A 204071-nucleotide genomic window follows, 5' to 3' on the forward strand; every position below is an offset into this window, starting at 1 on the left:
ACTCATCCTCACGCAACTGAGCGCCGAGGGCTACCAGACCAGCAAGACCTTCGACGGCGCCGATCTGGTGATCGTCAACACCTGCGGCTTCATCGACGATGCGGTCAAAGAAAGCCTGGACACCATCGGGGAGGCCTTGGCTGAAAACGGCAAGGTCATCGTGACCGGCTGCCTGGGGGCGCGGCAGGCCGAAGGCGGGCACAACCTGGTGGAGAGCATCCACCCGGCGGTGCTGGCCGTCACGGGCCCGCACGCCACGCACGAGGTGATGGAGGCCGTGCACAAACACCTGCCCAAGCCGCACGACCCGTTTGTCGATCTGGTGCCGGCCCAGGGCATCAAACTCACTCCGCGCCACTATGCCTACCTGAAGATCAGCGAGGGCTGCAACCACCGCTGCACCTTCTGCATCATCCCCAGCATGCGGGGCGATCTCGTCAGCCGCCCGGTGGGTGACGTGCTTGGCGAGGCGCGCCGCCTGTTCGAGGCGGGTGTCAAGGAACTGTTGGTGGTCAGCCAGGACACTTCGGCCTACGGTGTGGATGTCAAATACCGCACCGGTTTTTGGGATGGCAAGCCCGTGAAGACCCGCATGCTGGATCTGGTGCGCGAACTGGGCGAGCTGGCCAAGGGTTTTGGGGCCTGGGTGCGGTTGCATTACGTCTACCCCTATCCGCATGTCGACGAGGTGTTGCCGTTGATGGCTGAAGGTCTGGTGCTGCCCTATCTGGACGTGCCTTTTCAGCACAGCCACCCCGATGTGCTGCGGCGCATGAAGCGCCCGGCCAGTGGCGAGAAGAACATCGAACGTCTGCAGCGCTGGCGCGAGCTGTGTCCCGATCTGGTGATTCGCAGCACCTTCATTGCGGGCTTTCCGGGCGAGACCGAGGCGGAGTTCCAGCATTTGCTCGACTTTATGGAGGAGGCGCAGATCGATCGCGCGGGCTGCTTTGCCTATTCGCCGGTGGCCGGTGCTGCGGCCAACGACATTCCTGGCGCCGTGCCCGATGCCTTGCGCGAAGAGCGCCGTGCCCGGTTCATGGCGGTGGCCGAGCGGGTTTCCGCGCAGCGTCTGCAGCGGTACGTCGGAGCGACCATGCAGGTGCTGGTCGACTCGGCTCCGGGCATGGGCAAGAAGGGCGGGGTGGGGCGCTCCTATGCCGACGCCCCGGAGATCGATGGTGTTGTGCGGCTGTTGCCGCCCCAGAAGATCAGCAAGACACTCAAGATGGGTGAGTTCACCAAGGCGCGTATCGTGGCTGCTGAGGGACACGATCTGCTGGCGCTACCGATCTGACTTGCGAGGCCTGTTGGTTGCGGGAGAACTTGGAGGGTTTTTCCGCGACCGTAGGCTGGCAGGCTTGCCAAAGAGTAATGCTGGTGCAGCTTGGTAAGGGGCAAAACAAAAAGGCTTGCCGATGGGTATCGGCAAGCCTTTGCATTTTTGGTGCCCAAGAGAGGACTCGAACCTCCACGCCTCTCGGCGCTAGTACCTGAAACTAGTGCGTCTACCAATTCCGCCACCTGGGCATCTCAGGAAGCTCGCATTATAGCTCGGTTTTTTGGTTATTCGGAAGTCCTGGCCGGATTTTCTGCATGTCGGCAGCAGGTGTCTGGTCTGCGTGAAAAAAGAAAAAGGGCTTGCCGCTTCGAAGCTGGCAAGCCCTTATGATGGTGGTGCCCAAGAGAGGACTCGAACCTCCACGCCTCTCGGCGCTAGTACCTGAAACTAGTGCGTCTACCAATTCCGCCACCTGGGCATCTCAGGAAACAGCTATTCTAGCAGTTGAAAACAGCATCAAAGCCATAGTGAACGAAAAAAACAGCCTGCTGGCCGAATTTGAAGGCATCGTCTCCGGTCACCGTGATGGACACGGTTTTGTGATCCGCGATGACGGACAGCCCGACATCTATCTTCCTTCCAACGAAATGCGAGCGGTCCTGCACAAAGATCGCGTCAAGGCCCGCATCGTGCGGCTGGATCGCAAGGGTCGCCCCGAAGGCCGGGTCACCGAAATCATTGAACGCTCGGATGCGCCCATCATCGGCCGGTTGCTGCAGGAAAGCGGTGTCTGGCTGGTGGCGCCGGAAGACAAGCGCTATGGGCAGGATGTGCTCATTCCCAAAGGTGCTACCGGTTCCGCCAAGGCGGGCCAGGTGGTGGTGGTTGAGCTGACGGAACCGCCCGCGCTCTACGGTCAGCCCGTGGGGCGGGTCAAGGAAGTGCTGGGGGAGATCGACGATCCCGGCATGGAGATTGAAATTGCGGTGCGCAAATATGGCGTGCCACACCAGTTTTCCGAAGCGGCCATGGCCGAAGCCCGGGCGCTGCCCGACAAGGTGCGCCCGACCGATTTGCGGCAGCGCGTGGATTTGCGTGATGTGGCCCTCGTGACCATCGACGGCGAAGATGCGCGCGACTTCGACGATGCCGTGTACTGCGAACCGGCCAGGGTGGGCCGGGCCAAGGGCTGGCGCCTGTTGGTGGCGATTGCCGACGTGAGCCACTACGTCAAAACGGGCGCCCCCATCGACGTCGACGCCTACGACCGCGCCACGTCGGTCTATTTCCCGCGCCGCGTCATTCCCATGCTGCCGGAGAAGCTCTCCAACGGCCTGTGCTCGCTCAATCCCGACGTGGACCGCCTGTGCATGGTCTGCGACATGCTCATCAACGCCAAGGGCGAGATCCACGCGTACCAGTTCTATCCGGCGGTGATGCACAGCCACGCACGCTTCACCTACACCGAAGTGGCGGCGATCCTGCAGAACACGCGCGGCCCCGAGGCGCAGAATCGCAAACCGCTGGTGCCGCACCTGTTGAATCTTCACGATGTCTACCGTGCGCTGCTGGCGGCCCGTCAGAAGCGCGGGGCGGTGGACTTCGAGACCGTGGAGACGCAGATCGTCTGCGACGAATCGGGTCGGATCGACAAGATCGTGCCCCGTACCCGCAACGACGCGCACAAGCTCATCGAAGAGTCGATGCTGGCGGCCAACGTCTGCTCGGCCGACTTCATTGGCCAGAGCAAGCATGCCGGCCTGTTCCGGGTGCACGAAGGGCCCACGCCGGAAAAGCTCGAGACGCTGCGCAACTACCTCAAGTCCATGGGCGTGTCCCAGACCGTGAGCGAACGGCCCCATCCCTCCGAATTCCAGCAGATCGCCAGTGCCACGAAGGACCGGCCCGACGCTCAGCAGATCCACACCATGCTGCTGCGTTCGATGTCGCAGGCCATTTACACACCCATGAACGAAGGGCATTTCGGTCTGGCGTTCGAGGCTTACACGCACTTCACCAGCCCGATCCGGCGCTACCCCGATCTGCTGGTGCATCGGGTGATCAAGGCCATTCTGCTCAAGCAGCGCTACCAGCTCCCGGCCTTGCCGACGCCGGGCGAGGCGCACGCCAAGCTCAGCAAGCGGCTGGCCAGCCGTGCCAAGGCGCCCACCCAGCAGCCGGTCAAGAAGCCCTCGGGCGAGGTGCTGGCCTGGCAGGCAGCCGGTCTGCATTGCAGCGCGAACGAGCGCCGCGCCGACGAAGCCAGCCGCGACGTGGAAGCCTGGCTCAAGTGCAAGTACATGCGCGAGCATCTGGGCGAAGAGTTCAGCGGCGTGGTGACCGCTGTCACCAGCTTCGGACTCTTTGTCACGCTCGACGCCATGTATGTGGAGGGGCTCATCCACATCACCGAGCTTGGCGGGGAATATTTCCGTTTCGACGAGGCGCGTCAGGAGCTGCGCGGCGAGCGCACCGGGATCCGCTATTCACTCGGCACACGGGTGCAGGTGCAGGTCAGCCGGGTCGATCTCGATGGCCGGCGCATCGACTTCCGTCTGGTGGGTGGCGACGAGGATGTGCTGCTGCGGGCGATGCGCGACAAGAGCGGGCACGGTGGTGCAGGCCAGGACGAGCGAGGCAAGGCCGCGCGCCACGATGCGGGTGCCCGCCGGTCGCCGGGTAAAAAGGCCCCCAAAGGCGCGGGGCCCTCGGCGACTGTGTCTGGGGTCGCTCCTGGCCAGAATGCGGCGGGCAAGAAGGCTGCACGCCCGTCCGCCAAGTCGCGGCGCGGCCGGCGCTGAGTTGGCGTCGCCTCGGGGGACAATGCGCCGATGCAAGTTCTGGATTTCCTGCTCAAAACCCTGTTTTTCTTTCTGATCGGGGCGGCTTTGCTGCGTGCCTGGATGAACCAGTGGCGCATCCAGATGTCCGTGCAGCCGGGGCGTTTCGTGATCGCAGCCACCGACTGGCTGGTCAAGCCCTTGCGGCGCCTGCTGCCGCGGGCGCTCATGCAGAGTCGTATCGACTGGGGCAGTCTGCTGGCGGCAATGCTGATGGCGCTGGCTTACGCCGGGCTCTGGCTGGCCATCGTCGTTCAGGGCGGCAGCACGGTCCTTGCTGCCGCTACCCTGTGGCTGGCCATCGGGATTTTGGCCTTGAAGATGCTGGCGTTTGTGGTGTTGCAGGGTCTGATGCTGCTGCTGTTGCTGTACGCCGTGCTGTCCTGGGTGCAGCCGCAGGCGCCAGCGATGTCGGTGCTGGAGCGATTGTGCGGCCCCCTGCTGCGGCCGGTGCGCCGGTTCGTTCCCACGGTGGGCGGGCTGGATCTGTCGGTGCTCGTTCTGCTGGTGCTGCTGCAGGTGGGGTTGATTGTCCTGAACTGATTCAGACGCTCAGCCCTGGGCGGCCAGCCAGCCGGCGACCATGGGTCGTCCCGGATGGTTCTGCGACCATTGCTCGGCATGCAGTCCGTGGCGGTGTACTGCCGTGGCAACAGTGGTGAGCAGTGTCTCGTCGTCCAGGTTGTCAGGGATGGCCGCCAGTGCGGCCCCGATCAGGCCGGCCAGCACATCGCCTGTGCCTGCCGTGGCCAGCGCCGGATCGCCGCTGGCATTGATCAGGGGCGGCAGCCGGGGGGTGGCCGACACCGTGCCCGAGCCCTTGAGCACACAGACGGTACCCCAGGTCTCGCTCAGCGTGCGCGCGGCCTGCAGGCGATTGCCCATGATCTGTGTAGTGCTGGATCCGAGCAGGCGGGCGGCTTCAAGCGGATGCGGTGTCATTACCGTCACAGCGTCGCGCTGTCGGCGTTGCTTCAGTTGCCTCCCCAGCGCCGGGCTTTCAGCGATGCGGTTGAGCGCGTCGGCGTCCAGGACGAGGCGCGGAGCGTGTTCCAGCAGGCCGGGCAGCACGGCCTCCACCGCTTCACCGCCGCCGCAGCCGCAAACCACGCAAGCGTGTGCCAGCAAGGTGGGATTGAGCAGGGTGTCGGGCTGGCGAAGCATCAGTTCAGGACTGGCAGGGTCCCAGGCGATGGGGTGCTGGGTGTCGGCGAGCAAGCCCACAAAGACGCGCCCGGCGCCCGCGTGCAGGGCCGCACGACCGGCGAGCAGGGCGGCGCCCACCATGCTGGCGCCGTTGAGGTCGATGTGTTGGCCGCCCAGGACGATCACATCGCCTTGACGCCCTTTGTGTGTGGCGTGTGGGCGGGTGGGTGTTGCGTGCTCGGGCACAAAGAGCCGGGCGTCCGGCGTCGCTGTCGGAGGCTGGATACCGAGCTCGTCGAACCAGACGGTGCCAGCGGCATCACGGCCATCTGCCGTGAACAGGCCGGGCTTGAGTGTGAGCAGACTCAGGGTGTGCCGTGGTCCGGGGGGCGTTCGGGGCAGGCCCCCGTTGCTCCAGGCGGCACCGGTGTCGCCGTCCAGCTGGCTGGGCACGTCGACGCAGAGCACGGTTGCCGAGGTCTGCCGCAATTGCTGCAGGTGCTCGGCCAGGCGTCCCTCTGGGCGGCGGCGGGCGCCGATGCCGAGCAAAGCATCGATGGCCAGGTCGAATTCCTCAGGCGGGTGCTCGGACACGGCCAGGCCGGAGGCCTGAAGCTGCTGCCAGGCGTTGGCGGCATCATCAGGCAGGCGGTCCGGCTCACCGCAAAAGGTCACGGTGATTTGTGTGCCCGTGTGGCGGGTCCTGTGCCATTGATGCAGACGGCTTGCCGCCATCAGGCCGTCGCCGCCGTTGTTGCCGGGGCCGCAGGCCACCCAGACATGGCGGGCGTGTGGAGCCAAGGCCAGTGCCAGCTCGGCCACGGCCGTGCCGGCGCGGGCCATCAGGGTGTGTGCGGGGAGCGCGGCTGCGGCATCGTGCTCGATCAGGCGTGTGGCGGAAGCGAGAAAGAGGGGCTCGGGGGACGGTCCGGGAACGCGGCGCATGGGGTGGTCGGCAGATGCTATAATCGATAGGCTTTGCTGAGTGCTGGCTGCCATTGGGGCGGTCAGCGCCAAGCAGGGAAATCGCAAGCCGGTCCATCCAGGTGTTGCCCGTGCGCCAGGCGCAGGGTGATCGGGGCCGGATTTTAGACCCAACCTTCGGAAAGAAATCCCATGTCTATCTCCATGCGCGAAATGCTGGAAGCCGGTGTCCACTTCGGCCACCAGACCCGCTTCTGGAACCCCAAGATGGCTCCGTACATCTTCGGTTCCCGCAACAAGATCCATATCGTCAACCTCGAAAAGACGCTGCCGCTGTTCGAGGAGGCCCAGAAGTTCGTGCGTCAGCTGTCGGCCAATCGCGGCACCATCCTGATGGTGGGCACCAAGCGCCAGTCGCGCGACATCGTGGCCCAGGAAGCCCGCCGTGCCGGCGTGCCCTTCGTTGATCAGCGTTGGCTGGGTGGCATGCTGACCAACTTCAAGACGGTCAAGACCTCCATCAAGCGCCTCAAGGACATGCAGGCTCAGAAGGAATCCGGTCTGGACAGCATGAGCAAGAAGGAACAGCTCATGTTCAATCGCGAAATGGAAAAGCTGGAAAAAGACATCGGTGGCATTCAGGACATGAACGCTCTGCCCGATGCTATCTTCGTGATCGACGTGGGCTTCCACAAGATTGCGGTGCTCGAAGCCCAGAAGCTGGGTATCCCGCTGGTGGGCGTGGTCGATACCAACCACTCGCCGGCTGGCATCGATTACGTGATTCCTGGCAACGACGACTCGGCCCGCGCCGTGGCGCTGTACGCCCGTGGCATTGCTGACGCCATCATCGAAGGCCGCTCGAACGTGGTCACCGACATCGTCAAGGCGGCCGGCGAAGGCAGCGACGAATTTGTCGAAGTCCAGGAAGACGCGGCCGCCTGAGGCGGGCTTTCTTCCCCGGATTCGTCCGGCAAGGAGGGGCTCGTGTAGCCCCTTTTTTGCAAGCATCCCCGAACACCATTTGTCCGCCGGCCACTCGGTCACGGGCTTGAAGGAGAACTGAACATGGCAATTACCGCAAGCATGGTTGGCGAACTGCGCGCCAAGACCGATGCCCCCATGATGGAATGCAAGAAGGCGCTGACCGAAGCCGATGGCGACATGGTCAAGGCCGAAGAGATCCTGCGCGTCAAGCTGGGCACCAAGGCCGGCAAGGCCGCCAGCCGTGTGACCGCTGAAGGCGTGGTGGCGTCCTTCATCGATGGCAGCACCGGTGCGTTGATCGAAGTCAACTGCGAAACCGACTTCGTGACCAAGAACGACAGCTTCCTGGCGCTGGCGAATGCGGCTGCCAAGCTGGCTGCTGAAAACAATCCCGCTGACGTGGCCGCTCTGGGTGCCTTGCCCTACGAGCAGGAAACCTACGGCCCGACCCTGGAAGAAGTGCGCAAGGGTCTGATCGGCAAGATCGGCGAAAACATGTCGTTCCGCCGCTTTCAGCGCTGGTCTGCTGGCAGCAAGCTGGTCAGCTACCTGCATGGCACGCGCATTGGCGTGATGGTCGAGTTCGATGGCGACGCGGTGGCTGCGAAGGACGTGGCCATGCACATTGCAGCCATGAAGCCGGTGGCGCTGTCGTCGGCCGACGTGCCCGCTGATCTGATCGCCAAAGAGCGTTCGGTGGCCGAGCAGAAGGCTGCTGAATCCGGCAAGCCTGCTGACATCGTCGCCAAGATGGTTGAAGGTTCGGTGCAGAAGTACCTCAAGGAGGTCTCGCTGCTGAATCAGGTCTTCGTGAAGGCTGCTGACGGCAAGCAGACCGTCGAGCAGTACCTGAAGTCGGCGGGCACCACCGTCAAGGGTTTCACCCTGTATGTGGTGGGTGAAGGCATCGAGAAGAAGGTGGACGATTTTGCTGCCGAAGTGGCTGCCCAGGTGGCTGCCGCCAAGGGCGCCTGACGTCCTGCTGGCCGGGTGGCCCCTCTGGGCCCCGGCCTTTGCCTCCGATACGGGCCGCAAGGCCCGTTGTCGTATCTGCGTCCGTCCGGAGCATCCGGGGCGGATGCCATTTTTTACGTTGCATGCGGGTTTCCGGTCGCTGGTTGCCGTCCGTGCATCGCTACACTAGCTGGTTGTTTTCTCCTTCATCCGATCCAGGGATTCCGCGCTCATGCCTGCCTACCAACGCATTCTCCTCAAGCTTTCGGGCGAAGCCCTCATGGGCGACGATGCCTTCGGCATCAACCACGGCACTATCGTGCGCATGGTCGAGGAGGTTGCGGAGGTCACGCGTCTGGGGGTGCAGGTCGCGGTCGTCATCGGTGGTGGCAACATCTTCCGTGGCGTGGCCGGGGGGTCTGTGGGCATGGACCGGGCCACGGCCGACTACATGGGCATGCTGGCCACGGTGATGAACTCGCTGGCGCTGGCCGACACCATGGAAAAAGCCGGCTTGGTGGCGCGGGTGATGTCGGCCATTGCCATCGAGCAGGTGGTCGAGCCCTACGTGCGCCCCAAGGCGCTGCAGTACCTGGAAGAAGGCAAGGTGGTCATTTTTGCCGCGGGTACGGGCAATCCGTTTTTCACCACCGACACCGCGGCGGCCCTGCGCGGGGCCGAAATCGGTGCGCAGATCGTGCTCAAGGCCACCAAGGTGGATGGCGTCTACACGGCGGACCCCAAGAAAGACCCTTCTGCCACGCGTTATGCCTCCATCACCTTCGACGAGGCCATGGGCAAAAATCTGCAGGTCATGGACGCGACGGCCTTCGCGCTTTGCCGTGACCAGAAGCTGCCGATCAAAGTGTTCTCGATCTTCAAGCCCGGGGCTTTGCGCAACGTGGTGCTGGGTGGGGACGAGGGCACTCTGGTGCACGTCTGAGCGCGGCAGAACAACAACCCATTCAGGAGCTTTCATGAGCAGCATTCCCGAGATTCGCAAGACCGCTGAACACAAGATGCAGCAGTCGCTGGAGGCCTTGAAGGCCAGCCTTGCCAAGATCCGCACGGGTCGGGCCAATCCGCAGATCCTGGACACGGTGCATGTCGATTACTACGGGTCCATGCTGCCACTGTCGCAGGTGGCCAATCTGTCGCTGCTCGATTCACGCACCATCGGGGTGTCGCCGTGGGAAAAGGGCCTGGGAGCCAAGATTGAAAAGGCCATTCGTGAATCCGATCTGGGTCTCAATCCCCAGAGCCAGGGCGATCTGATCCGGGTGCCGATTCCGCCGATGACGGAAGAGCGTCGTCGCGAGCTGACCAAGGTGGTCAAGCACGAAGGCGAAAACGCCAAGGTGGCGATCCGCAACCTGCGGCGCGATGCCAACGAGCACGTCAAGAAGCTGCTCAAGGACAAGCTGGTTTCCGAAGACGATGAGCGTCGCGCGCAAGATGACGTGCAAAAGCTGACGGACCGCATGATCGTCGAGGTGGACAAGCTCGTGGCCGCCAAGGACCAGGACATCATGGCGGTCTGATCCGCCCGCTCATGTCGTTGTCGCAACGTCCCGATTCGCGCTTGTCCGGCCCCGCTGCCTCCGTCCCGCACCACGTGGCCGTTGTCATGGATGGCAACGGTCGGTGGGCGAAAAAGCGCCTGCTTCCCCGAGTTGCCGGGCACAAACAGGGCGTCGAGGCGTTGCGCCGTCTGGTGGAGCTGTGCATAGAGCGCGGCATCGCGGTGCTGACGGTGTTTGCGTTTTCCTCCGAAAACTGGAAGCGCCCGGAGGACGAAGTGTCGGGCCTGATGGACCTGCTGGCCCTCGCTCTGTCGCGGGAGGTTCCTTCGCTGGACCGTCACGGTGTCCGCCTGCATTTCCCCGGTGATCGCAGTGGTCTGTCCGCGAAGGTGGTCCAAGGGCTGGAGCAGGCCGAGCGGCAGACTGCTGGGAACAGCCGGCTAGTGCTCAACGTGTGTTTCAACTACGGCGGCCGCTGGGACATCGTGCAGGCGGCGCGCCAATTGGCTGCCGAGGGGGCGCCGATCACCGAAGCTTCGCTGGGTGAACGCACCGCGCTGGCCCATGTGGGCGACCCCGACCTGCTCATCCGCACCGGGGGCGAGTTGCGCATCAGCAATTTTCTGCTCTGGCAATGTGCCTATGCCGAGCTCTATTTCTCTTCCTGTCTCTGGCCGGAGTTCGATGCGCAGGAACTGGACCGCATCCTGGCCGATTTTGCGCGGCGCGAACGGCGTTTCGGCCTGACGTCCGAGCAGCTTCCGCAGGCCCAGGCCGAGCCCCGCCATGCTTAAACAGCGGGTCATTACGGCGCTGGCACTCTTGGCGGTTCTGTTGCCCGCGTTGTTCTACCCGTCTTTCGAACCGTTTGCGGCCTTGTCGCTGGTGCTGATCGTCGCTGCCGGGTGGGAGTGGGCGCGGCTCAACGGCTGCGGAACCACCGCCAGTCTCCTCTGTGGCGCTGGCCTGGGGGGCGTGCTGGCGCTCGGCTGGTCGCTCGGGGTGCTGGACATGGCATGGCCTGGTCTGTGGGGTGCCGCGGGGGGGATCTGGCTGGTGCTTGCCATCGTGGTCCTGCGCCAGGGGGTGGCTGCCTGGTCAAAGTGGCCATCAGGGGTGCGCGTCGTGGGTGGGCTCGTGCTCATCGGTTGTGCCTGGTTGGCCTTGGTGCAGGCGCACAAGGCGGGTATTTCTTTTCTGCTCTCGGTGCTGACCCTGGTCTGGGCGGCGGACATCGCGGCGTACTTCGGGGGCCGCGCCCTGGGGCGGCGCAAGCTGGCGCCCGCCATCAGTCCGGGGAAAACCTGGGAAGGCGTCTACAGCGGTGTGGCGGGCGTGTGCCTGCTGGCCTTGCTGTGGTGCGCGCTGGATGCGAGGGGCGTCGGATCGGCCAACAGCCTGTTCGGTCAGCTCTGGGCGAAAGGCCCGCTGCTGGCGGTGCTGGCCATCGCGGTGCTGACGGCGATGAGCGTCGTTGGCGATCTGTTCGAGTCGCTGGTCAAGCGCAGTGCGGGCATGAAGGATTCGAGCGGGCTGCTGCCGGGGCACGGTGGTGTTCTGGATCGTGTGGACGCGCTGCTGCCTGTGTTGCCGTTGGCCATGCTCTTTGTTTCCTTTTCATGACGGACCGCTTCCAACTCGTCACGGTTCTCGGCTCCACGGGCTCGATCGGCACCAGCACGCTGGATGTGATGGCCCGGCATCCGGACCGCTACCGTGCTTTTGCCCTGACGGCGGCATCGCAGGTCGATGCCTTGTTTGATCAGTGTCTGCGTTTTCAGCCGCGTTTCGCGGTCCTGGCCGATCCGGTACGGGCAGGGGTGTTGAGCGATCGTCTTCGGGCGGCCGGCTCGGCCACCGAGGTGCTGGCCAGCGCGCAAGCGCTCTGTGATGTCAGTGCAGCCCCCGAGGTCGATGCGGTCATGGCTGCCATTGTGGGGGCGGCTGGGCTGGCACCGAGCCTGGCGGCGGCCCGCGCGGGCAAACGCCTGTTGCTGGCGAACAAAGAGGCGCTGGTTGTGGGGGGCGATCTCTTCATGGCGGCCGTGCGCCAGGGCGGGGGCACGCTTTTGCCGATCGACAGCGAGCATTCGGCCGTGTTCCAGTCGCTGCCGGATGATCCGGCAGCGTGGGCGATGCGCGTCGACAAGATCGTGTTGACCGCGTCGGGCGGGCCATTTCGCGAACGTGATCCCGGCACACTCGCTGCCGTCACGCCTGAGGAGGCCTGTGCCCATCCCAACTGGGTGATGGGCCGCAAGATTTCCGTCGACTCGGCCACCATGATGAACAAGGCGCTGGAGGTCATCGAGGCGCATTACCTGTTCGGCATGGCGCCGGAGCGCATCGAGGTGGTGATCCATCCCCAGAGCGTGATCCACTCCATGGTGCAGTTCCATGATCGCTCGGTGGTGGCGCAGCTCGGCACGCCTGACATGCGGGTGCCGATCGCGTATGGCCTGTCGTGGCCCGCGCGCATCGAGTCCGGTGCTGCGGCGCTGGATTTCGCCACGCTGGGGGCGCTGACTTTCCAGCCGCCCGATCCGGCCCGCTTTCCGGGACTGGGCCTGGCCTGGGAGGCCATGAAGGGGCCGACCGGAACGACGGCGGTGCTCAATGCGGCCAACGAGGTGGCCGTCGCGGCTTTTCTGGACAGGCGGCTGCGCTTCGACCAGATCCACCGCATCAACCATGCAACTTTGCAGGCCCTAACGTTCTCCAAGCCGGATTGTCTGGATGACCTGCTGGCCCTGGATGCGCAGGCGCGGACGCAGGCGCAGGCCGAGGTGCTGCGCTGCGCCTGCTGACCCCTGCCCGGGTTGCGGGGGGCTGGAGCGGTGTGCGCCTGACGGGGCCTGCTTTCTGAAGGAATCAAAGGGATGGAGCTTCTGGCATGACGACTGTGATCGCTTTCATCGTGGCACTGGGCCTGCTCATCGCGGTGCACGAATACGGCCATTACCGCGTGGCGGTGGCATGCGGCGTCAAGGTGCTGCGCTTCTCGATCGGTTTTGGCAAGCCGCTGCTGCGCTGGCGGCGCCAGGGCAGTCCGACAGAATTTGTCATCGGGGCGCTGCCGCTGGGGGGTTATGTGCGCATGCTCGATGAGCGCGAGGCACCGGTAGACCCGGCAGAGCGTCACCTGGCTTTCAACACCCAACCGCTGCGCAAACGGGCGGCCATCGTGGCCGCTGGGCCATTGGCCAACCTGCTGCTGGCTGTTGTGCTGTACGCGGCAGTGAACTGGAGTGGGGTGCAAGAACCGAAGGCGGTGCTGTCGAGCCCGGTTGTCGGCTCGCTGGCCGAGCGCGCGGGCTTGCGTGGCGGCGAGTGGGTGACCCAGATGGCGGCGGCCGACGGTGCGCCCGAGGCGGTGCGGTCGTTCGAGCATCTGCGCTGGCAGTTGACCCAGGCTGCGCTCTCCGGTGAGGACGTGACGCTCTGGGTTGGCCGATCAGAGGCTGAAGCCGGGCATCCGCGGGTGCTGCCCCTGTCCACCCTGGCCGTACGCGATGCCGACGCCCAGCTTTTTCAGCGCATCGGCATTCTGCTGCCGTGGTCGGCGCCGGTTATGGGCGAGGTCATGGCCGGCGGCGCGGCGGAAGCGGCCGGGCTGCGGCCTGGAGATGAGGTGGTGGCTGTCAATGGCCGCCCGGTGGCCGATGCCCAGCAACTGCGCACCCTGATCCGCTCGGCGGTCGGTCCGGCAGGGCAGGGCGTCGAGCAGACCTGGGATCTGCGCCGCGGCGGCGGGGCCTTGCAGGTCAAGGTGCAACCGGTGCCAGTCGAACAGTCCGGCGTCTGGACGGCTCGGGTCGGTGCCTACATTGGGGCCGAGCCCGCCATGACCCTGGTACGTCTGGGTTTGGTGGAGGGCCTGGGTCAGGCAATCAACCGCACCTGGGAGGTGTCGTGGCTCACCCTGAAGATGATGGGTCGCATGCTGATCGGCGAGGCCTCGATCAAGAATCTCTCCGGTCCGCTGACCATTGCCGACTATGCCGGCAAGTCGGCCAGTCTCGGACTGTCCTCCTATCTGGTGTTCCTGGCGCTCATCAGCATCAGTCTGGGGGTGCTCAATCTCCTGCCGCTGCCGGTCCTCGATGGGGGGCACCTGATGTATTATCTTTGGGAGGGTGTGACCGGTCGCAGCGTTTCTGACGTCTGGATGGAGCGCCTGCAACGAGGAGGTGTCGCGATCCTGCTGGCACTCATGGGCGTTGCCCTGTTCAACGATATGACCCGGTTGGTCGCGGGTTGAAAACCATTCCACACATGATTCGAAAGAGCAGCCTGCGTGTCCTGGCTCTGGGCACCTTGTTCTACCTGTCCTCGGCCACCCAGACATGGGCCGTCGAACCGTTCACGCTGCGAGACATCCGTGTCGAGGGCCTGCAGCGGGTCGAGCCGGGGACCGTATTTGCGTCGCTGCCTTTCCGGGTTGGCGAACAGTACAGCGATGACAAAGGCACGGCAGCGATCCGTTCGCTGTTCGGTCTGGGCCTGTTCTCGGACGTTCGCTTGCAGGTCGAGGGCGGCGTACTCGTTGTCATCGTGGAAGAGCGTCCTTCGGTGGCGGACGTGAGCTTTTCGGGCATCAAGGAGTTCGACGAAGAGACGATCCGCCGCGCTCTGCGCGATGTGGGCCTGACCGATGGTCGCCCCTACGACAAGGTGCTGGTCGACCGCGCCGAGCAGGAGCTCAAGCGCCAGTACCTCAGCCGCAGCATGTACGCCGCATCGGTGGTGACCACGGTCACGCCGGTCGAGCGCAACCGAGTGAACATCAGCTTCACCGTGACCGAAGGCGACGTGGCCAAGATCGGTGAAATCCGCGTCGTGGGCAATCAGGCGTTTTCTGACAGCACCCTGCGCGACCTGTTCGAGCTGAACACCGGTGGCTGGATGAGCTGGTACACCAAGTCCGACCGCTACTCGCGGGCCAAGCTCAATGCCGACCTGGAATCGCTGCGTTCGTACTACCTGAGCCGCGGCTTCATCGACTTCCGCATCGACTCGACCCAGGTGGCAATCGACCCGGGCAAGGAGCAGCTCAGCCTGATCATCAATGTCACCGAAGGCAACCGCTTCGTGGTTTCCGGGGTGCGCCTGGAAGGGCAGTACCTGGACAAGGAAGACGCATTCAAGTCACTGGTCACGATCAAGCCCGGCGAGGCCTACAACGCCGAGTCCGTGGCCGCGACGGTGCGGGCCTTCAACGATTACTATGCCGCGTTCGGCTACGCTTTCTCCCAGGTGGATGCGGTGCCCGAGATCAACCGCACCAGCAATGAAGTGAACCTGGTGCTGCGTGGCCAGCCGTCCCGCCGCGTCTATGTGCGTCGCATCCAGGTCGAAGGCAACAACCGCACGCGCGACGAAGTGATCCGTCGCGAGTTCCGTCAGTTTGAATCGGCATGGTATGACGGGGACCGGATCCGTCTGTCCCGTGACCGTGTGGACCGTCTGGGCTTCTTCACCGAGGTCAGCGTGGACACGCAACCTGTGGTGGGTACGCCGGATCAGGTCGACCTCGTGATCAACGTGGTGGAGCGCCCGACCGGCAACCTGTCCATCGGTGCGGGTTACTCGCAGGCCGACAAGCTGTCGTTCCTGGCGAGCATCAAGCAGGAAAACGTGTTCGGTACCGGTAACTACCTGGGCCTGGACGTCAACACCAGCGAATACAACCGTCAACTGGTGCTGAGCACCACCGATCCGTACTTCACCCAGGACGGTATCTCCCGCACGCTCGACATCTATCACAAGAGCACACGGCCCTACGATGCCCAAGGAGGCGATTACGAGATCGCCACACCCGGTGTCGGCATCCGCTTCGGCGTGCCGTTCAGCGAAGTCGATACCGTCTACTTTGGCCTGGGGGCCGAGCGTGTGAAGGTCAAGGAAGGCAACGAACTGCCTGTTGCCTATCTCGACCAGGGCGGCACCTACATTCCGGCGACCATTGGCTGGACTCGCGATGCCCGAGACAGCGCCCTCGTGCCGACCCGTGGGCGTCTGCAGCGCTTCAACACCGAAATCGGGGTAGGGGGTGACCGCAAGTACACCAAGCTGAACTATCAGTTCCAGCAATATGTGTCGCTGTCGCCGCGCTACACCCTGGCCTTCAACGCCGAACTGGGCTGGGGCAAGGGCATGGGCAACCACGACTTCCCGGTGTTGCGCAATTTCTATGGCGGCGGGCTGGGCTCGGTGCGGGGCTTTGAACAGGGCACGCTGGGGCCACAGTCCGACGTCATCGGTTCGGACACGGGCGAGCGTGTGAGCATCGGCGGCGCCAAGAAAGTGGTGCTGAACACCGAGTTCATCGCGCCGTTCCCGGGGGCTGGCAACGACCGCACCTTGCGCTGGTTCGGTTTCTTCGACGTTGGCAACATCTACGGCGAAAACGAAAAGGTCGATGCATCGACACTGCGGGCATCGGTCGGTGTCGGCCTCAGCTGGATTTCCCCCATCGGGCCGCTGCGCTTCGCCTATGCGAGACCGGTGCGCAAGTTCGACGGCGACCAAATCCAGAAATTCCAGTTTCAGATCGGGACATCATTTTGAAGATTCGTTTCTCTTTTCTGGCGATCAGGGCAGCACTGTCCGGACTGTTGCTGCTGGTGGCTGCGGGTGCCTTGCACGCCCAGGAATTCCGCGTCGGTTTTGTCAGCACCGAACGTTTGCTGCGCGAGGCGCCGCAGGCCAAGGCCGCACAGACCAAGCTCGAACAGGAATTCGCCAAACGCGAGAAGGAAGTGCAGGGTCTGGCGAGCCAGCTCAAGGCCGCTTCAGAAAAGTTCGAGCGTGAGGCTCCCACGCTGCCGGAAAGCCAGCGGGTGGCGCGCCAGCGTCAATTGGTGGATCAGGACCGCGATTTCCAGCGCAAGCAGCGCGAGTTCCAGGAAGATGTGTCGCTGCGACGCAATGAAGAGCTTCAGCAAGTGCTGGAAAAAGCCAACCGGGTCATCAAGCAGGTGGCCGAGGCTGAAAAGTACGACCTGATCCTTCAGGAAGCGGTGTACATCCATCCGCGCCACGACATCACCGACAAGGTGCTTGCCGGCTTGAGCAACCTCAAGTAACCCCGCATGACCATCACCCTGGGGCGCATCGTCGCCGAACTGGGCGGCCGCCTGGTTGGTGACGGGTCGAGGGAGATCTCCGGGCTGGCGTCGCTGGCTGCGGCGCGGGTCGGGGAGCTGTCCTTCGTGTCGCATCCGCGCTACGCGGGTCTGCTGGCCGATTGCCGGGCCTCAGCCGTGATCGTGCCTTCCTCGCTGGAAGCGCAAGGCCAGGCGCTGGGCGCCTGTGTCGTCGCGGATGATCCCTATCTGTACTTCGCCCGTTTGACCCAATGGTGGCGCCGGCAACACGAAGCAGGGGTGGCACCGGCCGTGGATGCCACAGCCCACATCCATCCCGAAGCCCATATTGGCGTGGATGTGTCCGTCGGCCCCTTCGCCGTGATCGGAGCCCGTGCCGTGGTCGGTCCGGGTGCTCGCATCGGCGCCCACAGCGTGCTGGGCGATGACACTGTGGTGGGCGCGGGTACGCGCATCGCTCCGCGGGTGACGGTGGGTGATGGCTGCCGCATCGGTGAGCGCTGCATCCTGCACCCCGGCGTGGTGATCGGGGCCGATGGCTTTGGTTTTGCACCGCACAAAGGCCAATGGATCAAGATCGAGCAGCTTGGGGCGGTGCACATCGGCAATGACGTCGAAATCGGGGCCAACACCTGCATCGACCGCGGCGCCCTGGAAGATACGGTCATCGGCGACGGTGTCAAGCTCGACAACCTGATCCAGATCGGACACAACGTCCGGGTCGGCGCGCACACGGCCATGGCCGGGTGCGTCGGCGTGGCGGGCAGTGCCACCATCGGCGAGCGTTGCACGGTGGGCGGTGGCGCGGTGGTCCTGGGACACCTGAGTCTGGCCGATGACGTGCACATCTCTGCCGCTTCGGTGGTCACGCGCTCGATCCGCACGCGAGGCCACTACACCGGCATGTTTCCCATCGACGACAATGCGTCCTGGGAGAAGAACGCCGCTTCCCTGAAGCAATTGAACCGCCTGCGAGAGCGCCTGAAAGCCGCCGAGCAGGCCATTGAACAAGCCCTCCAGAACAAGACCGCGCCATGATGGACATTCACCAGATTCTCAAGCAACTGCCGCATCGCTACCCGATCCTGCTGGTGGACCGGGTGCTCGACATCGACAAGGGCAAGAGCATCCGCGCTCTCAAGAACGTGACCATCAACGAGCCGATCTTCAACGGGCATTTTCCGCATCGCCCGGTGTTCCCGGGGGTCTACATGCTCGAAGCCATGGCGCAGACGGCAGCCCTGCTGGCTTTCGACACGCTGGGCACCACACCCGACGACAAGACGGTTTATTACTTTGCCGGCATTGATGGGGCGCGTTTCAAGCGCCCGGTGGAGCCGGGTGATCAGCTGGTGATGGACGTGACGCTGGACCGCATGAAGGCCGGTATTTTCAAATTCAAGGGTGTGGCCCGGGTTGGCGACGAGATTGCCTGCGAGGCCGAGCTCATGTGCACCATGCGCACCGTGGCCTGAACGCCGGGGGCAGGGCAGGCATGGCCAACATCCATCCCACCGCGCTGGTGGATCCGGCGGCCGAACTCGACAGCACGGTCAGCATCGGTCCCTACAGCATTGTGGGGCCTGACGTGAAGATCGGGCCCGGTACCAGCGTCGGGCCGCACTGCGTGATCGAGGGGCACACGACCATCGGTAGCGACAACCGCATCTTCCAGTTCGTTTCGCTGGGCGCGATCAACCAGGACAAGAAGTACCAGGGCGAGCCCTGTGAGTTGGTGATCGGCGACCGCAACACCGTCCGCGAGTTCAGCACTTACCACATCGGGACCGTGCAAGGCGGCGGTGTCACCCGTCTGGGTGACGACAACTGGATGATGGCCTACACCCACCTGGCGCACGATTGCGTGGTGGGTAACCACACCATCTTCGCCAACAACGCCCAGATTGCCGGCCATGTGGTGGTGGGCGACTGGGTGATCCTTGGTGCCTATACCTGTGTGCACCAGTTCGTTCGCATTGGCGCCCACGGCATGACGGCCATGGGTTCGGTGCTGCTGGCGGACCAGCCTCCTTTCGTGATGAGCGAAGGCCATCCGGCAGGTGCGCGCTCCATGAATTTCGAAGGTTTGCGCCGGCGCGGTTTTTCGGCCGAGCGCATCGGCGCCGTGAAAGCCATGCACAAGGCCTTGTATCGCGAGGGGCGCACGCTCGACGACGCCCGCGAGCAGATTGCGGGGTTGGTTCAACGCTTTCCCGAAGGCGCGGGCGATGTGCAGATGATGCTCGACTTCCTGGCCGCCACGACACCGCAGCGCGGCATCGTCCGCTGAGACCATGAATCCTTCCAGACGCTTGGCCCTGGTGGCGGGCGAAACCTCGGGCGACTTGCTGGCCGGCTTGCTGCTGGATGGCCTGCGTGCGCGCTGGCCCGATCTGTCGGCGGTGGGTATTGGGGGTGCGCGCATGGTCGAACGCGGTTTCGACGCCTGGTGGCCCAGCGAAAAGCTCGCCGTCCGCGGCTACATCGAGGTGCTGCGCCATTACCGCGAGATCGTCGGCATTCGGCGCGATCTGCGCGACCGTTTGCTGACCGCCGCGCAACGTCCCGATGTGTTCATCGGTGTCGATGCCCCCGATTTCAACCTCGACCTGGAGGCGGCGCTCAAGGCCGAGGGCGTGCGCACGGTCCATTTCGTCTGTCCCTCGATCTGGGCCTGGCGGCCGGAGCGCATCGAAAAAATCCGCCGCAGTGCCGATCATGTGCTGTGCATCTTTCCGTTCGAACCGGATTTGCTGGCCCAGCAGGGCATTGCCGCCACCTATGTCGGTCATCCGTTGGCGAACGTGATTCCGCTCCAGCCCGACCGCGCTGCCGCGCGTGAGCACCTGGGTCTGGGCGCAGATGAGACGGTGGTCGCCATCCTCCCCGGGAGCCGTGCCTCGGAAGTGCAGTACCTGGGGCGCCGGTTTTTCGAGGCCGCAGCCCTCATGCACCGGGTGCGCCCGCACCTGCGGTTCCTCGTGCCGGCGGTGCCGGCGCTGCGCGCGCGCCTCGAAGGCATGGCGCGTGACTGCGGCCTGGGTGATGCACTGCGGATTGTTGAAGGCCAGTCGCACGCCGTGCTGACCGCGTGCGACGTGACCCTGATTGCCAGTGGCACCGCCACGCTGGAGGCGGCCCTGTTCAAGCGGCCCATGGTGATTGCCTACAACATGAATCTGCTCTCGTGGTGGATCATGCGCGGCAAGCGCCTGCAGCCCTGGGTGGGCCTGCCCAACATTCTGTGCAACGATTTTGTCGTGCCTGAGCTCCTGCAGGAGGCCGCCACACCGGGGGCCTTGGCGCGCGAAACCCTGGCCTGGCTCGACGCACCGGAGAAAATGGCGGCCTTGCAGGCCCGCTTCGAGGCACTGCACCACACCCTGCGACGAGACACTGCCCGACTGGCCGCCGATGCGATCGAAAAAGTTCTTGAAGGCTGAGCAGGCCTGTCTGCATTGGGACAGTCCCGGTCTGGTCGCGGGTGTGGACGAAGCCGGGCGCGGGCCGCTGGCCGGTCCGGTGGTGGCGGCAGCCGTCATCCTGGACGATCGGGCTCCCATCCAGGGACTGGCCGATTCCAAGAAACTGACCGCCCGCCAGCGCGAGCGCTTGTATGATGAGATCCGGGCCAAGGCCTTGTGCTGCAGCGTGGCGCAGGCATCGGTGGAGGAGATCGACCGTCTCAACATCCTGCATGCCACCATGCTGGCGATGCAGCGTGCCGTGCAAGGCTTGCGCCTGAAGCCGTCAAAGGTGCTGGTGGACGGCAACCGCCTGCCGGCACTGGACGTGCTGGCCGAAGCCATCGTCTCGGGCGATGCGCTGGTGCCGGCCATTTCGGCGGCGTCCATTCTGGCCAAGGTCACGCGGGACCGCCTCCTGGCCGAGCTGCATGGCCGCCACCCTGAGTACGGTTTTGACCGCCACAAAGGTTATGGCACGGTCGTGCATCTGGCGGCCTTGCAGGCGCATGGTCCCCTGCCCGAACACCGACGCTCGTTTGCGCCGGTGGCGCAGGCACTGGCCACCCACCGGGTGGCGGTTTCGCCCGGTGACACCCAATGAGCTCTGCCCCGACCCCGATCACCTCGCGCGACAACCCGCTGCTCAAGCGCCTGCGGCTGCTGGCGCAGGACAGCACGGCCTACCGCAAGCAGGGCCAGGTTTGGCTGGAGGGGGACCACCTGTGCCGGGCGCTGCTGGCACGTGGGCACCGGCCCGCCCTGGCGGTGTTCGCCGAATCGGCCTGGTCGTCGGAGCCGTCCGGCTTGCGCGACATTGCGCAGCGCCAATACGTGGTTCCCGACGCACTGATGGCTGGCATCAGTGGGCTGGAGTCGCCCGCTGGCATGGGCTTCGTGTGGGATCTGCCCGCGACCACCGGGGTGCAGTCGGGGCGTTCGGCCGTGGTGCTCGACCGCCTGCAGGACGCAGGCAACGTCGGTGCGATCCTGCGCTGCGCGTCGGCTTTCGGTTTTGCGCAGGTGCTGGCGCTCAAGGGCACGGCAGCGTTGTGGTCGCCCAAGGTCGTTCGCGCCGGCATGGGGGCGCATTTTGCGCTGCACCTCGTGGAAGGGCTGGCAGTGGATGACCTGGCTGCGCTGGGCGTTCCCCTGCTGGTGACCAGTTCGCACCGCGGGGATTTTCTGCACCAGGCCCGGCTGCCCTGGCCCTGCGCGTGGGTGCTCGGGCACGAAGGGCAGGGTGTCACCCCTGCTCTGGAGGCCCAGGCCAGCCAGTCGGTGCGCATCATCCAGCCTGGGGGTGAGGAATCGCTGAACGTGGCCGCCGCCGCTGCGATCTGCCTGCACGCGAGTGCAGCGGCCCGCGGATTCTGACCCGTAGCTTGCCTGCCCTGGTGAGACAGGGGATTTCCCCAAGGGGCGATGGCAGCCGGAGGCTATAATTCCGGGGTTTACCCGCAATCGGCGCAACCCTTCTGTTTGTGCCCGCCCCGGCGTCCTGCCAAGACTCCCTGACCGTCGCGAATCTCCGGCCTTTCCGGGCGGCTTGCGCGCGAGCAGGATTCCTCAGGCAGGCCCATGGCGGGTCGGGTTGGGCCCCACAATCTCTGGAGAAAACCGTGCTTCCCGTCCACCCGAAAGCCCTTCTAGCGCTCGCCGACGGCACGGTCTTTACAGGCATCTCCATCGGCGCAACTGGCCAGACGGTTGGCGAAGTGGTGTTCAACACCTCGCTGACCGGCTACCAGGAAATCCTCACCGATCCCAGCTATTGTCAGCAGATCGTCACGCTCACGTACCCGCACATCGGCAACACCGGGGTCAACCGTGAAGACGTGGAGGCCCATCGCGTCCATGCTGCCGGCCTGATCATCAAAGACCTGCCCCTGCTGGCTTCCAACTTCCGTTGCGAGCAGACCCTGTCCGAATACCTGCAGGCCGAAGGCACGGTCGCCATCGCCGATCTCGACACCCGCGCACTCACGCGCCGCCTGCGCACGCACGGCGCCCAGAACGGGTGCATCCTGGCCTTGCCGGCTGGCGAGGCGCTGACCGATGCGCACCGCGCCCAGGCCATCGCGGCGGCCCAGGCTGCGCCGAACATGGCCGGGCAAGACCTGGCCCAGGTGGTCAGCACCGCCGAGCCCTATGGTTGGACCCAGACCGAATGGCAACTGGGCTTCGGTTACGGCGAGCAGATCGCCCCCAAGTTCCATGTCGTGGCCTACGACTTCGGGGTCAAGAAAAACATCCTGCGCATGCTGGCTCAGCGTGGTTGCAAGATCACCGTGGTGCCCGCCCAGACGCCTGCGGCCGACGTGTTCAAGCTCAAGCCGAACGGTGTCTTCCTCTCCAACGGCCCTGGCGATCCGGAACCTTGCGACTACGCCATTGCCGCTTCGCGCGAGATCATCGAAGCGGGTGTGCCCACTTTCGGTATCTGCCTCGGGCACCAGATCATGGCCCTGGCTTCGGGCGCCAAGACTTTCAAAATGAAGTTCGGCCACCACGGCGCCAACCACCCGGTCAAGGATCTGGACAGCGGCCGTGTGAGCATCACCAGCCAGAATCATGGCTTCGCGGTGGACGAGAAGACGCTGCCTGCGAACCTGCGTGCCACGCACGTGAGCCTGTTCGACGGCACGCTGCAGGGCCTGGCCCGCACCGACAAGCCCGCTTTCTGCTTCCAGGGCCACCCGGAAGCCTCGCCGGGCCCGCACGACATCGGCTACCTGTTTGATCGCTTCGTGGCGTTGATGACCCAGGCCCAGGAGAACAAATAATGCCCAAGCGCACCGACATACAGACCGTCCTCATCATCGGCGCCGGCCCGATCATCATCGGCCAGGCCTGCGAATTCGACTACTCCGGCGTGCAGGCCTGCAAGGCCCTGCGCGAAGAGGGCTACCGCGTGGTGCTGATCAACAGCAACCCCGCCACCATCATGACCGACCCGGCCACGGCCGACGTCACCTACATCGAGCCCATCACCTGGCAGACGGTCGAGAAGATCATCGCCAAGGAGCGCCCGCAGACCGCTGGCGGTTTCGCCATCCTGCCGACCATGGGCGGCCAGACCGCGCTGAACTGCGCGCTGGATCTGTGGCGCAACGGCGTGCTCGACAAGTACAAGGTCGAGCTGATCGGTGCCACGCCCGAAGCCATCGACAAGGCCGAAGACCGCCTGAAGTTCAAGGACGCCATGACCAAGATCGGTCTGGGGTCGGCCAAGTCGGGCATCGCGCACAGCATGGAAGAAGCCTGGGCGGTGCAGAAGACCACGGGCTTTCCGACCGTGATCCGCCCCAGCTTCACGCTCGGCGGCACGGGCGGCGGCATCGCCTACAACCCGGAAGAGTTCGAGACCATCTGCAAGCGTGGTCTGGAAGCCTCGCCCACCAACGAGCTGCTGATCGAAGAATCGCTGCTCGGCTGGAAAGAGTACGAGATGGAGGTGGTGCGCGACAAGGCGGACAACTGCATCATCGTCTGCTCGATCGAGAACCTGGACCCGATGGGCGTGCACACCGGTGACTCGATCACCGTGGCGCCGGCGCAGACGCTGACCGACAAGGAATACCAGATCCTGCGCAACGCGTCGCTCGCCGTGCTGCGCGAGATCGGCGTGGACACTGGTGGCTCCAACGTTCAGTTTTCCATCAACCCGAAGGACGGCCGCATGGTCGTCATCGAGATGAACCCGCGCGTCTCGCGTTCGTCTGCGCTGGCGTCCAAGGCCACGGGCTTTCCGATCGCCAAGGTCGCGGCCAAGCTGGCCGTGGGCTACACGCTGGATGAGCTGCGCAACGAGATCACGGGCGGTGCCACGCCCGCGTCGTTCGAGCCCTCGATCGACTACGTGGTCACCAAGATTCCGCGTTTTGCCTTCGAAAAATTCCCTGCTGCCGACAGCCGACTGACGACGCAGATGAAGTCCGTGGGCGAGGTCATGGCCATGGGGCGCACCTTCCAGGAGTCGTTCCAGAAGGCCTTGCGCGGTCTGGAAGTCGGCGTGGACGGCATGAACGAAAAGACCCAGGACCGCGAGACGCTGGAGCGCGAATTGGGCGAACCCGGCCCTGAGCGCATCTGGTACGTGGGCGATGCCTTCGCGGCCGGCTGGTCGGTCGATGAGGTGCACCAGTTCACCAAGATCGACAAGTGGTTCCTGATCCAGATCGAGGAAATCATCCAACTTGAAATGGCCATGGACAAGCTGGTCGCCCAGAAGGGCGAGGATGCGCTGGCCAGCCTGGACGCCGACACGCTGCGCGGTCTGAAGAAGAAGGGTTTCTCCGACCGTCGCCTGGCCAAGCTGCTGGCCACCACCGACACCGCCGTGCGCGAACGCCGCAAGGCGCTGAACGTGCGCCCGGTCTACAAGCGGGTGGACACCTGCGCCGCCGAGTTCGCCACCGACACCGCCTACCTGTATTCCACCTACGAAGGTCATGGTGACGGCGAGTGCGAAGCCGAGCCGACGGACAAGAAGAAGATCATGGTGCTCGGCGGTGGCCCCAACCGCATCGGCCAGGGCATCGAGTTCGACTACTGCTGCGTGCACGCCGCGCTGGCCATGCGCGAAGACGGGTACGAGACCATCATGGTCAACTGCAACCCGGAAACCGTGTCCACCGACTACGACACCAGCGACCGCCTGTACTTCGAGCCGCTGACGCTGGAAGACGTGCTGGAAATCGTCGACAAGGAAAAGCCGGTTGGCGTGATCGTGCAGTACGGCGGCCAGACACCGCTCAAGCTCGCGCTGGGCCTGGAGGCCAACGGCGTGCCCATCATCGGCACCTCGCCCGACATGATCGACGCGGCCGAAGACCGTGAGCGCTTCCAGAAGCTGCTGCACGACCTGGGCCTGCGCCAGCCGCCCAACGCCACCGCGCGGACCGAAGCCGATGCGCTGGAGAAGGCCGCCGCCCTGGGTTACCCCCTCGTGGTGCGTCCCAGCTACGTGCTGGGCGGCCGTGCGATGGAAATCGTGCACGAGCAGCGCGACCTGGAGCGCTACATGCGTGAAGCGGTGAAGGTCAGCAACGATTCGCCCGTGCTGCTGGACCGCTTCCTGAACGACGCCATCGAATGCGACGTGGACGCGGTGCGCGACGCCTCGGGCCGTGTCTTCATCGGTGGTGTGATGGAGCACATCGAGCAAGCGGGCGTGCACTCGGGTGACTCTGCCTGCTCGCTGCCGCCGTACTACCTGAGCAAGGCGACGGTCGATGAACTCAAGCGCCAGACCGCTGCCATGGCCGAAGGGCTGAACGTGGTCGGCCTGATGAACGTGCAGTTCGCGATCCAGGAGAAGGAAGAGAACGGCGTCAAGACCGACGTGATCTTCGTGCTCGAAGTGAATCCGCGCGCCTCGCGCACGGTGCCCTTTGTCTCCAAGGCCACCGGCATCCAACTGGCCAAGGTGGCCGCGCGCTGCATGGCCGGTCAGACGCTGGACCAGCAAGGCATCGGCACGGAGGTCACGCCGCCGTACTTCAGCGTGAAGGAAGCCGTGTTCCCGTTCGTGAAGTTCCCGGGCGTGGACACCATCCTGGGTCCCGAGATGAAGTCCACCGGCGAAGTGATGGGTGTGGGCAAGACCTTTGGCGAAGCCTTCGTCAAGAGCCAGCTCGGCGCCGGCACCAAGTTGCCGCGCTCAGGCAAGGTTTTCCTGACGGTCAAGAACGGTGACAAGCCGCGCGCGGTCGTGGTGGCGCGCGATCTGCACGCGCTGGGCTTCGAGATCGTGGCCACGCGCGGCACGGCTGCGGCCATCGAGGCCGCCGGTGTGCCGGTGCAGACCGTCAACAAGGTGACCGAGGGCCGCCCCAACATCGTCGACGCGATCAAGAACAACGAGATCGCCCTGGTGATCAACACGGTGGAAGAACGCCGCAATGCCATCGCCGACTCGCGTGCCATCCGCACCTCGTCGCTGTTGGCCCGGGTGACCACTTTCACCACCATCTCGGGTGCCGAGGCGGCGGTGGATGGCATGAAGGCCATGGAGCAGCTCGATGTGATCTCGGTGCAGGAGATGCACGCGATGCTGTGAGTCCCACGCTCCGCTGCACGCGCGGGTCGTTGCCCACCGAGGGGGCTGATTCGGCTTGAGGCGGCCCGGCGCCGGATCGGCTGAACGCCGTGCGGTGGTGGTGGTTCTCCCCTTGTTCCCTGCGGGCATGGTCGCTAGATTGCGGTCATGCCCGCCGTGTTTTCTGCCGCCTCTCCCCTGCGCGAATGGACCACCGCGCAGGCACGCCCTCGCGAGCGTCTGGATTATTGGGTCGGGGCGATCTGCGAGGCCTTCCTGGAGATGGACTGCCAGTCGCGGCTGGCCGACTGCTTTGACGGGCGGCTGACCCACCTGCCGCTGACCCAGCTGGCGCTGAATCGCGTCGAAGCGTCCACCCAGGATGTCTACCGCACCCCGGTCGGCATCGCGCGCAGCCGGGCGCTGCCCTTCTATCTCATCACCCAGACCGAGCAGCCCTGGCAGGTGCGGCAAGGCGGTCGCATCGTGCAGTTGCGTGCCGGCGATGCGGTGCTGGTCGACTCGGCGCAGACCTACGAGCTGCACTTTCCGCACTCGGTCACTTGCCTTTCGGTGCAGATGCCGCGCGCCTGGGTCGGCACCTGGCTGCAAACCGTCGACACGCGCGAAGCGCGTGTGGCCCACCGGGAACGTGGTTGGGGCGCGATGCTCTCGGCGCTGAGTCTGCAGCTCGGGCGTTCGCCCGAGCTGGCGCTGCAGATGGCGCCGTCCTGGCTCGAAGAACAGTTCGGCGCCTTGTTGGCAGCCGCGCTGGAGCCGCCCCCCGTGGACCACGCTGGTGGTGGCGGGGTGGGGCAAGGGCTGCTGCACCGGCGGTCGCTGGCCCGCATGCGCGAGCGGCTGGGCGAGCCGGACTGGCGTGTGACCGATCTCGCTGCCGAATTGGGCGTGTCGCCACGCACCCTGCATCGGGCCTTTGCCGCCGCGGGGGAGACGGTGGCTGCGCGGTGGCGCCATGTGCGCATGGAGCATGCGGGCGCCTTGCTGTTGCAAGCCCGCCTGTCCGGTCTGACGATGGCCGAGATCGGCCGGCGCTGCGGCTACACCGATGCGTCCCATTTCGCGCGCGAGTTTCAGCGCGTCCATGGTGAGACGCCGAAGCGCTGGGCGCAGGCTCGCCGACCCTGAGTGCGAGCCGCCGGTTGGCAGCATCCGGCGATCCACGCGGCACGAATCGGCCACCCACGGGAGCAGCGACTGCCTAGATTGACGGGGCGTGCGGCGCTTTGCCGCCGTCTTGTCAACCCCCATTGAGGAGACTCTCATGGCCGATACCTATGTTCTTGTTCACGGTGCCTGGCACACCGGCGAGCTGATGGAGCCGGTGGCCCGGCATCTGCGCGACCGCGGCCACACCGTGCACTGTCCCACGCTGGCCGGTAACCGGCCGGGCGACGATCGCCGAACCACGGGCCTGACCGACGCGGTGGCTTCGCTGGTGGATTACCTGGAAACCCAGGACCTGAAAGACGTCCGCCTGATGGGACACAGCTACGGCGGCATGGTCATCAGCCAGGTGGCCGATCAGGTGCCGAGCCGCATTCGGCGCCTGGTGTACTGGAACGCCTTTGTGCCCTTGGATGGTGAGAGCCTCAACGACCTGGTGCCGCCGCACTATGTGGCCCTTTTCGATGGCATCGCAGCGGCGAATGACGGCGCAGTGATGCTGCCGTACCCGATCTGGCGCGAGGCCTTCATCAACGATGCCGACGCGGCGTTGGCCGAAAAAACCTACGGCTGGCTCAACCCGCACCCCAACAAGACTTTCGTCGACAAGGCACGCCTGTCGACACCCCTGGCCGCCATGAACCTGGGCAAGAGCTACATCAACTGCCAGCAGGACACGGCCCTGCCGCACAGCCTGCCCTGGCACCCGCGGTTGTCGGAGCGCCTGGGTCTGTTCCGGTTGGTCGAATGTGCGGGCAGCCACGAGCTGTGTTTCACCGACCCGGAGCGCCTGGCCGACGCCATCGAACGGGCTGGGCGCGACTGACGCGCCGGGCTCAGTCCGGTCCGCGTTTCAGGGCATAATTTCATTTCAATGGCCGCCGACCGGAAACGATCGGCGGTTTGCTTTTTGTCGTATGCCCGGCTGCGGGCACCCAGAATCAGGAGACCAGAGCCATGGCCACCTTTCCCATCACCCGGCGCGGCGCCGAGATGCTCAAGACCGAGCTGCACAAGCTCAAGACCGTGGAGCGTCCGGCGGTGATCCAGGCGATTGCCGAAGCGCGCGCCCAGGGCGACCTGAGCGAAAACGCCGACTACGACGCGGCGAAAGAACGCCAGGGTTTCATCGAAGGCCGCATCGCTGAAATTGAAGGCAAGCTGTCGGCTGCGCAGGTGATCGATCCCACCGCTGTCGACGCCGGCGGGCGTGTGGTGTTCGGTGCCACGGTCGATCTGGAGGACGAGGACAGCGGCACGACCGTGACCTACCAGATCGTGGGCGAAGACGAGGCCGACCTCAAGCAGGGCCTGATCAATATCAGCAGCCCGATCGCGCGCGCGCTGATCGGCAAGGAAGAGGGCGACACGGCCGAGGTGCAGGCCCCTGGTGGCGTGCGCCGCTACGAGATCGTGGCCGTGCGTTACGCGTGAGCACGGCCATGGCCCGCCTGCCCGTGTTGCTGGCCGCGCTCTGGTGGGGGGGCATCTCTGCACTGAGCTTTGTGGCGGTGCCCACGCTGTTCGCCAAGCTGGGCAGCCCGGCGTTGGCGGGCCCGGTGGCGGCGCATCTGTTTTCGCTGCAGTGCCAGGCCGGCCTCGTGATCGGTGTGTTGCTGCTGGTGCTGCTGCGCCGCGAACGCGGCCGTGTGCAGTCCGATGCAGGAGATGTTCTCGACCCGAAACAGGTGCAGGCCTTGCAGGCGATCATCGCCACGATGGGGCTGGTGCTGGCGGGCATGCTGCTCGCCATGGTGCAGGAGTTCGGGGTGGCCCCGAAGATCGTGACCGCCCGCGCCAGTGGTGGCAACCTGCGTGTCTGGCACGGCCTGGGCACGGTGCTGGTGCTCGGTCAGTGGCTGTGTGCCGGGGCCGTTCTCTGGCGCCTGTCGCGGCCCGCTGCCCAGGCCGCCTGAAGGGCCTGAAACGGGCGGGAGCCCGGGTCAGCGGGGCAGGGCGTCGAGTCCGCGCTCGGCCGACTCCAGCGTGTTGACCATCAACATCGTGATGGTCATGGGGCCGACGCCGCCCGGCACGGGCGTGATGTAGCCCGCCACTTCCTTGACCCCTGCAAAGTCCACGTCGCCGCAGAGCTTGCCCTCGTCGTTGCGGTTCATGCCCACGTCCAGCACCACGGCACCGGGTTTGACCATGTCGGCCGTGAGCACATTGCGCTTGCCCACGGCGGCGACGATCACATCGGCCTGCAGTGTCATGGCCTTGAGGTTCTGGGTGCCGCTGTGGCAGATGGTCACCGTGGCGTTTTGCTGCAGCAGCATCATGGCCATGGGCTTGCCCACGATGTTGCTGCGGCCGATCACGACCGCGTGCTTGCCCTTGAGGTCGTAGCCGATGCTCGCCAGCATCTTCATGCAGCCATAGGGCGTGCAGGGCCAGAAGCCGGGCAGGCCGGTCATGAGTGCGCCGGCACTGGCGATGTGGAAACCGTCCACGTCCTTTTCGGGCGAGATGGCTTCGATCACGCGCTGGGCGTTCATGTGCGCCGGCAGCGGCAGTTGCACCAGGATGCCGTGGATGCTGGGGTCGCGATTCATCGCGTCGACGCGGGCCAGCAGCTCGGCCTCGCTCAGTGTGGCGGGCCAGGCTTCCAGCACCGAATGCATGCCCGTGGCTTCGCAGGCCTTGACCTTGTTGCGCACATAGACCTGGCTGGCCGGGTTGTCGCCGACCAGAATCACGGCCAGCCCGGGGGTGATGCCGCGGGCCTTGAGGGCGGTCACGCGCGTGGCCACCTCGGCGCGCAGTTGTTGGGAAAGGGCGTTGCCGTCGATGAGTTGGGCGGTCATGGCGTGGGTCGGGTTTGCTGGAAAGTGAAAACGCCCGCAGGGGCGGGCGTTGAACAGGGGGCGTGGGGGTCTCAGGCCTTGGCCGGCGTTTGCCCCAGCGCAATCTTGAGCAGGTCGGCCACGGTGTTGGCACCGAGCTTTTCCATGATGTTGGCGCGGTGTGCTTCCACCGTCTTGATGCTGATGCCCAGGTCGTCGGCAATCTGCTTGTTCAGGCGGCCGGCCACGATGCGTTCCAGCACCTGCGATTCGCGGCCTGTGAGCTTGGACAGCAGCGCGTCGCGGCTGGCGGCCTGCTGGTGGGTGGCGAAGGCGTCCTTCGCTTTCTCCAGCATGCGCTCGACCAGCGCCACGAGCTGGTCTTCCTTGAACGGTTTCTGGATGAAGTCGAGCGCGCCTTTCTTCATCGTCTCCACGGCCATGGGCACATCGCCGTGGCCGGTGATGAAGACGACGGGCAAGGGCGACTGGCGCTCCAGCAGGCGGTCTTGCAGTTCCATGCCGGTCATGCCGCCCATGCGGATATCGGCAATCAGGCAGGCGACTTCGCGGGCGTCATAGCGGCTCAGGAATGCCTCGGCCGACTCGAAGCAGCGGACCCGGTAATCCTTGCCTTCCAGCAGCCATTGCAGGGTGTCTCGCACGGCCTCGTCGTCATCGACCACATAGACGGTGCCTTTCTTGGGGATCAAACTCATCTCGCTCTTTCTGTATCCGACAAGGACGCGGCCTGGGCCCCGGTGGACGGACCCTCGATCCGCAGCTTGGCGTGGACGGGAATCCAGAAGCTGAAGCAGCAGCCGGCCACCTCTTCGCCATTGTAGATGTTCTCCACCTGCATCCGGCCGTGGTGCGACTCGACGATGCTGCGGCACAGCTTGAGCCCGATGCCCATGCCTTCGCTCTTGGTGCTGTAGAACGCTTCGTAGATGCGCTCGATCATGTCGGCGGGCACGCCTTTGCCGGAATCGCGCACCGAGAACTCGACCACGTCCTGCTCGGCCAACCGGCGCGGGCCCACGCGCAATTCGATGAAGCGCTGCCCGGGCGGCCGCGCGGCGTGCTGAATGGCTTCGCCCGCATTCTTGAGCAGGTTGATCAGCACCTGTTCAATCAGGATCGGGTCGACCACCAGGCGCGGCAGGCGTGCGGCCACGTAGGGCGTGAGCCGCACCTGCTGGCGACGCAGTTCGATGTCGGCCAGCTCGATCGCGTTGCTCACCATCTGGGCAACGTCCGAGGGCATGGGATTGGGTTCGCTCTTCTTGACGAAGGCGCGGATGCGCTGGATCACCTGTCCGGCGCGCTGGGCCTGGCGGGCGGTCTTGTCCAGCGCGGCCAGCAGTTCGTCCTGGTTGATGCGCTGGTCCTTGACGCGCGAGATCATGCCGTTGCAGTAGTTGCTGATGGCGGTCAGCGGCTGGTTGAGCTCGTGCGCCACGCTCGACGCCATCTCGCCCATGGTGATCAGGCGGCTCGCGGTCTGGGCGCGTTCGGCCTGATGGGCCGCCTGTTCCTCGGCCCGGCGGCGCGGCGTGATGTCGCTGGCGATCGCCATCTGCGCCAGGCGCCCGTCGACCCAGGTCAGGTAACGGGTGCGCACTTCGAGCCAGCGGTCGAGCTCTTCGACGAAGACTTCGGCGTTTTCCGGCCCGGCATCGGTCAGCGCGTCGGTCGGCATGCCGGCGAACGCGTCCACCGCATCGCCATCGTCGGGCGCTGGCGCCGGCTGCGAACCACAGAGCTCCACCAGATGGCGGTGCCCCTGGCCGCGGGGCCCAAACCACTGGCGGTACAGGCGGTTGGCGAACAGCATCTCGTCGCTGCCCAGCGGGGCCACCGAGACCGCCGAGTCCAGCGACTCCAGCACGGTGGTGAAGCGCTCGTAGGAAGCCGAGAGCTCCTCGCGGATGCGTTTGGGCTCGGTGATGTCCGTCATCGACGTCATCCACCCGGTCTGGTGGCCGCGCGGGTCGATCAGCGGCGAGACGTACATGCGCGCATCAAAGATGCTGCCATCGCGCCGGCGCACGCGCACCTCGAACCCGCCGGGCATGGAGCGGCCGGTGAGCTCGTCTTCCAGACGCGCGGCCAGCAGATCCTGGTCCTGCTCGGGCCAGTACGGGAAGGGTGCCGTGCGGCCGACCAGTTCGGCTTCGGTCCAGCCGGTCATCGAACAGAACGCGGGGTTGACGTAGGTGATGCGGCCCTGCATGTCGAGCGCCCGCATGCCGGTGAGCATGGAGTTTTCCATCGCCCGCCGGAAGTTGGTTTCGGCCACCAGCGCCTGCTGCGCCTGCACGCGCCGACGGGTGTGGCGCCAGGTGCCCAGCAGCATCCACACCGTGAGGGCCGAGAGCGCTCCGATGACCCAGAAAAAGCCCGAACCCACGGTGTCCAGCGAGGTGCGGTAGGCCTGGGCCTTGAGCACCAGGCTGTTGCCGATGGGGGAGACCGGCACCTCGTGTTCCTGCGGCTGGGTCGACCAGGGAAGGAACGGCAACACCGCATCGGTGGACTGCAGGTTGCCCGCCAGCACACGCTGGCGGTCGTCGACCAGGGCCACCGCATAGCGCGCCATGACTTCTGGCGGAATGCCGAAGCGCAGCAGTCCGTCGACCACGTATTCGCCCATGACCGTGCCCGCAAAACGCCCCTGTTCGGTCAGGGGCACCTGCAGCATGAGGGAGGCCGAACGCGGATCGTCGCCAAGTGGGCGCGAATAGATGGGCTGGCGCAGGTCGCGCGCGAGGTCGAACGAACCGTCGGTTTCGTCGGGCGCCAGCGTGTCGCCTGGCAGGCGCAGCATGCGCGTGGGGGCGCTGGGCGAGGCGTAGGTGGCGATCACGTTGCGCCGGTTGTCCACCCACGAGATGGCGAGCAGCTCCGGGAACTGGCTGACCAGCGACTCGGCCTGAAACTGGAATTCCGTCGGACCGATGGCCTTGTCGCCAATGTCTCGCGCCAGCCGCATCAGCTGTTCCTGGCGTTCCAGCAAGCGCAGGCGCAGGCGCTGTTGTGCGTACTCCACGTCGCGCGTGACGGCTTCCCGCTCGCGTTCGAGTTCCTCGTAGCGCAGGTAGGCGATGGCGACCACGATGGCCGACAGGAAGAGCAGCACCGCCAGCAGCGGCCCGAGCGTGGCGAAACGATCCTGGCGCGAAGGCGGCAGGCGGCGCCACCACCGCTTCCACCAGGGGGTGTCGGCGATCGAGCGCACGGGCGGCTGCTGGGAAGGGGGCACGGGAATCATGAGTCCCGGAGTCTACGTGAGCGCCGCCTCTGTTCGCGCTTGGCGATCGGTCTAAAAATTTCTCAATGTAAAAAATAAAAGCACATATTGAAATTGCGCCAGAGCTATGGAAAAATCCTTGGCACTGCGGATCGGCCGCCGTAAGCTTGATTTCACTTTTCAGGAGACAGACATGTCAGCGTCAGACGCTCAGAACGGCCTCGGTGCCGGGGATATCGATGCCCAGGAAACCCGGGAATGGATGGAGGCACTGGCTGCCGTCATTGAAAAAGAAGGCCCCGAACGCGCCCACTTCCTGCTTGAGCAGCTGCTGGAAGAAGCCCGCCAGAACAGCATCGACCTGCCGTTCTCGGCCAACACGGGCTATGTGAACACCATCGAGCCGACCCAGGAAGCGCGTTGCCCCGGCAACATCGCGATCGAAAAGCGCCTGCGCGCCTACATGCGCTGGAACGCCATGGCCATGGTGGTGCGGGCCAACCGACTGAACCCGGACGACGGCGGCGATCTTGGTGGCCACATCGGCTCCTTCGCTTCGGTGGCGAGCATGTTCGGCGCCGGCTTCAACCACTTCTGGCACGCCGAGAGTGAGGGCCATGGTGGCGATCTGCTCTACATCCAGGGCCACAGCGCCCCCGGCATCTACGCGCGCGCCTTCCTCGAAGGCCGTCTGACGGCCGACCAGCTCGACAACTTCCGCCAGGAAGTGGACGGCAAAGGCCTGTCCAGCTACCCGCACCCGAAGCTGATGCCGGAGTTCTGGCAGTTCCCCACGGTGTCCATGGGCCTGGGCCCGCTGATGGCCATCTACCAGGCCCGCTTCCTGAAATACCTGCACGCCCGCGGCATCGCCAACACCGAAAACCGCAAGGTCTGGGTGTTCTGCGGCGACGGCGAGATGGACGAGCCCGAATCGCTGGGCGCCATCGGCCTGGCCGCACGCGAGAACCTGGACAACCTGGTCTTTGTCATCAACTGCAACCTGCAGCGCCTGGACGGCCCGGTGCGCGGCAACGGCAAGATCGTGCAGGAGCTCGAGGGCGAATTCCGCGGCAGCGGCTGGAACGTGATCAAGCTGCTGTGGGGCTACGGCTGGGACGAACTGCTGGCGCGCGACAAGAGCGGCAAGCTCAAGCAGCTCATGATGGAGACGCTGGACGGCGACTACCAGGCCATGAAGGCCAACGACGGCGCCTTCGTGCGCAAGAACTTCTTCGGCAAATACCCCGAGACGCTCAAGCTCGTCGAGCACATGACCGACGAGGAGATCTTCGAGCTGCGCCGCGGTGGCCATGAACCCGCCAAGGTCTACGCGGCCTTCCACGCTGCCAACGAGCACCAGGGCCAGCCCACCGTGCTGCTGGTCAAGACGGTCAAGGGCTACGGCATGGGCAAGGCCGGTGAAGGCAAGAACACCGTTCACCAGACCAAGAAGCTCAGCGACGAAGACATCAAGTACATCCGCGATCGCTTCAACATCCCGATTCCGGACAGCGAACTGCCGAGCATCCCGTACTACAAGCCGGCCGACGACACGCCGGAAATGCAGTACCTGCACGAGCGCCGCAAGGCCCTGGGTGGTTACCTGCCGCACCGCCGCGTGAAGGCCGACGAGCACTTCACCGTGCCCGCGCTGGACACTTTCAAGGCCGTGCTGGAGCCGACCGCCGAAGGCCGCGAGATATCCACCACGCAGGCCTACGTGCGCTTCATCACCCAACTGCTGCGCGACCAGGCCATCGGCCCGCGTGTGGTGCCTATCCTGGTGGATGAGGCGCGCACCTTCGGCATGGAAGGCCTGTTCCGCCAGATCGGTATCTACAACCCCAAGGGCCAGCTGTACACCCCGGTCGATCGTGACCAGGTGATGTACTACAAGGAAGACAAGGCCGGCCAGATCCTGCAGGAAGGCATCAACGAAGCCGGCGGCATGGCCAGCTGGATCGCGGCCGCCACGTCGTACAGCACGAACAACCGGATCATGATCCCGTTCTACGTGTACTACTCGATGTTCGGCTTCCAGCGCATCGGCGATCTGGCCTGGGCGGCCGGCGACATGCAGGCGCGCGGGTTCCTGCTGGGCGGCACGTCAGGCCGGACCACGCTCAACGGCGAAGGCCTGCAGCACGAAGACGGCCACAGCCACATCCTGGCGGGCACCATCCCCAACTGCGTGAGCTACGACCCGACCTTCGCGCACGAAGTGGCGGTGATCATGCACCACGGCCTCAAGCGCATGGTCGAGCAGCAGGAAAACGTCTTCTACTACATCACGCTGCTCAACGAGAACTACGCCATGCCGGGCCTGCAGCCGGGTACCGAGCAGCAGATCATCAAGGGCATGTACCTGTGCAAGCCCGGCGCCGAAGGCGACAAGCGCGTGCAACTGCTGGGTTCCGGCACCATCCTGCGCGAATCGATTGCGGCCCAGGCCCTGCTGGCCACCGACTGGGGTGTGCAGGCCGATGTGTGGAGCTGCCCGAGCTTCAACGAGCTGGCGCGCGACGGCCAGGACGTGGAACGCTGGAACCTGCTGCACCCGACCGAAGCGCAGCGCACGTCGTTCGTGGCGCAGCAACTGGGTGCACACACCGGTCCGGTGGTCGCGTCGACCGACTACATGAAGAACTACGCCGAGCAGATCCGCCCCTACATCCCGGCGGGACGCGCCTACAAGGTGCTGGGCACCGACGGCTTCGGCCGCAGCGACTTCCGCAGCAAGCTGCGCGAGCACTTCGAGATCAACCGCCACTACATCGTGGTCGCCGCCCTGCGCGCGCTGGCCGATGAGGGCAAGCTGCCGCTGGCCAAGGTGGCCGAGGCGATCAAGAAGTACGGCATCAAGACCGACAAGGTCAATCCGCTCTACGCATAACCCTCCGGAGACAAGCACATGGCACTGGTAGAAGTGAAGGTCCCGGACATCGGCGACTTCGACGAAGTGGCGGTCATTGAACTGCTGGTCAAGGTGGGCGACACGGTCAAGGCCGAACAGTCGCTGATCACGGTCGAGAGCGACAAGGCCTCGATGGAAATTCCGTCGAGCACGGCGGGTGTGGTCAAGGAACTCAAGGTCGCTCTGGGCGACAAGGTGAAGGAAGGTTCAGTCGTGCTGCTGGTGGAAGCCGCTGGCGAGGCGGCTGCACCGGCTCCCGCGGCCGCTGCGCCGGCCCCGGCACCTGCTGTGGCAGCGGCTCCCGCTGCGGCACCCGTGGCGGCTGCTGCCGGCCCGGTCGAGGTGCGCGTGCCCGACATCGGCGACTTCAAGGACGTGGCGGTGATCGAGGTTTTCGTCAAGCCTGGCGATGCCATCAAGGTCGAGCAGAGCCTGATCACGGTCGAGAGCGACAAGGCCTCGATGGAAATTCCGTCCTCGCACGCGGGCGTGCTCAAGGAACTCAAGGTCAAGATCGGCGACACGGTCAACATCGGCGACCTGCTGGCGATTCTGGAAGGCTCTGCGAGTGCCGCGGCTCCCGCAACGGCCGCCTCTGCGCCGGTGGCCGCCCCGGCTGCGGCGTCCGCACCGGCAACTGCGGTCGCCGCACCGGCAGCGGTGGCTCCGGCCCACAACCCCACCGCCACCCCGGCGCTGGGCCTGCCGCACGCTTCGCCGTCGGTGCGCAAGTTCGCTCGCGAACTGGGTGTGCCGCTCGATGAGGTCAAGGGCTCCGGCCTGAAGGGCCGCATCACGGCCGAAGACATCCAGTCCTTCACCAAGTCGGTCATGGCAGGAAGCCTGCAGACCAAGGCGCAGGCCGCCAAGACCCCCGCTGCCAGCGGTGGTTCGGGCGGCGGGCTGGACCTGTTGCCGTGGCCCAAGGTCGATTTCGCCAAGTTCGGCAGCGTCGAGCGCAAGACGCTTTCGCGCATCAAGAAGATCAGTGGCGCGAACCTGGCGCGCAACTGGGTGATGATCCCGCACGTCACCAACAACGACGAAGCGGACATCACCGAGCTGGAAGCCTTCCGCGTGGCGACCAACAAGGAAAACGAAAAGTCCGGGGTCAAGGTGACCATGCTGGCCTTCGTGATCAAGGCCGTGGTCGCGGCGCTCAAGAAATTCCCCGAGTTCAACACCAGCCTCGATGGCGACGAACTGGTCTACAAGCAGTACTTCCACATCGGCTTCGCGGCGGACACGCCCAACGGTCTGGTGGTGCCCGTGCTGCGCGATGCCGACAAGAAGGGCATCCTGCAGATCAGCCAGGAAATGGGTGAGCTGGCCAAGAAGGCGCGCGATGGCAAGCTGGGTCCGGCCGACATGACCGGCGGCTGCTTCTCCATCAGCTCGCTCGGCGGTATCGGTGGCACGCACTTCACGCCCATCATCAACGCGCCGGAAGTGGCGATCCTGGGTCTGTCGAAGGGCCAGATGAAGCCGGTGTGGGACGGCAAGCAGTTCGTGCCGCGTCTGACGCTGCCGCTGAGCCTGTCTTACGACCACCGCGTGATCGACGGGGCGCTGGCCGCGCGCTTCAATGCCTACCTGGGCCAACTGCTGGCGGACTACCGCCGCATCGTGCTCTGATTGAAAGGATCCTCAGATGGCACTCATGGACATCAAGGTTCCCGACATCGGCGACTTCGACGAGGTCGCGGTCATTGAACTGCTGGTCAAACCGGGCGACACCGTCAAGGCCGAGCAGAGCCTCATCACCGTCGAGTCTGACAAGGCCTCGATGGAGATTCCCTCGTCGCACGCCGGCGTGGTCAAGGAGCTCAAGGTCGCTCTGGGCGACAAGGTCAAGCAGGGCTCGGTCGTGCTGGTGCTGGACGCAGAGGGCGCTGCGGCGGCTCCCGCGCCCGCTCCGGTCGCAGCGCCCGCAGACGCTCCGGTGGCCGCACCGGTTGTGGCTCACACGGCCGCCAGCTTTGGCGGCTCGGCCGACATCGACTGCGACGTGCTGGTGCTGGGCGCCGGTCCCGGCGGCTACTCGGCCGCTTTCCGGGCCGCCGACCTGGGGCTGAAGGTGGTGCTGGTCGAGCGTTACGCCACGCTGGGCGGTGTCTGCCTGAACGTGGGCTGCATCCCCTCCAAGGCCTTGCTGCACGTGGCGGCGGTGATGGACGAGGTGGCGCACCTGGGCGACCTGGGCGTCGAGTTCGGCCAACCCACGGTCAGCGTGGACAAGCTGCGCGCCCACAAGGAAAAGGTCATCGGCAAGCTGACCGGCGGCCTGGCGGCCATGGCCAAGATGCGCAAGGTCACCACCGTGCGCGGCCTGGGCGCCTTTGTCGGCCCCAACCACGTCGAGGTGGAAGAGACCGGTGGCACAGGCCAGGAAAAGACCGGCACCAAGAAGGTCGTGGCGTTCAAGAAGTGCATCATCGCCGCGGGTTCGCAGGCGGTGCGCCTGCCCTTCATGCCCAACGACCCGCGCGTGGTGGACTCCACCGGCGCGCTGGCCCTGCAGGGCGTGCCCAAGAAGATGCTCATCGTCGGCGGCGGCATCATCGGCCTGGAAATGGGCACGGTCTACAGCACGTTGGGCGCGCGCCTGGACGTGGTGGAGATGATGGACGGCCTGATGCAGGGCGCCGACCGCGACCTGGTCAAGGTCTGGGAAAAGATGAACAAGGGCCGCTTCGACAACATCATGTTGAAGACCAAAACGGTCGGGGCCGAAGCGACGCCCGAGGGCATCAAGGTGCAGTTCGAGGGCCTGGACGGCAGCAAGAGCGAAGGCACCTACGACCTGGTGCTGCAGGCCGTGGGCCGCACGCCCAACGGCAAGAAGATCGCCGCCGACAAGGCCGGCGTGGCGGTGACCGACCGCGGCTTCATCAACGTCGACATCCAGATGCGCACCAACGTGCCGCACATCTTCGCCATCGGTGACATCGTGGGCCAGCCGATGCTGGCGCACAAGGCGGTGCACGAGGCGCACGTGGCGGCCGAAGTCATCGCCGGTGAACTGCAGGGCAACAAGGAACTGGCTTCCAGCGCCTTCAACGCCCGCGTGATCCCCAGCGTGGCCTACACCGACCCCGAAGTGGCCTGGGTGGGCCTGACCGAGGACCAGGCCAAGGCCCAGGGCATCAAGGTCAAGAAGGGCCTGTTCCCCTGGACGGCTTCGGGCCGCGCGATTGCGAATGGCCGCGACGAAGGCTTCACCAAGCTGCTGTTCGACGATTCACCCGAGGCCCACGGCCACGGCAAGATCCTGGGCGGCGGCATCGTGGGCACCCACGCCGGCGACATGATCGGCGAGATAGCGCTGGCCATCGAGATGGGTGCCGACGCGGTGGACATCGGCAAGACCATCCACCCGCACCCCACGCTGGGCGAGAGCATCGGCATGGCGGCGGAGGTGGCGCACGGGTCTTGCACCGATCTGCCGCCGTCGAAGAAGTAAGCGGCTTCCGCGAAGCCCCAAAGAAAAGCCCCGGACGGGAAACTGTCCGGGGCTTTTTCGTGGCACGCCGGGAGCGGTCCGCGCGCTCAGTCGACGCGGAACTCGATCCCGGTCTGGGTGTTTTCCATACGGCGCACCAGTCCGTAGACATCACCCAGCACCCACAGGTCGCGGATCTTGTCGCCTTCGAAGCGGAAGATGGGGGCACCGTACCACCACACCCTTTCCCCGGACGGCTCGCAACCGAAGAAGGTCTTGCGGTGCCGGCCGTGGAAACGCAGTTTGCCGCTCACCCGACCGCCTTCTTCGACCAGTTCCAGGATGTCGGAGGTGTAGTCCGCCAGGGTGTCGTTCAGCCACAGCACGTAGTCACCGAACTCCACGCCACCGCGCAGCACCGGGCCGAGCGAGCCGCGAAAGGTGAAGCCCTCGTGGAAGAGTTCGGGAATCAGGCGGATGTCGGCCCGGTCCCACAGGTCTTTGTAGAAGCGGCGCACCACGTTTTTGCGCGGGCTCAGCGCGCTGGGCGTCAGGTCCATTTCGGGTTCGGTGGCGTCTTCGAGGCGGGTCATGGCGTGTCCGGTGTCAGGGTGCTGGTGGCCAGAGGGGGCGTGGGTGGCGTCACATCGTGGGGGCGGAACTCGACCGCCGGCGTGTGGCTTTCGTTCACGGTGAGCCTGAAGATGTCTGGCCGGGCGTAGTGGCCGGTGGCATCGAAGTCGTACTTGCCGCGGGTGATCTCGGCCAGATCGATATCGGCGATCAGGATGTCGTTGCGGTCAAACACCGGACCCGCCAGGAATTCGCCGAACGGGTTGACGATGCAGCTGCCGCCGGTCATCAGCACGGTCGCCGGGTCGTTGCCCTGGACGGCCGCATAGTCTGCCGGACAATCGGCGCGAACCAGGTACTGACAGGCCGACAGCACGAAGCAGCGGCCTTCGACCGCGATGTGCTGCATCGAAGGCGCCCAGGAGGGGCGGTTGTCGGCGGTCGGTGCGCAGTACAACTGGATGCCCTTGGCGTACATCGCCATGCGCATCGCCGGCATGTAGTTTTCCCAGCAGATGACGGCACCCAGCCGGCCGATGTCGGTATCGAACACCGGCAGGGTCGAACCATCGCCATACCCCCAGATCAGGCGCTCGCCCGCGGTCGGCATGAGCTTGCGGTGCTTGCCGAGCAGGTGGCCGGTTGGCCCGAAGAAGAGGGCGGTGCAATACAGGGTGGCGCCGTCTTTTTCGATCACGCCGATCACGATGTGCACGCCCAGGCGCTGGGCCGTGGCGGCCAGCACCTCGGTTTCCGGGCCCGGCACCGCGATCGCGCTGTCGGCATAACGCCGGTAGTCTTCGCGGCCCGCCGGGGTGCGGCCGCCGATGACGGAGCCGAAATCCAGGCCTTTGGGATAGCCGCCAATGAAGGCTTCGGGAAACACGATCAGCCGGGCTTGCCGCGCGGCGGCGTCTTCGGCCAGCGCGACGGCCTTGCGCAGCGTGCCGGGCGTGTCGAACATGAGGGAGCCGGCCTGTACGACAGCGGCGCGAAGGGTCTGGGGCATGGCAGGAACCTGTGTGAGTGAGGCAGCGGAAGAGGGGTTTGCCGGCACCGCTGCCGGCTGCGGCGGTCGCGGTCCGGGTCGACGAAGGCAGTGTATTCAGGGGCGGTGTTGCATCACAATACGCATCAATGCATTTGAAGCGGGCAAATTTGCGCGAATGAAATCCCCCCAGGTTCCCACTTCGGCGTCGCTGTCACCGGACTGGAGCGATCTCCGGGTCTTCCTGCTGGTGGCCGAGCAGGGCAGTGCGAAGGCCGCCGCGCAGCTCGACATGGACGTCACTACCGTGCGCCGGCGTGTGGCCGCGCTGGAAAAAAACTTGGGCAGCGCGTTGCTGGTGCGCAGTGGTCGGACTTTTCGTCTGACCGCTGAGGGTGAACGGGTGCGCGCGGTCGCTGCGCGCATGGCGGTTCTGGGGAGCGAGCTGAGCCGCAGCGCGACCGATGGGGCGCGGGAGCTTGAAGGTGTGGTCCGGATCTCGACCATGGAGGGTTTTGGCAGCGCCTACCTGGCGCCGCGCCTGGCGCCCTTTCTGTCCCTGCATCCGCGCTTGTCCGTGCAGCTCGTGACGGCGCCCCACATCGTGAACCTGGCGGAGCGGGAGGCCGACCTGTCGATCAACATGGTCCGTCCTCGCGCGGGCCGCCTGGTGGTGCGCCGCCTCGCCCAGTTCGGCGTGGGTCTGTATGGGTCGGGCATCTATCTCGATGCCCATGGTGTTCCTGCGGATGTGCCGGCGCTCGCAGGGCACCGGTTCGTTACCTACGTGGACGAACTGGTGGCCGTATCACCGGTGCGTTGGCTGCCGGGTACGGTCACCCCGGGGCAATGCCGGTTGACCAGCACCAGCCTGATGGCCCAACTGGCGGCCGTGGAAAGTGGCGCCGGGCTGGCGATGCTGCCGCATTTCCTGACCCATCAGCGCCACCTGGTGCGGGTCATGCCCGAAGCGGTGAACCCGACACGCGACTGGTGGCTGGTTGTTCACCAGGATCTGCAGAATGTGCCGAGGATCCGTGCTGCCATCGATTTCATCGTGGGCATCATGGCCCGCGACCAGGCGCTGCTGCTCGGGCAGGCCGATGCGGGTCCAGCGGTTCCGGCGACCGGTGCCTGATACCGTGGCCCGCAGACACGGCCGAAAACCCCTTGAGGGCCTGGTGCCGGGGGTGTCACGGAGAATCTGTTCGGTGCCCATCTGCTGCCCACGCCCTTCATGAAGCCCACGTCCGCGCCGTTGTTCGTCAGCCCGGTCTGGCCATCCACGCGCGGCAATGGGCTGGCCATGCGCGCGGCCGCCACGCTGCGTCTGCTCGCCCAGCGGGCGGGGCCGGTCCACCTGCTGGTGGTGCCGATGTACGGCGCACCCGTCGATGCGCCCGAGCCGGCCGTGGCTGCCTGGTGCCGGTCGTGGCAGGCGGTGCCCGATCCCGGGCCGGCCGCCGCCACCGATGCCTTGGCGCAGTGGCGCCGCGAGGGGGATCGCCCCGCCTGGCCGCAGGGCTGGCGCTCATGCCACCCCGCCTGGCAGCAACGCGTGGCGGCGGCCGGCGCCGCCCTGGCGCCCTCTCTGATTCTTGTGTTCCGTTTTTATCTGTGGCCGCATCTGGAGGCTTTGTGGCCAGCGTGTCCGCATGCGACCCGGTGGCTCGATCTGGACGAAATGGAATCCACCACCCTGGGGCGCCTGGCCGATCTGCACACCTTGCGGGGGCAGGTGGCCGAAGCGGCCCGGTTGCGCGACGAGGCGCAAGCCTATGCCCGGATGGAGGCCGCCTGCCTGCCCCAGTTTGACCGGGTGTGGGCATCGTCGGCCCTGGAGGCCGCGCACGTGCGCCGGCATCTGCCGGCGTCGGCCGTGGCCGTGTTGCCCAATACCGTGGAGGGGCGCCAACCCTGTGCGTCCAGAGCCTCAACCGCCGATGCCCGCCTGCTCTTTGTGGGCACCCTGGGGTATCTGCCCAACCGCGATGCGGTCGAGCATTTTTGCGCGCACATCTGGCCACTGATCCGGGCGGCGGCCACCCGCCCAGTGACGTTTCACGTCGTTGGCAAGGGGCCGGCCTTCGGCGATCTGGGGCCGGGCGTGGTCGTGCACGGTTTTGTCGACGACCTCACGCCGTTGTACGCGGCCTGCGACGTGGTGGTGGTGCCGCTGCGCGCGGGGGGCGGCACGCGCATCAAGATTCTGGAAGCCTTCAGCCACCAGCGACCGGTGGTGTCCACCCCGATGGGGGCCGAAGGCCTGCTGGCGCAGTCGGGCGAACACTGGCTGCTGGCCGACACGGACGCCGCCTTTGCCCAGGCCTGCCTGCACCTGCTGGCCCAACCGCAAGCGGGGCTGCGGCTGGCCGAAGGCGGTTACCGGTTCTTCCGAGAGCACCACGCAGCGGACGCGGTGACCCTGGCGGATTGAGGCCCGGGCGCGGGTTCAGGCGAAAGCCACCCGGGAGCGGTGGTGGCGTCCGCTGGCTTCGGCCAGTGCGGTTTCGACCCGCTGGATGAAGTACTGGTAATCGGGATGGCGATCGAACTCGGCCACCCCGGCCGAGACCAGCATCGGCACCGGCGTCCAACTGCCCTGCACGTTGCCCGCGTGCACCGCATGCCGCAGGCTCTCGGTCAAACCGGCCACCATTTCGGCCGTTCTGCTGCGCGGGCATTCGATGGCGATGAGCAGGAAGCGCTGATCGTCGTAGCGGAACAGGTGGTCGATGGTCCGTATGTGCGCTGACAGCGTGGTGGCCGCCGTCTGCAACAGGCGGCTGCGTGCCCCGCTCATGGCCGTTTCCTGCAGCGTGGGGAAGTCCACCTCGATCAGCGCCAGACAGAGCGGGCGGCTGCTGGCCTGGTGCGTGCGCATTTCGCGCGACAGCACGGCCGGCAGGTAGCGGCGGTCGGGCAGACGGGTTTCCAGATCGAGCCCGTCGTCCTGTCCGAGATGGTGGTCGAACAGGTCGTTGAGCTTGTAGCGGATCAGGTCGATCTGGCTCTTGATCGTGCCCACCACCGCTTCCGCGGGCTCGCGCTGCGCCAGCGCGGCTTGCAGCCGGGGCAGAAAGACACCGTCCATGCGTTCGATGCTGTCGACCACATCGCGCAGGTCGTCGGCACCCTCGAACATGATGGAGCCTTTGTGGTGGACCCAGATACCGAACTCCGAATCGCGCAGCCGGGGCAGGGCCGGGGTCCCCGTGCTGGCCCAGGTAGACAGCAGCAGCGTCTCGGTCCATTCGGCCAGGGCGGCGCGCTGGCGTGAGCGCTCTTCCAACGAGCTGTGCTTTTGCGAGATCTGGCGGAAGGCTTCGTCGTTGCGAGCGACTTCCTGCGCATCCTGCAGGTAGGCATGGTTCATCAGCCCGTCAGCCAGGTGCAGCAAGTCGGAAACGTAGATCATCGCCGCAAGGCGTTCGTCCCCATTGAGGGGCGCAAAGTCGATGCGCCGGCGGATGCCGCGCTTGAGCACGCGGATGCCGGCCGGGATCAGATCGATGGGCAGGCGGATGCGCGCATGCACGATGCCGACCTCGATCTGGCGCTGGATCGCGGCGCCGATGGCGGTGTCGTCCAGGGTCGCGAACAGCTCCGTCATCCAGCGGCGAAGAGACGCTTTCAGGCGTTTCTGGACCCGCTCCTGATCCAGGAATCCCGCCGAGCGCGGGTTCTGCATCATGCGTTCGTAGAACTCTTCCGTGAGCACTTCGGCGCCTTCGCGCACCACCTGGGCGACCACTTCCCGGATCGGAAGCGCGGTCACTTTGAAAAGGTCGGCCCAGGCCCGGATGCTCTCGTCTTCCATGGCACCGGCTTCCAGTACGCCGCTCATGCGGGTGATTTTCATGTCCACTTTGCTTCACACAACCAACCAACGAAGCCCGGAGCCTATCGAATGTGGGCCCAAAAATCCATGCCGCGGGCTGGCAAGGGGCTGTCGATGACGCCGGTTTTCCAGACCGATTTCCGGCTACCCGAGGGCGCACACGGCGCCTGGGGTGTGCAGTGCAGATTTTGTTTTGAGAATGATTCTTTTCAGCGCCGTTGTGTTTTCCAGAGGGCGCACCCTTGAAGAAGCCAACTATTTGTTGGACAACGATTTTCTGGTCAGTCTGTGGGCATCGCCCAAGACCAGGTCGCATCCGGTAGGGCCAAACAAACACTGGAAAATTGATAATCATTTCTGTTTGAGCAGAAATGACCAACGGTGGACGTTGTGGCAGGGTTGCAACGGCCCTGCAGGCTGACGATGGAGCGGATCAGCGGGAAGCCGAGGTGTTTTCGGGCGGCATGGGGACGCGGCGCGCCCCGTTGAAGCGGGTCTGCCAGTAGGTTTGTCGCATGTCTTCCACCCGCACATGAGAGCCGGAACGCGGGGAGTGGATGAATTTGCCGTCACCCACGTAAATGCCCACGTGGCTGAAGGCGCGGCGCATGGTGTTGAAGAACACCAGATCGCCGGGTTTGAGTTCGTTGCGGTCGATCACTTCGGTGGCGGCAGCCTGTTCGTCGGCACGCCGGGGCAGCACCTTGCCCACCGACTGCTCGAACACGGCGCGCACGAAGCCGCTGCAGTCAAACCCGGTTTCGGCGGTGTTGCCACCGTAGCGGTAGGGCACGCCGAGAAAGCCCATGGCGTCCACCACCAACCGGGACGCCCGCTCGCCCATTGCATCGCGCGCCTGCTGGAACTGGTCACCCAGGCGGGTGATCAGGCCGCGGTCGCTGAGCAACTGGTCCATGTCCTGATAAGCGCCTTCCTGCGGCGCGGCGTGCGCACCGAGGGCGGCGGTCAGCAGAAGGAGGGCGGGCCAGCGTTTCATTGCGGCGCAAGGGTAAGGCCCGTGGCCTCATGCGTCAAGCGAGAAATGCTAGGCAACCCTTTGATTTGTTTGCGTTTGATCACAGCGTGCATGGGGGGCGGCTGCGCCATGGAACCCCTGTCAGCGTTTACCGCCGAGCAGGCCGCCGAGCACGCCGCGCACGAGCTGGCGCCCGATGTTGCTGGCCACGGTGCGGGCCGCGGTCTTGGCCATGGTCTGCACGAGGCCGTCGTACTGGCCCCCGCGCGGGCCGGTGCGGCCAAAAAGCGCCTCGTTGATCATGCCGCCGATCCCGCCGATCCCGCCGCTGTCGGCCTCGGCGGACTTGGGGGCGCCGCCCGGAATGCGGGGAACTTTGGGCTCGGTGGACGCGTCCTTGCCGGGGGAGCCCGCCGGTTCGGCCGCCCCCGCGTGCTGGCGGAACATTTCGTAAGCGCTCTCGCGGTCGATCACCTGCTCGTACACACCCGCCACCAGCGAATTGCGCATCAGCGCCTGGCGCTGTTCGGGCGTGATCGGGCCGATCTGGCTGCCCGGTGGCAGCACGAACACGCGTTCGGTCTCGCTCGGGCGGCCCTTGGCATCGAGAAAACTGACCAGGGCTTCGCCCACGGCGAGCTCGGTGATGGCGGCTTCGATGTCCAGTCCGGCCTTGGGGCGCATGGTCTCGGCGGTGGCCTTCACCGCCTTCTGGTCTCGCGGGGTGAACGCGCGCAGGGCGTGCTGCACCCGGTTGCCCAGCTGGCCCAGCACGCTGTCGGGGATGTCCAGCGGGTTCTGGGTCACGAAGTACACGCCCACGCCCTTGGAACGCACCAGGCGCACGACCAGCTCGATGCGCTCGACCAGCACCTTGGGCGCGTCGTTGAACAGCAGGTGCGCTTCGTCGAAGAAGAACACCAGCTTGGGTTTGTCGGGGTCGCCGATCTCGGGCAGGGTTTCGAACAGCTCCGAGAGCATCCACAACAGGAAGGTGGCGTACAGGCGCGGTGCGTTGAGCAGCTTGTCGGCGGCCAGCACATTGATCACGCCCAGGCCCTGCTCGGTCTGCATGAAATCGCTGATGTTCAGCATCGGCTCGCCGAAGAACTTGTCGCCTCCCTGCTGTTCGATCTGGAGCAGGCCGCGCTGGATCGCGCCGATGCTGGCGGCGCTGATGTTGCCGTATTCGGTGGTGAACTGCTTGGCGTTGTCACCCACGTGCTGCAGCATGGCGCGCAGGTCTTTCATGTCCAGCAGCAGCAGGCCGTTGTCGTCGGCGATCTTGAACACCAGGTTCAGCACCCCGGTCTGGGTATCGTTCAGGCCCAGCATGCGCGCCAGCAGCAGCGGCCCCATGTCGGAGATGGTGGCGCGCACCGGGTGGCCCTGTTCGCCGTAAACGTCCCACAGCGTGGTCGGGCAGGCCACCGGTTCGGGCGCGGGAAGACCCCGGTCGGCCAGGATTCGGGCGACCTTGTCGGGCAGCTTGCCACTCTGGCTGATGCCCGTGAGGTCGCCCTTGACGTCGGCCATGAACACCGGCACGCCGATGCGCGAAAAGCCTTCGGCGAGCTTTTGCAGCGTCACCGTCTTGCCGGTGCCTGTGGCCCCGGTGATCAGCCCGTGGCGGTTGGCCAGACCCGGCAGCAGATGGCACTGGGCATTGGCATTCTGGGCAATCAGCAGCGGTTCGGCCATGTCGCTTTCCTTCGGTCCGGAGGTGGGGCGGCGGTGCGCCCGGGGGGGAAAAGTAAAATCCGCTTTTTATTAGACCAAATTCGGGCAGTACCCAAAGGACGCAACCATGGCTGGACACAGCAAATGGGCCAATATTCAACACCGCAAGGGCCGACAGGACGAAAAGCGGGGCAAGATCTGGACGCGCGTGATCCGTGAAATCACGGTCGCGGCCCGCAGCGGCGGCGGCGATCCCGCCATGAACCCGCGCCTGCGGCTGGCCATCGACAAGGCCAAGGCGGCCAACATGCCGGCCGACCGCATCAAATACAACGTCGACAAGGCTTCGGGCAACCTCGAAGGCCAGGCGTTGGAAGAAATCCGCTACGAAGGCTACGGCATCGGTGGCGCGGCCATCATCGTCGACACCATGACCGACAACAAGGTGCGGACCGTGGCCGAAGTGCGTCACGCGTTCAGCAAGTTCGGTGGCAACCTCGGCACCGAAGGGTCGGTGGCCTTCCAGTTCAAGCACTGCGGGCAGATCATCTTCGCGCCGGGCACGAGCGAAGAGCAGGTGATGGAAGTGGCGCTGGAAGCCGGGGCCGAAGACGTGATCACCGACGACGACGGCGCCATCGAGGTGCTGACCGCCAGTGCCGACTTCGAAGCGGTGAAGGACGCGCTGGAAGCCGCCGGCCTCAAGCCCGAAGTGGCGGAGGTGACCATGCGGCCCGAAAACACCATCGAGCTGACCGGCGAAGACGCCGCGCGCATGCAGAAGCTGCTGGACGTGATCGAAGACCTGGACGATGTGCAAGAGGTCTTCCACAACGCCAGCATTTGACCCACCCCCGCCGCGCTGCGCGCGCCCCTCTGAAGGGGGCGCTGCTGGCAGCCCGGCAAAGTCGGTTCTGCGGCAGCCTGGACAGCAGGCACGCATTCCGCGTGGCATCGTGGCCTGATTTTTGGAGAATGGTTTGAAAGTTCTGGTGATCGGCGGCGGTGGCCGTGAACACGCACTGGCGTGGAAGCTCAAGCAGTCCGAGGGCGTCGACCAGGTGTTCGTGGCGCCCGGCAATGCCGGTACCGCGCGCGATGCCCAACTGACCAACGTGGCGATCACCGACAAGGTGGCGCTGCGCGAATGGGCCCAGGCCAACGGCATCGGCCTGACCGTGGTCGGCCCCGAGGCTCCGCTGGCGGCGGGTGTGGTGGACGAGTTCCGCGCCCACGGCATGGCCATCTTCGGCCCGACGCAGAAGGCCGCCCAGTTGGAAAGCTCCAAGGCCTTCAGCAAGGCGTTCATGCAGCGCCATGGCATCCCGACGGCCGAGTACCAGGCCTTCACCGACCCGGTTCAGGCCCACGCCTATGTGGATGCCAAGGGCGCGCCCATCGTGATCAAGGCCGATGGCCTGGCCGCCGGCAAGGGCGTGGTGGTCGCGATGAGCCTGACCGAGGCCCACGAAGCGATCGACTTCATGCTGCTCGACAACACGCTGGGCGTGGCGCACAACGAAGGCGGCGCGCGCGTGGTGATCGAGGAATTCCTCGAAGGCGAGGAGGCCAGCTTCATCGTGCTGTGCGACGGCGTCAACGCGCTCGCGCTGGCCACCAGCCAGGACCACAAGCGCCTGCTCGATGCCGACCAGGGCCCCAACACCGGCGGCATGGGCGCCTATTCGCCCGCACCGGTGGTCACACCAGCCGTTCACCAGCGCGCCATGGACGAAGTGATCCTGCCCACGCTGCGCGGCATGGCTGCCGATGGCATTCCCTACACCGGTTTTCTCTACGCCGGGCTGATGATCACGCCCGACGGCCGTGTCAAGACACTGGAATTCAACTGCCGCATGGGCGACCCCGAGACGCAGCCGATCATGATGCGCCTGCGCTCCAACCTGGCGCAGGTGCTGCTGTCGGCCACCCGGGCCGAACTGGACCGGGTGACGCTGGACTGGGACCCGCGCGTGGCGCTGGGGGTGGTGCTGGCCGCAGCCGGCTACCCCATGAGCCCGCGCAAGGGTGATGCCATCACCGGGTTGCCGGCCGACAGCGCCGACTGCATGGTGTTCCATGCCGGCACGGCGGGTGAGGGTGGGGCGGTGCAGGTGTCCGGTGGCCGCGTGCTGTGCGTGACGGCCCTGGCCGACAGCGTGGCCGCTGCCCGCGAAAAGGCCTACGCCGCCATCGAGGGCATCCACTTCGATGGCTGCCAGTTCCGCCGAGACATCGGCCACCGGGCGCTGTGAGCGCCAGCCCAAGCCGATGAACCATCCGACCCAGCGCGTCCGCGACTACCTGACCGGGCTGCAGGACCGCATCACCTCCACCATCGGCCTGGTCGATGGCGGCAGCTTCATCACCGACGCCTGGCGCAAGCCGCCGGGCGAGCGCCTGCAGGGGCAGGGCATCACGCAGATCCTGGAAGACGGCGCTGTTTTCGAGCGCGCCGGCTGCGGTTTTTCGCAGGTCAGCGGCCCTGCGCTGCCGCCATCGGCGACCCAGCACCGTCCGGAGCTGGCCGGCGCGCCGTTCGAGGCCATGGGGGTGTCGCTGGTGTTCCACCCGCGCAACCCCTACGTGCCCACCGTGCACATGAACGTCCGCATGATCGCGGCGACGCCTCCCGGCGGCCAGCCGGTGTGCTGGTTCGGTGGCGGCATGGACCTCACGCCCTATTACGGCTTCGAAGAGGATGTGGTGCATTTCCACACCACCTGCCGCCATGCGCTGGATCCGTTCGGTGTCGACAAGTACCCGCGCTTCAAGCGCTGGTGCGACGAGTATTTCTACCTCAAGCACCGCGACGAGCAGCGCGGTGTCGGCGGGGTGTTCTTCGACGATTTTTCGGAACTGGGCTTCGAGGGCAGCTTCGCCATGATGACTTCGGTCGGCGACGCCTTCCTCGACGCCTACCTGCCCATCGTCGATCGCCGCAAGAACACGCCCTACGGCGAGCGCGAGCGCAGCTTCCAGCTCTACCGCCGCGGCCGCTACGTCGAATTCAACCTGGTGTGGGACCGCGGCACGCATTTCGGCCTGCAGTCGGGCGGCCGCACCGAATCCATCCTGTTGTCCATGCCACCGCTGGTGAGCTGGTCCTACCACCGCCAGACGCGCCCGGGCTCGCCCGAAGATGCGCTGTACCGGCAATTCCTCGTGCGCAAGGACTGGATCTGATGAGCCCGACCGAATCTCAGCGTCCGGTGCCATCACCGCAGGGGCGCCCGTTGCGGGTGGGCATGTTCGGCGGGGCGTTCGATCCGCCGCACTGGGCCCACCGCGCTCTGGCCGAAGTGGCCCTGACCCAGCTCGGGCTGGACGTGCTGCATGTGCTGCCCACGGGCCACGCCTGGCACAAGGCGCGCGTGCTGTCCCCAGCCGAGCACCGCCTCAACATGTGCCTGCTGGCGTTCGGCGATTTGCCCAACACCCGGATCGACACCCGCGAAATTCGCCGCGAGGGCCCCAGCTATACGGCAGACACCCTGCGTGAACTGCACGCCGAATACCCGGCGGCCGAGCTGTTCCTGGTGCTGGGCGCCGATCAGCTGCTGGCGTTCAAATCCTGGGTTCGCTGGCAGGAAGTGCAGGATCTCGCCACGCTGGCGGTGGCCAACCGCGCCACCAACATCGGTGCCGACGCGCCGCTCGAACAGGATCGCGAGATGGACTTGTCGGCCGTCGAGCTGCCGTTCCGGCGCCTGGCCATGCCACTGAAAAACATCAGCGCCTCGGCAGTCAGGGCGCGCGTCGGCGGCCCCAGCCTGCCCGAGGCTCAGCTTGAAGTGCTGGTGCCCGAGCCGGTCGCCCGCTATATTTCCCAACACCACCTCTATCAGAACCCTTCATGACCAACGAATCCACCGCCAAAAAAGACATCCAGAAGCTCCAGCGCGCCATCGTCGATGGTCTGGAGGACGTCAAAGGGCAGGACATCGTGGTGTTCAACACAGCCGAGCTGTCGCCGTTGTTCGAGCGCGTGATCATTGCCAGCGGCACCTCCAACCGCCAGACCAAGGCGCTGGCCGCCAGCGTGCGCGACGCCGTGCGCGAGGCCGGTTTCGACAAGCCGCGTATCGAGGGCGAGGAAAACGGTGAATGGATCATCATCGACTGCGGTCAGGCTGTGGCGCACGTGATGCAGCCGGTGATCCGCCAGTATTACCGCCTGGAAGAAATCTGGGGGACCAAGCCGGTGCGGCTCAAGCACGGCACCGACAAGCCCACGCCGGCCAAGCTGGCGGAGGCTGCGGCCCTCAAGGCGGCTGCCAAGAAGGCCGGTAAAGCTGCGGAGCCGGCGGCCAAGGCGGTGGCACCCAAGTCCGCCCGGGCGGTCGCCAAGTCCACAGCGGCCAAGCCGGCGGCCAAATCCGCCAAACCTGCGGCGACCGCCAAGCCCGCCGCCAAGACCCCGGCCACCCGCAAGCCGGCGGCCAAGTCTGCGGCACCGGCCAAGAAGACTGGAGCGCCGCGCAAGCCCGCTGCGGCATTGCCCAAGCTGGTGGTCAACAAGCCTGCCAAGGCCAAGTCGGCCAGTGCGAAGCCGGCCGCCAAAGCGACGGCCAAACCCGCCGCCAAGAAGAAGGCATGAAGCTGGTGATCGTCGCGGTCGGGCAGCGGGTGCCCGACTGGGCGCAGACCGCCTACGACGATTACGCCAAACGTTTCCCGCCCGAGTTGCGGGTCGAACTGCGCACGGTCAAGACCGAGCCGCGTGGCACCAAGTCCGTCGAGGTGCTCATGGCCGCCGAGCGCGAGCGCATCCAGGCCGTGCTGCCCAAGGGGTGCCGCCTGGTGGTGCTGGACGAGCGCGGTACGGCGCTGACCACCAAGGCCCTGGCCCAGCAGTTGCGCCAGTGGCAACTGGGCGGCGACGATGTGGCCCTGGTGATCGGCGGCCCCGACGGGCTGGAGCCGGCCTTCCGCGAAGCGGCCCACCAGCGCATCCGTCTGTCGGACCTGACCCTGCCGCACGCCATGGTGCGCGTGCTGCTGATCGAGCAGCTCTACCGCGGCTGGTCGATCAACGCCAACCATCCTTATCACCGCGAATGAGGGCGGCTTCTTTCCCATGACCCTCTACCTGGCGTCCCAGAGTCCCCGCCGCCGCCAGTTGCTGGAGCAGTGGGGCGTGCCCTGCGAGTTACTGCTGCCCGACGCCGATGAGGACGCCGAAGCGCTGGAAGCCGTGCGGCCCGGTGAGGCGCCGGCTGTCTATGTGCAGCGCGTGACGGCGCTGAAGCTGCAGGCCTCTCTGGCGCGTCTGCAGCGGCGGGGGCTGCCTGCGGCACCGGTGCTGTGCGCCGACACCACCGTGGCGCTGGGCCGCCGCATCCTGGGCAAACCGGCCGACGAGGCCGATGCCCGGCGCATGCTGGCCGCGCTGTCGGGGCAGCGCCACCGCGTCATGACCGCCGTGGCCGTCGGCCTGCCAGCGGTGCGCGAGCGCCCGGCCCGCGCCTGGCAGGCCTTGTCGACGTCCTGGGTGCGCTTTGCGCCGATGACACCGGCACAGATCCGCGCCTACGTGGCCACCGGCGAGCCCATGGGCAAGGCCGGTGCCTACGCCATCCAGGGGTTGGCGGCGATGTGGATCGCCCACATCAGCGGCAGCCATTCGGGCATCATGGGCCTGCCCGCCCACGAAACGGCCGGGCTCTTGCGGCAGGCCGGCGTGCGCTTCGTCGGGACCTGATCGCCGCCGCAGTCCCCCAGAACAACCGAACCGAGACAAGGCCATGACGCAGGACATCCTCATCAACTGGTCTCCGCAGGAGACGCGCGTGGCCGTGGTGGAGCAGGGCGCGGTGCAGGAGGTGCACCTGGAGCGCACGCTGGAGCGTGGCCTGGTCGGCAACATCTACCTGGGCAAGGTCTCCAGGGTGCTGCCCGGCATGCAGTCCGCGTTCATCGACATCGGGCTCGACCGCGCAGCGTTCCTGCACGTGGCCGACCTCATGCCCAACATCGCGGCCAAACACGCCGGTCCCCGTGACAAGCCCGCCACAGAGGCGGCACCGGGCGCAGCGGCCCGCACCGGCCAGCGGGTGCTGCACCCCGACCCGGTGTTGCCTATCGAGCGCCAGGTGTTCGAGGGGCAGGCCCTGATGGTGCAGGTGCTCAAGGACCCGATCGGCACCAAGGGCGCGCGGCTGACGGCGCAAATCAGCATCGCCGGGCGCCTGCTGGTGTTTCTGCCGCAGGACAACCACATCGGCGTGTCCCAGAAAATCCCGACTGCCCAGCGCGATGCCTTGCGCCAGCGTCTGCAGGCGCTGACCGCGCTGTCCGATGGCAGCCCGGCAGGGGGCTTCATCTTGCGCACCAACGCCGAGGACGCGTCGGACGACGAACTGCGTGACGACATCGCCTACCTGCGCAAGACCTGGAAGCGCATCCGCGAGGCCGCCACCCAGCAGCCACCGGCCACGCTGTTGTACGAAGACCTGAGCCTCATGCAGCGCGTGCTGCGCGACCTGGTCGGTGCGCAGACGCAGGCGATCCGCATCGATTCGCGCGAACAGTTCGGCGTGCTGCAGCGTTTCGCCAGCGAGTTCATGCCCGACACGCTGCCGCGCCTGCAGCACTACAGCGGCGAGCGGCCGATCTTCGACCTGTTCGGCATCGACGAGGAGATCGTGCGCGCGCTCAGCCGCCGGGTCGATCTCAAGTCGGGCGGCTATCTGGTGATCGACCAGACCGAGGCGCTGACCACGGTGGACGTGAACACCGGGGGCTTCGTCGGGGCCCGCAACTTCGACGACACCGTGTTCCGCACCAACCTGGAAGCCGCGCAGGCGATCGCGCGCCAGTTGCGGCTGCGCAACCTGGGGGGCATTGTCATCGTCGACTTCATCGACATGGTGCGCGACGAGCATCGCGAGGCCGTGCTGGTCGAGTTCCGCAAGCAGCTCGCGCGCGACCGGGTCAAGACCATGGTGGGCGGCTTCTCGCAGTTGGGGCTGGTGGAGATGACGCGCAAGCGCACGCGCGAGTCGCTGGCCCAGATGCTCAGCGAACCGTGTGCCGCCTGCGGCGGGCGCGGCACGGTCAAGACCGCGCGCAGCCTGTGCTACGACATCCTGCGCGAAATCCTGCGCGAGGCCCGGGCATTCAATCCGCGCGAATTCCGCGTGCTGGCGTCGCCACAGGTGGTGGAGCTGTTTCTGGACGAAGAGAGCCAGCACCTGGCCGGTCTTTCGGATTTCATCGGTAAACCCATCTCGCTGCAAAGCGAGGCCGCGATGACGCAGGAACAGTACGACATCGTGCTGCTGTAAGCGCTACCGACGGCTCATTGGGCACCCCATCGGGGCCTCCGGACAGGCGGCGTTACGCCGATTACGGCCCGTTACGAAAAGCGCCTTCGGTGCCTGCTCAGGTGATGCACATTGCCGACATCGGCGTGTCGCATTGGGCATTTTCCTGTTGCGATGCAGCAGATCGATGGGGGCGGGAACACAATGCTTTTTGCCCTGTTCCTTTTTTGAAACCCTTGCTTCATTACATCGAAATGCATCACATCAAGCTCACCCCCCTGGCGCTGCTGACCGGCAGCCTTCTGGTCACTACCGCCTTCGCCGCCCCGACCGTGGACAAGGAAGGCAACACCGGTTACGCCACGGCCGCCGAATGCGACGCCGCCGTGATCGCCGGCACCGCGCGTTTCTACCAGCCCGTCACCCAGATGCCGACCAAGCTGCAAAAGGGCGAAAAACGTGTGAGCAAAGGCAAGCTGTCCGACCTCGGTCCGGCCTACCAACTGGGCGCTTGCGACCTGGGCGTCGGCCGCAAGAACGGCCGCAATGGCGTTTCCAAGGCCCTGCAGGGCAAGTACGTGCCGTTCTCGCCCGACAGCGCGGTGAACCTCTATGCCGACGCCACCGGCAAGACCGTGCGCGCCAGCATGGCCCAGTGCGACAACCGCTTCTCCGGTGCCTTCCCGCGCGCCGTGCCCGTGCCGCCGCCGGCACCGGTGGCCGTGGCGCCCGCCCCCGCGCCGGCTCCGGCCCCTGTGGTGGCCGCTCCCGCACCTGCTCCGGCCCCCGTGGTGGTGCCGGCTCCCGCCCCGGCTCCCGTGGCCAAGAAGGGCATCACCCCCTACGTGTTCGGCACGCTGGGGGCGGTCAACGACAGCGTCAACTACGGCGCACCGGCGGGCCTTTCGAACGTGGGTGACAGCGATCGCCAGAGCGGTGGCCAACTGGGCGTGGGCCTGCAGTTCAACGACCTGTTGGGTGCCGAACTGTTCTACCAGGGTGGCAAGAAGCACGAATACACCGCCTTCAACGGCACCGGCTATGACATCGGCGTCAAGGCGCTGGGCGCCCGTCTGACCCTGGGCACCAACGTGACCGAAAAGCTGCGCCTGTTCGGCAAACTGGGCGCCGCCCGTGTGACGCACGACCTGTTCACTGGCGGCGACGAGTCCAAGACCCGCGCCCTGCTGGGTGCTGGCCTGACCTACTCGCTCAGCGAGAACCTGGGCGTGCGCTTCGACTACGACCACATCCGCCGCCAGGGCAGCAGCACCAACCCGCGCTGGGGCAACATCGACTACTTCGGTCTGGGTCTGCAGTACAGCTTCTGATCCCCGCGCGTCCGTCGCACCAGGGCTCCTTCGGGAGCCCTTTTTTTGGTCACTGTCATGCCCGCGTGAGCGGGCACTCAGCCTCCGGTGCTCAGGGATGCCCGGTTCCGGCCGCCGTGAAGTCCTGCGCGTGCAGGCGCGCGTACAGGCCTTGCTGTTGCAGGAGTTCGGCGTGGGTGCCTTGTTCGATGACCCGGCCTTCCGCCAGCACCACGACACGGTCGGCGTGCTCGATGGTGCTCAGGCGGTGGGCGATCACGAGCGTGGTGCGGCCCTTCATCAGGCGTGTCAGGGCATCCTGCACCAGCCGTTCGGACTCGTTGTCGAGCGCCGAGGTGGCCTCGTCGAGGATAAGGATCGGCGCGTTCTTGTAGATCGCGCGGGCGATGGCCAGGCGCTGGCGCTGGCCGCCGGAAAGTTCGGTCGCGTTGTGGCCCACGTTGGTGTGGATGCCCTGCGGCAGTTGCTCGACCAGATCGAGCAGGTTGGCCGAGGCCAGGGCCTGCCGGATGCGGGCCTCGTCGCGCGTATCTTCACTGGCCCCCAGTGAGACGTTGGCGGCCAGCGTGTCGTTGAACATCACCACGTCCTGGCTGACCATGGCGAACTGGCGCCGCAGGCAGTCGAGCTGCCAGTCGGGCAACGGCACCCCGTCCAGGCGGATGTCGCCGCTTTCCGGGGCGATGAAGCGCGGCAGCAGATTGGCCAGGGTGGATTTGCCGGAGCCGGACGGGCCGACCAGCGCCACCACCTGGCCGGGCGCAACGTGCAGGTTCAGCCCTCGCAACGCCACGCGCCCGTCATCGCCGTCGCCCTTGCCGGGGTAGCGCACCCAGACACCGTCCAACGTGAGTTCGCCCCGCACGGCCTTGTCGGGGCAGTACGCGCCGCCCGCCTGTTCGGGGGTCTGTTCGATCAGTTCCAGCCCCCGTTCCAGGGCGGCCAGGCCGCGGGTGATGGGGCCGGCGATTTCGGCCAGGTGCCGCACCGGCGCCACCAGCATCAGCATGGCGGTGACGAAGGCCACAAAGTTGCCGACGGTGACCCCGTTGGCATGGCTTTGCCAGAGCGCCACCGAAATCACAGCGGACAAAGCGACGGCCGCCAGCACCTGGGTGAGCGGCGTCATGGCCGCCTGCGCGACGGTGCTTTTGAGCGCCAGGCGCCGCAGGGCCTGGCTCAGGTGCCCGAAGCGCTGTTGCTGAGGCGCCTGCGCCTCGTGCAGGCGCACGACGCGGTGCGCCATCACGTTCTCTTCGACCACATAGGCCAGTTCGTCGGTGGCTTCCTGGCTGGTGCGCGTGAGGCGGTACAGGCGACGCGAGAACACACGCATGACGAAGATCAGTGCCGGGAACAGCAGCACCACGATCAGGGTGAGCCGCCAGTTCAGGTAGAGCAGGTAGCCCATGAGCGCGACCAGTGTCAGGCTGTCCTTGGAGAAAGTGAGCAGAGCGTTGACCAGCGTGGTCGTGCCCGACTGCACCTCGTAGACCAGCGTGTTGGACAGGCGGCTCGCGCTCTGGCGCGCGAACAGGCTCGCGTCGGCACGGCTCATGCGCGAGAACATCGCCTCGCGCAGGTTGAGCAGGCCCAGGCTCGCGGTGTAGGACAGCGCGTACTGGGCGATGAAACCGGCCAGGCCCCGCACGGCAAACAAACTGATGAGCGCGGCGGGAACCATCCACAGTGCGATGGCTCCATCGTTGAATCCACGGTCCAGCAGCGTCTTCAGCAGGGCGGGAATCATCGGCTCCGTGATGGCGCCGAGCACGGTGCCGGCCAAGGCCAATGCAATGCCTGCCTTGGCCGAGCGGAAGTAAGGCCAGAATCGCCGGAGGCGCTGCAAAATCGTGGGGGAGGGCGCAGTCTTGTCGGTCATGTCGGCGGGTGTGCGGTCCGGGAAACCGGACCGGTTTCTGCAGCGGAGAGGCGGTGTTTGTGCATGCTGCAGCGCACATATTGTCACGGCGTGACGCCGGGCTTCCGGTATTATCCGACGGCATGCGTCAGCGCGATTTTTCCGGTCCCCAACGATCTTCTCGAACACCGCTGCCCATGCAGGATTCTTTCGCTCCCATTGCCCCTCTGTCCCCTTCGCGCCGCGCCCTGCTGGGCTGTGCCGTCACGCTGCCGGCGCTTGCGCTCTCCGCACCGCCTGCGCTGGCCCAGTTCCGGGTCGAAGTTTCTGGCGCAGGCGCTTCCCAGATTCCTTTTTCCGCCGTCACGTTCCGCGACAACGGGATCCTCTCCGATGACATCGCCGCCATCGTGCGGGCCGATCTGGAACGCAGCGGGCTGTTCCGTTTTGTGGCGCCGCTGCCCGTGGCGCACGACGAAATGTCGCGGCCCGATTTCAACGCCTGGCGGCAGAAGACGGCCGATGCCTTGCTGACAGGCAGCGTCAGCCGCCTCGCCGACGGCCGTTTCGACGTGCGCTTCCGCGCCTGGGACACGGTCAAGGGTCAGGAACTGGGTGCCATGCAGTTCACGGAGCCGCAGAACCGTATGCGCAACGTGGCCCACAAGATTGCCGACTACCTGTACGAGCGGCTGACGGGCGACAAGGGCGTGTTCTCCACGCGCATCGCCTACGTCACCAAGCAGGGCAGCCAGCACCGCCTGATGATCGCCGACGCCGATGGCGAAGGCTCCGCGGCCGCGTTCACCAGCAGCGAGCCCATCATCTCGCCGAGTTGGGCGCCGGGCGGCTCGCAGGTGGCCTACGTGTCGTTCGAGTCGCGCAAACCGGTCATCTATTCGCACGACATCTTCTCGCGCCAGCGGCGCATGCTCGCCAACTTCCGCGGCTCCAACAGCGCGCCTTCGTGGTCGCCTGACGGCCGCCAGTTGGTGGCCACGCTGTCGCTGTCGGGCAATTCGCAGATTTACGCCATGGCGTCCGGCGGCTCCTCGCCGCGCCGGCTCACCAATTCGGGCAGCATCGACACCGAGCCGGTGTTCAGTGCCGACGGTCGCAGCATCTACTTTGTCAGCGACCGGGCGGGCAGCCCGCAGATCTACCGCATGGATGCACAGGGCGGCGGCGCGCAGCGCATCACCACCTCGGGCACCTACAACATTTCGCCCTCGCCCAGCCCGGACGGCCGGCTGCTGGCTTTCATCTCGCGCATCGGTGGGGCGTTCCGCCTGCACGTGATGGATCTGTCGTCGGGATCGGTCTCGGCACTGACCGAGACCAGCGCCGACGAAAGCCCGAGCTTCGCACCCAACAGCCGCCTGATCGTCTACGCCACCCGCGAAGGTGGTCGCGATGCGCTCATGACCACCACCGTCGACGGCCGCGTCAAGACCCGCCTCGCCAGCAGCCAGGGCGATATCCGCGAACCCGACTGGGGCCCTTTTGCGGCCTGATCCGATTTATCCACCGTCTCCGTCTGCTCACTGATTCCTCTGAAAGGTCCACCATGTCTCCAACCCGGCGCCGCATTTCTCCCTGGTCCCAACGCATCGGCGGCTTGCTGCTGTGCCTCACGCTGGCTGCCTGCGGCTCCAGTGTCAAGCTCGATGACGTGCCGGTGGAAGACCGCAATGCCGGCGGTGCCCAGACCGGGCAGAACGGTGTCGATCCGCGCACCGTGCAGGGCGTGGACATGACGCAGGACGGCGCGGCCGGTATCGGCCAGCAGCCCGTCGGCCTGGCCCGCGTGGTGTACTTCGATTACGACAGCTTCGACGTGCGCGCCGATGGCCGCACCGTGATCGATAGCAATGTGCGCTACCTCAAGGCCAACCCCAGCCGCCGCGTCAGCCTTGAAGGCCATACCGACGAGCGTGGCGGGCGCGAATACAACCTGGCGCTGGGTCAGAAGCGCGCCGAGGCCGTGCGCCGTGCGCTCGCGGCCCAGGGTGTCCCCGATGCCCAGATGGAAGCCGTGAGCTTCGGCGAGGAAAAGCCGGCCGAGATGGGCAGCGACGAAAGCGCGTACGCAAAAAACCGCCGCGTTGAAATCCTCTATCGCTGAACCTGATGCCGTTGCGTTCCCTCTCTCTCCGCGAACTGCTGCTCGGTGGCGGCTTGGCAGCCACGCTGCTGGCGCCGCTGCCGGCCCAGGCCCTGTTTGACGACAACGAAGCGCGCAAGGCCATCATCGAACTGCGCCAGAAGTTCGATGCCAACAAGGCTGCGACCGACGCGGCCCTGTTGCGCCTCGGTGACGAGGTGCGCGATCGTCGGCCTCTCAACGAGCTGATGAACCAGATCGAGCAGTTGCGTGCCGAGCTGGCCCAGTTGAAGGCGCAGAACGACAGCTTGTTGCGCCAGGTGGCCGATCTCCAGCGCGGCCAGCAGGCAGCCCAGGCCACGGTGGACGAACGCCTGCGCCAGTTCGAGCCGGTACCGGTGACGGTCGACGGTCTGACCTTCGATGTGCAGCCCGCCGAAAAGCGTGAGTACGACGCCGTCATGGACGTTGTGCGCCGCTCCGACTTTGCCGGGGCCGCCGCCGGGTTCGAGACCTTCCTGCGCCGGTATCCGGACAGCGGCTACACGCCGTCCGTGCTGTACTGGCTGGGCAATGCCCAGTACGCGAACCGTGCCTACCGCGAATCCCTGGGCACGCACCGCCGGCTGGTGAACACCTACCGCGACCACCCGCGTGCCCCCGAGGCCCTGCTGGCCATCGCCAACAGCCAGGTCGAGCTCAAGGACGCACGCTCTGCCCGCAAGACCCTGGAAGACCTGATCAAGGGCTACCCGCAGTCCGAAGCCGCCGCCGTGGCGCGCGACCGCCTGTCTCGCCTGCGCTGATCCCGCCTGTGCCGCGCCCTGTCGTGCGCTGAGGACTCTGCCGCGCCGGACGCCAAAGTCCCGCGCGCGCTTCTACAATCGCGGCCCATGGAACCGGCCGACTTTCAACAACTCAAATCCCACGTGCTCTGGGCCGCTTTTGCGGCCTCTGCCGTTTTTGGCTTCATCACGCAGCGCACCCATTTCTGCACCATGGGCGCGATCAGCGACGTCGTGAACATGGGCTCCTGGGTCCGCATGCGCATGTGGGGCATGGCGGTCGGCGTGGCCATGATCGGCTTCCAGCTGATGACCTGGCTGGGCTGGATCGACCCGACCCAGACGATCTACGCCCCGGGGCGCATCATCTGGCTCTCGGCCCTTGTGGGCGGTGCGCTGTTCGGCTTCGGCATGGTGCTGGCTTCGGGCTGCGGCAGCAAAACCCTGGTGCGCATCGGCACCGGCAGCCTCAAGGCGCTGGTGGTGTTCTTCGTGATGGGGTTTGCGGCGTTTGCCACCATGCGCGGCATTCTGGCGGTGGTGCGCGTCCGCACTGTGGATCAGGTGGCCTTCGACCTCCCGGGAGGCAGTGCCGTGCCGGCTGCGCTGTCGGCATGGGCTGGTGGCGACGCCAGCATGCTGGGCCTGCTCATGGGACTGGTCGTCGGTGGCGGTCTGGTGCTGTGGGCGCTGGCGAACGCAGAATTTCGCGCCTCGTTCAACCACTGGCTGGCCGGCGCCGGCATCGGGCTGGTGATCGTGGCCATGTGGTGGATCAGCGGCCACCTGGGTTTTGTGCCCGAGCACCCGGAAACCCTGGACCCGGTCTACGTGGCCACCAATTCCGGTCGCATGGAAGCGCTGACCTTCACCGCCCCCATGGCTTATGCGCTGGACTGGCTCATCCACTTCAGCGACACCTCCAAGCTGCTCACCATCAGCGTGGTGTCGGTGGCCGGCGTGGTGGTGGGCGCCTTCGTCCAGGCCCTGTGGGAGCGCAGCTTCCGCTGGGAAGGTTTTCGGGACACCCAGGACACCGCCTTGCACATCGTGGGCGCGCTGTGCATGGGCGTGGGCGGCGTGACCGCCATGGGCTGCACGGTGGGGCAGGGCCTGTCGGGCCTGTCGACACTGAGTCTGACCAGCATGATCGCCGTGGCCGGTATCGTGCTCGGTGCTCTGGGCGGCTTCCGCCTGCAGATGTGGTTGCTGGAGCGCGGCTGAGCCGTGCCGGTGGGCGGTTTACGCGATGGCACCTGAATTCGAGCGCCGCTTCGGCGGCCTGCGCCGTCTCTATGGCGCAGCCGGGGCGCAGCGCCTGTTTGACGCGCACGTGGCGGTGGTCGGCATCGGTGGTGTCGGCTCCTGGGCGGTCGAAGCGCTGGCGCGCAGCGGCGTGCGGCGGCTCACGCTGATCGACCTGGACCACGTCGCCGAGTCGAACATCAACCGCCAGATCCACGCCAGCGAAGCCACGCTGGGCCAGGCCAAGGCCGAGGCCATGCGCGAACGCATCGCGCTCTACCACCCGGATGCGGTGGTCGATGTGGTCGACGACTTTGTGACCGCGGACAACTGGCCCGCGCTGATGGCCGGGTTGCCGCCACCCGACGCCCTCATCGATGCCTGCGACCAGGTGCGCGCCAAGACCGCGATGGCCGCCTGGGCCCTGCGTGAGTCCAGGCCCTTGGTCACGGTGGGCGCGGCCGGTGGCAAGCGATTGCCGCAGGCGGTGGAGGTGGGCGATCTGGCCGGCACCACGCACGATCCTTTGCTGGCCAAGCTGCGCTACCAGTTGCGGCGATCGCACGGCGCCTCCCGCGAAGGGCGCATGGGCGTGACCTGTGTGTTCAGTCGCGAAAACGTGGCACCACCAGACGCGGCCTGTCTGGTCGATGGCGCCGCCGCACCGGGTGCAGCGCTCAATTGCCATGGCTATGGCTCGGCGGTGAGCGTGACCGCCACCTTCGGTCTGTGCGCAGCGGGCTGGGTGCTCAATCACCTGGCCGAAGGGCGGGGCTGAACGGCCCAAGAAAAAAGGTCCACAGCCGTGTGGCGGTGGACCTTTTTGGGGATTCTGGTAGGACGTGAGGGATTCGAACCCACGACCAACGGATTAAAAGTCCGCTGCTCTACCAACTGAGCTAACGTCCCCCATGCAGACTTAACAAAAAATCTGTCAGGTGCTGCGAAGCCCACGATTATAGCGCAATCGCGGGCCATCTTCGGAGGCATCGACGGCGATGCCTTTGCTCAGCCCGTCTCGTGCAGGCCGCCCAGGCCCCACAGGGCTTCAGCGGCCACCCGCTCCTGCTGAATGCGCAGCGCCAACGCCTGCGCCGAGCCGCCCAGGGGACGGTTGTCGATCGCGCGCAGGCGGCTCTGCACAGTGGGTTCACCCAGCACCGCCTGCGCGGCACGGTTGAGCGCATTCAGCCGATCGGCAGGCGTGCCCGCCGGTGCAAAAAGACCGAAGGTGGACCACAGATTTGCCTGGGGCAAGCCCAGTTCGGCCAGGGTCGGCACCCCGGGCAGGGTGGACGAGCGTTCCGGTGCACCCAGGGCCAAGGCGCGCAGCCGGCCTTGGCGCACGTGCGCGAGTTGCTGCGGAGCGAGGTTGCTGGAGAGCAGGTGAAACTGCCCACCCAGTGCGTCGTTGATCTGCTGGCCCCCGCCCTTGTACGGGATGTGCACGATCGGCGCCCCGCTGGCTTGGCGGGTATGGGCCAGCACCAGATGACCTGTGGTGCCGCGGCCGGAGCTGGCCCAGCGCAACCCACCGGGTATCTGCCGGGCCTGCTGCAAGGCCGAGGGCAGGTCGTGGGCGGCCAGTGCCGGTGTGGCCAGCAGCAGCAGGGGCGTGGCCATCACGGCCATCACCGGCACCACGTCGCGTGTCGGATCGAAGCCCAGGCGCATCATGAGCGGCAACACCGTCAACGGGGTGATGGCCGACCAGAGCAGGGTGTGCCCGTCGGCAGGTGCCCGACTCAGGTGTTCGAAGGCCAGGGTGCCGCTGGCTCCAGGCCGGTGGCGCACGACGACCGCCACCCCCAGCCGCCCGGCCAGGCGCTCGGCCAACAGGCGGGCCACCTCGTCGCTCACCCCGCCCGGCGGGTAGGCCACCACGAGTTGCACTGGGCGCTGCGGCCATGGGGTTCCCGCCTGGGCCGCCGGCAGAGCGACCAGGGCGCTCACGCCGGCCTCGATCAGCCAGCGGCGGCGGTTCGGTGCGGCGGCATGGGTCACGGTTGTGCCAGCTCGCGTGCCATCGCGATCAGGTGCGCCAACGGGCCTTCGGCGTCGCTGCGGCGCCAGGCCAGGGTCAGCGGCGCCGACAGCGCCTGCCCGCCGGCAATGGGGCAGTAGACGATGGCCTCCGGGTGGGCACCGCTCATGGACGCGGGCACCACCGACACGCCGGCACCGGCAGCGACGAGGTTCAGGTTGGTCATCATGCGGTCGACCTCGGCGACGATGCGTGGCTGGAAACCGGCCTGCTCGCACAGCCGCAGCCAGTTGGCGTAGAGGCCCGGCGCCCCCGGGCGCCGGACCAGGATGAAGCCGTCGTCGCGCAGGGCTTGCGGTGCCAGGGGGCGTGGCCGGCCGTCGGGCACCAGCGGATGGCCCCAGGGCAGTGCGAGCATGGCCGGCTCGGTCAGCAAGGTGAGCATGTCGATGCCGGGCGGGTGGTTCACCGGTACCCGCAGCAGGCCGGCGTGCAGGCGGCCGGCGACCAGGGCATCCAGAATGTCCTCGGCGTTGTGCTCGCTCAGGCGCAGCTCGATGCCCGCGAAGCGCTGTCGACATTCGCGCAGCAGGCGCGGGGTGAAAGCATGGGCCGCGGCCGAGCTGGTGAAGGCCACGTCGAGCACGCCTTCGCGCCCGGCGGCGATGCGCGCCATGCGCTCCTGCAGGGCACCCATGCCGGCCACCAGGCGCTGTGCTTCGGTGCGCAGCACCTGGCCGGCGGGCGTGAGGGCCACGCCCTTGGGGTGGCGGCGCAGCAGCGGTACGCCCACTTCGTGTTCCAGGGCCATGATCTGCTGGCTCAGCGGCGGCTGCTGAATGCCCAGAACCTCGGCCGCGCGCGTGAGGGAGCCGGCATCGGCCACGGCGAGAAAGTAGCGCAGGTGGCGAATATCCATATTCATATGATATGGACTTTCATAGTTCCATATATTTGACGTCTCCTTTGGCCAGCCGTATCGTCGCACGCCTCATTCCACGACACAAGGAGACACGGTATGGCAACGATGATTCGACGGTCCTGCGCCCCCACAAGCCGGTGGCGGTACGGTTTGCTGGCGGCGCTGCTGGCGCAGGCCGGCTGGGCGTTGGCACAGATGCCCGCAGCCCCGGCGCGCGACGAATTTTTCTGGCTGGGAGCGATCAACAAGGCCACGGCGGTAATCAATACCGACGAAGGCCTGCTTGATCGGCAGCTCGCGCCGCGCCTCGCCGCCGGTATCGACAAGGTGCTGGCCGATGGCGGCCAGCCCGGCGGCGCCCGGCCGCGCACCGTGATTTCTTTCGAGCCGTTGCTGATCAAGGCGGCCGGCCCTGAAGTCACCTGGCTGCACGCCGGGCGCTCCAGCCAGGACATGCACGCCACCTACCGCGCCGCGATTCTGCGCGACGAACTGCTGGTGCTGGCCACGGAGTTGAACCGCACCACCGAAGCGCTGGTGAAACTGGCCGACAAGCACCAGGCGACCATCGTGCCCAACTACACCAACGGCGTGGCCGCCCAGCCCAACAGCCTGGGGCACAACCTGCTGGGCCATGCGGCCGGTCTGGAGCGCGACGCGCAGCGCTTGCGCGAGGCCTATGCCCGCATCGACCGCTCGGCCATGGGCACGACGGTGCTCAACGGGTCGAGCTGGCCGCTCAACCGCCGCCGCATGGCCGACTACCTGGGCTTTGCCGGTACGGTCGACAACGCCTACGACGCTTCGCAGATTTCGTCCATGGAACACCCCGTGGAAGTGGGGGCGGTGGTGACCGCCATTGCTCTGCACGCCGGGCACTTCATCGAAGACGTGATGGTGCAGTACGCCGCGCCGCGCCCCTGGATGCTGCTGGCCGAGGGCGACGGCAACACCTACGTGTCCAGCGCCATGCCACAAAAGCGCAACCCCGGCCTGCTCAACAGCACGCGGCGCCAGGCTTCCGGCGTGATCGCGGTGGCCCTGGGGCCGGTGATCCGCGCCCACAACATCACCCCGGGCATGGCCGACCCCAAGGAGGTCCAGGACAACAGCGCCCTGGTGCGCAGCACGGTGGCGATGCTCAAGGGCTGGCAGCGCATCCTGGGTGCGCTGGTGGTCAGCCCGGAGCGGGCACTGGAAGAGCTCGACAGCGACTGGACCGCGTCACAGGAACTGGCCGATCTGCTGATGCGCCAATACCAGGTGCCGTTCCGCATGGGGCATCACTTCGCCTCCGATCTGGTCGACCACGCGCGCCAGAACAACCTGCGGCCCTCCAACTTCCCTTATGCGACGGCGCGCGAGATTTACGCGCGTACCCTGAGCAAAGACGGTGGCAACCCCGAGCTGCCGATGAGCGAGGCGGAATTCAAGGCCGCGCTGGATCCGGTGGCCATCGTGCGGGCGCGCGCCACCGCAGGTGGGCCGCAGCCGGCCGAGATGGTGCGGATGCTGTCGCTGGCCCAGCAGCAGATCCAGGCGCAATCGGCGTGGATCGCGCAGCGCCAGCAGCGCATTCAAGGCGCGCTGGCCCAGCTCGATACCGATTTCAAGGCCTTGTTGCCCAAGCCCTGAGCGGGCTGTCGATCTCCCCGTTCAGGGGCGTCGGGGCAGGGGTGTGCGGGCGTCGGCATCGCCATCGGCCCAGACTCCCCGGCGTGCGATGCGGGCTTCCTGCTGGGCCTGCAGCAGGGCGGCCGTGCCACCTTCGCCCAGGGAGAGCGCCCAGGCCAGGCCCGCGCGAACCTGGGCGTCGGCGGCGCGCTGGCCCTGGCATTCGACATCGGCGGTAACTCTGCCGCCAGCGCGCGGCGGCGTACGCGGCCGCAGGGTGACCGCCTGGCGCTCGCACAGTTGGCGCAGTGCGAGCCGGGCGGTCCCGCTGCGGGGGTGTGTCGGGTCCGGTGCCTGAATGCCGGCCACGCGCACCGTCAGCGTCTGCGCGGCAGCGGCTTCACCACAGCGCACGGACAGTGCATCACCGCTCGTCACGGCGATGGCCAGACAGAACAGAACGGCGGTGCTCATGCCCGCCACCACCGTGCCCAGGAGGGGCAGGTCACTTCTTCTTGATCAGGCCGTAGACCACCAGCAGCAGGATCGCGCCGATCACCGAAGCGATGAACCCCGCCGCCTGGCCCGGGGCGTACAGACCCAGGGCCGCACCCAGGTAGCTGGCCACGAAGGACCCGGCGACCCCGAGCAGGGCGGTCATGATCCAGCCCATGCTGTCGTTGCCGGGTTTGATGGCGCGCGCGACGAAGCCGGCGATGAGACCGATGAGGAGGGTGCCGATGATCGACATCATGGTGAAAGACCTTTCAGGGGACGATGAACCAGGGCAGCGCCGCCGTTGGCCGGGCGCTGTGCTGGGGCCACTGTAGCGCCGAAGTGCCGCCCCTGCGTGACAGCGGGGTGAGCCGCACGCAGGTCGTGGCACCGGGCGCGCAGCGCGTCACACGCGTGTGGTGCGCGGGCGCCGCGAGCCTGGTTTGCAGCGGGGCGCGTAGTCAGCCCGTGGCTTCGGCCGACGCCGCCTCGATGGCTTCGCTCAGCTCCAGCCAGCGGGCTTCGGCCGTCTCCAGCGCGTCGCCCACGGCCTTCAGCCGCCGGCCGGCTTCGGCGATCTCGGCCGGCGGCAGGTTGCCGCTGAGCGCGGTTTCCAGCCCGGTTTTTTCCGCTTCCAGGCCGGCCATGCGCTTTTCCACCTGCTCCAGTTCCTTGCGCAGCGGGCGCAGCCGCTCGGTCACTTGCTGGCGGCGTTGGGCGTCCAGCCGGCGCTGTTCGCCGCTGCGCGGCGCCGGGGCGCTGGCGGGGGGCGCCGGATCATCGGGGCGGGGTGCTGCGGCCACCGGCGCAGGCGGTTCGGCGGTCGCTGCACTCTCGGTCGCCGCGGCGGCCGCCACCGATTTGCCCGCCGCGCGCTGGGCCTCGCGCGCCTGCCGTGCCACGTCGAGCAGGTAGCGCTGGTAATCGTCGAGGTCGCCGTCGAACGGCGCGATGCCGCCGCGCGAGACCAGCCAGAACTCGTCGCACACCGCCCGCAGCAGGGCCCGGTCGTGGCTGACCAGCATCACCGTGCCTTCGAACTCGTTGAGCGCCACCGACAGCGCTTCGCGCGTGGCCAGATCCAGGTGGTTGGTCGGTTCGTCGAGCAGCAGCAGATTGGGGCGCTGCCAGACGATCATGCACAGCACCAGGCGCGCCTTTTCGCCGCCGCTCATGGTGCCCACGGCCTGCTTGACCTGGTCGCCGGTGAAGTTGAAGGTGCCCAGGAAGTTGCGCAGGTCCTGTTCGCGCGTGGCCTGGCCGGCCAGACGGCCCTGCGCCGTGCAGTCCTTGACCAGGCGGATCATGTGCTCCAGCGGCGTATCGGCCGGGCGCAGCACATCGAGTTCCTGCTGCGCGAAATAGCCGATGTTCAGGCCCTTGCCTTCGGTGATCTCGCCGCTGATCGCCGTCAGGTCGCGCGCGATGGTCTTGACCACCGTGGACTTGCCCTGGCCGTTGGCGCCCAGGATGCCGATGCGCTGTCCGGCCAGCACCGACTTGCTGACGCCGCGCACGATCACCGTCGGGTCACCCGTTTCCTGCAGCGGCGGGTAGCCGAAGCTGACCTCGTGCAGGGCCAGCATGGGGTTGGGCAGGTTCAGCGGTTCGGCGAATTCAAAGGTGAATTCGGCCTCGGCCAGCACCGGCCCGATCTTTTCCATGCGTTCGAGCGCCTTGACCCGGCTCTGCGCCTGCTTGGCCTTGCTGGCCTTGGCCTTGAAGCGGTCGATGAACTTCTGCAGGTGCGCCATCTTCTCCTGCTGGCGCGTGTAGGCCGAGGCCTGCAGGGCCATCTGCTCGGCGCGCATGTCTTCGAAGCGGCTGTAGTTGCCGCCGTAGCGGTGCAGCTGGGCGCGTTCGATGTGCACGGTGACGTTGGTCACGGCATCCAGGAATTCGCGGTCGTGGCTGATCACCAGCAGCGTGCCCTGATAACGCTTGAGCCAGTCTTCCAGCCAGACCAGGGCGTCCAGGTCCAGGTGGTTGGTCGGTTCGTCGAGCAGCAGCAGCTCGCTCGGGCACATCAGCGCACGGGCCAGTTGCAGGCGCATGCGCCAGCCGCCCGAGAAGCTGTTGACCGGCCGATCGAGTTCGTCGGTGCGGAAGCCCAGGCCCAGGATCAGCGCCTGCGCGCGCGACGGTGCATCGTGGGCGCCGGCGTCGTGCAGCGCCATGTAGGCGTGCGCCATGCGTTCGCCGTCATCGCTGGCCTCGGCCGCCGTCACCTCCTGCTGGGCAGCCAGCAGGGTCACGTCGCCTTCGATGACGAACTGCGTCGCCGGCATGTCGGTTTCGGGCATGTCCTGCGCGACCTGCGCCATGCGCCATTGCGGAGGAATGGAAAAATCGCCCTTGTCCTCGTGCAGCGTGCCGTCGAGCAGGCGGAACAGGCTGGATTTGCCGGCACCGTTGCGTCCCACCAGACCGATTTTTTCGCCCGGATTGAGGGTGCAGGACGCGCCGTCGAGCAGCACCCGGGTGCCGCGGCGCAGGGTGATGTTGCGCAGACTGATCATGCCGCGTCCTCCGGCAGCGCCAGCATGTCGCGGGTGAGCAGCAGCACCTGGTCGCTGCCGGCGCTGGTCTCCAGCCAGTCGGGCAGCAGGTGCGGGAAGGCGGCTTCGAAGTGTTCGCGCTCGTTGCCGATTTCCAGCACCAGCACGGCGTTTTCGGTCATGCGGGCCGGTGCGTCGCGCAGCAGGCGGCGGACGAAGTCCATGCCATCGGCGCCGCCGGCCAGGGCCAGTTCGGGCTCCGCCCGGTACTCGGGGGGCAGCGCGGCCATGCTGCCGGCGTTCACGTAAGGCGGGTTGCAGAGGATCAGGTCCCACGGACCGGGGCAGGCGGCCAGGCCGTCGGACTCGACCAGGGTGATGCGTTCCTGCAGACCGTGTTTGTCCACATTGATGCGGGCCACGGCCAGTGCATCGGCGGAAAGGTCGGCGCCGGTGACCTGGATGTCGGGCCAGGCCATGGCGGCCAGCACGGCCAGGCTGCCGTTGCCGGTGCACAGGTCGAGCACCTGCCGCGTGTCTTCGGAGAGCCAGGCGTCGAAGCCGCCGTCGGCGATCAGTTCGGCGATGAAGCTGCGCGGCACGATGCTGCGCTCGTCCACGTAGAACGGCACGCCTTGCAGCCAGGCTTCGCGGGTGAGGTAGGCCGCGGGCTGGCGGGTGGCGATGCGGCGTTGAATCAAGGCGTTGGCCGCCTGCGCCTCGGCTTCGGTCACGGGGCGGGTGGCCAGGGTGCCGAGGTCGCTGTCCAGCGGCAGGCCGAGCTGCCACAGCACGAGCCAGGCGGCTTCATCGTGGGCGTTGGTGGTGCCGTGGCCATAGGCCAGGGCGGCGGCGTCGAGGCGGGCGGTGGCGCCCGCCAGCAGGTCCTGCAGGGTCATGTGGGTGGGGCCGGGTGTCAGCGGCCAGTGGCTGGGGCAGCCAGGTTTTCCAGCGTGCGGCGGTAGATGGCGGTGAGCGGTTCGATGTCGGCCAGCGCCACGTGTTCGTCCACCTTGTGGATGGTGGCGTTGGGCGGGCCGAGTTCGATCACCTGCGGGCAGACGCGGGCGATGAAGCGGCCGTCGCTGGTGCCGCCGGTGGTGGAGAGCTCGGTTTCGATGCCGGTCTCTTGCCGAATGGCATTGCGCACGGCGTCGACCAGCGTGCCAGGCGTGGTGAGAAAGGGCAGGCCACCCACCGTCCAGGCCAGGTCGTAGTCGGTGCCGGCTTGCAGGCCGTACCGCGCCAGCAGCCCGGCCACGCGCTGCTGCAGGCCTTCGGGCGTGGACTCGGTGCAGAAACGGAAGTTGAAGTCCAGCACCACGGCGCCGGGAATCACGTTGCTGGCGCCGGTACCGCCGTGGATGTTGCTGACCTGCCAACTCGTGGGCGGGAAGAAGGCGTTGCCTTGGTCCCAGGTGGTGGCGGCCAGTTCGGCCAGCGCGGGCGCGAGCAGGTGGATCGGGTTCTTCGCCAGGTGCGGGTAGGCGATGTGGCCCTGGACGCCCTTGACCGTGAGCTTGCCGCTCATGGTGCCGCGGCGGCCGTTCTTGATCATGTCGCCGGTGCGCTCGACCGAAGTGGGTTCGCCGACGATGCACCAGTCCAGCCGCTCGCCGCGCGCCTGCAGCCATTCGCAGACTTTCACGGTGCCGTCCACGGCCGGGCCTTCTTCGTCACTGGTGAGCAGGAAGGCGATGTCGATCGGCGCGTCGGGCTGCGCGGCCAGGAACTGTTCGCAGGCCACGACCATGGCCGCCAGCGAGGTCTTCATGTCGCTGGCGCCGCGCCCGTAGAGCCGGCCGTCGCGGTGCGCGGGCACGAAGGGGTCGCTTGTCCACAGGTCCAGCGGGCCGGTGGGGACGACATCGGTGTGACCGGCGAACACCAGCGTGGGGTGCTGGCCACTGCCACGGCGGGCCCAGAGATTGGTGACGCGGAAGTCGGCCGGGCCGCTTTCCAGGGTTTCGCAGGCAAAGCCCAGTGCCTGCAGCCGTTCGGCAATCAGGGCCTGGCAGCCCTCGTCCCGCGGGGTGACAGAGGGACGCGAGATCAGGGCTTCGGTCAGGCGCAGGGTAGCGGTCATCAGAATTTGACGTCGAGCGTGAACTCGGTGAAGGTGGGCGCCTCGTTGGGGTCGTCTTCGACCGGCAAGGCCTGCTGGGCGGTCTTGCTGGCGTTGAAGTCGTTCTGCAGGCGCCACAGCAGGTTGTTGGGCGAGTCGGCGTGGGCCAGCGCCTCGTTGCGCGAGACCAGCCCGTCGACCACGAGGCGCGCCAGATCCTGCTCAAAGCTCTGCGAGCCTTCGGCCAGCGATTTTTCCATCGCCTCGCGCACGCCGGAGAAGTCGGCCTTCTGGATCAGGTCGGCGATCAGTGCGGTGTTGAGCATCACCTCCATGGCCGGCACACGGCCGCCGGTGTGGGTGCGCAACAGGCGCTGCGAGACGATGGCGCGCAAGGCGGCGGCCAGGTCGCCCAGCATGGTGGGACGCACTTCCACCGGGTAGAAGCTCAGGATCCGGTTGAGCGCCTGGTAGCTGTTGTTGGCGTGCAGCGTGGCCAGGCACAGGTGGCCGGAGTGCGCGTAGGCGATGGCGGCCGACATGGTTTCGCGATCGCGGATTTCGCCGATCAGGATCACGTCGGGCGCCTGCCGCAGCGCATTCTTCAGGCCGACTTGCAGCGAGGCGGTGTCGGAGCCGATCTCGCGCTGGTTGATCACCGACTTCTTGTTGCGGAAGACGTATTCGATCGGGTCTTCGATCGTCAGGATGTGGCCGGTGTTCTGGGCGTTGCGGTGGTCCACCATGGCCGCCAGCGTGGTGGTCTTGCCGGCCCCGGTGGCGCCGACCATGATGATCAGGCCGCGTTTTTCGAGCACCAGATCGGACAGGATCGGCGCCACGTTCAGCGAGTCCAGCGCCGGCACGTCTTCCGGCACATACCGGATCACCACCGCGTAGGTACCGCGCTGGCGCATGGCGCTGACGCGGAAGTTGCCGATGCCCTCGATCGGCACACCCAGGTTGAGTTCCCCCGTTTCCTGCAGCTCTTCCAGGCGGGTCGGCGGCAGGATCTCGGACAGCAGGTTGCGCGGGGCTTCGGGCGGCAGCACCTGGCTGTTGATCGGGATCGTCTGGCCGTTGATCTTGATCATGGCCGGCGCGTGGGCCGACAGGTACACGTCCGAGGCCTTCTTTTCGGCCATCAGGCGCAGGATGCGCTCCATCGTTCCGCTACCGCTCATACCGGTTCCTTCCGTCAGAGGGATTCAAGGGGGCCGTTCAAACCGATCCAGGGGCGTGCGGCGCTCAGTCGCGCAGCAGGTCGTTCAGGCTCGTCTTGGAACGGGTCTGCGCGTCCACCGTCTTCACGATGATGGCGGCGTAGGTGCTGTAGTCCTGGCCCGACTTGGTCTTCTTGGGCAGGTTGCCGCTGATGACCACCGAGCCCGAGGGCACGCGACCGTAGCTGATCTCGCCGGTGTCGCGGTTGAAGATCGGGGTGCTCTGGCCGATGTACACGCCCATGCCCAGCACGGAGTTTTCTTCGACGATCACGCCCTCGACCACTTCGGAGCGGGCGCCGATGAAGCAGTTGTCTTCGATGATGGTCGGGTTGGCCTGCAGGGGTTCGAGCACGCCGCCCAGGCCCACACCGCCCGAGAGGTGCACGTTCTTGCCGACCTGCGCGCAGGAGCCCACGGTGGCCCAGGTGTCGACCATGGTGCCCTCGTCCACGTAGGCGCCGATGTTCACGTAGCTGGGCATCAGGATCGCGCCCTTGGCGACGAAGCTGCCGCGGCGCGCCACGGCGGGCGGCACCACGCGCACGCCGGCGGTCTTGAGCTCGGCTTCGGACAGGTCGGAGAATTTGGTGTCGACCTTGTCGAAGAAGGACAGGCCACCGGCCTTGACGACGGCGTTGTCCTTCAGGCGGAACGACAGCAGCACCGCCTTCTTGATCCACTGGTGCACCGTCCACTGGCCGACGCCTTCGCGGGTGGCCACGCGCAGGCGGCCGGTATCGAGTTCGGCGATCACGTGTTCGACCGCGTCCAGCACCTCCTTGGGGGCGGAGGCGGGGTTGAGTTCGGCACGGTTGTCCCAGGCGTTGTCGATCAGGGTTTGCAGTTGTTGCGTCATGTCGCTTGGCTCGAAGAGTCGGAAAGTCAGGGGGTCAAAGAAAAAGGGGAGCGGTGGCGCCTCAGGCGTGGGCGCGGCAGAAGTCGACGATGCGATGCGCCGCTTCCAGGCATTCGGCTGGCTCGGCCACCAGGGCCATGCGCACCCGGCCCGCGCCCGGGTTGGTGCCGCCGGCTTCGCGCGCCAGATAGCTGCCGGGCAGAACCGTCACATTGTATTGAGCCAGCAGCTCGCTGGCGAAGGCCTCGTCGGCGCTGAGCCCCGGAAGGCGGCCCGCGAAACCTGCCGGCACGCCGGCCCACAGGTAGAAGGCCGCGTCGGGCAGCGCCACGTCGAGCACCTCGGCGAGCAGCGGGGTGACGGCGGCGAACTTCTCGCGGTACTGCCGCCGGTTGTCGATCACGTGCGCCTCGTCGCCCCAGGCGGCAACGCTGGCGGCCTGCACGGCCGGGCTCATGGCGCCGCCGTGGTAGGTGCGGTAGAGCAGGAAGGCCTTGATCAGCGCCGCATCGCCGGCCACGAAGCCGCTGCGCAGGCCCGGCACATTGCTGCGTTTGGACAGGCTGGTGAACATCACCAGGTTGCGGAAATCGTGGCGTCCGAGGCGCACCGCGGCTTCCAGGCCGCCCAGCGGCGGCTCATCGCGGAAGTAGATCTCGCTGTAGCACTCGTCGGAGGCGATGACGAAGCCGTACCGGTCGCTCAGCGCAAACAGCGTTTCCCACTCGGACAAGGGCATCACGGCGCCCGTGGGGTTGCCCGGCGAGCACACATAGATCATCTGCGTGCGCTGCCAGACCGCTTCCGGCACGCTGGCCCAGTCCGCCGCAAAATTGCGCGCCGGCACGCTGGGCACGTAGTAGGGCTCGGCGCCGCCGAGCAACGCCGCCCCTTCGTAGATTTGATAGAAGGGGTTCGGAAAGGCCAGGGTGGCGCCGGGCTTGGACGGGTCGAGCACCGTCTGCGCGAACGCGAACAGCGCCTCGCGCGAACCGTTCACAGGCAGGACCTGGGTGCCCGGATGGACGCTCACGCCGTACCGGCGCTGCAGCCAGCCGGCGCAGGCTTCACGCAGGCCCGGCTCGCCCGCCGTGGCCGGGTAGCCGGTCAGCCCGGTGTCCAGCGATGCGGCGAGCGCGTCCTTGAGCATCTGCGGGGTGGCGTGTTTGGGTTCGCCGATGCCCAGGCTGATGGCGCGGTGCGCCGGGCTGGGCGTGACGTCGGCGAACAGCCGGCGTAGCCGTTCAAAAGGGTAGGGCTGCAGGCGGGAGAGCAGGGGATTCATGGCGGCCGATTATCCGGGATGGCCAACCCGTCCCGGCGAGGTGACAGCACCCGTCCGGGCACAATAGCCGGCCAAGACGCTGGCCGGGCTCCGAGCCGGCCGCAGGAGACAAGCATCGAAGCGCGCGCCGGGGGGCGTTGTGGCCCCGGCACGTTGTGCGTCCTTTGTTTTCGGCCGGTGGCCCGCCCAGGTTTTCAACCCGCGCGCGCCCCGGCCCCGCTGGTCATGAACCCATCTTCTTCCCTGTCGCAGGTGCAGACCCTGCCGCAATTGCTGGCCTGGCGCGTGGCCGAAACGCCCGATGGCGAGGCCTACCGCGAGTTCGACCCCCGGTCCGGCCAATGGGTGTCCACCACCTGGGCCGAGGCCGGCCAGCGCATCGCCCGGTGGCAGGCGGCGCTGGCCGTCCAGGCCCTGCCGGCCGGCGCGCGCGTCGCCATCCTGCTGCCCAACGGGTTGGACGCGGTGTGCATGGACCAGGCCGTGCTGGCGCTGGGCTGTGTGCCGGTGCCGCTGCACGACCTGGACAACCCGGGCAGCATCGCCTACATCCTGGCGGACTGCGAGGCGGCCTGCCTGATCGTCAACCAGCCGCCGCAGTGGAAGGCGATCCAGGGCACGGGCGTCGACATGCCGGCGCTGGGCCGCGTGGTGCTGCGCCAGGGCCAGCCGGGCGATCTGCCCGCTGCGGACGCGCGGGTGGTGGCCCTGGCCGACTGGCTGCAGGCCGGCGCCGCTGCGGCGCCGGCCACTTCGGTGCACGCGCCGGCCGCCGACGACCTGGCTGCGGTGGTCTACACCTCGGGCACCACCGGCAAACCCAAGGGCGTGATGCTGACGCACCGCAACGTGGTGGCCAATGTGCAGGCCACACTCGACCGCGTGCCCGCCGGGCCGTCAGACCGTTTCCTGTCGTTCCTGCCGCTCTCGCACACGCTGGAGCGCACCGCCGGCTATTACCTGCCGATGGCGGCCGGTGCCTGCGTGGCCTATGCCCGCTCGGTGGCGCTGCTGGCGGAAGACCTGCGCAGCCAGCAGCCCACGGTGCTGATTTCGGTGCCTCGCATCTACGAACGGGTTTACGGGCGCATCCAGCAGGCGCTGGCCGGCTCGGCGCTGCGCGGTTTCCTGTTCGAGACCGCCCAGTCGGTGGGCTGGCGGCGCTTCCGCCGGCGCCAGGGGCTGCCGTTGACGGCGCAGGATGCGGCCGTCGGCGCCTGGCGCGACGCGCTCGTCTGGCCGTTGCTGGAGCGCCTGGTGGCCCGTCCGCTGCTGGCGCAGTTCGGGGGCCGCATCCGGCTGGCCATCAGCGGGGGCGCGCCGCTTTCGGCGGCCATGGCGCGGTGTTTTCTGGGGCTGGGCCTGCAGGTGGTGCAGGGCTATGGCCTGACCGAAACCTCACCGGTGGCGGCGGCCAACGGCGAACACGACAACGACCCACAGACCGTGGGCCGTCCGCTCCAGGGCATGGAAATCCGCCTCGGCGAGAACGCCGAGATCCAGATTCGCGGCCCCAGCGTGATGCGCGGCTACTGGAAGCGGCCCGAAGACACGGCCAGGGTGCTGTCGGCCGATGGCTGGTACGCCACCGGAGACCAGGGCGTGTTCGAGGACGGGCGGCTGCGCATCCAGGGGCGTCTCAAGGAAATCATCGTCACCTCCACCGGGGAAAAGGTTTCGCCGGCCGATCTGGAGCTGGCGATCCTGGCCGACAGCCTGTTCGCCCAGGCCTGGGTGACGGGCGAGGGGCGCCCGTTCATCGCCGCCTTCGTGGTGCTGGAGCCGGATGCCTGGCGGGTGCTGGCCGCACGCTCGGGCTGGACGGCCGACGAAGCGACGCTGGCGCAGCCAGCGGTGCGCGAGGCGCTGCTGCAACGGCTGCGCGCCGCCACGCGCGACTTTCCGCACTACGCCCAGCCGCGTGCCGTCTGGCCGGTGCTGGCGCCGTGGACGCCTGAAAACACCCTGCTCACGCCGACGCTGAAACTCAAACGCAACAACCTGGCGACACATTTCCGCGACGCGCTCGAAAGCCTGTACCGCCGCTGAGCCGGGCGGGTCGCTCAGTTAACATCCAGTCTCGCCGTGGCGGCCGGTTCGGGCGGCCATGGCGGCGAAATATTCAACGAAATCAAGGGTGTTCTGCCCGACGTGGCGATTCAGGGTTCCTCGTGCGACTGTCATCGATCAAGCTCTCGGGCTTCAAGTCCTTTGCCGAACCCACCAACTTCCTGTTGCCCGGGCAACTGGTCGGGGTGGTCGGCCCCAACGGCTGCGGCAAGTCCAACATCATGGATGCCGTGCGCTGGGTGCTGGGCGAGTCCAAGGCGTCGGAGCTGCGTGGCGAGTCCATGCAGGACGTGATCTTCAACGGCACGAACAACCGCAAACCGGCCAGCCGCTCCAGCGTCGAACTGGTGTTCGACAACAGCGACCACCGTGCCGGCGGCCAATGGGGCCAGTTCACCGAAATCGCCGTGCGCCGTGTGCTCACGCGCGACGGCACCAGCAGCTACTACATCAACAACCAGCCGGTGCGCCGCCGCGACGTGCAGGACGTGTTCCTGGGCACCGGTCTGGGCCCGCGCGCCTACGCCATCATCGGTCAGGGCACGATCAGCCGGATCATCGAATCCAAGCCCGAGGAACTGCGCCTGTTCCTCGAAGAAGCCGCCGGCGTCTCCAAATACAAGGAGCGCCGGCGCGAAACCGGCAACCGGCTGGCCGACACGCGCGAGAACCTGACGCGCGTGGAAGACATCCTGCGCGAACTGGGCGCCAACCTCGACAAGCTGGAGAAACAGGCCGAGGTGGCCGCGCGCTACAACGAGCTGACCGCCTCCGCCACGCTCAAGCAGCACCAGCTGTGGTTCCTCAAGCGTGCCGAGGCTGAGGCCGACCAGGCGCGCATCAAGACCGATGCGGCCCAGGCCGTCAACGACCTCGAATCGCGCACGGCCGACCTGCGGCGTGTCGAGTCCGAGCTCGAAACCATCCGCCAGGCGCACTACGAGGCCGGCGACCAGGTCAACCAGGCCCAGGGCAAGCTGTACGAGGCCAGCGCCGAAGTCGGCAAGCTTGAAGCCGAGATCCGTTTCGTGGTCGAAGGCCGCCAGCGCGTCGAACAGCGGCTGGCGCAGCTCAAGGAGCAGATCACCGGCTGGGCCACACGGCGCGAAGACGCGGCCGTGGAACTGGAGCAACTGGCCGAAGCCCTGATCGACGCGGAAGAAAAGACCACCATCCTGGCGGCGCAGGGCGAAGAACAGACCGGCACGCTGCCCGCGCTGGAAGACGCGCTGCGCCAGGCCCAGAACCGCGCCAACGAGCAGCGCGCCAGCGTGGCGCAGGTGCAGCAGCAGATCCAGGTGCTGGCGGCCGAGCAGCGCTCCATCGAAGAACAGAGCCGCCAGCTCAACCAGCGGCGCGAGCGCCTGCTGGCCGACCGCAACGCGCTGGCCGCGCCCGATGAGGCCCGCCTGCAGGACATGCAGGGCCAGTTCGACGCCGCCAACGAAGCCGCCGAGCTGGCCGAAGCCGTGCTGCACGAGCTGCAGGACAGTGTGCCCCAGCTCGACGAGCAGCGCCGCGCCGCGCAGCAGGCCGTCAACAGCGAATCGGCCCGGCAGGCCGATCTGTCGGCCCGGCTCGAAGCGCTCAAGGCGCTGCAGGAGAAAGTGCGCACCGACGGCAAGCTCCAGCCCTGGCTGGCCCAGCACGGGCTGGACAGCCTGCAGGGCCTGTGGAGCCGCCTGCACATCGAATCCGGCTGGGAAAACGCGCTCGAAGCCGCGCTGCGCGAACGGCTGTCGGCGCTCGAAGTCTCGCGGCTGGACATGGTGCGCGGTTTTCTCGGCCACCAGGGCACGGGCGCACCGCCGGCCAAGCTGGCTTTTTACAGCCCGGTGCCCGCCGGGGCGGCCACCGCGCCGGTGGCGGTGGGCGGTGCCAAGCCGCTCGCCGACTGGCTGCGCCTGCACGATGCCGGGCTCCAGGCGCTGCTGGCCGACTGGCTGCACGGCTGCCTGACCGCGCCCACGCTCGAAGAGGCGCTGGCACTGCGTGCCCAACTGCAGCCCGGGCAGACCGTCTACGTGCCCAGTGGCCACGCCGTCTCGGCCCACAGCGTGAGCTTCTACGCGCCCGACAGCGAACAGGCGGGTCTGCTGGCGCGGGCGCAGGAAATCGAGAACCTGGACAAACAGCTCAAGGCGCAGGTGCTGATCGCCGAGCAGTCGCGCACGGCCCTGGTGCGCGCCGAAGCTGCCTACAGCGATGCCTCGCAGCGCCTGGTGGCGGCCCGGCGCGACTCGGGCGAGGCCCGCGGCCGCGCCCACGAACTGCAGGTGGAGCTGCTGCGCCTGACCCAGCAGGCCGAACAGACCCGCGCGCGCAGCGAACAGATCGGCGCCGACCTGGCCGAAGTGGACGGTCAGCTCGACGAACTTCAGGAACGCCGCGTCACGGCCGAAGCCCGCTTCGAAGAACTGGACATGCAGCTGGCCGACAGCCAGGAGCGCCATGCCCAGCTCGACGATCACGTGATCGAGGCCGAACGCAAGCTCCACATGGCCCGCGAGCAGCAGCGGGCGCTGGAGCGCCAGGGGCAGGAAGCCACGTTCGCCATGCGCAGCCTGCAGGCGCGCCAGGCCGAGTTGCGGCGCTCGCTGGACACCGCCGACGGCCAGGAAAAGGCCCTGGCCGACGAGCAGCAGCGCGCGGCCGATGAACTCACGCGCCTGACCGATGCCTCTGCCCAGGCCGGGCTGCAGAGCGCGCTGGACATGAAGCTTGAGCGCGAGCAGGCCCTGGCGGCGCTGCGCAGCCAGTACGACGACCTCACGGCCAAACTGCGCGCCAGCGACGAGCACCGCCTCAAGCTGGAGCGCGAACTGGACCCGCTGCGCCAGCGCATCACCGACTTCCAGCTCAAGGAACAGGCCGCGCGCCTGGGGGTGGAGCAATACAGCCAGCAACTGGCCGAGGCGCAGGCCGACCTGGCCGCGCTGGCACAGAGCATCACCGAAGGCAATGTGCGGATCGCCGGCATGCAGGGCGATATCGACCGCCTGCACCGCGAGATCCAGGCCCTCGGGGCGGTCAACCTGGCCGCGCTGGACGAACTGACCGCGGCCCGCGAGCGCAAGACCTTCCTCGACGCGCAGTCGGCCGACCTGCTGGAGGCCATCACCACGCTGGAAGACGCGATCAAGAAGATCGACGGCGAAACCCGCGAGCTGCTGGGCAACACCTTCAACACGGTCAACGAGCACTTCGGCCGCATGTTCCCCGAGCTGTTCGGCGGCGGCAACGCCAAGCTGGTCATGACCGGCGAAGAAATCCTCGACGCCGGGGTGCAGGTGATGGCCCAGCCGCCGGGCAAGAAGAACCAGACCATCCACCTGCTTTCGGGGGGCGAGAAGGCGCTGACCGCCATCGCGCTGGTGTTTGCCATCTTCCAGCTCAACCCGGCGCCGTTCTGCCTGCTGGACGAGGTGGACGCGCCGCTGGACGACGCCAACACCGAGCGTTATGCCCGCCTCGTGAGCAGCATGAGCCGCAAAGGCACGCAGTTCCTGTTCATCAGCCACAACAAGATCGCGATGGAAATGGCCGAACAACTGATCGGCGTGACCATGCAGGAGCAGGGCGTCTCGCGCATCGTCGCGGTGGACATGGAGTCCGCCGCCGGCATGCTGGAAACCGCCTGAATCCCCGATTGCACCCACTGACACCATGAGCAACTTGCAGATCAGTCTGGCCATCGTCGGCGGCCTCGTGCTGGCGGGCGTGGTCGCCTACAACGCCTGGGTCACCCGCCGCAACACCCCGCGCACCGCGCGCGAACCCGAACCGGACCCGGCACCCGCAGACACGCTGCCCCAGGCCGACGACGGGGCACCGCTGCCCGAGTCCTTGCGGCGCGCCGAGGCGGCCATGCCACGGCCCGCACTCGATCCGGAAGCCCGTATCGAACCCACCTTCGGCGCTGAGCTCGCGGGCGAACCGTCCGAGCGGATCGAACCTTCGCTGGACGGGGATGCCCCGGTGACGGTGGTGCCGGCCGAGGCCAGCGACGCCCCGCGCACCCCGCCCGTGGTGCCGATCACCCTGAACACCATGGTGCCCACGCTGGAAAAGCGGCCCGGGCTGGACGCCCTGATCGACGTGATCGCGCCCCTGGCGCTCGACGGCCTGGTGTCGGGCGAGGCGGTCATCGCCGCGCTGCCAGCCACCCGCCGGGTGGGCAGCAAGCCCTTCGCCGTCGAAGGCCTGAACGACAGCACCGGCGAGTGGGAAAGCCCGCGCCCCGGACAGCGGTACAAAGCCCTGCAGGCGGGCGTGCAACTGGCCAACCGCATGGGGCCGCTCAACGAGATCGAGTTCTCCGAATTCGTCATGAAGGCCCAGGCCTTTGCCGACACCGTGGGGGCCGCGCCCGATTTTCCCGACATGCTGGCCGAGGTGGCCCGCGCGCGCGAGCTGGACGTGTTCGCCAGCGGGCACGACGCGCAGTTGGGCTTCACCCTGCGCGCGCGCCGCATCGCCTGGAGCCCGGGTTATGTGGCCCAGCAGGCCGCGCGGGTCGGTTTCGTCGCGGGCGCCTTGCCCGGTCGCATGGTGCTGCCGGTGAGCCAGCCGGGGCAGGCCCCGCTGCTGAGCCTGAGCTACGACACCCAGGCCGCCATGGCCGACGACCCCGAACAAAGTGCCTTGCGCGAGGTGGCGCTGTCGCTGGAAGTGACGCACGTGCCGTGCAGCGAACAGCCCTTCGTGCGCCTGCGCCAGGCCGCCGCAGCACTGGCCGACGCCATGGACGGCGTGGTCACCGACGACGCCGGCCGGGCGCTGTCGAACGAAGCGCTCGACGCCATCGGGGCCGACCTGGACAACCTGTACGAAGCGCTCGACGGCCGCGACCTTTCGGCCGGTTCGCCCCAGGCCCGGCGCCTGTTCTCCTGATCCCCATGCAAGAAGACCTGTTTTCGGCCGAGCCCACGCCGGCCGAACGTGCCGCCGTGCTGCGCGCGCAACTGCACCATCACGCCCACCGCTACTACGTGCTCGACGCGCCGGAGATTCCCGACGCCGAATACGACCGCCTGTTCCAGGCGCTGCAGGCCATCGAGGCCGAACACCCCGAACTGCGCACGCCCGACAGCCCGACCCAGCGCGTGATCGGCAAGGTGCTCGACGGCCTGGCGCCGGTGCGCCACGCCGTGCCCATGCTCTCGATCCAGACCGAGACCGACACCACGGCGGCCGGCGCACAAGCCTTCGACGCCCGCGTGCGCCGCGAACTGGGCCTGCCGCCCGAGGCGCCGGCCATTGAATACGCGGCCGAACTCAAGTTCGACGGCCTGGCCATCAACCTGCGCTACGAGCAGGGCGTGCTGGTGCAGGCCGCCACACGCGGCGACGGCGAGACCGGCGAGGACGTGACGCAGAACATCCGCACCATCGGACAGATCCCGCTGATGCTGGCCGCCACGCTGCCCGCTTCGCGGGGGGCGCTGCCGCCCGAGGGGGCGCGTGTCGCCTGGGGGCGGCCCGACGGCGAAACCCATGGCGCTTTTCCCGACGTGTTGGAGGTCCGCGGCGAGGTCTACATGCGCCGCGATCATTTCGAGCGCCTGAACGATCGCCAGCGCGAGAAGGGCGAAAAGACCTACATCAACCCGCGCAACACCGCCGCCGGCGCGGTGCGCCAGCTCGACCCGGCGGTGACCGCGCAGCGCCCGCTGTCCTTCTTCGCCTACGGCCTGGGCGAGGTGCGCGGCTGGACGCTGCCGACCACCCACAGCGGCCTGCTCGACGCCCTGGCCGCCTTCGGTCTGCCGGTGTGCGAAGACCGCTGCGTGGCCCAGGGTGCGGCCGGCCTGGTGGCGTTTCACCAGCGCATCGAAACCCGGCGCGACACCTTGCCCTTCGACATCGACGGTGTCGTCTACAAGGTCAACAGCCTGGCGCTGCAGCGCGAACTGGGCTTCAAGACGCGCGAGCCGCGCTGGGCCGTGGCGCACAAGTACCCGGCGCAGGAGCAGATGACGCGCCTGAACGGCATCGACATCCAGGTCGGGCGCACCGGCAAGCTCACGCCCGTGGCCAAGCTCGAACCGGTGTTCGTCGGCGGCACCACCGTCAGCAACGCCACGCTGCACAACCTGTTTGAAATGCGGCGCAAGGGCGTGCGCGTGGGCGACAAGGTGATCGTCCGCCGTGCGGGCGACGTGATTCCCGAGGTGGTGGCCCGCGTGGCGCCGGGGCCGTGGGCCGATGCCGCCGCAGAAGCGACCCAGGGCGGCGACACGCCGGAGGCGGGGCAGTGGCCTGGTTCTGCGGCGGAGCGTGCGGGGCGTCACCCCTATGTGCCCAACTTCCGCATGCCCAGGGCCTGCCCGGTCTGCGGCAGCGCCGTGGTGCGCGAAAAGGGTGAAATCAACCACCGCTGCTCGGGCGGCCTGTTCTGCGCCGCCCAGCGCAAGCAGGCTCTGCTGCACTTTGCCAGCCGCCGCGCCATGGACGTCGAAGGCCTCGGGGACAAGCTGGTCGATCAGCTGGTCGACGGCGGCCTGATCCGCACACTGCCCGAGCTCTACACCTTGGGCGTAGCCAAGCTGGCGGCTCTTGAGCGCATGGCGGACAAGAGCGCACAGAACCTCGTGAGCGCGCTGGAAAAGAGCAAGCAGACCACGCTGGCACGCTTTCTCTTCGCCCTGGGCATCCGGCACGTGGGCGAAAGCACCGCCAAGGACCTGGCGCGCCACTTCGGCCAGCTCGACGCCATCATGGCCGCGGACGAAGCGCAGCTGCTGGAGGTGCCCGACGTGGGCCCGGTGGTGGCGCAAAGCCTGCACACCTTCTTCCAGCAGCCTCACAACCGCGAGGTGGTCGAACAGTTGCGCGCCGTGGGCGTGCACTGGCCCGAAAGTGAGCCCGCGCCGCGCGCCGCGCTGCCGCTGGCGGGCAAGACCTTCGTGCTCACCGGCACCTTTCCCACGCTCAAACGCGACGAAGCCAAAGACCTGCTCGAAGCCGCCGGTGCCAAAGTGGCCGGCTCGGTGAGCAAGAAGACCGACTACGTAGTGGCGGGCGAAGAGGCCGGCAGCAAACTCGACAAGGCGCGCGAACTGGGTGTGGCCGTGATCGACGAGGCCGGGATGCTGGCCTTGCTGAACGGCTGAATTCAGCGCCGAGCGCTGCCCCAGGCCGAATTCGGGCCCCCTCGCGGGGCAGCGACCCGCGTCAGCGGCGGCGTGTGGGGCCCAAGACCTTATTTGAACTTGTAGTGGTCGCGGTTGAGCACCGCGGCCACCGCGGTGACCTCTTCAGGAAACAGCCCCAGGTTCATCTGGGTGTTGCACATCTCGACCATGCCGCGCAGCAGGCCCGCGGTGTTGAAGCGGCCCTGGGGTTGGTACATGGCGCTGCCATCGCCACCGACCTTGCTGACGTGGCACTGCACGCACTGGTGTTCAGCGATGAGCTTTTCACCCAGTGCGAGGTCCGCACCCTGGAAAATCCCGGCCCCCTGGGCCTGTGCGGCGCCGCTGCCTGCGAGCAGCCCACCCGTGAGAGCGACCGAGCGGCACAGCGCGGGCCAGAACCGCGATGCCTGAGAACGGGCGAGAGCAGGGCGGTGGGCGTGAGGCATGAACGGTCTCCCGGGATTTGTAACTGGGGTGGGTATGGCACCCACTCTACATGCTTGACAATGCACCGCCATCCGGGTTGTTCCGGACCGGGCGCGTCCCGAAAACGTCCTCACCAGCCATGACCGTTCACGCCATCCTCAAGATGGGCGACCCGCGCCTGCTGCGCGTTGCCCGGCCCGTCACCGTCTTCGATACGCCTGAGTTGCACCGGCTGGTGGACGACATGGCGCAGACCATGGCCGCTGCCCATGGGGCCGGCCTGGCCGCGCCGCAGATCGGGGTGGATCTGCAGGTGGTGATCTTTGGTTCCGGCGCACCCAACCCGCGCTACCCCGATGCGCCCGTCGTGCCGCGCACGGTGCTGGTCAATCCCGTGATCACCCCGCTGGGGGACGAGGAGGAAGAGGGTTGGGAAGGGTGCCTGTCGGTGCCCGGCCTGCGTGCCGTGGTGCCGCGCTGGCGGCGCATCCGCTACAGCGGCCAGGCGCCGGATGGCAGCCCCATCGAGCGCGAGGCCGAGGGCTTTCACGCCCGGGTGGTGCAGCACGAATGCGACCACCTGCAAGGGGTGCTGTACCCCATGCGGGTGCGCGATTTCTCGCGCTTCGGGTTCACCGAGGTGCTGTTTCCTGGCCTCGATGCCGCCGAGGATGACTGAGCACGCCACCACTGGGCCGGGCGGCGCGGCGCTGTTACACAGCGCTGCGCCATTGAAACGAAACGACATATTGAGCGGGAGAGATCGGCTAGAGTCGCTCCCCGAAAAACGATTGGAGAGGGGCTTTGATCCGATGAAGCGCATGTTGATGGCGATGGCCGGTGCCGCCTTGCTGGGCGGTTGTGCGGCTGTGCGGCCGCCCGACCCGGCAACGCCGGTGATGCCGGCCACCTGGTACGCGCCCCCGTTGGCCCATCAGGGCAGCACGGCGGCGCTCACCGACTGGTGGGGCCAGTTCGGCGACCCCACGCTGGCCGACTGGATGGCCCGCGCGCAGGCGCTCAGCCCCTCCGTGGGGTCGGCACGGGCCCAGGTGTTTTCCGCCCGCGCCAGCCTCGCGGGCGCGCAAGCCGCCGGAGGCCCGCAGGTGGCTGCGGTCGCGACGGCGGTGCGCGCCCCCGACACGACCCTGCCGCTGGGCACCACGGTCAGTGCCGGTCTCCAGGCTTCCTGGGAAATGGATCTCTGGGGTGGGCAATCGGCGGCCGTGCGGGGTGCGCAGGCCGACGAGGCCGGCGCCCGGGCCGGCTGGCACGCTGCGCGCGTGCTGGTGGCCGCCGAAACGGCGCAGGCCTACTACGGCTACCGCCTGTGCCTGGCACAACTGGCCGTGACCGCCGACGACCGCGATTCCCGCGAGCGCACCGCCCGCAGCAGTGCCGTGACCGAAAAAGCAGGGCTGACCGCCCCGGCGGTGGCTGCGCTGGCCCGCGCGAGCCACGCCGAAGGCAGCAACCGGTACCAGCAGCAGCGCGCTGCCTGCGAGGGGCAGCTCAAGGCGCTGGTGGCCCTGACCGGGCTGGCCGAGCCCACGCTGCGCGATCAGGTGGCGGCGGCGCCGGCGTTGCCGGGGCACGACCGCTTGCAGGCGATGCTGGCGGTGAACGCCGTGCCGGCCGAGGTGATCCGTCAGCGGCCCGACGTCTACCAGGCCCAGCAGGCACTGGTGGCCGCGAGCGAGGCGGTGTCGGTTTCGCAGGCGGCGCTGTGGCCCTCGCTCAGTCTGCAGGGCAACGTGCTGCGCAACCGCTTCCGGGGCGGCGATCTGGACATCTCCGTCAACTCCTGGTCGGTGGGGCCTTTTACCTTGAGCCTTCCGCTGCTGGGGCGCCAGGGCCTGCAAGGCCGTGCCGAGGCGGCCCAGGCCCACTACGACGCCGCGGCCCAGGCCTATGCCGCCACCTTGCGCCAGGCCGTGGCCGAGGTGGAACGTTCGCTGGTGACCCTCTCGTCGCTGGCCGAGCGCGTGTCGGCCACCCAGACCGCGGTCGAAGGCTATACCCGCTCGTTCGAGGCCACCGAAGCCCGCTACCGCGTGGGCCTGGCCAATCTGACCGAACTCGAAGACGCCCGCCGCCTGAAGCTGGCGGCCGACAGCGCCGCCGTGGCCCTGCTGCAGGAGCGGCTGGGCGCCTGGATCACTTTGTATGTGGCATTGGGAGGCGGTTTCGACCCGCAGGCCCAGTCTGAATGGAAAGCACCCGCATGAACGCCTCTCCCCGTTTTTTCCTGGCCGGCAAAAGCAAGCTCTGGCTGCTCATTCTGCTGGGTGTGCTGGTGCTCGGTGGCCTGTTCATGGTGCTGCGCCCCGGTGCGGGCCCGGCCGAAAAGCCGGCTGCCGAAACCACCCCGACGGCCACTGGCGCCCCCAGTCCGGCGCTGACCGTGACCGTGGCCCAGCCGGAAACGCAAGCGCTGGAACAGCTGCTGGAAGCCAACGGCAGCATCGCGGCCTGGCAGGAAGCCAGCGTGGGGGCCGAACTCTCCGGCCTGCGCCTGGCGACGGTGAACGCCAACGTGGGCGATGTGGTGCGCAAGGGGCAGGTGCTGGCCGTGCTGGCCGGCGAGACGACCCAGGCCGAAAGCCTGCAGGCCAAGGCGGCGCTGGCCCAGGCCGAAGCCGCCCGCGAAACCGCCAAGGCCGATGCCGACCGGGCCCGCTCCATCCAGGACAGCGGCGCGCTGTCGGCGTCGCAGATCGCGCAGTACCTGATGCAGGAAAAGGTGGCGCAGGCCCAGTGGGACGCGGCCAAGGCGGCCTATGCGGCGACCGAGGTGCGCCTGGCCAATACGCGGGTGCTGGCACCCGACGATGGCGTCATCTCGGCCCGCCCGGCGACGGTGGGGGCGGTGGTGGGCTCGGGCCAGGAACTCTTCCGCCTGGTGCGCCAGGGGCGCCTGGAATGGCGGGCCGAGGTCACCGCCGATGAGGTGGTGCGCGTGCAGGCCGGCCAGAAAGCCCAGGTGATGGTCAACGGCGTCGAACCGGTCACCGGGACCGTGCGGGCCGTCGCCCCGACGGCCGATCCCCAGACCCGCAACGTGCTGGTCTATGTCGATCTGCCACGCCAGGCGGGGTTGCGTGCCGGCACTTTCGCCCGAGGCAGTTTCGCGCTGGGCCGCACGCAGGCGCTGACGGTGCCAGCCCCTGCGGTGGTGGTGCGTGATGGACACAGCTACGTGTTCGTGATCGACGCCGAGCACAAGGCCGAGGCCCGCAAGATCGGCACCGGCCGGCGCACCGGCGACCGGGTCGAGGTGCTCGAAGGCCTGAAGCCACAAGACGCGGTGGCGGTGCAGGGCGCCGGCTTCCTCAACGACGGCGATCTCGTGAAGGTGAGCCCATGAAACGCCCGACCCACACCCTGAACCACCCGGCGGGACTGCTGGAGGGCCTGTCCGCATGAACGTCTCGGCCTGGTCCATCCGCAACCCGATTCCGGCGGCGATGCTGTTCGTCATGCTGACGCTGGCGGGGCTGTTCTCCTTCAATGCCATGAAGGTGCAGAGCTTCCCCGACATCGATCTGCCCAACATCACCGTCATCGCCAGCCTGCCGGGCGCCGCCCCCAACCAGCTGGAAAACGACGTGGCGCGCAAGCTGGAAAACAGCATCGCCACGCTGCAGGGGCTCAAGCACATCTACACCCAGGTGCAGGATGGGGTGGTCTCCATCACGGCGGAATTCCGCATCGAAAAGGACACGCAGGAAGCGCTGGACGACGTGCGCTCCGCAGTCAGTCAGGTGCGCGGCGATCTGCCCTCCGACATGAACGAGCCCGTGGTGCAGAAGGTCAACCTGGCCGGCACGCCGGTGTTGGCCTACACCGTCTCGTCCGACCGCATGGACGACGAGGCCGTGTCCTGGTTCGTCGACAACGACATCGCCAAACTGCTGCTGTCGGTGCGCGGCGTCGGCGCGGTCAACCGCGTCGGCGGTGTCGACCGCGAGGTGCAGGTGCTGCTGGACCCGCTCAAGCTGCAATCGCTGGGCGTGACCGCCTCCGACATTTCGCGCCAGATGACGCGGGTGCAGATCGAAAGCGCGGGCGGGCGGGCCGACATCGGCAGCAGCCAGCAACCCATGCGCACGCTTTCGGCGCTGGGTTCTGCCGACGATCTGGCGCGCATGGAACTGGCCTTGCCGGACGGCCGCCGCATCCGCCTCGATCAGGTGGCGTCGGTCCAGGACACCATCGCCGAACCCACGGCGGCCGCGTTCCTCGATGGCCGGCCAGTGGTCGGTTTCGAGGTGGTGCGGAGCAAGGGCGCCGGTGAGGTGGAGGTGGGGCAGGGCGTGCGCGAGAAGCTGGCCGAGCTGCAGGCACGCCGGCCCGACCTGAAGATCACCCAGTCGTTCGACTTCGTGACCCCGGTGCAGGAAGAGTTCGATGCCTCCATGACGCTGCTGTACGAAGGCGCCATCCTGGCCGTGCTGGTGGTGTGGCTGTTCCTGCGCGATTTCCGCGCCACCATCGTCTCGGCCGTGGCGCTGCCGCTGTCGGCCATTCCGGCCTTCATCGGCATGCACTACATGGGCTTCACCATCAACGTGGTGTCGCTGCTGGCCATGTCGCTGGTGATCGGCATCCTGGTGGATGACGCCATCGTCGAGGTCGAGAACATCGTGCGCCACATGCGCATGGGCAAGTCGCCCTACCAGGCCGCGATGGAAGCGGCCGACGAAATCGGCCTGGCCGTGATCGCCACCACCTTCACGCTGATCGCGGTGTTCCTGCCCACGGCCTTCATGGCCGGCATCCCGGGCAAGTTCTTCAAACAGTTCGGCTGGACGGCGGCGCTGGCGGTGTTCGCCTCGCTGGTGGTCGCGCGCATGCTCACGCCCATGATGGCGGCCTACATCCTCAAGCCCATGGTCACGGCCAAGGAAGCGCCGGGCTGGGCCCGCCGCAACACCTTCCTCGGCCGCGTCTGGGCCTGGATGACCAACCAGGACGAGCCGGCCTGGCTCAACACCTACCAGCGCTGGGCCGCCGCGTGCATCCGGCACCGCTGGCTGACGCTGTTCGGCGCGGTGGCCTTCTTCCTCGGTTCGGTCATGCTGATCCCGCTGTTGCCGCAGGGCTTCGTGCCGCCCGACGACAACTCACAGACCCAGGTCTACCTGGAACTGCCGCCGGGCGCGACGCTGTCGCAGACCGTGGCCACCGCCGAGCGCGCGCGGCTGGCGGTGATGGGCATCGACCACGTGAAGTCGGTCTACACCACCATCGGCTCGGGCTCGGCCGGTGCCGACCCGTTCGCACCCCAGGGCACGGCCGAGCCGCGCAAGGCGGCGCTGACGATCCAGCTCGATCCGCGCGGCCAGCGCCCGCGCAAGCAGGTGATCGAAAACCAGATCCGCACCACGATGGCCGACATTCCCGGCATCCGCAGCAAGGTCGGGCTGGGCGGTTCGGGCGAAAAGTACATCCTGGCGATCACCGGCGACGATGCCACCGCGCTGCAGGGCGCGGCGCGCGCCATCGAGCGCGATCTGCGCACCATCCCCGGTGTGGGCAGCGTGCAGTCCACGGCGGCGCTGGTGCGCACCGAAATCTACGTCACGCCCGACCTCGCGCGGGCGGCCGATCTGGGCGTGACCAGCGCCGCCATCGCCGACACCTTGCGTGTGGCCACTGTGGGCGACTACGACGCGGCGCTGCCCAAGCTCAACCTGCCACAGCGGCAGATCCCGATCGTGGTCAAGCTCGACCCGGCGGCGCGGCACGACCTGGCGCAGCTGGGCCGTCTGCCGGTACCGGGCGCGCGCGGACCGGTGATGCTGGAGCAGGTGGCCACGCTGAGCTTCGGCGGCGGCCCGGCCGTGATCAGCCGCTACGACCGCGCCCGCAACATCAACTTCGAGGTCGAACTGGCCGGCATTCCGCTGGGCGACATGAAGGCCGCGGTCGAAAAGCTGCCCAGCATGCGCAACCTGCCGGCCGGGGTCTCGGTGCTGGAAATCGGCGACGCCGAGGTGCAGGGCGAGCTGTTTGCCAGCTTCGGCCTGGCCATGCTGACCGGCGTGCTGTGCATTTACATCGTGCTGGTGCTGCTGTTCAAGGCGTTCCTGATGCCGGTGACGATCCTGCCGGCGCTGTTGATGTCTTTCGGTGGGGCCTTCGTGGCGCTGCTGGTGACCAACAAGAGCTTTTCCATGCCCTCGCTCATCGGGCTGGTGATGCTCATGGGCGTGGCCTCGAAAAACTCGATCCTGCTGGTGGAGTACGCCATCGAGGCCCGGCGCCAGCGCGGACTGCCCCGGCTGGAGGCCATCCTCGACGCCTGCCACAAGCGCGCGCGCCCCATCATCATGACCAGCATCGCCATGATCGCGGGCATGCTGCCCGTGGCGCTGGGCTCGGGCGCTGCCGACGCGAGCTTCCGCTCGCCGATGGCGATTGCCGTCATCGGTGGCCTGATCACCTCGACCCTGCTGAGTCTGCTGGTGGTGCCGGCGGTGTTCACGATGATGGACGATCTCGGCAAGTTCACCGCCCGCCTGTTCGGGCGCCGTGTGGTCGACGAGCGCGCGCACGAACGCGATCCGTCTGCCATGCCGGCGCCTCACTGAAACAGGCAGAGACAAACGGGGCGGCCGCCGGCCGCCCCGCAGGCGCTCAGCCTTCGAGCGTGTCCAGCAGCTCGGTTTCGATCTCGATCTGCCGGCGGTTGACCTGCAGTTCGGGGCCGCTGATGAGGAAGGTGTCTTCCACCCGTTCGCCCAGGGTGGAAATCTTGGCCAGTTGCACACTGATACCGTGCCGCGCCAGCACCAGCGAGATGCCGTAGAGCAGACCGGCACGGTCGCTGGCGGTGACCGCGAGCAGCCAGCGCTGCGCCTTGTCGTCGGGCCGCAGGTCCACCCGCGGGGTGACCGGGAAGCTGCGCACCCGCCGCGAGAGCCGGCCCTTGCTCGGCGAGGGCAGCGGGCCGCGTTCGTCGATGGTCAGCGCCAGGTCGTTCTCGACCATGGCGATCAGCTCGCGGTAGTGCTCCGACAGCGTGGGCGTGATCACCTGGAAGGTGTCCAGCGCGCGCCCGTCGCGGGTGGTATGCACGCGCGCGTCCAGGATGGAAAAGCCCGCGTTGTCGAAATAGCCGCAGATGCGGGCGAACAGGTCGTGCTGGTCGGGTGCGTACACCAGCACCTGCAGGCCTTCCCCTTCGGGCGAGAGGCGTGCACGCACGATGCTGCAGCCGGCCGGCACCTCGCCCTGCGCGTTGGGTTTGCACTGGGGCTGCGCCTGGGCCAGGGCCTTGGTCAGCACGCGCGTGTGCCAGGCGATCTCGTCGGCCTGGTGGCGCATGAAGTAGCTCAGGTCCAGCGTGTCCCAGAGCTTTTTGTGCGCCTCGTGCGGCAGGGCGTGCAGCGCCAGCACCGACAACGCCGCCCGCTTGCGCGCTTCCACCAGGGCGTCGGCATCGGGCGCGCGACCACCCAGCGCGCGCAGGGTGTAGCGGTACAGGTCTTCGAGCAGCTTGCCTTTCCAGGCGTTCCACACCTTGGGGCTGGTGCCGCGGATGTCGGCCACCGTCAGCAGGTACAGGGCGGTGAGGTAGCGCTCGTTGCCCACGCGCTGGGCGAAGGCGGCGATGACGTCGGGATCGCTCAGGTCTTCCTTCTGGGCGATCCGGCTCATGGTCAGGTGTTCATTCACCAAGAAGGCGATCAGCCGGGCGTCTTCCCTGTCGATGCCGTGCTGGCGGCAGAAGGTGCGCACGTCGCGTGCGCCCAGGTCGGAGTGGTCGCCGCCCCGGCCTTTGGCGATGTCGTGGAACAGCGCGGCCACGTAGAGGATCCAGGGCTTGTCCAGGCCGGCGGCCAGTTGCGAGCAGAACGGGTATTCGTGCGAGTGCTCGGCGATGAAGAAGCGCCGCACGTTGCGCAGCACCATCAGGATGTGCTGGTCCACGGTGTAGACGTGGAACAGGTCGTGCTGCATCTGCCCCACCGTGTGGCGGAACACCCAGAGGTAGCGCCCGAGCACCGAGGTCTGGTTCATCAGCCGCATGGCGTGGGTGATGCCTTCGGGCTCCTGCAGGATGCGCAGGAAGGTGGCGCGGTTCACCGGGTCGCTGCGGAACTTCGCGTTCATGATCGGGCGCGCGTTGTACAGCGCCCGCAGCGTGCGTGCCGACAAGCCCTTGATGCCCACCGTGGTCTGGTAGAGCAGGAAGGTTTCCAGGATGGCGTGTGGCTGCTGGATGTAGAGGTGGTCGCTGGCCACCTCCAGCATGTTGGCCTTGTCGTAGAAGCGCTCGTTGATCGGGCGCATGCGCACCGGGCCGGTGTCTTCGTTGAGCCGCTCCTCGATGTTCAGCAGCAGGATCTGATTGAGCTGCGTCACCGCCTTGGCCGCCCAGTAGTAGCGCTTCATGAGCTGCTCGCTGGCACGGCGGGCGGTGCGCGCGGTCGGCGGTGTGTGGCCCTGGCCGCCCGGGGTGATGACCGCCGGCACCTGCGCCTTGTAGCCGAACGATTCGGCCACGGCGGTCTGCAGGTCGAACACCAGGCGGTCCTCGCGGCGGTTGGCCAGCAGGTGCAGGCGGGCGCGGATCAGGCTGAGCAGGGCCTCGTTGGCCTTGATCTGCCGCACTTCGAGCGGGGTGGCCAGCCCGGTGCGGGCCAGTTCGTCCCAGCTGTGGCCCAGGCCGGCGGCCTTGGCCACCCAGAGAATCATCTGCAGGTCGCGCAGGCCGCCGGGCGATTCCTTGCAGTTGGGCTCCAGCGCGTAGGGCGTGTTCTCGAACTTCTGGTGGCGCTGGCGCATCTCCAGCGTCTTGGCCACGAAGAAGGCCTTGGGGTCCATGGTGGCGCCGAGTTCGCGCACCAGGCGGGTGAACTGCGTCCGCGCGCCGGTGATGAGCCGGCATTCCAGCAGCGAGGTCTGCACGGTCACGTCGCCCGCGGCTTCCTGCACACATTCGGCGACCGAGCGCACGCTGGAGCCGATCTCCAGCCCGATGTCCCAGCAGGCGCCGATGAAGCCTTCCAGCCGTGCCTTGAGGGTGGCGTCATCGTCCGGGTGGGCGTCATCGGGCAGCAACACCAGCACGTCCACGTCGGAATTCGGGAACAGCTCGCCACGGCCGAAGCCACCCACGGCAATGAGCGCAAAGCCGGGCGCGAACCCGGCGGATTCCCACAGCTTGCGCAGCTTGTCGTCGGTCAGCCGCGCCAGTTGCTTGAGCGCCTTGTGCACGCCGCGGGTCGATGTGCCCTGCAGGCCCAGGTGGGCGAGCAGGGCGGCCTTGTCGCTGCGGTACTGGAGGCGCAGGGCGCCGATCTCGCCTTTGGGGTCGCCCATGGCGTGGTCTCCGGGAGAAAGGGGGTCAGCAGGCCGTGGTGGTCACGAACGCCGGCAGCGGCGGGCTGCCGGCCGACAGGGTCAGCACGTCGTAGCCGGTGGGGGTGACCAGCACCGTGTGTTCCCACTGCGCCGAGAGCGAGCGGTCGCGTGTGACGATGGTCCAGCCGTCGCCCAGTTCCTTGATGTCGCGCTTGCCGGCGTTGATCATGGGCTCGATGGTGAAGGTCATGCCCGGGCGCAGTTCTTCCAGCGTGCCGGGGCGGCCATAGTGCAGCACCTGCGGCTCTTCGTGGAATTTCTGGCCGATGCCGTGGCCGCAGAACTCGCGCACCACGCTGAAGCCGTTGCCTTCGGCGTAGGTCTGGATGGCGTGGCCGATGTCGCCCAGGCGGATGCCCGGCCTGACCATCACGATGCCCTTCCACATGGCTTCGAACGTGACCTGGTTCAGCCGCCGGGCCTGCACCGAAGCCGCTGCTTCGCCGCCGATCAGGAACATGCGGCTGTTGTCGCCGTACCAGCCGTCCTGGGTGATGACGGTGACGTCCACGTTCAGGATGTCGCCCTTCTTGAGCGGCCGGTCGTTGGGGATGCCGTGGCACACCACGTGGTTGATGGAGGTGCACACATGGCCGGGGTAGGGCGGGTAGCCGGGCGGCTGGTAGCCCACGGTGGCCGAGCGCGTGCCCTGCTTCTTCATGTAGTCGGCCGAGAGGCGGTCGATTTCGAGCGTGGTCATGCCCGGCTGGATCAGCGGCGAGAGGTAATCCAGCACTTCGGACGCCAGGCGGCAGGCCTCGCGCATGCCGGCGATACCGGCCTCGTCTTTGTAAGTGATGCTCATGGGTCGGAATTATCCCATCCGCCCCCCGGGCGTGGGCCCTTGCCGGCCAAGCCAGCGCGGGTGTCGCGGGTAAAATCGTGGGATTCCCATCCCCCGGGCCGCCCCGCGCCCGCCACCCCCAAGGCCACCCACCGTGACCCTGCATCTTCGCTTCTTCGACGGCGGCAATGCCGTCAGCGACTTCAAGCTCCAGCAACTCCTGCCCCGCCTGCAAGGCGTTTCCGACAAGATCAACGGGCTGTCGGCCCGTTTCGTGCACCTGGCGGCCTTCGATGCGGCGCCGGATGCGGCCACCGAACAGCGCCTGGGCGAACTGCTCACCTATGGCGAACCCGCCTCCGACCTGCACCTGGCCGCCGAGAAGGCCGCTGCCCCGGCCCTGGTGGTGATGCCCCGCCTGGGCACCGTCTCGCCCTGGGCCTCCAAAGCCACCGACATCGCCCGCAACTGCGGGCTGGCGCTGCACCGCGTCGAGCGCCTGGTGGAATTCCGCATCGGTTTGAAAAACGGCCTGCTGGGCAAGGCCAGCCTGAGCGACGAGCAACTGCGCGCCGTGGCCGACGCGCTGCACGACCGCATGACCGAGGCCGTGACGACCGATCGCAACCAGGCCGAGGCCCTGTTCACCGAACTGCACCCCGCGCCCATGGAGCACGTCGATGTGCTGAGCGGCGGCCCTGAAATGGGCAGGAAGGCGCTGGAAAAGGCCAACACCGACTGGGGCCTGGCCCTGGCCGACGACGAGATCGACTACTTGGTCAACGCCTTCCACGGCCTGAAGCGCAACCCGACCGACGTCGAGCTGATGATGTTCGCGCAGGCCAACAGCGAACACTGCCGCCACAAGATCTTCAACGCGCAGTTCACCATCGACGGCGTGGCGCAGGACAAGAGCCTGTTCGGCATGATCCGCCACACGCACCAGACCAGCCCGCAGCACACCATCGTCGCGTACTCGGACAACGCTTCCATCATGGAAGGCCACCAACTGGAGCGCTTTGTCGCCAAGGCCGGTGGCAATGCGTCCCCGGCCTACCAGGCAGAAGCGGCGCAGCATCACATCCTGATGAAGGTGGAGACGCACAACCACCCGACCGCGATCTCCCCGTTCCCAGGTGCCTCCACCGGCGCAGGCGGCGAGATCCGCGACGAGGGCGCGACCGGTCGCGGCTCCAAGCCCAAGGCGGGTCTGACCGGCTTCACCGTCTCCAAGCTCTGGGGCGGCATGAGCGACCAGCCGGGCGGCAAGCCCGAGCACATCGCCAGCCCGCTGCAGATCATGACCGAGGGCCCGCTCGGTGGCGCGGCGTTCAACAACGAGTTCGGCCGTCCGAACCTGCTGGGCTACTTCCGCGAATACGAGCAAGACGTCGGCGGCGTGACCCGCGGCTACCACAAGCCCATCATGATCGCGGGCGGCCTGGGCCAGATCGACGCCACGCAGACGAAGAAGATTGATTTCCCGGCTGGGACGCTGCTCATTCAACTGGGCGGTCCGGGCATGAAGATCGGCATGGGCGGCGGCGCCGCCAGTTCCATGGCCACCGGCACCAACGCCGCGTCGCTGGACTTCGACAGCGTGCAGCGGGGCAACCCCGAGATCGAGCGCCGCGCCCAAGAGGTCATCAACCACTGCTGGGCGCAGGGCGAGAAGAACCCGGTGCTGTTCATCCACGACGTGGGCGCGGGCGGCCTGTCCAACGCCTTCCCCGAACTGGTGAACGACGCCGGCCGTGGCGCGCGCTTCGACCTGCGCGCCGTGCCGCTGGAAGAGAGCGGCCTGGCGCCCAAGGAAATCTGGTGCAACGAGAGCCAAGAGCGCTACGTGCTGGCCATCGCGCCCGAGTCCCTGGAGCAGTTCAAGGCCTTCTGCGAGCGCGAGCGCTGCCCGTTCTCGGTGGTCGGTGTGGCCACCGAAGAGCGCCACCTGTCGCTGGTGGATGAGGGCCAAGAGTCGCCCGTGGACATGCCCATGGACGTTCTCCTGGGCAAGCCGCCCAAGATGCACCGCGACGTCAAGACCGTGCAGCGCCAGTTCCAGCCCATGGACCTGACCGGCGTCTCTCTGGAAAAGGCCGTGATCGACGTGCTGAGCCACCCGACCGTGGCGTCCAAACGCTTCCTGGTCACCATCGGCGACCGCACCGTGGGTGGCCTGTCCCACCGCGACCAGATGGTCGGCCCCTGGCAGGTGCCGGTGGCCGACTGCGCCGTGACCCTGGCCGACTACGCCGGTTTTGCCGGCGAAGCCATGTCCATGGGCGAGCGCACGCCGCTGGCATCGATCAACGCCGCGGCTTCCGGCCGCATGGCGGTGGCGGAAGCCATCACCAACCTGCTGGCCGCACCCATCGAACTACCGCGCGTCAAGCTGTCGGCCAACTGGATGGCGGCCTGCGGCGAACCGGGTGAAGACGCCGACCTGTACGCCACCGTCAAGGCCATCGGCATGGAGCTGTGCCCGGCGCTGGACGTGTCGGTGCCGGTGGGCAAGGACAGCCTGTCCATGCGCACGCAGTGGACCGCTGAAGGTGAGAAGAAGAAGGTCACCTCGCCGGTGAGCCTGATCGTCACCGCCTTCGCCACCCTGGCCGACGTGCGCGGCACGCTCACACCGCAGCTCAACCGTGACCTTGAAGACACCACCCTGGTGCTGATCGACCTCGGCAAGGGCCGCAACCGCCTGGGTGGAAGTGTGCTGGGCCTGACCCTGGGCCAGCCGGGCGACGAAGTGCCCGATCTGGACAGCCCGCAGGACCTGATCAACCTCGTGAACGCGGTGAACGCGCTGCGCGCCCAGGGCCAGATCCTGGCCTACCACGACCGTTCCGACGGTGGCCTGCTGGCCGCCGCCGCCGAAATGGCCTTCGCGGGCCACGTGGGCGTGTCGCTGAACGTGGACATGCTGGTCACCGAAGGCGACGGTATCTCCGACAGCCGCATGGACAGCGGCGACGCCAAGAACTGGGCCGGCCAGGTCAGCGCCCGCCGCGAAGAGCTGACGCTCAAGGCCCTGTTCAGCGAAGAGCTGGGCGTGCTGCTGCAGGTGAAGACGGAAGACCGCAACGCGGTCATGGAGACCCTGCGCGAGCACGGCCTGTCCAAGTACAGCCACTTTGTCGGCAAGACCCGCCCGGCGTCCTCGTCCATCGAGGTGGGCAAGGGCGAGCTGCAGGTCTGGCGCGACACCAAGGCCGTGTTCAGTGCCAGCCTGTTCGACCTGCAGCAGGTCTGGGACAGCGTGAGCTGGAAGATCAACCAGCAGCGCGACAACCCGGCCTGTGCCGACAGCGAACACGCGGTCGCCGGCCAGCCCGCCGACCCGGGCCTGCACGTGGCACTGAGCTTCGACCCGCTGGACAACGTGGCCGCGCCGTTCCTGAACCTGAGCCGTCCCAAGGTTGCGATCCTGCGCGAGCAGGGCGTGAACTCGCACGTGGAAATGGCCTACGCTTTCACGCAGGCCGGCTTCGAGGCCTACGACGTGCACATGACCGACCTGCAGTCGGGCCGCGCCAAGCTGGCCGACTTCAAGGGCGTGGTCGCCTGCGGCGGTTTCAGCTACGGCGACACGCTGGGCGCCGGCATCGGCTGGGCGCGCAGCATCACCTTCAACCCGCTGCTGTCCGAGCAGTTCCAGGGCTTCTTCGGCCGCGCCGACACCTTTGGTCTGGGCGTGTGCAACGGCTGCCAGATGTTCGCCGAACTGGCCGACATCATCCCCGGCGCCGAAGCCTGGCCGCGTTTCACGACCAACCAGAGTGAACGTTTCGAGGCGCGCCTGTCGATGGTGGAGGTGCTGGAATCGCCCAGCCTGTTCCTGCAAGGCATGGCCGGCAGCCGCCTGCCCATCGCGGTGGCGCACGGCGAAGGGTTTGCCAACTTCAAACACCGAGGCAACCCGGCGCAAGCCATCGCCGCCATGCGTTTCGTGGACAACGGTGGCGCTGCCACCGAGCAATACCCGTTCAACCCGAACGGCAGCCCGGGTGGCCTGACGGCAGTGACCACCGCCGACGGCCGCTTCACGGCCATGATGCCGCACCCCGAGCGCGTGTTCCGCAACCTCCAGATGAGCTGGACCAGCGGCAACCCGTCGGACCCCAGCCCGTGGATGCGCATCTGGCGCAACGCGCGCCGCTGGGTGGGTTGACGCACCGAACGCCGCCCACACCGCCATGAGCATCGACATTCCCAAGGACGCGCGGGCCGAGGCCATCGCCTCGATCCAGCGCTATTTCGATGAAAACATGGAAGAGCGGATCGGCAACATCGCGGCCGGCGGCTTGCTGGGCTTCTTTCTCGAAGAGATCGCGCCGGTGATCTACAACCAGGCGGTGGCCGATGTGCAGGAGCGCCTGCAGGCGCGTGTGGCCGACCTCGACATCGAGCTGCACGAAGAGGCCTTCACCTACTGGCGCCGGCGCCAGAACCCCGGGCGCTCGCGATGACAGCCCCTCGGCGGTTCCCGCTGGATGCGGCCACGGTGGCGGACTATGCCCGTGATGGCGCGGTCGTGCTGCGCGGTGTGTTCGATGCCGACGATCTGCGCACCCTGGAAGCGGGCATCGAGCACAACCTGGCGCACCTGAGTCCACTCGCCCTGGTGGCCAGCGAGCCCGACGACCCGGGCCGCTTCGTCGAAGACTTCTGCACCTGGCAGGACAACCCGGCCTACCGGCGCATCCTCACCGCCTCGGCGCTGCCGCACATCGCCGCCCAGCTCATGCAAAGCCGGACCGTGCGGCTGTACCACGACCACCTGCTGGTCAAGGAAGCCGGCACGCGCCAGCCCACCCCCTGGCACCAGGACCAGCCGTATTACAACGTCGACGGCCGGCAGAACGTGAGTTTCTGGATCCCCGTCGATCCCGTTCCGCTGGCCAGCACGCTGCGCTTTGTCGCTGGCTCGCACGCTGGCACCTGGTACATGCCGCGGACCTTTCGCGACCAGCAGGCCAAGTGGTTTCCCGAAGGTTCGCTGGCCGAACTGCCCCCGGTCGATACCGAGCCAGACCGCTACCCGCAGCGGGCCTGGGCCCTGGAGCCCGGTGACTGTGTGGCCTTCCACATGCTCAGCCTGCACGCCAGCAGCGGCACGGGGCCCGGCGTACGGCGCCGCGTGTTTTCAGCCCGCTACCTCGGCGACGACGCGGTCCATGCGCCCCGCCGCTGGCGCACCTCGCCGCCGTTTCCGGGGCTGGCGCAGCGCCTGGCCGACCGCGCCCCCATGGCGGATGCGCTGTTTCCCACGGTCTGGCCATCTGCCTGACGGCCTGGGCGCAGGCGGGCTGCTAGAGTCAGGTCCATCACCACGCTTCCTTGCTGATCCATGGCCACCAGCCTGCTCGTACTGCTCGACGACATCGCCACCGTGCTCGACGACGTGGCCCTCATGACCAAGGTCGCGGCCCGCAAGAGCGCCGCCATGGCCGACGACGTGGCCACCATGACCCAGATGGCCGCCAAAAAGACAGCTGGCGTGCTCGGGGATGACCTCGCGCTCAATGCCCAGCAAGTCACGGGCGTGAAAGCCGATCGCGAACTGCCCGTGGTCTGGGCAGTGGCCAAGGGCTCGCTGCTGAACAAGGCCATTCTGGTGCCGGCGGCGCTGGCCATCAGTGCTTTCATTCCGTGGTTGATCACGCCCCTGCTCATGCTCGGGGGGCTGTTCCTGTGCTTCGAGGGCGCCGAAAAGCTGCTGCATCGCTTTTTCCATGCGCCCGAAGACGAGGCGGCACGGCAGGCCGAACGCGTGCAGGCCTTGGGCGACGAGTCGGTGGATCTGGTGGCGTTCGAAAAGGCCAAGATCCAGGGCGCCATCCGCACCGACTTCATTCTGTCGGCCGAAATCATCGTCATCACGCTCGGCGCGGTGGCCAGCGCCGGTTTCCTTGAGCGGGTGGCCGTGCTGGTGGGCATTTCGCTTCTCATGACCGCTGGCGTCTATGGGCTGGTCGGCGCCATCGTGAAGCTGGACGACGTCGGCCTGTTCTTCAGCCGCCAGCGCGCCGCATGGCAGCGAGCACTGGGCCGCGGCCTGCTGGCATTTGCTCCGTGGCTGATGAAGGCGCTGTCGGTGCTGGGCACCGCCGCCATGTTCCTGGTCGGCGGCGGCATCCTGCTGCACGGCGTGCCCGCGCTGGGGCATGCGGTCGAGGCCTTCACCCACGGCCTGGGCTGGGTGGGCACCTTGCTCGGCAGCCTGACCGGTGGTGTGGCCGGCCTGATCGCTGGCGCTGCGGTGGTGTTTGCCGTCCAGACCTTCCAGCGCCTGCGTGGGGCGCCAGCGCACTGAATCCACGAAGCGCAGGCGTCGGGTGCCGGGCCGCCACGCGGTTGCGCCGAGTGGGAAAGCGCTTGAAGAGGGCGAAAAAAGGCAGGGATCGGTGGTCTTCGTGGGCGCTTGACATGCATCAAGCCCGTGCCCGGCAGGCTGCCTAGACTGGCGGCAAATCAACTGCCTTTGCGAGGATTCCCATGAACGCTGCTGCTGCCGCCCCGGTTGCACCCGCCACGCCTCTGGACAATTTTTCAAATTGCCACGAGGGCATTCTCCGGCGCCTGACGGCTCTGGACGAGTTGCCGGCCTTGCTGGCGCCTGCCGCCCGCGCGCGGCAGATTGCCGAACAGTCGCTGGAATTCTTCCGCGAAGCCATCTTCGAGCACCACCTGGAGGAGGAGCGCGAGCTTTTCCCGGCGGTGCTCGCCAGCGCCCAGCCCGGCGAAGAGGTCGAGCGTGTCCGCAGCATGACGCGCCGCCTGACCGATGAACACCGGGCCATCGAACGGCTGTGGAAAAGCCTCGAAAGAGGGCTCAAACAGGTCGCCAAAGGGCAGGGCAGCGAGCTGGATGTCGGCGACTTGCAGCGCCTCGTGGCCGAGTACCAGGCCCATGCCCGGTTTGAAGAAGCGGAGTTTCTGCCCCTGTCCGAGACCATTCTCGGGCGCAACGCCAACCACATGGCCGCGCTGGGCATGAGCCTGCACATGCGCCATGCCCCGCCCGTGAACGCCTACATCTGATCGGTGCGCGCCGCACGGCGGCGCATTTTCTGTTTCTGCTTTGAGCCAGATCAAACCGATTCATTTCTTAAACGCGAATTATTATCAATATGAGTTAAGATTTGCGGGTCTCGACAACGCCATCAGGTGGCCACATGAACCGCACTCCGCTTTCCGCTCTTCTGCTTTCTGCCATTGCCCTGTCCATCGCCGCCTGCAGCAAGCAGGCTCCCGAAGCGCCTGCCGCCCCCGCACCTGCTGCGGTGGAAGCACCGGCTGCAGCCCCGGTGGCCGTCGATCTGTCGGCTGAAACCACCGCCTACAAGACCTGGGTGGAAGGGCAGATCGATACGCTGCTCGCCGACACGCAGAAGTTCGTGGACGCGCTCAAGGCCGGCAAGGTCGATGAGGCGAAGCGCCTGTATGCGCCCACGCGCATGGCCTATGAACGTTCCGAACCCATCGCCGAAAGCTTCGGTGATCTGGATCCGCGCATCGACAACCGCGAGGCCGATCTGGAAAAGGACGAGAAGTGGACCGGCTTCCACCCGATCGAAAAGATCCTCTGGACCCAGAACACCACCAAGGGAACCGAAGCGCTGGCCGACCAGCTCATCAACGACATCAAGGAACTGCGCGCCAAGATCCCGACCGCCGATGTCACGGGCGAACTGATGGTGCAAGGGGCCGTGGACCTGCTCAACGAGGTATCGACCAGCAAGATCACGGGCGAGGAAGAAATCTTCTCGCACACCGACCTGTACGACTTCAAGGCCAACATCGAGGGCGCCGAGAAGATCTTTGAACTGTTCACGCCGAAGCTGCAGGCCAAACAGCCCGAACTGGTGTCCGAACTGACGGCCAAGTTCCAGGCCGTCAACGAACTCTTGGCGCAGCACAAGGCGGGCGAGGGCTACAAGTCCTACACCGCGCTGACCAAGGACGACACCAAGGCCCTGGCCGAGGCTGTCAACAAGCTGGGCGAGCCCCTGGCGCAAATGGGCGTCATCCTGAAGTAAGCCGGCCATCCGGTATGTCCGTCCGAGGTGGTGGTGTCTGATGCATCACCACCTTTTTGCATTGAAAACGCCGGTGATCTGCTCTCTCGGCAGGCGTTCGGCCAGAAAGTCCCCATGAAGTCCGAAGATCAATCTTTTCCCGTGCCGGCGCGCCGGCATTTCCTGAACCAGCTCGGAGCGGGTTCGGTCGGCCTCGCGGTCGCTGGCGGCCTGATGGCCGCATGCTCCGATCAGAGCCCGCCAGCGGCACCCAGCCCGGCCGCCACCGGGCCCGGTCCGTCGGCCGCGGAAACCGCCGCCGCGGCGCCATACGCTTTTGACGGCGAGCACCAGGCGGGCATCGTCACGCCGGCCCAGCGCCACATCTACTTTCTGGTGCTGGATCTGCACACCAGCGACGTTCAGGAAATGCGCGACGTGTTCAAGCGCTGGACGGACTATGCGCGCCGTCTGACGCGGGGCGACAACATCGCGGCCTATGGCGACAACCCCCATGTGCCGCCGGTGGACACCGGCGAAGCGGACAGCCTGGGCGCCTACCAGCTCACGCTGACCTTCGGCGTGTCGCCGTCGTTCCTGAAAAAGCTGGGTCTGCAGGACCAGTTGCCCGCCGATTTCGTAGACCTGCCGGCGTTCCCGCGCGACCAGATCCGGCCCGTGCTGTCCGGTGGTGACATCTGCATCCAGAGCTGCGCGAACGATCCGCAGGTCGCCTTCCACGCCGTGCGGCAACTGGTGCGCCAGGCGCGTTCGTCGGTGACCATGAAGTGGAGCCAGGCCGGCTTCAACGCCTTCGAACGGGGCGAAGACACGCCGCGCAACCTGTTCGGCTTCCGCGACGGCACGGCCAACCAGGAAACGCTGAAAAAGGCCGACGAATTCATCTGGGTCGACACGCCGAACTGGCTTCAGGGCGGCAGCTACCTGGTGGCACGCAAGATCCAGATGCACCTGGAAACCTGGGACCGCACCAGCCTCAAAGGGCAGGAAGACACCTTCGGGCGCGTGCGCCCCAGTGGTGCTCCCCTGGGCGCGCAGGCCGAGTTCGACGCTCCCGACGTTCAGGCGCGCGACGCCAAGGGCCAATACGTCATTCCCGAGAATTCGCACATGGGCCTGTCCAAGCGGTCGGGCATCCAGTTGCTGCGGCGCTCGTTTTCCTACGCGAGCGGCATCGATCCGGTGACGGGCCAGTTCGACGCCGGGCTGCTTTTCGTCTCGTTCCAGAAGTCGCCCGGCCAGTTCGTCGGCGTGCAGTCGGCGCTCGGCCGCATCGACCGCATGAACGAGTACATCACCCACATCGGCAGCGGGCTGTTTGCCTGCTTCGGCGGTGTCCGGGAGGGGGAATACCTTGGTCAGGCCTTGCTGGAGTCGCCCCGTGCGTAAGGTCTTGAAACCCGGTTTTTCAGGAAGTTGTGTGCTGCGGCTCCTGGCCGCAGCCTGGCTGGCGCTGGCGATGCTGATGGCGGCGCCGCTGGCCCAGGCACAGGACACCGCGTCGCGCTTGCCGGTGAACCACCTGTTCGTCACGCTCTCGGACGCGATGGGCGCGGCCAAGAAGGGCGATGCGCCCACCGCCTCTGCCGAGCTGCTGCGCCTGCGCGAGGATTTCAACCGCCTTGACGCCCGGAATTCCGAAAAGGGCCAGGTGCTGAGCCAGCGGCTTGAAGAGGCGATCGCCCAACCCGCGCCGCCCCAGTTGGCGGCTCTGTCCAGCGCGCTGCTTGCCTTCGAGCAGGAACAGAACCCGGTCGACTACACGGCCAAGCGGGCGGAGTTCAAGCGCAGGATCACGCCCGCGCTGCAGCAACTGGCGCAATCGATCGCTGGCGCAGGGGCCGGCGACGCGCCCGCGCTGCGGGCGGCCTACCAGCGTTTCAACGGTGTCTGGCTCGGCTCGGAACGGGTGGTGCGCAACACCAGCATGGGGCATTACGGCGCGATCGAGACGGCCCTGGCGCTGATGCGGGTGGCGATCGAAACCGAGCCGCTCAACCTGGAGAAGGTGCGGCATCAGGCCGGCCAGTTGCAGCAGGCCATCGACAGCTACCACAGCGGCCAGGCCATGGCGGTGTCCCAGGAGAGGTTCACGCTGACGGACGGCGTGCGACTGCTGCGCGAGGGTCTGAGCGACTTCGAGGCGGGGCGCCTGCCGGAAGGGCAGGACAAGCTGACACGCTTCATCGAGATCTGGCCGGTCATCGAGGGCGAGGTCAGCACCCGCGCGCCCGATCTGTACCGCCGCGTCGAAAGCCAGGTGCCGGTGGTGCTGGCCCACGCCGCCCAGCCCGCGCAACAGCAGCAACTGCAGGCGCTGATCGACGAGCTGGCGCAGATCGACCCGCAAGCCCGCTACACCGCGATCGACGCGATGCTGATCCTGCTGCGCGAAGGCCTGGAAGCGCTGCTGATCGTCATGGCGCTGGTGAGTGCCCTCAACGTCGCGCGCCAGGACGCCGGCAAGAAGTGGATCTATGGCGGCGTGCTGGCCGGGCTGGTGGCCAGCGTGCTGGGCGCCGTGGCCCTGCAGCGCCTGTTCCCGGTGGCCACCGCCGGCAGCAACCGTGAAATGATCGAAGGCGTGGTGGGTGTGTTCACCGTGCTGATGATGCTGATGGTGGGCGCCTGGCTGCACAGCAAATCCAGCCTGCAGGCCTGGAACCGCTACATCCAGCGCCACATGGGCCGGGCCTTGACGACCGGCAGCCTGGTGTCGCTGTTCGGGCTGAGTTTCCTGTCGGTGTTCCGCGAAGGCGCTGAAACCATCCTGTTCTACGCCGGCATCCTGCCCAAGATCAGTGCGCAGGACTTTCTGAGCGGCATCCTGATGGCCGTGGCCTTGCTGGCGCTCATCGCGGTGGTGCTGTTCCGGACCAGCTACCGGCTGCCGATTGCCCGCATGTTCAAGGTCCTGACCTGGGTCATCTACGCCCTGGGCTTCAAGATCCTGGGGGTGAGCCTGCACGCGCTGCAACTCACGGGCCATTTGCGCATGACCTCGTTGCAGGCGCCGTGGCTGGAAAGCCCGGCGCTGGGCCTGTACCCGACGCGCGAAACCCTGCTCGCGCAAGCGGTCTACATCGTGGTGATCGTGGCGATCCAGGTCGTCATCAGCCGCAGCCACACCCACCACCCGGCGGGGGCCGCTTCCCGACCGCAGCAGAAGCCGGTCGCCTGAGCCCAGTCACCAGGATCAGGACCGGGGCGTTGCCTGCGCCCCGGTCCTGCACGGGTTTTGGGCCCTCACTGTGCGCGGGGGTCGGGTGGTGGGCTACAGTCGGGCCCCGATGAAATCCCCGCCGTCTGCCCTGTCCACCGCCCACAGCGCCCCGGAACACTGGCGCACCGACACCCGCGACCCGGTGGCGGTGCTCGACATTCCCGGCCTCAATCACCGGGTCCGCGTGTTTGACGTGGACGCCAGCCTGCTGGTGGACGTGCCGGCTGCCGTGGGCGAGGACGTCTGGCTGGAGCTGTCGGTCGAGGTCGACAGCCGGCGCCAGTGGAGCCGGCGGATCCCGGCGCACAACCCCGGTCAGACCGATGGGCTGGACTATCACCAGCGGCTTCGGCTCGAAGCCGGGCAGGGCATCCGCATTCGCGCTCAGGCGGTGGTGAAAGGGGTGACCATTCGCCAGTTGCTGCTGGAAGCAAGGGAGGAGCTGTGATGAACACGGAGTGGCAAAAGCTGGGCTGGAGCGCGGCGCTGGCGGCGCAATGGGCGCGCTGGCCCGACGCCAGTGACCTGGCGCCGGCCCGCGTGGTGGCCGTGGATCGCGACCGCTTGGTGCTGACGGACGGCAGCGCTCCCTTCTCGGCCCGCTTGTCGGGCAGCTTCGTGTTCCATCAGCCAGACCCGGCGCAGTGGCCCTGTGTGGGCGATTGGGTGCTGGTGGCGCGCGGTGGCCGCGATGACGGTGAGGGCCTGATCCAGGCGGTGCTGGAGCGGCGCACGGTGCTGCGCCGGCGTGGCGTCGGAGGCATGGGCGAGGTGCAGCTGATCGCGGCCAACGTGGACACCGTGGTCATCGTGCAGTCCTGCCATTTCGATTTCAACCCGAACCGGCTCGAACGCTACCTGGTCATGGTGCGCGACGGCGGAGCCCAGCCCTGGGTGCTGCTGACCAAGACCGACCTGGTCACACCGGAGGAACTGGCCGCGCAGCTGGCGCAGATTCATGCCATGGGCGTCGATGCGCCGGTCATGCCCCTGAGCCAGCTCTCGCAGGATGGGGTGGAGGCGTTCCGTGCCCGCCTGCTGTCGGGCCAGACCTACTGTTTCGTGGGCTCATCGGGGGTGGGCAAGAGCACCTTGATCAATGCCTTGTTGGGGCGCAGCGCGCAGCTCACGGCGGTGGTGAGCCACACCGGGGAGGGGCGGCACACCACGGTGCGGCGCGAACTCGTGGCGCTGGACAACGGTGCGTTGGTGATCGACAACCCGGGCATGCGGGCGTTCGGCCTGATCGATGCCGACGTGGAGGCCGGTGGCAGCTTCTCGGACATCACGCGTCGCGCCGCCGATTGCCGCTATGCGGATTGCAGCCACAGCGGCGAGCCGGGCTGCGCGGTGCGCGCCGCGGTCCAGGCTGGCGAGATCGAGCCCGGCCACCTCGCCAACTACCTCAAGCTGCGCGAGGAGAACGCCTTCTACGAGCTGTCGTCCGCCGGGCGGCGGCAGAAGGACAAGGCCTTCGGCAAGTACGTCAAGTCGGCCAAGAAGAGTTTCTCGCGCGCGCACGACGATGACTGAGTGAGGACGCCCGCTCCTGCCACAGCTGGCCATAATGGGCGACCCTTTTCAGGAGACCAGAGATGACCGAACGTACGGGAGGCTGCTTGTGCGGCCAGGTTCGTTTCCGGCTGACGGCCGAGCCCATCGCCTCGCGCGTCTGCTGGTGCAAGGACTGTCAGCGGATTGCCTCGAACGGCACCGTCAACCTGATCGTGCCGACGGCCGCCATGGAGATCAGCGGCAACCTCGGCGAATACACCCGCACGGCCGACAGCGGCAACCAGGTCATCCGGCGCTTCTGCCCGCAGTGCGGCACGCAGTTGTTCGCCGATTCGACGGGCCGTGTCGGGGCGACGGTGGTGCGGGTCGGAACGCTGGACGATCCGTCCTCGGTTCGTCCGAGCGCCAACATCTGGAGTTCGAGCGCTCCCGCATGGGCCTGTCTGGACTCGGCGCTGGAGCGCGTCGAGCGTCAGCCCGGGCCGCCGCCGGCCAAGGCCGGCTGAGGTCCGCAGCGAGGCCCGCGCCGGATCAGGCGTTGGTGGTCGGCCGGGTCCGGTAGAAGGTGACCGGGCTGGCCGGCACGGCGTTCATCACGCTGCGCTTGATCTTGCCGACCACGTGCATCTCGCAGGGCTTGCAGTCGAAGCGCAGCGTCAGCTTTTCCTTGCCGTTGATCAGTTGCATGGGCTCGGCGCGCACCGTGCCCTGCACGCCGGTTACGCCCTTGGCCTGTTTGGGGCAGAGGCTGAGGCTGAAGCGCACGCAGTGCTTGGTGATCATCAGGCTGACTTCGCCTTCTTCCTCGTGGCTTTCGTAGGCGGCGGCGATGACCTTGACACCGTGCTTCGCATAGAAGTCGCGCGCCTTGTGATTGAACACATTGGCCAGGTAGGTGAGGGTGTCTTCCGGGTAGCTCACTGGCGGCTCGACCGGTTTGGCTCGCGGCAGGCGGTGCCAGGCTGCGGCACGGGCGGTCTCCAGCCGTTCCACCGCCTCGCGGCGCAGAGCGTTGAGCTGCGATGCGGGCACGAAACGCGGGCCGCGCAGGTTCAGCGCCACGTCCAGTGGCTGGAACAGGGTGTCGCCCAGTCGTGAGAGGTTTTCGCGCAGCTTGGCCTCGGCCTGGCTCGGGTCCTTGGCGTCCTGCGGGGTGCCGGGCAGGGAGGCGCTGCCGCTGTGGCCGTCTTCGTCGGTGACCGTCAGGGTCAGGCCTTCAGCGGTTTCGTCCAGCCGCAGCCAGGCGCCAATGTGGCGCTCGGCGGATTTCCGCTCCAGCCCGCGCACCCAGTCCATGTCGCGGTTGCGATTGACCTGCACGCCCTTGCGCAGGTCCTTGAAGCCGTCCATCGGGTCCTTGGGGAACACGCGCCACAGGCCTTTCCTGTTCACGGCTTCGGCGCGGTTGATCTGCAGGCCGACCAGCTCTTTCTGCAGGTCCAGGTAGCACAAGCCGTCGCCGTTGTGGATCACGGTGTCGGCGTCGTCCACCTGGAGTTCGACAAAATTGGGGCCGGTGGCGGTCACGTAGCCGATCGGGCGACCCGGGTTCTTGGGCGTGTCGAAGGCGCCGATGTCTTCCTTGCGGCCCTGCACGAAGTAGTCGGTGAACTCGCGATTGAAGTTCTGGTCCGGATCAGGCTGGAAGTGGAAGGTGCATTCGCCGCTGCTGGCGCGGGCCAGCTCGGGGCGTTCTTCCAGGATTTCGTCCAGCAACACGCGGTAATGCGCGGTGATGTTCTTGACGTAGGCCATGTCTTTGTAGCGGCCTTCGATCTTGAAGCTGCGCACGCCGGCGTCGATGATCTCGCGCAGGTTGTTGCTCTGGTTGTTGTCCTTCATCGAGAGCACGTGCTTGTCGTGCGCCACGATGCGGCCCTGGCTGTCCTTGACCTCATACGGCAGGCGGCAGGCCTGTGAACAGTCGCCGCGGTTGGCGCTGCGTCCGGTGTGGGCGTGGCTGATGAAGCACTGGCCGCTGTAGGCCACGCACAGCGCGCCGTGCACGAAGAATTCGAGGATGGCGCGGCCGGGCGCGTCCTTCGGGCCCAGCGCGGCGTCGATGGCGGCGATCTGCTGCAGCGTCAGCTCGCGCGCCAGCACGATCTGGCTCAGGCCCGCGTCCTGCAGGAAACGGGCTTTTTCGGGCGTGCGGATGTCGGTCTGCGTGCTGGCGTGCAACTGGATTGGCGGCAAGTCGATTTCCAGCAGACCCATGTCCTGGACGATCAGCGCGTCCACGCCCGCGTCATAGAGCTGCCAGGCGAGCTTGCGCGCTGGTTCCAGTTCGTCGTCGCGCAGGATGGTGTTGAGCGTGACGAAGATGCGGCTGTTGAAGCGGTGGGCGTAGGCGGCGAGGCGCGCGATGTCGGCCACGCTGTTGTCGGCGCTGGTGCGGGCGCCGAAAGACGGCCCCCCGATGTAGACCGCGTCGGCCCCATGGTTCACGGCCTCGATGCCGATGTCGGCATCGCGGGCAGGGGCGAGCAGTTCAAGGTGGTGGGGCAGCATGGCGAGCGGGCAGAATCGGGGGCGAACGTCGAACCCGATATTGTCCCGGAGATCGCCCATGTCTGCATCCCCAACCCTTTCGGCCACCGCCATCGTCCTGGTTCATGGCTCCTGGCACGGAGCCTGGTGCTGGAAGCGTGTGCTGCCGCTGCTGCGTGGCGCCGGCGTGGAGACGCACGCGGTCACGCTCACTGGCGTGGGCGAGCGCGCCCACCTGCTCGGCCCCGACGTGGGCATCGACACCCACATCCAGGACGTGATCGGCCTGATCACGACCGAAGAGCTGCAGCGCGTGGTGCTGGTGGGGCACAGCTACGCCGGCAACCTGATCACCTGCGTGGCCGATCGCCTGCAGCGCTCGCACCCCGGCCTGTTGCGGCACCTGGTCTATCTGGACGCCGGCATTCCCACGCCGGGCAGCAGTTGGAGCACGCCGCACAGCCCCGAAACCGTGGCCAGACGCGTGGCCGAGGCCCAGGCCAGCGGCGGGCTGAGCTTTCCACCACCCGACGCCAGCGTGTTCGGCCTCAGCGGTGCCGACCGCGACTGGGTCAACCGCCGCCAGACGCCGCAGCCGTTCCGCCTCTACCAGGAGCCGCTGGACTTCGACCCGGCCCGGGTCTGGGCCATTCCGCACAGCTTCATCGATTGCACCCACCCGCCGCTGCCCACCATCGATGCGGCGCGTCGGCGCGTGCGCAGCGAACCGGGCTGGAAGGTGTATGAACTGGCAACGGGGCACGACCCGATGGTCAGCGCGCCGCGGGAGCTGGCGCAGTTGCTGCTGACGGTGCACCACCAGGCTTCCCGGGCATGACCGCAGCGCGGGGAGCCGGGCGCCTTGACCGCATCGACATCTTGCGGTCGCTGGCGATGTTGTGGATGACGGTCTACCACTTCTGTTACGACCTCGACCACTTCGGCCTGATCGACGCCAGCTTTTCGCGCGATCCGTTCTGGTACGTGCAGCGGACCGCCATCGTCGGCCTGTTCGTGTTCACCGCCGGGCTGTCGCAGGCGGTGGCGCACCACGCCGGCCTGGGCTGGCCGCGGTTCTGGCGCCGCTGGGCCCAGGTGGCGGCGGGGGCGCTGCTGGTGACGGCGGGCTCGGCGCTGATGTTCCCTGACAGCTTCATCTACTTCGGCATCCTGCACGGCATGGCCGCCATGCTGGTCGTGGCGCGCCTGACTGCGGGCTGGGGCGGCTGGCTCTGGCCGCTGGGCGCGCTGGCCATCGCGGCCAAATTCGCCGCACCGGCCGTGATCACCGCATGGCCGACGCTGGCCTGGCTGAACCAGCCGGGCTGGAACACGCTGGGCTTCGTCAGCCGCCTGCCGGTGACCCAGGACTACGTGCCGTTGCTGCCGTGGCTTGGCGCCATGTGGTGGGGCCTGGCAGCCGGACACTGGGCGTTGCGGCACCGGCCGCAGTGGCTGGGCGCAGCCGATGCGCCGGCCACCGGGCCGCGCCGCGCCCTGGCCACCTGGGGCCGCTGGAGCCTGAGTTACTACCTGGTGCACCAGCCGGTGCTCATTGGCCTGGTGGGCGGCGCGGTCTGGCTGTTCCGCTGAAACAACCCTGGCGGGCCCGTGGCCCATTCGTGCCGAGAGGCGAGGGCGGCTGCGGGTAGGGAAGATCAGGCGCGCGCCGCGATGGCCGCCAGCACCTCGTCGAGCGACCCCAGCAACTGCGCCACATGCTCGGGCGTGGTCACCGGGCTGACCAGCATCATGTTGTGGAAGGGCGTGATCAGCACGCCCCGGTTGAGCAGGCCCAGGTGGATCAGGTGTTCCAGTTCGGGGTCCATCACGCGGTCGGCCTCGGTGCCGTTCTTCGGTGGCTCGGCGCAGAACTGGAACTCCACGCGCGCGCCCACCTGGGTCACGCACCAGGGCAACTGGTGGCGGGCGATCACGGCACGGATGCCGTCGGCCAGGCGCTCGGCCAGCGCCAGCATGTGGGCGTAGGCGGCTTCGGTCATCACTTCGGACAGCGCCGCGCGCATGGCGGCCATGGCCAGCATGTTGCCGGTGAGCGTGGTGCCGATGCCGCTGTGCCCGGGCGGCGCCTGGCGCTTGGCCTGGACCGCGCGGTCGGCCAGCGCCGCACTCATGCCGTACACGGCACTGGGCAGGCCGCCGGCCACCGGTTTGCCCATCACCACGGCGTCGGCCTCAATGCCATGCGCCCGGGCGTAGCCGCCTGGACCGGTGCTGATGCAGTGGGTTTCGTCCATCACCAGCAAGCTGCCGTGCCGGTGGATGAGCGCTTGGGCGGCGCGCCAGAAGCCCGGTTCGGGCAGCACCATGCCGATGTTGGTCATGACCGGTTCGGCCAGCACGCAGGCCACGTCGCCGTTGGCCAGAGCGGCTTCCAGCGCCGGCAGGTCGTTGAATTCGACGACCACCGTGTGTTCCAGCAGGTTGTGCACCTGGCCGAGCAGGCTGTCGCGCTGCACCGGCTGGCCTTCGACCAGGTCGACGAACACGTCTTCGATGGTGCCGTGGTAACAGCCGTTGAACACCAGGATCTTCTTGCGGCCGGTGGCGGCGCGGATCCAGCGCACGATGTAGCGGTTGGCGTCGGTCGCGCTGAGCGCGAACTGCCAGTAGGGCAGGCCGAAACGGCCGGCCAGCAGCCGGCCGACTTCGGCCGCGTCCTGCGTGGCCAGCATGGTGGTGTACCCGCGGGCGGCCTGGTGCTGCACGGCCGCGGCCACGGGCGGGGGCGCATGGCCGAACATGGCGCCCGTGTCACCCAGGCAGAAGTCCACCAGCGTATGGCTGTCCACATCGACCACGTCGACGCCGGTTGCGTGCTCCACGTGCAGGGCAAAGGGCGTGCCCCAGTCGTTCATCCAGTGCAGCGGCACCCCGAACAGCAGGTGTTCGGCCGCCTGGCGGGCCAGCACCGCCGACGCGGGGTTGCGTTGGACGTAGTCCTCGCGTTCGGCGGCCATGAAGCGGGTGGCCCGGTTCCAGTCCAGGCCGCGGCGCCCGGGGCGCCGGTCGGGCGCTGCCGGGCCTGGGCTTTCGGTGCTGGCATTGCCATCCATGGGACATCTCCTCCGGTTTTGGGGCAGTTGGGTCCACTTTAGGAGGCTTTGCAGGGACCGATGGAGCCACCTGCCCCGTGACATGGCGAGCCACTGGTCGCACAGCGCAAAAAAAACGCGCCCGGAGGGCGCGTCGGTGCGGAAGCGGGAAGCGCTTATTGCACCTTGGCCTTTTCGCGCAGGTTGCGCTGGAATTCGGCCATCTTTTGCTGGCTCAGCTGCTGGGCGATCTCGGCCTTGACCTCTTCCAGCTTGGGCAGTTGGGCCTGGCGGACGTCGTCCACGCGGATCACGTGCCAGCCGAACTGGCTCTTGACCGGGGCCTCGGTCATCTGGCCCTTGTCGAGCTTGACCATGGCTTCCGAGAATTCGGTCACGTAGCTGGCGGCGTTGGCCCAGTCGAGATCGCCGCCGTTGGCGCCGGAGCCCGGGTCCTTGGATTTCTGCTTGGCCAGGTCTTCGAACTTGGCGCCACCCTTGATGGCCGCGATCAGGGCCTTGGCCTCGTCTTCCTTTTCCACCAGGATGTGGCGGGCACGGTATTCCTTGCCGCTGTTGGCGGCGGCGAACTTGTCGTATTCGGCCTGGATGTCGGCGTCGGTGACCGGGTTCTTCTTCTGCCAGTCGGCGAACAGCGTGCGGATCAGGATGGTCTGGCGCGCCAGTTCCATCTGGGTTTTGTATTCCGCCGTGGCAGCAACGCCCCGTTTCTGCGCTTCCTGCATGAAGATTTCGCGCAGGATGGCTTCTTCCTTGACGCGCTCGCGCAGTTCGTCGGTCACCGGCTGGCCTGAGGCCTCGATCTGCTGGACCAGGGCGTCGACACGCGCGGACGGAACGGGTTTGCCATTGACGATGGCGACGTTCTGCGCAGCGGCCCAGGGAGCGACGCAGATCAGGGCGGCCGCGGTCAGGGCCGACAGGGTTGCTTTCATGAAGATCCTCGAAGGGGAATGGAAAACGGGTTGGATGCCGGACGCGGGCGCAAGTTGCAGGCTCAGGTCGGAAGGGTGCGCGGAACCGTGGTGGGTCTCAGGAGCGGGTGTGCGACCGGATTTCGATGGCCAAGGCGTGCAGCCCGGCCTCGGTGAAAGAACGCAGCGCATCATACACAAGGCGGTGCTGGGCCACGCGCGAGTGGCCGTCGAAGGCGGGCCCGCCGATGCGCACCCGGAAATGGGTGCCATAACCCAGACCGTTGGCGCCCGCGTGGCCGGCGTGGGCAGCGCTCTCGTCGATCACTTCCAGCTCCGTGGGCGCCAGGGCCGCGCGCAGGGTGGCTTCGATGGCGTCGGTGGTCGGCACCACCGGATGCACGGCGGGCGTGCTCATGAGGAAGACCCCGGCTCGCCGTCCCGATCCTTGAGGTGGGGCGCGATGTACAGGCCCTGGCCGACGATGAAGATCACCGGGAAGGCATAACCCCAGAGCTTGAAATTCACCCAGGCCTCGGTGCTGTAGAACGCCGCCACCCAGGCGTTGATGCCGGCCATGAACAGGAAGTAGGCGACCCAGATTAGCGTCAGCCGGGCCCAGACGGCGTCGGGCAGGCGCAGTTGGCTGCCCAGCAGGATCTGCAGGAAGTTCTTCTTCCAGATCCACAGCGCGGCGGCCAGCACGATGGCCATGCTGGCGTAGAGCACCGTGGGTTTCCACTTGATGAAGCGTTCATCGTGCAGGGCCAGGGTCAGCACGCCGAACACGATCACCAGCACCAGCGTCACCTTGTGCAGGGTCTGGAGCTTGCGGTCGACGGCGTAGATCAGGCCGGTCTGCACGACCGTGGCGGCCATCAGCACCGCCGTGGCCACGTAGATGTCGTACAGCTTGTACGCGGCCACGAACAGGCCGATGGGGAAAAAGTCGATGAGAAGCCGCATGGGCGGAATTATCCCTGCTTGCCGGACCTCGGGGCTGCGCCGGGTTTTGGCCGGGGCCGTGGAACTCCCGGCCCCGGCCGCGGTCCACCCGGGGCCTACCTTCCTGGAGCGTTTGACACCATGACCCCGAAAGAACAGCAAGCCCTTCTGACCTTGGCCCTGCTGGCCGCGTTTGCCGATGCGCACAAGGCCGACAGCGAACGCGAGGCCATCCGGCGCATGGCCGAGAACCTGGGCCACGAAGGGGGCGCCAGCCTGGCGGGCCTGTATCAGGATGTTCTGTTGCGGCGCACTGGCATGGACGACGCAGTGGCCGCCCTTGGCGACGAAGGCCAGCGCCAGCTGGCGTACGAAATGGCCGTGTGCGTGTGCGATGCCGACGGGCGCCAGAGCCCGGCCGAAACGGCGTTTCTTGCCACGCTGCGTCAGCGCCTGGGTCTGAGCGAGCAGGCGGCTGCCGCAGCGCTGAGTGCCGATGCCCTGGCCGAAGCCGCCGAGCGCAGCGCGCCGGCCCAGGCTGTGCCGGCCGAGGTGGTGGCGCTGGTGCCGGCGGCCACCCTCGTCACCGACAACGGGGTGGCCAGCGAAACCGCCAACCCTGCAGACCCGGCCCGCGACGCCGCGCTGGACCAGTCCATCCTCAACCACGCCTTGCTGACCGGGGCGCTGGAGCTGTTGCCGCAGTCCTGGGCCTCGATGGCCATCATTCCGCTGCAGGTCAAGATGGTCTATGCCGTGGGCAAGGCGCATGGCGTGGAACTGGACCAGGGCCACATCAAGGAATTCATCGCGGCCGCTGGGGTCGGCATCACCTCGCAGTACATCGAACAGTTCGGCCGCAAGCTCATCGGCGGCCTGCTGGGCAAGGCCCTGGGGCGCACCGTGGGCGGCCTGGGCCGCGCGGCCACGGGCGTGGCGTTTTCCTTTGCCACCACCTACGCGCTGGGCCAGGTGGCCAAGCGGTACTACGCCGGCGGACGGGTCATGAGCACGGCCTTGCTGCAACAGACCTTCCAGGACCTGCTGGGGCCGGCCAAACAGCTGCAGAGCCGCTACCTGCCGCAGATCGAGCAGACGGCCCGCGGGCTCGACGCCGGCAAGGTCATGGCCATGGTCCGGGGTGGGGCCTGAGGCCGGCGGGCGTTGCGTCCGGCTGCACTCCTCACATTTGTTTGCCGTTGCGCCGGACGGTCGGAAACGAACAGGCCGCGGGAAAGCGCTAGCCTAGGGCTTCCGCATTTCCAGGAGAGAACCCATGGCGACCACGATCACGACCCACCGGCTGACGCTGGCTTCCCTGATGCTGGCCGGTGCCGCCGCACTGAGCGCCTGCGGTGGCAGCGACGACCCGGTGCCCGGTGATGGCTCCAGCGATCCGGTGGCACCCTACATCGGCTCCTGGATCAGCCGCTGCGTGGCCGACAGTGGGGCCTCGGCCCAGTTGCGGGCCGACTTCAACAAGACCGGCGCCAACAGCTTCACGGGCGACGTGGTGGCCTATGCCTACGTCGGCAACGCCTGCTCCGGCCCGAGCGTGCGCGACAAGAAGGTGCTGTCGAACCTGCAGATGACGCACGTTGGCACCAGCACACTCAACGGCCTGCCGACCGACCGGTTCAATGGCAGCTCGTCGCAGGGCGAAGGCAAGGTGCTGCTGTCGCTGCAGAACGGGCAGTTGCGTATTGGCGACCCCGACTCGCCCGACGATGCCCAGGGCTACCCGACCGCGTTCCTGGAAGAGACGCTCACGCGCCTGAACTGAGGCCGGGCACGCGGACGGCCGGCTGGGCTGCTTGGCCGGGATCTCCCGGCCTTCACCGGCCGCCAGCGCTGACCGCCTGCCCGGGGGTCACATCGCCGCTTCGAGCATGGCCCGGTAGTCTGCCGCGCTGGCCAGGCGCGGATTGGTCTTGTGGCAGTGGTCGGCCAAGGCGCCTACGATCACCTGATCAAAAACGGCCGGTGTCACGCCCAGCGCCGCCAGGCCTGGGGGCAGGCCCAGGCGCTCGTTGAGCGCCTTGATCGATGCGCCCAGCAGGGCCGCCGTGAGTTCGTCGTCGCGGTCGCTGGGCAGGTCCATGGCCTGGGCCATGCGCTGCAGGCGGCGTTCGCGGCGCACGTTCTCGGCGCCAGCGTTGAAGGCGATCACGGTCGGCAGGAAGAGGGCGTTGAGCGTGCCGTGGTGCAGGCGCGGGTTCACGCCGCCCAGGCTGTGGCTGAGCGAATGCACGCAGCCCAGCCCTTTCTGGAACGCCATCGCGCCCTGCATGCTGGCGCTCATCATGTTCAGCCGCGCTTCGCGGTCCTGGCCGTTGGTGGTCGCGCGTTCGATGTGGGCCCAGCCGCGCTGCAGGCCGTCCAGCGCGATGCCGTCGGCGGGCGGGTTGAAGGGCGCGGCCATGAAGGTTTCCATGCAGTGGGCGATGGCGTCCATGCCCGTGGCGGCGGTCAGCAGCGGCGGCAGGCCCAGCGTGAGCGCCGGATCGAGCAGGGCGGTTTTTGGCACCAGGTGCCAGGAATGGAAGCCGAGCTTGCGGCCGTCGTCCACGATCACGATGGCGCCGCGCGCCACTTCGCTGCCGGTGCCGGCCGTGGTGGGAATGGCGATCAGTGGCGGCACGGCGGCCGTGATCCGGGGCGAACCGCCTTCGATGGTGGCGTAGGTCTTGAGCGGGCCTTCGTGCGTGGCGGCGATCGCCACGCCCTTGGCGCAGTCGATGGAGCTGCCGCCGCCCAGAGCGATCAGGCCATCGCACCCCTGTTCCCGGTACACCGCGACGGCGGCGCGCACGGCCGCTTCGGTCGGGTTGCTGGGGGTCTGGTCGAACACGGCCGCCGGCAGATCGGGCAAGGCGGCCAGCGCCTGGGCCAGCAGGCCGGCAGCCTTGACGCCCGCGTCGGTCACGATCAGCGGTTTGCGGATGCCGATGCGCGCGCATTCGGCCGGCAATTGCGCCAGGGCGCCGTCTTCGATCAGGATGTTGGTGACGTACAGGATCTGGGGCACGGGGGTCTCCGGGTTCTGGTTCTGGCAGATGCAGCGCGTTCCACTATACGGGGAGGCCGCGGGCGGCTGCGGTCGCGCAAGGGTCAACCCTTGCACGGCAGCGAACCGCCCGGCGCGGCAGAATGCCGCCCATGTCTTCGCACCCGACCCATCCCCGCAGCCTGCTGACCCACGCCATGCGGGGCTTCATCGACCGCGTCGCCCGCGCCGGGCATCCCCCTTTGCACGCCCTGACGCCGGAACAGGCCCAGCGCGCCTACGCGGCGGGTGCGGGCGTCGTCGACATCCCGAACCACAAGCTGCCACGCGTGGAGGACCTGCGCATCCCCGCCCGCGACGGCCACGTCTTGCCCGCCCGCCTGTTTGCCCCGGTGGCAGCGGGCGAGGGCGGCCCCCTGCCCGTGCTGCTGTACCTGCACGGGGGCGGGTTCACCGTGGGCAACATCGCCACGCACGAACCGCTGTGCCGGCACCTGGCCCACCTGTCCCGCGGCGCCGTGATCGCGCTCGACTACCGGCTGGCGCCCGAATCGGTGTTCCCGACCGCGGTGGACGACGCCTGGGACGCCCTGGCCTGGCTGCGCGAACACGCGGCGGCCTTGGGTCTGGACGCGGCGCGCATCGCTGTCGGTGGCGACAGCGCCGGCGGCACACTCTCGGCCGTCACCGCCATCGCCGCCCGCGATGCGGGCTGGCCGCTGTCGCTGCAACTGCTGTTCTACCCTGGCACCTGTGGCCACCAGGACACGCCCAGCCACCAGCGTTTTGCGCAGGGGTTCATCCTGGAGGCGCCCCATATTCAGTATTTTTTTGGCCACTACCTGCGCGGTCCGGCCGACCGAGACGACTGGCGTTTTGCCCCCCTCGACGGGGTCGACGCCAGCGGGCACGAGCGCGACCTGGACGGTGTGGCGCCGGCCTGGGTGGGCCTGGCCGAATGCGATCCGCTGGTCGACGAAGGCCTGCTTTACGCCGACCGCCTGCGGCTGGCCGGGGTGCCCGTGGATCTGGAGATCTACGCCGGCGTGGTGCACGGCTTCATCCAGTTCGGCCGCGCCATTCCCGAAGCGCTCAAGGCCCACAACGACGCGGCCCGCGCGCTGCGCCAGGCCTGGGGCCGGTGAGCGCCAGCGCTCAGTCCGCGCCCAGCCAGGCGCCCTGGGTGCGGCCGTAGCGGGTGTCGCGGTCGTAGGCCTGCTCCTGCTCGCGTGCCCGGTCGAGCTGGGCCTGCCCCCAGTGATTGCCCCGCACCTCCAGTTGCCGGCAGTCGTTTTGCGGCGGCAGTTCGCGCAGGCCCTGGTCCACCCGTTGAGCGGCCTGGCGCGCGATCTCGTGGTGTCCCAGTTCGTGCTCGCGCAAGGCGGCCAGATAGGTGTCGAAGCGGGCGCGCAGGATCGGGTCGTCGGTCAGCAGTTCGGGCAGGGTGATGTCGGTGTCCAGCGTGGTCAGCACCTCGGCCACGCCACAGCGGCCGTCTTCCAGCACCTGCCAGCGGAAGGCCCAGCGCAGGCTCCAGGTCGCCAGTCCGTGGAACCGCTTGCCCCACCAGCGCCGCACCGGCGTGGCGCGGTTCAGCGCTTGTGCCAGCGTCTCGCCGGCCTGCACCTCGACCCGGTACGGCGTGAAGCGCAGCGTGTCCTGCACGTCGGCGCGAGCGACCGGGCTCAGCAGGGTGCCAACGGCCAGCAGGGCGCTCAGGCAGAGCGGGCGAAGGCGGGTGATGGGCGTGAGAAACAGGCGGTTCCGGCGCATGGGTGAGGGGGGATGGAGGCGGCCGTGGCCAGGGGCGGGCCGTCGCCGCAGGCGACAGCGGCCAGCGGGGGCGACGGGCAGAATCTACCCCAACGCTGGCGCGCTTGGCGTCGCGATCACAACAACTTTTCCTGGAGACACGAATGCCCCAGATGCAGCGAACCGACTTCCGCTTTTTCCACCGCCTGCGCGTGCGCTGGGCCGAAGTGGACATGCAGAAGATCGTGTTCAACGGCCACTACCTGATGTATTTCGACACCGCCATTGCCGACTACTGGCGCGCGCTGGCCTTGCCCTACGAGGCGTCCATGCACCGGCTTGACGGCGATCTGTACGTGGTCAAGGCCACCGTGGAATACCACGCTTCGGCGCGGGTGGACGACCGGCTGGACGTGGCCATGCAATGCAGCCGCATCGGCAGCTCGTCAATGACCTTCACGGGTGCCATCTTCCGCGACGAGCAGCACCTCATCAGTGGCGAAATCGTCTATGTGTTCGCCGACCCGGCCACCCAGACCTCGCGCCCGGTGCCGCAGGCGCTGCGCGACATCGTGCAGGGGTACGAAGCGGGTGAAAGCATGCTGCAAACCCAGGCGGGCGACTGGGCCTCCCTGGGCGAAGGCGCCCGCGCCGTGCGGCACGCGGTGTTCGTGGAAGAGCAGCAGATCCCCAAAGAGCTGGAGTCCGACGCGGCCGATGCCGGCGCGGTGCACGTGCTGGTGCGCAACCGCCTGGGCATGCCCGTGGGCACCGGCCGTCTGCTGCCGGCCGATGCGCAGGGCGACGCCCAGGTCGGGCGCGTGGCGGTGGACCGGGTGCTGCGCGGTGGCCAGGTCGGCCGCGCCGTCATGCAAGCGCTGGAAGCGGCCGCGCTGGCCCGTGGCGACCGCCGCATCGTGCTGCACGCCCAGCGCACCGCGGTACCGTTCTACGACCGCCTGGGATATCTGCGCGAAGGGGCGCCTTTTGAAGAGGCCGGTATCGAGCACCAGGCCATGGCCAAGCGGCTCTGAATCCGCGGCAGGCTCCCCGGTCAGCGCCGGCCGGCGGGCCGGTTCACCACGTCACCTGTGTGATGGCGGGCGGGGCTGCGCTCCAGCGGTGCGCCCCGGCCGTCGGTCGCTCGTGGCGCCATTCGGTCATGGTCAGCAGGGGCTGGGCCGTCCCGGGCGAGACCGTCACCCGCGCCAGCAGGCTGCTGCGCGTGCCGTAACCCCGCTCGGTCATGTCCACGAACGGGCTGGACAGGGCGCGCTCCCAGTCCTGGGGCACCCCGGTCGGGGGCAGGTGCGCGTCGGGCACGGCGGCGTTTTCGGCCAGGGCCTGCGCGAGGTGCTGGCCGGCCATGTCACCGGATGGCGGGCTGTCCCATTGGTCCAGGGCCTGCCGCATGGCCGCCTTGAGCCGTTCCGTCTTGGGCCAGGGGGTGTCGAGCGCGGCGTTGGACACCCCATAGATGCCGGGTGAGAGCGTCCGCCACTGCAACTGGGTGGCGGCGCCTTCGGTGTGCGGATCGGCCGGGTCGCGGTTGGACAGCCAGGCCCAGCGGCCGGCAGGGAAATCGCCGACCACGAGGTTGAAGCCGCCGTAGGCTGCCGGGTCGATGCCGTCAGCCAGGGCCTCGACGCCGTCGTGGCTTGCCAGCCAGCGCAGCGGCAGTTCGCCCCGGCTGCGCGCTCCGCTGCCTGGCTGGGCGCTGCGCACGTTGGTGAGCATGGCCACGCGGCCGTTTTCGCCAAAACCGAGCCAGGTGCCGCCATCGCGCAGATCGCGGCCGGCCCACACCGCCACCGGGCTGCCGGGCGGTGTCCAGCGGTGCAGCGGTGCGGTGGGGCGCTCGAAGAATTCGTCGCGGTTGCCCGCGATCAGCAGCGGGCAGGCCGGGTGGGCACCGATGGCGAAGGCGATCAGGCACATGGGCGCAGCAGGGCCCTCAGATGTCGTCGCGCAGCGGGTAGGGCAGCGGCAACAGGCTCAGAGCCTGGCCATCGGCCGCGCCCGCATGCAGGTCGCCAGCGGCCGCGGCGTCGGTGCGCAGCGAGGCGATGGCGTTCCAGCCGCCGGCCGGGTTCGGGGCGGCAGCGGCCACGGTGCCACAGGGCTGCTCGGCGTCGGCGGCCTGGAACACGTCCTGTCCCACGGTCAGGGGGGCCTCGGCCTGCAGCAGGTAGGCGCGGCGCTTGAGCGTGCCGCGAAACTGGCTGCGCGCCACCACCTCCTGGCCGGGATAGCAGCCCTTTTTGAAGTTCACGCCGTCGACGGATTCGTAGTTGAGCATCTGGGGCACGAACGCTTCCACGATGGGCGTCGTCACGGGGGCGATGCCCGCCATCACCTCCAGCCATTGCCAGGTGTCCAGCGGCAGGGCCTCGGCGGCCGGCGCCGGGACATCGGCCGGTGCCACCCGCAGCGCCCGGGCCTGGCCCTGCGCGGGGTACAGGCTCACCACGTGGCCACCGTCGGTGGCACTGAGCGCCCAGGGCGCGGCACCCCAGGGCGCGGCGTCGGTCGGGGCGGTCAGGCCCCAGACGCCGAATTCGGCACTGGCATCGCTGAGCCGGACTTTGCTGCGCAGCACGAACATCTGCAGGCGCTTGAGCACGGCGGGCAGCACGTCGCGCGGCAGCACCAGCAGCAGATCGTCGGCCGCGCGTTTGAACGCAACAAAGCTGGCCTGCATGCGGCCCTTGGCCGAGCAGAAGGCCGCCAGCCGCGCCTGGGTGTCGCCCAGCAGGGCGAAATCCTGTGTCAGCTGACCGTGGAGGAACTTGGCCGCTTCTTCGCCCTGCGCGCGGATCACGCCCCAGTGGGGCAAGGGCGTGGCGGACGAAGCGGGGAACAGGGCGGACACGGTGGTCATGGCAGCGGCACGGATGGGGTTGGCAAGAGGGGCGACCGATTATCATGCCGGGCCATTCCGAGCGTGCCGCTTCGGCCCAAGACCCCGACGCTTTCCCTGTTCCTCCTGTCCATGCGTGCGCTGCGAAACCTGCTGATCTTTGTGCTGCTGGCCGCCGGGCTGGGCTGGGCGGCCTTCCAGTGGTGGCTGCTGCGCCCGCTGCCGCTGCAAACGCCGGCGCCGTTGTCGGTGGACATCGCGGCCGGTTCGTCGTCGCGCGCTGTGGCCGAGCGCCTGGCCGATGCCGGTGTCGGCGTGCCGGCGCCGGTGCTGTATGCCTGGTTCCGCCTGTCAGGACAGAGCCGCGCGCTCAAGGCCGGCAGCTACGACCTGGAAGCCGGCATCACGCCCGAACGTCTGTTGCAGAAGCTGGTGCGGGGCGAGCAGGCCCTGCGCAGCGTCACCCTGGTGGAGGGCTGGACCTTCCGCGATGTGCTGGCGGCCCTGCGCGGAGTCCCCGACCTGACGCCCGATCTCGACGGCCTGAGCCCGGCCCAGATCATGGAGCGCATCGGCCGGCCGGGGGTGCACCCCGAAGGGCGTTTCTTCCCCGACACCTACCGCGTGGCGCGGCGTGCGCCGGCATCGGCCGTGCTGCGGCAGGCCGCGCAGGTGATGGACGCCCGGCTGGCGCAGGCCTGGTCGCAACGGGCCCCGGGCTCGCCGCTCAAGACCCCCGAAGAAGCGCTGATCCTGGCCAGCATCGTCGAAAAAGAAACCGGCGCCGCAGCGGACCGTGCCCACGTGGCCGGCGTGTTCTCCAACCGGCTGCGCATCGGCATGCGGCTGCAGACCGACCCCACCGTGATCTACGGCCTGGGCGAGCGTTTCGACGGCAATCTGCGCAAGATCGACCTGCAGACCGACACGCCCTACAACAGCTACACGCGCGCCGGGCTGCCGCCGACGCCGATTGCCATGCCCGGCTGGGCCGCACTGCTCGCGGCCGTGCAGCCGGCCGACACGCGGGCGCTGTATTTCGTGGCGCGTGGCGATGGCTCCAGCCACTTCAGCAGTACGCTCGACGAGCACAATGCGGCGGTGCGCCGCTACATCCTCAACCGCTGAGCGGCCCCGCCACCGCCTGCGCTTTATCCGCTTTTTTTCTGCCCCGCATGAGTTCCGAAGGTCTGTTCATCTCGTTCGAAGGCATCGACGGTGCCGGCAAGTCCACCCACATCGCCGGTCTGGCCGATGCCTTCCGCGCCGCCGGCCGCGAAGTGGTGCTGACCCGCGAACCCGGTGGCACGCCCCTGGCGGAGAAGCTGCGCGCCCTGGTGCTGGGCGACGCCATGGACCCGCTGACCGAATCGCTGCTGGTGTTTGCGGCGCGGCGCGACCACCTGGTGACCGTGATCGAGCCGGCGCTCGCGCGGGGCGACGTGGTGCTGTGCGACCGCTTCACCGACGCCACCTTCGCCTACCAGGGCGGTGGCCGCGGTTTCGACCTGGGCGTGCTGCGCCAGCTCGAAACCTGGGTGCAGGGCTCCCCGACCGCGCCGAATGGGCTGCGCCAGCCGCACCTGACGATCTGGTTCGACCTGCCTCCCGCGGTGGCTGCCGAACGCCTGGCCGGCGCCCGCGTGCCGGACCGCTTCGAATCGCAACCTGCCGAATTCTTCGCCCGCGTCGCCCAGGGCTATGCCGATCGCGCTGCCGCCGAACCCGCCCGGTTTGCCCGCATCGCGGCCGACCAGCCCGTGCCGGCCGTCTGGCAGGCGGTGCGCAGCACCTGCGCAGCCCGCGGCTGGATCGCCCCGGAGGCCGGCGCGTGAGCGAGTCCGCGCCGCTGGCGCCCTGGCTGCAACGCCAGCTGACGGCACTGCTGGCCCAGCGCGGGCACGCGCTGCTGCTGGCCGGGCCGTCCGGGCTGGGCCAGTACCCGCTGGCACTGGCGCTGGCCAGCGCGTGGCTGTGCGAGCAGCCTGGCCCCCAAGGCGCCTGCGGGCAGTGCGCGAGCTGCCATGCCGTGGCGGTGCGCACCCATGCCGACCTGTGCGCGCTGTTGCCCGAGACACTCAGTCTGGCGCTGGACTGGCCCCTGGACGAAGGCGCACAGAAAGACATCGACGACAAGAAACGCAAGCCCAGCAAGCTGATCCGCGTGGAAGCGGCCCGGGCTGCGGTGGCCTTCACCCAGCTGACCCGTTCGCGCGGGGCCACCAAGGTGGTGCTGGTCTATCCGGCCGAACGCATGAACGTGGAGTCGGCCAACACCCTGCTCAAGACGCTGGAAGAGCCCACAGGCGAGGTGCGCTTCGTGCTGGCCACCGAAGCGGCCCACCAACTGCTGCCCACCATCCGCAGCCGCTGCCAGACCCATGCACTGGCCTGGCCCTCGGAGGCCGAAGCGCTGGCCTGGCTGCACGAACAGGCGATCCGCGAAGGGCTCAAAACCGACGCGGCAACGGCCACCACCTGGCTGCAGGCCGCCGGCGGCCGGCCCGAAGACGCCTGGGCACTGGCCCGCGCCGGCCTCACCGCCGCCCAATGGCAGAAGCTGCCCAAGGCATTGGCCCAGGGCGACTGGACGCCGCTGGCCGACTGGCCGGCCAGCGAACAGCTCAACACGCTGCACAAGCTGTGTCACGACCTGATGGCCGTGGCCGGCGGCGCCCGGCCGCGCTTTTTTGCCGCCGAGTCGTTGCCGCCGGCGCCGCGCCTGATCGTGCTCGCGACCTGGGCCAAGGAACTGGGCGCCGCCGCCCGGACGGTGGAGCATCCGTTCAACGCCGGCCTGACCCAGGAAGCCTGGGCGGCGCGCACCCGGCAAGTCTTCGCGCGACGCGGTGCGTGAAATCCCACACCCGCGGGCAAATTGCCGCGAAAAGGGGCGGCGCGCGCGACGGCGAGTGTCGGATTGCCGCTACACTCGCGATTCATGAGCACCATGCCCAGCGCACCCAATACGCCGCGGCCCAGCGTGATCCAACTCTCCATCAAGGAGAAGGCCGCGCTCTATGCGGCCTACATTCCCCTGTTCACCGACGGGGGCATCTTCATCCCCTCGTCGCGCGACTACCGGCTTGGCGATGACGTTTATGTGCTCCTGAGCCTCCCGGACGACCCGCAGCGCTATCCCGTGGCCGGCAAGGTGGCCTGGGTCACGCCCGCCAAGGCCCAGGGCGGACGCACGCAAGGCGTGGGCATCCGCTTCCCGGCGGACGAAAAGTCGCGCCAGCTCAAGCTCAAGATCGAAGAAATCCTGGGGTCGCACCTGGCCTCGGAGAAACCGACCCAGACCATCTGACGCCGTTCGTCCGGCAGCACGCCTGCCTGGCAGGCCCGTGATTGCCATGTTCACCGACTCCCACTGCCACCTCACTTTTCCCGAACTGCAAGCACAGATGCCGGCGGTCCTGGCCGCCATGCGCGAAGCCCGCGTCGACCGCGCGCTGTGCATCTGCACCACGCTGGAAGAGTTCGAGGCGGTGCACCACCTGGCCCGCACGCACGACAACCTCTGGGCCACGGTGGGCGTGCACCCCGACAACGAAGGCGTGCAGGAGCCGTCGCTCGACACCCTGCTGACGCTGGCTGCGCGTCCGCGCGTGATCGGCATCGGAGAAACCGGGCTGGATTACTACCGCCTCAACGGCCGCAGCGTGGACGACATGGCCTGGCAGCGTGAGCGCTTTCGCGTCCACATCCGGGCGGCGCGCTGTACCGACCTGCCGCTGGTCATCCACACCCGCAGCGCGTCGGACGACACGCTGGCCATCCTGCGCGAGGAGGGCGGCTGGACCGGTGCCGCCACCGCCGGCGGGGCGCAGCCGCTGGCGCGCGGGGTGTTCCACTGCTTCACCGAAACGGCCGAGGTGGCGCGCGCGGCGCTGGACCTGGGATTCATGATCTCGTTTTCGGGCATCCTGACCTTCCGCAATGCCGCCGACCTGCGCGAAGTGGCGCGTTTTGTGCCGCTGGAGCAGACCCTGATCGAGACCGACAGCCCTTACCTGGCGCCGGTGCCGTTTCGCGGCAAGACCAATACCCCGGCGCTGGTGCCCTATGTGGCCCAGTTGCTCGCAGAGATCAAAGGCCTCCCGGTCGAGGCCGTCGCCGAAGCCACCAGCCGCAATTTCGACCGCCTGTTTGACCGTGTGAATGCGCCTGCAGCGCCGACCTGAACTCAGAAGTCACATGAACTTCATCAAAAAGTTCTTTGTTATTGCTTTCTTTTTTTCTTCGACTGCCTGGGCACAGTCGGGGTCGTTCGAGCAGTTCTTTTCTGCGGCCAAACGCGACGACGAGCCCGCCATGGTCACGCTGGTCCTGCGCGGGCTGGACGTCAACACCCGCGACCCCCAGGGCAACAGCGCGCTGATGATCGCCCTGCGCGAGGGCGCAGCCAAGGTCACCAGCTTCCTGCTCGGCCTCGATGCCGTCGATCTGGAGATCCGCAATGTCCAGGGCGAAAACGCCCTGATGCTGGCAGCGCTCAAGGGCAATCTGCCCGTGGTGCGCCAGATGATCGGGCGCAAGGCCGAGGTGAACAAGCCCGGCTGGACGCCGCTGCACTACGCCGCCACCTACAAAGAGGCCGGTGCCCGCGAGGTGGTGGCCCTGCTGCTGGAGCACCACGCCTACATCGACGCGGAGTCCCCCAACCGGACCACGCCGCTGATGATGGCGGCTTTTTACGGTCATTCGTCCGTGGTGGACTTGTTGCTGGAGGAGGGGGCCGACCCCTCGCTGCGCAACGAAAAGGGCCTGACCGCACTCGATTTCGCCCAGCGGGCGTCGCGCCCGGACGCCATCGAACGCATCACGCAGGCGCTGCGCGCGCGCCAGCCCTCCGGACGCTGGTGAAAGCCGACGCCGGTGTGGCCTCAAAAAACAGGGGTGTAGGTGTAACCCACATGTAAGGCAGGGATTCTGGCGGGGACAATCCCGCCGTTCATTATTCCAAGAGGAGATTTGCCGTGGCCGTGGCCAGTCAGAAGGATTTTTTTTCAGGCCTCATGTTCATGATCGTCGGGGGCGGTTTCGCCTGGGGCGCCGTGGACTATGAGATTGGTCAGGCCGCCCGCATGGGCCCGGGCTACTTCCCATTCATGCTCGGCCTTCTGCTCGTGGCGCTGGGCGCGCTGGTGGTGCTGGGCTCTTTGCGCTCCGGCCCTCCGGGCGGCGACAAGATCGGTGCTTTTGCCTGGCGACCGCTGGTGTGCATCCTGGGCGCCAACCTGGTGTTCGGTGCGCTGCTGGTGGGCCTGCCCTCCATCGGCCTGCCGGCTTTCGGCCTGATCGTGGCGCTGTTTGCCCTGGTCATCATCTCCAGCATGGCCCGCGAGGGTTTCAGCTTCAAAGAGTCGATGATCCTGGCCGCCATCCTGGCCGCCGGCAGCTACGTCGGCTTCGTGTACCTGTTGAATCTGCAGTTCCCGGTCTGGCCTGCATTCCTGACGAACTGAGCCGGAGAACGCCACCATGGATCTGCTTAACAACCTGGCGCTCGGCTTCGGCGTCGCCTTCACTTTCCAGAACCTGATGTATGCACTCATCGGCTGCCTCTTCGGCACGCTGGTGGGGGTGCTGCCCGGTCTGGGCCCGCTGGCGACCATCGCCATGCTGCTGCCCATCACCTATGGCCTGCCGCCCGTGGCAGCGCTGATCATGCTGGCCGGTATCTATTACGGCGCGCAGTACGGTGGCTCGACCACCGCCATCCTGGTCAACCTGCCCGGTGAGTCGTCTTCGGTCGTGACCGTGATCGACGGCTACCAGATGGCGCGCAAGGGCAGGGCGGGGCCCGCTCTGGCAGCTGCCGGTATGGGCTCGTTCTTTGCCGGTTGCGTCGGCACGCTGATTCTGGCGGCTTTTGCCGCACCGCTGACCGAACTGGCGCTGGAGTTTGGCCCGGCCGAATACTTCTCGCTCATGATCGTGGGCCTGATCGGTGCCGTCGTGCTGGCCTCCGGCTCGCTGCTCAAGGCGCTGGCCATGATCGTGCTGGGCCTGTTGCTGGGTCTGGTCGGTACCGACGTGAACTCCGGCGTCGCGCGTTACAGCTTCGACATCCCCGAACTGACCGATGGCATCAGCTTCGTCGCCATCGCCATGGGGATCTTCGGCTACGGCGAAATCATCAGCAACCTCTCGCAATCGGACGAAAACCGCGAGGTCTTCACCGACAAGGTCAAGGGCATCATGCCCACCGCCACCGACCTCAAGCGCATGTTCCCCGCCGTGCTGCGTGGCACAGCGCTGGGTTCCGCACTTGGCATCCTGCCCGGCGGTGGTGCCTTGCTGTCCGCTTTTGCGGCCTACACCATCGAGAAAAAGACCAAGCTCAAGCCCGGTGAAGTGCCGTTTGGCCAAGGCAACATCCGCGGCGTGGCCGCGCCCGAGGCGGCCAACAACGCCGGTGCGCAAACCTCCTTCATCCCGCTGCTGACGCTGGGCATTCCGCCCAACGCCGTGATGGCGCTGATGGTGGGTGCGATGACGATCCACAACATCCAGCCGGGCCCGCAGGTCATGACCAGCAACCCGGAACTGTTCTGGGGCCTGATCGCCTCGATGTGGATTGGTAACGCCATGCTGATCATCCTGAACCTGCCCCTGATCGGGATCTGGATCAAGCTGCTGACCGTGCCCTACAAGTGGCTCTTCCCGGCCATCGTGCTGTTCTGCGCCATTGGCGTGTACTCCACCAACAACAACAGCTTCGACATCTGGGTTGTGGCGCTGTTCGGCCTCATCGGCTACGGCTTCATCAAGCTGGGTTGTGAACCGGCGCCCTTGCTGCTCGGACTGATCCTGGGGCCCATGATGGAGGAATACCTCCGCCGTGCGCTGCTGATTTCCCGCGGTGACTGGTCCGTCTTCGTCACGCGCCCGATCTCGGCCGGCCTGCTGGTGGTTGCGGCCATCCTGCTGACCATCGTGCTGCTGCCGTCGGTCAAGAAGAAGCGCGAAGAAGCCTTCGTCGAAGACTGATCCCTCCAAAGATCGACTGAACCCGGCGCGCGAGTCATCGCGGCCGGGTTTTTTTTGGTCCTGTGAATCTTGGACCTTGAAGCCCAACGAGGCGCAGAGCTCCCGGAAGCTTGTTCCTGGCCGGTTGCCAGGCTGCTGGTCGGGCTGTGTCCCTTGCTTTTCGGTATCACTTTGATATTCCACAATGTATATCGTTGCGTTGAATTAATCATAGCGAAAGAATTTCACTCAAAGGCCAATTAATTGCCAATCAAGGCGCGAACTGCCTTGATTGGATGTACCTGAGTTACTTCCGCGAAGTGATCAATTCACCGGCCGGCACCTTGGTCGCCATGGGGGCCACGGCCCCCATACCCCTATTTCCCTTGCTGACATCGGCCAAGTCCTGCAGATGGGGCAGGGCATGCCGGTTGACGGCCTCAACAAGTGCTTGCCCAGCAGCATCGAGGCGGCTCGACTGAAGAAGCAACAAGTGCACCCACGGCGGAGGACTGACAATCCCAGCCAGATCCACCAGAACATCGGTCAAACTGACAAACTCACACAGCGCATCTTCGAGATCGCTTTTTGCCTTCGAGATAACATCAACACTAGCCATTTCAAACTCCGTCTTTGAGATTGGTCAGAGACGCCCGGAGGCCCTTCCCCCGGGCGTTTCGCTTTATGGACGCCTACCAGAGGACTTCGAGCAGCGCCCTCCCCAACAGGTAAGCCGCCAGCCCGAAGCAGGCGAGGGCGTCCAGGTCAATCACCCGCACGGCCCACTTCCTTGCCGTTCACCAGGACAACACCCCGGCCCCCCGTGACCTCTGACCACGCCTTGACGGCCGCGGCCTTGATGGCGGTTTTCGACGCCTTGGGACGGCCAGGGCGGCCCTTTGGCGGCTACAGGGAAGCCTCAGTGCGGCGCTTCAGTTCCGCCTTGTTGGCAGCCTCCCTTGCGGCCAGATCGGGCGCCTGATGCCCCCCTTTGGCCATCAACGCCCCCAGAAGGCCGGACCCCTTGTCCGCGTCACGCGTGTACGCTGATCGGCCAGCCGCATCGAGCTGCGACAGGAATGCCCGAGGCAGCGCCCGGCCATCACGCTGACTACCCGTCTTGATCTTCCCCATGGGATCCCGCCTTTCGTAGTGTGAAAAATCAACACTTCCGGGCAGGTACCATGAACCCGCCGGAAGCCGCATGTTTCCTAGGTTCTCGGTTTTCTCTGTCGAGATGTGTCCTATTAATAAATTAGGGCCGGCCGGCTGCGCCGGCCGCCCAGCTTCGCTGGACGGCTCGGACTTCGCCGCCGTCCGCTGGCCAGCGCCAAGGCGCATGGCCGCGGCCGCCGCCGCTGTCCGCCCGGCCACCCGCAGGTGGTTCAGATCGCGATAGCAGACCGAGAACATCGCAGCGCGGCGCACCAGCAGACCCCACCAGGTGAAGTCATGCGGGTTCAGCGCCAGGCCTTCAGGCGTGTACAGCTTGCCCGCCGACAGGTGCCAGCCGTCCCAGTCCTTGCCTGGCAGTTCGTAGCGCAGCATCAGTCGCAGCAGCTTCATGGCCATGTAGGGCACCGGGACCGCGCCGGACACCCAGTTATGTACAGATCTGGTGCTGACCTGCAAAAGTTGCGCGACCTCGTGGGCGTTGAAGCCCAGCGAGGCATACAGCGCCCGGAAGCGCAGGCCTTGCTCCATGCGGGTTTGCCTGCTGCTGGCGGGCTTGCGATGCTGGGGTCTGGGTACCACCTTGATATTCCAGATGCTGTAGTAAGGGATTGCTGTTGCTTTTTCTAATAACTCTGAAAATGGCCGAATCCGAACAACAATCTGTTGCGAATTAATCTCTGGCTTCTGCGTTGCATTTCAAAAGCAACAAAGGAACTGGCAAAGGTGAGGTTTGCGCCTCTTCGTGTTTCGCCTGTTGCTTTTGGGGTGTTGGGGCGCTCTCCTGCATTACAAATACATGCGGAGTGGGCAGGGGATATTTGCAGGATGTCTATGAGCCAACCGACTCGACGAGCGCCCGAGCCCAGCGCAAATCACCTCTCCTTCGGGCAGCTGGGTGAGACCATCCGCCAACCGTGGTGCTGATGCAGTAGGTGGCCAGCAGGCCTTACAGCCGGGCTTCTCGTTGACGAACAACGCCGCTCAAGTCGGGCGCATGCGGTCGTGCGCTGGCCGGCTGCGGGATCACCAGGATCACACCAGCTGACGAACTGAAGCCGGCAACGTACTTGAACCGCATGCGATTGGACGTAGCATTCACCATTTCCAGGGTGTCGTCGGTCGGCCGACGCAGTGGCGGCACCACACAGAGGGATCGCCTGGGCTTGGTGTTGTGGTAGGGCAAGGGGAGCGCGAACACCTGCAACTCGTGATCGCTTGCGCCGCAAAGTCTCTCACTGTCTCGATCGAGAGGTCGAGCCGGTGCTCCGGTTTGCCAAACGAGCGCGTGCAGGCTATCAGCTGCTTCGGGCTGGGTGCAATACCAAATAGACGTACGGCTGACCCTGCAGTACATCATCTAGGTCTTGCGCCAGCAGGGCTGGCCAGATTGAGCACCATGGGTAATCCTCGATCACCTCGTGGTGATCCTCAAAGAGCTCGTACTCGCGGCCAATGCGGGAAACCACCTCAGATGACCAAAGCAGTACATCGTGAAAAAAATGTGCAAAGAATGATATTTTTATGATAAAAATACGATATCTTAAACGCTGGAGTACATCATGGGCAGACCGTTGGGAAGCAAGAACAAGACCCCTGCCGAGCTAAAGCTCGAAGGCAAGATCAAAATCAAGAAGGCTGAGCTTAAAGAACTTGGGGTATACGGATTTAATGGTTGATGGGGCACCTTCACCCCACCAACCTGATACCACCCTCAGATGGTTGATAGATTGACCCCGTAGTTGAGTTCCTCTGCGAAGTCCGGCAGTCCGTAACCGATGGTGTAGAACGGAGAGACCTTCGCAGTCGGGGCCTTCTTCTTGTGCTTCGTGGTGTAGAGCATTCGTGCCCGCATCACCTCGAACGAGTAACCACGCCCTTCACGGTTCTTGTCCTTGGCCAGTCGGTTGATGGACTCCGTGTAAGCGTTGGTGACGGGCATGTCCGTCTCGAAGTAGGTCATGATCTCTTCGCGCCAGTTGCCCACTGCCCTGACCAGATCGCTCCAGACTTCCTTCTGGCCCTTTGGAATGGTGGCTATCCAGTCATCCAGGGCGGCTTCTGCCTGTGGCCGGGTGGTGGCGTTCCAGATGCCGTAGAAGCGTTCCTTGTGCTCGTAGGCGGCCAGCAGTTGCGGGAATGCGCCTGTCCAGGTCTCCATGATGAGTCGCTCCCGGTCTGAGACTTCGTGAGCGCGTTTCAGCAGGATTTTCCGGTCTCCTTTGAGGGTTCGGCTCTGGGAGGGTTTCAGCTCCTTTCTGAGGCCCTTGCGCACCTTCTCCAAGGCATCGTTGGCCATGCGCACCACATGGAACTTATCGACCACGATACGGGCCTGTGGCAGCACCGCCTTGACCGCTGCCCGGTAGGGGTTCCACATGTCCATGCTGACGATCTCGACCTTCTGCCGGTCTTTCAGCTTCATCAGGTAGTTGGTCACCACGTCCTGACGGCGGGTGGCCAGCAGGTCGAGCAGGGTTCGCTCCTCGATGTTGGTCAGGATGCAGCGGTAGCGCTTGTTCAGGTACAGCTCGTCGATGCCCAGAATGCGGGGCGTCTCGAAGCGGTGCCAGCGCCCCAGAAACTCGGCGCGGGCGTTGAAGATGTCACGTACCGTCTTCTCGTCCAAGCCGGTCTGTGCCGCCACAAAGGTGTAGGGGTGGTTGAAGGATTCCTTCTCCACGTATTCATGCAGCCGCAGCGTCATGCGGAAGCCGTCCACCATCTCCGGTAGCTGGGGCCTGAAGGTGGTCTTGCAGGCCCGGCAGGTGTACCGGCGGCGGACCACCCAGAGGGTGACCCGCTTGCCGTGGATGGGCAGATCACGATAGGGAACATCACGCTTGCCGAACCGCACGAACTCACCCTGCACGCCGCATTCCTCGCAGGCGATGGGATCGGGCGCGTCCACCTGGAAGTGCATTTCGTCGTCGGTGGATTTGCAGCCCAGCACCTGGTACTCAGGCAGGTGCAGGATGTTGTCGGGCATTTCGGTCATGCGGCGTGCTCCTTACGGCTGGCGAGTGTCACGTTGGTGAGCTTCACCTACCTCTCCTCTCTTGCAAACAAGCATACTACCCCCTAGTATTTATATACTACCCTCCAGTATAGTTTTTGGGCCACTAAAGAGACGACTGCATGCACACGATCAAAGACAAAGCGAAGCTATTAACCCGCGTTCGGCGCATTCAGGGGCAGACGGCCGCACTGGAAAGGCAGCTTGACGAGGAGGGCGACTGCACGGCCGTGCTGCAACAGATCGCCGCGATTCGTGGGGCGGTGAATGGACTGATGGCAGCCATCATTGAGGGGCACTTGACTGATCACGTCGTCAGGGAACCCGAGTTGGAGCAGCGGCAACAAGACTTGGAAGCGGTGCTGCAGGTCATCAAGTCCTACCTCAAGTAGAACATCACGAGCTACAGCGTGGGTACCCTAGCTGTAAGAGGCGAACTTTGGCAGTGATTTAATATCCGCGCCCCTGAAGTTCTTGCGGAACCGGAGCTGTTAGCAGGGCTTCGCCATCAATCGCCACCACTTTCATTGGTCTTGCTGACCATAATTTTTATCAACTCGGAGTATTACAGTATGCATGGTCACAGGCTCGAAGAATGGCAACACAATCATGTTTTTGGTCAAGATCGTAAAAAATCCGGTGAAATACGCTCACTGATCGTCGTCGCTCTAACTGTCGTCATGATGGTTTGGGAAATTCTGGCCGGTGTCTTATACGGTTCGATGGCCCTCCTGGCCGATGGCCTTCATATGGGCTCTCATGCTGTCGCTCTGGGTATTGCAGCCTTCGCCTATGCATACGCTCGCCGCAACGCAGGCAATACACAGTTCTCATTTGGCACCGGGAAGGTCAATGCGCTAGGCGGGTTCACCGGCGCGGTCCTGCTGGCAGGCTTCGCCCTGTATATGGTGATCGAAAGCATCGACCGCTTCATCCACCCGGTAGAAATTTCGTTCAATGGAGCTATTTTCGTCGCCGTCATCGGCTTGATCGTCAATGGAGTATCGGCCTGGATACTGGGCGGGGAAGACCACGACCACGGGCATGGGCATGGGCATGGGCATGGGCATGGGCATGGGCATGGGCATGGGCATCATGATCATAACCGTCGAGCTGCCTACTTCCACGTACTCGCCGATGCCTTAACTTCTGTATTGGCGATTGCTGCCTTGCTGGCCGGAAAGTATGCGGGCTGGGACTGGATGGACCCGATCATGGGTATCGTCGGCGCGTTACTTATCACTCGCTGGTCATGGCATCTGTTGAAAGACACCTCCCGCGTGCTGCTTGATCAACAGCGCAGTGACTTGGAGCACGACGTCAGACATGCCATTGAGAGTGACGATGCACGAATCAGCGATCTGCACCTCTGGGCCATTGGTCCGAATATTCACGCCGCCATCGTCTCGGTCGTGTCGCATGACCCGGAGGCGCCTGCCGTCTACAAGCAGCGTATCCAGGCTCAGTGCCCGTCATTAGTACACATTACAGTCGAGCCACAGCGCTGTCTCACTGGTCCGGAGAATACCGGCTCCAGGATACGATGAGCTGATTGAGCGGGCTGGGCCGAAATAGTCGGTTTTGGTACGGGCGAGGGAGTTGCTCTGCATTCAGCTTGGCCTCGCCCTCTCTCCAAGCCATGTAAGTGTCATTGTCCATACACGTTCCAGGCTTTGTAGGTACCTTAATGGCCTGAGTGACATATCAACCAAGGAATCCGATGAAGTGGGGAGTTGTTACCTCCCCATGATACCCAGAGATCAACCAGATATTCCGGATACCCGTTTTTTTCGAGCCGCATCAAAGTGGCTCTCACGAAGTGAAATGCAGTGTTCCAGCGGTTCAGTGTCGATCCGTTCGGGTTTGGAACATTCCTCAGCTTGATGAAGAAGGACTCCAGGAGGTTGCCGAGCTTGTCCAAGTCCATGTCACTGAGGGCATCGTCAAGGCTCCCGCCCAGCTCCTCGACGTGTACATACAGCGCGTTGATATGCGCTAGTTTTTGGTTCAAGGTTGAAGGCGCTAGATCTGAGCCTTCGAACATCGACCAAGTGCTTGCCCAGAACCTGGGCACGGAGTTCTCGTCGACCAGAGTTGGTCCGAGTGGTGTTTGTCTTAGGAGCATCGAAAAGCAACAGCTTTACTACATAGTTTCACTATGATGTTGCATATGTTGACTAAATAAAGCAACCCCCTTCTATACTACTCTTTAATTCCACAATGTATATTATGTAAAGTATCAAAAGCGGAATCACCAACAGCCAGGCGCAGAACTTGCTGTGAACCCTCTCAGTGGTACGGGCAAACACCAGCCCGACTGGACCGGGAATTGGACTGCCCAGACCTACAATCAAACTCCTTGGCAGGAGTCCAATCCTGTCTCATCTTTTTCATCGAGGAACTTCATGAAGCATCTGATTCTGACCGCGGGCCTGATCGGTACCGTTGCGCTGGTGGGTTGTGGCAAGAAGGAAGAACCGGCGCCGGCCCCTGCCGCCGAACCGGCTGCCGCTGCGGCGCCCGCGGCACCGGCCGAGCTGCCTGAGCTGAAGGTAGCGATCGATCCGACCTACGAGCCCTTCACGTTCAAGACCGCCGATGGCAAGCCGACCGGCTTCGATGTGGACATCGCCGAAGCGCTGTGCAACGAGATCAAGCGCAAATGCGTGTATGTCGAACAGGTCTGGGACAGCATGATCCCGGGTCTGCAGGCCAAGAAGTACGACGCGATCATCAGCTCGATGACGATCAACGAAGAGCGCAAGCAGGTCGTGGACTTCACCGACCGCTACTACAAGACGCCCAGCCGCATCGTGACCAAGGCTGACACCAACTTCACCGACCTGGCATCGCTCAAGGGCAAGAAGATTGGCGTGCTCAAGGGCTCCACCCAGGAAAAGTACGCCATGGCCGAACTCAAGCCGGCCGGCGCCACGGTGACGCCGTACGCCGCGCAGGATCAGGTGTACCTGGACATCAAGTCCGGCCGCCTGGACGGCACCGTGGCCGACGCGGTGGAAGTGACCGCTGGTTTCCTGAGCAAGCCCGAGGGCCAGGGCTATGCCTTCGTCGGCCCCGAAATCAGCGACGCCAAGTACATCGGTGATGGCGTGGGCGTGGCGCTGCGCAAGGAAGACACCGCACTCAAGGACGAGTTGAACGCCGCCATCAAGGCCATCCGTGCCAACGGCGTCTACGACACGGTGGCCAAGAAGTACTTCACCTTCGACGTGTACGGCCAGTAAGGCGTCTGCGGTTTGTCCGGTTACTACGCATCGATCCTGCAGGGCGCCCTCCTCACGGTGGGCGTCTCGCTGGCAGCCCTGGCGGTCTCCATCGTGCTGGGGTTGCTGGGCGCTGCGGCCAAGCTGTCCGGACGGCCGCCGCTGGTGGCCCTGGCCACCGTCTACACCACGCTGATCCGGGGCATTCCCGAGCTCGTGCTGATGCTGCTGATCTTCTACGGCGGCACCATCGGCCTGAACCACCTGCTGACCCTGATGGGCAGCAAGGCCTCGGTGGACATCAACCCCTTTGTGGCGGGGGTGCTCACCATCGGCTTCATCTATGGCGCCTACATGACCGAAACGTTCCGCGGCGCCATCCTCTCGATTCCCAAAGGCCAGGCCGAAGCGGCATGGGCCTTCGGCATGGGCTCCCTGCGCACCTTCCTGCGCATCACGCTGCCCCAGATGGTGCGCTACGCCCTGCCCGGCTTCACCAACAACTGGCTGGTGCTGATCAAGGCCACGGCGCTGGTGAGCCTGATCGGGCTGCAGGACATGACCTATCTGGCGCTGCAGGCGGGTGCCGCGACGCGCGAACCGTTCAACTTCCACCTGTTCACGGCCGCGCTGTTCCTGCTCTACACCTCGCTGTCGCTGTGGGCGTTGCGGGCCCTGAACCGCCGCTACAGCCTCGGCGTCAAGCGCGGGCAGGTCTGATCCATGCGTTGGGACATCATTTTCCAACCGGGCAACCTGGCCCTGTACGGTGATGGTCTGATCACCACGCTCAGCCTGCTGGGCGCTTCGCTGGTGGTCGGCGCTGTGCTGGCTCTGCTGTGCGCGCTGGCGCTGACCAGTTCCATCGCGCCGTTGCGCTGGGTGGCCGGTGCCTACACCTTCGTCATCCGCGGCACGCCGCTGCTGATCCAGCTCTACCTGATCTATTACGGCCTGGGGCAGTTCGAATGGCTGCAGGCGCGCTGGAACGAGGTCTGGCCCTGGATCTATTTCAAGGACGCCTTCTTCTGCGCCCTGCTCGCCTTCAGCCTGAACACCGCCGGCTACACCGCCGAGATGCTGGCCGGCGCGATCCGGGAAACCAGCGCGGGCGAAATCGAAGCCGCCCAGGCCATGGGCATGACCCGCGGCCAGGCCATGCGACGCATCGTGCTGCCCAGCGCCCTGCGCCGCACTCTGCCTGCCTACAGCAACGAGGTGGTCATGATGCTGCACGCGACCAGCCTGGCCAGCGCCGTGCCGGCCATGCTCGACGTCACGTCGGCCGCCAGCCGCATCTATTCCACCTTCTACCTGCCGTTCGAGGCCTACCTGTTCGCGGCCTGCATCTACCTGTTGATCACGTTCTCGCTCGTGGGCCTGTTCCGGCTGGCGGAGCGGCGCTTCCTCGCCCATCTGGCGCCGCGCACCCACTGAGACCCGCATGCAGCGTACCGAACACCCCCTGCTCAGCCCCAGTCTGGGCGTGCAGAAAACCCTGGTGAGCTTCGGCTACGGGCCCGAGGGCGCGTCGCCCAAGGTCTACATCCAGGCCAGCCTGCATGCGGAAGAGCTGCCGGGCATGCTGGTTGCCCACCACCTGCGCGCGCTGCTCGACCAGGCCGAAGCCGACGGACGCCTTCAGGGCCGCGTGGTGCTGGTGCCCGCTGCCAACCCGATCGGGCTGGCCCAGCGCCTGGACCACCATGCGCAGGGCCGCTTCGAGTTCGAATCGTCCGAAAACTTCAACCGCGGCTACCCCGATCTGGCCGAAGCCGTGTGGCCAGCGATCCAGGACCGCCTGGGAGCCGATGCGTCAGCCAATGTGCGCGCGGTGCGTGAAGCGGTCGGGCACTGGCTGAACGCCTGGCAGGCACCGACCGAACTGCAAAGCCTGCGGCGGCAGTTGCTGCTGCTCTCGCACGATGCCGACGTGGTGCTGGACCTGCATTGCGACGCCGAAGCGGTCATGCACCTCTACAGCGAAGCCGCCTGCTGGCCACCTTTGGCCCCGCTGGCCGCCTGGCTCGGTTGCCAGGCCGTGCTGCTGGCCCGCGAGTCGGGCGGTGGTCCGTTCGACGAACGCCTGTCCGGCCTGTGGTGGCGCCTGGCCGAACGCCTGGCCGAGGCCCCAAACCCCGCGCCCCTGCCCCAGGGCTGTGCCAGCGCCACGGTCGAATTGCGGGGCGAAGCCGAGGTGCGGCACGACCTGGCCGCGCAGGACGCCTTGGCCATCGCCCATTACCTGACCCACCTGGGCGTGCTCCGGGCCCCCACGGGGCAAACACGCGCCGAACCGCCGCCGTTGCCCTGCGAGCCCACGCCGCTGGCCGGCTCGCAGACCCTGCGTGCGCCCCTGCCCGGCCTGCTGGTGCCAACCGTTCGCCCCGGCACACGCGTGTCGATCGGTGACGTGGTGGCCGAGGTGATCGACCCCACCGCGCCCGGTGCCTCGCGCGTGCACCCGGTCAAGGCGGGCGTCGACGGTGTGCTCTACGCGGCCGTCAAAGACCGTTATGTGGTCGCCGGCGGTGAAATCGGCAAGATCGCCGGCGCCACCCCTTTCCGTACCGGCGATCTGCTGGGATTCTGAACCTCTGCCCGAGCCTCCGTGCCCATGAACGACGCCGCCCCCACCGACAACGCCTCCGCCAAAGGCGGTCCGTCTGCCGTGCTGCTCGACGTGCAGGACATCCACAAGCGCTTCGGTCCCAACGAAGTGCTCAAAGGCGTGTCGCTGCAGGCGCGCGCTGGCGACGTGATCAGCCTGATCGGCAGCTCCGGCTCGGGCAAGAGCACGCTGCTGCGCTGCATCAACCTGCTCGAAAAACCCAACAGCGGCCGCATCGCGCTGTCGGGCGAGGAGCTGCAGCTCAAGCCGGACCGCCATGGTGAACTGCAGGCGGTGCATGCCGCCCAGTTGCAGCGCCTGCGCACGCGCCTGGCCATGGTGTTCCAGCACTTCAACCTGTGGGCCCACATGACGGTGCTGCAGAACATCATCGAAGCGCCCGTGCACGTGTTGGGCGTGCCCAAGGACCAGGCCGTGGCCACGGCGCGCAAATACCTGGAGCGCGTGGGCCTGCGCGGTGTGGAAGACCGCTATCCGGCCCACATGAGCGGCGGCCAGCAGCAGCGCGTGGCCATTGCGCGTGCGCTGGCGGTGGAGCCGGCGGTGATGCTGTTCGACGAACCCACCAGCGCGCTCGACCCGGAGCTGGTGGGCGAAGTGCTGCGCGTGATGAAGCTGCTGGCCGAAGAAGGCCGCACCATGCTGGTGGTGACCCATGAAATGGGCTTCGCGCGGGAGGTGTCCAACCACGTGATCTTCCTGCACCAGGGGCGCATCGAAGAACAGGGGCAGCCACGCGAAGTGCTGGCGCGCCCACGCAGCGAGCGGCTGGCCCAGTTCCTCTCCGGCAACCTCAAGTGAGCCGCGCCTAAGCACCGAACTGGCGGGTTTGGCGGCCGTTGTTGCGGCGCTTCGCGCCCCGGCTTTTCGTCGACCATTGCCGCGTGGCCCCGCGTTGTGGGGAACCGTTCGACGAAAGGAACCGCCTCATGAGCACAACGAGCAGCAACGCCCAGAACCTCTGGGCCCAGTCCCTGCTGAATCTGGCCCCCAACCTGACCTCGCAACTGCAGGGTAAGGTGATGAAAAAAGCTGATCTGGACGGCAGCGGCGCCATCGACGCCAGCGAATTCCAGGCCGCGCTGGACAAGGTGGCCACCAAGTTCGGTCTGCCCGTTTCCGGCGACGCCAACACCCTTTTTCAGCAGGCGGATACCGATGGCGATGCCCTGCTCTCGGGCGCCGAAATGACGCAGGCCCTGCTGGGCCTGCTCGCCCCCGCGAGCAGCGGGACGCAGGCCTTCGTGCAATCGCGCGGCGACGAGGCCCGTTTTGCCGAACTCGATACCGACGGCGACGGGGTCATCTCCAAGGCCGAATTCGGCATCGGCAACGCGGAAGCCGGCGTGGTCACCACCACCACGACCACCACCGTGACCACGGTACAGTCCACCGCAGACGGCGACACGGCCACGGCCAGCACCGAACCGGGCGCGGTCACATCCCGCCTGCAGGAGCTCGTCGCCGGGCTCGATACCGACAACGATGGCCAGATCAGCGGCCAGGAACTGACGGCCTTCATTGCCCAGCTGTCCAGCCAGCTCGAGCTGGCTTCGCGGCTGTACAACCAGAACCCCAGCGGCAGCGGTAACGCCACGGCGTGACGGCAGCCCTGCAGACGCAGTCGCTCAGGCGTCCAGCGGCCCCCGGCCCAGCACCATCGAACCATCGACCAGGCGGAAACTGATGGTCGGGGTGCTGTAGTCGGTGAATGGCGCCCCCATGGCGATTTCGCCGTCGCTGTGCAACAGGCATTCCTGCCGCCGCAGCGACAGGATGTGGTCGTTGCCCGCAAAGCGCACCCAGGTGCCGTAGCTGGAAATGTCTTCCAGCACATAGTTGCCCGAACGGATGTCGATCGTCGCGTGCATGCGCGAAACACGCGGATCGGCCACCACGAAATCCGCCTCCGGCGCGCGCCCGATGCGCACCGGCAGGTCGGTCAGGTTGAACGACAGACTGGCATCCAGCCAGCCTAGCTCGATCCCCCCGAACACCGACTCACGCTGCTTGGCTACCGCGTGCAGGTCGGCCGGCAGGGTGAGAAATTCGGAACCCATTTCCGTCTGCCATTCCACCCGGAAGACTTCGCAGGGCTCGGCCCGCCCCTTGATGCGCATGGGGCCCAGGCTGCGGCTGCGCACGCCGGAGCGTGCGCCGAGCTTGCGGATCACCGAATCGGTGGCCAGGATCTGTTCAGGGCCGGCCAGGTCGCTCAGGCGGGACGCCACGTTCACCGCGTCGCCGAAACAATCGCCATCGACCACCACAACCTGGCCCCGGGCCAGGCCGATCTGCATCAGCAGCTTGAGCCGATCAGGCCACTGCAGCACGCGCTGCGCGTGTTCCTGCTGGATGCGACTGACGCATTCGATGGCCTGGCGGTTATTGGCAAAGGACATGAGCACGCCGTCACCCAGCATCTTGACCACCTGGCCGCCATGTTCGATGGCCAGGCTGCCCACCCACTGGGTGAGCTTGGTCACCGCCCGGGCCGCGCGATCGTTGCCCAGCGTCTCATAGACCGACACGCTGCCGGTCAGGTCCACAAAAGCGATCGTGAGTTCAGCCATGGGGCGGTGGGTTCCCAACCATTAGATCACGGCCAAGGCCGGTCGCAGCGCCAACGGGAAGCCGCGACAGAAACAGGATATGCGTGTTTTTTTTCACACCGTTTTCAGGCACCCAAGCCTGCGCCCAGCGAAGACGGCCCACTGATCCGCTCCGTCGATCAGGGTTGGGCCAAAGGTTTTACCTGCGAGCCTTCCAGGGGGCGCCGGCCACACAAGCTTCGATCAAAGGTATTCAAAAATTGAAGGCTCCATCTTAAAGAAACCGTGTAACTCGATGATTTGGCTGTTGTTTTTTTATCGGTAGAAGGGCGCTCCCTGTACCGGGACAGCCAGCGTGGGCTTATTCTTTGCTTAACCGGCCTGACAAGAACCTGAGACGTCGTTGAGGCACAGAACCATGCGTTGGACCAAACCCGGTATTCGAAACACCATTTCTGCCCTGCTGGGAGGGGACGAAAGAAAGACTTCGCCCGAAGCCCTGGAGCCCGTGCGGCAAGCCATGCTGAGGGCGCTGGGCGAAGACGGCGCCCAGCTCAACCCGCAGTTGCACCGGCGCCTGCAGTACCTGCACGACGCTCACGCACTTTGGTACGCGCGCGCCGAAATGGTGGCCGTGCTGAGTCGCCTGCACGGCGAGGCGGTTGCGGTCGGCACGGTGCGCCAGCTCACACCCGTGTTCCACGGCCTGATCCCCCGCAGCCTGATCGACGCCTGCCGCCTGCATCGCTGAGGCCGGCGGCATGCCTCACCCGGGTGCCGGGTGCCCTCAGCCCCAGAAGATCAGCGCGTCGCGCCCTTCCACCAGCAGATCCACCGGCTGCCCGACCGGCAGCAGCACCTTGGTGGGCACATGGCCGAACGGCAGGCCCGTGAGCACGGGCACTTTCAGGCGCGAACGCAGCCAGTCCACCACCGTCTGCAACTTGAAGCCACGGTCGTGCGGTACCGGCTTGTAGCGGTTGAAACTGCCGAGCAGCACCGCCTTCTGGCGGCCCAGAATGCCCGCCTCCAGCAACTGGGTCAGTTGCCGTTCGATGCGGTAGGGATGTTCGTTCACGTCCTCCAGAAACAGCACGCCATTGCGCACCGCCGGCAGCCAGGGCGTGCCGACCAGCGAGCACAGCACCGACAGGTTCCCCCCCCAGAGCGTGGCCTTGCGGATGTGCAGGGAAGGCCCCTCTTCCGCGTCGGTCGGGGTGGCGGCCCTGGCGGGAAGGCGACGGGCCAGCGCGGGCAGGTCGCGCACCGGCAGTCGCCAGCCGCTGCCTTCGCCGTGGCCGTCGAGCAGGTCGTCGAAGCAGGCCAGCATGATGTCGTCGGGTGTTTCGGCCCCGAAGTCTTCGCCCAGCGCCGGACCGGCCCAGGTGGTGGTCCCTGTCTTGGCGAGCACGGCGCATTGCAGGGCCGTGAAGTCGCTCAGACCGACGAATTGTGTGCCCTTGTCGACCGCCCGCGCGATCTGGCGGTACGGCAGCGTGGGGAGGATGCGCGTGAGGCCGTAACCCCCGCGCGTGATCAGGGCCACGTCGGCGCCGCTGGCGGCTGCGCGCGTGATCGCCGCGACCCGGGTCTCGTCATCGCCGGCGAAACGCATGTGGCTGCGCAGCGCGTCGGGATCGATCTCGACCTCGTGGCCGAGCCGCTTGAGCAGGGCGACGCCGCGCCGGAAGGCCGCTTTGTCGCGCACGGCGCTGGAAGGGGAATACAGATAGATGTGGCTCATGGTCAGGAAAGGGAAAAAAATTCGATGGCGGCTTGGGCAATGCGTTCCCCGTGCTCCTGCACGAAATGCCCCGCCTCGGGCAGCAGCAGCGGTTCGCCCGCGCCGCGGATTCGGGTGCCCAGGGCGCGCATCACCTGTTCGCCCAGCACCGGATCCTGCTGGCCGATGGCCAGCAAGGTCTGCCCCTGCCAGGTTTCGTGCCAGAACGTGCGGGCGCGGCGCGCGACCGCAGCCCCTTCGTCATCGGGGTGCTCGGGCACCAGCCGGGGAAAAGCGCGCAAGGCGGCGCGGTGCCCGCGGTCGGGAAACGGGGCCATGTAGGCCGCACATTCGGCCGCCGACAGATGGGGATTGCCGCGCGCGAAGAGCCGGGCGACGTCGAAGTCGGGCTTCTGCGCGCACATGTCCCGCCAGGCCAGGAAACCCGGTGACAGCGGTTCGTCCCCGGTGGCCAGCAGGGTGTTCATCGCCAGCAATCCGGCGTAGCGCTCGGGTGCTTCCATGGGCAAGGTCAGCCCCAGGATGCCGCCCCAGTCCTGGACCACCAGCACCACGTGCCGCAGGTCCAGCCGCGCCACCAGTTCCAGAAGCACCTGCCGGTGCCAGCCCACTTGGTGGGCATCCTCGCGCTTGGGCTTGTCGCTCTTGCCGAAGCCGATGAGATCGGGCGCCACCACCCGGTCGCCGGCCGCCAGGAAGCGCGGGATCATCTTGCGGTAGAGATAGCTCCAGGCCGGGTTGCCGTGCAGGCACAGCCAGGTGCGGCGGGCATCGGCCGGCCCCTCATCCAGGTAATGCAGGCGCAGGCCATCCAGCGTGGGCAGGTCGCTCAGGTAGTGCGGGGCCCAGGGGTAATCGGGAAGGTCGGCAAACCGCGCTTCGGGCGTGCGCAGGGCGTCTTCGCGCACCGGCTGGGCCTGCTGGCGCCGCGTTTCGCGTCGCTGGCGGAAAAACGCGCTGAGGGCCAGACCGCATTCGTCGGCCAGCACCCCGCCCTGCACCGCCGTCTGGTGGTTGAGCGCGGGCTGCTCGAACAGGTTGACCACCGAACCGGCGGCGCCGGTTTTGGGGTCGGGCGCCCCGAAAACCACCCGCCGCAGTCGCGCGTGCAGCATGGCGCCGGTGCACATGGCGCAAGGCTCCAGGGTGACAAAGAGCTCGCAATCGTCGAGCCGGTAATTGCCCAGCGCGTGGGCGCCGGCGCGCAAGGCGGTGATTTCGGCATGCGCCGTCGGGTCGGCATCGCCGATCGGCGCATTGCGCCCGGTGGCGATCACCCGCCCCTGCCGCACCAGGACCGCCCCCACGGGCACTTCGCCCGCGCGAGACGCCATCTCGGCCTGTTTCAGGGCCAGGCGCATGAAGTCGGCGTCGGTCATTGCGGGTGGGGTCATGCCCCGACTGTAGCGGCTGCACAGAGGGCCTTCAGCCCCGTCCACGCAAACCCGTCGGGAGGAAGGCCGCACCCGGCGCCAACCCGGTGTTTCAGCAACGATGCATGCCGTGCACCGGGACCGGGAAACGGCCGGCAGCGTGCACCAGGCTGGCACGCCGCCGGCGGGGCAAAGCCCGCTCAGCTCAGATCAGCGGCACGCCGGTCTTGCTCTGGATTTCCTCGCGGGTCACGCCGTCGGCCAGTTCCACCAGCTTCAGGCCTTCGGGCGTCACGTCCATCACGCCCAGGTCGGTGATGATGCGGTCGACCACGCCCTTGCCGGTGAGCGGCAGCGTGCATTCGGGCAGGATCTTCATGTCCGTCGTGCCGTCCTTCTTCTTGGCCACGTGCTCCATCAGCACGATCACGCGCTTGACGCCGGCCACCAAGTCCATGGCACCGCCCATGCCCTTGACCATCTTGCCGGGGATCATCCAGTTGGCCAGGTCGCCGCTGGCCGTGACCTGCATGGCGCCCAGAATGGACAGGTTGATCTTGCCGCCGCGGATCATGGCGAACGACTGGTCGGAGCCGAAGATGGACGAGCCCTTGAGCGTGGTCACCGTCTGCTTGCCGGCGTTGATCAGATCGGGGTTGACCTCGTCGTCGTACGGGAACGGGCCGATGCCCAGCATGCCGTTTTCGGATTGCAGCCACACCTCCTTGTCGCCGGTGTGGTTGGCCACCAGCGTCGGGATGCCGATGCCGAGGTTCACGTAGAAGCCGTCTTCCAGCTCTTGGGCCGCGCGCGCGGCCATCTGGTCTTGGGTCCAGGGCATGGTGTTCTCCTTACGTGCGTTCGCGGGTGGTGCGCTTTTCGATGCGCTTTTCGGGGCTCGGGTTGTGCACGATGCGGTGCACATAGATACCCGGCAGGTGGATGTCGTCGGGGGCGATCTCGCCCACTTCCACGATGCGCTCCACCTCCACGATGCAGACCTTGCCTGCGGTGGCGGCGGCCGGGTTGAAGTTGCGCGCCGTCAGGTTGAAGCGCAGGTTGCCGCTCTTGTCGGCCACGTCGGCCTTGACCAGCGCCACCTCGGGCACCAGCGAGCGTTCCATCACGTAGGTCTCGCCGTCGAATTCGCGCAGTTCCTTGCCCTCGGCCACCAGGGTGCCGACACCGGTCTTGGTGAAGAAGGCGGGAATGCCGGCGCCGCCAGCGCGCAGCTTTTCGGCCAGCGTGCCCTGGGGCGTGAATTCCAATTCCAGTTCGCCGGCCAGGTATTGGCGCTCGAACTCCTTGTTCTCGCCGACGTAGCTGGCGATCATCTTCTTGATCTGGCGGGTTTCCAGCAGCTTGCCCAGGCCGAAACCGTCGACGCCGGCGTTGTTGGAAATCACGGTCAGGTTCTGGACGCCAGCATCCTTGAGGGCGTCGATCAGGGCTTCGGGAATGCCGCACAGGCCGAAACCGCCCACGGCGATGAGCTGGCCGTCGGCCACGACGCCCTGGAGGGCATCGGCCGCGCTGGGATAGATCTTGTTCACTTCGTCGGGCTCCAGTGAGGGTGAGGGATCAACAAGGTCTGCAACGATACTACGTAACTACGTACGTAGTATTTCGTAAAGGAAAACACGCCCTGCCCGGCGATCTGTCCGGGGCCGGGAACGGGCACCGATCATGGAAAGCATCGACTACCGCCTCGCTTTCGAGCAGGCTCCGGTGGGCCTGGCGCTGTCGCGCCAGCGCACCATTCTCAACTGCAACCAGGCGCTGTGCGAGATGTTCGGCGTCACGCGCGACCAGCTCGTGGGCCAGAGCTTCCTGATCCTGTACCCGAGCGTGAGCGAATACGAACGCACGGGCACGCGCATCGCGCATTCGCTCAACAGCAACGGCACCTACGCCGATGACCGGATCATGAAGCGCGTGGACGGGCGCTTCAAGGGCGAGACCTTCTGGTGCCACGTGACCGGCCGCGCTCTGCGGCCGGAGGCGCCGCACGAAGCCGGCATCTGGTGCTTCGAAGACCTGAGTGCGCGGCGCACCGTCAGGGCCGAACTGACCGGGCGCGAGCGCGAGGTGGCCGCCTTCCTGATGAAGGGCCTGACCAGCAAGGAGATCGGCCGGCAGTTGGGCATCAGCCACCGCACCGTGGAGATTTACCGGGCGCGGCTGATGCGCAAGTACCAGGCGCACAGCACGGCCGACCTGGTGCACCGCCTGCTCGAAGGCTGAGCCCAGCCCGGCGCCGGCTCACTGCGGCTGGTAGCCGCTGTCCTTGATGATCTTCGCCCAGACCTCGCGGTAAGCGACTTCGCGCTTGCCCAGCTCGGCGCCGCTCATGTAGCCGACGGTCAGGCCCATGGTGTTCAGCTTGTCCTTGACGTCGGTCTGCGCAATCACCTTCTGTACCGCGGCACCCAGCTTGTCGAGCGCCGCCCTGGGCGTGCCCGCTGGTGCAAAAAGGCCGTAGTACGGCACTTCCTCAAAGCCCTTGATGCCGACTTCGGTGAAGGTCGGCACATCGGGCAGCGCAGCCTGGCGCTGCGTGCCCATGACGGCCACCACGCGCAGCTTGCCGGCCTTGTGGTTCTCGATGAAGTCGGGCACCGAGCCGACGCCGGCCGGGATCTGGTTGCCCAGCATGTCGCCCATCATCGGCGCGCTGCCCCGGTACGGCGCTGCCACCAGGTCCAGACCGAACTGCTTGCCGATCACCTGGACCGCAAACTGCGGCGTCGAGGCCGGGGCCGGAATGCCGACGCTGGCCTTGCCACCAGCGGCCTTGACGCTGTCGACCCAGCCCTTGAAGTCCTTGGCGGGCGTGCCCCCCGACAGCGCCACCGCATTCACGAAGGTGGCAAAACCGGCCACGGGCACGAAGTCCTTGCCCGGATCGAAGCCCGGGTTCTTCATGGTCAGCGGCAGGATGGAAACGCTGTGGTCGTGGCTCAGAAACAGCGTGTGGCCGTCGGGCTGGGCGGCCTTGAGCGCCTGGGCCGCGATCTGGCCGCCGGCACCGGCCTTGTTTTCGACCACCACGCTGTGGCCCAGCTCGGCCTGCAGGCGTTCGGCCAGGATGCGGGCGATGGCATCGGTGCCGCCACCGGCCGGGAAGCCGACCAGGATGCGGGTGGTGGTGTTCTGGGCCTGGACCGGGGTCAGGCCGGCCACCGCGCTCAGGGCGAGCGCGGCCTGCAGCGAACGGATCAGAACGGAACGGCGAAGAAGGGACATGGAAGCTCCTGAATGAAAGAAGAGAAAAGGTATTTGGGATCCGGGTCAGGACGCCGCGCCGGCGGGCGGCGGCGCATCGACCACCTCGGCCGCAGTGCGGAAGGCGTCGACCGAGGCCGGCACACCGCAATAGATGGCCGCGTGCAGAAGCACTTCCTGCAGTTCGTCGACGGTGACACCGTTGTTCAGCGCCCCCCGCACATGGCCCTTGAGCTCGTGTTGCTTGCCCAGCGCTGTCAGCATGGCCACGGTGATCAGGCTGCGGGTCTTGCGGTCCAGGCCGGGCCGTTGCCACACATCGCCCCAGGCGGCGCGCGAAATGTGGTCCTGGATCGGCTGCGTGAAAGCGGTGGCCCCGGCCAGTGCCCGGTCGACATAGGCATCGCCCATGACTGCCCGGCGGGTGGCCAGGCCTTTCAGATAGGTTTCGTCCTGCAAACTGTGCTCCATGTGTCAGAGATCGATCAGCGCGAGAGGATAAGCTGACGCCAGCACACCCCGACAGGAGACAAACCATGAGTGAACCAGCGCGTTACCCCCTGCCCGATCTGAACGATCTGCCCGACGATCTCAAGACCCAGATTCTGGAGGTTCAGGCGAAAGCAGGGTTCGTGCCCAACGTGTTTCTGGCCCTGGCCCGCCGCCCGGCTGAGTGGCGGGCGTTCTTTGCCTACCACGACGCCTTGATGATGCCCGAATCGGTGGGCCGCACGTCCAGCCTGAGCAAAGGGGATCGCGAAATGATCGTGACCACCACCAGCGCGGCCAACCAGTGCCTGTACTGCGTGGTGGCCCACGGCGCCCTGCTGCGCATCTACGAGAAAAAGCCGCTGGTGGCCGATCAGGTCGCGGTCAACCACCGCAAGGCCGACATCAGTGCGCGCCAGCGCGCCATGCTCGACTTCGCCATGACGGTCTGCGAGCAGTCGCATGCCATCGAGGAGGCGGACTTCCAGGCCCTGCACGCACACGGCTTCAGCGACGAGGACGCCTGGGACATCGCCGCCATCACGGCCTTCTTCGGCCTGTCCAACCGCATGGCCAGCTTCAGCGGCATGATGCCCAACCCCGAGTTCTACCTGATGGGCCGGGTACCGAAAGCCCGATAACCGCTGCGGTCCCCATGAAAAAGGGCAGGCCTTTCGGCCTGCCCTTTTTGCACTCGGGAGCGGGAGTGAACTGGTGCTCAGCCGAAGTTCTTTTCGGCGAACGACCAGTTGACCAGCTTGTCCAGGAAGGTTTCCACGAACTTGGGACGCAGGTTGCGGTAGTCGATGTAGTAGGCGTGTTCCCACACGTCCACGGTCAGCAGCGCGGTGTCGGCGGTGGTCAGCGGGGTGCCGGCGGCACCGGTGTTGACGATGTCGACCGAACCGTCGGCCTTCTTGACCAGCCAGGTCCAGCCCGAACCGAAGTTGCCCACGGCCGACTTCACGAAGGCTTCCTTGAAAGCGGCGTAGCTGCCCCACTTGGCGTTGATGGCTGCGGCCAGGGCGCCGGTGGGCTCACCGCCGCCGTTGGGCTTCATGCAGTTCCAGAAGAAGGTGTGGTTCCAGATCTGGGCCGCGTTGTTGTAGATGCCGCCGCTGGAGGTCTTGACGATCTCTTCCAGGGTCTTGCTTTCGAACTCGGTGCCCTTTTGCAGGTTGTTGAGGTTCACCACATAGGCGTTGTGGTGCTTGCCGTGGTGGTATTCCAGGGTCTCGCGGCTGTAGTGGGGTGCCAGGTCGTCCAGGCCGTAAGGCAGCGGGGGCAAGGTGTGTTCCATGTGGGTTCCTCTTGTCGTGATCGATGGTGGGTGAATTCCTGTGGCACCGGGCGGTGGCTCGCGGCTGGGCCCGACGTGAGGCGCATTGTAGGGAAGCACGAGGCACCTGGACGGATCAGGGTTTCTCCGGTCGCACGCCCTGCACGGCCAACGCCAGTGCGCCGTCGGCCAGCGTGGCGGTGAGTGCCTGGCCGGTATGGACCTGCGCCACCTGGGTCACGGTCGCGCCGGTGCCGTCGGTCAGGTAGGCATAGCCGCGTTCCAGCACCAGGCGCGGATCGAGGTGCCCCAGCGCCACCTCCAGGCGCTGCAGGCGCGAACGGGCGCTCTCGCGCGAGCGGGCCCAGGCGGCCGGCAAAGCCACCGACAGCCGCTGCAGGCTGGCGCTCTGGCGCTGGTACTGCTGCTGCACGCCCCGCGCCAGCCGGTGCTCCAGCACCGTCAGTTGCTCCCGGTGTTCGTGCAGCCGCGCCGAGGGGCGTCCGAGCCGCTGGGCGAGGCGGTCCAGCCGTTGTGCACGCTGGTCAATCTGCCGGTAGAGCCGATCCTGCAGCGCTTCATGCAGGTATTCGAGCTCGCCCAGCCGCACCGAGCGCTCGGGCGCGCAAAGTTCGGCCGCTGCGGTGGGCGTGGGCGCCCGCAGGTCGGCCACGAAATCGGCGAGGGTGAAATCGGTTTCGTGCCCCACCCCGCTGATCACGGGCATGGGCGCTTCGGCAACGGTGCGCACCACGGCTTCGTCGTTGAACGACCAGAGGTCCTCCAGGGAACCACCACCGCGCACCAGTAGCAGCACCTCGCTCTCGCCGGTGTCGGCATGGCGCCGGTACGCGGTACGCAGCGCGGCGCAGATCTCGGCCGGCGCCTGTGCACCTTGGACCGACGCCGGGTAGATCACGACGGGCAGGTGCGGCACGCGCCGCCGCAGGGCCGTGACCACGTCGCGCAGGGCGGCAGCGCCCAGCGAAGTCACCACACCGATGCTGCGTGGCTGGGCCGGCAGCGGCCTTTTGCGGTCGGCGTCGAACAGGCCGTCGGCTTCCAGCCGGGCCTTCAGCCGCAGGAACTGCTCGAACAGGTTGCCCTGCCCCGCAGGCACCAGGCGCTCGACGATGAGCTGCAAGTCGCCGCGGGGGCCATACACGTCCAGCTTGCCATGGGCTTCCACGCGCTGGCCATCGGCCGGGGCGAAGCGCAGCGCATCGGCGGCGCGGCGGAACATGGCGCAACGCAACTGACCGCTGTCATCTTTGAGCTGGAAGTAACAATGCCCGCTGGCCGCGCGCGAGAACCCCGAAATCTCGCCGCGCACCGCCACCGGATTGAACCGCGCCGCCAGTGTGTCAGCGATGGCGCGCATCAGCGGCCCAACGCCCCACACAGGCCGCGCCGTTGCTTCAGCAGATGCCTGAAACGCTTCAGACACAGGCTTCTCCGGCACAAATGTGTCCACAAGCCGCGCCGTTGCTGGCGACGGCCCGCTCGTGCACCCTCCGCCGAGGGATTGGCAGACAGTTCGTTGATTCCAAAGCGTTTTGCACTGCTGTTTTTCTCATCGACGCAAGGAAAGGCCCGTATCTGCTGGCACTGGCAACGGGTGAGCCCAGGTTCTTCACAAAGTTATCCACAGAAAATGTGCATGAAGCGGCCTGCGGGCGGCAAGCTTCGGCAGCGAGGGCGCCAGAGGTGGCGCGGGCACTGGGCGATAATCGCCTGCGAACTTTTTGCCGCCTTGCGGCGCCGCCTGTCAGGAGCCCCTGTCTTGCTGTCCATCATACAAGCCGCTGGTTGGCCGATCTGGCCGTTGATTGCCTGCTCCATCCTCGGTCTGGCCCTCGTGATCGAGCGCTTCCTGAGCCTCAAGACGGCCAAGGTCGTGCCCGTCCCGCTGCTCGATGAAGCCATCATGGTGTCGCGCTCGGGTGTCCCCAGCGCCGAAGTGGTGTCGCAGCTCGAACAGAACTCCCTGCTGGGCGAAGTGCTGGCCAGCGGCTTCCGGGCCTTGCTGAACAACCCACGCGCCACCGAGGACGAACTGCGCTCCGGCCTCGAAGGTGCCGGTCGGCTTGCCGCCGCCAAGCTGCAGCGCTACCTGGGTGCGCTGGCGACCATCGCCTCGGCAGCGCCCCTGCTGGGCCTGCTGGGCACCGTGATCGGGATGATCGAGATTTTCGGCTCGCAAGGCGGTGATGGCGGCATGACCGGCGGCGGCAATCCGGCGCAACTGGCGCACGGCATTTCCATCGCGCTGTACAACACGGCCTTCGGGCTGATCGTGGCGATTCCCGCGCTGATCTTCTGGCGTTACTTCCGTGCCCGGGTCGACGGCTACCTGCTGTCGATGGAGGTGGCGTCGGAGCGTTTCGTGCGCCACCTGCTGACGCTGCGCAAGTAAGGAAGGCCGGCGAAGCATGAACTTCCGTCCCGGTTCGCGCGATGAACCCGAGATCAACCTGATCCCGTTCATCGACATCCTGCTGGTGGTGCTCATCTTCCTGATGCTCACCACCACCTATTCCAAGTTCACCGAACTGCAGGTGAATCTGCCGGTGGCCGACGCCCAGGCGCAGCGCGAATACCCCAAGGAAGTGATCGTGACCATCAGCAGCGATGGCCGGTATGCGATCAACCGCCAGGCGGTCGACGGCGGCGATGTGGCGCAGCTCACGCGCAGCCTGCTGCAGGCGGCCCGGGATCAGCGCGATATCGTGGTGATCATCAGTGCCGACGCCGCCGCCACGCACCAGTCGGTGGTCAACGTGATGGACGCAGCCCGGCGCGCGGGTCTGGTGCAGATCACCTTCGCGACCCAGCAATCCGGCGACGGTCGCCAGCGACGCTGATTCCCATGGCCGACGCCGACTCCCGGGCGCGGCGGCAGGCCGAATGGCTGGCCATGGCCAGCCGGCGCGGCGCCCAGGCACGCGCGCTGTGGCCGCTGTCGCTGCTCTACCGCGCTCTGGTGGCCTTGCGGCGGCAGGCCTATGTGGCCGGCTGGTCCCGCGTCCAGCGCCTGCCCGTGCCGGTCATCGTGGTCGGCAACGTGGTCGTCGGTGGCGCCGGCAAGACCCCCACCACCATCGCCCTGGTGCAGGCGTTGAAAGCCCGTGGCTGGCGCCCCGGCGTCGTCTCGCGCGGCCACGGCCGGACCGGCACCGAGGTCAGCGCGGTCGGGCCGGCAGCGTCTGCGGAACAGGTGGGCGACGAGCCGCTGCTGATCCGATCGGCCACGGAGGTACCGGTATGGGTCGGTCGCCAGCGCGCAGACGCTGGCCGCGCCCTGCTGGCCGCGCACCCCGACGTGAACGTGATCGTCTGCGACGACGGCCTGCAGCACTGGTCGCTGGGCCGCGATCTCGCCTTGGCCGTGTTCGACGACCGGGGCATCGGCAACGGCTGGCTGCTGCCGGCGGGCCTTTTGCGCGAACCCTGGCCACCGCGTGCCGGTATGGCTTTTGCGCCTGACGTCGTTTTGCACACCGGGTTGAACGCACCACCTTTGGCAGCCGGTCAGGTGGTGTTTTCCCTGCAGCGTGGCCTGATCAGCGAGGCGCGCAATGAGCAGGGCACGCACATGCCCTTGGCCCGGCTGCGTGATCGCCCGCTGGTGGCGCTCGCGGGCATCGCCCGCCCGGGTGTGTTCTTCCAGGCCTTGATTGCCGAAGGGCTGACCCTTTCTCAACAGATCGCCCTGCCCGACCACGCCGGCCCCGACGCCTACGCGCGGCTGGTGCAGTCCCACCCCGATGCCGAACTCATCTGCACCGAGAAGGATGCGGTCAAACTGTTTCCCCTGCTGGCTGGCCGCACCGGCACACTGCGTGCCTGGACCGTGCCCCTGGCCGTGACGCTGCCGCCAGCGCTGATCGATCACGTGGCTGCGCGGCTGCGCCAGACCGCGGCCCGCCAACCCGCCTGACCGACCGAGACCCTGCGCCCCCCGCGGCACTCACTATCATTGCGCCATGGATTCGAAACTGCTTGAACTGCTGGTGTGCCCCGTGACCAAGGGACCGCTGGTCTTCGACCGCGAAAAGCAGGAGCTGCTCTCGCGCAGCGCCCGCCTGGCCTACCCCGTGCGCGATGGCATTCCCATCCTGCTCGAACACGAAGCCCGCCCGCTGAGCGACGACGAAGCGGAGCGCCCCAAGCCCACGTCGCCGGCCGACCCGGCAGCATGAGCGCCCCCTTCACGGTGCTGATTCCGGCGCGGCTCGCTTCGACCCGCCTGCCGGACAAACCCCTGGCCGACATCGGCGGCGTGCCTATGGTTGTCCGGGTCGCCCAACGGGCCGCGCTGAGTGGTGCGGCACGCTGCGTCGTGGCGGCGGACGACGAACGCATCGTTCGCGCCTGCCAGGCCCATGGCGTGGCGGCCCTGCTCACGCGCACCGATCACCCGTCCGGCAGCGACCGGCTGGCCGAAGCCTGTGCCTTGCTGGATCTGGCCAACGATGCGGTGGTGGTCAATGTCCAGGGCGATGAACCCCTCATCGCGCCTGCATTGATCGATGCCGTGGCCGAGCAGCTCCGGCAACGCACCGATTGCGTGATGAGCACGGCAGCCCATGTGCTGGCCGGCATGGCCGAGTTCCTCAACCCCCATGTGGTCAAGGTGGTGCTCGACCGCCAGCACACGGCGCTGTACTTCAGCCGTGCCCCCATTCCCTGGTGGCGCGATGGCATGGCCTCGGCCGAGGGACTGACCGACAACACCCCCCTGCCCTCGCCCGCACCCTTGCGGCACGTTGGCATCTACGCTTACCGGGCCGGTTTCCTGCGCCGCTTCCCGACCCTGGAGCCCGCACCGCTGGAGCGCATCGAATCGCTGGAGCAACTGCGCGTGCTCTGGCACGGCGAGCGCATCGCGGTGCACGTGACCGAAGAAGCACCGGGCCCTGGGGTGGACACCCCGGACGACCTCGCACGCGTCCGCGCCCTGTTCGGCTGAGCCGGAAAACCGGCCCGTTCCCGCTGCACGGACCACCCCTCCGGGGCGACAGCGTGTAAGGCGACTGGGGGAAAGCCCATGCTATCCTCGACCGACTGGCCCGCCTGGCTTGTGCCCGCGCTCGGCCCCTGCTTCTTGAAACTCTGATAAAGGAAACCGATGAGACTGATTCTGTTGGGCGCCCCCGGCGCTGGCAAAGGCACACAAGCCGCTTTCATTTGCCAGAAGTACGGTATCCCGCAAATCTCCACCGGCGACATGCTGCGCGCCGCGGTCAAGGCCGGCACGCCCCTGGGTCTGCAGGCCAAGGCGGTCATGGAATCCGGTGGCCTCGTCAGCGACGACCTGATCATCAACCTGGTCAAGGAACGCATCGCCCAGCCCGACTGTGCCGGCGGTTTCCTGTTCGACGGTTTCCCCCGCACCATCCCCCAGGCCGATGCGATGAAGGCTGCAGGTGTCAAGCTCGATTACGTGCTCGAGATCGATGTGCCTTTCGATGCCATCATCGAGCGCATGAGCGGCCGGCGTTCCCATCCGGCCAGCGGCCGCACTTACCACGTCAAGTTCAACCCGCCCAAGGTGGACGGTGTGGACGACGTGACCGGCGAACCGCTGATCCAGCGCGATGACGACAAGGAAGAAACGGTCCAGAAGCGTCTGGAGGTCTACAGCGCCCAGACCCGCCCGCTGGTGGACTATTACCGCAACTGGGCACAGGCCGATGCGGCCGCGGCACCGAAGTACCGCGCCATCAGCGGTATGGGCACCGTGGAAGAGATCACCTCGCGCGCCCTGGCGGCACTGGCCCAGTAAGCCTTCTTCCCGCTCCCGCCAAGCCCGGCCTTTGCCGGGCTTTTTTTGTGGCCGCCTGTCGTCAGCGTCCGCTGCGTTCTGCAAGGAGGTCCAAGGCCAGCGCCAGACGGGCTTTGGGCGCATTGAGCGGGGCCGCGACCGGAAATGGGTTGCGATCATCCGGCATGGCCCGCCCCTGTGCGCACCGGCTCGCACGCACCACCCGCACGCCTGCGTGCTGCGCTTCCAGCAAGGCCGCCACCAGGTTGTCGTGCAGGGTCCCGTTGCCGGTGCCGGCGACCAGCAGACCCTCGGGCGCCAGCGTCAACAAGGCCCGCACCAGGTCGCCATCGGCATCGGCATGGCTGGTGAGCAGCGGCACCTTCGGCAACGCCGGTGCCGCGAGAAAAGCAGCCAGCAAGCGGGTGTCCGGTGCTTCGGGCAAGGCGAGCGGCTGAAACCAGCGGACCTGTCCCGCCTCCACGCAGCCGGCCGGTCCGGCATCGCCCGAAGAGAAGGCGTCCAGCCGGTAACTGTGCACCTTGGCCACATGCTCGGCGCGGTGAATCTGCCCGGCACAGACGGCCAGCACACCACGCGCCTGCGCATCTGCTGCCACGACCACGGCATCAAGCAAATTCTGGGGGCCGTCGGGCACCAGCGCCGTCGCCGGGCGCATGGCACAGGTCAGCACGACCGGTTTGGCTGGCTGCAGCACCCGTTGAAGCAGGTAGGCGGTTTCCTCCAGGGTGTCCGTGCCATGGGTGATGACGATGCCCGCTATGGACGGCTGCGCCATGTGCAACTCGACCGCCCGCACCAACCGCTGCCAGACCGGCAGCCCCATGTCCTTGCTGTCAACCTGGGCCACCTGTTCCAGGGCCAGCGGCCACTGTGCCAGCGCCGGCACGCCGGCGACCAGATCGCGCACCGCCACCTGTCCGGCCACGTAGGCCACGGGGTCATCGGCACCGACCGAACGCCCGGCAATGGTGCCCCCGGTGCCCAGAATCACCACCTTGCAGTCGGGCGGGACGGTCAGCAGGTCGTCTGTGTGATGGGGCACTTGCGAAACTCCTTGAACTGGGTAAAAATACAGTTACTGGATAAGAAAACAGTCACTTTGATCGGCGGTCTTCCGGCATCAGCCCGATGTCTCGCCGGTTTTCCGAAAGGTACGTCATGTTGGACCCCTTGCTCTCCTCGCCCAAGCTCACGGCCCGCCAGCAGCAGATTCTGGAGCTGATCCAGAAAGCCATTGCCAGCACCGGTGCCCCGCCGACGCGCGCAGAAATCGCGGCCGAGCTCGGCTTCAAATCGGCCAATGCGGCCGAAGAGCACTTGCAGGCCCTGGCCCGCAAAGGGGTGATCGAGCTGGTCAGCGGCACCTCCCGGGGCATCCGTCTTCGCGGGCGTGATCTGCGTTCCATCAACGAAGCCCGCGAACACCAGCTCACCCTCCCGGGCCTGGCCCAGCTGGCGCTGCCGCTGATCGGCCGGGTGGCAGCCGGCTCGCCGATTCTCGCCCAGGAGCACGTCGATCAGACCTACCACGTCGAGCGCAGCCTGTTCCAGCGCCAGCCCGACTATCTGCTGCGTGTGCGGGGCATGTCCATGCGCGACGTCGGCATCATGGATGGGGACCTGCTGGCCGTGCAGTCCACACGCGATGCGCGCAACGGCCAGATCGTCGTGGCCCGGCTGGGTGACGACGTGACGGTCAAGCGTTTCATGCGGCGCGACGACCGCATCGAACTGCACGCCGAAAATCCCGACTTCCGCACCATCGTGGTGGAGCCAGGTGAACCTTTCGAAATCGAAGGTTTGGCTGTGGGCCTGATCCGCAACAGTTTCCTGATCTGACCCTACCGGTCTTCATCGCCGGTGCAGGTGGCGGGCGGTTGCGCGGGGAGTTGACAACTCCTCGGGCACATCCCTGCGCGGGCGAACTTTTTTCAATCCTGCCTGTGTTCAACCCCTTGCCTGGAGTTTCACATGGGAATCCCTTTTGCTCGCAATACCTGGCGTGCCCCTTTGCGCCTGATCGATAGCTGGCTCGCGCTGGAGCCTGCGCCCATCGTCAGGCGCGAGCGCTCGGCCCGGATCGTGCAGCTTTTTTCACGTGCCGGCTGGCTGCATGCCAAGCCGTCCACACCTGCGGCGCCCTCCCCCCAACTCTCGAAGCAGCAGGCACTTTCCCGTTCCAACGTGCATCGCCTGGATAAGGCTCGTCGCCAGCCCTTGCTGGTGCGTCAACACGGCCAGGAAGGCCGCCTGGTGATCTCTGGCCGCATGCACGATGTCTGCACCGAACTGGACCGTCTGGTGGCACTGGAGTCGCAGCAACACGCAGTGAAAGCGGCCTGATCAGGCCAGGGCCTGGCTGCGTCAGGGGCGGGCCCACATATACAGCTTGTAGCAAGGACCGGGAAGGGCTTGCGGGCACAATAGCGTCCCATGAATATTGTGATCCTGGACGACTACCAAGACGTTGTCCGCAAGCTGCGCTGCGCCGAAAAGCTCGAACCTTATCCTGCCAAGGTCTTCACCAACACCGTCAAGGGCGTGGGACAGCTTTCCGTCCGCCTGCGTGATGCCGATGTGCTGGTGCTGATCCGCGAGCGCAGCCAGATCAGCCGGCAGCTCGTGGAGAAGCTGCCCCGGCTCAAACTCATCGCCCAAACAGGCCGCATCGGCAAGCACATCGATGTCAATGCCTGCACGGAACGGGGGGTCGCGGTTTGTGAAGGTACCAGTTCCCCCATTTCCACGGCCGAGCTGACATGGGCCTTGATCATGGCGTCCATGCGGCGCCTGCCACAGTACATCGCCAGCCTCAAGCATGGGGCGTGGCAGCAGTCCGGCCTCAAAGCGGCGTCCATGCCGAACAACTTCGGGCTCGGCATGGTGCTGCAAGGCAAAACCCTCGGTATCTGGAGCTACGGCCGCATCGGCAAACTGGTGGCCGGCTACGGCCGCGCTTTTGGCATGCGCGTGCTGGTGTGGGGGAGCGACGAGACGCGCATCCGCGCCATGGCCGATGGCCACGAAATTGCCGAAAGCCGGGAAGCTCTGTTCGAAACATCCGATGTGCTGTCGCTGCACCTGCGGCTGGGTGAAGCCAGCCAGGGCTGTGTCACGCTGGAGGATCTCTCCCGCATGAAACCGACGGCCTTGCTGGTCAACACGTCAAGGGCCGAACTCATCGAACCGGAGGCCCTGCTCACGTCGCTCAACCGTGGACGGCCTGGCATGGCTGCGGTGGATGTTTTCGAGTCGGAGCCCATTCTGCAAGGGCATGCCCTGCTGCGTCTGGAGAACTGTATCTGCACGCCGCACATCGGCTATGTCGAGCAGGACAACTACGAGCAGCTGTTCTCGGCGGCCTTCGACAACGTGGTCAATTTCATCAAAGGAACACCCACCAACATCGTCAACCCCGGCGCCCTGCAGGTTCGCCGCTGAGGTGGAGATTCCCCCCATGAAAAAAACCGCCGGAAGGCGTTTTTTTCATGGGTTCCAAGGCCCTCGTCCGGCCATTCAGGCTTTCTTGTCGTCGAGCGACTCAGGTGGGGTGAAGTCGAGCACCTCAAAATCGATGAGATTGCCTTCGGGCAGCGGATCGTGCGACGCGGGTGCGGGCGGCTTGGCCGTCGGCTCTACCGGTAAGCTGACCTCGGGCAACGACGCCTCAAACGCGGCATTTTCGGACAGCTCGTCCAGATCGACGTCCAGCCCAAGCCGGGGTGAGGCCGGCGGGACCACATCCATCGGCTGGGTTTCGCGCCCCATATTGACGGAAACGCCCCCGGTCGCAGCACCGGCCTTCAAAGGTCGGATGGCCGTGTGCTGGAAATCGCTGCCCGGGACAGACGCCACCTCCTCGCGCTTGGCGACGTCTTTGGCGATGGCGTAGAGCAGCAGCAACTCGCGATAGGCTTCAAGCCCGAACACCTCGCCCTCGCTCTCGCCGTCTTCCGACTCCCGGAAAATGGACTGCTCGATGACATCGAGTACGCGTGGCTGAGGCCACAGGGCCTGGATGCGGCTGAACGCAGCCTCATAGGTCTCCAGCCCACGGTTTTCTTCCGCGTACTGATCGAACGGCGGCGCGTCGGCGTTGAAATGCTGGTTGAAGTCTTCGCGCAGGCGGTCGTACTCCACGCGGCGCCCCAACTGGTGATACAGCCGGAACAGATCCAGATAAGCCAGCGGGCTGGGTTCAGCGCTGTCAATAAGGTGGCTGCGCAGCACGCCGATGGCCTGTTCGTGTTCGCCGAGCGAAACAAAGAAGTCGGCCTGCTGCTGCACATCGAACAGCTCTTCCGTGGCCACCGAACGCGACGCCGCCAGCATGCTGGGGGCAAACTCCTTGCGGTCCTGCGGTGCCCAACTGGCCGCGGATTGGGCGGTCAAACTCTGGTAGCCGTCGTCTGCCCCCAGATCGAGATCAAGGTCGAGCCCCGCCCCGCCCACCTTGGCCCCAAGCGTGGGCGCGACCTTGGCGCCAGCCGGCGCCACGGAGATATCGTCACCCGCTTGCGCCTCGGCCCACCAAGCCTTGTCTTTGTCCTTCTTTTTCGCAGGAGCCGGCTTCTTGTCGTCTGGCTTGCGGGCCTCGCGCACGACCATGGTCTGGCGGCGACGCAGCAACCATGCGAGCAGCAGCAAGGCCACGAGCAGCAACAGGGCCAGACCCCAGACGGCATAACGCTGCCATTGCGACTGGTCCAGCTCGGCCTGCAAGGCCTGGATGCGCGCCTTGTCCTGAGCTTCCTGCTCGCGCAAGCCTTTGGACTCGGCCTCAAGCACCGCCAGCTTCTGGGCGTCTCGCAACACATCTTCGGGCGCGGCGTTGATCGCCTTCCACAGCTGGCTGGCCGCCTGGCGCACCTCTTCCGAGCTTGCCGGTTCGCTCAGCAAGCTCAGCGAAAGGCGCAACACGGGATCACGGTCGATGGCCAGGCTCAGATCCACCGGCTCGAGCTGAAGGCGTGGTGCAGGGGCCGGTTGCTCGGGCCTGCGGACCACACTGCGCGGTGTCGCGCGAGCAGGCGCTCGGGCGGCAGTGGCCCCCGTCGCGGACGCTACCGAACCACTGCCCTGGCCCGAAGCGGTGGCCGGCGCCGTGTTCCCGGCCGCCGGTGTTCCGATGGCAGGGATCGGTGCCGCTACGGGCGGCGCCACCGGCAAGGCGCCAGACGACGATTCAGCAACCAGATCGGCGAGCAGCACATAGCGCCGCGAAAACGGCGAGGAACAGCCTGCCTGAACTTGCACCGTGACGATCGGCTCATTGACCGGCTGATTGACCTGAATGCGGATGCTCGACCCCACATCGGAGGCGCCGCCGATGGGCGTGCTGACGACGTTGCCGGGATTGATCACCGAGTCGCCGTAAAGCACCTCGGTCCGGATGCATTGCTCACCGATATTTTCACCTGGCGCCAATGTGGCCTGGACGCGGATATCCAGCGGTCTGCCAATCACGGCCGCCCCGCTTTGCCGTCCCAAGCTCACCGCCGAACTGCTCAAGGCAGTTGATAGCAAAATACATCCCAGCCCGAAATGGCGCACGTCGAAGTCCCTTCGTTCCTCTGTCGGAACATTTTGTCATAGCTTGCCCTGAACGCAGCACAAATAATACTTTCACATGACCGCTATCTTTTCCGTTGTTGGCATTGTTGGCACGGGTGCCATGGGGCGAGGTATTGCCCAGATGGCTGCCCAGGCTGGCAGCCAGATCGTATTGTTCGATCTTCAGTCCGGCGCGGCACAGGCTGCCCGCGATGCACTGGCCGAAACCTGGCAGAAGCTGGTGGCCAAAGGCAAGCTTGATGCGGCCAAACAACAGTCTTATCTGGAGCGCATCCGCCTGGCCGAAACCTTGAGCGATCTGGGCCAATGCGATCTGGTCATTGAAGCCATCGTCGAAAAGCTGGAGGTCAAGCAGCGCCTGTTCAGCGAGCTCGAAGGCATCGTGCCGGCCACCACCGTTTTGGCCACCAACACCTCGTCGTTGTCGGTCACGGCCATCGGTGCCGCTCTGCAGCACCCCCAGCGGCTGGCGGGCTATCACTTCTTCAACCCCGTGCCCCTGATGCGCGTGGTGGAGGTGATTGCCGGCATCAAGACCGACCCGGCGGTGTGCCAGCGCCTGGTCGGCTACACCCGCCAATACGGCCATACCCCGGTGGTGGCCCAGGACACGCCCGGCTTCATCGTCAACCACGCCGGGCGCGGCTATGGCACCGAGGCGCTGCGCGTGGCGGGCGAACGTGTGGCCGACTTTGCCACCATCGATCGCATCCTGCGCGACCAGATCGGCTTCAAGCTCGGCCCGTTCGAACTCATGGACCTCACGGCGCTGGACGTTTCGCACCCGGTCATGGAGTCCATCTACCGCCAGTATTACGACGAGCCGCGCTACCGGCCCAGCGTGATCACAGCCCAGCGGCTGGCCGGTGGCGTGGTTGGGCGCAAAGTGGGCGAAGGTTTTTATACCTATGAACAAGGCCAGGCCCAGGTGCCGGCCGAACCGGCGGTGCCGGTGGTGCCCGCCCTGCCGCCGGTCTGGGTGTCGCCCAAAGCCGCGCGCCGGGCCGAGCTCTACCAGCTGCTCAAAAACCTGGGTGCCGTGATCGAGACCGCCGCAGCGCCGTCTGCGCAGGCGCTGATCCTTGTCGCCCCGCTCGGGCACGACGTGACCACGCTGGCTGCCGTGGAGCGGCTGGACCCGACCCGCACCGTCGGCATCGACATGATGCTGGAAGACGCGGCCACCAAGCGCCGCGTGCTGGCCACCAACCCCGCCACGCGGCCGGACATGCGTGACGCAGCCCATGCCCTCTTCGCCAAGGATGGCAAGCCGGTCAGCGTGATCCGCGACAGCGCCGGCTTCGTCAGCCAGCGCGTGGTGGCCACCATCGTGAACATCGCCACCGACATGTGCCAGCAAGGCATCTGTTCGCCCGCCGATCTGGATGTGGCGGTCACGCTCGGCCTGGGTTATCCCATGGGGCCCCTGGCCCTGGGCGACCGTATCGGCCCGACCAACGTGCTGGAGATCCTGTTCAACCTGCAGACCGTCTATGGCGACCCGCGTTACCGCCCCTCGCCCTGGCTGCGCCGCCGCGGCGCACTGGGTTTGAGCCTGACGCACGAAGAGGCCTGAGCCATGACCGCCACCCTTCAAAGCCGCAGCCACGGCGCCACGATGGTGCTGACCATCAGCAACCCCGAAAACCGCAATGCTCTGGGCCCGGAGATCTACGCTGCTGGTGTGGAAGCGCTCAACGCGGCCGAAAACAGCGCCGAGGTTCGCAGCGTCGTCATCACGGGCGAAGGCAGCCACTTCTGCGCGGGCGGAAACTTGCAGCGGTTGCTGGCCAATCGCCAACAGCCGCCCGAGGTGCAAGCGCAAAGCATCGCCGGCCTGCACAGCTGGATCGAGACCATCCGCGCCTTCCCCAAACCGGTCATTGCCGCGGTTGAAGGGGCCTGTGCGGGGGCCGGGTTCTCGCTGGCGCTGTCCTGCGATCTCATCGTCGCGGCGCAGGATGCGGTGTTCGTCATGGCTTATGCCAACGTCGGTCTTTCGCCCGATGGCGGTGCCACCTGGAGCCTCACCCACGCCCTGCCCCGCGCCACGGCACTGCAGTTGCTGCTGTGCGGCGACCGCATCGATGCGCCGCGGCTGCAGGCGCTGGGTGTGATCAACAGCGTGACCGATCCCGGCCAGGCCCTTGACAGTGCACTGGTGCTGGCCGAGCGCCTGAACCAGCGCGCGCCGAACGCGCTGACCAGCATCAAGGAACTGGTCAACGAGGCCGTGTCCGCACCGCTGCATGTGCAACTGACCACAGAGCGCGACCATTTCGTGCGCAACCTGCACCACACCAATGCCGGCGAAGGCATTGGTGCCTTCCTGGAAAAGCGGCGGCCGCAGTACCGCTGACGCACTTCGTCGTGCACCCGGACCCTCCGCGACGCCTGCGGGACAGGGCCGGGTGCTATCCCTGATGCAGCACGCCGTCCCCATGGCGACAATGTGCGCGCCCCTCAGTCACCCAGCAGACAGCACATGGACGAACCGATTCTGACAATGGAAGAACGCGAGGCGATCAACAGTGGTCGCTGGTTCCAAAGTCTTTCCCCTTCCCTGCGTCACGACATCCTGCGATGCGCCTACGTCAAGCGATTCAAGGACGGCGATCTGATCGTCGCCCGAGGCGAACCACCCTCCGAATGGACGGCGGTGGCCAAGGGCGCCGTGCGGGTGAGTTCGACATCGCTGTCGGGCAAGCAGATCACGCTGACCTACGTCGAACCCGGCGTGTGGTTTGGCGATGTGGCGATGTTCGACGGCGACCGCCGCACGCACGATGCCTATGCGCATGGGGCGACCACGCTGCTGTGCGTGGCCCGCAACGACCTGCAAAAGATCCTCAGCCAGCACATCGAGCTGTACGAGGCGCTGATGCGGTTGCAGGCCCGGCGCATCCGCACGCTGTTCGGTCTGGTGGAAGACCTCAACACCCTGCCCCTGCGGGCGCGCCTGGCCAAACAGTTGCTGCACCTGGTGCGCAGCTACGGCGTGCCCTGCCTGTCCGATGGCAACGAAATGCGCATCGGGCTGCAACTGGCGCAAGAGGAACTGGCCCAACTGCTGGGCGCCTCGCGTCAACGTGTGAATCAGGAACTCAAGTCCATGGAGCGCGAGAACGCCATCCGCATCGAGCAGGGTGGCCTCGTGATCCGCAACCGAGAGATGCTGCTGCGCATCGCCGAAGCCGAAAACTGACGGGGTCCTGCCCCGCCCCAACCCTCGTGACCGCATGACCGACACCCAGAACTTCACCGGCACGAGGCCGGTAGCTCCTCAACACGCCTTCGATGTCGACGCCCTCCAGCGCTGGCTCGCCGAACACCTTGACGGCTTTGAAGGCCCCCTGTCGGTCGAGATGTTCAAGGGGGGACAGTCCAACCCCACCTACAAACTCATCACCCCGCAGCGCCTGTATGTGATGCGGGCCAAGCCGGGCCCGGTCGCCAAGCTGCTGCCGTCGGCCCACGCCATCGAGCGCGAGTTCCGCGTCATGAGCGCGCTGGCCCCCACTGGCGTGCCGGTGGCCCGCATGTACGCCCTGTGCGAAGACGAATCGGTCATCGGCCGCGCCTTCTATGTCATGGAATGCGTGCAAGGCCGCGTGCTGTGGGACCAGTCCCTGCCGGAACAGACGCCCACCGAACGCGCCGCCATCTACGATGAGATGAACCGCGTCATGGCGGCCCTGCACTCGGTCCGCCCTGCGGACGTGGGCTTGGCCGACTACGGCAAGCCTGGCAACTACTTCGAGCGCCAGATTGGCCGCTGGAGCAAGCAGTACGTGGCCTCCATCACCGAGCCCATCGCCGAGATGGACCGGCTCATGGAATGGCTGCCCCAGAACATTCCGGCCATGGCCCGCGACGAGTCGCTGGTGTCCGTCGTGCATGGCGACTACAGGCTCGACAACCTGATGTTCCATCCCAGCGAAGCCCGGGTGCTGGCCATCCTGGACTGGGAGCTGTCCACCCTGGGCCATCCGCTTGCCGACTTCGCTTACCACTGCATGTCCTGGCACATTCCGCCCGGCGCCTTCCGTGGCATCGGCGGGTTGGATCTGCCGGCCCTGGGCATTCCCAGCGAAGCCGACTACATCGCCCGCTATTGCGAACGCACGGGTTTTGCCACGCCCGACCAGCTCAAGGCCGACTGGAATTTCTACCTCGCCTACAACATGTTCCGCCTCGCGGCCATCCTGCAAGGGATCGCCAAACGGGTCGAGACCGGCACCGCCTCCAGCGCCCAGGCGCTGAATTCGGCGGCCGCCACCCGCCCCATGGCCGAACTGGCCTGGCGTTTCGCGCAGCGTGGCTGACCACCTGCCCCTGTTTTCCGCAGAAGACCCACCCGCTCATCCAAAGGAGCCCAAGCGATGAATTTCGACTACACCGACAAGGTCAAGGACATGCGCGAGCGCCTGCTCGCCTTCATGGACGAACATATCTACCCCAACGAGGGCCGCTTCTTTGCCGAGATTGCCGCCAACCGCGCCAAGGGCAACGCCTGGGTGCCCACGACGCTGATCGAAGAGCTCAAGCCCAAGGCCCGCGAGGCCGGCCTGTGGAACCTGTTCCTGCCGCAAAGCAAGCGCGCACCGGAAGGCCTGTCGAACCTGGAATACGCGCCGATGTGCGAAATCATGGGCCGCGTGCCCTTCGCCGCCGAGGTGTTCAACTGCTCGGCACCCGACACCGGCAACATGGAAACGCTGGAGCGCTATGCCAGCGAAGAGGTCAAGGACGAATGGCTGGAACCCCTGCTCAAGGGCGAATTCCGCTCGGCCTTCCTCATGACCGAACCCGAAGTGGCTTCGTCGGACGCCACCAACATCCAGTGCCGTATCGAGCGCGATGGAGACCATTACGTCATCAATGGCCGCAAGTGGTGGTCGTCCGGCGCCGGTGATCCGCGTTGCGCTGTCTACATCGTCATGGGCAAGACCGACCCCGAAGCGCCCCGCCATTCGCAGCAGAGCATGGTGGTGGTGCCCGCGAACACGCCCGGTATCACCGTGGTGCGCCCGCTGAGCGTGTTCGGCTACGACGACGCGCCGCACGGCCACATGGAGGTGCTGCTCAAGGACGTGCGCGTGCCCGTGCGCAACCTGCTGCTGGGTGAAGGCCGCGGCTTCGAAATCGCGCAGGGTCGCCTCGGCCCTGGCCGCATCCACCACTGCATGCGTTCGATCGGCGCGGCCGAGCGGGCGCTGGAACTCATGTGCAAGCGCCTCAACAGCCGCGTCGCGTTCGGCAAGCCGATTTCGGCCCAGTCGGTCTGGCACGAGCGCATTGCCGATGCGCGCTGCAAGATCGAACAGGCTCGCCTGCTCACGCTCAAAGCGGCCTACATGATGGACACCGTGGGCAACAAGGTGGCCAAGGCCGAAATCGCCATGATCAAGGTGGTGGCGCCCAACATGGCCTGCGAAATCATCGACATGGCCATCCAGGCCCACGGCGGTGGCGGCGTCAGCGACGACTTCCCGCTGGCCTACAGCTACGCCAACCAGCGCACGCTGCGTCTGGCCGACGGCCCCGACGAGGTGCACCGCAACGCCATTGCCAAGCTGGAACTGGCACGCCACCTCGCCATCAAGGGCGATGTGGAGATGCCCATCACACGCGGCTGCTGACCGCCTGCGGTGTGCGGCCAGCGCCTCCCAGCTGACCCGTCGGCAGACAGGTCAGAGCTGGGCGGGCGCCTCGGTCAGCTCGCTGGCGCGCTGCAGCAGGTGGTCCAGCAGGGCCAAACCGTGCAGCGCGATCGCATCACTTTCGCGCTCGGGCAATGCCAGGCGGGCCAGCAGGCGGCCCTGGGTCCAGGCCAACATGACTGGCGGCGGGTTCGTCTGGGCGCCGCCCGGCCAGTTCATCAGTGCCGCCTGTGCCCGGTCGTCCAGCCAGGCCGGCGCCACCTTCGGCAAGCTGGTCAGCACGGCATAGCGGCGCCAGAAGGCGTCGGCCGGCCCGCTCCAGCCGGTATCCCGGAATCCCGTCAGCCAGCGCACTTCGTCGGACAGCACCGTCTCGGACGTCCGCAACCCATCGGTAAATTGCGCAAAAGCCGCTTCCGCCTCGCGTTCGATCACGGGCTTGAGCGTGCGGCTGATGAGCACAACCCCATCGTCTGGTGCCGCACCGGCGGCAGGCCGCCCCAGCACGGCTTCCACCTGAAGCACCTGGCCCGGCATATACGGCCAAGGTGAGCGTCCCAGACGCGCCCGCGCGGGCACGCTGCCCCACAGCCCTTCGGCTTCGCAGGCCGCGGGCTCCCAATCTCTGAACGCCATGGCCCGCCCCTCGGCCCAACGCTGAATCGCCGTCTGCGCAGGTGCCGCCTGCTCGCGTCGGCCCCACCAGCCCTTCAACATGTTCAGCAAGGTCTCACCTTTTCCCTTAGAGTGGTTGCCGGTTTTTCTTCATCAACCGCTGCACCCGGAAAGCCCGCCCCGCCATGATCGACGTCTACTCCTGGCCAACGCCCAATGGGCACAAGGTTCACATCATGCTGGAAGAGTGCGGCCTGCGTCTGGGGCGCGACTGGCAAGTCCATGCTGTCAACATCGGCAAAGGCGACCAGTTCGAGCCGGCCTTTCTGAAGGTCAGCCCGAACAACAAGATTCCCGCGCTGGTCGACCCCGATGGGCCAGACGGCAAACCCATCAGCCTGTTCGAATCCGGCGCCATCCTGCTCTACCTCGCGGCCAAAACCGGCAAATACCTGCCTCGCAGCGACCGCGCCAAGTTCGAAGTGCTGCAGTGGCTGATGTTCCAGATGGGCGGTGTGGGTCCCATGCTCGGGCAAGCCCACCATTTCCGGATCTACGCACCAGAAAAAATCGACTACGCCGTCAATCGCTACACCAACGAGGCCAAGCGCCTCTACGGCGTGATGGACCGGCAACTCGAAGGCCGCAAGTTCGTCGCCGGTGCGCACTACAGCATCGCCGACATCGCCATCTTTCCCTGGCTGCGCAGTTGGCAGAACCAAGGTATCGACTGGGCCGATTACCCGCGCCTGAAGGACTGGTTCGACCGCATGGGCGCCCGCCCTGCGGTGCAGCGCGGCGTGGCGGTGCTCGCCGATGCGCGCAAGCCGCTGACCGACGACAAGGCACGCGACATTTTGTTTGGTGGCACGCAGTACGCCAAGCGCTGAGAGCGGTCCGACAACGGGTACAATGCTTGTTTCGTCGGAGCGTAGCGCAGCCTGGTAGCGCATCTGCTTTGGGAGCAGAGGGTCGCGAGTTCGAATCCCGCCGCTCCGACCACCCTCAAAACAAAAGGCCCACAGTGTGGGCCTTTTGTCCATCCGGCCCCACCGCCGGACACTGCCCGTAGCTCAACTGGATAGAGCAGCTGCCTTCTAAGCAGCAGGTCGGGGGTTCGAGTCCCTCCGGGCAGGCCATCTTGGCACCTCGAATCAGCCGCCCCCTCCGCTCAAACCTGCCCCGGTCACTTTTTGATGATGACCGTGGTGTGATTGCGCTGGACATTGATGATCTTTGGCGGCTCCTGCATCAGCGGCAAGTCGGTGCCACAAGCCACGTTGGACCTGCCAATCGCGGCATTCACGCGCATACGCTTGTCGTATTCGGACAGGGTGCGGATGCTGGATGCCAGCGCCAGTTCGCGCTCGGCCTTGTCGCATTCATAACGATTGATGGGCTTGGCTTCTGACGTCGGCACGCCTGGGGACGGCGGCACCACGATGACCTGAGGCCGCTCCTGCATCGCCCGCCGCTCCTGCTGGAGCTGGAAGCGCTCCTGAGCCACAGCCGCGCGCTCGGCGTCCATCTGTTGCTGCTCGAGCGCGCGCTCCTTGAGAATCTGAGTGCCGTGCGAGCAGGGCTGGTCGCTGTAGGCGACCTGGCCTGTCTGGGCATCTGGGCAGCGGTAAACCTGGGCATTGGCATAGCCGCTCGCCAGGCCAACGGTCACGATCAAGAGGCATCGCAGGTTCATTTTTTCTCTCCTTGAACCCACTCTATCGCAGAGGTGATCCCACGATCGCACCCGACCCCGCCAACGGCTCAAAAAGCCAGGGTGTTCCGATGGATGGCCGCAACGGCGTGACCATCGCCCTGCCCTGCGTCGCCAGACAGCGGAGTTACCAGGTCAGCGCCCGCTGCCCCATGCCCTTTTACCCGGGAAGCGTGGACGATGGCGCCGATGTGATGGATGTATCCGCAGCCACAACAGACCCGTGCACCGTGTGTTGAGCCATGGGCGCCGTCATGGTTTGCGGCTCCATTTCAGGCACCGCCAGCAGCACTGTGATCCCTGGCCAGCGCGCTCAGCAACTTCAACGCAGACCGAACTTGTGGGTCGACCGGGTGGCCGACGTTCAGACGAAGGTGCCGGGTGAAACGCCGGTCGGCCGAGAACAGCACCCCGGGTGCGGTGCTGATGGACTGCGCCATGGCCTGGTGGTGAAGGGCCAACGCATCGACGCCTGGTGGCAATTCCAGCCACACGAAGTAACCCCCCTGGGGTTCGGTCATCCGCGTGCCCTTGGGAAAGCTGCGTTCGATCAGCGCCCGTGCCGCCGTGTGCTGGGTCTTGAGCGCTTCACGCAGGTGGCGCAGGTGGCGGTCAAACCCGCCTTGCACCAGGTACTCCGCCACCGCCAACTGGGACGGGATCGGCGAGGCCAGCGAGGTCATCATCTTCAGCCGCTCCACGTCCCGGGCATAACGCCCGGCCGCCGCCCAGCCCACCCGGTAGCCGGGCGCCAGCGACTTGGAGAACGACGAGCAGTGCAGCACCAGCCCCTCCTGGTCGAAGGCCTTGGCGGGCAGGGGCCGGCGCGCACCGAAGTGCAGCTCGGCGTAGACGTCGTCCTCGATCAGCGGCACTCCGTGGCGCGCCAGCAACTGCACCAGCTCCTGCTTTTTGGCGCTGGGCATCAGCGCGCCCAGCGGGTTCTGGAAAGTCGGCATGAACCAGCAAGCCGCTACCTTCTGCCGCTGCAGCAAGGCTTCGAGCGCCTCCAGGCGGACACCCTCGACCGGGTCGGTCTCGACCTCGACCGCCTTCAGGTGCAGCCGCTCCAGCGCCTGGAGCGCCGCATAGAACGTGGGTGACTCGACCACCACCACGTCACCGGGCTGGGTCACCGCCTGCAGGCAGAGGTTGAGGGCCTCCATGGCCCCGTTGGTCACGATGAGCTCGTCGGGCCGCAGCGACACGCCGTTGAGCGCGTAGCGCCGCCCTACCTGGGCCCTCAAGGTTTCGTCGCCCGCGGTGAGCGCACCCGAAATCTGCGCCGGGCCCAGCCGCCGCATGGCCCGCGCGCCGCTGCGCGCCAACGCGTCGAAAGGAAACAGCCCGGGCGCCGGGAAGGCCGAGCCCAGCGGCACCACGTCCACATCGCGCGTGGACCCCAGCAGCTCAAACACCAGTTCGCTGATGGCCACCGGCGTCACCTGCCCACTGGGTTGTGCGGCCTCCGGAGGCCGACCCGTGAGTGGCCGCCGCGCCCGCACGAAGTAGCCCGAGCGCACCCGAGCCTCGACCAGGCCCTGCGATTCCAGTTGCACATAGGCCTGGAAGATGGTGGACGGACTGACACCCCGCTGGCGCCGCAGCTCGCGCACCGACGGCAGTCGATCCCCGGGCCGCAGCACCCCGGAGCGGATGCTGGCCGCCAGATCCTCAGCCAGTTGCTGGTAGAGCGTCAATGAGCCGGACGACATGTCTTCGAGGACCTCCAGAGGAAGCCTCAATGGTATGACGTGCACAGGACGGTAGCTCATGGCTCAGGGCAGAAAGAAGCCACACAGCAGTGCGGTGACCAGCGCGTTGCCGCACATGCCGGCCACCGCCAGGTCCAGGTACGCCGGGTGCAAGGCCTGCGCCCGCACCAGGCCAATGGCGTGTCCGCTCACGCCCAGCACAAAGGCGTGTATCCGCTCGTCTGAGACCCTTGTGTGCCGCAAGACCAGCGGCGTGAGCAGGGCGCCGCAGAGCCCGGTCAGGAACACCGCAGCCACGGTCAGCGCCTGGTGGGCCGCGTCGCCGGACACCAGCGACAGGGCCACCGGCATCGTGGCGGCCTTGGGGGTCACCGCCGCCGTCACGTCCCAGGGGGCGCTCAGGCACCACCCCGCGAACAACACTCCGCCGACCGACAGGGCAGACGCCACCAGCAAACCCAGCCACAGCGGAATCAGAAGTGCGCCCATGCGGCGGCACGCCTGATGCAACGGCACGGCCATACACACCACCGCCAGGTCCATGGCCTGTTTCAGCACTTGCGTGTGGGCGACAAACGTGGCCGCGTCGAGGCCGAACACAGAAAGCCCCCCCAGTACGAGTACCAATGCCCCGAACACCGGCAAGGCCAGCACATGGCGTCCGCTGAAGCGAAACACCGCCCGCGCCACCCAGTAGCTCGCCAAAGCCAGGAGCAGCGCCCCCGCCATTTCAATCATCCCCGGTATCCGCCCAGCGGCGCGTCAACACCGACACGACCGTGCCGCACCCAAGCGCCATCAGCACGGTCACCAGCGAGCCGGACACCACCAGCAAGACCGCCGCGTCGGCCACCAGGCGCAACCCCACAGCGGCCGCCACCAGCGATGGCAGCAGGAACAGAGTCAGGTGGTTCAACAGCCAGGCAGAGGCGCTGGTCAATGCTCGGGGAATCTCCCGCATGAAGCTCAGCACCGACAACAGGTACAGGAACCCCAAAAAGCTGCCCGGCACCGGCAGACCGAACCTGCGGGACACTGCGTCGCCCAGGCGCAGCAGCGCCACCAACACCATCAGGCCAAGAAGAAGGGAGATTGCACGCTGCATCTGCTGCAGTGTCCGCCCGATTTCAGGATCAGGGTCGTATCAGAAGCGGGCTTATCCGAGGGGATCAGCCCGCTTCTGATACGGTGATTTTTCCAGTGATCTGCATCCTGCGCACCAGACGGTCCCGCGCCACCATCGGCGCATGCCGCTTGAAACCGAATCCCTCACGACTGCACGACGCCTGGGGCAAAACGCCGCAGAGCGTCTGACCGCCATCGCCAGTGCTGGCTATCTGCGGGTGGGCGTCCCCATCGACCTGGGCGGACACGGTGGAACGCTGCAGGACCTCTTTCAAGACCCTGCCGCACGGCAATGGTTGCGCGACCTGCCTTACCCGGACCAGTTGCTGTTTCGCTCGCAACGGCTGGTGGTGGAAGCGCTGCTGCGCAGCGACAACGTGGGTTTGCGCGAGCTGGTGCTGCCGGAACTGTTGGACGGTGCAATGGGCGGCGCCTCGGCGATGGAATGCTCTTGCCTGACGGCTATGCCTGCGGACCTGGGCTGGCGTCTCAACGGTCGTCTGGTCGGTGTGCCCAACCTCCAGTGGGCAGGCTTTTATCTGCTTCTACCCGTGCAGATGAACGACCGCGTGGACGACCTGCTGCTGGTCCGCTCGGAAGAGAACGATGTCACGGTCCAAGCTGGCGACCCCCACGAGTTGTGGCAGCAGGCGGCCTGCGGAACCGTGTCGTTCCGCCAGGTTTTCCTGCGCGCGGACGAATGGCTGGGCGACAGGCCGCTCTGGCAAACGCTGGCCGACGCGAACCGGGCTTTGCAGCAAGGCCTGAGTGCCGCCCTCAGCCGATCAACGAACTGACCACGAGGTCCCCTTGCACAAGGTCATCCCCATTCAACACGAGAACCCCTGGATCGCTGGCGAGAAAATTCATGCCCGCGCGGTGAACGGCCCGTTCGCCCGCTGGCGCTGGGCCTTTGTCTGGCTGACGCAGATCGCCTTCTACAGCGTTCCCTGGCTGAGCTGGAACGCCCGGCAAGCCGTGCTGTTTGATCTGGAAGGCAAACGCTTCTACCTGTTCGGCGCGGTACTGTTTCCGCAAGACCTGATCTACCTGGCGGCCCTGCTCGTCATCAGCGCGTTGCTGCTGTTCTTCGCCACCGCCGTGGTGGGGCGCGTCTGGTGTGGCTTTGCCTGTCCCCAGACGGTCTACACCTCGATCTTCATGTGGATCGAGAACAACTTCGAAGGCAGCCACCAGAACCGCAAGCGACTGGACACCGTCGGCTGGGGGCCAGAGAAGCTGCTGCGCCGCGGAGGCAAACACCTGGCGTGGGCGTTGTTCGGTTTGTGGACCGGCTTCACCTTTGTGGGCTACTTCACCGCGATCCGTCCGCTGGCCGCCGACGTGCTGTCCCTGTCCGTCGGGCCCTGGACCACTTTCTGGATCCTGTTTTACGGCCTGCTCACCTACCTGAACGCTGGCCTGGTGCGCGAGAAGGTCTGCCTGCACATGTGCCCCTACGGACGGTTCCAGGGGGCGCTGATGGACGAACGCACCCTGAACGTGGCCTACGACCACCGGCGCGGGGAACCCCGCCGTGGGCGTGTGGCAGATGACCACCGAAAAGCCAGCGACGGCCACTGCATCGACTGCACCCTGTGCGTGCAGGTCTGCCCTACCGGCATCGACATCCGCCAGGGGCTGCAGGCGGCCTGCATCGGCTGCGGCCTGTGTATCGACGCCTGTGACGACGTGATGAGAAAGGTCCAGGCGCCCAAAGGACTGATCCGCATGGCGTCGCTGCATGAGCTGGGTGGTGCGGCCGGCAAGCAGCGCGCTTTCCTGCAGCGGGTGCTGCGCACCCGGGTCGGGGTCTACGCCAGCCTACTGTCTCTGGCCATCGCCGCAACCATCACCGCGTTTTCCCACCGCCCGGAGGTACGGATGAACACCATCCGGGACCGTTCGATCATGACGCGGCAGGTGGAACAGGGGGCGGTGGAAAATGTCTACACGCTGCAACTGATGAACGCGTCGGACCACACCCGAACGGTGGTGGTGGATGTGGCGCCGTCGAATCTGGTGACCCTCCGCACGCCGATCACGGCCCGGCTAGGCCCGGCGCAAGCCACCACCCTCACCGCGACCGTTCGAATGCCTGCCGCTGAGGCGGCGCAGCACGCGGGCGAGGTGGTGCACATCCGGTTCCTGGTGACCACGCCCCAGCAGGCGGGCACAGCGGAAGTGAACGAGTCATCCACCTTCCTGGTGCCGCGATAGGCCGGTGGCCGTGTTGTGTGGTCAGCAAGTCAACCTTCAGGAAATCAAAAATGGAATGGGTCCCCATCGTCTTCATCGCGTTCAAGGTTCTCGTGTTCGGCACGGGAATGTTCTTCTCCATCAAATGGCACTACGACCAAGATCAGAAAAACAAAAAGAAATAGGGCGGGAGGTCGCAGCGCCTTTGAAGTCGCCACCGCACACCGGGTTGACTTCGCCAACGCCGCGGTATCCCGATGCCGATGACCGACTCCCCCTTCTTGCCCCGTCGATGAGCGCCCTACTGCCCCTGAACGCTCTCTCGCGCGAGGAGCATCAGTTCCTCGGTTCAAAGCGGCACCCGTTGCCTGCCTGCGGCTACCTTTACCAGCAGGGAGACAGGTCCACCGAGCTGTACTGGATTCGGGCGGGAATCGTCTGCCTGGAAAGTGTGAATGAAAGAGGCGAAAGGTGCATCCTCCATTTCTTGGGACAGGGCACAGTCCTGGGTCACGAGACTTTCTTGAAACAACCCAGGACCTTTGACGCCAGAGCCTGTACCGACGCGCTGGTGGAGGTGATTGCACCATCGCTGGCGCCAGACCCCTCGCTGTGCGCCTTCATGATGCGCCGGGTCCATGCCGCCGCCGCGACTCCGCTGCAGGACGCGGCCAGGTTCAAGGTCGATCTGCACCGTGCGCAGGCCACCGAGAAAGTGATTCTTCTCCTGAAACATCTTAGAAAGCTGCACCCAGAAAAGGCAGACGCGTACTGGCTTCCCAGTCGCAACGACATGGCCGACATTCTTGACATCAACCACGCCACGGCCAGCCGTGTGGTCGCGCGGCTTTTCAGGGAAGGCGCCCTCCGACGCACGGCAAGCAAGTCGTTTGTACAGGTCGACTGGAGCCTCATCAGCCGCCTGCGCCGCGGAGGCTGAACAGGCCGAGGAGAAATCACGCACGCGGACCAGGCGAGGGTTGCGCATCGACGCCTTGTTCCACACCAAATACAGATGGTTGGTGGGGCGTTATCGGGGACGTGAGTGACACCAGCTTCCCAGACGCCGATGCGCCCGGCCTGCACGCAGGTGCCGTCGGCGCGGTAGCCGGTGAAGGGGCGGCCGTTGCTGCCGGTGATCAGGTTGCTCGCCTGCGCAATGGCCTGCCCGGTGCTGCTGAGCGTGAGCGTGACCATCAGCAGCACCGCCAGTATCCGCCAGCAAACTCAGCGTGGTGTGGCCAACTGGCTCTCGCTCACACCCTTTTGCCCCTCTTCTGCACCGACCAGATGCAGCTTCGACGCAGCGGCCCACATACCCATCTTCACTTCCTGCCAGATGTAGGTCAGCGTGCCGCCTTTGGTTTCCACTTCCAGCTTGTTCTCCTTGCCTTCGGTCAGCGATTCCACCGTGTGCTTGCCAGGCGTGACCTCTTTGTAGAAATAGGTCTTGGAAGCCGTCTCACCGATCAACTGGCCATCAAGCACCACCGGCATCTTGATGGCCGCGCCGAAAGTCTCGTTGCGGTAGATGTAAATGCCTGCCTTGTCGGCCGCTGGCGCAGCAAAAGTCTTGCGCTGTGCGTCTTCTTTGGCATCAGCCAGGTTGACCGAGGCGCAGCCGGTCAAAGCGGCCGACGCCAGCAACAAGGCGGCCAGGGTGATGCGGGGTGTGACAGCGGTGAGGGTCATGGTGAGCTCTCCTGTTGGATGGAAAATGCGCACCGGGGTGCGGGGACACAACGGATTCCGGCTGAGCGGGTGGTGAATGGGAATTTGGATGGAAGGGCGGAGTCAAGCACCCAAGTGCAACACCGGGTTATTGAATGGACTGAAGTTCAAGAAATTCTTTTTTTTAAAATCTTCATCGCATCCACATCATGATCTATTAATCGATCCAGCAAATTATCATCCAGAACGATTCTATCGACTATCAAATCGCAGCCATTTTCACCTTTTGTTAGAATAAATCCATCCAGCGACTCATCGACAACAGTACACTCGCCTTCCCAAACGGCAGACAACCCCTCGTAGCCCTCATAAGGGATAATTAGAAAAAATTTTTGCATCAATCCCTGATAATCGGACCAGTAAATGGCATAAACCCTGGCATTGTAGTTTTTGTTTAATTCACAGATTTTCATTTCATTCCCCTGCGATTGAGGCACCCGGCTGAAGTGCCGGAGGAGCGCGTTGTGGAGTTACAATTTTCACATCATACGCTCGATTCGTGCCCGAGTGATATTGATAATGAACAGTAATATTTGATCCGTCCGGCAATTTGTGCGTCACTTCCATTTTTTGGAATCCATCTGAGCTTTGGAAGCGCGGATCACTATTAAGACCCGGCAATGGCTTGCCAGAGGCGGGGTTTCCTATGACATTATTAAAAACGACTTGCTCATTAAGATCTCTTGGGGTCGCAGACTGCCCTTTCCCTGCTGTTGATATTTTTTCATAGTCCACACCATTATTAGGAAGTTTGGGAAGGTGATTCGCACTACCCGCAGCAGGTGCCTTGCCACTCCCTCCTGCCGCTGCAGAGCCCTTACCCCCACCCATGATGGCGGCTCCAGCCATCAACGCATCAGCCAACTCATTACCGTTGGTTGCCGCGTTCAGGTTGGCCGAGGCACGTCGGTAGTCCAGATTCCCTGTGGCTTGGTACAACAACTCAAGGTTGTCTTTGCCCAAGTTGGCCACTTGGCGAATATGGTTATCGGTCTCGCTGATCTGCTGGCTCAGTTGCGCCCGCTGCTGCGCATTCGTTGCACTGTCTAGTTCCGCTTGCAGTTCACTGCGGCGACCCACCAAGCCTTGCATGTCCGAGGCCAGTTGGTCCTGAACGCGTTCCCGCTCTGCGGTACCGGAACTTGCGATGTTCTCGCGTGTGCTGCTTTGCTGTTCTTCGCTGACAGCGTTCCAGCGCGCTCGCACGTCTTGCCGGCACTGGTCGCTGGTGCAGGCCGCAAGCTCCTTGTCTCTTTGGCTCAGTTGAACATGGTTGAGATAGTTGTTCTCAAACGCGTTCTGCCCTGCTGCACCGCCGTTGAAGAAGTTGCCCTGGGTATTGCCCGAAGAGCCGCCGACCAGCGCGCCCGCGAAGCCTCCGGCCAGGTTGGAGGCCAGTGCGCCGACGCTGTTGAAGCTCTGCCCATCCAGTCCCGCTGCGGCGACCAGCAGTGTGTTGGGATCGTTGCTGTTCAGGTTCTGGTGGACTTGCTGCCCGGCCCAGTTGCCCACCACGGCGCCAGCCGCGCCCGCTCCACATCCTTCGCTGGAGTCGCCGCGTGCCGCTCCGGCCGCACACCCCAGCGCCGCATGGGCCGCGTAGTTGCCCAGGCTGCCTTCGGCGAAGGTGCTGCCGATCCAGTTGGCCGCGCTTTCGGCCACCGCGTCAGTGCCCGCATTGATAGCGGCTTGGAGCAAGTTGTCACCGAAGCTTCCCCCGTAGGCGGCCGTCGTGCCTGCGGCGATCGCGGCCGTATTGATGGCTTTGGTTGCGATCTCGCTGGTGATCCCCAACCCGGGCACGAGCGCGTTGATGGCTGTGCTGACAACGCCGCTGGTCAACGCCTTGCCGGCAGCATCCAGCCCTTTGCCCAGATCACCGGTGACGATGGTGGTGTTGATGGCCGCGCTGGCCATGCCGGCCACGGTGGAGCCAATGCCTGTGGCCACCACGCTGCCCACCGTGGCAGTGGTCCCCATCGTCCCGGCCAACACGCTGCTTGCGCTCGCCCCGGCCCCAACAGTGGCCGTGGCTCCAGGCACGAAGCCTGCTGCCCACTGAGTCACCATGGGACCAATGACCCATGCCGCCACCACAGCCACGACCACGGCCACCAGTTGCTTGATCGGATCGCTCTTCTTGGGCGGCTCCAGCGCTTTCTGGAAAGCCGCACGGTAGCGCGCTTCGGCCAGTGCGCGCGCTTCGTTGTACAGCGCGTCCCCGGGTTTGATCAGGCCGTGGCGCAGTCCGTCCAGCAGTTCCCGGTCGTGCTGGCTGATGTTCTTGTACAGGTACAGCCCGTCTTCGAAGAACTGGCTGTCGCTGTAGGTGTTGAGTTCGAGCTTGTTCGCCTGGTAGGCCGCCCCCTCTTTGGTGAAGGTGGGCCTGAAGCCGTATTCCACCTGCGCCGCGTAGGCGCTTCTGAAGCCTTGTTCGGCCAGCGCACGCGCTCTTTCGTAGTCAGGGTGGCCCGGCTGGATGCTGCCGTTGCGCAGGCCGTTGAGCAGCCAGTGGTCGGCCTTGTTGACGTAGCCGTAGGGGTTGACGCCTTGCAGGAAGAGTTCGCGGTCTGCCTTGAAGGCGCCGAAGTCAATGGCTCCGGCTGCCTGCTGGCCCAGCCAGTGCTGTTGGGCGCCCTGGCGCAGTTGTTCGCCCAGCTTCTCTTCGCTTTGCCCCACGTTCTTGAAGTGCAGGTTGCCCAGCCCGTCTTCAAAGTCGTGCGCCAGGCCGTCGCCGCGGATGTAGCCGAGCACGAAGTCCTGCTCCTTGAGGCCGAATCGGGCCAGGGTGGTGCTGCGCTCGTCTTCGCTGGGCGCCGGTCCGCTGCCCACGTTGTTGAAGAAGTTCTGCACCAGGTCCGGACAGGGGGCGCTGTCGCGCCCGCCGCAGCCGCTGGGGCTTTGGCCCAGGCCCAGGGTCTGCTGGGTGTACAGGATGGGGCTGCCCAACTGGCCGCCCTGCTGCTGTTGCAGGTGGCTCAGGTGGGTTTTGGCCTGCTCGCCCTGGATGAGGAAGAAGGCGGTGGCGCCGCCCAAGGGGTCTTGTGCGCCCTGGAAGACGGCTTTGCCAATGAAGTCGTTGAAGGCTTTGCCTTTGAGGCTGTTGGCGCTGTCTTCGTGGCTTTTGCCGACGTACTGGCCGTCCACGCTGCTTTGCCAGCCGCCAGTGGGCTCGTCACCGCTGGCGCCTCCGCCCGCTTTGCTTTGGGCGTAGGCCAGGGCCAGCGCATAGTGCTGGTAGTTGTCGATCAGCGGCCCTGTGGGCGGCGTGGCCCCGCTCTCCGGGGCGTCGGCCGGCGGGGCCGAGAGCACACCGGCGCCGGCCAGGTAGGGGTTGTTGATGTTCAGGTACAGCCGCCCCAGGTACAGCCCGCCGGGCTCGGCCTCGCCCGGTGCGTAGGTGCCGGTGGGGGCGATGGCGGCCATCATCTGGTCGATGGTCATCTGCACGAAGTCGGGGTTCGTGCTGCTGGACAGGGCCACCGCGCTGGTGGTCCACAGCGCCGGGTTCTGCAACTGGTGCTGCAGCAGGTGGTAGTCCTGCACTTGCTGGTGGTGGCTGCTGTCGGTGCGCCCGGCCTGCACGTAGGTGCCGTCGGCGCGGTAGCCGGTGTAGGGGCGGCCGTTGCTGCCGGTGATCAGGTTGCTCGCCTGCGCAATGGCCTGCCCGGTGCTGCTGAGCGTGAGCGTGACCATCAGCAGCACCGCCACCGCCCGCTTGAACCAGCCCCGCACGCCTTGCAGTTGCTGCGCATCGGGGCTGCTGCTCAGGCGGGGGGCCGTGATCTCCTGGCCGATGGCTTGCTTGAGGGCGTCTTCGAGTGCGGGCTGGATGCGCTGCAGGATCACAGGCATGCGCTGCGCCACCAACTGTGCCGATTGCACGTTGATCGCCTGCATCTTGTCGCAATTCTGCAATAGCGGAGCCATACCCCGGTAACCAAAGCTACGCAAGTAGCATTCAATGCATCATATGAAGGACAACGCTCGCACCATAGAACAGCCAGCAGATTGCAAAAACGCCATTATCAAATATCGGCCTCATGCCGATTCGGTACGCCCCTCGAATATTCTCCAGCCTGGCCAATCGCCGCTGCAACACCTCTTTCCCAACGGATTCCTCGTGAATCCTTTGCCTGATTATTTCTTCACTCTTGGGGAATGATTTCTTCTCTTTAATACGATTCTTCAGTCTCTTGGAAAATATTATAAGTGCCACTGCAAAAGCCGCCAACTGAAGAATGGGCGAGGTCACGCTCCAGCAACCAAGGGTTGAGAGAAACAGCCACACCCCCTCATCGTTCGATACCTTTCGGTATTCTTTGATATGCTTTCGAAATTCATCCAATGCGGCGTCAATGGATGGATGTTCTTCAAGGCCCATTGATTGAGTATCGGCAAAATCTGTCATGCTTCAGGCCTTTCTTAAGTGGGAAAGAATCACTATGGGCTTCCTTTGGCAGCACTAAAGTTTGGTGCATTCTTTACCAAAAACTCATCCAGCGATACAAGGTTTTTAATTACCCCACTGACAGTTGGCTCCAAAGTAAATTTGCTTGATATCTCAGGATCGGAAAATTGCTCTGGAAGGAAATAGCAGGGGCCTATCGCCAAGGTCACTACCCCAAGCAGCAGCCTCCTGTCTTCAAATACCTTGTATTCAATTACATGCCTCCTATCAAGAAGGAATTTCAATCCATACCCTTCGACAGGATTGCTTGAAAAGTTGTTTTCAAAAATATGAAAAACTCTATTACTCTGAGTTTTATAATAAGAGTTAACCGTCTGAATTAGAAGCAGCAGACCAGCCTCATCACTACTTAGCAGGGATTGCATGATACAAACCTCCAGAACTGGGAATTACGCTATACCCTTTGCTCAATAAGTACTCATACTCAAGTTTAGTAAAATATCCGGCATTTAATGCACTTGGGTTTGCTGTAAAAACAAAGCTTTTACCCTGTTCAATCTGATTGTCCAAAAATCTTTTGTTTACCTGCCAAACGTTATCGCGCCCAAGCTGATTGACTGCATCATCCCATGTGCGCCCTGGCAACTCAAAAAATGTTGCGCCCTGCGCTCGTGCAACTTGCTCATACGACGCAGGATTATTAGGAATATATTTACCAAGCACAACAATCTTAGCGTCTACATTATTCGCTGCCTCGGCGGCAAGCTGCCTAACTCTATCGTCATAAAGATTAATCGACGAGCTATCTCTATAAAAATTATTGCTTACCTTCGCAACATCCTCGCCCGAGGTACGAGAAAGCGCCTGCAACGCCTCCAAACTGCTTTTCCCCGAGGCTCCAGCAACAACCTTGACGCCCCATTTGGCCACATCAAGCGCCGCCTTGGCGTCGAGCACCCACGCCTCGGGATAGACACCTTCCAAACCTTGGGCTTTGGTCAGTGCTACGTTTCGGTACTGATCAAGGTGAGCCGCATCCGAGCATGCTGCCACCAGCGGGCAACCTAGCGCAGCCCGCTCCTGGTTGATGAAGTTGACAACATCGTTGCACTCCGCGCCTTGACACGTCGCTGTGGCGTTGGCCAGCAGCCTGTCGCTCAGGGCGTCCTTTTCCTTCAAGGCCAAGGCAGTGGCACAGGCGCTGCTGGACCCGTTCAACAGACAGTTTTTTTCCGCGTCCTTCAGCGCCTCGCGTTCGATGTGCTTGAGATAGTTGTTCTCAAACGCGTTCTGTCCTGCAGACCCACCGATATTGAAATCGACTTGGACGTTGCTTTTGTCACCTAGCAATGCCGCAGCCGTGCCGCCACCGAGGTTGGCAAAAAAGACGCCCGTCTCTGCAGCTGTGTGCCCGCTGCCTATTGCCGCCAGCAGCAAGTTGGAATCCTTTGTGCTCAACTCGGCCTTGACCTGCTGGCCCACCCAGTTGCCCACAACCGCACCGGCCGCACCGGCTCCGCATCCGTCGCCAGATCCACTGCGCACCGCACCACTGACACAGCCCAATGCTGCGTGTGCTGCGTAGTTGCCGAAGCTGCCTTCGGCGAATTTATCGCCGATGAAATCAGCAGCATCTTTGGCCACGATATCCACACCCGCATTGACCGCATTGGTCAACAGGTTGTCTCCGAAATCTCCGCCATAAACAACGGTCTGAGACACTGAGTTGGCCAGAACTTTGCCTATATCGGCTCCGCCGATGACTCCGTAAAGTCCTGCGCTCATAGCCCCGTTGACGGCACCTTTGAATCCAGCCTCGAGCCCTTTTCCGATATCCCCTGTGATGATCGTGGTGCTGATGGAACTGGCGATGGCCCCACTGATAGCCGCCTCAATGGCATTGACCGCAATTACGGATGTCGTGCCAACCGCACCACCGATACCTGTAGCCCATCCAGCCAGATAAGGCTGAGCCATGAACACAGCAACGGCAGCCACCACCAAGCCCACCAGTTGCTTGAACGGATCGCTCTTCTTGGGTGGCTCCAGCGCTTTCTGGAAGGCCGCGCGGTAGCGCGCTTCGGCCAGTGCGCGCGCTTCGTTGTACAGCGCGTCCCCGGGTTTGATCAGGCCGTGGCGCAGTCCGTCCAGCAGTTCCCGGTCGTGCTGGCTGATGTTCTTGTACAGGTACAGCCCGTCTTCGAAGAACTGGCTGTCGCTGTAGGTGTCGAGTTCGAGCTTGTTCGCCTGGTAGGCCGCCCCCTCTTTGGTGAAGGTGGGCCGGAAGTCGTATTCCACCTGCGCCGCGTAGGCGCTTCTGAAGCCTTGTTCGGCCAGCGCACGCGCGCGTTCGTAGTCAGGGTGGCCCGGCTGGATGCTGCCGTTGCGCAGGCCGTTGAGCAGCCAGTGGTCGGCCTTGTTGACGTAGCCGTACGGGTTGACGCCTTGCAGGAAGAGTTCGCGGTCTTCCTTGAACTGGCTGAAGTCGATGGCTCCGGCTGCCTGCTGGCCCAGCCAGTGCTGTTGGGCGCCCTGGCGCAGTTGTTCGCCCAGCTTCTCTTCGCTTTGCCCCACGTTCTTGAAGTGCAGGTTGCCCAGCCCGTCTTCAAAGTCGTGCGCCAGGCCGTCGCCGCGGATGTAGCCGAGCACGAAGTCCTGCTCCTTGAGGCCGAATCGGGCCAGGGTGGTGCTGCGCTCGTCTTCGCTGGGCGCCGGTCCGCTGCCCACGTTGTTGAAGAAGTTCTGCACCAGGTCCGGACAGGGGGCGCTGTCGCGCCCGCCGCAGCCGCTGGGGCTTTGGCCCAGGCCCAGGGTCTGCTGGGTGTACAGGATGGGGCTGCCCAACTGGCCGCCCTGCTGCTGTTGCAGGTGGCTCAGGTGGGTTTTGGCCTGCTCGCCCTGGATGAGGAAGAAGGCGGTGGCGCCGCCCAAGGGGTCTTGTGCGCCCTGGAAGACGGCTTTGCCAATGAAGTCGTTGAAGGCTTTGCCTTTGAGGCTGTTGGCGCTGTCTTCGTGGCTTTTGCCGACGTACTGGCCGTCCACGCTGCTTTGCCAGCCGCCAGTGGGCTCGTCACCGCTGGCGCCTCCGCCCGCTTTGCTTTGGGCGTAGGCCAGGGCCAGCGCATAGTGCTGGTAGTTGTCGATCAGCGGCCCTGTGGGCGGCGTGGCCCCGCTCTCCGGGGCGTCGGCCGGCGGGGCCGAGAGCACACCGGCGCCGGCCAGGTAGGGGTTGTTGATGTTCAGGTACAGCCGCCCCAGGTACAGCCCGCCGGGCTCGGCCTCGCCCGGTGCGTAGGTGCCGGTGGGGGCGATGGCGGCCATCATCTGGTCGATCGTCATCTGCACGAAGTCGGGGTTCGTGCTGCTGGACAGGGCCACCGCGCTGGTGGTCCACAGCGCCGGGTTCTGCAACTGGTGCTGCAGCAGGTGGTAGTCCTGCACTTGCTGGTGGTGGCTGCTGTCGGTGCGCCCGGCCTGCACGTAGGTGCCGTCGGCGCGGTAGCCGGTGAAGGGCCGGCCGTTGCTGCCGGTGATCAGGTTGCTCGCCTGCGCAATGGCCTGCCCGGTGCTGCTGAGCGTGAGCGTGACCATCAGCAGCGCCGCCACCGCGCGCTTGAACCAGCCCCGCACGCCTTGCAATTGCTGCGCATCGGGGCTGCTGCTCAGGCGGGGGGCCGTGATCTCCTGGCCGGGATCGGGTGGCTGTGGAACAGCGCGGGTGAAGGGCGCTTGCATGGGTTCTCCCTGAACTGACGGTGTCATGGGTTTCTGGGAGGTACGGCGGTTCGTGCCGGACTCCCGTGGGCCTGCAGGTCTGCGCCTGCCTGGTGGCCCTTATTGCCCGATGGCTTGCTTGAGGGCGTCTTCGAGCACAGGCTGGATGCGCTGCAGGATGACGGGCATGCGCTGCGCCACCAGTTGCGCCGATTGCGTGTTGATCAGCTGCATTTTTTCCATCAGCCTGACGTAGGCCGGGTCCTGGTAGAGCTGCGTCAGGCGCTCGACTTCGGGGCCGCTCAGCTGTGCCTGATAGAGCTTGATGTAAGGCTCTTTCAGGCGCGCCCAGCCCAGTTCCTGGCGCAGCACGATGCCGATGCCGGGCACGGCCTTGTCCACCGCCACCTGCTGGGGGGGCGTGAGCGGCTTGCCGCCGTTTTGCTGCAACAGGTTGGTGATCACCTGTTGCCGCACCTGGGCTTCGATACCGCTGACGGCGGCCTCCAGCGCCTTCTGGGCGCCATTGACGGCCAGGAGCTTTTCGATGGCGGCCACACTGGCCGGACTGCTCTGGGCCATGGCTGTGTTCAGGCTGGTGATGCCGGCAAGGGCCAGGGCGGCGCTGGTCAGCAATCGTTGAAAGAAGGTCATGGTCGGTCCTTGGTGGGCGGAAAGCGGGGCGCTCAGTTCTTGCCCCAGGGGTGGGAGCGCTCGACCGGGGCGGTGCCGTTGTAGTGGGCCTTTTGTCCGTCAACCTGGGTGAAGTCGACCAGCAGGCCCTGCCCCTGGTAGACCTGTTCCTGCGTGGTCAGCGGGCCCGCCCACAGCAGGTAGTGCTCGCGGTAGCGCGCTTCGCGGTTGGAAACCTGCGGCTTGAGGATGTTGTTGCCGTTGCGGTCGAAGGCCATGACTTCAAAGCTAGTCTCGGCCTTGACGGTTTCGTTGTTGTAGACGAAGGCATCGAAGCGGCTGCGCACGGTGCCGAAGATGTCGACAGTGACGTACACCAGCACCTCTGCCGTGGGGTCGGAGGGCACGGTGGGCGTCACGCCGCTGAGCAGAAAATAGTTGCGCACGAGGCCCATGAGCAGGCTGGCGTCGCTCTTGGGGACCGGGAAGTTCTGGTATTCACCCAGGCCCCGGTAGGTGAGCGTGGCGGTGGCTTCCCGGGTGTGGCCCTTGGTCTGCGTGGTGCTTTCCGTTGGAGATGGGGTGATTTCCTGGCGCTGGCTGTTGTAGCCGCCATCGCTTCGGCTGCTGCCGTTGTTGCGGCTGTTGGTGACCGTGGTGCTGTCACTTTGATTGCTGCCGCTGCCGCTGCTGTTGGTGCTGCTTGTGCTGCTGCCCGTCCCGGAATTGGTGCTGGTCCCCGTCCCCGTGGTGGTGGAGGCATTGGTGCCTGAGCCATTGGTGGTGCTGGAGCCGCTGCTGGTCGTGGTGCTCGTGTTGGTGTTGCTTCCGTTGGTGTTGCTGGTGTTGCTGTCGTTGTTGTTGTAGCTGCTGCTGGTGTTCACACCGCCTGTGGTGCTGTTGCTGGAACCAGAGCTGCTGCCACTGCCTGTGGTGGTGCTGGTGTGGGTGCCCGAGCCGTTGGTGGTGCTGGTGCCGTTGTTGGTCGTGGTGCTGGTGTTGGTGTTGGTGCCGTCCGTGTTCGTGCTGCTGCTGCTGGTTCCCGTGCTGGTACTGGAAGAACTGCCTGCGCTGTCACTGATGCCGGTGCTGCTGTTGCTGCCACTTTGTTGCGTGGTGCTGATGGTGGTGCTGCCACCGCCACTGGCGCTGTTGTTGTAGTTGGCGCCGGAATCGGCCAGGTTGTAGACCTGAAAGGCGTTGGTCGTGCTGGTGACCGGGCCGGACATGCTGCCGTAGCTGAACAACAGGCCTGGGGTCCAGCGTCCTCCGCTGAAGTTGCCCCCGCCCTCGTCAGCCACGAGATCGAACACCAGGGCGGCCCGTTTGCCTTTGAGCGCGGTGATGTCGATGTCCATCAGCGCGGCGCGCACGCTCGCTGAAACCAGGCGCTGTTCGGTGGCGAACCGCTTGCCGCCGCCGTGCGCGGGCAAACCGGTGAGTGTGCCGCAACCGGTCAGCAAGGCTGTGGTGGCCACCAGGCCCAGAAGCGCCAGCGGCGCGGAAAACGAACGGGCAATAGCCGATGCAATAGGCTTCTGAGCCATGAATCCTCCCTCAAGGATTGTTGTTGATGGCTCGAAGCTATCACCGGAATGGCCGCGTTTTCCGCTGTGAGCGCGCGAAGATGATCTGCAAGGCGCGCAGGGTGAAAGTTTTCACGCTCGCCAGTGCGGAATCTGTGGGAGCCCGCCCACAAATCGGTGCACCACGCAGCGTCTCCTGCCTGCGGGTGCCGATCCGGCCAAGGGTTTCCCCTCTGATTGCAGTGCACAACAGCATGCAAGATAGTGCATGTCTTTGCAGTATCCTGCGCCAGCTCCTGTGGCATGCAGCACACCCATCATTCAGGTTAAAACAATTTAAGCCTGAAGTTCGGGAAAGCCTGTATCCCCAAGACGCCGCGTGGCACCTACATTGAACCTGTTACCAGACACCCACAGGAGACCACCCATGACCACCCGCCGTCTTGTTCTGACCCGCAGTGCCGCCGTGATCGGCGCCGCATCTTCCGGCTTGCTGTTGCCGCAGATCGTGCGCGCCCAGTCGGACAAGGTGCGGCTCGGGTTCATGCTCCCCTACACGGGCACTTTCGCCCAGCTCGGGGTTGCGATCGAAAACGGCGTGCGCATGGCGCTCAACGAACAAGGTGGCAAGCTCGGCGGCCGCGAAGTGGAGTTCTTCAAGGTGGACGACGAGTCGAACCCGGCCAAGGGCATCGAAAACGCGCAACGCCTGGTGCAGCGCGACAAGGTGGACGTGCTGATCGGCACCGTGCACTCGGGCGTGCAGATGGGCATTCACAAGGTGGCGCGCGAATCGGGCGTGCTCAACCTGATTCCGAACGCCGGCGTGCACATCGCCACCCGCGCCCAGTGCGCCCCCAACGTGTTCCGCACCTCGTTCACCAACAGCCAGCCGACGCTGGCGCTGGGCAAGGCCATGGTCGATCGCGGCCACAAGAAGGCCGTGTGGATCAGCTGGAACTACGCCGCAGGCGATGAGGCCTTTGAAGGTTTTGAGCAGAGCTACACCGCCGCCGGCGGCACCATCGTCAAGAAGCTGGGCCTGCCGTTCCCGAACGTGGAATTCCAGGCGCTGCTGACCGAGATCGCCGCGCTCAAGCCCGACGCTGTGGCCTGCTTCTTTGCCGGTGGTGGCGCGGCCAAGTTCCTGCGCGACTACGCTGCGGCTGGCCTGAACAAGAGCATCCAGCTCTATGGCTCGGGTTTCCTGACCGAAGGCGTGCTGGACGCTGCGGGCGATGCCGCCAACGGCGTGCTGACCACCATGCACTACAGCGATTCGCTGGACACGCCCCGCAACAAGCAGTTCCGCCTGGAATACGCCAAGGCGTTCAAGCTGCAGCCCGACGTGTATGCCGTGCAGGGCTACGACACCGGCCTGCTGCTGGTGCAGGGCGCCAACGCCGTCAAGGGCGACCTGTCGAACAAGAAGGCGCTGTATGCCGCCATGGAAGGCGCCACCATCGACAGCCCGCGCGGCAAGTGGACCATGAGCAAGGCCCACAACCCGATCCAGGACATGTACCTGCGCAAGGTCGAGAACAAGGAAAACAAGGTGATCGGCATTGCGCAGAAGGCCGTGGCCGACCCAGCCACCGGCTGCCGCATGGGCTGACCCTTCCTCCCCCGGTTTGCCTGACCACGGCGCGCCTCGCACGGCGCGCCGCTGGCCGGGCTGTGCCACCGCATACCCATGGACTTCGCCAATTTCCTCATCCAGTTGCTCAACAGCCTGCAGTACGGGCTGTTGCTGTTCATGCTGGCCGCCGGCCTCACGCTGATCTTCGGGATCATGGGCGTGGTCAACCTCGCGCACGGCAGTTTCTACATGCTGGGCGCCTACATGGCCTGGTTCTTGACGGCCCAGTTTGACAGCCTGCTGCTGGCCATCGTGGTCGGCGCCGTGCTCGCGGTGGCCTTTGGCTGGTTGCTGGAATGGACGCTGTTCCGGTTTTTCTACCACCGCGACCACCTCGACCAGGTGCTGCTGACTTTCGGCCTGATCTACATCTTTGAAGAAGTGCGCTCGCTGCTCTGGGGCGACGACGTGCACGCCGTGCAAGTGCCCGAGGCGCTGAACTGGTCGATCCCGCTGACCGACACCCTCTCCTACCCGGTCTACCGGCTGGTTATGTCGGGCATCTGCATCGTCCTGGCGCTGGGCCTGTACCTGCTGATCAGCAAGACGCGCCTGGGCATGAAGATCCGCGCGGGCGCCTTCAACCGAGAGATGACCGAATCGCTGGGCATCAACATCCGCCTCATCCACGGCGTGGTGTTCGCGCTGGGCGTTGGCCTGGCCGCGGTGGCCGGCATGATCGCGGCGCCCATCGCCAGCGTCTACCCCGGCATGGGCAGCTCGGTGCTGATCATGTGTTTCGTGGTCGTGGTCATCGGCGGCATCGGCTCGGTGCGCGGCGCGCTGGTCGCGGCCCTGCTGGTCGGGCTGGTCGATACCTTCGGCAAGGTGCTGCTGCCCCAGATTGCCGGCATGGCGGTCTACATGCTCATGGCCGCCGTGCTGCTCTACAAACCGGAAGGCCTGTTCAAACAATGAGCGCCCAACCTGTCACGGTCTCCCGGGGAGCCCTGTCGTCATGAGTGCCCCCAAAGCCCAACTCGAAAAGCTGCCGCGCAGCGTGCAGGTGCTGCTGGCCTTCGGCGCCATCGCCCTGGCCGCGTTTCCGCTCGTGCCCGTGGAGGGCAGCGACTTCTACCTGCAGATGCTCACGCAGATGATGATCCTGGCCATCTTCGCGATGAGCCTGGACCTGCTGCAGGGCGTGACCGGCCTGGTCTCGCTCGGGCACGCGGCGTACTTCGGCATTGCCGGGTATGCCCTGGCCTTCATCACGCCGCAGGACGCCCCCATCGCCCTGTGGTGGAGCCTGCCGCTGGCGGTGGTGGCAGCCGGCCTGGCGGCGCTGGTGATCGGCTTCTTCGTGGTGCGCACCCACGGCATCTACTTCATCATGGTGACCATGGCCTTCGCCCAGATGGTCTATTTCCTGTTCTTCGACAACAAGGCCCTGGGCGGCTCCGACGGCATCTACGTCTACTTCCGGCCCGACGCCTCGGCCCTGGGCCTGGACCTCGAAAGCAAGACCACCTTCTTCTACCTGACGCTGGTGCTGCTGATCGCGGTGTACGCCTTTTTGCGCCGTGTACTGTTTTCGCCCTTCGGCCGCGTGCTCGCCGGCATCCGGGTCAATGAGCACCGGCTGCGCGCCGTGGGCTATGGCACCTTCGGCTACAAGCTGGCCGCCTTCACACTGGCCGGCGCACTGGCCGGGCTGGCGGGTTTTCTGTGGGCGGCGCAGACGGGTTTCGTCAACCCCGAGCTGATGGGCTTTCACATGAGCGCGCACGCCATCATGATGGTGATCCTCGGCGGCATGGGCAACTTTGCCGGCGCCATCGTCGGGGCCTTCGCCTTCGAATATGTGATGCACGTCTTCAAAGACCTCACCAAGCACTGGCAACTGCTGATGGGCGGGTTCATCCTGCTGGTGGTGATCGTGGCGCCGCGCGGCCTGCTGGGCCTGGGCGACACGCTGCTGCGCCGCTCCCGCAAGGAGGCTTCGGAATGAGCCAGCCGCTGTTGAGCGCCCGCAACCTGACCAAGCGCTTCGGCGGCCTGGCCGCCGTCAACGACGTGTCGGTCGACCTGCTGCGCGACCGCATCCATGCCGTGATCGGCCCCAACGGCGCGGGCAAGTCCACGCTGACCAACCTGCTCTCGGGCGACCTGCCGCCCACCTCGGGAACGATCACGCTCAACGGTCAGGCCACTGCGGGGCATTCACCCGAATCGATCTCGCGCCTGGGCCTGGGCCGCAGCTACCAGAAAACCAACATCTTCGGCCCCTTCACGGTGTGGGACAACGTGCGCCTGGCGGCCCAGTCGCGCGAAGGGTTTTCGCCGTGGAACCCGCTGAACTGGCTGTCGCCGGCACACCGCCTCTCGGGCATCAACCTGCGCTGCGAACGCGCCATCGAGCTGGCGGGCCTGACCCACCGCACCCAGACCGTGGCCGCCACCATCAGCCACGGCGAGCAGCGCCAGCTGGAGATCGCCATGACCCTGGCCACCGAACCGACCGTGCTGCTGCTCGACGAGCCGCTGGCCGGCATGGGCCAGGCCGAGGCCGAGCGCATGGTCGAGCTGCTGCTCAAGCTCAAGAAGGACCACGCGATGATGCTGGTCGAGCACGACATGGACGCGGTGTTCACGCTGGCCGACCAGCTCACCGTGATGGTCAACGGCCAGGTCATCGCCAGCGGCTCGCCCGAACAGGTGCGCGCCGACCCGATGGTGCAGGCGGCCTATCTGGGCGAGGAGCACTGAAGCCATGTCCGAGACTCCCCTGATCAGCGCCCACGGCCTGCACACGCATTACGGCCAGAGCCACATCCTGCGCGGCGTCGATTTTGTCGTCGCCCCGGGCCAGACCATCGGCCTCATGGGCCGCAACGGCATGGGCAAGAGCACGCTGCTCAAGTCGCTCATGGGCATCGTCAAACCCAGCGGCGGCGGCGTGCTCATCAAGGGCCACCCTATGACCGGCGCCAGCCCCTACGAAGTGGCGCGGCTCGGCATTGCCTACGTGCCCGAAGGGCGCGGCATCTTCGGCAACCTGAGCGTGAAAGAAAACCTGGTCATGGCCGCGCGCGCCGGCACGCGCGGTCAGCGCGACTGGACCTACGAGCGCGTGCTCGACACCTTCCCGCGTCTGGCCGAGCGCCTGGGCCACGGCGGCCAGCAGCTCAGTGGCGGCGAACAGCAGATGCTGACCATCGGCCGCGCGCTGATGACCAACCCCGACGTGCTGATCCTCGACGAGGCCACCGAAGGCCTGGCGCCGCTGATCGCGCGCGAGATCTGGCGCATCTGCGGCCTGATCCGCGAGAGCGGCATCAGCAGCGTGATCGTCGACAAGAACTGGAAGCACGTGACCCAGATCACCGACCGCAACGTCATCCTGGTCAAGGGCGAGGTGGTGTTCGAGGGCGCGTCGGAAGCGCTGCTGTCGAAGCCCGAGTTGCTGGAGCAGTACCTGGGCGTGTAAATGTCACGCAGGCGCCTCACGGGTGTCTGGGCGGCCGATTCGGCGCACCGCGCCCGGTAGACTCGGCCTGCCGACCGGCCACAGGGGTCGGTGGCAACCAATCCATCAGGGAGTTCCTATGAAGCGTTTGATCGCGCTGGCCGCCTCGGCCAGCCTGTTTGGCTGTGCGTCCGTCATGAACGACAGCACCCACCCCATGAAGGTCGAAACCTTGACGCCCGAGGGCAAGGTGGTAGCCGGCGCCGAGTGCAAGCTCAGCAACGACTACGGCGCCATCAGCGTCAAATCCGGGGAAACCGCCCAGGTGCGCCGCTCGTCCAAAGACATGGACATCACCTGCACCACGCAGGAACAACCCGACGCACAGGCCCGGGCCATCTCGCGCGCCAACGCCGGCATGTTCGGCAACATCATTCTGGGCGGCGGTATCGGCGCGATCATCGACCACAACAAGGGCACGGCTTACACCTACCCGACCTGGATCCAGCTCATCTTCGGCCAGAGCCTGGTGTTCGACCGCGGTGACGAAAAAGAAGGTGCGCCCGTTTCTGGCAAAAAACCGGAACCTGTCGCCGCGGCCAAATAAGCGCTCAGAGCAGCGGCCGCAGTTCGCGCGCAGCCTCCAGCAGCAGGGGCAGCAGATCCTGGCGCAGGGTTTCGGGCGCCAGGCGCTGCGGCGCCGCCACCACGTTGAGCGCCGCCACCATGCGGCCCTTCATGTCGCGTAGGGGCACGGCCAGTGCGTGCACGCCGAGTTCGTGCTCTTCACTGGCCACGGCGTAGTCGTCGGCGCGCACCTGGGCCACGATGGCCCGGAAGGCCTTGTGGTCCACCGTGGTCTTCGGTGTCAGCCGCGGCAGTTCGCGGCCCTTGAGCCAGGCGCTGAACGCCGCGCGCGGCAGCGCCGCCAGCAGCACGCGCCCGGTGCTGGTGGCGTGCACCGGCAGGCGCGCCCCCAGGTGCAGGCCATAGGCCATGAGGCGCTGCCCGCCCACGGCCGCGCTGCGCGCCACGATCACCACCTCGTCGCCGTCGAGCACCACGGCCGAGAACGATTCGCGCGTCTGCGCCGCCAAGCGGTTGAGCGTGGGCTGCAACAGGCGCGGCAGCCGCGCCGAGGCCAGGTAGCTGCCCGAAAACCGCAGCACCTTGGCCGACAGCCAGTAGTGCGTGCCATCGGTGTCCAGGTAGCCCAGATAGGCCAGCGTGAGCAGGTGGCGCCGGGCGGCGGCGCGGGTGAGGCCGGCGCGTTCGGCAGCCTGGGTGGCGTTCAGCCGCTGGCGCTCGGTGTCAAAGCTCTCCAGCACGGCCATGCCCTTGGCCATGCCTTCGATGAAGTCGGCCCGGGCAATGCCTTGCAGCGGCTCGGAAGAACGGGGGGCGGGGGCGGTGCTCATGCCGGCATTATCGCGAACCCGGGTGTATTGCGCGATCATCGCGCAAGTCTTCCGTTGATCGTGCAAACCCTTGCACCACGCCTTGGAAACGGGCCCGGCGACTCCTAAAGTCGCCGCCACGGCTCAAGCAGGACCTCCGGCCCCTGCCCTTCTTCCAGGAGACAACCCCATGCGCACCCAGGTCGCCATCATCGGTGCAGGCCCCTCCGGCCTGCTGCTCGGCCAACTGCTTCACAAGGCGGGCATCGACGCCATCATCCTTGAGCGCCAGACCGGCGACTACGTGCTGGGCCGCATCCGTGCCGGGATCCTGGAACAGGTCTGCATCGACCTGATGGACGAGGCCGGCGTGGGCGAGCGCATGCACAAGGAAGGCTTGGTGCACGGCGGCTTCGACCTGCTGGTGGACGGCCACCGCCACCGCGTGGACATGAACCAGCTCACCGGCGGCAAGAACGTGATGGTGTATGGCCAGACCGAACTGACCCGCGACCTGATGGATGCCCGCGCCGCGGCCGGACTGACCACGGTGTACGAGGCCGCCAACGTCAAGGTGCACGACTTCGACACCCAAAACCCGCGCGTCACCTACGAAAAAGACGGCCAGACGCACACCATCGAATGCGACTTCATCGCCGGCTGCGACGGTTTCCACGGCGTCTGCCGCGCCAGCGCGCCGCGCAGCGCGATCAAGGAATACGAAAAGGTCTATCCGTTCGGCTGGCTCGGCCTGCTGTCGGACACGCCGCCGGTGCACGACGAACTGATCTATGTGAACAGCCCGCGCGGCTTCGCGCTGTGCTCGCAGCGCAGCATGACCCGCAGCCGCTACTACCTGCAGGTGCCGCTGACCGACAAGATCGAGGCGTGGACCGACGACGCCTTCTGGCAGGAACTGCGCCTGCGGCTGGACGACGAGGCCAACGCCAAGCTGGTCACCGGCCCTAGCATTGAAAAGAGCATTGCGCCGCTGCGCAGCTTCGTGACCGAGCCGCTGCGCTTTGGCCGCATGTTCCTGGCCGGTGACGCCGGTCACATCGTGCCGCCCACCGGTGCCAAGGGCCTGAACCTGGCCGCCACGGACGTGAAGTACCTGTTCAACGGTATCCGCGAGTACTACGAAGAAAAGTCCGAAGCTGGTATCGACCGCTATTCGGAACTGGCGCTCAAGCGCATCTGGCGCGCCGAGCGTTTCTCGTGGTGGTTCACCCAGCTGATGCACAAATTCCCCGACGACGGCGAGATCGTGGGCAAGTTCCAGCGCGCCGAGTTGGACTACCTGATGCACTCGGAAAACGGCGCCCGCACCGTCGCCGAAAACTACGTCGGCCTGCCGCTGGACTTCGGGCAGTAACGCCACGGCGATCAGGCTCCCCGCACCGCGCAGGGGCGCCTGGTCCCGCCACACAAAGTCCTGGACGCCCGCTTCTGCGGGCGTGACGTTTTCTGGTGAGCGTGGTCGGCAATCTGTGCGGCCATCTTCCTGCCACTGCCCGCGCGGGCGCGCGAGCGGGAACCGGCATGCCGGGAAACACGGGTGTCGCCCGCGTGCCGGGGGCGGTTGCGGGTTGCCTGTACATTGACGTTTACGTCAACGTCCATCCACCGCGCATGCCCTCTTCCGCCGCTCCTGCTTCGACCCAACCCCTTCGCCCCCTGCGGGGTGTGCGCGTGCTCAGTCTGGCCCTCAATTTGCCCGGCCCGGCCGCGCTGATGCGCCTCAAGGCCATGGGCGCCACCTGCCTCAAAGCCGAACCCCCGGCCCCCCAGGGGGCGCCCGCGGGCACCAGCGGTGACCCCATGGGCCAGTACAACGCCCAGGGCTATGGCCAGTTGCACGCCGGCATCCGGGTGGTCACCATCGATCTCAAAAGCGAAGCCGGGCAAGCCCGGCTGCACCAGGCGCTGGCCCGCACCGACGTGCTGCTGACCTCGTTCCGCCCATCGGCCCTGCAAAAACTCGGGCTCGGCTGGAAAGCCCTGCACCGCCAGCACCCCGCGCTGTCGGTGGTGGCCATCTATGGCGCTCCGGGCGAGCGGGCCGAAGAGCCCGGCCACGACCTTACCTACCTGGCCGATGCCGGCCTGGTCACCGGGCTGGACCTGCCGGCCACGCTGTTTGCCGACATGGGCGGCGCGCTGATGGCCAGCGAAGCCGTGCTGCAGGCGGTCATTCAGCAACAGCGCACCGGCAAGAGCAGCTTCCAGTCGGTCGCGCTGTCCGACGCGGCCGCCTGGCTGGCCCTGCCCCGCGTGTGGGGCCTGACCCAGCCCTCCGGCTCGGTGGGCGGCGCCCACGCCGGTTATCGCGTCTACCCGTGCAAGAACGGCCGCGTGGCATTGGCGGCGCTGGAGCCGCACTTCGCGGCCGCACTCTGCGCGGTGGCCGGCATCCCGTTCCACGGCATGGCCACCATGCTGCACCCGGACACACCGGCGGCCATAGCCGCCTTCCTGGCCGGCAAGACCCGCGCACAACTGGACAAACTGGCCGCCCGGCACGACATCCCGCTGCACACGCTGGCCTGAGCTGGCGGCCGCTGCCCACCGGGCAGCCGCGCAAGAGCGGGCCTAGGGCAGGCGCGCGGGCGCCTCGTCGGCCTGCAAACCGAGCAGCCATTCGCGCCAGATCGCCACCAGCAGCGCCATGAGCACCGGGCCGACGAACAGGCCAACGATGCCCATGGTCTTGACGCCGCCCACCAACCCGAAGAACGTGGGCAGGAACGGCAGCTTCACCGGGCCGCCCACCAGGCGCGGGCGCAGCGTCTTGTCGACGATGAACAGCTCGATCGACCCCCAGGCAAACAGCGCCACGCCGGCCAGCGCCTCGCCCGAGCCCACGAGGTAGAGCGACACCAGCGTGAACGACAGCGGTGCCCCCCCGGGGATCAGCGCCATGAAGCCGGTGATCACGCCCAGCAGCACCGGCGAAGGCACCCCCGCGATGGCATAGGCCACACCCAGCACCACGCCCTCGCCCAACGCGATCAGGCCCAGCCCGGTGACGGTGGCGCTGACCGTGGCCGGCACCACGCGCGAAAACCGCTGCCAGCGATCGGGCAGCAGGCGCTCGCCCACGGTATCGATCTGCGCCCCGATGCGTGCGCCGTCCTTGTAGACGAAGAACAGCGTGATCAGCATGAACAGCACCAGCAGCAGCAGCCCGAACAGGTCGCCCGTGGCCGTCAGGGCCACGCGGTAGATATTGCCCAGGTGCTGGCCGCTGAGCAGTTGGATCCACTCGCCCAGCGCGTGCGGTTCGCCCAGGTGGTCGCGCCAATACGCGGCCAGTTGCGCGCCCACCAGCGGCAGCGACTCGATCCACTGCGGCACCGGCGCGCCGCTGCGGTTGGCTTCGATCAGCCAGCGCAGCAGACCGCTGGCTTCGCGGATCGCGTAGTGCAGCGCCAGCGACAGGGGCACCACCAGCACCACCAGCACCACGACGATGGCCAGGCTGGCCGCCAGTGTGGTGTTGCCACGGCAGGCCTTCACCACCTTGCGGTACAGCGGCCAGCTGGCAAAACCGATGATCAGGGCCGCCAGCACCGGCACCAGGAAACCGCGGAAGAAATACACCCCCGCTGCCAGGATCAGCAACAACAGCGCACGGGTGATGAGGGGAGTCTGAAGCACAGGGGGCATGCGGTCATTCTGACACGGGGCCCAGCACCGTCCGGGCCCAGTCCGGCAGCGCCGGCGCCTGCCACACCAGCGCGCCACTGCGCAGCCGGGCCACCAGGCGCGGCGGCTGAAACGGCTCGCCGGCCGGCACCGAGGTGTCGTAGAGCAGCGCCAGATCGGCGCGGCGCACGGCCACGCCCAGGTGCTTCACCGTGCGGGGGTAGCGCGAGAGGATGCGTTCGGGCGGCACCGGGTGCCCGCCCTCGTCCACCCGCCGCGCAACGCGGCCCGGCAACTGCGCCGGATCGTCCACGCACACCACCAGCAGCAGCACGGCAAACCCGGCCCGACGCGCTGCTGCCATGAGATCGAGCTTGGAGGTGTGCGAAAACACCGTCTCGCTGGCGAAGGCAAGCCCGGCGGCCAGGCAGGCCTGGCGGCGCTCATCGGCCCATTGCCGCGCCAGGGCCGAACGCTGCTGGGGATCGGCCACGTGCCCGAGGTGGGCCGCTTCGTACAGATCGGCGTTGACGAACTCGGCCTCGGCGGGGATCAGGCCTTCGGCCACCGCAGCCCGGTACAGCGTCGATTTGCCCGCCCCGTTCGGGCCTGCGAGCAGGAAGAAAACCGGTCGCGCCACTGAACCTCTCAGGCCGCTCGCCGCAACACGGCCCGCTGCCGGTTGGCCTCTACCGTGGCGCGCACGGCCTGCACCAGCCGGCCACTGGCCTCCGCCGCCACGAAGCGCGCTTCCAGCGCGTCCAGGGCCTCATCGGCCACGGGCTCTGCCGGCAGCTTCTCCTGTGGAATACCGCGCTGCGCGTCGTGCTGGGCAATGGCCTCCAGCGCGTCTTGCGCCGTCAGGCCCGAAGCCTCGACGATGCGCCCCAGCGTGGCCCAGTATTCGATCTGCCCGGCCACCGAGCGGCGCATGGGCTGTGCCGCCTGGCGCGCCTGGTGCACCAGGTCGGACGGCAGTTTGACCGAAGCGAAGGCAGCAGAAGTCATGGCAATCTCCTTTATGGCGCATTTTGCGCCATAAAGGACCATTCTGGCAAAGCGGATAATCGCCGCTTCTTCAGAGGAGGCGCCATGAAAAAACAAGGCACCGTGGTGCGCTGGGACAGTGCCAAAGGTTTCGGGTTCATCCGCAGCGGCCAGACCACGGCCGATGTCTTCTTTCACATCCGCGATTACCGGGGTTCCGAAGCGCCTGTGGTCGGGCAATCGGTCGGCTTTGAAGAAATCGTGGTCGGGGGCAAGGGCCCGCGCGCCATGGATGTGCATCCTGCGGGCATGCCGGCAAGCGGCATGCCTCGTCCGGCCGCCCGGCGCCCGTCCACCACGAGCCGCCCGCCGCCGGCACCCCGCCCCACGGCGCCGCGTCGGCCTCCACCACCCGCCAGCCCACGAACGGACACGACCGGGGTCGCGCTCGGCCTGATGTTGCTCTGGATCGCGCTGCTGGGCCTCGGGGTCTGGCGTGGGCAACTGGGCTGGGTGCTGCTGCCCGCGCTCCTGGGCCTGAACCTCATGACCTTCTTCCTGTACTGGCAGGACAAACACGCCGCGCAGCACGGGCAGTGGCGCACGAAAGAGAACCACCTGCATCTGCTGGCGTTGCTCGGCGGCTGGCCAGGTGCCTGGTTGGCGCAGCGGGCGCTGCGTCACAAGACGGTGAAGGCCCCCTTCGTCTTGGGGTACTGGGCCACCGTGGGCCTACACCTGGTTCTGCTGGCGCTCTGGGTCTTTGCGCCCGAGGTTGGCCCGCTTCTGGGGCCGCTGGCTGGGGGCTGAAGCGCTTGTTACTCAGTTGCTGCCGAACAGGCGCGCCAGGAAACCGCGCTTCTTTTTCTGCTGCAGTTCGCGCAGCAGTTCTTCCTTGATCTGGGCCTTGAGGTCGGCGTCGCCCCGGCCCACGTTCTTCAGGTACACCTTCACCGAATCGGCGTAGCTCTTGTCGTCGCTGCGGATGTGGTTGAACAGCCAGCGCGAAAGCATGGCGTGCAACTCGTCGGCAACGTCTTCGCCCGCCTCGAAACGCATGCGGTAGTCGGCCACCTTGCGGGTGAACAGTTCGTGCACCTTCTTGTGCGGGCCGCTGTACATGTAGCCGGCGTCGACCATCAGCGCCTCTTCAAAGGCGAAATGCGAGAGCGTGTAGTCGATCGCCTCGTCGATCACCGCGCCCACGGCCGCGCGGTCGTGGTGCTCGCGGGCGTCGTAGAGCTGGTTGATGTATTCGACGATGCGCTTGTGCTGCCCGTCGATTTCGGTGATGCCCGTCTCCAGGTCGGGCGTCCAGTTCAGGTGTGCCATGGAAAGTCCTCCAGCGCGCCGCCTGAAAAAATTGGCGCCGCGCTTAAGGAAAAATTGTGGCTGACCTGTAAGCAAACGTGAGGGCTATCACACCGCTTCATGACTTATCTCAAGCCCGGCCCCGAATTGCCGACAGCCGGACGGCCGAGGCGCCTGGAACTGTGGGGTCAATGCCGCAACCGATAGACTGCGCGGCTCCTTGCCCATCGTCCCTTGCCTTGATGACCTCCCTCTTCTCTCTGTTTCTGGTGCTTCTCGCGGTGGGTCTGGTCTCCATCATCTGGCGGCTCGCCTCCCGCCGCCAAAGCCTGCCCTGCCCGTCCTGGCTGCGTTGGCTGGTGGAACTGGACAACCCCTTCACCCAGACCAACCGGGCCGCGTTCATCGTCGACACCCTCGAACTGACCCCGGGCATGGTGGTGCTCGACGCCGGGTGTGGCCCGGGGCGACTGACCGTTCCTCTGGCCCAGCGCGTGGGCCCCGACGGCCGCGTGGTGGCGCTGGACATCCAGGCCGGCATGCTGGCGCGGGCCCAGGCCAAGGTGGCTGCGGCCGGGCTCACGCAGGTGGACTTTGTGGCCGCTGCCCTCGGCAATGCCCAGTTGCCCGCCGACCACTTTGATCGGGCGGTCCTGGTCACCGTGCTGGGCGAGATTCCTGATCGCGCCAGCGCGCTGGCTGCGCTGTTCGCCAGCTTGAAACCGGGCGGCGTGCTGGCGGTGGTCGAGGTCATCTTCGACCCCCACTTTCAATCCCGTCAGACGGTTGCCCAGTTGGCGGCATCGGCGGGCTTTCAGGAAAGCGCCTTTTTCGGGCACCGGCTGGCTTACGTCATGCATCTGACCAAACCGGCCGCCGCGCAAGCCGGTGCCTGAACAGCACCAGACACCGCTTGCCCGCCATCATCGGCAGCCCAACGACCCGATGGCCGAACCACCGGGAACCGTGGGGCGGTCAATGCGGCAAGCGGCCCCGCTCGTACCAGGCCGCGCTGCGGTTCACCACCGACACCACCCACAGCATCACCGGCACTTCGATCAGCACGCCCACCACGGTGGCCAGCGCCGCGCCCGACTGGAAGCCGAACAGGCTGATGGCCGTGGCCACGGCCAATTCAAAGAAATTGCTCGCGCCGATCAGCGCCGACGGCCCGGCCACGCAATGCGCCACACCCAGGCGGCGGTTGAGCAGGTAGGCCAGGCCCGCGTTCAGCACCACCTGGATCAGGATCGGCACCGCCAGCAATGCGATCACCAGCGGCTGACGCAGGATGGCTTCGCCCTGGAAGGCGAAGAGCAGCACCAGGGTCAGCAGCAGCGCCACGATCGACCACGGGCCGAGCCGCGCCGCCACGGTCTGCAGACGTTCGGCACCGCTGCGCAGCAGCCAGGCCCGCAGCAGTTGGGCCACGATCACCGGCACCACGATGTACAGCCCCACCGACATCAGCAGCGTGCCCCACGGCACCGCGATGGACGAGAGCCCGAGCAGCAGGGCCACCAGCGGCGCAAAAGCCAGCACCATCAGCGCGTCGTTGAGCGCCACCTGTGACAGCGTGAAGTACGGATCGCCCCGGCACAACTGGCTCCACACAAACACCATCGCGGTGCAGGGCGCGGCCGCCAGCAGAATCAGGCCCGCCACGTAGCTGTCGATCTGGTCGGCCGGGAGCAGCGGCGCAAACAGGTGGCGGATGAACAGCCAGCCCAGCAGCGCCATCGAAAACGGCTTGACGGCCCAGTTCACGAACAGCGTCACGCCGATGCCTCGCCAGTGCGCCCGGACCTGCCCGAGCGCGCCGAAGTCGATCTTCAGCAGCATGGGAATGATCATCACCCAGATGAGCACGCCCACCGGCAGGTTCACCTGCGCCACCTCCATCGCACCCACCGCCTGAAAAACGCCGGGCAGCCACTGGCCCAGCGCAATGCCGGCGAGGATGCACAAGGCCACCCACACCGTCAGGTAGCGCTCGAAAAAACCCATGGCCGGCTGTGCGGCCGCAGCCTGCGCGCCGCTCATGACGCCGCCAGCCCGCGTGCGCTGGCCTGCAGCGCCATGCGCTCCAGGCGTTCGGGCGGCAGGCTGACCAGCAGATCCAGCCGGCGGCGGATCGCGTGCAGCGTCAGGCGGAAAGCTTCCAGCCTGGCGGCCTCGTCACCCGGCGCTTCCGACGGGTCGGCGTAACCCCAGTGCGCGGTGGCCGGCTGCCCCGGCCAGAACGGGCACACCTCGCCGGCCGCGTTGTCGCACACGGTGATCACCAGGTCCATGTGCGGCGCATCGGGCTGCGCGAACTCGTCCCAGCTCTTGCTGCGCAGATTCACCGTGGCGATGCCGGCGGCATCGAGCACTTTCAGCGCCAGCGGGTTCGGCTGCTGGTTTTCGCGTGGCTGGCTGCCCGCCGAAAAGGCGCAAAAGCGCGGACCACCGATGTGGTTCAGCACGGCCTCGGCCAGGATGCTGCGCGCCGAATTGTGCGTGCACAAAAACAGCACGTTGAGCGTGGGAGGAGAAGCGTTCATGGATCGAAACCCCGTCAAAGAAGAGAAAAGATTCGGAGACAAAAGCGGAAAAAAACGCCCTGCGCTCAGCAGGCGCAGGCCCGCGCCTGGCCATTCACCTCGCAGGCGGCGCCCTCGCAACAGTTTTCGCTCAGGTAGGCCAGCAGCGCGTTCATCGGGCCGAACGCGGCGCGGTAGATCAGGTTCCGGCCGCTGCGCTCCTGCGTCACCAGGCCCGCGTGCGTCAGTTCCTTCAGGTGGAACGACAGGCTGGGCGCCGGCACCTGCATCTGTTCGGTGAGCGCGCCGGGTGTCAACCCCTCAGGGCCGGCCACCACCAGGGCACGGAACACCCGCAGGCGCAGGGGCTGGGCCAGCGCGGCCAAGGCTTGAACCACATCGTTTTCTTCCATATTTTGATAATACTTGAAATATGGAAATTTATGATGACAGTGGTGTGACATGCAGCGAGCAGTGACGGTCGGCATCCGTCAGCAACTGTTCGACGAAGGCACGCACGATGGCAATGCATCAACGTCAAACGCCTCGACATCAAAAGTGTCGAACGTGATCTCCCCGAAATCGCTGGGGCCAAGCTGCTTGCGAAAGCTGGTGCCGTCGATTCGGCCTGAGGGGTCGCGCAAGAGAAGGCTCAACACCCTGGGTGCGTCCGCTAGCGACGCCGACGGCGCGTAGACCTGCAGCCGACGAATGCCAACGAACAGAGCGCTCACATCGCGTAGGCCCACAACCTGTTGAATGCATTGCCCGAAAGCCACCGCATATTCATCCCCTGACTGGTCTATCTGCTGACTGGTTGGGGATGGTAGCTGACGGCGATACGGGGGAGGTAATGTGTACGCCTGAACCGCCTTTCGCCAAAAGGCGCCTGCCATTGCCCTGCCAGTGGTCCTTTCTTCAGTGCCGCGCAGCGAAAAAGACCCGCGAGCAGAACAAATATGAGCGCTTGGCGGTGCGTGGCTGGCGAGACTTGCCGCTCATTGGCCAGCATGATCAAAAAGGCTTCTACATCCGCCCCGCCCATGTCGCGCGGGTGCCGCATGCCACCCTGTTGAGCGGACCACAGAACAAAAAACCGAACCCAATACAGGTAGGCCTTTTCGGTCTTGAGGCTATAGTGCAGATACCGAATGCGCTCACGAACCTGATCTAACAAGCGCTTGGACACCAGCGGCTGCACGTCGGCGACTTTGTCGGTCCTGTTATACCTGTTCATATAACCAGTATACGAAGACAAGTACATGATGTCAAAAGATATTTCAGCCTCGGTACCGCCACGTTATCCGCCTGTCTCCGGGCATATCCGGTGATTCGGCGACTACATCAAAGTTAGGCCTCACAACCCACGCCGCAGCAGTCGCATGCCCTCTTGGCCGGAAATTGACTACTTCCACGCGAACGCAGCGACAGCGCGAGGTCGCCTCGCAGAGCTGGAACATGTCGCGCAAGCAGATTGGTATGACCTATATCGCCACAAGCACGACGGGTCGCTTTGGCGAGTCGATCGCGAAGACAAGTATCAGGGGCGATTCATCGTTCGGGTTCCGTCGCTTTCCGATTGGGAGTCATTCGATTCCTCGCCCTTGGAGAAGCAGTTGCTGCTCTCCGCTCGCGGCGGCGAGTCCGAGGATCGCTGCCTTATCGCCGGGTGCTCCGCCAAGGCCATCAAAGCCTCGGCCTTCTGCCTGGAGCACACCTATGAGCGAGGCGTTCGCAAATAGGAAAAGAGGTGAGGCCTAACCCTTCGCTCGAGGCGACAGCCACCGGCTTGGCGCTTGGCCCGCGAACCCGTCGTTCTTATCATCGGGCTCGCGGGCCAAGCGCCAACCCGGCGCCTGCGCCTCAGCTCAAACTACAAGGGCTTCCCCCCGAAAGTCAAACACCGATCCAGCCGTGATGCATCGCCAAGCGATGGATCACGGAATGTGTTCTGACAGTGTTCGATTTCCAACTTCAGCGCC

186 protein-coding genes and 5 tRNA genes (1 of these 191 only partly in view) are annotated in these 204071 nt (G+C 66.3%); 120 read left to right on the forward strand and 71 right to left on the reverse strand.

Going from position 1 to position 204071, the window contains the following annotated elements:
• A protein-coding gene (rimO, locus tag QQK43_RS01585; protein WP_284306360.1) for a 30S ribosomal protein S12 methylthiotransferase RimO crosses the window boundary here: on the forward strand, positions 1-1297 show its 3' portion. The gene continues 89 nt to the left of window position 1, outside the view; the window shows 1297 of its 1386 coding nt (coding positions 90-1386); its start codon lies beyond the left edge, outside the window; its stop codon occupies positions 1295-1297.
• Positions 1298-1445: 148 nt separating this feature from the next.
• Here rimO and QQK43_RS01590 read toward each other — a convergent pair.
• A tRNA-Leu gene (locus tag QQK43_RS01590) sits at positions 1446-1530 on the reverse strand.
• Positions 1531-1675: 145 nt separating this feature from the next.
• A tRNA-Leu gene (locus QQK43_RS01595) sits at positions 1676-1760 on the reverse strand.
• A gap of 49 nt (positions 1761-1809) precedes the next feature.
• Between QQK43_RS01595 and rnr the strand changes: the two genes are divergently transcribed.
• Together rnr and QQK43_RS01605 are read left to right on the forward strand one after the other, a co-directional pair.
• Positions 1810-4083: a ribonuclease R gene (gene rnr, locus QQK43_RS01600; RefSeq protein WP_284306361.1), complete on the forward strand. Its 2274-nt coding sequence runs from the start codon at positions 1810-1812 to the stop codon at positions 4081-4083.
• 30 nt (positions 4084-4113) lie between these two features.
• On the forward strand, positions 4114-4665 hold the full coding sequence (locus QQK43_RS01605; protein ID WP_234264741.1) for a YggT family protein: 552 nt from the start codon (positions 4114-4116) through the stop codon (positions 4663-4665).
• A 9-nt stretch (positions 4666-4674) separates the two neighbouring features.
• On the opposite strand, the gene QQK43_RS01610 is transcribed toward QQK43_RS01605, so the two are convergent.
• The gene (locus QQK43_RS01610) at positions 4675-6213 is read right to left on the reverse strand and encodes an NAD(P)H-hydrate dehydratase (RefSeq protein ID WP_284306363.1); all 1539 of its coding nucleotides are present in this window, start codon (positions 6211-6213) and stop codon (positions 4675-4677) included.
• A 171-nt stretch (positions 6214-6384) separates the two neighbouring features.
• On the opposite strand from QQK43_RS01610, the gene rpsB reads away from it, so the two are divergent.
• The 22 genes from rpsB to QQK43_RS01720 all read left to right on the forward strand — a co-directional run bounded on the left by rpsB (position 6385) and on the right by QQK43_RS01720 (position 29376).
• Complete coding sequence (gene rpsB / locus QQK43_RS01615; protein ID WP_284306364.1) at positions 6385-7137, forward strand: 30S ribosomal protein S2; 753 nt, start codon at positions 6385-6387, stop codon at positions 7135-7137.
• A gap of 123 nt (positions 7138-7260) precedes the next feature.
• Entirely contained in the window at positions 7261-8154 is an 894-nt protein-coding gene (gene tsf / locus QQK43_RS01620) for a translation elongation factor Ts (RefSeq protein WP_234264738.1), read from the forward strand.
• A 211-nt stretch (positions 8155-8365) separates the two neighbouring features.
• Positions 8366-9076, forward strand: a complete 711-nt coding sequence (gene pyrH / locus QQK43_RS01625; RefSeq protein WP_234264737.1) for a UMP kinase — start codon at positions 8366-8368, stop codon at positions 9074-9076.
• Between the two features lie 34 nt (positions 9077-9110).
• The gene (gene frr, locus QQK43_RS01630) at positions 9111-9674 is read left to right on the forward strand and encodes a ribosome recycling factor (protein WP_234264736.1); all 564 of its coding nucleotides are present in this window, start codon (positions 9111-9113) and stop codon (positions 9672-9674) included.
• A 41-nt stretch (positions 9675-9715) separates the two neighbouring features.
• Positions 9716-10450, forward strand: coding sequence for a polyprenyl diphosphate synthase (gene uppS / locus QQK43_RS01635; protein ID WP_284306365.1), 735 nt, complete (start codon positions 9716-9718; stop codon positions 10448-10450).
• Positions 10443-11279: a phosphatidate cytidylyltransferase gene (locus tag QQK43_RS01640; RefSeq protein ID WP_284306367.1), complete on the forward strand. Its 837-nt coding sequence runs from the start codon at positions 10443-10445 to the stop codon at positions 11277-11279. Before uppS ends, QQK43_RS01640 begins: the two co-directional genes overlap by 8 nt.
• A complete protein-coding gene (gene ispC / locus QQK43_RS01645) occupies positions 11276-12463 on the forward strand; it encodes a 1-deoxy-D-xylulose-5-phosphate reductoisomerase (protein ID WP_284306369.1) in 1188 nt (395 codons plus the stop codon). The genes QQK43_RS01640 and ispC overlap by 4 nt, the downstream gene beginning before the upstream one ends.
• 86 nt (positions 12464-12549) lie before the next feature.
• Complete coding sequence (gene rseP, locus QQK43_RS01650) at positions 12550-13917, forward strand: RIP metalloprotease RseP (protein ID WP_284306370.1); 1368 nt, start codon at positions 12550-12552, stop codon at positions 13915-13917.
• Between the two features lie 14 nt (positions 13918-13931).
• Positions 13932-16226 carry an outer membrane protein assembly factor BamA gene (bamA, locus tag QQK43_RS01655; RefSeq protein WP_284306371.1) on the forward strand — a complete coding sequence of 765 codons (2295 nt, stop codon included), beginning with the start codon at positions 13932-13934 and terminating at the stop codon, positions 16224-16226.
• Between the two features lie 2 nt (positions 16227-16228).
• Entirely contained in the window at positions 16229-16744 is a 516-nt protein-coding gene (locus QQK43_RS01660) for an OmpH/Skp family outer membrane protein (protein WP_370465201.1), read from the forward strand.
• Positions 16745-16750: 6 nt separating this feature from the next.
• On the forward strand, positions 16751-17803 hold the full coding sequence (lpxD, locus tag QQK43_RS01665; protein WP_234264730.1) for a UDP-3-O-(3-hydroxymyristoyl)glucosamine N-acyltransferase: 1053 nt from the start codon (positions 16751-16753) through the stop codon (positions 17801-17803).
• Entirely contained in the window at positions 17800-18240 is a 441-nt protein-coding gene (gene fabZ, locus QQK43_RS01670; protein ID WP_234264729.1) for a 3-hydroxyacyl-ACP dehydratase FabZ, read from the forward strand. Before lpxD ends, fabZ begins: the two co-directional genes overlap by 4 nt.
• 20 nt (positions 18241-18260) lie before the next feature.
• On the forward strand, positions 18261-19055 hold the full coding sequence (gene lpxA, locus QQK43_RS01675; RefSeq protein ID WP_284306372.1) for an acyl-ACP--UDP-N-acetylglucosamine O-acyltransferase: 795 nt from the start codon (positions 18261-18263) through the stop codon (positions 19053-19055).
• A gap of 4 nt (positions 19056-19059) precedes the next feature.
• Positions 19060-20208 carry a lipid-A-disaccharide synthase gene (gene lpxB / locus QQK43_RS01680; RefSeq protein ID WP_284306373.1) on the forward strand — a complete coding sequence of 383 codons (1149 nt, stop codon included), beginning with the start codon at positions 19060-19062 and terminating at the stop codon, positions 20206-20208.
• Entirely contained in the window at positions 20180-20833 is a 654-nt protein-coding gene (rnhB, locus tag QQK43_RS01685) for a ribonuclease HII (protein WP_284306374.1), read from the forward strand. Before lpxB ends, rnhB begins: the two co-directional genes overlap by 29 nt.
• Positions 20830-21606 carry a TrmH family RNA methyltransferase gene (locus QQK43_RS01690; protein ID WP_284306375.1) on the forward strand — a complete coding sequence of 259 codons (777 nt, stop codon included), beginning with the start codon at positions 20830-20832 and terminating at the stop codon, positions 21604-21606. The genes rnhB and QQK43_RS01690 overlap by 4 nt, the downstream gene beginning before the upstream one ends.
• A gap of 245 nt (positions 21607-21851) precedes the next feature.
• A complete protein-coding gene (gene carA, locus QQK43_RS01695; RefSeq protein WP_234264724.1) occupies positions 21852-23015 on the forward strand; it encodes a glutamine-hydrolyzing carbamoyl-phosphate synthase small subunit in 1164 nt (387 codons plus the stop codon).
• On the forward strand, positions 23015-26293 hold the full coding sequence (carB, locus tag QQK43_RS01700) for a carbamoyl-phosphate synthase large subunit (RefSeq protein WP_284306376.1): 3279 nt from the start codon (positions 23015-23017) through the stop codon (positions 26291-26293). The genes carA and carB overlap by 1 nt, the downstream gene beginning before the upstream one ends.
• 147 nt (positions 26294-26440) lie before the next feature.
• Complete coding sequence (locus QQK43_RS01705) at positions 26441-27421, forward strand: helix-turn-helix domain-containing protein (RefSeq protein WP_234264722.1); 981 nt, start codon at positions 26441-26443, stop codon at positions 27419-27421.
• Between the two features lie 136 nt (positions 27422-27557).
• Positions 27558-28286, forward strand: a complete 729-nt coding sequence (locus tag QQK43_RS01710) for an alpha/beta fold hydrolase (protein WP_284306377.1) — start codon at positions 27558-27560, stop codon at positions 28284-28286.
• A gap of 131 nt (positions 28287-28417) precedes the next feature.
• Positions 28418-28894 (forward strand): transcription elongation factor GreA, encoded by a 477-nt coding sequence (gene greA / locus QQK43_RS01715; protein WP_234264720.1) that lies wholly within the window; start codon positions 28418-28420, stop codon positions 28892-28894.
• A gap of 8 nt (positions 28895-28902) precedes the next feature.
• Positions 28903-29376, forward strand: a complete 474-nt coding sequence (locus tag QQK43_RS01720) for a DUF4149 domain-containing protein (RefSeq protein ID WP_234264719.1) — start codon at positions 28903-28905, stop codon at positions 29374-29376.
• A 27-nt stretch (positions 29377-29403) separates the two neighbouring features.
• Here QQK43_RS01720 and folD read toward each other — a convergent pair whose 3' ends face one another.
• From folD to QQK43_RS01735, 3 genes are all read right to left on the reverse strand, one after another.
• Positions 29404-30267 carry a bifunctional methylenetetrahydrofolate dehydrogenase/methenyltetrahydrofolate cyclohydrolase FolD gene (gene folD, locus QQK43_RS01725; RefSeq protein WP_284306378.1) on the reverse strand — a complete coding sequence of 288 codons (864 nt, stop codon included), beginning with the start codon at positions 30265-30267 and terminating at the stop codon, positions 29404-29406.
• 71 nt (positions 30268-30338) lie between these two features.
• The gene (locus QQK43_RS01730; RefSeq protein ID WP_284306379.1) at positions 30339-30965 is read right to left on the reverse strand and encodes a response regulator transcription factor; all 627 of its coding nucleotides are present in this window, start codon (positions 30963-30965) and stop codon (positions 30339-30341) included.
• Positions 30962-33520: a PAS domain-containing sensor histidine kinase gene (locus QQK43_RS01735; RefSeq protein WP_370465194.1), complete on the reverse strand. Its 2559-nt coding sequence runs from the start codon at positions 33518-33520 to the stop codon at positions 30962-30964. Before QQK43_RS01735 ends, QQK43_RS01730 begins: the two co-directional genes overlap by 4 nt.
• A gap of 172 nt (positions 33521-33692) precedes the next feature.
• Here QQK43_RS01735 and aceE point away from each other — a divergent pair, with 172 nt between their 5' ends.
• The 3 genes from aceE to lpdA are packed head-to-tail and all read left to right on the forward strand — an operon-like array spanning position 33693 to position 39879.
• The gene (gene aceE, locus QQK43_RS01740; protein WP_284306380.1) at positions 33693-36395 is read left to right on the forward strand and encodes a pyruvate dehydrogenase (acetyl-transferring), homodimeric type; all 2703 of its coding nucleotides are present in this window, start codon (positions 33693-33695) and stop codon (positions 36393-36395) included.
• A gap of 18 nt (positions 36396-36413) precedes the next feature.
• A complete protein-coding gene (gene aceF / locus QQK43_RS01745; RefSeq protein WP_284306382.1) occupies positions 36414-38051 on the forward strand; it encodes a dihydrolipoyllysine-residue acetyltransferase in 1638 nt (545 codons plus the stop codon).
• 16 nt (positions 38052-38067) lie between these two features.
• Complete coding sequence (gene lpdA, locus QQK43_RS01750) at positions 38068-39879, forward strand: dihydrolipoyl dehydrogenase (RefSeq protein WP_284306384.1); 1812 nt, start codon at positions 38068-38070, stop codon at positions 39877-39879.
• A gap of 86 nt (positions 39880-39965) precedes the next feature.
• Here the strand turns inward: lpdA and QQK43_RS01755 are convergent, their stop codons facing one another.
• Both QQK43_RS01755 and QQK43_RS01760 read right to left on the reverse strand, forming a co-directional pair.
• Positions 39966-40451: an ester cyclase gene (locus tag QQK43_RS01755; RefSeq protein WP_284306385.1), complete on the reverse strand. Its 486-nt coding sequence runs from the start codon at positions 40449-40451 to the stop codon at positions 39966-39968.
• Positions 40448-41440, reverse strand: a complete 993-nt coding sequence (locus QQK43_RS01760; protein WP_284306388.1) for a carbon-nitrogen hydrolase family protein — start codon at positions 41438-41440, stop codon at positions 40448-40450. Before QQK43_RS01760 ends, QQK43_RS01755 begins: the two co-directional genes overlap by 4 nt.
• Before the next feature lie 13 nt (positions 41441-41453).
• On the opposite strand from QQK43_RS01760, the gene QQK43_RS01765 reads away from it, so the two are divergent.
• Both QQK43_RS01765 and QQK43_RS01770 read left to right on the forward strand, forming a co-directional pair.
• Positions 41454-42557, forward strand: a complete 1104-nt coding sequence (locus QQK43_RS01765; RefSeq protein WP_284306389.1) for a LysR family transcriptional regulator — start codon at positions 41454-41456, stop codon at positions 42555-42557.
• Positions 42558-42656: 99 nt separating this feature from the next.
• Complete coding sequence (locus QQK43_RS01770) at positions 42657-43856, forward strand: glycosyltransferase family 4 protein (protein WP_284306392.1); 1200 nt, start codon at positions 42657-42659, stop codon at positions 43854-43856.
• A 15-nt stretch (positions 43857-43871) separates the two neighbouring features.
• Here the strand turns inward: QQK43_RS01770 and QQK43_RS01775 are convergent, their stop codons facing one another.
• From QQK43_RS01775 to QQK43_RS01785, 3 genes are all read right to left on the reverse strand, one after another.
• Complete coding sequence (locus QQK43_RS01775; RefSeq protein WP_284306395.1) at positions 43872-45281, reverse strand: GGDEF domain-containing protein; 1410 nt, start codon at positions 45279-45281, stop codon at positions 43872-43874.
• A gap of 412 nt (positions 45282-45693) precedes the next feature.
• A complete protein-coding gene (locus QQK43_RS01780; protein WP_234266526.1) occupies positions 45694-46257 on the reverse strand; it encodes a C40 family peptidase in 564 nt (187 codons plus the stop codon).
• A 120-nt stretch (positions 46258-46377) separates the two neighbouring features.
• Positions 46378-47937: a helicase HerA-like C-terminal domain-containing protein gene (locus QQK43_RS01785; protein WP_284306399.1), complete on the reverse strand. Its 1560-nt coding sequence runs from the start codon at positions 47935-47937 to the stop codon at positions 46378-46380.
• A gap of 106 nt (positions 47938-48043) precedes the next feature.
• Between QQK43_RS01785 and QQK43_RS01790 the strand changes: the two genes are divergently transcribed.
• From QQK43_RS01790 to QQK43_RS01830, 9 genes are all read left to right on the forward strand, one after another.
• Entirely contained in the window at positions 48044-48763 is a 720-nt protein-coding gene (locus tag QQK43_RS01790) for a YebC/PmpR family DNA-binding transcriptional regulator (protein WP_234266524.1), read from the forward strand.
• A 133-nt stretch (positions 48764-48896) separates the two neighbouring features.
• Positions 48897-50171: a phosphoribosylamine--glycine ligase gene (gene purD, locus QQK43_RS01795; protein ID WP_284306401.1), complete on the forward strand. Its 1275-nt coding sequence runs from the start codon at positions 48897-48899 to the stop codon at positions 50169-50171.
• Positions 50172-50187: 16 nt separating this feature from the next.
• Positions 50188-51102 carry an oxygen-dependent coproporphyrinogen oxidase gene (hemF, locus tag QQK43_RS01800; protein WP_234266522.1) on the forward strand — a complete coding sequence of 305 codons (915 nt, stop codon included), beginning with the start codon at positions 50188-50190 and terminating at the stop codon, positions 51100-51102.
• Entirely contained in the window at positions 51102-51776 is a 675-nt protein-coding gene (gene nadD, locus QQK43_RS01805) for a nicotinate (nicotinamide) nucleotide adenylyltransferase (protein ID WP_234266521.1), read from the forward strand. Before hemF ends, nadD begins: the two co-directional genes overlap by 1 nt.
• The gene (gene rsfS, locus QQK43_RS01810) at positions 51773-52516 is read left to right on the forward strand and encodes a ribosome silencing factor (protein ID WP_284306402.1); all 744 of its coding nucleotides are present in this window, start codon (positions 51773-51775) and stop codon (positions 52514-52516) included. The genes nadD and rsfS overlap by 4 nt, the downstream gene beginning before the upstream one ends.
• Positions 52513-52980, forward strand: coding sequence for a 23S rRNA (pseudouridine(1915)-N(3))-methyltransferase RlmH (rlmH, locus tag QQK43_RS01815; RefSeq protein ID WP_234266519.1), 468 nt, complete (start codon positions 52513-52515; stop codon positions 52978-52980). Before rsfS ends, rlmH begins: the two co-directional genes overlap by 4 nt.
• A gap of 16 nt (positions 52981-52996) precedes the next feature.
• Positions 52997-53620, forward strand: coding sequence for a Maf family protein (locus QQK43_RS01820; protein ID WP_284306404.1), 624 nt, complete (start codon positions 52997-52999; stop codon positions 53618-53620).
• A gap of 43 nt (positions 53621-53663) precedes the next feature.
• The gene (gene rng, locus QQK43_RS01825) at positions 53664-55205 is read left to right on the forward strand and encodes a ribonuclease G (protein ID WP_284306405.1); all 1542 of its coding nucleotides are present in this window, start codon (positions 53664-53666) and stop codon (positions 55203-55205) included.
• A gap of 233 nt (positions 55206-55438) precedes the next feature.
• Positions 55439-56515, forward strand: a complete 1077-nt coding sequence (locus QQK43_RS01830; protein WP_284306407.1) for an outer membrane beta-barrel protein — start codon at positions 55439-55441, stop codon at positions 56513-56515.
• A 91-nt stretch (positions 56516-56606) separates the two neighbouring features.
• Here the strand turns inward: QQK43_RS01830 and msbA are convergent, their stop codons facing one another.
• A complete protein-coding gene (msbA, locus tag QQK43_RS01835; protein WP_284306408.1) occupies positions 56607-58397 on the reverse strand; it encodes a lipid A export permease/ATP-binding protein MsbA in 1791 nt (596 codons plus the stop codon).
• Positions 58398-58573: 176 nt separating this feature from the next.
• Here msbA and tolB point away from each other — a divergent pair, with 176 nt between their 5' ends.
• The 5 genes from tolB to QQK43_RS01860 all read left to right on the forward strand — a co-directional run bounded on the left by tolB (position 58574) and on the right by QQK43_RS01860 (position 63288).
• Positions 58574-59890: a Tol-Pal system beta propeller repeat protein TolB gene (gene tolB, locus QQK43_RS01840; RefSeq protein ID WP_234266514.1), complete on the forward strand. Its 1317-nt coding sequence runs from the start codon at positions 58574-58576 to the stop codon at positions 59888-59890.
• A 53-nt stretch (positions 59891-59943) separates the two neighbouring features.
• The gene (pal, locus tag QQK43_RS01845) at positions 59944-60501 is read left to right on the forward strand and encodes a peptidoglycan-associated lipoprotein Pal (protein WP_284306409.1); all 558 of its coding nucleotides are present in this window, start codon (positions 59944-59946) and stop codon (positions 60499-60501) included.
• A gap of 5 nt (positions 60502-60506) precedes the next feature.
• A complete protein-coding gene (gene ybgF / locus QQK43_RS01850; RefSeq protein ID WP_284306411.1) occupies positions 60507-61286 on the forward strand; it encodes a tol-pal system protein YbgF in 780 nt (259 codons plus the stop codon).
• Positions 61287-61373: 87 nt separating this feature from the next.
• Positions 61374-62489 carry a YeeE/YedE family protein gene (locus tag QQK43_RS01855; protein WP_284306412.1) on the forward strand — a complete coding sequence of 372 codons (1116 nt, stop codon included), beginning with the start codon at positions 61374-61376 and terminating at the stop codon, positions 62487-62489.
• A gap of 25 nt (positions 62490-62514) precedes the next feature.
• Positions 62515-63288, forward strand: a complete 774-nt coding sequence (locus tag QQK43_RS01860; protein ID WP_284306413.1) for a tRNA threonylcarbamoyladenosine dehydratase — start codon at positions 62515-62517, stop codon at positions 63286-63288.
• 55 nt (positions 63289-63343) lie between these two features.
• Here QQK43_RS01860 and QQK43_RS01865 read toward each other — a convergent pair.
• From QQK43_RS01865 to QQK43_RS01875, 3 genes are all read right to left on the reverse strand, one after another.
• A tRNA-Lys gene (locus QQK43_RS01865) sits at positions 63344-63419 on the reverse strand.
• 99 nt (positions 63420-63518) lie between these two features.
• A complete protein-coding gene (locus QQK43_RS01870; protein ID WP_284306414.1) occupies positions 63519-64514 on the reverse strand; it encodes a Bug family tripartite tricarboxylate transporter substrate binding protein in 996 nt (331 codons plus the stop codon).
• Positions 64511-65413, reverse strand: a complete 903-nt coding sequence (locus QQK43_RS01875; protein WP_284306415.1) for a LysR family transcriptional regulator — start codon at positions 65411-65413, stop codon at positions 64511-64513. The genes QQK43_RS01870 and QQK43_RS01875 overlap by 4 nt, the downstream gene beginning before the upstream one ends.
• Positions 65414-65521: 108 nt before the next feature.
• Between QQK43_RS01875 and QQK43_RS01880 the strand changes: the two genes are divergently transcribed.
• Complete coding sequence (locus tag QQK43_RS01880; RefSeq protein WP_370465202.1) at positions 65522-67051, forward strand: lyase family protein; 1530 nt, start codon at positions 65522-65524, stop codon at positions 67049-67051.
• A 21-nt stretch (positions 67052-67072) separates the two neighbouring features.
• On the opposite strand, the gene QQK43_RS01885 is transcribed toward QQK43_RS01880, so the two are convergent.
• The 8 genes from QQK43_RS01885 to dapC all read right to left on the reverse strand — a co-directional run bounded on the left by QQK43_RS01885 (position 67073) and on the right by dapC (position 75455).
• Positions 67073-67504 carry a thermonuclease family protein gene (locus tag QQK43_RS01885; protein WP_284306417.1) on the reverse strand — a complete coding sequence of 144 codons (432 nt, stop codon included), beginning with the start codon at positions 67502-67504 and terminating at the stop codon, positions 67073-67075.
• A gap of 31 nt (positions 67505-67535) precedes the next feature.
• Positions 67536-67784: a GlsB/YeaQ/YmgE family stress response membrane protein gene (locus tag QQK43_RS01890; RefSeq protein ID WP_234266505.1), complete on the reverse strand. Its 249-nt coding sequence runs from the start codon at positions 67782-67784 to the stop codon at positions 67536-67538.
• Between the two features lie 202 nt (positions 67785-67986).
• Positions 67987-70044, reverse strand: coding sequence for an ABC-F family ATP-binding cassette domain-containing protein (locus tag QQK43_RS01895; RefSeq protein WP_284306418.1), 2058 nt, complete (start codon positions 70042-70044; stop codon positions 67987-67989).
• Positions 70041-70922, reverse strand: a complete 882-nt coding sequence (gene prmB / locus QQK43_RS01900) for a 50S ribosomal protein L3 N(5)-glutamine methyltransferase (RefSeq protein ID WP_234266503.1) — start codon at positions 70920-70922, stop codon at positions 70041-70043. The genes QQK43_RS01895 and prmB overlap by 4 nt, the downstream gene beginning before the upstream one ends.
• Positions 70923-70939: 17 nt before the next feature.
• A complete protein-coding gene (gene dapE, locus QQK43_RS01905) occupies positions 70940-72109 on the reverse strand; it encodes a succinyl-diaminopimelate desuccinylase (protein WP_284306419.1) in 1170 nt (389 codons plus the stop codon).
• The gene (locus QQK43_RS01910) at positions 72109-73272 is read right to left on the reverse strand and encodes a PilT/PilU family type 4a pilus ATPase (RefSeq protein ID WP_284306420.1); all 1164 of its coding nucleotides are present in this window, start codon (positions 73270-73272) and stop codon (positions 72109-72111) included. Before QQK43_RS01910 ends, dapE begins: the two co-directional genes overlap by 1 nt.
• Positions 73273-73336: 64 nt before the next feature.
• Positions 73337-74170 (reverse strand): 2,3,4,5-tetrahydropyridine-2,6-dicarboxylate N-succinyltransferase, encoded by an 834-nt coding sequence (dapD, locus tag QQK43_RS01915; RefSeq protein ID WP_284306422.1) that lies wholly within the window; start codon positions 74168-74170, stop codon positions 73337-73339.
• A 61-nt stretch (positions 74171-74231) separates the two neighbouring features.
• A complete protein-coding gene (gene dapC, locus QQK43_RS01920) occupies positions 74232-75455 on the reverse strand; it encodes a succinyldiaminopimelate transaminase (RefSeq protein WP_284306423.1) in 1224 nt (407 codons plus the stop codon).
• Positions 75456-75680: 225 nt separating this feature from the next.
• On the opposite strand from dapC, the gene QQK43_RS01925 reads away from it, so the two are divergent.
• From QQK43_RS01925 to ligA, 4 genes are all read left to right on the forward strand, one after another.
• Positions 75681-77504, forward strand: coding sequence for an AMP-dependent synthetase/ligase (locus QQK43_RS01925; protein WP_284306424.1), 1824 nt, complete (start codon positions 75681-75683; stop codon positions 77502-77504).
• 122 nt (positions 77505-77626) lie between these two features.
• Complete coding sequence (gene smc, locus QQK43_RS01930; protein ID WP_284306425.1) at positions 77627-81166, forward strand: chromosome segregation protein SMC; 3540 nt, start codon at positions 77627-77629, stop codon at positions 81164-81166.
• Between the two features lie 25 nt (positions 81167-81191).
• Positions 81192-82418: a cell division protein ZipA C-terminal FtsZ-binding domain-containing protein gene (locus tag QQK43_RS01935; RefSeq protein WP_284306426.1), complete on the forward strand. Its 1227-nt coding sequence runs from the start codon at positions 81192-81194 to the stop codon at positions 82416-82418.
• A 5-nt stretch (positions 82419-82423) separates the two neighbouring features.
• Positions 82424-84640: an NAD-dependent DNA ligase LigA gene (gene ligA / locus QQK43_RS01940; protein WP_284306427.1), complete on the forward strand. Its 2217-nt coding sequence runs from the start codon at positions 82424-82426 to the stop codon at positions 84638-84640.
• A gap of 89 nt (positions 84641-84729) precedes the next feature.
• On the opposite strand, the gene QQK43_RS01945 is transcribed toward ligA, so the two are convergent.
• Positions 84730-85110 carry a hypothetical protein gene (locus tag QQK43_RS01945; RefSeq protein ID WP_284306428.1) on the reverse strand — a complete coding sequence of 127 codons (381 nt, stop codon included), beginning with the start codon at positions 85108-85110 and terminating at the stop codon, positions 84730-84732.
• 119 nt (positions 85111-85229) lie between these two features.
• Between QQK43_RS01945 and def the strand changes: the two genes are divergently transcribed.
• The 4 genes from def to QQK43_RS01965 all read left to right on the forward strand — a co-directional run bounded on the left by def (position 85230) and on the right by QQK43_RS01965 (position 91686).
• A complete protein-coding gene (def, locus tag QQK43_RS01950) occupies positions 85230-85769 on the forward strand; it encodes a peptide deformylase (protein ID WP_284306429.1) in 540 nt (179 codons plus the stop codon).
• A 133-nt stretch (positions 85770-85902) separates the two neighbouring features.
• Positions 85903-87318 carry an efflux transporter outer membrane subunit gene (locus QQK43_RS01955; RefSeq protein ID WP_284306431.1) on the forward strand — a complete coding sequence of 472 codons (1416 nt, stop codon included), beginning with the start codon at positions 85903-85905 and terminating at the stop codon, positions 87316-87318.
• Positions 87315-88457: an efflux RND transporter periplasmic adaptor subunit gene (locus tag QQK43_RS01960; protein ID WP_284306432.1), complete on the forward strand. Its 1143-nt coding sequence runs from the start codon at positions 87315-87317 to the stop codon at positions 88455-88457. The genes QQK43_RS01955 and QQK43_RS01960 overlap by 4 nt, the downstream gene beginning before the upstream one ends.
• Positions 88458-88512: 55 nt before the next feature.
• Complete coding sequence (locus QQK43_RS01965; RefSeq protein ID WP_284306433.1) at positions 88513-91686, forward strand: efflux RND transporter permease subunit; 3174 nt, start codon at positions 88513-88515, stop codon at positions 91684-91686.
• 46 nt (positions 91687-91732) lie between these two features.
• Here the strand turns inward: QQK43_RS01965 and QQK43_RS01970 are convergent, their stop codons facing one another.
• Together QQK43_RS01970 and map are read right to left on the reverse strand one after the other, a co-directional pair.
• Positions 91733-94423, reverse strand: a complete 2691-nt coding sequence (locus QQK43_RS01970; RefSeq protein WP_284306434.1) for a [protein-PII] uridylyltransferase — start codon at positions 94421-94423, stop codon at positions 91733-91735.
• A gap of 25 nt (positions 94424-94448) precedes the next feature.
• Complete coding sequence (gene map / locus QQK43_RS01975; protein ID WP_234266488.1) at positions 94449-95270, reverse strand: type I methionyl aminopeptidase; 822 nt, start codon at positions 95268-95270, stop codon at positions 94449-94451.
• A 133-nt stretch (positions 95271-95403) separates the two neighbouring features.
• On the opposite strand from map, the gene purL reads away from it, so the two are divergent.
• The 11 genes from purL to QQK43_RS02030 all read left to right on the forward strand — a co-directional run bounded on the left by purL (position 95404) and on the right by QQK43_RS02030 (position 108538).
• A complete protein-coding gene (gene purL, locus QQK43_RS01980; protein WP_284306438.1) occupies positions 95404-99423 on the forward strand; it encodes a phosphoribosylformylglycinamidine synthase in 4020 nt (1339 codons plus the stop codon).
• Between the two features lie 25 nt (positions 99424-99448).
• The gene (locus QQK43_RS01985) at positions 99449-99721 is read left to right on the forward strand and encodes a DUF2164 domain-containing protein (protein ID WP_284306439.1); all 273 of its coding nucleotides are present in this window, start codon (positions 99449-99451) and stop codon (positions 99719-99721) included.
• Positions 99718-100542, forward strand: a complete 825-nt coding sequence (locus tag QQK43_RS01990; RefSeq protein ID WP_284306440.1) for a phytanoyl-CoA dioxygenase family protein — start codon at positions 99718-99720, stop codon at positions 100540-100542. Before QQK43_RS01985 ends, QQK43_RS01990 begins: the two co-directional genes overlap by 4 nt.
• Before the next feature lie 60 nt (positions 100543-100602).
• Complete coding sequence (locus QQK43_RS01995; RefSeq protein WP_234266484.1) at positions 100603-101568, forward strand: DUF808 domain-containing protein; 966 nt, start codon at positions 100603-100605, stop codon at positions 101566-101568.
• 182 nt (positions 101569-101750) lie between these two features.
• On the forward strand, positions 101751-102296 hold the full coding sequence (locus QQK43_RS02000; RefSeq protein ID WP_284306442.1) for a hemerythrin domain-containing protein: 546 nt from the start codon (positions 101751-101753) through the stop codon (positions 102294-102296).
• A 134-nt stretch (positions 102297-102430) separates the two neighbouring features.
• On the forward strand, positions 102431-103294 hold the full coding sequence (gene efeO, locus QQK43_RS02005) for an iron uptake system protein EfeO (protein ID WP_284306444.1): 864 nt from the start codon (positions 102431-102433) through the stop codon (positions 103292-103294).
• A 114-nt stretch (positions 103295-103408) separates the two neighbouring features.
• Entirely contained in the window at positions 103409-104683 is a 1275-nt protein-coding gene (gene efeB / locus QQK43_RS02010) for an iron uptake transporter deferrochelatase/peroxidase subunit (RefSeq protein WP_284306447.1), read from the forward strand.
• 31 nt (positions 104684-104714) lie between these two features.
• The gene (locus QQK43_RS02015; RefSeq protein ID WP_284306449.1) at positions 104715-106475 is read left to right on the forward strand and encodes an FTR1 family iron permease; all 1761 of its coding nucleotides are present in this window, start codon (positions 104715-104717) and stop codon (positions 106473-106475) included.
• Positions 106476-106584: 109 nt separating this feature from the next.
• The gene (locus QQK43_RS02020) at positions 106585-106965 is read left to right on the forward strand and encodes a hypothetical protein (RefSeq protein ID WP_234266479.1); all 381 of its coding nucleotides are present in this window, start codon (positions 106585-106587) and stop codon (positions 106963-106965) included.
• Positions 106965-108050 carry a ribosome small subunit-dependent GTPase A gene (rsgA, locus tag QQK43_RS02025; protein ID WP_284306451.1) on the forward strand — a complete coding sequence of 362 codons (1086 nt, stop codon included), beginning with the start codon at positions 106965-106967 and terminating at the stop codon, positions 108048-108050. The genes QQK43_RS02020 and rsgA overlap by 1 nt, the downstream gene beginning before the upstream one ends.
• Positions 108051-108112: 62 nt before the next feature.
• Positions 108113-108538: a GFA family protein gene (locus QQK43_RS02030; RefSeq protein WP_234266477.1), complete on the forward strand. Its 426-nt coding sequence runs from the start codon at positions 108113-108115 to the stop codon at positions 108536-108538.
• 25 nt (positions 108539-108563) lie between these two features.
• On the opposite strand, the gene QQK43_RS02035 is transcribed toward QQK43_RS02030, so the two are convergent.
• Positions 108564-110543 (reverse strand): peptidase U32 family protein, encoded by a 1980-nt coding sequence (locus tag QQK43_RS02035; protein ID WP_284306452.1) that lies wholly within the window; start codon positions 110541-110543, stop codon positions 108564-108566.
• A gap of 58 nt (positions 110544-110601) precedes the next feature.
• Between QQK43_RS02035 and QQK43_RS02040 the strand changes: the two genes are divergently transcribed.
• Both QQK43_RS02040 and QQK43_RS02045 read left to right on the forward strand, forming a co-directional pair.
• On the forward strand, positions 110602-111360 hold the full coding sequence (locus QQK43_RS02040) for an alpha/beta fold hydrolase (protein WP_234266476.1): 759 nt from the start codon (positions 110602-110604) through the stop codon (positions 111358-111360).
• Complete coding sequence (locus QQK43_RS02045; RefSeq protein ID WP_284306453.1) at positions 111357-112115, forward strand: heparan-alpha-glucosaminide N-acetyltransferase; 759 nt, start codon at positions 111357-111359, stop codon at positions 112113-112115. The genes QQK43_RS02040 and QQK43_RS02045 overlap by 4 nt, the downstream gene beginning before the upstream one ends.
• Positions 112116-112180: 65 nt before the next feature.
• Here QQK43_RS02045 and QQK43_RS02050 read toward each other — a convergent pair whose 3' ends face one another.
• From QQK43_RS02050 to QQK43_RS02065, 4 genes are all read right to left on the reverse strand, one after another.
• Positions 112181-113599: an aspartate aminotransferase family protein gene (locus QQK43_RS02050; RefSeq protein ID WP_284306454.1), complete on the reverse strand. Its 1419-nt coding sequence runs from the start codon at positions 113597-113599 to the stop codon at positions 112181-112183.
• 155 nt (positions 113600-113754) lie between these two features.
• Positions 113755-114534 (reverse strand): peptidylprolyl isomerase, encoded by a 780-nt coding sequence (locus QQK43_RS02055; protein WP_234266474.1) that lies wholly within the window; start codon positions 114532-114534, stop codon positions 113755-113757.
• Positions 114535-114631: 97 nt separating this feature from the next.
• Positions 114632-114931 carry a BolA family protein gene (locus QQK43_RS02060; protein ID WP_284306455.1) on the reverse strand — a complete coding sequence of 100 codons (300 nt, stop codon included), beginning with the start codon at positions 114929-114931 and terminating at the stop codon, positions 114632-114634.
• Positions 114928-115479 carry a septation protein A gene (locus QQK43_RS02065; protein WP_234266472.1) on the reverse strand — a complete coding sequence of 184 codons (552 nt, stop codon included), beginning with the start codon at positions 115477-115479 and terminating at the stop codon, positions 114928-114930. The genes QQK43_RS02060 and QQK43_RS02065 overlap by 4 nt, the downstream gene beginning before the upstream one ends.
• Before the next feature lie 120 nt (positions 115480-115599).
• On the opposite strand from QQK43_RS02065, the gene QQK43_RS02070 reads away from it, so the two are divergent.
• Both QQK43_RS02070 and QQK43_RS02075 read left to right on the forward strand, forming a co-directional pair.
• A complete protein-coding gene (locus QQK43_RS02070; protein WP_284306456.1) occupies positions 115600-116610 on the forward strand; it encodes a TerB family tellurite resistance protein in 1011 nt (336 codons plus the stop codon).
• Positions 116611-116734: 124 nt separating this feature from the next.
• Positions 116735-117241, forward strand: a complete 507-nt coding sequence (locus QQK43_RS02075) for a hypothetical protein (protein ID WP_284306457.1) — start codon at positions 116735-116737, stop codon at positions 117239-117241.
• An 87-nt stretch (positions 117242-117328) separates the two neighbouring features.
• Here the strand turns inward: QQK43_RS02075 and gbd are convergent, their stop codons facing one another.
• Complete coding sequence (gene gbd, locus QQK43_RS02080; protein ID WP_284306458.1) at positions 117329-118486, reverse strand: 4-hydroxybutyrate dehydrogenase; 1158 nt, start codon at positions 118484-118486, stop codon at positions 117329-117331.
• Between the two features lie 131 nt (positions 118487-118617).
• On the opposite strand from gbd, the gene QQK43_RS02085 reads away from it, so the two are divergent.
• Positions 118618-119610, forward strand: coding sequence for an alpha/beta hydrolase (locus QQK43_RS02085; protein ID WP_284306460.1), 993 nt, complete (start codon positions 118618-118620; stop codon positions 119608-119610).
• 10 nt (positions 119611-119620) lie between these two features.
• Here the strand turns inward: QQK43_RS02085 and QQK43_RS02090 are convergent, their stop codons facing one another.
• Positions 119621-120238 carry a DUF922 domain-containing protein gene (locus tag QQK43_RS02090; RefSeq protein ID WP_234266467.1) on the reverse strand — a complete coding sequence of 206 codons (618 nt, stop codon included), beginning with the start codon at positions 120236-120238 and terminating at the stop codon, positions 119621-119623.
• 152 nt (positions 120239-120390) lie between these two features.
• On the opposite strand from QQK43_RS02090, the gene QQK43_RS02095 reads away from it, so the two are divergent.
• Positions 120391-121251, forward strand: a complete 861-nt coding sequence (locus tag QQK43_RS02095; RefSeq protein WP_284306522.1) for a YbgC/FadM family acyl-CoA thioesterase — start codon at positions 120391-120393, stop codon at positions 121249-121251.
• Positions 121252-121294: 43 nt separating this feature from the next.
• Here QQK43_RS02095 and QQK43_RS02100 read toward each other — a convergent pair whose 3' ends face one another.
• Both QQK43_RS02100 and ygfZ read right to left on the reverse strand, forming a co-directional pair.
• Positions 121295-122155, reverse strand: coding sequence for an NRDE family protein (locus QQK43_RS02100; RefSeq protein WP_284306461.1), 861 nt, complete (start codon positions 122153-122155; stop codon positions 121295-121297).
• Between the two features lie 16 nt (positions 122156-122171).
• On the reverse strand, positions 122172-123098 hold the full coding sequence (gene ygfZ, locus QQK43_RS02105; RefSeq protein ID WP_284306462.1) for a CAF17-like 4Fe-4S cluster assembly/insertion protein YgfZ: 927 nt from the start codon (positions 123096-123098) through the stop codon (positions 122172-122174).
• Positions 123099-123209: 111 nt separating this feature from the next.
• Here ygfZ and mltG point away from each other — a divergent pair, with 111 nt between their 5' ends.
• From mltG to QQK43_RS02145, 8 genes are all read left to right on the forward strand, one after another.
• Positions 123210-124205: an endolytic transglycosylase MltG gene (gene mltG, locus QQK43_RS02110; protein WP_234266464.1), complete on the forward strand. Its 996-nt coding sequence runs from the start codon at positions 123210-123212 to the stop codon at positions 124203-124205.
• A gap of 47 nt (positions 124206-124252) precedes the next feature.
• Positions 124253-124912, forward strand: a complete 660-nt coding sequence (gene tmk / locus QQK43_RS02115; protein WP_284306463.1) for a dTMP kinase — start codon at positions 124253-124255, stop codon at positions 124910-124912.
• Positions 124909-125934 (forward strand): DNA polymerase III delta subunit-related protein, encoded by a 1026-nt coding sequence (locus QQK43_RS02120; protein WP_234266462.1) that lies wholly within the window; start codon positions 124909-124911, stop codon positions 125932-125934. Before tmk ends, QQK43_RS02120 begins: the two co-directional genes overlap by 4 nt.
• An 84-nt stretch (positions 125935-126018) precedes the next feature.
• Positions 126019-126387 (forward strand): PilZ domain-containing protein, encoded by a 369-nt coding sequence (locus QQK43_RS02125; RefSeq protein ID WP_234266461.1) that lies wholly within the window; start codon positions 126019-126021, stop codon positions 126385-126387.
• Positions 126388-126433: 46 nt separating this feature from the next.
• Complete coding sequence (locus tag QQK43_RS02130; RefSeq protein WP_284306464.1) at positions 126434-127264, forward strand: TatD family hydrolase; 831 nt, start codon at positions 126434-126436, stop codon at positions 127262-127264.
• Positions 127265-127277: 13 nt separating this feature from the next.
• The gene (locus QQK43_RS02135; protein WP_234266459.1) at positions 127278-127946 is read left to right on the forward strand and encodes an ankyrin repeat domain-containing protein; all 669 of its coding nucleotides are present in this window, start codon (positions 127278-127280) and stop codon (positions 127944-127946) included.
• Between the two features lie 113 nt (positions 127947-128059).
• Positions 128060-128548, forward strand: a complete 489-nt coding sequence (locus QQK43_RS02140) for a tripartite tricarboxylate transporter TctB family protein (RefSeq protein WP_234266458.1) — start codon at positions 128060-128062, stop codon at positions 128546-128548.
• A gap of 16 nt (positions 128549-128564) precedes the next feature.
• Positions 128565-130076, forward strand: coding sequence for a tripartite tricarboxylate transporter permease (locus QQK43_RS02145; RefSeq protein WP_234266457.1), 1512 nt, complete (start codon positions 128565-128567; stop codon positions 130074-130076).
• A gap of 286 nt (positions 130077-130362) precedes the next feature.
• On the opposite strand, the gene QQK43_RS02150 is transcribed toward QQK43_RS02145, so the two are convergent.
• From QQK43_RS02150 to QQK43_RS02160, 3 genes are all read right to left on the reverse strand, one after another.
• A complete protein-coding gene (locus tag QQK43_RS02150; protein WP_284306465.1) occupies positions 130363-130674 on the reverse strand; it encodes a hypothetical protein in 312 nt (103 codons plus the stop codon).
• A 287-nt stretch (positions 130675-130961) separates the two neighbouring features.
• Positions 130962-131759 carry a VC1465 family Xer recombination activation factor gene (locus QQK43_RS02155; RefSeq protein ID WP_284306466.1) on the reverse strand — a complete coding sequence of 266 codons (798 nt, stop codon included), beginning with the start codon at positions 131757-131759 and terminating at the stop codon, positions 130962-130964.
• A 1183-nt stretch (positions 131760-132942) separates the two neighbouring features.
• Complete coding sequence (locus QQK43_RS02160; RefSeq protein ID WP_045995197.1) at positions 132943-134226, reverse strand: ISL3 family transposase; 1284 nt, start codon at positions 134224-134226, stop codon at positions 132943-132945.
• Positions 134227-134366: 140 nt separating this feature from the next.
• Between QQK43_RS02160 and QQK43_RS02165 the strand changes: the two genes are divergently transcribed.
• The 8 genes from QQK43_RS02165 to QQK43_RS02200 all read left to right on the forward strand — a co-directional run bounded on the left by QQK43_RS02165 (position 134367) and on the right by QQK43_RS02200 (position 141704).
• Positions 134367-134636 carry a metal/formaldehyde-sensitive transcriptional repressor gene (locus QQK43_RS02165; RefSeq protein WP_011589742.1) on the forward strand — a complete coding sequence of 90 codons (270 nt, stop codon included), beginning with the start codon at positions 134367-134369 and terminating at the stop codon, positions 134634-134636.
• Positions 134637-134777: 141 nt separating this feature from the next.
• The gene (gene dmeF, locus QQK43_RS02170; RefSeq protein WP_284306467.1) at positions 134778-135791 is read left to right on the forward strand and encodes a CDF family Co(II)/Ni(II) efflux transporter DmeF; all 1014 of its coding nucleotides are present in this window, start codon (positions 134778-134780) and stop codon (positions 135789-135791) included.
• Between the two features lie 858 nt (positions 135792-136649).
• Positions 136650-137489: an ABC transporter substrate-binding protein gene (locus QQK43_RS02175; RefSeq protein WP_234264912.1), complete on the forward strand. Its 840-nt coding sequence runs from the start codon at positions 136650-136652 to the stop codon at positions 137487-137489.
• 12 nt (positions 137490-137501) lie between these two features.
• Positions 137502-138188, forward strand: coding sequence for an ABC transporter permease (locus QQK43_RS02180; protein WP_234264913.1), 687 nt, complete (start codon positions 137502-137504; stop codon positions 138186-138188).
• Between the two features lie 3 nt (positions 138189-138191).
• Positions 138192-138905 carry an ABC transporter permease gene (locus tag QQK43_RS02185; RefSeq protein ID WP_284306468.1) on the forward strand — a complete coding sequence of 238 codons (714 nt, stop codon included), beginning with the start codon at positions 138192-138194 and terminating at the stop codon, positions 138903-138905.
• A 7-nt stretch (positions 138906-138912) separates the two neighbouring features.
• Complete coding sequence (locus QQK43_RS02190) at positions 138913-140061, forward strand: succinylglutamate desuccinylase/aspartoacylase family protein (RefSeq protein WP_284306469.1); 1149 nt, start codon at positions 138913-138915, stop codon at positions 140059-140061.
• Positions 140062-140085: 24 nt separating this feature from the next.
• Positions 140086-140901 (forward strand): ABC transporter ATP-binding protein, encoded by an 816-nt coding sequence (locus QQK43_RS02195; protein ID WP_284306470.1) that lies wholly within the window; start codon positions 140086-140088, stop codon positions 140899-140901.
• A gap of 128 nt (positions 140902-141029) precedes the next feature.
• Positions 141030-141704: an EF-hand domain-containing protein gene (locus QQK43_RS02200; protein WP_234264917.1), complete on the forward strand. Its 675-nt coding sequence runs from the start codon at positions 141030-141032 to the stop codon at positions 141702-141704.
• A 24-nt stretch (positions 141705-141728) separates the two neighbouring features.
• Here the strand turns inward: QQK43_RS02200 and QQK43_RS02205 are convergent, their stop codons facing one another.
• Positions 141729-142673: an adenylate/guanylate cyclase domain-containing protein gene (locus QQK43_RS02205; RefSeq protein ID WP_284306471.1), complete on the reverse strand. Its 945-nt coding sequence runs from the start codon at positions 142671-142673 to the stop codon at positions 141729-141731.
• 397 nt (positions 142674-143070) lie between these two features.
• On the opposite strand from QQK43_RS02205, the gene QQK43_RS02210 reads away from it, so the two are divergent.
• Positions 143071-143403 (forward strand): hypothetical protein, encoded by a 333-nt coding sequence (locus QQK43_RS02210; RefSeq protein WP_234264919.1) that lies wholly within the window; start codon positions 143071-143073, stop codon positions 143401-143403.
• A gap of 36 nt (positions 143404-143439) precedes the next feature.
• On the opposite strand, the gene QQK43_RS02215 is transcribed toward QQK43_RS02210, so the two are convergent.
• The 4 genes from QQK43_RS02215 to QQK43_RS02230 form a co-directional block, all read right to left on the reverse strand.
• Complete coding sequence (locus QQK43_RS02215; protein WP_234264920.1) at positions 143440-144396, reverse strand: LD-carboxypeptidase; 957 nt, start codon at positions 144394-144396, stop codon at positions 143440-143442.
• Positions 144397-144398: 2 nt separating this feature from the next.
• Positions 144399-145790 (reverse strand): tRNA adenosine(34) deaminase TadA, encoded by a 1392-nt coding sequence (gene tadA, locus QQK43_RS02220; RefSeq protein WP_370465197.1) that lies wholly within the window; start codon positions 145788-145790, stop codon positions 144399-144401.
• Between the two features lie 184 nt (positions 145791-145974).
• A complete protein-coding gene (locus tag QQK43_RS02225) occupies positions 145975-146610 on the reverse strand; it encodes a 3-oxoacid CoA-transferase subunit B (RefSeq protein ID WP_234264921.1) in 636 nt (211 codons plus the stop codon).
• 10 nt (positions 146611-146620) lie between these two features.
• Positions 146621-147322 (reverse strand): CoA transferase subunit A, encoded by a 702-nt coding sequence (locus tag QQK43_RS02230; protein WP_234264922.1) that lies wholly within the window; start codon positions 147320-147322, stop codon positions 146621-146623.
• A 133-nt stretch (positions 147323-147455) separates the two neighbouring features.
• Between QQK43_RS02230 and QQK43_RS02235 the strand changes: the two genes are divergently transcribed.
• On the forward strand, positions 147456-148013 hold the full coding sequence (locus QQK43_RS02235; protein ID WP_284306472.1) for a LuxR C-terminal-related transcriptional regulator: 558 nt from the start codon (positions 147456-147458) through the stop codon (positions 148011-148013).
• A gap of 18 nt (positions 148014-148031) precedes the next feature.
• Here QQK43_RS02235 and QQK43_RS02240 read toward each other — a convergent pair whose 3' ends face one another.
• On the reverse strand, positions 148032-149015 hold the full coding sequence (locus tag QQK43_RS02240; RefSeq protein WP_284306473.1) for a Bug family tripartite tricarboxylate transporter substrate binding protein: 984 nt from the start codon (positions 149013-149015) through the stop codon (positions 148032-148034).
• A gap of 45 nt (positions 149016-149060) precedes the next feature.
• Positions 149061-149465 carry a 4-carboxymuconolactone decarboxylase gene (gene pcaC / locus QQK43_RS02245; RefSeq protein ID WP_284306474.1) on the reverse strand — a complete coding sequence of 135 codons (405 nt, stop codon included), beginning with the start codon at positions 149463-149465 and terminating at the stop codon, positions 149061-149063.
• A gap of 65 nt (positions 149466-149530) precedes the next feature.
• Between pcaC and QQK43_RS02250 the strand changes: the two genes are divergently transcribed.
• On the forward strand, positions 149531-150124 hold the full coding sequence (locus tag QQK43_RS02250) for a peroxidase-related enzyme (protein ID WP_284306475.1): 594 nt from the start codon (positions 149531-149533) through the stop codon (positions 150122-150124).
• A gap of 77 nt (positions 150125-150201) precedes the next feature.
• Here the strand turns inward: QQK43_RS02250 and QQK43_RS02255 are convergent, their stop codons facing one another.
• Both QQK43_RS02255 and xseA read right to left on the reverse strand, forming a co-directional pair.
• Positions 150202-150783, reverse strand: coding sequence for a superoxide dismutase (locus tag QQK43_RS02255; protein WP_234264927.1), 582 nt, complete (start codon positions 150781-150783; stop codon positions 150202-150204).
• A gap of 115 nt (positions 150784-150898) precedes the next feature.
• Positions 150899-152209, reverse strand: a complete 1311-nt coding sequence (gene xseA / locus QQK43_RS02260) for an exodeoxyribonuclease VII large subunit (protein WP_370465198.1) — start codon at positions 152207-152209, stop codon at positions 150899-150901.
• Positions 152210-152545: 336 nt separating this feature from the next.
• Between xseA and QQK43_RS02265 the strand changes: the two genes are divergently transcribed.
• From QQK43_RS02265 to adk, 6 genes are all read left to right on the forward strand, one after another.
• The gene (locus QQK43_RS02265) at positions 152546-153178 is read left to right on the forward strand and encodes a MotA/TolQ/ExbB proton channel family protein (RefSeq protein WP_284306477.1); all 633 of its coding nucleotides are present in this window, start codon (positions 152546-152548) and stop codon (positions 153176-153178) included.
• A gap of 16 nt (positions 153179-153194) precedes the next feature.
• On the forward strand, positions 153195-153626 hold the full coding sequence (locus tag QQK43_RS02270; RefSeq protein ID WP_284306478.1) for an ExbD/TolR family protein: 432 nt from the start codon (positions 153195-153197) through the stop codon (positions 153624-153626).
• A gap of 5 nt (positions 153627-153631) precedes the next feature.
• Positions 153632-154702 carry a tetraacyldisaccharide 4'-kinase gene (gene lpxK, locus QQK43_RS02275; RefSeq protein ID WP_284306479.1) on the forward strand — a complete coding sequence of 357 codons (1071 nt, stop codon included), beginning with the start codon at positions 153632-153634 and terminating at the stop codon, positions 154700-154702.
• Between the two features lie 46 nt (positions 154703-154748).
• The gene (locus QQK43_RS02280) at positions 154749-154964 is read left to right on the forward strand and encodes a Trm112 family protein (protein WP_234264932.1); all 216 of its coding nucleotides are present in this window, start codon (positions 154749-154751) and stop codon (positions 154962-154964) included.
• Positions 154961-155734: a 3-deoxy-manno-octulosonate cytidylyltransferase gene (gene kdsB, locus QQK43_RS02285; protein WP_234264933.1), complete on the forward strand. Its 774-nt coding sequence runs from the start codon at positions 154961-154963 to the stop codon at positions 155732-155734. The genes QQK43_RS02280 and kdsB overlap by 4 nt, the downstream gene beginning before the upstream one ends.
• A 159-nt stretch (positions 155735-155893) precedes the next feature.
• Positions 155894-156550, forward strand: a complete 657-nt coding sequence (gene adk, locus QQK43_RS02290; RefSeq protein WP_234264934.1) for an adenylate kinase — start codon at positions 155894-155896, stop codon at positions 156548-156550.
• A gap of 61 nt (positions 156551-156611) precedes the next feature.
• Here the strand turns inward: adk and QQK43_RS02295 are convergent, their stop codons facing one another.
• Complete coding sequence (locus QQK43_RS02295; RefSeq protein ID WP_284306480.1) at positions 156612-157595, reverse strand: asparaginase; 984 nt, start codon at positions 157593-157595, stop codon at positions 156612-156614.
• Positions 157596-157723: 128 nt separating this feature from the next.
• On the opposite strand from QQK43_RS02295, the gene lexA reads away from it, so the two are divergent.
• From lexA to QQK43_RS02310, 3 genes are all read left to right on the forward strand, one after another.
• On the forward strand, positions 157724-158392 hold the full coding sequence (gene lexA, locus QQK43_RS02300; RefSeq protein WP_234265050.1) for a transcriptional repressor LexA: 669 nt from the start codon (positions 157724-157726) through the stop codon (positions 158390-158392).
• 132 nt (positions 158393-158524) lie between these two features.
• On the forward strand, positions 158525-158896 hold the full coding sequence (locus QQK43_RS02305; RefSeq protein WP_284306481.1) for a hypothetical protein: 372 nt from the start codon (positions 158525-158527) through the stop codon (positions 158894-158896).
• A gap of 90 nt (positions 158897-158986) precedes the next feature.
• On the forward strand, positions 158987-159994 hold the full coding sequence (locus tag QQK43_RS02310) for a D-2-hydroxyacid dehydrogenase family protein (RefSeq protein WP_284306482.1): 1008 nt from the start codon (positions 158987-158989) through the stop codon (positions 159992-159994).
• 75 nt (positions 159995-160069) lie between these two features.
• Here the strand turns inward: QQK43_RS02310 and QQK43_RS02315 are convergent, their stop codons facing one another.
• Complete coding sequence (locus QQK43_RS02315) at positions 160070-162064, reverse strand: hypothetical protein (RefSeq protein ID WP_284306483.1); 1995 nt, start codon at positions 162062-162064, stop codon at positions 160070-160072.
• A 118-nt stretch (positions 162065-162182) separates the two neighbouring features.
• On the opposite strand from QQK43_RS02315, the gene QQK43_RS02320 reads away from it, so the two are divergent.
• The 5 genes from QQK43_RS02320 (at position 162183) to QQK43_RS02340 (ending at position 167769) form a co-directional block, all read left to right on the forward strand.
• Positions 162183-163703, forward strand: coding sequence for a 3-hydroxyacyl-CoA dehydrogenase (locus QQK43_RS02320; RefSeq protein WP_284306484.1), 1521 nt, complete (start codon positions 162183-162185; stop codon positions 163701-163703).
• Positions 163704-163706: 3 nt separating this feature from the next.
• Positions 163707-164486, forward strand: coding sequence for an oxepin-CoA hydrolase, alternative type (locus QQK43_RS02325; protein WP_284306485.1), 780 nt, complete (start codon positions 163707-163709; stop codon positions 164484-164486).
• A gap of 126 nt (positions 164487-164612) precedes the next feature.
• Complete coding sequence (locus QQK43_RS02330; RefSeq protein ID WP_234264941.1) at positions 164613-165332, forward strand: Crp/Fnr family transcriptional regulator; 720 nt, start codon at positions 164613-164615, stop codon at positions 165330-165332.
• A gap of 34 nt (positions 165333-165366) precedes the next feature.
• Complete coding sequence (locus QQK43_RS02335) at positions 165367-166452, forward strand: phosphotransferase (protein WP_284306486.1); 1086 nt, start codon at positions 165367-165369, stop codon at positions 166450-166452.
• A gap of 57 nt (positions 166453-166509) precedes the next feature.
• The gene (locus QQK43_RS02340; protein WP_234264943.1) at positions 166510-167769 is read left to right on the forward strand and encodes an acyl-CoA dehydrogenase family protein; all 1260 of its coding nucleotides are present in this window, start codon (positions 166510-166512) and stop codon (positions 167767-167769) included.
• Between the two features lie 51 nt (positions 167770-167820).
• Here the strand turns inward: QQK43_RS02340 and QQK43_RS02345 are convergent, their stop codons facing one another.
• Positions 167821-168426: a hypothetical protein gene (locus QQK43_RS02345; protein WP_284306487.1), complete on the reverse strand. Its 606-nt coding sequence runs from the start codon at positions 168424-168426 to the stop codon at positions 167821-167823.
• A gap of 164 nt (positions 168427-168590) precedes the next feature.
• On the opposite strand from QQK43_RS02345, the gene QQK43_RS02350 reads away from it, so the two are divergent.
• The 3 genes from QQK43_RS02350 (at position 168591) to QQK43_RS02360 (ending at position 169544) form a co-directional block, all read left to right on the forward strand.
• Positions 168591-169295 (forward strand): glutathione binding-like protein, encoded by a 705-nt coding sequence (locus QQK43_RS02350; RefSeq protein WP_284306488.1) that lies wholly within the window; start codon positions 168591-168593, stop codon positions 169293-169295.
• Positions 169296-169330: 35 nt separating this feature from the next.
• Positions 169331-169407 (forward strand) — tRNA-Pro (locus QQK43_RS02355).
• Between the two features lie 60 nt (positions 169408-169467).
• Positions 169468-169544, forward strand: a tRNA-Arg gene (locus QQK43_RS02360).
• A 47-nt stretch (positions 169545-169591) separates the two neighbouring features.
• On the opposite strand, the gene QQK43_RS02365 is transcribed toward QQK43_RS02360, so the two are convergent.
• The 4 genes from QQK43_RS02365 to QQK43_RS02380 all read right to left on the reverse strand — a co-directional run bounded on the left by QQK43_RS02365 (position 169592) and on the right by QQK43_RS02380 (position 172939).
• Positions 169592-170101, reverse strand: coding sequence for a DUF4124 domain-containing protein (locus QQK43_RS02365; protein ID WP_284306490.1), 510 nt, complete (start codon positions 170099-170101; stop codon positions 169592-169594).
• Positions 170102-170391: 290 nt separating this feature from the next.
• Positions 170392-171834: an aminotransferase-like domain-containing protein gene (locus tag QQK43_RS02370; RefSeq protein ID WP_234265051.1), complete on the reverse strand. Its 1443-nt coding sequence runs from the start codon at positions 171832-171834 to the stop codon at positions 170392-170394.
• Between the two features lie 63 nt (positions 171835-171897).
• Positions 171898-172572 carry an LrgB family protein gene (locus tag QQK43_RS02375; protein WP_284306491.1) on the reverse strand — a complete coding sequence of 225 codons (675 nt, stop codon included), beginning with the start codon at positions 172570-172572 and terminating at the stop codon, positions 171898-171900.
• Positions 172565-172939, reverse strand: coding sequence for a CidA/LrgA family protein (locus tag QQK43_RS02380; RefSeq protein WP_234264962.1), 375 nt, complete (start codon positions 172937-172939; stop codon positions 172565-172567). The genes QQK43_RS02375 and QQK43_RS02380 overlap by 8 nt, the downstream gene beginning before the upstream one ends.
• A gap of 142 nt (positions 172940-173081) precedes the next feature.
• On the opposite strand from QQK43_RS02380, the gene QQK43_RS02385 reads away from it, so the two are divergent.
• The 3 genes from QQK43_RS02385 to QQK43_RS02395 all read left to right on the forward strand — a co-directional run bounded on the left by QQK43_RS02385 (position 173082) and on the right by QQK43_RS02395 (position 176098).
• Entirely contained in the window at positions 173082-173756 is a 675-nt protein-coding gene (locus tag QQK43_RS02385; RefSeq protein WP_284306492.1) for an acyl-CoA dehydrogenase family protein, read from the forward strand.
• 13 nt (positions 173757-173769) lie between these two features.
• On the forward strand, positions 173770-175179 hold the full coding sequence (gene ccoG, locus QQK43_RS02390; RefSeq protein ID WP_284306493.1) for a cytochrome c oxidase accessory protein CcoG: 1410 nt from the start codon (positions 173770-173772) through the stop codon (positions 175177-175179).
• Positions 175180-175450: 271 nt separating this feature from the next.
• Complete coding sequence (locus tag QQK43_RS02395) at positions 175451-176098, forward strand: Crp/Fnr family transcriptional regulator (protein ID WP_284306494.1); 648 nt, start codon at positions 175451-175453, stop codon at positions 176096-176098.
• Positions 176099-176385: 287 nt separating this feature from the next.
• Here QQK43_RS02395 and QQK43_RS02400 read toward each other — a convergent pair whose 3' ends face one another.
• From QQK43_RS02400 to QQK43_RS02435, 8 genes are all read right to left on the reverse strand, one after another.
• Positions 176386-176850, reverse strand: a complete 465-nt coding sequence (locus QQK43_RS02400; RefSeq protein WP_234264966.1) for a DUF2846 domain-containing protein — start codon at positions 176848-176850, stop codon at positions 176386-176388.
• A 146-nt stretch (positions 176851-176996) separates the two neighbouring features.
• Positions 176997-177302 (reverse strand): hypothetical protein, encoded by a 306-nt coding sequence (locus QQK43_RS02405; protein ID WP_284306495.1) that lies wholly within the window; start codon positions 177300-177302, stop codon positions 176997-176999.
• A 1-nt stretch (position 177303) separates the two neighbouring features.
• Positions 177304-180789 carry a DUF637 domain-containing protein gene (locus tag QQK43_RS02410; protein WP_284306496.1) on the reverse strand — a complete coding sequence of 1162 codons (3486 nt, stop codon included), beginning with the start codon at positions 180787-180789 and terminating at the stop codon, positions 177304-177306.
• A 61-nt stretch (positions 180790-180850) separates the two neighbouring features.
• A complete protein-coding gene (locus tag QQK43_RS02415; protein ID WP_284306497.1) occupies positions 180851-181300 on the reverse strand; it encodes a hypothetical protein in 450 nt (149 codons plus the stop codon).
• Between the two features lie 32 nt (positions 181301-181332).
• Positions 181333-181725, reverse strand: a complete 393-nt coding sequence (locus tag QQK43_RS02420; RefSeq protein ID WP_284306498.1) for a hypothetical protein — start codon at positions 181723-181725, stop codon at positions 181333-181335.
• Positions 181706-185035, reverse strand: coding sequence for a DUF637 domain-containing protein (locus QQK43_RS02425; protein ID WP_284306499.1), 3330 nt, complete (start codon positions 185033-185035; stop codon positions 181706-181708). The genes QQK43_RS02420 and QQK43_RS02425 overlap by 20 nt, the downstream gene beginning before the upstream one ends.
• Before the next feature lie 99 nt (positions 185036-185134).
• Complete coding sequence (locus tag QQK43_RS02430; RefSeq protein WP_234264971.1) at positions 185135-185668, reverse strand: DUF2059 domain-containing protein; 534 nt, start codon at positions 185666-185668, stop codon at positions 185135-185137.
• Between the two features lie 32 nt (positions 185669-185700).
• Entirely contained in the window at positions 185701-187194 is a 1494-nt protein-coding gene (locus tag QQK43_RS02435; protein ID WP_284306500.1) for a hypothetical protein, read from the reverse strand.
• 406 nt (positions 187195-187600) lie between these two features.
• Here QQK43_RS02435 and QQK43_RS02440 point away from each other — a divergent pair, with 406 nt between their 5' ends.
• The 6 genes from QQK43_RS02440 to QQK43_RS02465 all read left to right on the forward strand — a co-directional run bounded on the left by QQK43_RS02440 (position 187601) and on the right by QQK43_RS02465 (position 192828).
• Positions 187601-188788, forward strand: coding sequence for an ABC transporter substrate-binding protein (locus QQK43_RS02440; protein ID WP_234264972.1), 1188 nt, complete (start codon positions 187601-187603; stop codon positions 188786-188788).
• Between the two features lie 78 nt (positions 188789-188866).
• On the forward strand, positions 188867-189730 hold the full coding sequence (locus tag QQK43_RS02445) for a branched-chain amino acid ABC transporter permease (RefSeq protein WP_284306501.1): 864 nt from the start codon (positions 188867-188869) through the stop codon (positions 189728-189730).
• A 40-nt stretch (positions 189731-189770) separates the two neighbouring features.
• Positions 189771-190763: a branched-chain amino acid ABC transporter permease gene (locus QQK43_RS02450; RefSeq protein WP_284306502.1), complete on the forward strand. Its 993-nt coding sequence runs from the start codon at positions 189771-189773 to the stop codon at positions 190761-190763.
• A complete protein-coding gene (locus tag QQK43_RS02455; RefSeq protein ID WP_284306503.1) occupies positions 190760-191521 on the forward strand; it encodes an ABC transporter ATP-binding protein in 762 nt (253 codons plus the stop codon). The genes QQK43_RS02450 and QQK43_RS02455 overlap by 4 nt, the downstream gene beginning before the upstream one ends.
• Positions 191522-191525: 4 nt before the next feature.
• Entirely contained in the window at positions 191526-192242 is a 717-nt protein-coding gene (locus QQK43_RS02460) for an ABC transporter ATP-binding protein (protein WP_284306504.1), read from the forward strand.
• 118 nt (positions 192243-192360) lie between these two features.
• On the forward strand, positions 192361-192828 hold the full coding sequence (locus QQK43_RS02465) for a hypothetical protein (RefSeq protein ID WP_284306505.1): 468 nt from the start codon (positions 192361-192363) through the stop codon (positions 192826-192828).
• 4 nt (positions 192829-192832) lie between these two features.
• On the opposite strand, the gene QQK43_RS02470 is transcribed toward QQK43_RS02465, so the two are convergent.
• Positions 192833-193639 carry an IclR family transcriptional regulator domain-containing protein gene (locus tag QQK43_RS02470; RefSeq protein ID WP_234264977.1) on the reverse strand — a complete coding sequence of 269 codons (807 nt, stop codon included), beginning with the start codon at positions 193637-193639 and terminating at the stop codon, positions 192833-192835.
• A 169-nt stretch (positions 193640-193808) separates the two neighbouring features.
• Here QQK43_RS02470 and pobA point away from each other — a divergent pair, with 169 nt between their 5' ends.
• Together pobA and QQK43_RS02480 are read left to right on the forward strand one after the other, a co-directional pair.
• On the forward strand, positions 193809-194993 hold the full coding sequence (pobA, locus tag QQK43_RS02475; RefSeq protein WP_234264978.1) for a 4-hydroxybenzoate 3-monooxygenase: 1185 nt from the start codon (positions 193809-193811) through the stop codon (positions 194991-194993).
• A 257-nt stretch (positions 194994-195250) separates the two neighbouring features.
• Complete coding sequence (locus QQK43_RS02480; RefSeq protein ID WP_284306507.1) at positions 195251-196168, forward strand: CoA transferase; 918 nt, start codon at positions 195251-195253, stop codon at positions 196166-196168.
• Positions 196169-196210: 42 nt separating this feature from the next.
• Here the strand turns inward: QQK43_RS02480 and QQK43_RS02485 are convergent, their stop codons facing one another.
• The 3 genes from QQK43_RS02485 to QQK43_RS02495 are packed head-to-tail and all read right to left on the reverse strand — an operon-like array spanning position 196211 to position 198274.
• Positions 196211-197287, reverse strand: coding sequence for an AI-2E family transporter (locus QQK43_RS02485; protein ID WP_234264980.1), 1077 nt, complete (start codon positions 197285-197287; stop codon positions 196211-196213).
• Positions 197288-197291: 4 nt separating this feature from the next.
• Positions 197292-197906 (reverse strand): ATPase, encoded by a 615-nt coding sequence (locus QQK43_RS02490; RefSeq protein WP_284306508.1) that lies wholly within the window; start codon positions 197904-197906, stop codon positions 197292-197294.
• An 8-nt stretch (positions 197907-197914) separates the two neighbouring features.
• Positions 197915-198274 carry a TA system antitoxin ParD family protein gene (locus tag QQK43_RS02495; protein ID WP_234264982.1) on the reverse strand — a complete coding sequence of 120 codons (360 nt, stop codon included), beginning with the start codon at positions 198272-198274 and terminating at the stop codon, positions 197915-197917.
• Positions 198275-198358: 84 nt separating this feature from the next.
• Here QQK43_RS02495 and QQK43_RS02500 point away from each other — a divergent pair, with 84 nt between their 5' ends.
• Complete coding sequence (locus QQK43_RS02500; RefSeq protein WP_284306511.1) at positions 198359-199063, forward strand: DUF1294 domain-containing protein; 705 nt, start codon at positions 198359-198361, stop codon at positions 199061-199063.
• 12 nt (positions 199064-199075) lie between these two features.
• Here QQK43_RS02500 and QQK43_RS02505 read toward each other — a convergent pair whose 3' ends face one another.
• Positions 199076-199585, reverse strand: a complete 510-nt coding sequence (locus QQK43_RS02505) for a bacteriohemerythrin (protein WP_284306512.1) — start codon at positions 199583-199585, stop codon at positions 199076-199078.
• 221 nt (positions 199586-199806) lie between these two features.
• Here QQK43_RS02505 and QQK43_RS02510 point away from each other — a divergent pair, with 221 nt between their 5' ends.
• Positions 199807-200460, forward strand: coding sequence for a class I SAM-dependent methyltransferase (locus QQK43_RS02510; protein WP_234265052.1), 654 nt, complete (start codon positions 199807-199809; stop codon positions 200458-200460).
• Positions 200461-200539: 79 nt separating this feature from the next.
• On the opposite strand, the gene arsB is transcribed toward QQK43_RS02510, so the two are convergent.
• The 3 genes from arsB to QQK43_RS02525 form a co-directional block, all read right to left on the reverse strand.
• Positions 200540-201607 carry an ACR3 family arsenite efflux transporter gene (gene arsB / locus QQK43_RS02515; protein ID WP_284306513.1) on the reverse strand — a complete coding sequence of 356 codons (1068 nt, stop codon included), beginning with the start codon at positions 201605-201607 and terminating at the stop codon, positions 200540-200542.
• On the reverse strand, positions 201604-202110 hold the full coding sequence (locus QQK43_RS02520) for an arsenate reductase ArsC (RefSeq protein ID WP_284306514.1): 507 nt from the start codon (positions 202108-202110) through the stop codon (positions 201604-201606). Before QQK43_RS02520 ends, arsB begins: the two co-directional genes overlap by 4 nt.
• A gap of 65 nt (positions 202111-202175) precedes the next feature.
• Positions 202176-202502 (reverse strand): ArsR/SmtB family transcription factor, encoded by a 327-nt coding sequence (locus QQK43_RS02525; protein ID WP_284306515.1) that lies wholly within the window; start codon positions 202500-202502, stop codon positions 202176-202178.
• A 49-nt stretch (positions 202503-202551) separates the two neighbouring features.
• Here QQK43_RS02525 and QQK43_RS02530 point away from each other — a divergent pair, with 49 nt between their 5' ends.
• Positions 202552-202785 carry a hypothetical protein gene (locus QQK43_RS02530; RefSeq protein WP_284306516.1) on the forward strand — a complete coding sequence of 78 codons (234 nt, stop codon included), beginning with the start codon at positions 202552-202554 and terminating at the stop codon, positions 202783-202785.
• Positions 202786-202891: 106 nt separating this feature from the next.
• Here the strand turns inward: QQK43_RS02530 and QQK43_RS02535 are convergent, their stop codons facing one another.
• Positions 202892-203326, reverse strand: coding sequence for a phage integrase N-terminal SAM-like domain-containing protein (locus QQK43_RS02535; RefSeq protein WP_370465200.1), 435 nt, complete (start codon positions 203324-203326; stop codon positions 202892-202894).
• Positions 203327-204071 lie beyond the last annotated feature (745 nt).

The sequence above is a fragment of the Hydrogenophaga electricum genome (assembly GCF_030160815.1).
Taxonomy (GTDB): Bacteria; Pseudomonadota; Gammaproteobacteria; order Burkholderiales; family Burkholderiaceae_C; genus Hydrogenophaga; species Hydrogenophaga electricum.

What these genes read in the sequence shown, in the direction of transcription:
- QQK43_RS02060 (WP_284306455.1), bottom strand. Translation starts at nt 114,931, where the DNA reads ATGAGCACGCCCGCCGTGCATCCGGTGGTGCCGACCACCGACGCCATC.
- map (WP_234266488.1), bottom strand. Translation starts at nt 95,270, where the DNA reads ATGAGCATCACTTACAAAGACGAGGCCGGTATCGCCGGCATGCGCGAG.
- QQK43_RS01895 (WP_284306418.1), bottom strand. Translation starts at nt 70,044, where the DNA reads ATGATCAGTCTGCGCAACATCACCCTGCGCCGCGGCACCCGGGTGCTG.
- lpdA (WP_284306384.1), top strand. Translation starts at nt 38,068, where the DNA reads ATGGCACTCATGGACATCAAGGTTCCCGACATCGGCGACTTCGACGAG.
- QQK43_RS02310 (WP_284306482.1), top strand. Translation starts at nt 158,987, where the DNA reads ATGAATATTGTGATCCTGGACGACTACCAAGACGTTGTCCGCAAGCTG.
- QQK43_RS02235 (WP_284306472.1), top strand. Translation starts at nt 147,456, where the DNA reads ATGGAAAGCATCGACTACCGCCTCGCTTTCGAGCAGGCTCCGGTGGGC.
- rlmH (WP_234266519.1), top strand. Translation starts at nt 52,513, where the DNA reads ATGAAGCTGGTGATCGTCGCGGTCGGGCAGCGGGTGCCCGACTGGGCG.
- QQK43_RS02160 (WP_045995197.1), bottom strand. Translation starts at nt 134,226, where the DNA reads ATGACCGAAATGCCCGACAACATCCTGCACCTGCCTGAGTACCAGGTG.
- greA (WP_234264720.1), top strand. Translation starts at nt 28,418, where the DNA reads ATGGCCACCTTTCCCATCACCCGGCGCGGCGCCGAGATGCTCAAGACC.
- lpxA (WP_284306372.1), top strand. Translation starts at nt 18,261, where the DNA reads ATGGCCAACATCCATCCCACCGCGCTGGTGGATCCGGCGGCCGAACTC.
- rng (WP_284306405.1), top strand. Translation starts at nt 53,664, where the DNA reads ATGACGCAGGACATCCTCATCAACTGGTCTCCGCAGGAGACGCGCGTG.
- QQK43_RS02280 (WP_234264932.1), top strand. Translation starts at nt 154,749, where the DNA reads ATGGATTCGAAACTGCTTGAACTGCTGGTGTGCCCCGTGACCAAGGGA.
- QQK43_RS02065 (WP_234266472.1), bottom strand. Translation starts at nt 115,479, where the DNA reads ATGCGGCTTCTCATCGACTTTTTCCCCATCGGCCTGTTCGTGGCCGCG.
- QQK43_RS02420 (WP_284306498.1), bottom strand. Translation starts at nt 181,725, where the DNA reads ATGCAATCCCTGCTAAGTAGTGATGAGGCTGGTCTGCTGCTTCTAATT.
- QQK43_RS02465 (WP_284306505.1), top strand. Translation starts at nt 192,361, where the DNA reads ATGAAGCGTTTGATCGCGCTGGCCGCCTCGGCCAGCCTGTTTGGCTGT.
- QQK43_RS02020 (WP_234266479.1), top strand. Translation starts at nt 106,585, where the DNA reads ATGAAATCCCCGCCGTCTGCCCTGTCCACCGCCCACAGCGCCCCGGAA.
- QQK43_RS02035 (WP_284306452.1), bottom strand. Translation starts at nt 110,543, where the DNA reads ATGCTGCCCCACCACCTTGAACTGCTCGCCCCTGCCCGCGATGCCGAC.
- QQK43_RS01790 (WP_234266524.1), top strand. Translation starts at nt 48,044, where the DNA reads ATGGCTGGACACAGCAAATGGGCCAATATTCAACACCGCAAGGGCCGA.
- lpxK (WP_284306479.1), top strand. Translation starts at nt 153,632, where the DNA reads ATGGCCGACGCCGACTCCCGGGCGCGGCGGCAGGCCGAATGGCTGGCC.
- QQK43_RS02150 (WP_284306465.1), bottom strand. Translation starts at nt 130,674, where the DNA reads ATGGCTAGTGTTGATGTTATCTCGAAGGCAAAAAGCGATCTCGAAGAT.
- QQK43_RS02405 (WP_284306495.1), bottom strand. Translation starts at nt 177,302, where the DNA reads ATGAAAATCTGTGAATTAAACAAAAACTACAATGCCAGGGTTTATGCC.
- frr (WP_234264736.1), top strand. Translation starts at nt 9,111, where the DNA reads ATGAGCAGCATTCCCGAGATTCGCAAGACCGCTGAACACAAGATGCAG.
- pobA (WP_234264978.1), top strand. Translation starts at nt 193,809, where the DNA reads ATGCGCACCCAGGTCGCCATCATCGGTGCAGGCCCCTCCGGCCTGCTG.
- QQK43_RS02195 (WP_284306470.1), top strand. Translation starts at nt 140,086, where the DNA reads ATGAACGACGCCGCCCCCACCGACAACGCCTCCGCCAAAGGCGGTCCG.
- tsf (WP_234264738.1), top strand. Translation starts at nt 7,261, where the DNA reads ATGGCAATTACCGCAAGCATGGTTGGCGAACTGCGCGCCAAGACCGAT.
- QQK43_RS02440 (WP_234264972.1), top strand. Translation starts at nt 187,601, where the DNA reads ATGACCACCCGCCGTCTTGTTCTGACCCGCAGTGCCGCCGTGATCGGC.
- QQK43_RS01955 (WP_284306431.1), top strand. Translation starts at nt 85,903, where the DNA reads ATGAAGCGCATGTTGATGGCGATGGCCGGTGCCGCCTTGCTGGGCGGT.
- QQK43_RS02225 (WP_234264921.1), bottom strand. Translation starts at nt 146,610, where the DNA reads ATGCCCTGGACCCAAGACCAGATGGCCGCGCGCGCGGCCCAAGAGCTG.
- QQK43_RS01785 (WP_284306399.1), bottom strand. Translation starts at nt 47,937, where the DNA reads ATGGCCGAACCGCTGCTGATTGCCCAGAATGCCAATGCCCAGTGCCAT.
- QQK43_RS01735 (WP_370465194.1), bottom strand. Translation starts at nt 33,520, where the DNA reads ATGATTCCCGTGCCCCCTTCCCAGCAGCCGCCCGTGCGCTCGATCGCC.
- fabZ (WP_234264729.1), top strand. Translation starts at nt 17,800, where the DNA reads ATGATGGACATTCACCAGATTCTCAAGCAACTGCCGCATCGCTACCCG.
- QQK43_RS01995 (WP_234266484.1), top strand. Translation starts at nt 100,603, where the DNA reads ATGGCCACCAGCCTGCTCGTACTGCTCGACGACATCGCCACCGTGCTC.
- QQK43_RS02535 (WP_370465200.1), bottom strand. Translation starts at nt 203,326, where the DNA reads ATGAACAGGTATAACAGGACCGACAAAGTCGCCGACGTGCAGCCGCTG.
- QQK43_RS01690 (WP_284306375.1), top strand. Translation starts at nt 20,830, where the DNA reads ATGAGCTCTGCCCCGACCCCGATCACCTCGCGCGACAACCCGCTGCTC.
- QQK43_RS02470 (WP_234264977.1), bottom strand. Translation starts at nt 193,639, where the DNA reads ATGAGCACCGCCCCCGCCCCCCGTTCTTCCGAGCCGCTGCAAGGCATT.
- QQK43_RS02525 (WP_284306515.1), bottom strand. Translation starts at nt 202,502, where the DNA reads ATGGAAGAAAACGATGTGGTTCAAGCCTTGGCCGCGCTGGCCCAGCCC.
- QQK43_RS01965 (WP_284306433.1), top strand. Translation starts at nt 88,513, where the DNA reads ATGAACGTCTCGGCCTGGTCCATCCGCAACCCGATTCCGGCGGCGATG.
- QQK43_RS01775 (WP_284306395.1), bottom strand. Translation starts at nt 45,281, where the DNA reads ATGAAAATCACCCGCATGAGCGGCGTACTGGAAGCCGGTGCCATGGAA.
- QQK43_RS02350 (WP_284306488.1), top strand. Translation starts at nt 168,591, where the DNA reads ATGATCGACGTCTACTCCTGGCCAACGCCCAATGGGCACAAGGTTCAC.
- QQK43_RS02320 (WP_284306484.1), top strand. Translation starts at nt 162,183, where the DNA reads ATGACCGCTATCTTTTCCGTTGTTGGCATTGTTGGCACGGGTGCCATG.
- prmB (WP_234266503.1), bottom strand. Translation starts at nt 70,922, where the DNA reads ATGACCCTGCAGGACCTGCTGGCGGGCGCCACCGCCCGCCTCGACGCC.
- QQK43_RS02090 (WP_234266467.1), bottom strand. Translation starts at nt 120,238, where the DNA reads ATGCGCCGGAACCGCCTGTTTCTCACGCCCATCACCCGCCTTCGCCCG.
- QQK43_RS02200 (WP_234264917.1), top strand. Translation starts at nt 141,030, where the DNA reads ATGAGCACAACGAGCAGCAACGCCCAGAACCTCTGGGCCCAGTCCCTG.
- QQK43_RS02480 (WP_284306507.1), top strand. Translation starts at nt 195,251, where the DNA reads ATGCCCTCTTCCGCCGCTCCTGCTTCGACCCAACCCCTTCGCCCCCTG.
- QQK43_RS02325 (WP_284306485.1), top strand. Translation starts at nt 163,707, where the DNA reads ATGACCGCCACCCTTCAAAGCCGCAGCCACGGCGCCACGATGGTGCTG.
- QQK43_RS02305 (WP_284306481.1), top strand. Translation starts at nt 158,525, where the DNA reads ATGGGAATCCCTTTTGCTCGCAATACCTGGCGTGCCCCTTTGCGCCTG.
- mltG (WP_234266464.1), top strand. Translation starts at nt 123,210, where the DNA reads ATGCGTGCGCTGCGAAACCTGCTGATCTTTGTGCTGCTGGCCGCCGGG.
- QQK43_RS02190 (WP_284306469.1), top strand. Translation starts at nt 138,913, where the DNA reads ATGCAGCGTACCGAACACCCCCTGCTCAGCCCCAGTCTGGGCGTGCAG.
- nadD (WP_234266521.1), top strand. Translation starts at nt 51,102, where the DNA reads ATGAGCCCGACCGAATCTCAGCGTCCGGTGCCATCACCGCAGGGGCGC.
- QQK43_RS01760 (WP_284306388.1), bottom strand. Translation starts at nt 41,440, where the DNA reads ATGCCCCAGACCCTTCGCGCCGCTGTCGTACAGGCCGGCTCCCTCATG.
- QQK43_RS01970 (WP_284306434.1), bottom strand. Translation starts at nt 94,423, where the DNA reads ATGGGCGACCCCAAAGGCGAGATCGGCGCCCTGCGCCTCCAGTACCGC.
- QQK43_RS02445 (WP_284306501.1), top strand. Translation starts at nt 188,867, where the DNA reads ATGGACTTCGCCAATTTCCTCATCCAGTTGCTCAACAGCCTGCAGTAC.
- ybgF (WP_284306411.1), top strand. Translation starts at nt 60,507, where the DNA reads ATGCCGTTGCGTTCCCTCTCTCTCCGCGAACTGCTGCTCGGTGGCGGC.
- QQK43_RS02380 (WP_234264962.1), bottom strand. Translation starts at nt 172,939, where the DNA reads ATGCAGCGTGCAATCTCCCTTCTTCTTGGCCTGATGGTGTTGGTGGCG.
- QQK43_RS01820 (WP_284306404.1), top strand. Translation starts at nt 52,997, where the DNA reads ATGACCCTCTACCTGGCGTCCCAGAGTCCCCGCCGCCGCCAGTTGCTG.
- QQK43_RS02385 (WP_284306492.1), top strand. Translation starts at nt 173,082, where the DNA reads ATGCCGCTTGAAACCGAATCCCTCACGACTGCACGACGCCTGGGGCAA.
- QQK43_RS01755 (WP_284306385.1), bottom strand. Translation starts at nt 40,451, where the DNA reads ATGACCCGCCTCGAAGACGCCACCGAACCCGAAATGGACCTGACGCCC.
- rseP (WP_284306370.1), top strand. Translation starts at nt 12,550, where the DNA reads ATGACGACTGTGATCGCTTTCATCGTGGCACTGGGCCTGCTCATCGCG.
- QQK43_RS01610 (WP_284306363.1), bottom strand. Translation starts at nt 6,213, where the DNA reads ATGCGCCGCGTTCCCGGACCGTCCCCCGAGCCCCTCTTTCTCGCTTCC.
- QQK43_RS01860 (WP_284306413.1), top strand. Translation starts at nt 62,515, where the DNA reads ATGGCACCTGAATTCGAGCGCCGCTTCGGCGGCCTGCGCCGTCTCTAT.
- QQK43_RS02415 (WP_284306497.1), bottom strand. Translation starts at nt 181,300, where the DNA reads ATGACAGATTTTGCCGATACTCAATCAATGGGCCTTGAAGAACATCCA.
- QQK43_RS02330 (WP_234264941.1), top strand. Translation starts at nt 164,613, where the DNA reads ATGGACGAACCGATTCTGACAATGGAAGAACGCGAGGCGATCAACAGT.
- QQK43_RS02040 (WP_234266476.1), top strand. Translation starts at nt 110,602, where the DNA reads ATGTCTGCATCCCCAACCCTTTCGGCCACCGCCATCGTCCTGGTTCAT.
- QQK43_RS01770 (WP_284306392.1), top strand. Translation starts at nt 42,657, where the DNA reads ATGAAGCCCACGTCCGCGCCGTTGTTCGTCAGCCCGGTCTGGCCATCC.
- hemF (WP_234266522.1), top strand. Translation starts at nt 50,188, where the DNA reads ATGAACCATCCGACCCAGCGCGTCCGCGACTACCTGACCGGGCTGCAG.
- lpxB (WP_284306373.1), top strand. Translation starts at nt 19,060, where the DNA reads ATGAATCCTTCCAGACGCTTGGCCCTGGTGGCGGGCGAAACCTCGGGC.
- ispC (WP_284306369.1), top strand. Translation starts at nt 11,276, where the DNA reads ATGACGGACCGCTTCCAACTCGTCACGGTTCTCGGCTCCACGGGCTCG.
- QQK43_RS02055 (WP_234266474.1), bottom strand. Translation starts at nt 114,534, where the DNA reads ATGAAAGCAACCCTGTCGGCCCTGACCGCGGCCGCCCTGATCTGCGTC.
- QQK43_RS02500 (WP_284306511.1), top strand. Translation starts at nt 198,359, where the DNA reads ATGAAAAAACAAGGCACCGTGGTGCGCTGGGACAGTGCCAAAGGTTTC.
- bamA (WP_284306371.1), top strand. Translation starts at nt 13,932, where the DNA reads ATGATTCGAAAGAGCAGCCTGCGTGTCCTGGCTCTGGGCACCTTGTTC.
- kdsB (WP_234264933.1), top strand. Translation starts at nt 154,961, where the DNA reads ATGAGCGCCCCCTTCACGGTGCTGATTCCGGCGCGGCTCGCTTCGACC.
- QQK43_RS01910 (WP_284306420.1), bottom strand. Translation starts at nt 73,272, where the DNA reads ATGAGCGGTAGCGGAACGATGGAGCGCATCCTGCGCCTGATGGCCGAA.
- QQK43_RS02340 (WP_234264943.1), top strand. Translation starts at nt 166,510, where the DNA reads ATGAATTTCGACTACACCGACAAGGTCAAGGACATGCGCGAGCGCCTG.
- aceE (WP_284306380.1), top strand. Translation starts at nt 33,693, where the DNA reads ATGTCAGCGTCAGACGCTCAGAACGGCCTCGGTGCCGGGGATATCGAT.
- aceF (WP_284306382.1), top strand. Translation starts at nt 36,414, where the DNA reads ATGGCACTGGTAGAAGTGAAGGTCCCGGACATCGGCGACTTCGACGAA.
- QQK43_RS01890 (WP_234266505.1), bottom strand. Translation starts at nt 67,784, where the DNA reads ATGATGTCGATCATCGGCACCCTCCTCATCGGTCTCATCGCCGGCTTC.
- rpsB (WP_284306364.1), top strand. Translation starts at nt 6,385, where the DNA reads ATGTCTATCTCCATGCGCGAAATGCTGGAAGCCGGTGTCCACTTCGGC.
- QQK43_RS02485 (WP_234264980.1), bottom strand. Translation starts at nt 197,287, where the DNA reads ATGCCCCCTGTGCTTCAGACTCCCCTCATCACCCGTGCGCTGTTGTTG.
- QQK43_RS01640 (WP_284306367.1), top strand. Translation starts at nt 10,443, where the DNA reads ATGCTTAAACAGCGGGTCATTACGGCGCTGGCACTCTTGGCGGTTCTG.
- tolB (WP_234266514.1), top strand. Translation starts at nt 58,574, where the DNA reads ATGCAGGATTCTTTCGCTCCCATTGCCCCTCTGTCCCCTTCGCGCCGC.
- QQK43_RS01605 (WP_234264741.1), top strand. Translation starts at nt 4,114, where the DNA reads ATGCAAGTTCTGGATTTCCTGCTCAAAACCCTGTTTTTCTTTCTGATC.
- QQK43_RS02145 (WP_234266457.1), top strand. Translation starts at nt 128,565, where the DNA reads ATGGATCTGCTTAACAACCTGGCGCTCGGCTTCGGCGTCGCCTTCACT.
- QQK43_RS02255 (WP_234264927.1), bottom strand. Translation starts at nt 150,783, where the DNA reads ATGGAACACACCTTGCCCCCGCTGCCTTACGGCCTGGACGACCTGGCA.
- QQK43_RS02410 (WP_284306496.1), bottom strand. Translation starts at nt 180,789, where the DNA reads ATGCAGGCGATCAACGTGCAATCGGCACAGTTGGTGGCGCAGCGCATG.
- QQK43_RS02455 (WP_284306503.1), top strand. Translation starts at nt 190,760, where the DNA reads ATGAGCCAGCCGCTGTTGAGCGCCCGCAACCTGACCAAGCGCTTCGGC.
- QQK43_RS02135 (WP_234266459.1), top strand. Translation starts at nt 127,278, where the DNA reads ATGAACTTCATCAAAAAGTTCTTTGTTATTGCTTTCTTTTTTTCTTCG.
- QQK43_RS01855 (WP_284306412.1), top strand. Translation starts at nt 61,374, where the DNA reads ATGGAACCGGCCGACTTTCAACAACTCAAATCCCACGTGCTCTGGGCC.
- lpxD (WP_234264730.1), top strand. Translation starts at nt 16,751, where the DNA reads ATGACCATCACCCTGGGGCGCATCGTCGCCGAACTGGGCGGCCGCCTG.
- QQK43_RS02185 (WP_284306468.1), top strand. Translation starts at nt 138,192, where the DNA reads ATGCGTTGGGACATCATTTTCCAACCGGGCAACCTGGCCCTGTACGGT.
- tadA (WP_370465197.1), bottom strand. Translation starts at nt 145,790, where the DNA reads ATGACCCCACCCGCAATGACCGACGCCGACTTCATGCGCCTGGCCCTG.
- QQK43_RS02130 (WP_284306464.1), top strand. Translation starts at nt 126,434, where the DNA reads ATGTTCACCGACTCCCACTGCCACCTCACTTTTCCCGAACTGCAAGCA.
- QQK43_RS01780 (WP_234266526.1), bottom strand. Translation starts at nt 46,257, where the DNA reads ATGAAACGCTGGCCCGCCCTCCTTCTGCTGACCGCCGCCCTCGGTGCG.
- QQK43_RS01945 (WP_284306428.1), bottom strand. Translation starts at nt 85,110, where the DNA reads ATGCCTCACGCCCACCGCCCTGCTCTCGCCCGTTCTCAGGCATCGCGG.
- QQK43_RS02095 (WP_284306522.1), top strand. Translation starts at nt 120,391, where the DNA reads ATGCAGCGAACCGACTTCCGCTTTTTCCACCGCCTGCGCGTGCGCTGG.
- QQK43_RS02510 (WP_234265052.1), top strand. Translation starts at nt 199,807, where the DNA reads ATGACCTCCCTCTTCTCTCTGTTTCTGGTGCTTCTCGCGGTGGGTCTG.
- QQK43_RS02505 (WP_284306512.1), bottom strand. Translation starts at nt 199,585, where the DNA reads ATGGCACACCTGAACTGGACGCCCGACCTGGAGACGGGCATCACCGAA.
- QQK43_RS02365 (WP_284306490.1), bottom strand. Translation starts at nt 170,101, where the DNA reads ATGAACCTGCGATGCCTCTTGATCGTGACCGTTGGCCTGGCGAGCGGC.
- QQK43_RS02215 (WP_234264920.1), bottom strand. Translation starts at nt 144,396, where the DNA reads ATGAGCCACATCTATCTGTATTCCCCTTCCAGCGCCGTGCGCGACAAA.
- msbA (WP_284306408.1), bottom strand. Translation starts at nt 58,397, where the DNA reads ATGACCGACAAGACTGCGCCCTCCCCCACGATTTTGCAGCGCCTCCGG.
- QQK43_RS02205 (WP_284306471.1), bottom strand. Translation starts at nt 142,673, where the DNA reads ATGGCTGAACTCACGATCGCTTTTGTGGACCTGACCGGCAGCGTGTCG.
- rsgA (WP_284306451.1), top strand. Translation starts at nt 106,965, where the DNA reads ATGAACACGGAGTGGCAAAAGCTGGGCTGGAGCGCGGCGCTGGCGGCG.
- QQK43_RS02100 (WP_284306461.1), bottom strand. Translation starts at nt 122,155, where the DNA reads ATGTGCCTGATCGCCTTCGCCATCGGTGCCCACCCGGCCTGCCCGCTG.
- QQK43_RS01830 (WP_284306407.1), top strand. Translation starts at nt 55,439, where the DNA reads ATGCATCACATCAAGCTCACCCCCCTGGCGCTGCTGACCGGCAGCCTT.
- QQK43_RS02070 (WP_284306456.1), top strand. Translation starts at nt 115,600, where the DNA reads ATGACCCCGAAAGAACAGCAAGCCCTTCTGACCTTGGCCCTGCTGGCC.
- QQK43_RS01730 (WP_284306379.1), bottom strand. Translation starts at nt 30,965, where the DNA reads ATGAGTTTGATCCCCAAGAAAGGCACCGTCTATGTGGTCGATGACGAC.
- QQK43_RS02495 (WP_234264982.1), bottom strand. Translation starts at nt 198,274, where the DNA reads ATGACTTCTGCTGCCTTCGCTTCGGTCAAACTGCCGTCCGACCTGGTG.
- QQK43_RS02450 (WP_284306502.1), top strand. Translation starts at nt 189,771, where the DNA reads ATGAGTGCCCCCAAAGCCCAACTCGAAAAGCTGCCGCGCAGCGTGCAG.
- QQK43_RS02270 (WP_284306478.1), top strand. Translation starts at nt 153,195, where the DNA reads ATGAACTTCCGTCCCGGTTCGCGCGATGAACCCGAGATCAACCTGATC.
- pyrH (WP_234264737.1), top strand. Translation starts at nt 8,366, where the DNA reads ATGCCTGCCTACCAACGCATTCTCCTCAAGCTTTCGGGCGAAGCCCTC.
- pal (WP_284306409.1), top strand. Translation starts at nt 59,944, where the DNA reads ATGTCTCCAACCCGGCGCCGCATTTCTCCCTGGTCCCAACGCATCGGC.
- QQK43_RS02075 (WP_284306457.1), top strand. Translation starts at nt 116,735, where the DNA reads ATGGCGACCACGATCACGACCCACCGGCTGACGCTGGCTTCCCTGATG.
- dapD (WP_284306422.1), bottom strand. Translation starts at nt 74,170, where the DNA reads ATGACGCAACAACTGCAAACCCTGATCGACAACGCCTGGGACAACCGT.
- QQK43_RS02395 (WP_284306494.1), top strand. Translation starts at nt 175,451, where the DNA reads ATGAGCGCCCTACTGCCCCTGAACGCTCTCTCGCGCGAGGAGCATCAG.
- QQK43_RS01925 (WP_284306424.1), top strand. Translation starts at nt 75,681, where the DNA reads ATGAACCCATCTTCTTCCCTGTCGCAGGTGCAGACCCTGCCGCAATTG.
- QQK43_RS01875 (WP_284306415.1), bottom strand. Translation starts at nt 65,413, where the DNA reads ATGGATATTCGCCACCTGCGCTACTTTCTCGCCGTGGCCGATGCCGGC.
- QQK43_RS02460 (WP_284306504.1), top strand. Translation starts at nt 191,526, where the DNA reads ATGTCCGAGACTCCCCTGATCAGCGCCCACGGCCTGCACACGCATTAC.
- QQK43_RS02125 (WP_234266461.1), top strand. Translation starts at nt 126,019, where the DNA reads ATGAGCACCATGCCCAGCGCACCCAATACGCCGCGGCCCAGCGTGATC.
- QQK43_RS02530 (WP_284306516.1), top strand. Translation starts at nt 202,552, where the DNA reads ATGCAGCGAGCAGTGACGGTCGGCATCCGTCAGCAACTGTTCGACGAA.
- efeB (WP_284306447.1), top strand. Translation starts at nt 103,409, where the DNA reads ATGAAGTCCGAAGATCAATCTTTTCCCGTGCCGGCGCGCCGGCATTTC.
- QQK43_RS01960 (WP_284306432.1), top strand. Translation starts at nt 87,315, where the DNA reads ATGAACGCCTCTCCCCGTTTTTTCCTGGCCGGCAAAAGCAAGCTCTGG.
- pcaC (WP_284306474.1), bottom strand. Translation starts at nt 149,465, where the DNA reads ATGGAGCACAGTTTGCAGGACGAAACCTATCTGAAAGGCCTGGCCACC.
- QQK43_RS01885 (WP_284306417.1), bottom strand. Translation starts at nt 67,504, where the DNA reads ATGAGCACCGCCGTTCTGTTCTGTCTGGCCATCGCCGTGACGAGCGGT.
- rsfS (WP_284306402.1), top strand. Translation starts at nt 51,773, where the DNA reads ATGACCAACGAATCCACCGCCAAAAAAGACATCCAGAAGCTCCAGCGC.
- dapC (WP_284306423.1), bottom strand. Translation starts at nt 75,455, where the DNA reads ATGAATCCCCTGCTCTCCCGCCTGCAGCCCTACCCTTTTGAACGGCTA.
- QQK43_RS02250 (WP_284306475.1), top strand. Translation starts at nt 149,531, where the DNA reads ATGAGTGAACCAGCGCGTTACCCCCTGCCCGATCTGAACGATCTGCCC.
- rnhB (WP_284306374.1), top strand. Translation starts at nt 20,180, where the DNA reads ATGCGATCGAAAAAGTTCTTGAAGGCTGAGCAGGCCTGTCTGCATTGG.
- QQK43_RS02210 (WP_234264919.1), top strand. Translation starts at nt 143,071, where the DNA reads ATGCGTTGGACCAAACCCGGTATTCGAAACACCATTTCTGCCCTGCTG.
- QQK43_RS02335 (WP_284306486.1), top strand. Translation starts at nt 165,367, where the DNA reads ATGACCGACACCCAGAACTTCACCGGCACGAGGCCGGTAGCTCCTCAA.
- QQK43_RS02165 (WP_011589742.1), top strand. Translation starts at nt 134,367, where the DNA reads ATGCACACGATCAAAGACAAAGCGAAGCTATTAACCCGCGTTCGGCGC.
- QQK43_RS02345 (WP_284306487.1), bottom strand. Translation starts at nt 168,426, where the DNA reads ATGGCGTTCAGAGATTGGGAGCCCGCGGCCTGCGAAGCCGAAGGGCTG.
- QQK43_RS02000 (WP_284306442.1), top strand. Translation starts at nt 101,751, where the DNA reads ATGAACGCTGCTGCTGCCGCCCCGGTTGCACCCGCCACGCCTCTGGAC.
- QQK43_RS02520 (WP_284306514.1), bottom strand. Translation starts at nt 202,110, where the DNA reads ATGAACGCTTCTCCTCCCACGCTCAACGTGCTGTTTTTGTGCACGCAC.
- QQK43_RS02175 (WP_234264912.1), top strand. Translation starts at nt 136,650, where the DNA reads ATGAAGCATCTGATTCTGACCGCGGGCCTGATCGGTACCGTTGCGCTG.
- QQK43_RS02370 (WP_234265051.1), bottom strand. Translation starts at nt 171,834, where the DNA reads ATGTCGTCCGGCTCATTGACGCTCTACCAGCAACTGGCTGAGGATCTG.
- dapE (WP_284306419.1), bottom strand. Translation starts at nt 72,109, where the DNA reads ATGACCGCTACCCTGCGCCTGACCGAAGCCCTGATCTCGCGTCCCTCT.
- folD (WP_284306378.1), bottom strand. Translation starts at nt 30,267, where the DNA reads ATGACCGCCCAACTCATCGACGGCAACGCCCTTTCCCAACAACTGCGC.
- QQK43_RS02240 (WP_284306473.1), bottom strand. Translation starts at nt 149,015, where the DNA reads ATGTCCCTTCTTCGCCGTTCCGTTCTGATCCGTTCGCTGCAGGCCGCG.
- QQK43_RS01880 (WP_370465202.1), top strand. Translation starts at nt 65,522, where the DNA reads ATGATTCGACGGTCCTGCGCCCCCACAAGCCGGTGGCGGTACGGTTTG.
- QQK43_RS02430 (WP_234264971.1), bottom strand. Translation starts at nt 185,668, where the DNA reads ATGACCTTCTTTCAACGATTGCTGACCAGCGCCGCCCTGGCCCTTGCC.
- tmk (WP_284306463.1), top strand. Translation starts at nt 124,253, where the DNA reads ATGAGTTCCGAAGGTCTGTTCATCTCGTTCGAAGGCATCGACGGTGCC.
- QQK43_RS01935 (WP_284306426.1), top strand. Translation starts at nt 81,192, where the DNA reads ATGAGCAACTTGCAGATCAGTCTGGCCATCGTCGGCGGCCTCGTGCTG.
- ygfZ (WP_284306462.1), bottom strand. Translation starts at nt 123,098, where the DNA reads ATGACCACCGTGTCCGCCCTGTTCCCCGCTTCGTCCGCCACGCCCTTG.
- QQK43_RS01720 (WP_234264719.1), top strand. Translation starts at nt 28,903, where the DNA reads ATGGCCCGCCTGCCCGTGTTGCTGGCCGCGCTCTGGTGGGGGGGCATC.
- QQK43_RS01705 (WP_234264722.1), top strand. Translation starts at nt 26,441, where the DNA reads ATGCCCGCCGTGTTTTCTGCCGCCTCTCCCCTGCGCGAATGGACCACC.
- QQK43_RS01985 (WP_284306439.1), top strand. Translation starts at nt 99,449, where the DNA reads ATGAGCATCGACATTCCCAAGGACGCGCGGGCCGAGGCCATCGCCTCG.
- QQK43_RS02030 (WP_234266477.1), top strand. Translation starts at nt 108,113, where the DNA reads ATGACCGAACGTACGGGAGGCTGCTTGTGCGGCCAGGTTCGTTTCCGG.
- QQK43_RS01990 (WP_284306440.1), top strand. Translation starts at nt 99,718, where the DNA reads ATGACAGCCCCTCGGCGGTTCCCGCTGGATGCGGCCACGGTGGCGGAC.
- efeO (WP_284306444.1), top strand. Translation starts at nt 102,431, where the DNA reads ATGAACCGCACTCCGCTTTCCGCTCTTCTGCTTTCTGCCATTGCCCTG.
- QQK43_RS02400 (WP_234264966.1), bottom strand. Translation starts at nt 176,850, where the DNA reads ATGACCCTCACCGCTGTCACACCCCGCATCACCCTGGCCGCCTTGTTG.
- QQK43_RS02425 (WP_284306499.1), bottom strand. Translation starts at nt 185,035, where the DNA reads ATGCAAGCGCCCTTCACCCGCGCTGTTCCACAGCCACCCGATCCCGGC.
- QQK43_RS02435 (WP_284306500.1), bottom strand. Translation starts at nt 187,194, where the DNA reads ATGGCTCAGAAGCCTATTGCATCGGCTATTGCCCGTTCGTTTTCCGCG.
- def (WP_284306429.1), top strand. Translation starts at nt 85,230, where the DNA reads ATGACCGTTCACGCCATCCTCAAGATGGGCGACCCGCGCCTGCTGCGC.
- QQK43_RS02375 (WP_284306491.1), bottom strand. Translation starts at nt 172,572, where the DNA reads ATGATTGAAATGGCGGGGGCGCTGCTCCTGGCTTTGGCGAGCTACTGG.
- QQK43_RS02155 (WP_284306466.1), bottom strand. Translation starts at nt 131,759, where the DNA reads ATGGAGCAAGGCCTGCGCTTCCGGGCGCTGTATGCCTCGCTGGGCTTC.
- arsB (WP_284306513.1), bottom strand. Translation starts at nt 201,607, where the DNA reads ATGAGCGGCGCGCAGGCTGCGGCCGCACAGCCGGCCATGGGTTTTTTC.
- QQK43_RS02085 (WP_284306460.1), top strand. Translation starts at nt 118,618, where the DNA reads ATGTCTTCGCACCCGACCCATCCCCGCAGCCTGCTGACCCACGCCATG.
- carB (WP_284306376.1), top strand. Translation starts at nt 23,015, where the DNA reads ATGCCCAAGCGCACCGACATACAGACCGTCCTCATCATCGGCGCCGGC.
- adk (WP_234264934.1), top strand. Translation starts at nt 155,894, where the DNA reads ATGAGACTGATTCTGTTGGGCGCCCCCGGCGCTGGCAAAGGCACACAA.
- QQK43_RS02050 (WP_284306454.1), bottom strand. Translation starts at nt 113,599, where the DNA reads ATGGATGGCAATGCCAGCACCGAAAGCCCAGGCCCGGCAGCGCCCGAC.
- QQK43_RS02045 (WP_284306453.1), top strand. Translation starts at nt 111,357, where the DNA reads ATGACCGCAGCGCGGGGAGCCGGGCGCCTTGACCGCATCGACATCTTG.
- ligA (WP_284306427.1), top strand. Translation starts at nt 82,424, where the DNA reads ATGCAAGAAGACCTGTTTTCGGCCGAGCCCACGCCGGCCGAACGTGCC.
- QQK43_RS01710 (WP_284306377.1), top strand. Translation starts at nt 27,558, where the DNA reads ATGGCCGATACCTATGTTCTTGTTCACGGTGCCTGGCACACCGGCGAG.